At 69.1% G+C, this 226371-nt stretch carries 197 protein-coding genes and 2 pseudogenes (2 of these 199 cut by a window edge); 94 read left to right on the plus strand and 105 right to left on the minus strand.

Going from position 1 to position 226371, the window contains the following annotated elements; all coding sequences use genetic code 11:
• The 3 genes from ACG02S_RS09500 to ACG02S_RS09510 form a co-directional block, all read left to right on the plus strand.
• Window positions 1-1925, plus strand: partial view of an alpha/beta hydrolase family protein gene (locus ACG02S_RS09500; RefSeq protein WP_394470210.1) — the 3' portion only. The gene continues 67 nt to the left of window position 1, outside the view; the window shows 1925 of its 1992 coding nt (coding positions 68-1992); its start codon lies off the left edge, out of view; it ends in the stop codon at window positions 1923-1925.
• A 140-nt stretch (window positions 1926-2065) separates the two neighbouring features.
• Window positions 2066-2887, plus strand: coding sequence for an alpha/beta fold hydrolase (locus ACG02S_RS09505; protein ID WP_394470211.1), 822 nt, complete (start codon window positions 2066-2068; stop codon window positions 2885-2887).
• Entirely contained in the window at window positions 2862-4763 is a 1902-nt protein-coding gene (locus tag ACG02S_RS09510) for a hybrid sensor histidine kinase/response regulator (RefSeq protein ID WP_394470212.1), read from the plus strand. Before ACG02S_RS09505 ends, ACG02S_RS09510 begins: the two co-directional genes overlap by 26 nt.
• Before the next feature lie 8 nt (window positions 4764-4771).
• Here ACG02S_RS09510 and exaC read toward each other — a convergent pair whose 3' ends face one another.
• Entirely contained in the window at window positions 4772-6295 is a 1524-nt protein-coding gene (gene exaC, locus ACG02S_RS09515) for an acetaldehyde dehydrogenase ExaC (RefSeq protein WP_394470213.1), read from the minus strand.
• A gap of 283 nt (window positions 6296-6578) precedes the next feature.
• Between exaC and ACG02S_RS09520 the strand changes: the two genes are divergently transcribed.
• The 8 genes from ACG02S_RS09520 to infA all read left to right on the plus strand — a co-directional run bounded on the left by ACG02S_RS09520 (window position 6579) and on the right by infA (window position 14563).
• A complete protein-coding gene (locus tag ACG02S_RS09520; RefSeq protein WP_394470214.1) occupies window positions 6579-8510 on the plus strand; it encodes a sigma-54-dependent Fis family transcriptional regulator in 1932 nt (643 codons plus the stop codon).
• Window positions 8511-8826: 316 nt separating this feature from the next.
• Window positions 8827-9492 carry a type 1 glutamine amidotransferase domain-containing protein gene (locus tag ACG02S_RS09525; RefSeq protein ID WP_394470215.1) on the plus strand — a complete coding sequence of 222 codons (666 nt, stop codon included), beginning with the start codon at window positions 8827-8829 and terminating at the stop codon, window positions 9490-9492.
• A gap of 167 nt (window positions 9493-9659) precedes the next feature.
• Window positions 9660-10934, plus strand: a complete 1275-nt coding sequence (locus tag ACG02S_RS09530; protein ID WP_394470216.1) for a phospholipase D-like domain-containing protein — start codon at window positions 9660-9662, stop codon at window positions 10932-10934.
• A gap of 41 nt (window positions 10935-10975) precedes the next feature.
• On the plus strand, window positions 10976-11863 hold the full coding sequence (locus ACG02S_RS09535) for an alpha/beta hydrolase (protein WP_394470217.1): 888 nt from the start codon (window positions 10976-10978) through the stop codon (window positions 11861-11863).
• 288 nt (window positions 11864-12151) lie between these two features.
• Complete coding sequence (locus tag ACG02S_RS09540; protein WP_394470218.1) at window positions 12152-13468, plus strand: MFS transporter; 1317 nt, start codon at window positions 12152-12154, stop codon at window positions 13466-13468.
• Window positions 13469-13717: 249 nt separating this feature from the next.
• Window positions 13718-13930 (plus strand): cold-shock protein, encoded by a 213-nt coding sequence (locus ACG02S_RS09545; protein ID WP_394470219.1) that lies wholly within the window; start codon window positions 13718-13720, stop codon window positions 13928-13930.
• Between the two features lie 77 nt (window positions 13931-14007).
• The gene (locus tag ACG02S_RS09550) at window positions 14008-14226 is read left to right on the plus strand and encodes a hypothetical protein (RefSeq protein WP_394470220.1); all 219 of its coding nucleotides are present in this window, start codon (window positions 14008-14010) and stop codon (window positions 14224-14226) included.
• 88 nt (window positions 14227-14314) lie between these two features.
• The gene (infA, locus tag ACG02S_RS09555; RefSeq protein WP_394470221.1) at window positions 14315-14563 is read left to right on the plus strand and encodes a translation initiation factor IF-1; all 249 of its coding nucleotides are present in this window, start codon (window positions 14315-14317) and stop codon (window positions 14561-14563) included.
• A 74-nt stretch (window positions 14564-14637) separates the two neighbouring features.
• On the opposite strand, the gene dmeF is transcribed toward infA, so the two are convergent.
• Window positions 14638-15579, minus strand: a complete 942-nt coding sequence (gene dmeF, locus ACG02S_RS09560; RefSeq protein ID WP_394470222.1) for a CDF family Co(II)/Ni(II) efflux transporter DmeF — start codon at window positions 15577-15579, stop codon at window positions 14638-14640.
• Between the two features lie 158 nt (window positions 15580-15737).
• Between dmeF and ACG02S_RS09565 the strand changes: the two genes are divergently transcribed.
• The 12 genes from ACG02S_RS09565 (at window position 15738) to ACG02S_RS09620 (ending at window position 30083) form a co-directional block, all read left to right on the plus strand.
• Complete coding sequence (locus ACG02S_RS09565) at window positions 15738-16421, plus strand: DUF3348 family protein (protein ID WP_394470223.1); 684 nt, start codon at window positions 15738-15740, stop codon at window positions 16419-16421.
• A complete protein-coding gene (locus tag ACG02S_RS09570; RefSeq protein WP_394470224.1) occupies window positions 16418-19000 on the plus strand; it encodes a hypothetical protein in 2583 nt (860 codons plus the stop codon). The genes ACG02S_RS09565 and ACG02S_RS09570 overlap by 4 nt, the downstream gene beginning before the upstream one ends.
• Complete coding sequence (locus tag ACG02S_RS09575) at window positions 18993-19640, plus strand: OmpA family protein (protein WP_394470225.1); 648 nt, start codon at window positions 18993-18995, stop codon at window positions 19638-19640. The genes ACG02S_RS09570 and ACG02S_RS09575 overlap by 8 nt, the downstream gene beginning before the upstream one ends.
• On the plus strand, window positions 19637-20176 hold the full coding sequence (locus ACG02S_RS09580; protein ID WP_394470226.1) for a DUF2894 domain-containing protein: 540 nt from the start codon (window positions 19637-19639) through the stop codon (window positions 20174-20176). Before ACG02S_RS09575 ends, ACG02S_RS09580 begins: the two co-directional genes overlap by 4 nt.
• Window positions 20177-20456: 280 nt before the next feature.
• Window positions 20457-21293, plus strand: a complete 837-nt coding sequence (locus tag ACG02S_RS09585) for a pectate lyase (protein WP_394470227.1) — start codon at window positions 20457-20459, stop codon at window positions 21291-21293.
• Window positions 21293-22081: a hypothetical protein gene (locus tag ACG02S_RS09590; protein ID WP_394470228.1), complete on the plus strand. Its 789-nt coding sequence runs from the start codon at window positions 21293-21295 to the stop codon at window positions 22079-22081. The genes ACG02S_RS09585 and ACG02S_RS09590 overlap by 1 nt, the downstream gene beginning before the upstream one ends.
• 100 nt (window positions 22082-22181) lie before the next feature.
• Complete coding sequence (locus ACG02S_RS09595) at window positions 22182-23105, plus strand: N-acetylmuramoyl-L-alanine amidase (protein WP_394470229.1); 924 nt, start codon at window positions 22182-22184, stop codon at window positions 23103-23105.
• Window positions 23106-23114: 9 nt separating this feature from the next.
• Window positions 23115-24128 (plus strand): ABC transporter permease, encoded by a 1014-nt coding sequence (locus ACG02S_RS09600; protein ID WP_394470230.1) that lies wholly within the window; start codon window positions 23115-23117, stop codon window positions 24126-24128.
• Window positions 24128-25021 (plus strand): ABC transporter permease subunit, encoded by an 894-nt coding sequence (locus ACG02S_RS09605; RefSeq protein ID WP_394470231.1) that lies wholly within the window; start codon window positions 24128-24130, stop codon window positions 25019-25021. The genes ACG02S_RS09600 and ACG02S_RS09605 overlap by 1 nt, the downstream gene beginning before the upstream one ends.
• The gene (locus tag ACG02S_RS09610; protein WP_394470232.1) at window positions 25021-25971 is read left to right on the plus strand and encodes an ABC transporter ATP-binding protein; all 951 of its coding nucleotides are present in this window, start codon (window positions 25021-25023) and stop codon (window positions 25969-25971) included. The genes ACG02S_RS09605 and ACG02S_RS09610 overlap by 1 nt, the downstream gene beginning before the upstream one ends.
• A complete protein-coding gene (locus ACG02S_RS09615; protein ID WP_394470233.1) occupies window positions 25964-26923 on the plus strand; it encodes a peptide ABC transporter ATP-binding protein in 960 nt (319 codons plus the stop codon). Before ACG02S_RS09610 ends, ACG02S_RS09615 begins: the two co-directional genes overlap by 8 nt.
• Window positions 26924-27086: 163 nt before the next feature.
• The gene (locus tag ACG02S_RS09620; RefSeq protein WP_394470234.1) at window positions 27087-30083 is read left to right on the plus strand and encodes a TonB-dependent receptor; all 2997 of its coding nucleotides are present in this window, start codon (window positions 27087-27089) and stop codon (window positions 30081-30083) included.
• 61 nt (window positions 30084-30144) lie between these two features.
• On the opposite strand, the gene ACG02S_RS09625 is transcribed toward ACG02S_RS09620, so the two are convergent.
• Entirely contained in the window at window positions 30145-30405 is a 261-nt protein-coding gene (locus ACG02S_RS09625; RefSeq protein WP_394470235.1) for a glycine zipper domain-containing protein, read from the minus strand.
• A gap of 39 nt (window positions 30406-30444) precedes the next feature.
• On the opposite strand from ACG02S_RS09625, the gene ACG02S_RS09630 reads away from it, so the two are divergent.
• On the plus strand, window positions 30445-30582 hold the full coding sequence (locus ACG02S_RS09630; protein WP_394470236.1) for a hypothetical protein: 138 nt from the start codon (window positions 30445-30447) through the stop codon (window positions 30580-30582).
• On the opposite strand, the gene ACG02S_RS09635 is transcribed toward ACG02S_RS09630, so the two are convergent.
• Both ACG02S_RS09635 and ACG02S_RS09640 read right to left on the minus strand, forming a co-directional pair.
• Window positions 30572-30871 carry a PsiF family protein gene (locus ACG02S_RS09635; RefSeq protein WP_394470237.1) on the minus strand — a complete coding sequence of 100 codons (300 nt, stop codon included), beginning with the start codon at window positions 30869-30871 and terminating at the stop codon, window positions 30572-30574. The two genes, ACG02S_RS09630 and ACG02S_RS09635, sit on opposite strands and share 11 nt — an antisense overlap.
• A gap of 103 nt (window positions 30872-30974) precedes the next feature.
• Window positions 30975-32321: a protein kinase domain-containing protein gene (locus ACG02S_RS09640; protein WP_394470238.1), complete on the minus strand. Its 1347-nt coding sequence runs from the start codon at window positions 32319-32321 to the stop codon at window positions 30975-30977.
• 41 nt (window positions 32322-32362) lie between these two features.
• Here ACG02S_RS09640 and ACG02S_RS09645 point away from each other — a divergent pair, with 41 nt between their 5' ends.
• The 7 genes from ACG02S_RS09645 to ACG02S_RS09675 all read left to right on the plus strand — a co-directional run bounded on the left by ACG02S_RS09645 (window position 32363) and on the right by ACG02S_RS09675 (window position 38915).
• The gene (locus ACG02S_RS09645) at window positions 32363-32767 is read left to right on the plus strand and encodes a VOC family protein (RefSeq protein ID WP_394470239.1); all 405 of its coding nucleotides are present in this window, start codon (window positions 32363-32365) and stop codon (window positions 32765-32767) included.
• Window positions 32768-32821: 54 nt separating this feature from the next.
• Window positions 32822-34543 carry an arginine--tRNA ligase gene (gene argS, locus ACG02S_RS09650; protein WP_394470240.1) on the plus strand — a complete coding sequence of 574 codons (1722 nt, stop codon included), beginning with the start codon at window positions 32822-32824 and terminating at the stop codon, window positions 34541-34543.
• Entirely contained in the window at window positions 34540-35187 is a 648-nt protein-coding gene (locus ACG02S_RS09655; protein ID WP_394470241.1) for an SPOR domain-containing protein, read from the plus strand. Before argS ends, ACG02S_RS09655 begins: the two co-directional genes overlap by 4 nt.
• Window positions 35188-35216: 29 nt before the next feature.
• On the plus strand, window positions 35217-35879 hold the full coding sequence (locus ACG02S_RS09660; protein ID WP_394470242.1) for a thiol:disulfide interchange protein DsbA/DsbL: 663 nt from the start codon (window positions 35217-35219) through the stop codon (window positions 35877-35879).
• Window positions 35880-35992: 113 nt separating this feature from the next.
• A complete protein-coding gene (gene lptA / locus ACG02S_RS09665; protein ID WP_394470243.1) occupies window positions 35993-36601 on the plus strand; it encodes a lipopolysaccharide transport periplasmic protein LptA in 609 nt (202 codons plus the stop codon).
• Entirely contained in the window at window positions 36598-37404 is an 807-nt protein-coding gene (gene lptB, locus ACG02S_RS09670) for an LPS export ABC transporter ATP-binding protein (protein WP_394470244.1), read from the plus strand. The genes lptA and lptB overlap by 4 nt, the downstream gene beginning before the upstream one ends.
• A gap of 11 nt (window positions 37405-37415) precedes the next feature.
• Window positions 37416-38915, plus strand: coding sequence for an RNA polymerase factor sigma-54 (locus ACG02S_RS09675; protein ID WP_394470245.1), 1500 nt, complete (start codon window positions 37416-37418; stop codon window positions 38913-38915).
• Between the two features lie 13 nt (window positions 38916-38928).
• Here ACG02S_RS09675 and ACG02S_RS09680 read toward each other — a convergent pair whose 3' ends face one another.
• Entirely contained in the window at window positions 38929-39765 is an 837-nt protein-coding gene (locus ACG02S_RS09680) for an AraC family transcriptional regulator (protein ID WP_394470246.1), read from the minus strand.
• Window positions 39766-39886: 121 nt separating this feature from the next.
• Between ACG02S_RS09680 and ACG02S_RS09685 the strand changes: the two genes are divergently transcribed.
• Window positions 39887-40246 carry a hypothetical protein gene (locus tag ACG02S_RS09685; RefSeq protein WP_394470247.1) on the plus strand — a complete coding sequence of 120 codons (360 nt, stop codon included), beginning with the start codon at window positions 39887-39889 and terminating at the stop codon, window positions 40244-40246.
• Window positions 40247-40289: 43 nt separating this feature from the next.
• On the plus strand, window positions 40290-41225 hold the full coding sequence (locus ACG02S_RS09690) for an alpha/beta fold hydrolase (RefSeq protein ID WP_394470248.1): 936 nt from the start codon (window positions 40290-40292) through the stop codon (window positions 41223-41225).
• Between the two features lie 36 nt (window positions 41226-41261).
• Here ACG02S_RS09690 and ACG02S_RS09695 read toward each other — a convergent pair whose 3' ends face one another.
• The 7 genes from ACG02S_RS09695 to ACG02S_RS09725 all read right to left on the minus strand — a co-directional run bounded on the left by ACG02S_RS09695 (window position 41262) and on the right by ACG02S_RS09725 (window position 48221).
• Window positions 41262-41603: a Na+/H+ antiporter subunit G gene (locus tag ACG02S_RS09695; protein ID WP_394470249.1), complete on the minus strand. Its 342-nt coding sequence runs from the start codon at window positions 41601-41603 to the stop codon at window positions 41262-41264.
• On the minus strand, window positions 41603-41878 hold the full coding sequence (locus ACG02S_RS09700) for a K+/H+ antiporter subunit F (RefSeq protein ID WP_394470250.1): 276 nt from the start codon (window positions 41876-41878) through the stop codon (window positions 41603-41605). Before ACG02S_RS09700 ends, ACG02S_RS09695 begins: the two co-directional genes overlap by 1 nt.
• A 73-nt stretch (window positions 41879-41951) precedes the next feature.
• Window positions 41952-42440, minus strand: a complete 489-nt coding sequence (locus ACG02S_RS09705) for a Na+/H+ antiporter subunit E (RefSeq protein WP_394470251.1) — start codon at window positions 42438-42440, stop codon at window positions 41952-41954.
• The gene (locus tag ACG02S_RS09710; RefSeq protein ID WP_394470252.1) at window positions 42437-44068 is read right to left on the minus strand and encodes a monovalent cation/H+ antiporter subunit D; all 1632 of its coding nucleotides are present in this window, start codon (window positions 44066-44068) and stop codon (window positions 42437-42439) included. The genes ACG02S_RS09705 and ACG02S_RS09710 overlap by 4 nt, the downstream gene beginning before the upstream one ends.
• Complete coding sequence (locus ACG02S_RS09715) at window positions 44065-44409, minus strand: Na+/H+ antiporter subunit C (RefSeq protein ID WP_394470253.1); 345 nt, start codon at window positions 44407-44409, stop codon at window positions 44065-44067. Before ACG02S_RS09715 ends, ACG02S_RS09710 begins: the two co-directional genes overlap by 4 nt.
• Window positions 44409-47309: a monovalent cation/H+ antiporter subunit A gene (locus ACG02S_RS09720; protein ID WP_394470254.1), complete on the minus strand. Its 2901-nt coding sequence runs from the start codon at window positions 47307-47309 to the stop codon at window positions 44409-44411. The genes ACG02S_RS09715 and ACG02S_RS09720 overlap by 1 nt, the downstream gene beginning before the upstream one ends.
• 51 nt (window positions 47310-47360) lie before the next feature.
• Window positions 47361-48221: an alpha/beta hydrolase gene (locus tag ACG02S_RS09725; RefSeq protein WP_394470255.1), complete on the minus strand. Its 861-nt coding sequence runs from the start codon at window positions 48219-48221 to the stop codon at window positions 47361-47363.
• 36 nt (window positions 48222-48257) lie between these two features.
• Here ACG02S_RS09725 and ACG02S_RS09730 point away from each other — a divergent pair, with 36 nt between their 5' ends.
• Window positions 48258-49571 (plus strand): THUMP domain-containing class I SAM-dependent RNA methyltransferase, encoded by a 1314-nt coding sequence (locus ACG02S_RS09730; RefSeq protein ID WP_394470256.1) that lies wholly within the window; start codon window positions 48258-48260, stop codon window positions 49569-49571.
• On the opposite strand, the gene ACG02S_RS09735 is transcribed toward ACG02S_RS09730, so the two are convergent.
• From ACG02S_RS09735 to ACG02S_RS09765, 7 genes are all read right to left on the minus strand, one after another.
• Entirely contained in the window at window positions 49547-50716 is a 1170-nt protein-coding gene (locus ACG02S_RS09735; protein WP_394470257.1) for an MFS transporter, read from the minus strand. The genes ACG02S_RS09730 and ACG02S_RS09735 overlap by 25 nt on opposite strands.
• Window positions 50713-51423 (minus strand): 16S rRNA (uracil(1498)-N(3))-methyltransferase, encoded by a 711-nt coding sequence (locus ACG02S_RS09740; protein ID WP_394470258.1) that lies wholly within the window; start codon window positions 51421-51423, stop codon window positions 50713-50715. Before ACG02S_RS09740 ends, ACG02S_RS09735 begins: the two co-directional genes overlap by 4 nt.
• A 49-nt stretch (window positions 51424-51472) precedes the next feature.
• Window positions 51473-51994, minus strand: a complete 522-nt coding sequence (locus ACG02S_RS09745) for a hypothetical protein (protein ID WP_394470259.1) — start codon at window positions 51992-51994, stop codon at window positions 51473-51475.
• Window positions 51995-52057: 63 nt separating this feature from the next.
• On the minus strand, window positions 52058-53731 hold the full coding sequence (locus ACG02S_RS09750; RefSeq protein WP_394470260.1) for a long-chain-fatty-acid--CoA ligase: 1674 nt from the start codon (window positions 53729-53731) through the stop codon (window positions 52058-52060).
• 102 nt (window positions 53732-53833) lie between these two features.
• Window positions 53834-55255, minus strand: a complete 1422-nt coding sequence (locus ACG02S_RS09755; RefSeq protein ID WP_394470261.1) for an NAD(P)(+) transhydrogenase (Re/Si-specific) subunit beta — start codon at window positions 55253-55255, stop codon at window positions 53834-53836.
• A complete protein-coding gene (locus ACG02S_RS09760) occupies window positions 55252-55581 on the minus strand; it encodes an NAD(P) transhydrogenase subunit alpha part 2 (RefSeq protein WP_394470262.1) in 330 nt (109 codons plus the stop codon). Before ACG02S_RS09760 ends, ACG02S_RS09755 begins: the two co-directional genes overlap by 4 nt.
• 2 nt (window positions 55582-55583) lie before the next feature.
• Window positions 55584-56699: a Re/Si-specific NAD(P)(+) transhydrogenase subunit alpha gene (locus ACG02S_RS09765; protein WP_394470263.1), complete on the minus strand. Its 1116-nt coding sequence runs from the start codon at window positions 56697-56699 to the stop codon at window positions 55584-55586.
• A gap of 83 nt (window positions 56700-56782) precedes the next feature.
• Here ACG02S_RS09765 and ACG02S_RS09770 point away from each other — a divergent pair, with 83 nt between their 5' ends.
• The 5 genes from ACG02S_RS09770 to ACG02S_RS09790 are packed head-to-tail and all read left to right on the plus strand — an operon-like array spanning window position 56783 to window position 61055.
• On the plus strand, window positions 56783-57280 hold the full coding sequence (locus ACG02S_RS09770; RefSeq protein WP_394470264.1) for an NUDIX hydrolase: 498 nt from the start codon (window positions 56783-56785) through the stop codon (window positions 57278-57280).
• A 12-nt stretch (window positions 57281-57292) separates the two neighbouring features.
• On the plus strand, window positions 57293-57997 hold the full coding sequence (locus ACG02S_RS09775) for a 2OG-Fe(II) oxygenase (RefSeq protein ID WP_394470265.1): 705 nt from the start codon (window positions 57293-57295) through the stop codon (window positions 57995-57997).
• Between the two features lie 25 nt (window positions 57998-58022).
• Window positions 58023-59141: a tRNA 2-thiouridine(34) synthase MnmA gene (gene mnmA, locus ACG02S_RS09780; protein ID WP_394470266.1), complete on the plus strand. Its 1119-nt coding sequence runs from the start codon at window positions 58023-58025 to the stop codon at window positions 59139-59141.
• Window positions 59142-59178: 37 nt separating this feature from the next.
• A complete protein-coding gene (locus ACG02S_RS09785; RefSeq protein WP_394470267.1) occupies window positions 59179-60399 on the plus strand; it encodes a sensor histidine kinase in 1221 nt (406 codons plus the stop codon).
• On the plus strand, window positions 60381-61055 hold the full coding sequence (locus ACG02S_RS09790) for a response regulator transcription factor (protein ID WP_394470268.1): 675 nt from the start codon (window positions 60381-60383) through the stop codon (window positions 61053-61055). Before ACG02S_RS09785 ends, ACG02S_RS09790 begins: the two co-directional genes overlap by 19 nt.
• Here the strand turns inward: ACG02S_RS09790 and ACG02S_RS09795 are convergent.
• On the minus strand, window positions 61033-61536 hold the full coding sequence (locus ACG02S_RS09795) for a CAP domain-containing protein (protein ID WP_394470269.1): 504 nt from the start codon (window positions 61534-61536) through the stop codon (window positions 61033-61035). The two genes, ACG02S_RS09790 and ACG02S_RS09795, sit on opposite strands and share 23 nt — an antisense overlap.
• A gap of 51 nt (window positions 61537-61587) precedes the next feature.
• On the opposite strand from ACG02S_RS09795, the gene ACG02S_RS09800 reads away from it, so the two are divergent.
• Window positions 61588-62010: a hypothetical protein gene (locus ACG02S_RS09800; protein WP_394470270.1), complete on the plus strand. Its 423-nt coding sequence runs from the start codon at window positions 61588-61590 to the stop codon at window positions 62008-62010.
• Window positions 62011-62089: 79 nt separating this feature from the next.
• On the opposite strand, the gene ACG02S_RS09805 is transcribed toward ACG02S_RS09800, so the two are convergent.
• The 13 genes from ACG02S_RS09805 to ACG02S_RS09865 all read right to left on the minus strand — a co-directional run bounded on the left by ACG02S_RS09805 (window position 62090) and on the right by ACG02S_RS09865 (window position 76870).
• On the minus strand, window positions 62090-65356 hold the full coding sequence (locus tag ACG02S_RS09805; RefSeq protein ID WP_394470271.1) for a S8 family peptidase: 3267 nt from the start codon (window positions 65354-65356) through the stop codon (window positions 62090-62092).
• A gap of 25 nt (window positions 65357-65381) precedes the next feature.
• Complete coding sequence (locus ACG02S_RS09810; protein ID WP_394470272.1) at window positions 65382-66101, minus strand: NF038120 family PEP-CTERM protein; 720 nt, start codon at window positions 66099-66101, stop codon at window positions 65382-65384.
• Window positions 66102-66390: 289 nt separating this feature from the next.
• On the minus strand, window positions 66391-66915 hold the full coding sequence (locus ACG02S_RS09815; protein ID WP_394470273.1) for a type II secretion system protein: 525 nt from the start codon (window positions 66913-66915) through the stop codon (window positions 66391-66393).
• On the minus strand, window positions 66915-67304 hold the full coding sequence (locus tag ACG02S_RS09820) for a type II secretion system protein (RefSeq protein ID WP_394470274.1): 390 nt from the start codon (window positions 67302-67304) through the stop codon (window positions 66915-66917). The genes ACG02S_RS09815 and ACG02S_RS09820 overlap by 1 nt, the downstream gene beginning before the upstream one ends.
• Window positions 67304-67858 (minus strand): type II secretion system protein, encoded by a 555-nt coding sequence (locus ACG02S_RS09825; RefSeq protein ID WP_394470275.1) that lies wholly within the window; start codon window positions 67856-67858, stop codon window positions 67304-67306. The genes ACG02S_RS09820 and ACG02S_RS09825 overlap by 1 nt, the downstream gene beginning before the upstream one ends.
• Complete coding sequence (locus ACG02S_RS09830; protein ID WP_394470276.1) at window positions 67855-70056, minus strand: secretin N-terminal domain-containing protein; 2202 nt, start codon at window positions 70054-70056, stop codon at window positions 67855-67857. Before ACG02S_RS09830 ends, ACG02S_RS09825 begins: the two co-directional genes overlap by 4 nt.
• Window positions 70053-70571 carry a hypothetical protein gene (locus tag ACG02S_RS09835; RefSeq protein WP_394470277.1) on the minus strand — a complete coding sequence of 173 codons (519 nt, stop codon included), beginning with the start codon at window positions 70569-70571 and terminating at the stop codon, window positions 70053-70055. The genes ACG02S_RS09830 and ACG02S_RS09835 overlap by 4 nt, the downstream gene beginning before the upstream one ends.
• Window positions 70568-71080, minus strand: a complete 513-nt coding sequence (locus ACG02S_RS09840; protein ID WP_394470278.1) for a GspMb/PilO family protein — start codon at window positions 71078-71080, stop codon at window positions 70568-70570. The genes ACG02S_RS09835 and ACG02S_RS09840 overlap by 4 nt, the downstream gene beginning before the upstream one ends.
• Entirely contained in the window at window positions 71077-72183 is a 1107-nt protein-coding gene (locus ACG02S_RS09845) for a hypothetical protein (protein WP_394470279.1), read from the minus strand. The genes ACG02S_RS09840 and ACG02S_RS09845 overlap by 4 nt, the downstream gene beginning before the upstream one ends.
• Window positions 72164-73675 (minus strand): GspE/PulE family protein, encoded by a 1512-nt coding sequence (locus tag ACG02S_RS09850; protein WP_394470280.1) that lies wholly within the window; start codon window positions 73673-73675, stop codon window positions 72164-72166. Before ACG02S_RS09850 ends, ACG02S_RS09845 begins: the two co-directional genes overlap by 20 nt.
• Window positions 73672-74865, minus strand: coding sequence for a type II secretion system F family protein (locus ACG02S_RS09855; RefSeq protein ID WP_394470281.1), 1194 nt, complete (start codon window positions 74863-74865; stop codon window positions 73672-73674). Before ACG02S_RS09855 ends, ACG02S_RS09850 begins: the two co-directional genes overlap by 4 nt.
• Before the next feature lie 81 nt (window positions 74866-74946).
• Window positions 74947-75363 carry a type II secretion system major pseudopilin GspG gene (gene gspG, locus ACG02S_RS09860; protein ID WP_394470282.1) on the minus strand — a complete coding sequence of 139 codons (417 nt, stop codon included), beginning with the start codon at window positions 75361-75363 and terminating at the stop codon, window positions 74947-74949.
• A 103-nt stretch (window positions 75364-75466) separates the two neighbouring features.
• Window positions 75467-76870, minus strand: a complete 1404-nt coding sequence (locus ACG02S_RS09865) for a TIGR03790 family protein (protein ID WP_394470283.1) — start codon at window positions 76868-76870, stop codon at window positions 75467-75469.
• Window positions 76871-77277: 407 nt separating this feature from the next.
• Here ACG02S_RS09865 and ACG02S_RS09870 point away from each other — a divergent pair, with 407 nt between their 5' ends.
• Window positions 77278-78039, plus strand: coding sequence for a TSUP family transporter (locus ACG02S_RS09870; RefSeq protein WP_394470284.1), 762 nt, complete (start codon window positions 77278-77280; stop codon window positions 78037-78039).
• Between the two features lie 59 nt (window positions 78040-78098).
• Entirely contained in the window at window positions 78099-78917 is an 819-nt protein-coding gene (locus ACG02S_RS09875; RefSeq protein ID WP_394470285.1) for an HDOD domain-containing protein, read from the plus strand.
• Between the two features lie 9 nt (window positions 78918-78926).
• Here the strand turns inward: ACG02S_RS09875 and ACG02S_RS09880 are convergent, their stop codons facing one another.
• The 6 genes from ACG02S_RS09880 to trhO all read right to left on the minus strand — a co-directional run bounded on the left by ACG02S_RS09880 (window position 78927) and on the right by trhO (window position 85189).
• Window positions 78927-79913, minus strand: a complete 987-nt coding sequence (locus tag ACG02S_RS09880; RefSeq protein WP_394470286.1) for a GGDEF domain-containing protein — start codon at window positions 79911-79913, stop codon at window positions 78927-78929.
• A gap of 113 nt (window positions 79914-80026) precedes the next feature.
• A complete protein-coding gene (locus ACG02S_RS09885; RefSeq protein ID WP_394470287.1) occupies window positions 80027-81121 on the minus strand; it encodes a GGDEF domain-containing protein in 1095 nt (364 codons plus the stop codon).
• Complete coding sequence (locus ACG02S_RS09890; protein WP_394470288.1) at window positions 81118-82023, minus strand: pseudouridine synthase; 906 nt, start codon at window positions 82021-82023, stop codon at window positions 81118-81120. Before ACG02S_RS09890 ends, ACG02S_RS09885 begins: the two co-directional genes overlap by 4 nt.
• Entirely contained in the window at window positions 82020-82910 is an 891-nt protein-coding gene (locus ACG02S_RS09895) for a hypothetical protein (protein ID WP_394470289.1), read from the minus strand. Before ACG02S_RS09895 ends, ACG02S_RS09890 begins: the two co-directional genes overlap by 4 nt.
• A 2-nt stretch (window positions 82911-82912) precedes the next feature.
• A complete protein-coding gene (locus ACG02S_RS09900) occupies window positions 82913-84241 on the minus strand; it encodes a UDP-N-acetylglucosamine 1-carboxyvinyltransferase (RefSeq protein WP_394470290.1) in 1329 nt (442 codons plus the stop codon).
• 147 nt (window positions 84242-84388) lie between these two features.
• Window positions 84389-85189 carry an oxygen-dependent tRNA uridine(34) hydroxylase TrhO gene (trhO, locus tag ACG02S_RS09905; protein ID WP_394470291.1) on the minus strand — a complete coding sequence of 267 codons (801 nt, stop codon included), beginning with the start codon at window positions 85187-85189 and terminating at the stop codon, window positions 84389-84391.
• 115 nt (window positions 85190-85304) lie between these two features.
• On the opposite strand from trhO, the gene asd reads away from it, so the two are divergent.
• Window positions 85305-86138 (plus strand): archaetidylserine decarboxylase, encoded by an 834-nt coding sequence (gene asd, locus ACG02S_RS09910; protein ID WP_394470292.1) that lies wholly within the window; start codon window positions 85305-85307, stop codon window positions 86136-86138.
• A 10-nt stretch (window positions 86139-86148) separates the two neighbouring features.
• Here asd and ACG02S_RS09915 read toward each other — a convergent pair whose 3' ends face one another.
• From ACG02S_RS09915 to ACG02S_RS09950, 8 genes are all read right to left on the minus strand, one after another.
• Window positions 86149-88416 carry a putative bifunctional diguanylate cyclase/phosphodiesterase gene (locus tag ACG02S_RS09915; RefSeq protein WP_394470293.1) on the minus strand — a complete coding sequence of 756 codons (2268 nt, stop codon included), beginning with the start codon at window positions 88414-88416 and terminating at the stop codon, window positions 86149-86151.
• A 146-nt stretch (window positions 88417-88562) separates the two neighbouring features.
• Entirely contained in the window at window positions 88563-89957 is a 1395-nt protein-coding gene (locus ACG02S_RS09920) for a glycoside hydrolase family 30 protein (RefSeq protein ID WP_394470294.1), read from the minus strand.
• A gap of 21 nt (window positions 89958-89978) precedes the next feature.
• Window positions 89979-91031, minus strand: coding sequence for an ABC transporter ATP-binding protein (locus tag ACG02S_RS09925; protein ID WP_394470295.1), 1053 nt, complete (start codon window positions 91029-91031; stop codon window positions 89979-89981).
• Window positions 91028-91894 carry a carbohydrate ABC transporter permease gene (locus ACG02S_RS09930; protein WP_394470296.1) on the minus strand — a complete coding sequence of 289 codons (867 nt, stop codon included), beginning with the start codon at window positions 91892-91894 and terminating at the stop codon, window positions 91028-91030. Before ACG02S_RS09930 ends, ACG02S_RS09925 begins: the two co-directional genes overlap by 4 nt.
• Window positions 91894-92769 carry a carbohydrate ABC transporter permease gene (locus ACG02S_RS09935; protein WP_394470297.1) on the minus strand — a complete coding sequence of 292 codons (876 nt, stop codon included), beginning with the start codon at window positions 92767-92769 and terminating at the stop codon, window positions 91894-91896. Before ACG02S_RS09935 ends, ACG02S_RS09930 begins: the two co-directional genes overlap by 1 nt.
• A gap of 4 nt (window positions 92770-92773) precedes the next feature.
• A complete protein-coding gene (locus tag ACG02S_RS09940; protein ID WP_394470298.1) occupies window positions 92774-94003 on the minus strand; it encodes an ABC transporter substrate-binding protein in 1230 nt (409 codons plus the stop codon).
• Between the two features lie 134 nt (window positions 94004-94137).
• Complete coding sequence (locus tag ACG02S_RS09945; RefSeq protein WP_394470299.1) at window positions 94138-95499, minus strand: GH1 family beta-glucosidase; 1362 nt, start codon at window positions 95497-95499, stop codon at window positions 94138-94140.
• Between the two features lie 58 nt (window positions 95500-95557).
• Window positions 95558-98311: a TonB-dependent receptor gene (locus ACG02S_RS09950; protein ID WP_394470300.1), complete on the minus strand. Its 2754-nt coding sequence runs from the start codon at window positions 98309-98311 to the stop codon at window positions 95558-95560.
• A gap of 188 nt (window positions 98312-98499) precedes the next feature.
• On the opposite strand from ACG02S_RS09950, the gene ACG02S_RS09955 reads away from it, so the two are divergent.
• The 7 genes from ACG02S_RS09955 (at window position 98500) to ACG02S_RS09985 (ending at window position 108576) form a co-directional block, all read left to right on the plus strand.
• The gene (locus tag ACG02S_RS09955) at window positions 98500-100431 is read left to right on the plus strand and encodes a glycoside hydrolase family 3 protein (RefSeq protein ID WP_394470301.1); all 1932 of its coding nucleotides are present in this window, start codon (window positions 98500-98502) and stop codon (window positions 100429-100431) included.
• A gap of 30 nt (window positions 100432-100461) precedes the next feature.
• Window positions 100462-101484, plus strand: coding sequence for a LacI family DNA-binding transcriptional regulator (locus ACG02S_RS09960; protein WP_394470302.1), 1023 nt, complete (start codon window positions 100462-100464; stop codon window positions 101482-101484).
• Window positions 101485-101538: 54 nt separating this feature from the next.
• Window positions 101539-102822 carry a tryptophan--tRNA ligase gene (locus tag ACG02S_RS09965; RefSeq protein ID WP_394470303.1) on the plus strand — a complete coding sequence of 428 codons (1284 nt, stop codon included), beginning with the start codon at window positions 101539-101541 and terminating at the stop codon, window positions 102820-102822.
• A gap of 4 nt (window positions 102823-102826) precedes the next feature.
• A complete protein-coding gene (locus tag ACG02S_RS09970; protein ID WP_394470304.1) occupies window positions 102827-103417 on the plus strand; it encodes an ECF-type sigma factor in 591 nt (196 codons plus the stop codon).
• Entirely contained in the window at window positions 103417-106194 is a 2778-nt protein-coding gene (locus ACG02S_RS09975; RefSeq protein WP_394470305.1) for a serine/threonine-protein kinase, read from the plus strand. The genes ACG02S_RS09970 and ACG02S_RS09975 overlap by 1 nt, the downstream gene beginning before the upstream one ends.
• A gap of 139 nt (window positions 106195-106333) precedes the next feature.
• On the plus strand, window positions 106334-108028 hold the full coding sequence (locus ACG02S_RS09980) for an AMP-binding protein (protein WP_394470306.1): 1695 nt from the start codon (window positions 106334-106336) through the stop codon (window positions 108026-108028).
• Between the two features lie 8 nt (window positions 108029-108036).
• Window positions 108037-108576, plus strand: a complete 540-nt coding sequence (locus ACG02S_RS09985) for a hypothetical protein (RefSeq protein WP_394470307.1) — start codon at window positions 108037-108039, stop codon at window positions 108574-108576.
• On the opposite strand, the gene ACG02S_RS09990 is transcribed toward ACG02S_RS09985, so the two are convergent.
• Complete coding sequence (locus ACG02S_RS09990) at window positions 108573-109490, minus strand: LysR family transcriptional regulator (protein WP_394470308.1); 918 nt, start codon at window positions 109488-109490, stop codon at window positions 108573-108575. The two genes, ACG02S_RS09985 and ACG02S_RS09990, sit on opposite strands and share 4 nt — an antisense overlap.
• A gap of 163 nt (window positions 109491-109653) precedes the next feature.
• Here ACG02S_RS09990 and ACG02S_RS09995 point away from each other — a divergent pair, with 163 nt between their 5' ends.
• Complete coding sequence (locus ACG02S_RS09995; protein ID WP_394470309.1) at window positions 109654-111828, plus strand: malate synthase G; 2175 nt, start codon at window positions 109654-109656, stop codon at window positions 111826-111828.
• Window positions 111829-111849: 21 nt separating this feature from the next.
• Window positions 111850-112356 (plus strand): hypothetical protein, encoded by a 507-nt coding sequence (locus ACG02S_RS10000; RefSeq protein WP_394470310.1) that lies wholly within the window; start codon window positions 111850-111852, stop codon window positions 112354-112356.
• A 166-nt stretch (window positions 112357-112522) separates the two neighbouring features.
• Here the strand turns inward: ACG02S_RS10000 and ACG02S_RS10005 are convergent, their stop codons facing one another.
• The 3 genes from ACG02S_RS10005 to ACG02S_RS10015 all read right to left on the minus strand — a co-directional run bounded on the left by ACG02S_RS10005 (window position 112523) and on the right by ACG02S_RS10015 (window position 118178).
• Entirely contained in the window at window positions 112523-113698 is a 1176-nt protein-coding gene (locus ACG02S_RS10005) for a 2OG-Fe(II) oxygenase (RefSeq protein ID WP_394470311.1), read from the minus strand.
• A gap of 28 nt (window positions 113699-113726) precedes the next feature.
• The gene (locus ACG02S_RS10010) at window positions 113727-115124 is read right to left on the minus strand and encodes a putative 2OG-Fe(II) oxygenase (RefSeq protein ID WP_394470312.1); all 1398 of its coding nucleotides are present in this window, start codon (window positions 115122-115124) and stop codon (window positions 113727-113729) included.
• Between the two features lie 189 nt (window positions 115125-115313).
• Window positions 115314-118178: a TonB-dependent receptor domain-containing protein gene (locus tag ACG02S_RS10015; RefSeq protein ID WP_394470313.1), complete on the minus strand. Its 2865-nt coding sequence runs from the start codon at window positions 118176-118178 to the stop codon at window positions 115314-115316.
• 639 nt (window positions 118179-118817) lie between these two features.
• Between ACG02S_RS10015 and ACG02S_RS10020 the strand changes: the two genes are divergently transcribed.
• Window positions 118818-121544, plus strand: a complete 2727-nt coding sequence (locus tag ACG02S_RS10020) for a TonB-dependent receptor (protein WP_394470314.1) — start codon at window positions 118818-118820, stop codon at window positions 121542-121544.
• Window positions 121545-121673: 129 nt separating this feature from the next.
• Window positions 121674-122918, plus strand: a complete 1245-nt coding sequence (locus ACG02S_RS10025) for a geranylgeranyl reductase family protein (protein WP_394470315.1) — start codon at window positions 121674-121676, stop codon at window positions 122916-122918.
• A gap of 7 nt (window positions 122919-122925) precedes the next feature.
• Here ACG02S_RS10025 and pcaF read toward each other — a convergent pair whose 3' ends face one another.
• Genes pcaF through ACG02S_RS10040 form a run of 3 tightly spaced genes read right to left on the minus strand, consistent with a single transcriptional unit; the run spans window position 122926 to window position 126346 of the window.
• Entirely contained in the window at window positions 122926-124131 is a 1206-nt protein-coding gene (gene pcaF, locus ACG02S_RS10030; protein WP_394470316.1) for a 3-oxoadipyl-CoA thiolase, read from the minus strand.
• A complete protein-coding gene (locus tag ACG02S_RS10035) occupies window positions 124128-125552 on the minus strand; it encodes a 3-hydroxyacyl-CoA dehydrogenase NAD-binding domain-containing protein (RefSeq protein WP_394470317.1) in 1425 nt (474 codons plus the stop codon). The genes pcaF and ACG02S_RS10035 overlap by 4 nt, the downstream gene beginning before the upstream one ends.
• Complete coding sequence (locus ACG02S_RS10040) at window positions 125549-126346, minus strand: enoyl-CoA hydratase-related protein (RefSeq protein WP_394470318.1); 798 nt, start codon at window positions 126344-126346, stop codon at window positions 125549-125551. Before ACG02S_RS10040 ends, ACG02S_RS10035 begins: the two co-directional genes overlap by 4 nt.
• 114 nt (window positions 126347-126460) lie before the next feature.
• Between ACG02S_RS10040 and ACG02S_RS10045 the strand changes: the two genes are divergently transcribed.
• The 3 genes from ACG02S_RS10045 to ACG02S_RS10055 all read left to right on the plus strand — a co-directional run bounded on the left by ACG02S_RS10045 (window position 126461) and on the right by ACG02S_RS10055 (window position 130102).
• On the plus strand, window positions 126461-127519 hold the full coding sequence (locus ACG02S_RS10045) for a sensor histidine kinase (protein WP_394470319.1): 1059 nt from the start codon (window positions 126461-126463) through the stop codon (window positions 127517-127519).
• Window positions 127516-128274, plus strand: a complete 759-nt coding sequence (locus tag ACG02S_RS10050) for a LytR/AlgR family response regulator transcription factor (RefSeq protein ID WP_394470320.1) — start codon at window positions 127516-127518, stop codon at window positions 128272-128274. Before ACG02S_RS10045 ends, ACG02S_RS10050 begins: the two co-directional genes overlap by 4 nt.
• Window positions 128275-128383: 109 nt before the next feature.
• Entirely contained in the window at window positions 128384-130102 is a 1719-nt protein-coding gene (locus ACG02S_RS10055) for a M14 family metallopeptidase (protein ID WP_394470321.1), read from the plus strand.
• Between the two features lie 17 nt (window positions 130103-130119).
• On the opposite strand, the gene ACG02S_RS10060 is transcribed toward ACG02S_RS10055, so the two are convergent.
• Window positions 130120-130788: an alpha/beta hydrolase family protein gene (locus ACG02S_RS10060; RefSeq protein WP_394470322.1), complete on the minus strand. Its 669-nt coding sequence runs from the start codon at window positions 130786-130788 to the stop codon at window positions 130120-130122.
• 118 nt (window positions 130789-130906) lie between these two features.
• On the minus strand, window positions 130907-132235 hold the full coding sequence (gene ltrA, locus ACG02S_RS10065) for a group II intron reverse transcriptase/maturase (RefSeq protein ID WP_394470323.1): 1329 nt from the start codon (window positions 132233-132235) through the stop codon (window positions 130907-130909).
• 945 nt (window positions 132236-133180) lie between these two features.
• Between ltrA and ACG02S_RS10070 the strand changes: the two genes are divergently transcribed.
• The gene (locus ACG02S_RS10070; RefSeq protein WP_394470324.1) at window positions 133181-136147 is read left to right on the plus strand and encodes a TonB-dependent receptor plug domain-containing protein; all 2967 of its coding nucleotides are present in this window, start codon (window positions 133181-133183) and stop codon (window positions 136145-136147) included.
• Between the two features lie 115 nt (window positions 136148-136262).
• On the opposite strand, the gene ACG02S_RS10075 is transcribed toward ACG02S_RS10070, so the two are convergent.
• The 4 genes from ACG02S_RS10075 to ACG02S_RS10090 form a co-directional block, all read right to left on the minus strand.
• Window positions 136263-136979, minus strand: coding sequence for a queuosine precursor transporter (locus tag ACG02S_RS10075; RefSeq protein WP_394470325.1), 717 nt, complete (start codon window positions 136977-136979; stop codon window positions 136263-136265).
• A 28-nt stretch (window positions 136980-137007) separates the two neighbouring features.
• Complete coding sequence (locus ACG02S_RS10080) at window positions 137008-140298, minus strand: PAS domain S-box protein (RefSeq protein WP_394470326.1); 3291 nt, start codon at window positions 140296-140298, stop codon at window positions 137008-137010.
• Window positions 140299-140381: 83 nt separating this feature from the next.
• On the minus strand, window positions 140382-141185 hold the full coding sequence (pyrF, locus tag ACG02S_RS10085) for an orotidine-5'-phosphate decarboxylase (RefSeq protein ID WP_394470327.1): 804 nt from the start codon (window positions 141183-141185) through the stop codon (window positions 140382-140384).
• The gene (locus tag ACG02S_RS10090) at window positions 141182-143419 is read right to left on the minus strand and encodes a putative bifunctional diguanylate cyclase/phosphodiesterase (RefSeq protein WP_394470328.1); all 2238 of its coding nucleotides are present in this window, start codon (window positions 143417-143419) and stop codon (window positions 141182-141184) included. Before ACG02S_RS10090 ends, pyrF begins: the two co-directional genes overlap by 4 nt.
• A 70-nt stretch (window positions 143420-143489) precedes the next feature.
• Here ACG02S_RS10090 and ACG02S_RS10095 point away from each other — a divergent pair, with 70 nt between their 5' ends.
• Window positions 143490-143999 (plus strand): GNAT family N-acetyltransferase, encoded by a 510-nt coding sequence (locus ACG02S_RS10095; RefSeq protein ID WP_394470329.1) that lies wholly within the window; start codon window positions 143490-143492, stop codon window positions 143997-143999.
• 19 nt (window positions 144000-144018) lie between these two features.
• Here ACG02S_RS10095 and purB read toward each other — a convergent pair whose 3' ends face one another.
• Genes purB through ACG02S_RS10110 form a run of 3 tightly spaced genes read right to left on the minus strand, consistent with a single transcriptional unit; the run spans window position 144019 to window position 147638 of the window.
• The gene (gene purB / locus ACG02S_RS10100; protein WP_394470330.1) at window positions 144019-145395 is read right to left on the minus strand and encodes an adenylosuccinate lyase; all 1377 of its coding nucleotides are present in this window, start codon (window positions 145393-145395) and stop codon (window positions 144019-144021) included.
• 33 nt (window positions 145396-145428) lie between these two features.
• Entirely contained in the window at window positions 145429-146451 is a 1023-nt protein-coding gene (locus ACG02S_RS10105; RefSeq protein ID WP_394470331.1) for a M48 family metallopeptidase, read from the minus strand.
• Complete coding sequence (locus ACG02S_RS10110; protein WP_394470332.1) at window positions 146451-147638, minus strand: YjgN family protein; 1188 nt, start codon at window positions 147636-147638, stop codon at window positions 146451-146453. The genes ACG02S_RS10105 and ACG02S_RS10110 overlap by 1 nt, the downstream gene beginning before the upstream one ends.
• Window positions 147639-147833: 195 nt before the next feature.
• Here ACG02S_RS10110 and ACG02S_RS10115 point away from each other — a divergent pair, with 195 nt between their 5' ends.
• Complete coding sequence (locus ACG02S_RS10115) at window positions 147834-148463, plus strand: glutathione S-transferase family protein (RefSeq protein ID WP_394470333.1); 630 nt, start codon at window positions 147834-147836, stop codon at window positions 148461-148463.
• 146 nt (window positions 148464-148609) lie between these two features.
• On the opposite strand, the gene ACG02S_RS10120 is transcribed toward ACG02S_RS10115, so the two are convergent.
• Together ACG02S_RS10120 and ACG02S_RS10125 are read right to left on the minus strand one after the other, a co-directional pair.
• Window positions 148610-149257, minus strand: a complete 648-nt coding sequence (locus tag ACG02S_RS10120; RefSeq protein ID WP_394470334.1) for a response regulator — start codon at window positions 149255-149257, stop codon at window positions 148610-148612.
• 83 nt (window positions 149258-149340) lie between these two features.
• Window positions 149341-150993: an FMN-binding glutamate synthase family protein gene (locus ACG02S_RS10125; RefSeq protein WP_394470335.1), complete on the minus strand. Its 1653-nt coding sequence runs from the start codon at window positions 150991-150993 to the stop codon at window positions 149341-149343.
• Between the two features lie 84 nt (window positions 150994-151077).
• On the opposite strand from ACG02S_RS10125, the gene sppA reads away from it, so the two are divergent.
• Window positions 151078-152946 (plus strand): signal peptide peptidase SppA, encoded by a 1869-nt coding sequence (gene sppA, locus ACG02S_RS10130; protein ID WP_394470336.1) that lies wholly within the window; start codon window positions 151078-151080, stop codon window positions 152944-152946.
• A gap of 7 nt (window positions 152947-152953) precedes the next feature.
• On the opposite strand, the gene ACG02S_RS10135 is transcribed toward sppA, so the two are convergent.
• The 6 genes from ACG02S_RS10135 to ACG02S_RS10160 form a co-directional block, all read right to left on the minus strand.
• Window positions 152954-154795: a YncE family protein gene (locus ACG02S_RS10135; RefSeq protein WP_394470337.1), complete on the minus strand. Its 1842-nt coding sequence runs from the start codon at window positions 154793-154795 to the stop codon at window positions 152954-152956.
• Window positions 154796-154908: 113 nt separating this feature from the next.
• Window positions 154909-155535 (minus strand): glutathione S-transferase family protein, encoded by a 627-nt coding sequence (locus tag ACG02S_RS10140; RefSeq protein ID WP_394470338.1) that lies wholly within the window; start codon window positions 155533-155535, stop codon window positions 154909-154911.
• A gap of 33 nt (window positions 155536-155568) precedes the next feature.
• On the minus strand, window positions 155569-156549 hold the full coding sequence (locus ACG02S_RS10145; protein ID WP_394470339.1) for an XdhC family protein: 981 nt from the start codon (window positions 156547-156549) through the stop codon (window positions 155569-155571).
• Between the two features lie 72 nt (window positions 156550-156621).
• Window positions 156622-156840 carry a hypothetical protein gene (locus ACG02S_RS10150; protein ID WP_394470340.1) on the minus strand — a complete coding sequence of 73 codons (219 nt, stop codon included), beginning with the start codon at window positions 156838-156840 and terminating at the stop codon, window positions 156622-156624.
• Window positions 156841-156946: 106 nt separating this feature from the next.
• A complete protein-coding gene (locus ACG02S_RS10155) occupies window positions 156947-158725 on the minus strand; it encodes a hypothetical protein (RefSeq protein WP_394470341.1) in 1779 nt (592 codons plus the stop codon).
• 87 nt (window positions 158726-158812) lie between these two features.
• Window positions 158813-159349, minus strand: coding sequence for a DUF924 family protein (locus ACG02S_RS10160; RefSeq protein WP_394470710.1), 537 nt, complete (start codon window positions 159347-159349; stop codon window positions 158813-158815).
• Between the two features lie 179 nt (window positions 159350-159528).
• On the opposite strand from ACG02S_RS10160, the gene ACG02S_RS10165 reads away from it, so the two are divergent.
• Window positions 159529-159954, plus strand: a complete 426-nt coding sequence (locus tag ACG02S_RS10165; protein ID WP_394470342.1) for a hypothetical protein — start codon at window positions 159529-159531, stop codon at window positions 159952-159954.
• A gap of 25 nt (window positions 159955-159979) precedes the next feature.
• On the opposite strand, the gene ACG02S_RS10170 is transcribed toward ACG02S_RS10165, so the two are convergent.
• Window positions 159980-160861 (minus strand): hypothetical protein, encoded by an 882-nt coding sequence (locus ACG02S_RS10170; protein ID WP_394470343.1) that lies wholly within the window; start codon window positions 160859-160861, stop codon window positions 159980-159982.
• 214 nt (window positions 160862-161075) lie between these two features.
• On the opposite strand from ACG02S_RS10170, the gene ACG02S_RS10175 reads away from it, so the two are divergent.
• The gene (locus ACG02S_RS10175) at window positions 161076-161396 is read left to right on the plus strand and encodes a BON domain-containing protein (protein ID WP_394470344.1); all 321 of its coding nucleotides are present in this window, start codon (window positions 161076-161078) and stop codon (window positions 161394-161396) included.
• 198 nt (window positions 161397-161594) lie between these two features.
• A complete protein-coding gene (locus ACG02S_RS10180; RefSeq protein ID WP_394470345.1) occupies window positions 161595-164405 on the plus strand; it encodes an ATP-binding protein in 2811 nt (936 codons plus the stop codon).
• Between the two features lie 31 nt (window positions 164406-164436).
• Here the strand turns inward: ACG02S_RS10180 and ACG02S_RS10185 are convergent, their stop codons facing one another.
• Window positions 164437-165123 carry a helix-turn-helix transcriptional regulator gene (locus ACG02S_RS10185; RefSeq protein ID WP_394470346.1) on the minus strand — a complete coding sequence of 229 codons (687 nt, stop codon included), beginning with the start codon at window positions 165121-165123 and terminating at the stop codon, window positions 164437-164439.
• A 374-nt stretch (window positions 165124-165497) separates the two neighbouring features.
• The gene (locus ACG02S_RS10190; RefSeq protein ID WP_394470347.1) at window positions 165498-165893 is read right to left on the minus strand and encodes a VOC family protein; all 396 of its coding nucleotides are present in this window, start codon (window positions 165891-165893) and stop codon (window positions 165498-165500) included.
• 140 nt (window positions 165894-166033) lie between these two features.
• On the opposite strand from ACG02S_RS10190, the gene ACG02S_RS10195 reads away from it, so the two are divergent.
• Window positions 166034-166363 carry a DUF805 domain-containing protein gene (locus ACG02S_RS10195; protein ID WP_394470348.1) on the plus strand — a complete coding sequence of 110 codons (330 nt, stop codon included), beginning with the start codon at window positions 166034-166036 and terminating at the stop codon, window positions 166361-166363.
• 43 nt (window positions 166364-166406) lie between these two features.
• On the opposite strand, the gene ACG02S_RS10200 is transcribed toward ACG02S_RS10195, so the two are convergent.
• Both ACG02S_RS10200 and glpK read right to left on the minus strand, forming a co-directional pair.
• Window positions 166407-167018, minus strand: coding sequence for a hypothetical protein (locus ACG02S_RS10200; protein WP_394470349.1), 612 nt, complete (start codon window positions 167016-167018; stop codon window positions 166407-166409).
• A 79-nt stretch (window positions 167019-167097) separates the two neighbouring features.
• Complete coding sequence (gene glpK, locus ACG02S_RS10205; protein WP_394470350.1) at window positions 167098-168543, minus strand: glycerol kinase GlpK; 1446 nt, start codon at window positions 168541-168543, stop codon at window positions 167098-167100.
• 22 nt (window positions 168544-168565) lie between these two features.
• Here glpK and glpD point away from each other — a divergent pair, with 22 nt between their 5' ends.
• Window positions 168566-170026 carry a glycerol-3-phosphate dehydrogenase gene (glpD, locus tag ACG02S_RS10210; protein WP_394470351.1) on the plus strand — a complete coding sequence of 487 codons (1461 nt, stop codon included), beginning with the start codon at window positions 168566-168568 and terminating at the stop codon, window positions 170024-170026.
• A gap of 23 nt (window positions 170027-170049) precedes the next feature.
• Window positions 170050-171015, plus strand: coding sequence for a DMT family transporter (locus ACG02S_RS10215; protein WP_394470352.1), 966 nt, complete (start codon window positions 170050-170052; stop codon window positions 171013-171015).
• 9 nt (window positions 171016-171024) lie between these two features.
• Here ACG02S_RS10215 and ACG02S_RS10220 read toward each other — a convergent pair whose 3' ends face one another.
• The 6 genes from ACG02S_RS10220 to ACG02S_RS10245 all read right to left on the minus strand — a co-directional run bounded on the left by ACG02S_RS10220 (window position 171025) and on the right by ACG02S_RS10245 (window position 176557).
• Entirely contained in the window at window positions 171025-171996 is a 972-nt protein-coding gene (locus tag ACG02S_RS10220; protein ID WP_394470353.1) for a formylglycine-generating enzyme family protein, read from the minus strand.
• A gap of 190 nt (window positions 171997-172186) precedes the next feature.
• On the minus strand, window positions 172187-172951 hold the full coding sequence (locus tag ACG02S_RS10225; protein WP_394470354.1) for a metallophosphoesterase: 765 nt from the start codon (window positions 172949-172951) through the stop codon (window positions 172187-172189).
• Window positions 172952-173005: 54 nt separating this feature from the next.
• A complete protein-coding gene (locus ACG02S_RS10230; protein WP_394470355.1) occupies window positions 173006-173767 on the minus strand; it encodes a UPF0149 family protein in 762 nt (253 codons plus the stop codon).
• Window positions 173768-173784: 17 nt separating this feature from the next.
• On the minus strand, window positions 173785-174639 hold the full coding sequence (locus ACG02S_RS10235; protein WP_394470356.1) for a 23S rRNA (adenine(2030)-N(6))-methyltransferase RlmJ: 855 nt from the start codon (window positions 174637-174639) through the stop codon (window positions 173785-173787).
• A 224-nt stretch (window positions 174640-174863) separates the two neighbouring features.
• A complete protein-coding gene (locus ACG02S_RS10240) occupies window positions 174864-176192 on the minus strand; it encodes a PQQ-dependent sugar dehydrogenase (RefSeq protein WP_394470357.1) in 1329 nt (442 codons plus the stop codon).
• Window positions 176189-176557: a hypothetical protein gene (locus tag ACG02S_RS10245; RefSeq protein ID WP_394470358.1), complete on the minus strand. Its 369-nt coding sequence runs from the start codon at window positions 176555-176557 to the stop codon at window positions 176189-176191. Before ACG02S_RS10245 ends, ACG02S_RS10240 begins: the two co-directional genes overlap by 4 nt.
• A gap of 163 nt (window positions 176558-176720) precedes the next feature.
• Here ACG02S_RS10245 and ACG02S_RS10250 point away from each other — a divergent pair, with 163 nt between their 5' ends.
• Together ACG02S_RS10250 and ACG02S_RS10255 are read left to right on the plus strand one after the other, a co-directional pair.
• Window positions 176721-177485, plus strand: coding sequence for a cytochrome c oxidase assembly protein (locus ACG02S_RS10250; protein WP_394470359.1), 765 nt, complete (start codon window positions 176721-176723; stop codon window positions 177483-177485).
• Window positions 177482-178144, plus strand: a complete 663-nt coding sequence (locus tag ACG02S_RS10255; protein WP_394470360.1) for a cytochrome b — start codon at window positions 177482-177484, stop codon at window positions 178142-178144. The genes ACG02S_RS10250 and ACG02S_RS10255 overlap by 4 nt, the downstream gene beginning before the upstream one ends.
• Here ACG02S_RS10255 and ACG02S_RS10260 read toward each other — a convergent pair.
• Window positions 178068-178718, minus strand: a complete 651-nt coding sequence (locus ACG02S_RS10260; protein ID WP_394470361.1) for a c-type cytochrome — start codon at window positions 178716-178718, stop codon at window positions 178068-178070. The genes ACG02S_RS10255 and ACG02S_RS10260 overlap by 77 nt on opposite strands.
• A 13-nt stretch (window positions 178719-178731) precedes the next feature.
• On the opposite strand from ACG02S_RS10260, the gene ACG02S_RS10265 reads away from it, so the two are divergent.
• The 6 genes from ACG02S_RS10265 to ACG02S_RS10290 all read left to right on the plus strand — a co-directional run bounded on the left by ACG02S_RS10265 (window position 178732) and on the right by ACG02S_RS10290 (window position 185309).
• Window positions 178732-179139, plus strand: coding sequence for a c-type cytochrome (locus ACG02S_RS10265; RefSeq protein WP_394470362.1), 408 nt, complete (start codon window positions 178732-178734; stop codon window positions 179137-179139).
• Window positions 179102-180079 carry a cytochrome c oxidase subunit II gene (gene coxB / locus ACG02S_RS10270; protein WP_394470363.1) on the plus strand — a complete coding sequence of 326 codons (978 nt, stop codon included), beginning with the start codon at window positions 179102-179104 and terminating at the stop codon, window positions 180077-180079. The genes ACG02S_RS10265 and coxB overlap by 38 nt, the downstream gene beginning before the upstream one ends.
• The gene (locus ACG02S_RS10275) at window positions 180079-182667 is read left to right on the plus strand and encodes a cbb3-type cytochrome c oxidase subunit I (RefSeq protein ID WP_394470364.1); all 2589 of its coding nucleotides are present in this window, start codon (window positions 180079-180081) and stop codon (window positions 182665-182667) included. The genes coxB and ACG02S_RS10275 overlap by 1 nt, the downstream gene beginning before the upstream one ends.
• Entirely contained in the window at window positions 182664-182963 is a 300-nt protein-coding gene (locus ACG02S_RS10280) for a hypothetical protein (protein ID WP_394470365.1), read from the plus strand. The genes ACG02S_RS10275 and ACG02S_RS10280 overlap by 4 nt, the downstream gene beginning before the upstream one ends.
• Window positions 182964-183059: 96 nt before the next feature.
• On the plus strand, window positions 183060-184085 hold the full coding sequence (gene truD, locus ACG02S_RS10285) for a tRNA pseudouridine(13) synthase TruD (RefSeq protein WP_394470366.1): 1026 nt from the start codon (window positions 183060-183062) through the stop codon (window positions 184083-184085).
• Window positions 184086-184226: 141 nt separating this feature from the next.
• A complete protein-coding gene (locus ACG02S_RS10290; RefSeq protein ID WP_394470367.1) occupies window positions 184227-185309 on the plus strand; it encodes an alkene reductase in 1083 nt (360 codons plus the stop codon).
• Here ACG02S_RS10290 and ACG02S_RS10295 read toward each other — a convergent pair whose 3' ends face one another.
• Window positions 185310-186440: a right-handed parallel beta-helix repeat-containing protein gene (locus ACG02S_RS10295; RefSeq protein WP_394470368.1), complete on the minus strand. Its 1131-nt coding sequence runs from the start codon at window positions 186438-186440 to the stop codon at window positions 185310-185312. It lies immediately after the preceding gene.
• On the minus strand, window positions 186440-187006 hold the full coding sequence (locus tag ACG02S_RS10300) for an MOSC domain-containing protein (RefSeq protein ID WP_394470369.1): 567 nt from the start codon (window positions 187004-187006) through the stop codon (window positions 186440-186442). Before ACG02S_RS10300 ends, ACG02S_RS10295 begins: the two co-directional genes overlap by 1 nt.
• A gap of 107 nt (window positions 187007-187113) precedes the next feature.
• Between ACG02S_RS10300 and ACG02S_RS10305 the strand changes: the two genes are divergently transcribed.
• Both ACG02S_RS10305 and ACG02S_RS10310 read left to right on the plus strand, forming a co-directional pair.
• Window positions 187114-188373, plus strand: coding sequence for a cation:proton antiporter (locus ACG02S_RS10305; protein WP_394470370.1), 1260 nt, complete (start codon window positions 187114-187116; stop codon window positions 188371-188373).
• Window positions 188373-189488: a YbdK family carboxylate-amine ligase gene (locus ACG02S_RS10310; protein ID WP_394470371.1), complete on the plus strand. Its 1116-nt coding sequence runs from the start codon at window positions 188373-188375 to the stop codon at window positions 189486-189488. The genes ACG02S_RS10305 and ACG02S_RS10310 overlap by 1 nt, the downstream gene beginning before the upstream one ends.
• Window positions 189489-189506: 18 nt before the next feature.
• Here the strand turns inward: ACG02S_RS10310 and ACG02S_RS10315 are convergent, their stop codons facing one another.
• Both ACG02S_RS10315 and ACG02S_RS10320 read right to left on the minus strand, forming a co-directional pair.
• On the minus strand, window positions 189507-190130 hold the full coding sequence (locus ACG02S_RS10315; protein WP_394470372.1) for a mechanosensitive ion channel family protein: 624 nt from the start codon (window positions 190128-190130) through the stop codon (window positions 189507-189509).
• A 137-nt stretch (window positions 190131-190267) separates the two neighbouring features.
• Window positions 190268-191128, minus strand: a complete 861-nt coding sequence (locus ACG02S_RS10320; protein ID WP_394470373.1) for a LysR family transcriptional regulator — start codon at window positions 191126-191128, stop codon at window positions 190268-190270.
• A 74-nt stretch (window positions 191129-191202) separates the two neighbouring features.
• Here ACG02S_RS10320 and ACG02S_RS10325 point away from each other — a divergent pair, with 74 nt between their 5' ends.
• Window positions 191203-192168, plus strand: coding sequence for a DMT family transporter (locus tag ACG02S_RS10325; RefSeq protein WP_394470374.1), 966 nt, complete (start codon window positions 191203-191205; stop codon window positions 192166-192168).
• On the opposite strand, the gene ACG02S_RS10330 is transcribed toward ACG02S_RS10325, so the two are convergent.
• Window positions 192122-192451: a hypothetical protein gene (locus ACG02S_RS10330; RefSeq protein WP_394470375.1), complete on the minus strand. Its 330-nt coding sequence runs from the start codon at window positions 192449-192451 to the stop codon at window positions 192122-192124. The genes ACG02S_RS10325 and ACG02S_RS10330 overlap by 47 nt on opposite strands.
• A gap of 142 nt (window positions 192452-192593) precedes the next feature.
• Between ACG02S_RS10330 and mnmH the strand changes: the two genes are divergently transcribed.
• The 4 genes from mnmH to ACG02S_RS10350 all read left to right on the plus strand — a co-directional run bounded on the left by mnmH (window position 192594) and on the right by ACG02S_RS10350 (window position 197678).
• Window positions 192594-193640 (plus strand): tRNA 2-selenouridine(34) synthase MnmH, encoded by a 1047-nt coding sequence (gene mnmH, locus ACG02S_RS10335; protein WP_394470376.1) that lies wholly within the window; start codon window positions 192594-192596, stop codon window positions 193638-193640.
• Window positions 193637-194701 carry a selenide, water dikinase SelD gene (gene selD, locus ACG02S_RS10340; protein WP_394470377.1) on the plus strand — a complete coding sequence of 355 codons (1065 nt, stop codon included), beginning with the start codon at window positions 193637-193639 and terminating at the stop codon, window positions 194699-194701. The genes mnmH and selD overlap by 4 nt, the downstream gene beginning before the upstream one ends.
• Window positions 194702-194916: 215 nt before the next feature.
• Entirely contained in the window at window positions 194917-195228 is a 312-nt protein-coding gene (locus tag ACG02S_RS10345; protein ID WP_394470378.1) for a hypothetical protein, read from the plus strand.
• A gap of 929 nt (window positions 195229-196157) precedes the next feature.
• Complete coding sequence (locus tag ACG02S_RS10350) at window positions 196158-197678, plus strand: GGDEF domain-containing protein (protein WP_394470379.1); 1521 nt, start codon at window positions 196158-196160, stop codon at window positions 197676-197678.
• A gap of 64 nt (window positions 197679-197742) precedes the next feature.
• Here the strand turns inward: ACG02S_RS10350 and ACG02S_RS10355 are convergent.
• Window positions 197743-198111, minus strand: a pseudogene (locus tag ACG02S_RS10355) (methyl-accepting chemotaxis protein); the annotation flags it as partial.
• 119 nt (window positions 198112-198230) lie between these two features.
• On the minus strand, window positions 198231-198650 hold the full coding sequence (locus ACG02S_RS10360) for a Fur family transcriptional regulator (RefSeq protein WP_394470380.1): 420 nt from the start codon (window positions 198648-198650) through the stop codon (window positions 198231-198233).
• Between the two features lie 90 nt (window positions 198651-198740).
• Here ACG02S_RS10360 and ACG02S_RS10365 point away from each other — a divergent pair, with 90 nt between their 5' ends.
• The 9 genes and pseudogenes from ACG02S_RS10365 to ACG02S_RS10405 form a co-directional block, all read left to right on the plus strand.
• Window positions 198741-200867: a TonB-dependent siderophore receptor gene (locus ACG02S_RS10365; RefSeq protein ID WP_394470381.1), complete on the plus strand. Its 2127-nt coding sequence runs from the start codon at window positions 198741-198743 to the stop codon at window positions 200865-200867.
• 2 nt (window positions 200868-200869) lie between these two features.
• Window positions 200870-201613 carry an ABC transporter ATP-binding protein gene (locus tag ACG02S_RS10370; RefSeq protein WP_394470382.1) on the plus strand — a complete coding sequence of 248 codons (744 nt, stop codon included), beginning with the start codon at window positions 200870-200872 and terminating at the stop codon, window positions 201611-201613.
• Entirely contained in the window at window positions 201610-203037 is a 1428-nt protein-coding gene (locus tag ACG02S_RS10375) for a DUF3526 domain-containing protein (RefSeq protein ID WP_394470383.1), read from the plus strand. Before ACG02S_RS10370 ends, ACG02S_RS10375 begins: the two co-directional genes overlap by 4 nt.
• Complete coding sequence (locus ACG02S_RS10380) at window positions 203034-204401, plus strand: DUF3526 domain-containing protein (RefSeq protein WP_394470384.1); 1368 nt, start codon at window positions 203034-203036, stop codon at window positions 204399-204401. Before ACG02S_RS10375 ends, ACG02S_RS10380 begins: the two co-directional genes overlap by 4 nt.
• Complete coding sequence (locus ACG02S_RS10385; protein WP_394470385.1) at window positions 204398-204538, plus strand: hypothetical protein; 141 nt, start codon at window positions 204398-204400, stop codon at window positions 204536-204538. Before ACG02S_RS10380 ends, ACG02S_RS10385 begins: the two co-directional genes overlap by 4 nt.
• Window positions 204535-205272: a metal ABC transporter ATP-binding protein gene (locus ACG02S_RS10390; RefSeq protein WP_394470386.1), complete on the plus strand. Its 738-nt coding sequence runs from the start codon at window positions 204535-204537 to the stop codon at window positions 205270-205272. Before ACG02S_RS10385 ends, ACG02S_RS10390 begins: the two co-directional genes overlap by 4 nt.
• On the plus strand, window positions 205269-206132 hold the full coding sequence (locus ACG02S_RS10395; RefSeq protein WP_394470387.1) for a metal ABC transporter permease: 864 nt from the start codon (window positions 205269-205271) through the stop codon (window positions 206130-206132). The genes ACG02S_RS10390 and ACG02S_RS10395 overlap by 4 nt, the downstream gene beginning before the upstream one ends.
• Window positions 206129-206995: a metal ABC transporter solute-binding protein, Zn/Mn family gene (locus ACG02S_RS10400; protein ID WP_394470388.1), complete on the plus strand. Its 867-nt coding sequence runs from the start codon at window positions 206129-206131 to the stop codon at window positions 206993-206995. The genes ACG02S_RS10395 and ACG02S_RS10400 overlap by 4 nt, the downstream gene beginning before the upstream one ends.
• Window positions 206996-207018: 23 nt before the next feature.
• Window positions 207019-207324, plus strand: a pseudogene (locus tag ACG02S_RS10405) (GTP-binding protein); the annotation flags it as partial.
• Window positions 207325-207569: 245 nt separating this feature from the next.
• Here ACG02S_RS10405 and ACG02S_RS10410 read toward each other — a convergent pair.
• The 12 genes from ACG02S_RS10410 to ACG02S_RS10465 form a co-directional block, all read right to left on the minus strand.
• Complete coding sequence (locus ACG02S_RS10410; RefSeq protein WP_394470389.1) at window positions 207570-209666, minus strand: TonB-dependent receptor; 2097 nt, start codon at window positions 209664-209666, stop codon at window positions 207570-207572.
• 62 nt (window positions 209667-209728) lie between these two features.
• The gene (locus ACG02S_RS10415; RefSeq protein ID WP_394470390.1) at window positions 209729-210871 is read right to left on the minus strand and encodes a PepSY-associated TM helix domain-containing protein; all 1143 of its coding nucleotides are present in this window, start codon (window positions 210869-210871) and stop codon (window positions 209729-209731) included.
• A gap of 2 nt (window positions 210872-210873) precedes the next feature.
• Window positions 210874-213075, minus strand: a complete 2202-nt coding sequence (locus ACG02S_RS10420) for a TonB-dependent receptor (protein ID WP_394470391.1) — start codon at window positions 213073-213075, stop codon at window positions 210874-210876.
• Between the two features lie 45 nt (window positions 213076-213120).
• The gene (locus tag ACG02S_RS10425) at window positions 213121-215187 is read right to left on the minus strand and encodes a TonB-dependent receptor (RefSeq protein ID WP_394470392.1); all 2067 of its coding nucleotides are present in this window, start codon (window positions 215185-215187) and stop codon (window positions 213121-213123) included.
• Between the two features lie 123 nt (window positions 215188-215310).
• Entirely contained in the window at window positions 215311-215628 is a 318-nt protein-coding gene (locus ACG02S_RS10430; protein ID WP_394470393.1) for a hypothetical protein, read from the minus strand.
• Window positions 215625-215882: a hypothetical protein gene (locus ACG02S_RS10435; RefSeq protein ID WP_394470394.1), complete on the minus strand. Its 258-nt coding sequence runs from the start codon at window positions 215880-215882 to the stop codon at window positions 215625-215627. The genes ACG02S_RS10430 and ACG02S_RS10435 overlap by 4 nt, the downstream gene beginning before the upstream one ends.
• A gap of 160 nt (window positions 215883-216042) precedes the next feature.
• A complete protein-coding gene (locus tag ACG02S_RS10440; protein WP_394470395.1) occupies window positions 216043-216486 on the minus strand; it encodes a copper uptake system-associated protein in 444 nt (147 codons plus the stop codon).
• Window positions 216487-216500: 14 nt separating this feature from the next.
• The gene (locus tag ACG02S_RS10445) at window positions 216501-218417 is read right to left on the minus strand and encodes a TonB-dependent receptor (protein ID WP_394470396.1); all 1917 of its coding nucleotides are present in this window, start codon (window positions 218415-218417) and stop codon (window positions 216501-216503) included.
• Between the two features lie 33 nt (window positions 218418-218450).
• Complete coding sequence (locus ACG02S_RS10450; protein ID WP_394470397.1) at window positions 218451-219335, minus strand: DJ-1/PfpI family protein; 885 nt, start codon at window positions 219333-219335, stop codon at window positions 218451-218453.
• A 10-nt stretch (window positions 219336-219345) separates the two neighbouring features.
• Window positions 219346-221502, minus strand: coding sequence for a TonB-dependent siderophore receptor (locus ACG02S_RS10455; protein ID WP_394470398.1), 2157 nt, complete (start codon window positions 221500-221502; stop codon window positions 219346-219348).
• Between the two features lie 58 nt (window positions 221503-221560).
• Window positions 221561-221785: a hypothetical protein gene (locus tag ACG02S_RS10460; protein WP_394470399.1), complete on the minus strand. Its 225-nt coding sequence runs from the start codon at window positions 221783-221785 to the stop codon at window positions 221561-221563.
• A gap of 206 nt (window positions 221786-221991) precedes the next feature.
• Entirely contained in the window at window positions 221992-222378 is a 387-nt protein-coding gene (locus ACG02S_RS10465) for a DUF2946 domain-containing protein (protein ID WP_394470400.1), read from the minus strand.
• A 609-nt stretch (window positions 222379-222987) separates the two neighbouring features.
• Between ACG02S_RS10465 and ACG02S_RS10470 the strand changes: the two genes are divergently transcribed.
• Together ACG02S_RS10470 and ACG02S_RS10475 are read left to right on the plus strand one after the other, a co-directional pair.
• The gene (locus ACG02S_RS10470) at window positions 222988-223296 is read left to right on the plus strand and encodes a helix-turn-helix domain-containing protein (RefSeq protein ID WP_394470711.1); all 309 of its coding nucleotides are present in this window, start codon (window positions 222988-222990) and stop codon (window positions 223294-223296) included.
• Complete coding sequence (locus ACG02S_RS10475) at window positions 223296-224591, plus strand: type II toxin-antitoxin system HipA family toxin (RefSeq protein WP_394470401.1); 1296 nt, start codon at window positions 223296-223298, stop codon at window positions 224589-224591. The genes ACG02S_RS10470 and ACG02S_RS10475 overlap by 1 nt, the downstream gene beginning before the upstream one ends.
• 154 nt (window positions 224592-224745) lie before the next feature.
• On the opposite strand, the gene ACG02S_RS10480 is transcribed toward ACG02S_RS10475, so the two are convergent.
• Window positions 224746-225294, minus strand: coding sequence for an RNA 2'-phosphotransferase (locus ACG02S_RS10480; RefSeq protein ID WP_394470402.1), 549 nt, complete (start codon window positions 225292-225294; stop codon window positions 224746-224748).
• Entirely contained in the window at window positions 225291-226148 is an 858-nt protein-coding gene (locus tag ACG02S_RS10485) for a LysR family transcriptional regulator (protein WP_394470403.1), read from the minus strand. Before ACG02S_RS10485 ends, ACG02S_RS10480 begins: the two co-directional genes overlap by 4 nt.
• 138 nt (window positions 226149-226286) lie before the next feature.
• Between ACG02S_RS10485 and ACG02S_RS10490 the strand changes: the two genes are divergently transcribed.
• A protein-coding gene (locus ACG02S_RS10490) for a hypothetical protein (protein ID WP_394470404.1) crosses the window boundary here: on the plus strand, window positions 226287-226371 show its start. The gene runs 425 nt beyond the window's last position; only the first 85 of its 510 coding nucleotides appear in the window; its start codon is at window positions 226287-226289; the stop codon falls past the right edge of the window.

Raw genomic sequence — 226371 nt, forward strand, 5'->3', positions numbered from 1 at the left:
CCCTGCCCGCCGAGATCTTCTTCAGGCATCCGGCTGTGCTGCAGGTCAAGCTGTCGCCCGGCGGCCGCTACGTGGGCCTCACACGCGTGCACGACAACCGCCGCGCCGCCCTGCTGGTGGTGGACCTGCAGAGCAGTGAGCCGGCCAAGGTGGTGGCGTTCTTCGCCAAACAGGACGTCGCCTGGTTCGACTGGGTCAACGACGAGCGCCTGCTGTTCCAGCTCGGCAAGATCGAGCCAGCCCGCCACACCACGCACCTACCGGGGCTGTACGCGGTCGACGCGGATGGCGGCAAGCTCGCCGAGCTGATCTGCAGCGAGATCGACTCCTGCATGCAGCAGTCGGACTCCCTGCGCCCCGACCACGTCTTGCTCAGCGTGCCCCGGCAGCAGCCTGGCGTGCGGCCCGATGAAGTCATCGTCGGCCGGTTCGACTTCCAGTTGCGGCATGTCGAGCCCAAGTGGCTGAATGTGAAGAGCGGTCTGGTGCGCAAGATGGACATGCCCCCGCCGCCCGAGCGGGCGGTGCAGTGGATCTTCGACAGCAAGGGCCAGCCACGCGTGGCCATGAGTCTGTACGACGATGATGGCCGCGGCGTGCTGCACTGGCTGGCGCCCGGCGCGGACCAGTGGCGGCAACTGGCCAGCTTCAAGCTCGTCGAGCCGCCGTTCACGGCGCTGGGCGTCTCCGACGATGGCCAGCTTTACGTGACCGAGCCGCGCGGCCCGGCCCGCGAGGCGGTGCTGACGACCTTCGACTTCGCCGCTGGCAAGCCCGCCGCGCGACCCCTCGTGCAGGCGCCCGGGTTCGACTTCAGCGGCGAGCTGCTGCACGGCGCCCCCGGCCAGGGCGTGCTCGGCGTGAGCCTGCATGCCGATTCGCAGGTGACGGTCTGGACCGACCCGGCCATGAAGAAGTTCCAGGCCGAAGCCGACGCCCGCCTCCCCGGCCGCGTCAACCGCATCGACTGCCGCCGCTGCGGCGCGCCGGACATGGTGGCGCTGGTGCACTCCTACGCCGACCGCGACCCTGGTCGCTACCTCCTTTACCGCGCTGACACGAAGCGCTGGGAGAACGTCGCCGTCGTCATGCCCGGCACGCGTGCCCAGCAGATGGCGGCGGTGGATTTCCAGCGCATCCAGGCCCGCGACGGCCGCGACCTGCCGGTCTGGCTGACGCTGCCGCAAGGCGTGGCGCCGGGCCAGCCGGCGCCCGCCGTCGTGCTGGTCCACGGCGGCCCCTGGCTGCGCAACGGTCACTGGCGCTGGGAGCCGATGGCGCAGTTCCTGGCCTCGCGCGGCTACCTCGTCATCGAGCCCGAGTTCCGCGGCAGCCAGGGCTATGGCGATGCCCACTTCAAGGCCGGCTTCAAGCAGTGGGGCCTGGCCATGCAGGACGACCTGGCGGATGCGCTGCTGTGGGCGCGCAAGACGAGCCTGGCCACCGACAGCGCCTGCGTGATGGGCGCCAGCTACGGCGGCTACGCCACCGCCATGGGTCTGATCCGCCATCCCGAGCTGTTCCGCTGCGGCGTCAGCTGGGTCGGCGTGGCCGACCTGCCGCTGCACCTGGAGGGCGGCTTCTTCGTCGTCGACGACCTGCACGGCTATGCGCGCCGGCATGCCTACCCCGAGCTGATCGGCGACGCCAAGAAGGATGCCGCGCAGCTCATCGAGGTGTCGCCCGTGCACCAGGCGTCACGCATCAAGGCGCCGCTGCTGCTGGCTTACGGCGCCGACGACGTGCGCGTGCCCAAGGACCACGGCCGCCGCCTGCGCGACGCGATGACCAAGGCCGGCAACCCACCCGAGTACGTCGAGTACGAGAACGAGGGGCACGGCTGGCAGCAGATGAGCACGCGGCTGGACTTCGCGCGGCGCGTGGAGAGCTTTCTGGGCAGGCACCTGAAGCCGGCCGCCCCCTGACGCGCGCGGCACGGCGCCATCGCGCCTTGCAAAAAAACATCGCCTCGCCTTGATCCAGCGCAGTCTGGCACCCTTGACGCCCGCGGGGGATATCCCTCCATACTCTTCCCGCGGGCGACACGCACATCAGGGAGAAGGGCATGAGAAGCCAAGCGGCACTGCAGCGCCACCATGCCGTCATCAGCGGGCAGGGGGACACCACGCTGGTGTTCGTGCACGGCTTCGGCTGTGATCGCAACATCTGGCGCTTCGTGGCGCCTGCCTTCGAGGCCCAGCATCGCACCCTGGTCTACGACCATGCCGGCTGCGGCGACGCGCTGGCGGCCTGGGATGTGCAGCACCACGCCAGCCTGAAGGGCTACGCGGCCGACCTGCTGGCCGTGCTGGACGCGGCCGGGCTGGAACGGGTCATCTGCGTCGCCCATTCCGTGGGCGGCGTCATCGCGCTGCTGGCGGCCGAGCAGCAACCCCAGCGGTTCGAGCACCTGCTGATGCTGGCGCCGTCGCCCCGCTTCATCAACGATCCGCCGGACTATGTCGGCGGCTTCGAACGTGAAGACCTGGACGAGATGTTCCACCTGATGGAGTCCAACCATTTCGGCTGGGCCCGCTTCCTGGCGCCCATGGCCATCGGCGAGGCCAATCCGCAGGAACTGGTGCAGCAGTTCGAGACGGCGCTGTGCGCACTGGAGCCGCGCATCGCACGCCATTTTGCGCGGCTGGCCTTCCTCGTCGAGGCCCGCGCGCTGGTGGGCCGGGCCCGCGTGCCCGCAACCATTGTCCAGAGCCTGCACGACAGCGTCGCGCCGCCCGAGGTGGGGCGCTGGATGCACCGCCACATGCCGCTGAGCCGCCTGCGTGAGGTCGACATCTCAGGCCACTGCCCGCATGTCAGCCACCCGGCATTGACCATGCAGTTGATCCAGGAGGTGCTCGATGCCCGGACTGCCGCCGGAGCTTGAACGCCTGCCCGTCGGTGTGCTGCGTGTCGGGAGGCAGGGGTGCATCCTGGCCGCCAACACCTGCGTGGGCGACTGGCTGGGCCGGGCGCCTGCGTCACTGGTTGGCCACCCGGTGGACGAGCTGCTCAGCCGTGCGGGGCGGGTGCTTTACCACACGCACCTGCTGCCCACGCTGCATCTGCACGGCGACGTGCAGGAGCTGAGCCTCTCGTTGCGCGCCGTGTCCGGCAACGTGCACGTGCTCTGCTGTGCCAGCCTGGTGGAGGGGCCCGACGGGCAGGTCGCTCAGCTGGTGCTGTCGCCGATGCGGGAGCGGCTGCGTATCGAAGCCGAACTGGCCCGGGTGCAGCGCGCCGCCGACGCCGCACCCCTGGTGTTGTTCGAGTGCGTGCGCGACGTCGATGGCCAAGCCTGGCTCAGCTACGCCAGTGCCGGCCTGATCTCGCTGTATGGCCTGACGCCGGAGAGCGTGCATTTCAGCGATGGCCCCTGGCTCGACCGCGTGCATGAGGACGACCGCGCCGCCCTGCTGGCCGCGAGGGACGCGTCCGGGCGCGCGCTGTCCATCTGGTCGTCGCAGTTCCGCGCGCGCGTGGCCAACGCGGCATGGCGCTGGCACCGGTTGCACGCCCAGCCCTATGCTGACCCTGACGGCCGCATGATCTGGTACGGCGCCATCGTCGACGTGAGCGAGCAGATCGCCGTCGAAAACGCCGAGCGCGAGCGCGACACGGCGGAGCGCGCCAGCCGCAGCAAGAGCGACTTCCTGGCGCGCATGAGCCACGAGCTGCGCACGCCGCTGAACGCCATCATCGGCTTCTCGCGGCTGCTGGAGCAGGCCCCGGGCGGCCACGACGCACAGGCCCGCCAGCGGCTGGGCATCATCCACGGCGCCGGCCAGCAGCTGCTGCGGCTGATCGACGAAGTGCTGGACATCACCCGTATCGAGTCCGGCCATCTGCACCTGGACCTGCAGCCGGTGCGGCTGGCGCCGCTGGTGGAGCAGGTGTGCCTGTCGCTGGAGCCGGCCCGGCTGGCGCGCGGCATCGGCCTGGAACTGCAGCTGGAGTCAGACCTCACCGCCCGTGCCGACGAAGGCCGGCTGCGGCAGGTGCTGAACAACCTGGTGTCCAACGCCGTCAAGTACACCCGACCCGCCGGGCACGTGGCCGTGCAGATGAGTCTGGAGGCCGAGTGGGTGCGCATGCAGGTGCGCGACGACGGCCCCGGGCTCAGCGCCGCCCAGCAGCGCCAGCTGTTCCAGCCCTTCAACCGGCTGGGCGCCGAGGGCAGCCGTGTGGAGGGCACGGGCCTGGGGCTGGTCATCACCCGACACCTGCTGCACGCCATGGGCAGCGCGCTGCAGCTGCAGTCCAACGAGGGCGAGGGCTGCTGCTTCAGCTTCACGCTGCCACGCGCCGCAGTGCCCGACGCCGCTGCACCCCGCCCTCAGCGGCCACCCGCGCCGCTGGTCGCTGCAGCTGGATGCTGGCGTCTGCTCTATGCCGAGGACGATCCCGTCAACGCGCTGCTGATGGAGGCGGTGCTGGCGGGCCTGCCGGGCGTGACGCTGCGCGTGGCCACCAGCGGGGACGCTGCCTGTGAGCTGGCGCGGGCCGATCCTCCCGACCTGCTGCTGCTGGACATGCACCTGCCCGACATCGACGGCCGCCAGCTGCTCCAGCGACTGCGGGCCGACCCGCGGCTCGCCGCCGTGCCAGCGGTGGCGGTGTCGGCCGACGCGATGCCCGACGAGATCAGCCGCACCCTGGCCGCCGGCTTTGCGGCGTACTGGACCAAGCCGCTGGACATCGAACGCGTGCCCGACGACCTGCGCGCCCTGCTGGCTCGCAGGACCGCAGGCGCCGCCCCCTGAGTCAGTACTCAGAAGAACCCGAGCGCGTTCGGCGAGTAGCTGACCAGCAGGTTCTTCGTCTGCTGGTAATGGTCCAGCATGCCCTTGTGCGTCTCGCGGCCGATGCCGGACTCCTTGTAGCCGCCGAAGGCCGCATGTGCCGGGTAGGCGTGATAGCAATTGGTCCACACCCGGCCGGCCTGGATGGCGCGGCCCAGCCGGTAGGCACGGCTGCCGTCGCGCGTCCACACGCCGGCGCCCAGGCCGTACGGCGTGTCGTTGGCGATCTGCAGCGCCTCGGCCTCGGTCTTGAAGGTGGTCACAGCCAGCACGGGGCCGAAGATCTCCTCGCGGAAGATGCGCATCTGGTTGTGGCCCTGGAACAGCGTCGGCTGGATGTAGTAGCCGCCCGCCAGGTCGCCGCCCAGCTGCGCGCGTCCGCCGCCGATCAACACCTTGGCGCCCTCCTCCTTGCCCAGTGCCAGGTAGGTCTCGATCTTGTCCATCTGCATGGCCGAGGCCTGGGCGCCCATCATGGTCTCGGTGTCCAGCGGGTTGCCCTGCTTGATGGCCGCCACCCGCTTGATGGCGCGCGCCATGAACTTGTCGAAGATGTTTTCCTGGATCAGCGCGCGGCTCGGGCAGGTGCAGACCTCGCCCTGGTTGAACGCGAACAGCACCAGGCCCTCGATCGCCTTGTCGAGGAAGGCGTCGTCCTCGGCCATCACGTCGTCGAAGAACAGGTTGGGGCTTTTGCCGCCCAGCTCCAGCGTGGCCGGGATCAGGTTGGCCGCCGCCGCCTGCGCGATCTGCCGGCCCGTCGCCGTGCTGCCTGTGAAAGCGATCTTGCCAATGCGCTTGCTGGTGGCCAGCGGCATGCCGGCCTCCTTGCCGTAGCCGTTGACGATGTTCAGCACGCCCGGCGGCAGCAGGTCCGCGATCAGCTCCGCGAACAGCAGGATGCCGATGGGCGTGCTCTCGGCCGGCTTCAGCACCACGCAGTTGCCGGCGCCCAGGGCGGGCGCCACCTTCCACGCCGCCATCAGCAGCGGGAAGTTCCACGGGATGATCTGGCCGACAACGCCCAGCGGCTCGTGAAAGTGATAGGCGATGGTGTTGCCATCGATCTCGCTGAGCGCGCCCTCCTGCGCCCGCACGCAGCCGGCGAAGTAGCGGAAGTGGTCCACAGCCAGCGGCACGTCCGCATTCAGCGTCTCGCGGATCGGCTTGCCGTTGTCCACCGTCTCGGCGTAGGCCAGCAGTTCCAGGTTCTGCTCGATGCGGTCGGCGATCTTCAGCAGCACATTGGCCCGCTCGGCCGGCGGCGTGGCGCCCCAGCCGGCGGCGGCGGCATGGGCGGCGTCCAGCGCCAGCTCCACGTCGCGGGCGCCTGAGCGCGCGGCCTGCGTGTAGACCTTGCCGTTGATCGGCGAGATCACGTCGAAATACTGGCCCTCGACCGGCGGCTGGAACTTGCCGCCGATGAAGTTGTCGTAGCGGGGCTTGTAGGCAATCTTGGCGCCAGCGGCGCCGGGGGCGGCGTAAACGGTCATGGGCTTGTCTCCGAAACGGTTGGATGCCCGGCGTTGAACGGCCGGGTCGCCTCGGCAAGCGCAATGCGCATGCCAGCGCCGCTTGCAACGACAGCGGCCCATGCAGCGCCGAAACACCGCACCGCCGCGCCGGCCACTGTCACAAAACGGAACAGGCTGCCCGGCGCGGCGCGCCGTTCCGGCACAGCTGGGGCGCAAAGCCGCCAAGCGCTTGACGCGGCGCGCTGTCAGGCTACTGTCCGCCGCAGAGCCTTCAATACGAGGCCGCCAGGAGACCTGCCGCATGTCCGCACCCACCCCGCCCGAGCGCATCCGCCTGGCCCGCCGCCAGTGGCTGGACACCGGCACCGTCGCCAGTGGCCTGATTGCCGGCCCGCTGCAGGCCAGCTGGGCGCGCTGCCGCGATTTCGGCCTCGCGCCAGAGGGCCGCCCGCAAGGCGCACCCCACGCCAGCGCCGCCCAGCTGGCCCGCGCGCTGGAGCACCGCCACGCGCTGATGGCCCACGCCCGGCCGGTGATGGCCTTCCTGAACCAGCAGGTCCAGGGCAGCGACAGCCTCGTGCTGCTGGCCGACGCCCACGGCCTGCTGCTGCACGCTGCCGGCGACGATGCCCACTTTGCCGACCGCGCCGCCCGCGTCGCGCTGCGCCCCGGCGCCGTGTGGAGCGAGCAATGGCGCGGCACCAACGCCATCGGCACCGCGCTGGCCGAGGGTGCCCCGGTCGTCGTGCACGCCGGCGAGCACTACCTGGCGCGCAACGGCTTCCTCACCTGCGCCGCCGCGCCCATTGCCGACCCCGCCGGCACGCTGCTCGGCGTGCTCGACATCTCCGGCGACCGCCGCGGCTACCACCGCCACACGCTCGCCCTGGCCCGCAGCGGCGCGCGGATGATCGAGCACCAGCTCTTCCTGGACCGCTTCCGCGCCGGCCTGCACCTGCGCCTGCACGCCCAGGTGGAGGGGCTGGGCACCGTCACCGAAGGCCTGCTCGCACTCAGCGAAGACGGCTGGGTCACCGGCGCCAACACCGCCGCGCTGGAACTGCTGGGCCTCACGCGACCGGACATCGGCGCCGCCACCGTGGAGCGCGTGCTGGGGCTGGATGTACGCGCACTGCTGTCGCTCGGCACCGCACCGCGCGCGCTGCCAGGGGGTGCCGGCGCCGCCCCGCTGTGGCTGCAGCTGGAGCCCGGCCAGACGCTGCGACGCAGCCCCCTCGCGCCCGTGGCACGCCCGGCACCCGTGCGCTGCACCACCGACGCCGCCTGGCGCCCGCAGGACGCGCTCTCCGCGCTGGACACCGGCGACGCCGCCTTGCGTGCGCTGCTGGCCCGCACCCGCAAGCTGCTGGAAAAGCCGGCCATCCCGCTGCTGCTGCAAGGCGAAAGCGGCACCGGCAAGGAGCTGCTGGCCAAGGCCATCCACACCAGCAGCGCGCGGCGCGACAAACTGTTCGTGGCCGTCAACTGCGCGGCGCTGCCCGAGACGCTGATCGAAGCCGAACTCTTCGGCTATTGCCCCGGCGCCTTCACCGGCGCCAACCGCCATGGCGCGCCAGGGAGGATTCGCGAAGCCCACGGCGGCACGCTGTTCCTGGACGAGATCGGCGACATGCCGCTGGCGATGCAGGCCCGGCTGCTGCGGGTTTTGCAGGACCGCCAGGTCACGCCGCTGGGCGGCGGCGCGGCGGTGGCCGTTGACTTCCGCCTGATCTGCGCCACCCACCACCGCCTGAAGGACGAAGTCGCCGCCGGCCGCTTCCGCGAAGACCTGTACTACCGCCTCAACGGCCTGACGCTGAGCCTACCGCCGCTGCGCGAGCGGTCGGACTTGGACGAGCTGGTCGCCCGCCTGCTGAAGGCCGAAGCGCCGGAGCGGGCGCTGCGGGTCGATGACGAGGTGATGGGCTTGTTCAGCCGCTACCGCTGGCCGGGGAATGTGCGGCAGCTGGCGAACGTGGTGAGGACGGGGGTGGCGTTGCTGGACGACGGCGAGGACGTGGTGACGGCGGCGCTGGTGGGTGACGAGGTGCGTGACGCGCCGGAGGCTGCCAGCCTTGAGCCAGCGTCAGCGGCGCCGCTGAGCGGCGAGCTGCGGCAACTGGCCGAGGCCCACATTCGCGAAATGCTGGCGGCTGTGGGCGGCAACGTGTCCGAGGCGGCGCGGCGGCTGGGGGTCAGTAGGAATACGTTGTACAGGCGGTTGCGCGGGTAGCACTCGACGTGGGAAATTAGATTTGACCTGAACCGCTTCGGAAATGGCCGACGTGCCGCGTCGCCGCGAGGAGGCGCTGCAGTGGAGCCGGTCCTGGTGCACACCGCCTTGGGGGCGCCCGACGGCACGACGCCGCGTTGGCCGAACTGCTGGCGATGGATCTGGTGCTCTGCCGCCTGCTGGTGATGGGCGACTTTCCTGTGGCACGCCTCCGCCTGCGGTATCAGGCATATGGATGTCCACGGTGGCATTTCCACCTACACGCCTTTGGCGGCCAGCTGCCTAGATTTGCGGTTTGCCACGTTGAAAGCCAGCTATGCACGCCCTTTTCGTCACCACCAGCGCCACCCAACTCGCGCCCGATCATCCGACTGGCCTGTGGCTGGAGGAGTTCGCGGTGCCCTACCAGGCGGCCATCGAGGCCGGCATCACCGTGACGGTCGCCTCGCCCCAGGGTGGCGTGGTGCCGCTGGACCCGAAGACCGAACCAGACGACAAACAGCGCGAGCAGTGGGCGCAGGCCCTGGCCGCGCTGCAGCACAGCGTGACGCTGGCGTCAGTGCAGAACGAGTACTTCGACGCGGTGTTCATCCCTGGCGGCCACGGCCCCATGGTGGACCTGGCCACGGACACGACGCTGCACGCGCTGGTGGCGCGTCACGATGCGGCCGGTAAGGTGATCGCGGCGGTCTGCCACGGCCCGGCCGCGCTGGTGCAGGCCCGGCGTGCCGATGGCCAGCCCTTCTTCCAGGGCCGCCGCGCGACGGGCTTCACCAATGCCGAGGAGTTTCTGGCACGGTTGAAGGATGTCGTGCCCTTCCTGCTGGAAGACGAGATGAAGGCCAGCGGCGCCGACTTCCATTCCGCGCTGCTGCCGATGCTCAGCCACGTCGAGCAGGACGGGCACCTCATCACCGGCCAGAACCCGAGTTCGAGCGAAGCCGTGGCCAAGGCCCTGGTGGCGGCGCTGGCGGCACGCTGAGCCGGTGCCGGGGGCGTGCCCGGCCGGCAGCACGCCGGCAGCACACCGGTTGCAGCCGGCGAGGACGCGGCACCGGCCTACGCGGGCCGGGCGGCGCACTGCCTAGCATCGCTGCGCCCCCAACCGCACGTCAGCAGCAAGCACTGCGCAATCTCATGAAGGTGTCCATGTCATCCCACGCGGTCGTGATCCTGGCCACCGTCGCCGCGACGCTGGTCGTGGTGCTGCTGTTCCAGAACCTGTGGACGGCCGAGAAGAAGATTGACGTGCAGCTGCCCAAGCTCTACGAGACGGACGACGCGGAGTTCCGTCGCTCGTTGAGCGCGCTGCTGGGGCCGCCGCTGCTGGAAGGCAACCAGGTGGAGACGCTGCTCAACGGCGACCGGATCTTCCCGTCCATGCTGGCGGCCATTCGCTCGGCGCAGCACACCGTCAACTTCGAGACTTACATCTACTGGTCGGGCAGCATCGGGCGCGAGTTCGTCGACGCCCTGACCGAGCGCGCCCGGGCGGGTGTGAAGGTGCATGTACTGCTGGACTGGGTCGGTAGCCTCAAGATCGACGACGGGATGCTTGAAGAGATGAAGGCCGCTGGTGTGGCCTGCGAGCGGTTCCACGAGCCGCACTGGAGCCACTGGGGCCGCCTGAACAACCGCACGCACCGCAAGCTGCTGGTGGTGGACGGCCGGGTGGGCTTCACGGGCGGGGTGGGCATCGCCGACCAATGGCGCGGCGACGCGCGCCATGCGGGCGAATGGCGCGACACACACTTCCGCGTGACGGGCCCCGTGGTGGCGCAGATGCAGTCGGTGTTCCTGGACAACTGGATGCGGGCCACCGGCGAGGTGCTGCACGGCGAAGCCTACTTTCCGGCATTGCAGCCCACGGGCCCGTATGCGGCGCAGATGTTCAGCAGCTCGCCCAGCGGCGGCAGCGAGAGCATGCACCTGATGTACCTGCTGGCCATCACGGCAGCGCGCAAGACGATCGACCTGGCCAACTCGTACTTCGTCCCGGACGACCTGACCATCCGCACGCTGATCGATGCCGCCCGCCGCGGCGTGAAGGTCCGCGTGCTGACGCCAAGCGGTCACATCGACTCCGAGACCGTGCGCAAGGCCTCGCGCAGCACCTGGGGCCCGATGCTGGAAGCCGGTATCGAGTTCGCGGAGTACGCGCCGACGATGTTTCATGTGAAGGGGCTGGTGGTGGACGGCGTGTTCTCGTCGGTGGGGTCCACCAATTTCGACAACCGCTCGTTCCGGCTCAATGACGAGGCCAACCTGAACGTGCTGAACGCGGAGTTCGGCAAACAGCAGCAGGCGGTGTTCGAGGCCGACTGGGCCCGGGCACAGCGCATCACGCTGCAGGCCTGGCGCGACCGCCCGCTGTCGGAACGGGCGTGGGAAACGCTGGCGCGGACGCTGCGCGCGCAGCTTTGAGCGCGGCAGATCCAATATCGCCGCCGCTGCGTACCAAGCCCATGACCGTCAGATCCTGCCTCGCGCTACTCGCCGCCCTGCTCGTGACCGGTTACCTGACCGGATGTTCGGCAACGGGGCCGCTGAACGCGCTCGCCCCCAGCGCCACGCACACCCGCACGGTCGGCACCGCCTACGGGCCCGGCCCGCGGCAGCAGCTGGACGTCTACCGCCCCACGCGCGCTGCGCCTGCGGGGGGCTGGCCGGTGGTGGTGTTCTTCTATGGCGGCTCGTGGAACCAGGGCGAGCGGGGCGACTACGCGTTTGTCGGCGAAGCGTTGGCCTCACGCGGCGTGCTGACGCTGGTGGCCGACTACCGCCTGTACCCCGAGGTGCGCTACCCGGACTTTCTGCGCGACAGCGCCGCGGCGCTGGCCTGGGGCCTGACGCATGCCGGCTCGCTGGGCGGCAACCCCCGGCGCGTGTTCGTCATGGGGCATAGCGCGGGCGGCTACAACGCAGCCATGCTGGCGCTGGACTCGCGCTGGCTGGCGCCCCAGGGCCACAAGGCCCAGGAGTTGGCCGGCTTCATCGGGCTGGCGGGCGCGTACAACTTCCTGCCCACCGACAACCCGGACGTGCAGCCGGTGTTCTTCCACCCGCGCTACCCCGAAGGGACGCAACCGTTGCAGCACGCCGGCGTGGGGGCGCCGCCGAGCTTCCTGGGTGCGGCGGTCAAGGACACGCTCGTCGACCCGCAGCAGAACTCCGCCGCGCTGGCCACCCGGCTGCAGGCTGCCGGCGTGCCGGTCACGCTGAAGTTCTACGACCGCGTCGGCCACGCCTCGCTGATCGGCGCGTTCGGCGCGCCGCTGCGCTGGCTGGCACCGGTGCTGGACGACGTGGCCGCGTTCATCGACCAGACCCCTCCCACCGCGCCGCCCCGCTGACGCGGCCCTAGCCGCCAGGCCACTGGAGTTGGCGCTGCCGAACTTCGGCAGCGCGGTGGGGCGCCGCCCAGAAGCAAGCCCCACGCACCCCTGGCGTAACCCTGATGAGCGACGCCCGGTTTCACCTCTAGCATGCCGGCACGCTGACCACGACCGCCTCCCGGCGCCGTGGCGACGCGCCTCCCAAGGCCCACGGTCGACTCGAAATGACAACGCTGTCCAACCAGACTTCCGTCGTGACGATTCGTTGAGCTTTGGGCCAGAAAAGTTTCAGCCGATTTCAACCGCATGAGCACGAAACCCCTCCGCATCCGCAACCCCTGGGCCTGGGTGCCGTCGTCCTATCTCGCCGAAGGCATCCCGTTCGCCATGGTCATCTGGGTGGCCGGCACGATGTTCAAGGACCTGGGCCACAGTGATGGCGAGATCACGCTGGCCACGGCCAGCATCGGCATCGCGTGGTCGCTGAAGCCGCTGTGGGCCGCCTTCCTGGACATGTTCAAGACGAAGAAGTTCTTCGTGCTGTGGATGGAAGTGGTCATGGCGCTGCTGCTGTGCGGCATTGCGGTCGCGCTGCCGCTGCCCAACTACTTCCAGATCACCATCGCCCTGCTGTGGGTGATGGCGTTCGCGTCCGCGACGCAGGACATCTGCGTGGACGGGGTCTACATCACCGCGCTGGATGCCAAGGGCCAGGCCAAGTACATCGGCGTGCAGGGCGTATTCTGGAACGTAGGCCGGCTGTTCGGCACCGCACTGGTGGTGTGGTTCGCGGGTTCGCTCAAGGAAGACCACCGCCTGAGCAACACCGAGGCCTGGCAGTGGGCGATGGGCCTCTCGGCCGCGACGATGCTGCTGCTGGCGCTTTACCACCGCTTCATGCTGCCCACGGGCAGCGTGGGCGATCGGCCGGTGAGCGTCAAGGCGGCCTTCGGCAACTTCTGGGAAGCGATCGTCGACTTTTTCAAGAAGGACAGCATCTGGGGCATGCTGATGTTTGTCTTCCTGTATCGCAGCTCCGAAGGCCTGCTGCTGCAGCTGGCGCCGCTGTTCCTGCAGGCACCGGTCGAAGCCGGTGGCGTGGGCCTGTCGCTCAAGGACAAAGGCCTGATCGACGGCACCATCGCCACGGTGGTGAGCCTGTCGGCGGGCCTGCTGGGCGGCATGTTCCTGTCCAAGTTCGGCCTGAACCGCCGCACCCTCGTGTTCATGGCGCTGTGCCTGAATATCCCGCACTTGTGCTTCGTGGTGCTGTCGCAGCTGGCGGGCCCGGGCCACTCGCTGTCGTTCTGGACAGTGGCGACGCTGGTGACCGTGGAGAAGTTCGGCTACAGCTTCGGCTTCGTGGCCAACATGCTGTACATGATGCAGCAGATCTCCCCGGGTCGATTCCACATGACCCACTATGCGTTCGCCAACTCCATCATGAACCTGACGCTGGTGCCTACGCAGATGATCTCGGGCCCGCTGGCCGACGCCGTCGGCTACAAGACCTACTTCATCGTCGTGATGTTCGCGGCCATTCCATCGGTGCTGGGGGCCATGTTCGCGCCGTTCCCGCGCAAGCCGGACAACGGTCCGCCGCAGGCGCCGGGCCGGCACTGAAAACGACTGTCCGTGAAGTGCGCCCACCCGCCTGGATGACTGGTGCGCGCTTCGCGTGTAAAATCCATCCCAGATTCGCGCAAGGCCGTTTTCTCAAGGTCTTATCTGCAGCCCCGCTGGCCACCCCCTGGCCCTTCTTGCGAGCGGCTCGCTTCAGCAACTCCCGGTGAGTGTTCTTGAGTGTTTCTGCCTCTGCACAGCATGTCGCTGGCGGAGTTCTCTTCAATTTCAAATCCAAAAGGAAACACCATGACAACTGAAATCGGCACCGTGAAGTGGTTCGACGACGGCAAGGGCTTCGGCTTCATCACGCCTGACAGCGGCGGCAAGGACCTGTTCGCCCACCACAGCGAAATCAAGAACAGCGGCGGCTTCCGCTCGCTGGCTGAAGGCGCGAAGGTGGAGTTCGAGACCAAGCAAGGCCCCAAGGGTCTGCAGGCTTCGAACATCCGCTCGCTTTGAGCGACCCTGGGCGTCGCACGGCGCCCACAAGGCAGCGGCGGCCTGACGGCCGCCGCCGCAACATTCAGAAGAAGAACATGAACAAGAACAACAATATCGAAGTGGGACGGTATGTCGTCTCCCCCATGACTCAAGCTCGCGATGGTGGCGGTTTCGACGCCCTCGTCTCGATCCGGTCCGGCCAGGGCATGGCCAGCGTGGACCGCGTGATGCAATTCACGCCGCGTTTTCAGAGCCAGACGGCAGCCTTGCGCTACGCCCGGACTGAAGGCCTGGCCTGGGCGCATTGCCACTGACCCCGCGCGGCTGTCGCAGGCCGCATCTGTCGCCGGCACGGCCACGTGCCCGGCGTCCCGCCCAACTTATCGAAACGGAGCCCCACACTTGGCCAAGGAAGAACTGATCGAAATGCATGGCGTAGTCGACGAGATCCTGCCGGACTCGCGCTTTCGCGTGACGCTGACGAACGGCCACAAGGTCATCGCCTACACCGGCGGCAAGATGCGCAAGCATCACATCCGCATCCTGGCCGGCGACAACGTGTCGCTGGAAATGTCGCCCTACGACCTGAGCAAGGGCCGCATCACGTTCCGCCACCTGGCCAACCGCGGCCCGGGCCCGAACTCGCGTTGATGATTTGAGGCCCGCCGCCGGCGGGTCACGAACGCCATACGCCAGGGTCACTCCAGACCCTGGGGTGCGTGGCTTCAAGCCTCGCAGCGCTGGATCTCGACAGTGGTGTGCACGATCTCGTCGTGCACGGACAGCCATTCACGCACGCGGGCCGGCGTCAGGCCGGGGTCATGCGTGACCAGGCCCAGCGCACAGGCATAGCTGGCCCGACCCACACGCCAGACATGCAGGTCGGAGATGACCGTTTCACTGGCTGCGCCGTGCGCCGCGATGACCTCGCGGATCTCGTCGACGACGGGATGGTCCATCTCGCGATCCAGCAGCACCACAGCGGTATCGCGGATCAGGCCCCTGGCCCAAACCGCCACGACGGCGGCGCCCACGATGCCCATGACCGGGTCCAGCCAGATCCAACCCAACCACCAGCCGCCGGCCAGCGCCGCGATGGCCGCGACTGACGTGGCCGCGTCGGCCACCACGTGCAAGTAGGCGGACTTGAGGTTGAGGTCGTGGTGGTGCCCGTGGCCCTGCGAATGGCCATGATCGTGGTCGTGGTCGTGATGTGCGTCTCCCAGGATCAGCGCACAGACGAGGTTGACGACCAGCCCCAGCACCGCGACCGTCAACGCTTCCGGATAGTGGATGGCCTCAGGCTTCAGCAACCGCTCGACCGAGCCCCAGACCATCAGCGCGACCACCCCCAGCAGGAAGATAGCGCTGGCAAAGCCCCCCAGCACCTCGATCTTCCAGGTGCCGAACGCAAAGCGCGTGTCGCCAGCATGCCGGCGCGCGGCGGCGTAAGCCGCGACGCTGAGGCCAATGGCGACGGCATGACTGCTCATGTGCAGACCGTCGGCCAGCAGGGCCATGGAGTTGTAGTACCAGCCCGCGGCGATCTCGATGAGCATCATCGCGGCGGTGATCCACAGCACGCGTCGCGTGCCGCGCTCGCCGGCCGCGTTGCCGCTGTCAAAAACATGCGCGTGCCGCCATGCGGCGAGGTCGTGGGTGTGCATGGGATGGCCGAACTGCGGGGGACACGGCATTCTGCGCCGCTCGCATGCCCCCACCACCCGGGCGGCCATCGCCGCGGGCGCCCCACGGGCGCTGCATCGCGGCCTCACTAAAATCTCGCCCTTTTTGCTCGCGCGACGCCGCGACGCCGCGCCTGCCTGTGACACCGCCTGCCATTTCCACCACCGACCCGCTGCCGCGCCTGCTGCTGCAGTGGGGCATCGCGCCCGCACCCGCGGCGGCGCCGGTGGCTGCGCGCCTGGGCGCGGGGTTGGGCTGGGCCGATGCGATCGGGCTGTCGCAGGTGCTGGCGACGGCACCCGGCAGCGCTGCCGACGCCGCTACGCGGCGCGAGGCGCTGGACTGGGCGCTTGCCGCGCTGGAGCGGCTGCGCGCGGACCTCGCCGCCGGCTTCGACGACGCGCTGCTGTCGCGCGACGCGGACGACGTGGCGCCCGACAACCTGCCACTGGCCGACCTGCTGGCGCCGTTTCGGCTGCACCACGCACAGCAGCAGCGCGCGATGGCCGCGCGCGTCGCCACGCTGCGCGACCGCCTGCGGCCCCGGCTGGCCGAGGTGTCGGGCGAACTGGCGCGGCTGGCGCAACTGGACGCCGTGCTGGAGCGCGCGATGGCTGGGGCTGAGCGGCAGGCGCTGGCCGGCCTGCCGGCGCTGCTGACCAAGCGTGCCGAGACCCACCAAGCCGTAGACCCGCGCCGCTGGCGCGCTCGCTTTTGGGCCGACCTGCAGCGCCTGCTGCGCGCCGAGCTGGACCTGAGACTTCAACCGGTGCTGGGCCTCATAGAGCCCCTTGAGGCCTTGCACCCGACCGGATCCCGATGAACCGTTTCCTGAACGCCCTGTACCCCCTCGCGCTGGCCGCCGGTCTTGCCGGCATCGCCGGCGCCGGGTTGGCCGCCGCGCGCCATCACCCGGTGGCATTGGCGATGACGCTGCTGATCGCCGCTTTCTTCGCCGTCGGCGTGTGGGAGCTGACGGCCTTCCGCCGCGCCAGCCGCGAACTGGGCACGGCGCTGGCGGGCGACGCCGGTGACGGCTGGATCGCGCGCGTGCCCGCCGCTTTGCGCGCGACCGTACAGCAACGCCTGGACGGCTTGCGCGTGGCGCTGCCGGGGCTGGCGCTGGCGCCGGCACTGGCCGGGCTGCTGGTGCTGCTGGGCATGCTGGGCACCTTCATCGGCCTGGTGCTGACACTGAGCAGCACCGCCACGGCGTTGGGCGCGTCGGCCGATCTGGCCGCACTGCGCACGGCGCTCGGCGCGCCGGTGCAGGGCCTGGGCCTGGCGTTCAGCGCCAGCGTGGCCGGCGTGACCGGCTCGGCCATGCTGGGCCTGATGGTGGCACTGGCCCGCCGCGAGCGCGCGGCCACGGTCGCGCAGTTGGACACCGCGCTGCTGGGCCCGTTGCGCCCGCTGACGGCCGCGCACCGTCGCGAGACCGCGCAGCAGGCCGCCGACGCCGCCGCGGCCGAAACGGCTCGCAGCCACCAGCTGCAGCTGGTCGATCAGCTGCAGCAGTTTGCGCAGCGCATGGCCGACCAGCTCGCCGCGCAGAACGAGCGCTTCCACGGCGAGACCAGCAAGGCCTACACGACGCTGGCGAACAACGTCGACGCGACACTGCGCACCAGCCTGGCTGAGGCCGCGCGCCTGGCCGGCGCGGCCATCCAGCCCGCCGCCGAGGCCGCCATGGCCGGCATCGCACGCGAGGCCGCCGCACTGCACGAGCGCGTGGGCACGCAGGTGGCCGATCAGCTGGGCGCACTGGGCAGCCGCTTCGAGGACGGGGCCGCGCGCCTCGCGCAGCAGCATGAAGCCGCCGCGCAGGCGCAGGCCGCCGGCCTGGCACAGCAACGCGAAGCCGCGCTGCGTTTGCTGGCCGACACCGGCACCGCGACGCAGCAGGCCGTGGATCGGCTCGCCGAACGCGGGGCCGCCGAGGCGCAGGCGCTGCTGGCCGCGCTGAACGACGCTGCTGCGCGCCAGCAGGCGGCACTGGCCGAGGCCGAGGCCGAGCGCGCGGCCACGCTGCAAGGCCAGGTCGAGGCGCTGGCCGAACAACGCAGCGCCGCGCAGCAGGCCGTGGCGCAGACGGCGGCGCAGTTCGCCGCGCAGACGCAGGCGCTGCTGGACCGCGTTGCCGCCGCACACGCCGCCCAGCAGGCCGCGCAAGCCGAGCAGGACGAACAACGCCGCGCCGAGGCACGCGCCGACACCGAGGTACTCGCCGAGCATCGCAGGGCCAACGAGCAGCTGCTGGCCGCCCAGCGCGAGGCCGCGCAGCAACTGCTTGCCGACAGCGGCGCGCGAGCGCAGGACGCGCTGACCGCGCTGACCACCGGCTTCGCGACACAGACCCAGGACCTGCTGGACCGCATCGCCGAGACGCAGACCCGCCATGCGGCGCTGCAGGCCGACATCGACGCACAGCGCCGTGCCGAGGCACGCGCCGAAGCGCAGGCCATCGCCGAGCAGCGTGAGGCCAACGAGCAGCTGCTCGCCGCGCAGCGCGAAGCCGCGCAGCAGTTGCTGGCCACCAGCGGCCAGCGCGCGCAGGACGCACTGGCCGAGCTGAGTGCCAGCTTCACCGCGCAGACGCAGGCCGCCATCGGCGCGATGGCCGAGGCCCATGGCCAGCTGCAGTCGGCGCACGCCGCTCACGACGCAGAGCGCCTGGCCGCCTGGCGCGCCGAGCTGCACACGGCCGGCAGCACGCAGCTGGCGCAGCAGCAGCACCTGGCCGACGGGCTGCTGGCGCACACGCGCGAACTGGTCGCGCAGGCCCAGGCGCACTCGCAGTCGACGCTGGCCGAGGCTGGCGCGCTGCTGCAGGCCGCCGGCGAGGCGCCGCGCGCCGCCGTCGAAGTGGTCGCCGCCCTGCGCGAGCAGTTGGCGCAGAGCCAGGCCCAGGACCGCGCCGCGCTGGCCGAGCGCGCGGAGCTGATGCAGACCGTGTCCACGCTGCTGGCTTCGCTGCAGCAGGCGGCCGGCGAGCAGCGGGCGGCCATCGAGGCGCTGGTCGGCAGCGCGGCGTCGCAGGTCGGCACGCTGGTGGACAGCTCGGCCGCTCAGCTGGAGGCGCTGGGCCAGCGCTTCACGGCCCAGGCCGACACCACCGGGCAGACGCTGTCGGACGCCGCCACCATGCTGGCCGCCAGCGCCGCCGACATCGCCAGCCTGGGCGAAGGCTTTGGCGCCGCGGTGGAGCAGTTCCAGGGCGCGAACGCGCAGCTGGTGCAGCACCTGGCCGCGCTGGAGGAGCGTCTGGCGAGTGCCATGACGCGCAGCGACGAGCAGCTGGGCTATTACGTGGCGCAGGCGCGGGAGGTCATCGACCTGTGCCTGGGCTCCCAGAAGCAGGTGCTGGACGCGCTGCAAAACACGGCGGCTGCAAATGGATGAGCCGCTGGAGATGGAACAGGAAGGCGTCGGGGCGCCTGCCTGGGCGGCGTTCGGCGACCTGATGGCCGGCGTGCTGGGCGCCTTCGTGCTGGTGCTGGCCGCCGCACTGGTGGGCCAGCTTGACCTGGCCAACCAGCTGAAGGCCGAGGTCGAGCAGCGCCAGGCCGAGCAGGCGCGCCGCGAGGCGCTGGAGCGCGCGCTGGCCGGCCCGCTGGCGGATGGCCGCATCACGCTGGTGGAGGGCCGCATCGGCATCAGCGGCGCAGTGCTGTTCGCGACCGGCTCGGACCAGTTGCATGCCGACGGCCGCGCGCTGATCCAGAGCCTGGCCACGCCGCTGCGCACCTACCTCGCGCAGCGCGACGAGATCCTGATGGTCAGCGGCTTCACCGATGACCGCGCGCTGGTGAAGGGCATGTCCTTCGCCGACAACTGGGAGTTATCCGCCCAGCGCGCGCTGAACGTGGCAAGGGCGCTGATGGCCGAGGGCCTGCCGCCGGACGTGGTGTTCGCAGCCGCCTTCGGGCCGCAGCAGCCGGTCGCGTCCAACGACGACGCGGCCGGCCGCGCGCTGAACCGGCGTGTGGAGATCGCGCCCACGCCGCGGCCGCGGCGCGCGGTGGCGGCGCCCGCCCCATGAACGCCACGGCGATGGGCGATCCCGTCGCCTGGGCCGAGGCCCAGCCGGCCGACGCGGTACGCCGCCGCGTGCTGCAGGCGCTGGCCCGCCGCGCCGCCGCGCAGCCGCCCGGCGCGCTGCGCGAGCAGTTGATCGACCGGCTGCAGCAGCGCTCGGCCGTGCTGCCGGTGCCGCTGCCCTGCCCCCGCATTGCGCGCACGGCCAGCCCGTTGACCGCCTTGCTGGAAGACCTTCAGGCCCATGCGGGCCCCGAGTTGCGCCACGTGCAAGCACACCAACGCACCTGGAGCCAACTGCGCGTGGCGCGGCGCATGGCCGAGGTCAGCGCGCCGGTGCCCGATCACCTGGGACCGCTGAACAGCCAGGTGCTGGTGGCACGCGCCCTGCAGCAGCTGCAGGCGCTGGCGCCCAATTACCTGCAGCGCCTGCTGACCCAGCTCGACGCGCTGGCTGCGCTCGCACCGCTGCAGGCTGCCGCCGAGGCGGAGAAGCCGGCCCGCCAGGCCGCGAAGAAGGCCGCGCCGCGCCGCCGCTGAAACCCGCCCTCGGGTTTCAGCTTACCGACCGACCCGAACCCGGAAGCAGGCTCAGGGAAATCCCAATTGGAACGGTGTTCCAGATATACGAAATTCTGTTTCGTTCGGTGCAATACACCGTTTTGGATACCTCGACCGTCAATGACTGACGGGCCGGAGCCGCCGTTCAACTCCCCCGCCTTGCCCTTGCCCGTCGGAGCCCTTCCAGGACTCTTGCGCTGACGCCCCCTGCGGCCGAATACCGGCTGCTGATCGCAACAGCAAAGACTGGAGACAAGCAATGAACGGATCTCTGATGGCCCGCCGCCTGTGGCGCGGCTTCCTGGCTCTGGCGCTCGTGGCCGCCGCCGGCAGCGCCGCTGCCGCGCCCGGTGTGCGCACGGTGCCGGCCTGCACAAAGGTCAACATCAGCGCCACCATCGACGTGCCCGCCGGCACGACGTGGGACGGCGTGGCCAAGTACGGCAAGTGGGTCTGCCTGGTGGGCACCGCGTCCAACATGAAGGGCACGCAGAGCGAGAGCCAGGTGCCGATGTTCAAGCTGAACAACGGCTCGACGGTGAAGAACGTCGTCATCGGCGACGGCTCGCTTGGCAGCGGCACCAACCTCGCCGCCGGCGGCGCCGACGGCGTGCACTGCTACGGCGTCTGCAACATCACCAACGTCTACTGGGCCGACGTCGGCGAAGACGGCGCCACCGTGCGCAAGCTCAGCGGCGTGACCAGCAAGCTGACCATCAGCGGCGGCGCGGCCTTCAAGGCGGCCGACAAGCTGTTCCAGCACAACAGCGACGGCACCCTGGTGATCCAGGATTTCTACGCCAACAACATCGGCAAGCTGGTTCGCTCCTGCGGCAACTGCTCCACGCAGTACGCGCGCAAGGTCACGGTGAACGGCGTGCGCCTGGGCACGGTGAACTCGTCCGGCGTGGGCGTCAACAGCAGCTACGACAGCAAGTCGGGCATCGCCGGCCAGTACGACGTGGCGACCATCACCGACTTGGTCTACAGCGGCTCCAAGCCCAAGTGCGAGGCCTACGTCGGCACCGGCTCGGGCAGCGAGCCGAAGAAGGACACCAGCAGCAGCAACATCGCGCGCGCCTGCGTGTTCAAGTGATGAAGGGCCGGCCGCTTGCCTGGCTGCTGGCGGCGGCCGCCGGCCTGGGGGCCCTGGCCACCGGGTCGGTGCCCGACGCACCGGCCCCGCAAGCCCCGCCCCTGGACTTACGCACGCCCAGCCCGGTGCTGCAGATGATGGGGCTGGCCGCCCCCACAGCCGCCGACGCCCCACCCCCTGCACTGGATGAACAGCGGCTGACCGGCTGGAGCGATCCGCGCCAGCACGCCGACGCCGTGCTGGCCCTGCAGCGCGCGCCTATGGATGCCGAAACCCGCGAGCAGCAACTGCAGCAGGTGCTGGCCCGGTGGGCCGAGACCGCGCCGGAACAGGCTGCGCGCTGGGCGTTGACCACGCCCGGTCAGGGCGCGCTGCTGGCGCCGCTGCACGACCGTTGGCTGCAGCACGACGCGCGCTCGGCCACCGTCTTCGCCCGCAGCCTGCCGGCCGGTGAACAGCGCCAGGCCTTGCTGGACGAAAGCCTGGCCCGCTGGACCGCGCAGGACGGCCAGTCCGCGCGCGACTGGCTGCGCTCGTACGCGCCGCAGCCCGAACTGGACGAAGCCATCGCCCGCCACGCCAGCGCCGACGAGCTGGCCCGCCACTCACCGGCCGAAGCCATGGACCTGGTGGCCCGCATCGCCGCGCCCGAGCGCCGCTGGCAAGCCTGGCAGGCGCTGGCGCGAAACCTGCACGACATCGCGCCCGAGCAAGCGGCAGCGCTGCTGGCCCAGGCGCCGGGCCTGTGGCCGCAGGAGCGCGCACGGCTGTTGGAAGGGCTGCGCTAGCCGCCCCATCACCTGCGCTCATACCCGCATGGCCGACCCGCATGGCCGCTGCGGGCCGGCCCCGAGACGGGGAGGCGGTGTGCGCTGCAACAATCCGGGCATGACCACTGTCGCCCGCGTCCTCGCCCCCTGCCTGGCACTGCTGCTCAGCGCCTGCGCCAGCGTGCCCACGCCCACACCGGCGCAGCCTGTGGCCGGCAGCGCACCCCCGCCACTGATCACGCCCGCCGGCACCATCCGCCCGCCACAGATCGACCGCAGCCACACCTCGCAGAACCAGGACAGCCGCAGCCTGTTCATCGTGCTGCACTACACGGTGCTGGATTGGGAGAAGTCGCTGAAGGTGCTGACCACCGGCGGCCAGGTGTCCAGCCACTACCTGGTGCGCGACAACCCGGCCATCAGCTACCTGCTGGTCGACGAGAACCGCCGCAGCTGGCATGCGGGCGCCAGCTTCTGGGGCGGGCACAGCAACCTGAACTCATCGTCCATCGGCATCGAGATCGTCAACGCCGGCTACGTGGACGGCCCCGCCGGTCGCGTCTACGCGCCGTTCCCGCAGGCCCAGGTGGATGAGGTCATCGCGCTGGTGCGCGACATCCAGAAGCGCCACAACGTGCGGCCCGAACGCATCATCGGTCACGCCGACATCGCGCCCGGCCGCAAGCAGGACCCCGGCCCCAACTTCCCGTGGAAGCAGCTGGCCGACGCCGGCCTGATCCCGTGGCCGGACGGCCCCACGGTGCTGGTGAAGACGCTGGAGCACGAGGTGGCGCCGCGCGACGTGGCCTGGCTGCAGGAGCGCCTGGCGCGCATCGGCTACAACGTGTCGCGCACGGGGCAGATGGACCCGCTGACCAAGAACGTCGTCTCGACCTTCCAGATGAAGTACCGCCCGCGCGACATTTCCGGCACGGTGGACGCCGAGACGGCTGCGCTGATCGAGGTGGCGGCGACGCCCGCCACGATGCGCGTGAGCGGCGCGAGCGAGGGCGAAACCCGCCCCTACACGTCGCGCTGGTAAGTTCGCCTCGTGCTCGCCTTCCTTCTCAAACGCCTGGCCACACTGGTGCCGACGCTGATCGGCATCACGCTGGTCGCGTTCGGCCTGATCCGCTTGGTGCCCGGCGACCCCATCGAGGTCATGATGGGCGAGCGCCGGCTGGACCCGGAAGCCCACGCCGCGCTGGTCAAGCGCATGGGGCTGGACCAGCCGCTGCCGGTGCAGTACGCGGACTACGTCGGCAAGCTGCTGCAGGGCGACCTGGGCGAGAGCCTGGTCAGCCGCGAGCCGGTCAGCAAGGAGTTCGTCGCGCTGTTCCCGGCGACCGTGGAGCTGGCCGCGGCGGCGTTGCTGTTCGCGGTGGGCCTGGGGCTGCTGCTGGGCGTCAGCGCGGGGCTCAAGCGCGGCTCGCTGCTGGACCAGGGCGTGATGGGCACGGCCACGGTGGGCTACTCCATGCCGGTGTTCTGGTGGGGACTGATCCTCATCATGTACTTCTCGGTCAACCTGGGCTGGACGCCGGTGTCGGGCCGCATCGGCATCGAGTATGACCCCGAGCGGGTGACCGGCTTCATGCTGATCGACGCGTGGCTGTCGGGCGAGGAAGGCGCGTTCAAGTCCGCGGTGATGCACCTGATCCTGCCGGCGCTGGTGCTGGGTACCAGCACACTGGCGGTCGTCGCGCGCATGACGCGCTCGTCCATGCTGGAAGTGCTGCGCGAGGACTACGTGCGCACCGCGCGCGCCAAGGGCTTGTCGCCCACGCGCGTGGTCGTCGTGCACGCGCTGCGCAATGCGCTGATCCCGGTGCTGACGGTGGTGGGTCTGCAGACCGGCAGCCTGCTGGCCGGCGCCGTGCTGACCGAGACCATCTTCAGCTGGCCCGGCATCGGCAAGTGGCTGATCGACTCCATCGCGCGGCGCGACTACCCGGTCGTGCAGGCCGGGATCCTGATCTCGGCGCTGACCTTCATCGTCGTGAACCTGGTGGTAGATGTGTTGTACGGCGTGGTGAATCCGCGGATTCGTGGCGGGGGGCACTGATGAGCGCCGTGTTGATCGAGAAGCAGCCGCCAGGCCCGTTCCGCGAGTTCTGGCTGGGCTTCACCGCCAACCGCGGCGCCTTCATCGCGCTGATCGTGTTCGCCGTCATCGCGCTGGCAGCACTCCTCTCGCCACTGATCGCGCCCTACAACCCCACCGAGCAGTACCGAGACCACATGCTGACCCCGCCGGTCTGGGCTGACGGCGGCAGCACGCGCTTCCTGCTCGGCACGGACGAGCTGGGCCGCGACATGCTGAGCCGGCTGCTGCACGGCGGCCGCACGTCACTGGGCATCGGGCTGGCGGCGGTGACGCTGTCGCTGCTGCCGGGCGTCATGCTGGGCTTGCTGGCTGCTTTCTTCCAGCGCTGGCTGTCGCCGGCCATCATGCGCGTGATGGACATCGTGCTGGCGCTGCCGTCGCTGCTGCTGGCCATCTGCGTCATCACCATCCTCGGCCCCGGACTCATCAACACCGTCATCGCTATCGCGATCGGCGCGCTGCCCGGCTATGTGCGGCTGACGCGCGCTGCCGCGCTGGCCGAGATCGGCCGCGACTACGTGACCGCCAGCCGCGTGGCGGGCGCGAACGTGTGGCGGTTGATGTTCATCACCGTGCTGCCCAACTGCATGGCGCCGCTGATCGTCAACGCGACGTTGAGCTTTTCGTCGGCCATCCTGGAGACAGCCGGCCTTGGCTTCCTGGGCCTGGGCGTGCAGGCACCCACGCCCGAGTGGGGCACGATGCTGTCGGCGGCGCGCGACTACATCACCCGCGCGCCGTGGGTGGTGACGTTGCCGGGGCTGACGATTCTGGTGACCGTGCTGGCCATCAACCTGATGGGCGACGGGCTGCGCGACGCGCTGGACCCGAAGCTGAAGAAAGTGGCTTGATGGCGCTGTTGGAGATCAAGAACCTGCGCGTGCGGTTCGGCAACTTTCCCGCCGTGGACGGCGTGGACCTGACCGTCGACGCGGGCGAGTTGCTGGGCATCGTGGGTGAGTCCGGGTCCGGCAAGTCGGTCGGCATGCTGGCCGTGATGGGCCTGATCGACGCGCCCGGTGTGGTGACGGCTGACGTGCTGGCGTTCAACGGCCGCGACCTGCTGAAGCTGTCGCCGCGCGAACGCCGCGCGCTGATCGGCCGCGATGTGGCCATGGTGTTCCAGGACGCACTGACCAGCTTGAACCCCAGCTACACGGTGGGCGCGCAGATCGCCGAGGTGCTGAAGGCGCACCTGGGCCTGCGCGGCTCGGCGGCGAAGCAGCGCGTCGTCGAACTGCTGGAGCAGGTCGAGATCCCCGATGCCGCGAACCGCGCAAGCGCCTATCCGCACCAGCTGTCCGGCGGCATGAACCAGCGCGTGATGATCGCGATGGCCATTGCCTGCGGCCCGAAGCTGCTGATCGCCGACGAGCCGACGACGGCGCTGGACGTGACCATCCAGGCCCAGATCATGGCGCTGCTGCTGAAGCTGCAGCGCGAGCAGGGCATGGGGCTGATCATGATCACGCACGACCTCGCGGTGGTGGCCGAGATGGCCCAGCGCGTGGCCGTCATGTATGCCGGTCAGGTGGTGGAAACCGGCCCGGTGCCCGCGCTGTTCGACGCGCCGCGCCACCCGTACACGAACGCGCTGCTGGCCGCGATCCCGGAACACAACAAGGGGGCGAAGCGGCTGTCCGCGCTGCCCGGCATCGTGCCCGGTGCGCTGGGCCGGCCGGCGGGTTGCCTGCTGTCGCCGCGCTGCCCCCGCGTGCAGCCGCGATGCGTGGCCGAGCGCCCGACGCTCGAACAAGGCGTGCGCTGCTTCTACCCCGTCGAGGCCGCAGCCCATGTCTGACCTCCTGTTAGAAGCGACCGACCTCGCCAAGCACTACAACGTCAGCCGCGGCCTGTTCAAGCCCAAGGCGACCGTGAAGGCGCTCGCCGGCGTCAGCTTCACGCTGAAGCCCCGCAAGACACTCGCCGTCGTCGGCGAGTCCGGCTGCGGCAAGAGCACGCTGGCACGCCAGCTGACGCTGATCGAGCCGCCCACGCGTGGGTCGTTGAAGATCCGCGGCACCGACGCGGCGACCGCCGACGACAAGACGCTGAAGGCCTTGCGCCGCGACGTGCAGATGGTGTTCCAGAACCCGTTCGCCTCGCTGAACCCGCGCAAGACCGTGGCGACGACGCTGGCCGAGCCGCTGCTGATCAACACGCCGCTGAGTGCGGCCGAGCGCCAGGAGCGCGTGGAGCAGCTGGCCACCAAGGTGGGCTTGCGCCCCGAGCACCTGCGCCGCTACCCGCACATGTTCTCGGGCGGCCAGCGCCAGCGCATCGCCATCGCGCGCGCCATGATCCTGAACCCCGGCATCGTCGTCGCCGACGAGCCGGTCAGCGCGCTGGACGTGTCCATCCAGGCACAGATCCTGAACCTCTTCATGGACCTGCAGGACGAGTTTGGCACCGGCTACGTGTTCATCTCGCACAACCTGTCGGTCGTCGAGCACGTGGCCGACGACGTGATGGTGATGTACCTTGGCGCCGCGGTGGAGGTGGGGGCCAAGAAGACCCTGTTTGCGCAGCCGCTGCACCCCTACACGCGGGCGCTGATGAGTGCCACGCCGGCGCTGCGAGCCGCCGACCGGCGCGAGCGCATCGTCATCCACGGCGAGCTGCCCAGCCCGCTGAATCCGCCGTCGGGCTGCAGCTTCCACAGGCGCTGCCCGCTGGCGGTGCCGCGCTGCGCGCAAGAAGTGCCGCTGCTGCGCGAGGTGCAGGGCCGTCAGGTCGCCTGCCACGTCGTCTGAGAGCCCTGCCGGCGCGGGCGGCCATAACCGCCACACATGCCTCGCGGCGATACCGTGATGCGCGGAGTGTTGCTGCGGTGCCGACTCTGCGCGCTTGACCTCTGACATCGTGCGGCTCGCATCGCAAGAATCTTTGCATTCGGCAACGCGAGGACAAAAGATCATGAAGTTCAAGCCCACACCCATCGCCTGCGGCCTGGCCGCGCTCCTGTTGAACCTGCACGGCGCCGCGGTCGCACAGCAAACTGAGACCCAGGCGGAGAAGGACGCCAAGGCCAAGCAGTCGCTGGAGGCCGTCGTCATCACCGGCATCCGCGCCTCGCTGGAAACCTCGCTGGAGGCCAAGCGCAACGCGTCGGCGAACGTGGACGTCATCACGGCGCTGGAAGTCGGCAAGATGCCCGACAAGAACCTGGCCGACTCGCTGCAGCGCGTCGTCGGCGTGGCCGTGCGCACCGACTACGACGAGGCCGAGAAAGTCGCGATGCGCGGTGCCAACCCGGACATGTCGCTGATCCTGTTCAACGGCCACACTGTCTCCGGCGGCGACTGGTACCTCAACGACCAGGCCTCCAGCAGCCGCTCCACCAGCCTGTCGCTGATGCCTTCGTCGGTGCTCAACGCCGCCACCGTCTACAAGACCTCGCAGGCCAACATCGTCGACGGCGGCCTGGCCGGCACCATCAACGTGACGACCCGCAAGCCGCTGGATTCGCCCAAGGGCTTCAGCGGCGCGGTGCGCGCCGGCGCGGTCTACGCCGACCTGCCGGGCAAGGCCAGCCCGCAGCTCAACGGCAACGTGAACTGGAAGAACGAGGAAGGCACGCTGGGCATCATCGGCCAGCTGTTCGCCGAGAAGCGCTACGTGCGGCGCGACACGGCCTCGCGCTTTGCCTACGGCGCCAACTCCGGTTGGGACCAGATCAACACGACCACCATGCTGGGCATCACCGATGCCTCGCTGGCCGGCACGGGCCTGAAGGCGGCCGACCTGAACGGCGTGCGCCTGCCGGGCTCGATGTCCACCGAGTTCGTCGAAGGCGTGCGCGATCGCAAGGGCGGCATGTTCTCTGCGCAGCTCAAGCCCACCAGCAGCACTGAAGTCGGCCTGACCGGCTTCTATTCCAAGATGGAAGCGGCCAACTTCGGCCGCGCCAACATGGGCGCCATCTATCAGATGCTGACGGGCCAGTCCGGCCCGTTGGGCGGCATCACGCCCACCAACGTGGGCGGCCAGCGTGTGTACGCGTCGATCAAGAACCCGGTCATCGTCGATGAAACGACCGTCTACGGCGACAAGCTGCGCGTGCTGAAGTCGGCCGAGATCTCGTACGCGAACGGCCTGCCGGCTCAGTACGTCGGCGACTCCGAAGGCTTCTACCGCAGCGGCGCCTACGCCAGCTCCGGCTTCCTGGACCTGGACGGCAAGTGGGTGGTCAACGACAAGCTGACCCTGAAGGGTCTGCTGAGCACGACCAAGGGCATCGGCCACACCGACATGGACCGGGGCCTCACCTATTCGCGCTACGGCCAGGGCGTCAAGTACGACATCACCGACCTGGAGAAGGCGCCGGACTTCAGCTGGATCAACGCCGGCAGTGGCACCACGCCGCTGGCCAGCACCGCGGCCCCCGGCACGCCCGGCTACCGCCTGACGGGCCGCAGCGGCCTGAACCGCTATCACACGATCGACAGCGAGAAGAGCGTCGCCATCGACGGCGAGTACGTGCAGGACAGCGGCATCTTCAGCTCGCTGAACTTCGGCTTCCGCAATGCCGACCACCGCCGCCAGTACGGACTGTCCACCGTGGCCCTGAAGTCCGCGTTCGTGGCCGCCAACGCCCCCGACCCGGCCCTGGCCGTGCCCTACCCTGGCGACTTCGGCAATTACCTGGGCGGTAACTTCGACAACACCGGCTTCTACTTCTCGAAGGAAACGCTGACCCAGCTGTTTGGCGATCTGGCGAAGGAGACCAACCCGCAATGGGAGCGTCGCATCGCCAACTCCATCGACATGCGCGAGATCCAGAGCGCGGCCTACCTGATGCAGAACCTGGACGGCGACAAGTGGTCGGGCAATGTCGGCGTGCGCCTGGTGCGCACCATCGTCACATCGCGCACCCCGGTGCCCCTGCCGGCGGGCAGCTGCGTGCGCATCGAGCCGGGCAAGCCCTTCGTGCCCTGCGCCAAGTACCCGGACGCCATCATCGACGTCAGCGAAGGCCAGCCCTACTACGACAACGTGCCGTTCAACGGCGCCACCGGCACCATTTACCGCAAGGAAACCACCCGGCGCACCTTCGACGACATCCTGCCCAGCCTGAACCTGCGCTACGACTTCGGCCAGGGCCTCATCGGCCGCCTGGGCCTGTCCAAGACCATCGGCCGCCAGAACTACAACCTGTATGGCGCCACCTTCTCCAACCAGACCTGCACCTCGCAGGGCTGTACGGTCACGGGCCCCAACCCCAACCTGAAGCCGCTGGCCTCGCGCAACCTGGACATCTCGCTGGCCTGGTACTACGCCAAGCGCTCCATGCTGTCGATCTCCGCCTTCAGCTCGCTGATCGACGGCTATGCCAAGACCGGCGGCACCTCATCGGGCCAGACGGTTGACCTGTATGACGGCACGACCAACACCGTGCGCACTTACATGATCAACAGCTCCACGCAGCAGAAGGCGCGCATCCGCGGCGTCGAGCTGGCCTGGGAGCAGCCGCTGTTCTGGGGCTTCGGCTTCCAGTCCAACGCCAGCTACGCCGAGACCCGCGTGGAAGACGGCCGCCCGATGAACGGCGCCTCCAAGCTCGCAGGCAACCTGGGCGTGTACTGGGAGAACGACGTGTTCAGCGCCCGCTTGGTCTACAACTACCGCGGCGACTACGTGTCGAGCACCACGGCCCCGTCGCCCACGGCCAACAGCCAGGGGATGTCCAATATCGGCGGCGTGCTGATGCCGTCCGCGCCGACGATTGCCGCACCGGTGTCCAACGTGGCGTTCTCCGCCAACTACAACATCACGCCGGCACTGCAGCTCGCCTTCAGCGCAACCAACCTGACCAACCCGGTGCGCGCCACCTACCGCTACAGCGAGGCGGAACAGCAGAAGGTCGACGCCAGCGGTCGCCAGTACTACCTGGAAGCGCGCTACAAGTTCTGACCCCGTCCTCCAAGACAAAGGGCCGGCATCCGCCGGCCCTTTTACTTTGCCTGGCGCACGCTCAGCGGTTGCGCTTGCCCACCTCGTTGCCCACCAAGCCGCCCGCCCCCGCGCCGACGGCGGCACCCGCGGTGGTGCCCGTCACCGCACCACCGACGATGGCGCCCGCAGTGGCACCGACGACCGTGCTGGTCTCACGCGGCGACATGCCGGCGCAGGCGGTCAACGCGAGCATGGCGGCGGCCGCCAAGGAGATGATGGTCACGCGCCAGTAAACGGCGCCGGTCTGTGGAGCGGGTGTCGTGGTCAGTGGGGTGTTCATGGTCGGGTCCTTTCCGGCGATGCCCGGGGGATTCAGTGCATGACGCCACTGTCGCCGCTGCCCGCTGCGGGCGGGGCCAGCAGCCGGGCCGACGACCTGTCGGACAACGTCCACCCGAACAGCAAGAAGCCACCCGCAGGTGGCTTCTTCAGAACGCACGCGATCCTCAGCCCTTGACGCTGAGGCACTCCTTCATGAAGGCCTTGCGCTCGTCGCCCTTCTTGCCTTTGGCATCGGCGTTGCAAGTCTTCATCCTTTGCTGCTGCGGCGTGGCACTCACGGCAGCGGCGGCCGGTTTGGCGGCCAGGCAATCCTTCATGAAGGCCTTGCGCTCGTCGCCCTTTTTATCTCCAGCGTCTTTGTTGCAGGTGACCATCTTGGACTGCTGGGCCGTGGGCGCCTTGTCGGCGGCCTGCGCGGCCATCGCGGCACAGCCGAGAGCGATGGCGAGAGAGATGCGTTTCATCGGGTAGCTCCTTCCTCTGGAGGTGATGGGCCGGACGATTCAAGCATGGCCGCATGACGCTGCCAAGCGGGGCGCCACGATTCACGCCCGGCTGTCAGCCCGCTCACAGGATGCGCCGCGGGTGGGCCATCGCCTCGTGCGCCGCATGCAGCCGGCGCACCAGCACGCGGATGAAGCCGCGGTCGAAGCGGTGCTGGCATTCGGAGCTGAGCTGGCCCAGCGACTCGGGCGTGAACGAGATCGTCGTGCACTCCTGGCTGACCTTGATGTCCGTGCTGTGCCGGCGCAGGTCGGGGTTGGGCGCCAGGTAGGCCATCTCGCCCACCGACGTGCCCTGCCCCAGCGTGGCCACCAGCCGGCCGTCGCGGAACACGTCCACCTCGCCCTGGGCAATGATGTGGAAGGTGTTGCCCTCCTGCCCGCGCTTGAACAGCGCGTAGCCGACGGGATAGCGCTTCCAGCGCGCGCGCCGCACCACCTCCCACAGCTGCACGTCACCAAACTCGGCGAAGAACTCCAGCGCCCGCAGCATGTTGAAGCGCTCCGAGTCACGCACCTCGCCGAGTCGGTTCATGGGCACCTGCTGGCCGGCCACGAGCCCGGACAAGGCCTGCGCGAAATCGTTCCAGTCGGTGTAGCGGTCACGCGGGTGCTTGGCCAGCGCGCGCATCACGACGGCGTCCAGCGCGTCGGTCACGCCCTGGCGCTGGCCCAGCAACGACGTCGGCGGCTGGTGGTAGATCTGGTGCATCAGCGCCATCTGGTGCTGCGCATCGAACGGCGGCCGGCCGGCGATCAGGTGGTACAGCACGGCGCCCAGTGCGTAGATGTCGGCGCGGCTGTCCACGTCGCCACCGTCAATCTGCTCGGGCGGCATATAGGCCAGCGAGCCGACCCGGTGGATCTGCGTCGCGTCGGCGTTCAGGTTCAGCGCCGAGCCGAAGTCGCTGACCTTCACGTCCACCACCTCGCCCGAGCCGTCCAGCACCGCCAGCAGGTTGGCCGGCTTCACGTCACGGTGGATGACGCCCTGGCGGAACACATAGCCCAGCGCCATCGCGCACTTGAAGGCCAGCTCGACGATCTGATCCAGCGGCAGCAGGCGGTCGCTGCGGCAGAAGTGCTTCAGCGTGACCCCGGGCACGTACTCCATGACGAGGTAGGGCGAGGCATCTTCCGACACCGCGTCCAGGATCGCCACCACGTTGGGATGGTGCAGCTGCCCGGCCAGCGCGGCCTCGGCGCTGAAGAAGCGGTTGCTGAAGTCGCTGGACGGCGCATCGGCCGGTGCCGCCCAGGCGCGCATGCGCTTGATGGCGACGTCCACGCCCTGGAACGGGTCGCGCGCCAGGAAGACATCGCTCGTGGCGCCTTCGCCCAGGCGCTTGAGCACCTGGTAGCGCCCGATGTGGGCGGGCAGATCGTCGGCGGGAGCGGTCACGCGAGGCATGATACGGGCCGCCCCGCCGGCATTCCCAGGAGGCTTGTCCCTTGTTCTCGCACCTCTGCATCGGCACCCGCGACTTCGGCCGCGCGCTGGCTTTCTACCGCCCGCTGCTGGCGCTGCTGGGCGTGGCCGAGCGCTTTTGTGACCCCGATGCGGACTGCGCAGGCTGGCAGAGCACACCCGGACCGCGGCCGCTGCTGGTGCTGTCGCGCCCGTTCGACGGCGAACACGCGCCCGGCAACGGCCAGATGGTCGCGCTGCTGGCCGCCAGCCGCGCGCAGGTGGACGCGGCCCATGCACTGGCGCTGTCCCTCGGCGGCACCTGCGAGGGTGCACCCGGGCCGCGGCCGCACTACCACCCGAACTACTACGGTGCCTACTTCCGCGACACCGAGGGCAACAAGCTCTGCGTCGCCTGTCACGAAGCGCCGCAAACGACGGCCGGCTGAGTCAGCGCCCCAGGCGGCCCGTACGTTCAAGGGCTGCCTTCTAAAATCCCACCCATGATCCAAGCCAAGCAGGCGCTGCTGACCGCACTCGCCGACTCTCTGCAACAAATCGCACCCGGCTCGAATGCCGTGGCGGCGTTCGAATCCCCCAAGCAGGCCGCCCATGGCGACTTCGCCTGCACGGCCGCCATGCAGCTGGCCAAGCCGCTGAAGGCCAATCCGCGAGAACTGGCCACGCGCCTGATCGCCGCCCTCGAGGCCACGCCGGCGTTCCAGCACTGGGTGCAGTCGCTGGAGATCGCAGGCCCGGGCTTCATCAACATCCGCCTGAAGCCGGCCGCCAAGCAGGCTGTCGTCGCGGAGGTGCTGGGAGCCGGCGCGCAGTTCGGCCACCGCGCCGCCACGGGCAAACACGTGATGGTGGAGTTCGTCTCCGCCAATCCCACCGGCCCGCTGCACGTCGGCCACGCCCGCCAGGCCGCTTTGGGCGACGCACTCTGCTCCGTCTTCAAGACCCAGGGCCACGACGTGACCCGCGAGTTCTATTACAACGACGCCGGCGTGCAGATCGCCACGCTGGCCAACTCCACGCAGATGCGGCTGAAGGGCTTCAAGCCCGGCGACGCCGAATGGCCCGAGGCCGCATACAACGGCGACTACATCCAGGACATCGCCGACGCCTTCCTCGCGAAGGAAACCGTGAAGGCCGACGACCGCGAGTTTTCGGCCTCCGGTGACATCAACGACCTGGACGGCATCCGGCAGTTCGCCGTGGCCTACCTGCGCCACGAGCAGGACCTGGACCTGCAGGCCTTCGGCCTGAAGTTCGACAACTATTTCCTGGAGTCCAGCGTCTACAGCGGCGGCCAGCTGGAAGCGGCGGTGCAACGCATCGTCGACGCCGGCAAGACGTACGAGGAAGGCGGCGCGCTGTGGTTCAAGTCCACCGACTACGGTGACGACAAGGACCGCGTGATGCGCAAGAAGGACGGTGGCTTCACCTACTTCGTGCCCGACGTGGCCTACCACGTCAACAAGTACGAGCGCGGCTACACGCAGTGCATCAACATCCAGGGCACCGACCACCACGGCACCATCGCCCGCGTGCGCGGCGGCCTGCAGGCGCAGGGCCTGGGCATCCCGGAAGGCTTTCCGGACTACGTGCTGAACAAGATGGTCACGGTGATGAAGGGTGGCGAGGAGGTCAAGATCTCCAAGCGCGCCGGCAGCTACGTGACGCTGCGCGACCTGGTCGACTGGACCAGCCGCGACGCGGTGCGCTTCTTCCTGATCAGCCGCAAGGCCGACACCGAGTTCGTGTTCGACATCGACCTGGCGCTGAAAGCCAACGACGAGAACCCGGTGTTCTACGTGCAGTACGCGCATGCGCGCATCAGCTCCGTCATCCGCAAATGGGCGGCCGAAATGGGGGGGGACGTGACCGGCGTCGCTGGAGCCGACTTCAGCCTGCTGACCGCACCGACCGAAGAAGCGCTGATGCTGAAGCTGGCCGCCTACCCCGACATGCTGACCGGCGCCGCGCAGGGCCTGGCCCCGCACGACATCGCCTTCTACGCCCGCGACCTGGCCGGCGCGTATCACTCCTACTATGCGGCCGAGCGCGTGATGGACCAGGCGCCCGAATTGAGCCGCGCCCGCGTGGCCCTGCTGGTCGCCACCCGCCAGGTGCTGGCCAATGCGCTGACCGTGCTGGGCGTCAGCGCCCCTGAACAGATGAGCCGCGAGGCGGCTCAGGACCAACCGGAGACCGAATGAGTTCTGCATCCAAGCCTGCCAGCCGCAAGGACCAGAAGGGCGGCTTCGTCCTCGGCATGATCGTGGGCCTGCTGCTGGGGCTGGCCGTGGCGCTGGCCGTGGCGCTGTACATCACCAAGGTGCCCATCCCGTTCGTCAACAAGGTGCCGCAGCGCACCGCCGAGCAGGACGCCGCCGAGGCCGAGCGCAACCGCAACTGGGACCCGAACGCCCCGCTGGCCGGCAAGGCCGCACGCAGCGCCAGCGGCGTGGTTGCGGGGCCGGCCGTGCCCCCGCCCGGCACGACGGCCAGCGCAGCCGTCGCCGCTGCAAGTGCCGCCGCCACCGGTGCGCTGGCCACGGCTGCCAAGCCGGTCGCCACCAAGGCGTCGGCAGCGGCCAGCACGCCCACGCCGGCGGGCGCCGAGGCGTACATCTTCTTCGTGCAGGCCGGCGCCTACACACGTCCGGAGGACGCCGAGGCCCAGAAGGCCAAGCTGGCCATCCAGGGCTTCACGGCCAAGGTCATGGAGCGTGAACAGGCCGGTCGCACGGTGTTCCGCGTCCGCCTGGGCCCGGTCGACACGCGTGACGAAGCGGAAGGCCTGCAGCGCAAGGTTGAGGGGGCTGGCTTTGAGGCCAATCTCGTTCGTGTACAACGCTAGTTCGCACCCATTGAAGGAAGACTGACGCCATGAAGCGCCGCGATTTCGCCTCCCTGCTCGCCGCCGCCCCCCTGGCCGGCGCCGCCACCGCCGCCCTTGCCCAGGGCGGTCCCGTCGAAGGCCGCCACTACCGTGTGCTGTCCAAGCCGCTGCCGGGCCAGCCCGGCAAGATCGAGGTCGTCGAGTTCTTCTGGTACGGCTGCCCGCACTGCTATGCGTTCGAGGACAGCATCGAGGCCTGGTCCAAGCAACTGCCCGCCGACGTGGCCTTCCGCAAGGTGCACGTGGCCTTCCGTGCGCAGCTGAAGCCGCACCAGCGCATGTTCTACGCGCTGGAAGCCCTGGGCAAGGAAGCCACCGCCCGCCCCGCTATCTTCAAGGCCATGCACCAGCAGGGCCAGGCGCTGGACGACCCCAAGACGCAGGCCAAGTTCCTCGCCAACCTGGGCGTGGATGCGGCCAAGTACCAGGACGCCTACAACTCGTTCGGCGTGCAGACCAAGTGCACGCAGGCCGAGAAGCTGTCCGAGGCCTACAACATCGACGGTGTGCCCACCCTCGGCATCGGTGGCCGCTTCCTGACCTCGCCCAGCATCGCGGCCGGCGGCCAACAGCTGCCCGAGCACGAGCTGCACGGCCGCGCGCTACAGACCACCAACTTCCTGCTGCAGCGCATCCGCAACAAGGCATGAGGCGCCGCGACGCCTTCCGTGCTGGCGTCGCGGATTCGCGGTTCGAGTTGTCACGTCGGAAAGGCTGACGACGGTTGCAGGCCCCTAGAATGGCCTGCAACTTCCGTGCCGCCATGACTTCGCGTCTACTGCCCCTGCTGATCGCCCTCGTCGCCCTGCCCAGCCTGGCGGAAAAGGCCGACCGCACCAAACCCCTCGTGCTGACGGCCGACAAGCAAGGCCAGATTGACAGCGTGAACCAGCGCACCGAGCTGCTGGGCAACGTTGTCATCACGCAGGGCACGCTGGTGTTGCGCGCCGAGAAGGTTGACGTGCGCGAGACGCGCGACGGCTACCACCAGGCATACGCCAACGGCACGGCCGGGCAGCCGGTCAGCTTCCGCCAGGCGCGCGACATCCCCGGCGAGGCCATCGAGGGCACGGCCGACCAGTTGGAGTACGACACCAAGTCCGAGACCGTGCGCTTCCTGGGCAATGCCAAGGTGCGCCGCACGCGCGGCGCCACGGTGGCCGAGGAGGTGACGGGCGCCGTCATCGTCTACAACAGCCGCACCGAGGTGTTCACGCTGGAAGGCGGCAGCGCCTCGCCCAACCCCAACGGCCGCACTCGCATCGTGCTGATGCCCAAGGCCCAGCCCGGCGACGAGCCCGCCTCGGCCCCCGCGGCGGCCATGCCGCTGCAGCCCTCCACCACGCTGACGCTGCCGCGCAAGCCTTCATGACGAGCCCGGCGGTGACTTCAAGCCCCCGCGACCTCGCCTCGACCGGCGCGCTGGCGGCCTGCGGCAGCCGGCTCGAAGCCGAGGGCCTGGCCAAGAGCTACGGCGTGCGCAAGGTCGTCAAGGACGTGCACGTCCGCGTGGACTGCGGTGAGGTGGTGGGCCTGCTAGGCCCCAACGGTGCCGGCAAGACGACCAGCTTCTACATGATCGTGGGGCTGGTGCGCTCGGACGCCGGCATCATCCGCATCGACGGCTCGGAAGTACAGCGGCTGCCCATCCATGCGCGCGCACGGCTGGGCCTGAGCTATCTGCCCCAGGAAGCCTCCATCTTCCGCAAGCTGACGGTGGAGCAGAACATCCGTGCGGTGCTGGAGCTGCAGCAGGACGAGCGCGGCAAGTCGCTTGGCAAGGCACGCATCGACGAGCTGCTCAACGGCCTGCTGCACGACCTGTCCATCGAAGGCCTGCGCAACAGCCCGGCACCAGCGCTGTCCGGCGGTGAGCGCCGCCGCGTGGAGATTGCCCGCGCGCTGGCGACGCAGCCGCGCTTCATCCTGCTGGACGAGCCGTTCGCCGGCGTGGACCCGATCGCGGTGCTGGAGATCCAGCGCATCATTGGCTTCCTGAAGGCGCGCGGCATCGGCGTGCTGATCACGGACCACAACGTGCGCGAGACGCTGGGCATCTGCGACCGCGCCTACATCATCAGCGAGGGCGCCGTGCTGGCCGAGGGCACGCCCGACGAGATCGTGGCCAACGCCGACGTGCGCAAGGTCTATCTCGGCGAAAACTTCCGCATGTAGCGGGACGGGTGATGAAACAGACCCTCCAGGTCCGCCTCAGTCAGCATCTCGCGCTGACGCCACAACTGCAGCAGTCCATCCGGCTGCTGCAGCTGTCGACGTTGGAGCTGCACCAGGAAGTCGAGCAGATGCTGGCCAGCAACCCGCTGCTGGACACCGAGGAAGAGTTCACCGTCACGGCGCCCGAGCTGGCCGCCAATGCACCGGCCGAGAGCGGCACCGAGGCGTCCGCCGGCGAGTCGGAAAGCAGCGATGCGCCCGAGCTGAATGCCGAGGACTTCGGCGGCACGGAGCGCGAGGACTGGGAGAACGGTACCGAGAAGGACGACTTCGACGGCATCCGCGAACTGCCCAGCAGCAGCTCCGGCAGCAGCGGCGACGACGACGGCGAACGCGAGAGCCAGGAGTCCGCGGAGCTGACACTGGCCCAGCACCTGACGCAGCAGCTGGCGGGCATGTTCCTGTCTGCCGAGGACCGTGCCGCGGTACACGTGCTGATCGAGTCGCTGAACGAGGACGGCTACCTCGAAGACCCGGTGGAAGACATCGCCGCCGCGCTGTCCGGCGACGCAGACGAAGAGATGCGCGAGGACCTGCTGGACCGGCTGCGCATCGCGCTGCGGCTGCTACAGAGCATGGACCCCGCGGGCATCGGTGCGCGCAACCTATCCGAATGCCTGGTGCTGCAGCTGCGCACGCAGGCCAAGAGCGCCGCGCAGGTGATCGCCATCCTGATCTGCAAGGGTCATCTGGAACTGCTGGCGCGCCGCGACATGCGCCGGCTGATGGCCGAGACCGGTGCCGACGAGGCCCTGCTGCGCGAGGCCCAGCTGCTGATCACGAAGCTCGAACCCAAGCCCGGCCGCCGCTTCGCCACCGGCGCCGCCGCGGCCATCGTGCCCGACGTCATCGTGCGCAAGAGCGGGCGCGAGTTCCGCGTGATGCTGAATCCCGAGGTGGCGCCCAAGCTGCGCATCAACGAGCTGTACGCCAACGCGCTGCGCGCCACGCGCGGCGGCATCAGCAACTCGCCGCTGGGCGGGCAGTTGCAGGAGGCGCGCTGGTTCATCAAGAACATCCAGCAGCGCTTCGACACCATCCTGCGCGTCAGCCAGGCCATCGTCGAGCGCCAGCGCGGCTTCTTCACGCACGGCGAGCTGGCGATGAAGCCGCTGGTGCTGCGCGAGATCGCCGACGAGCTGGGCCTGCACGAGTCCACCATCTCGCGCGTGACGACGGCCAAGTACATGGCGACCAGTTGGGGCACCTTCGAGCTGAAGTACTTCTTCGGTTCGGGCCTGAGCACCGAGGCCGGCGGTGAGGCGTCCAGCACGGCCGTGCGCGCGCTGATCAAGCAGTTCGTGGCGGCCGAGGACATCAAGAAGCCGCTGTCCGACAGCGCGCTGGCGGGCATGCTGGAAGAGCAAGGCATCCAGTGCGCGCGGCGCACGGTGGCCAAGTACCGCGAAGCAATGAAGATCGCACCGGCGAATCTGCGCAAGGCGCTGTAGCAGACCGCGCCGCTCAACCCGCTGGCGACTGCTCCTTGCGCCACTCTCTGGGCGACTGCCCCGTGTGCGCCCGGAACGCTCGGGACAGCGCCGCCTCGCCGCCGTAGCCCACATCTGCCGCGATGTGCTTGAGGGCGTGTCCTTCGCGCAACCCCTTCTGCGCCAGGCCGATGCGCCAGCGCTGCAGGTAGACACCCGGCGTGCAGCCGACGACGTCGCGGAAGCTGTTGGCAAACACCGTGCGTGACATGCCCGCCTGAGCCGCCAGCTCCTCCAGCGGCCAGTCGCGCTGCGGCGCGTCGTGCAACGCCACCAGGGCGCCGCGCAACCGGGGGTGGGACAGCCCGGCCAGCATGCCGGACTCGACCCGCCCCTGCGCCATCAGCTCGCGCAGAACCCACACCAGCAGCACCTCGAACAACCGGTCCAGCATCAGCTGGCGTCCGCAGTGCGACGCCTCGGCCTCGGCAAACAGCTGCTCCAACACCGGCGCGCAGCCCGGCATCGACGCCAGCGGCAGGCAGACCCACGGCGGCAGGGCGGCGGCGATGGGATGACCGGCACCGCCCTCGAAGGCCATGTGCGCACACAGAAACTGCGCGCCGCAGTTCGGGTCGGTCACGAAGCGGTGCGCCAGCGGGCGCGGGTATAGCAGCAGGCTGGGCTCGGCGATGCGCAGTGGCTCGGGGATGCCGGCGTTGTGCACCGTCACGTCGCCCTCGCGGATGAGGTGCAGCTGGCCTCGGCCGGCTTGCGGCTCCAAGCTGTTGACGCCGCACAACGGCCCGGTCTGGAAGGTCTCGGCGCGCACAGCGAAGTGAGCGAACAAGGCGGCAAGTCGGTCGGCCATGTCGGTACCAAATGCAAAGAAACGCGTACTTAATGATATTTCAAGTACGGACATCCCCGGCAAAGTTCGTTCCGTCGCAAGACAGATACCACCACCCCCCGACACCATCCAGGAGCCCACCATGATCCGCCAACCCGCTTTCAACCGTGCCGTGCTGCAACTGCTGACCGGCGCCATCGTGCTCGTCGGCGTCTCTGCGCAGGCGCAGTCTTACGTGACCGACCTGGAGACGGGCCAGCGCGTCAGCGTGCAATCGACCGTGTCGCGCGCCGAGGTGCTGGCCGATCTGAGGATTTACCAGGAGTCCGGCCTGGCCGCCGCCGCACGCGTGGCCGACGAGACCGGCCAGCCAAACAGCCCCGCCCTGCAGGCCGCCCGCGAGCGCTACGCCGCACTGCGCCATGGCGAACGCTACGCCGCGCTGGTGGCCCAGTACGCCATGCGCAGCGGCGCGACCACCCGCCCCGCCGCCAAGGCCTGATCGCCCCTTTCCCTTTGCACCACTCATCCACCGAAAGACCGCCATGTCCGCCTTCACCCGACTCGCCCTCGCCACCACCCTTGCTCTCGGCGGCTTCGCTGCCCAGACGCAGGCCACCGCAGCCCCGACCGCCGCTGCCGCAGTCGCCAGCCAATACATCGCCGCCGCCGACGGCACGCCGCTGTACGTCAAGGACTGGGGCCCGCGCAACGGCCCGGTCGTCGTCTTCAGCCATGGCTGGCCGCTGAGTTCGGACAGCTGGGAGTCGCAGATGCAGTTCCTGGCCGAGCGCGGCTACCGCGTCGTCGCGCACGACCGCCGCGGCCACGGCCGCTCGGGCCAGCCCTGGGCGGGCAACAACATGGACCAGTACGCCGACGATCTCGGCGCCGTGCTGACCGCGCTGGACCTGAAGCAGGTCACGCTGGTGGGCTTCTCCACCGGCGGCGGCGAGGTGGCGCGCTACATCGGCCGCCACGGCACGGCGCGCGTGGCCAAGGTGGCGTTCGTGGCGGCCATCACGCCCATGATGGGCCAGTCCGCCACCCACCCCGAGGGCGTGCCGACCGCCGTCTACGACGGCCTGCGCCAGGCGGCGCTGGGCAACCGGGCCCAGCTCTACAAGGACGTGGCCAGCGGCCCGTTCTTCGGTTTCAACCGTCCGGGCGCCAAGCCCTCGCAAGGCCTGATCGACAGCTTCTACGCGCAAGGCATGCAGGCCAGTTCCAAGGGAACCTATGACAGCATCGATGCCTTCTTCAACTCCGACTTCCATGAGGATCTGAAGAAGGTCAACGTGCCCGCGCTGGTGATCCACGGCACCGATGACCAGCTGCTGCCCGTCGACACCACCGGCCGCGCCACCGCGAAGCTCGTCAAGGGCGCCAGGCTGATCGAGTACGCCGGCGGCCCGCATGGCATCACGGACACGCACAAGAACCGCCTCAACCAGGACCTGCTGGAGTTCATCGGCAAGTGATGGGGCGTGGCACCGCCCGGCGCCCGCCGGGTGGCACTAACGCCGGACCTGCAGCGGCGGTGGCAGCTCGTCACCCGCCTGCCGCCGACGGAACAGCGCGGCGCGGGCCAGCACGATGGTCGTCACCGGCGCGGTGATGGAAAGCACGATGATGATCAGCCACACGTGCAGCGCCAGCCCACCGCTGCGGGTGCTGAAGTGGACGATCGACGCCAGCGTGACGATCCACGCGCCGAGCGTGGACGCCAGCGCCGGCGCGTGCATGCGCAGGAAGAAATCCGGTAGGCGCAGCAGGCCGAGCGCGGCCGTCAGCACCACCCCGCCACTGATCAGCAGCAGCGCTGCAACGATGATCTCGCCAAGCGGTGGCATGGCCATCACACCACCTCCCCGCGCAGCAGGAACTTGGCCAGCGCCACCGAGCTGACGAAGCCGAACAGCACCATCAGCAGCGCGCCCTCGAAGTACATCTCGCTGTCGTAGCGGATGGCCAGCACCAGCATCACCAGCATGCCCACGATGTAGATGAAATCCAGCGCCAGCACGCGGTCCTGGGCGGTCGGGCCGCGGAACACTCGCAGCGTGCCGACGACCATGGCCAGCACGTAGAGCCCGAGCGTGACGGTGATCGCGAGGGAGAGGAAACCGCTCATGTCTGCTCCCTCCGGCCTGCGGCCTGCCGCCCACAGCGGCAGCGAGCTGGCTTGGGGCGGCTCGGCGCTGCGCTCATTCAAAGATCTCCTTCAGCGGTTGTTCGTAGTCGGCCTTGAAGTGCGCGATGAAGGCGGCTTCGTCGTCCAGGTCGAAGATGTGGATCATCAGCGCGCTGCGGTCGGCGGCCAGTTCGCTCCAGACGCTGCCGGGAATGACGGCCGTGATCATCGCCAGCGCGGCCAGTGCATGGGCGTCGCGCAGGTCCAGCGGCACGACGACGAAGGTGCCGCGTGGCGGACGTGAGCGAGCGCGCATGACACCCAGGGCCACCTGCAGGCCGGAGCGCACGACATCGCGCCCGACCCGCAGCACCAGCCGCACCAGCACGGACAGGTGCTTCATGCGCGGGGGCCGCGGGCGCAGCGGCGCCAGCAGGAGCGGAATGGCGAGCGCGGCGACGACGCCGACCAGCGCCTGCCCGGCGCTGAAGCTGCGCGTCAGCAGCATCCAGCCGGCAAACAGCGCCAGCGACAGCCAGGGGGCGGGCAGCCAGCGGTTCACGGCGTGCCTCCCGACGCGCGCACCACCGGCTGCGCGCCCATCACGGCATCGATGTACAGCTCCGGCGCGTGCAGCGCGTCGGCTGACGCGCGCGTGTACTCCAGCACCGGTCCGGCATGCAGCACCATCGCCACCGCACCGGCCAGCAGGCCGGCAACGGGCAGCGTCTCGATGACGCGCAGCCGCGGCGGCGGCCGGTCGGCGGCCCAGAAGTGGCGCATGCCCACCCGCATCAGCGACACCGCCCCGCACAGGCCCGACACGATCAACAACACGAACAGCGTCCACGCCGCCGTGCTGCGCAGGTCGATCAGCGCGGTCAGCATGGCGAGCTTGGCGACGAAGCCGGACAGCGGCGGCAGCCCGGCGGTCACCATCGCGCAGAAGGTGAACGTCACGCCCAGGAAGGCCAGCGCGGCCGGAATGGCGCGGCCGATCAGCGCCTGCTGGTCATCGTCGAGGTTGACGCCGCTGGGCACATCGGCGTCGATGAAGCTGGGCAGCGCGCCGTTGCCGTCATCGATCTCGGGCGCACCGACCTCCACCTGCCGCGCCCGCTCCAGCAGTTCCACCAGCAGGAACAGCGCGCAGCCGGCCAGCGTGGAGCTGCCGAGGTAGAACAGCGCACCGCTGCTGAGCGCCGGCGCGTCGAAGCCGATGGTGGCGATCAGCGTGCCGGATGACGCGATGACGCTGAACCCCGCCAGCCGCGCCAGTTGCTGCGACGCCAGCATGCCCAACGCGCCGAAGCCCAGCGTGGCAATGCCGCCCCAGATGAGCACCTCGCCGCCGAACCCGGCCGATGCGCCGGCGCCGGCCGGGAAGCACAGCGTCCACAGCCGCAGCAGCGCGTACACGCCCACCTTGGTGAGGATGGCGAACACGGCCGCCGCGGGCGCGCTGGCCGCGCCGTAGGCCGGCGGCAGCCACGAGTTCAGCGGCCACAGCGCTGCCTTGGCAAGGAAGGCGATGGCCAGAATGGCCGCACCGGCGTGCAGCAGGCCGCGGTCACTCTCGGGCACCAGGGGCAGCTTCTGCGCGATGTCGGCCATGTTCAGCGTGCCAGTCACGCCGTACAGCACCGCCACGCCGACGAGGAACAGCAGCGACGCGACCAGGTTGATGGCGATGTAGTGCAACCCGGCGCGCACGCGCGGCGCGCCGCCGCCGTGCAGCAGCAGGCCGTAGCTGGCGGCCAGCAGCACCTCGAAGAACACGAACAGGTTGAACAGGTCCGCCGTCAGGAACGCGCCGTACAGGCCCATCAGCTGCAGCTGGAACAGCACGTGGAAGTACACGCCGGCCTGCTGCCAGCGCGCCAGCGCGTACAGCGCGGCGGCCAACCCCACCGCGCCGGTCAGCACCACCATCAGCGCGGACAGGCGGTCCGCCACGAGCACGATGCCGAATGGCACCGACCAGTTGCCCGGCAAGTAGATGCCGAAGGCCGCCGGCCCACGCGCGTCCACGCCCTGCAGCAACGCGACCGCGATGGCCAGGCCCAGCGACGCCGACACCACGCTGACGATGGCCTTGAACCCGCGGTAGCGGTCGCCCAGCAGCATCAGTGCCGCCGTACCCAGCGGCAGCAGCACCGGCAGCACCAGCAGGTGTTCGAGCGCGATCAAGGCGCCTCCTCCTGGCCGTCCACATGGTCGCCGCCGGACAGGCCGCGCAGCGCCAGCAGCACGACCAGGAACAGCGCCGTGGTGGCGAAGCCGATGACGATGGCCGTCAGCACCAGCGACTGCGGAAGCGGGTCGCTGTAGTTGACGAGGTCCGGCGCGAGGCCCGGACGCACGATGGGCTCGCGGCCGATGGCCAAGCTGCCGACGCTGAAGATGAAGAAGTTGATGGCATAGGACAGCAGCGACAGGCCGATCAGCACCTGGAAGGTCCGTGGCCGCAGCACCAGCCACACCCCGGCGCCGGCGAGCACGCCGATGGCAAGCGAGACGACGATTTCCATCAGGGCGCTCCTGCTTCTTCAAGGGGCGCCGCCAGCGGCTGCCGGCGGCGGGCGCGCAAGGACTGGTGCGCAATGGCGGTCAGCAGCAGCAGCGTGGAGCCCACCACCACCGCGAAGACGCCGAGGTCGAACAACGCGGCCGTGGGCAGGTGCACCTCGCCCACCAGCGGCCACATGACGTGCGCGGTGTGGGTGGTCAGGAACGGATGGCCCAGTGCCAGGGCGCCCGCACCGGTGGCCAGCGCCACCAGCAGGCCCACGGCGATCCAGCGCGTGGGCATCAGCTCCATGCGCGCCTCCACCCAGCGCGTGCCGCTCACCATGTACTGCGCGATGAACGCAATGGCCAGCACCAGCCCGGCGACGAAGCCTCCGCCCGGCTCGTTGTGGCCACGCATGAACAGGTGGAAGGCGAACAGCCCGGCCACCGGCAGCAGCAGCCGCACCAGCACGGCCGGCACCTCCAGGTAGGGCGGCAGGAAATCATCGCCGTCGGCATCGGGGTCCGTCAGGTCGGCGCCGGCGGCGACCTGCTGCTGGGCCGTCTGGCTGACCGTCTCGCGCGCCGGGCGGAAGCGGCGCAGCAGCGCGTAGACCGTCAGGCCGACGATGCTCAGCACGGTGATCTCGCCCAGCGTGTCGAACGCGCGGAAGTCCACCAGCATCACGTTGACGACGTTCGTGCCCCCGCCCTCGGGCAGCGCGCGGTCAAGGAAGAACGGCGAGATGGACAGCGGCGCGTGCCGCGTCAGCAGCGCGTACGACAGCGCGGACAGCCCGGCGCCGATCAGCACGGCCAGCGTCAGATCGCGGCGGCGGCGCCAGCGGTTGCGCTCCAGCACGCGCGCCTCGCCGGTCTCCAGGCGCTGCGGCAGCCAGCGCAGGCCCAGCAGGAACAGCACCAGCGTTACCACCTCCACGGACAGTTGCGTCAGCGCCAGGTCGGGCGCCGAGAACCACGCGAAGGTGATGCACAGCGCCAGGCCGACGATACCCAGCATGGTCAGCGCGGCGAGGCGGTGGAACTTGGCCTGGTAGGCCGCGCCGAGCGCGCAGGCGCCGGCCACGATCCACAGAAGCACGAACTCGGGCGTGGCCGGCACGCGCGCGCGGTCGCCCCAGCTCAGCGGCACGATCAGCGACGAGGCGACGCCCGCCAGCGTGGCGATCAGCAGCATCGCGAACAGCTGCGGCTGCAGCCGGCGCGTGCTGAGCCGCCATGTCAGGCGGCGCGCGCTGTCGGACGCCAGCGCCATTGCTTGCTCGAACAGCCGCTTGCCGTCCAGGCCGCTCAGCAGCGGCGTGCCGCGCAGCGTCTTGAAGCGGGCCGCAAAGCGCAGGTAGATCAGCAGCCCGCCGGCCATCGCCACCAAGCTCATCATCAGCGGCGTGTTGAAGCCGTGCCACAGCGCGAGGCTGTAGTCGGGCAGCGTGCCCCCGACCACGGGCCGCGCAGCGGTTTGCAGCAGCGACCCGACCGACCAGCCCGGCAGCGTGCCGACGACGACGCAGGCCAGCACCAGCAGTTCAACCGGCACGCGCATCCAGTGTGTCGGCTCGTGCGGCTGGCGCGGGCAGTTCACCGGCGGGTTGCCGAAGAACACGTCGTGCCCGAAACGCAGCGAGTAGACGACCGCGAAGATGCCGGCCAGCGTGGCCGCGGCCGGCAGGCCGTACTCGATGGCGGGATGCGCACTGACGAACACGGTCTCGGCGAAGAACATCTCCTTGGACAGGAAGCCGTTCAGCAGCGGCACGCCGGCCATCGCGGCGCAGGCCACGATGGCCAGCGTGCCGGTGAAGGGCATGAAGCGGTACAGGCCGTCCAGCCGGCGCATGTCGCGCGTGCCGGTCTCGTGGTCGATGATGCCCACCGACATGAACAGCGACGCCTTGAAGGTCGCGTGGTTCATCATGTGAAAGACCGCCGCCACAGCCGCGACGGGACTGTTGAGGCCCAGCAGCAGCGTGATGAGGCCCAAATGGCTGATCGTCGAATACGCCAGCAGCCCCTTCAGGTCGTTCTGGAACATGGCCACATAGCTGCCCAGCAGCAGCGTCGCCAGGCCCGCGCCGCCGACGATCCAGAACCATTCGTCCGTACCCGCCAGCACCGGCCACAGCCGCGCCAGCAGGAACACGCCGGCCTTCACCATCGTGGCCGAGTGCAGGTAGGCGGATACCGGCGTGGGCGCCGCCATCGCGTGTGGCAGCCAGAAGTGGAACGGGAACTGCGCGCTCTTGGTCAGCGCGCCCAGCAGCACCAGCGTCAGCGCCAACGGGTACAGCGCATGCGCGCGCACCACGTCGCCGGCGGCCAGCACGGCATCCAGCTCGAAGCTGCCGACGATGTACCCCAGCACCAGCACACCGGCCAGCAGTGCCAGCCCGCCCGTGGCCGTGACGGTGAAGGCCATGCGGGCGCCGCGGCGCGCGTCCTTGCGGTGCGTCCAGTAGCCGATCAGCAGGAAGGAGAAGACGCTGGTCAGCTCCCAGAACACCACCAGCTGCACCAGATTGCCCGACACCACCACGCCCAGCATGGCGCCCATGAAGCCCAGCAGCAGCGAGTAAAAGCGCGCGGCGGGGTCGTCCGGCGACAGGTAGTAGCGCGCATAGATGATGACCAGCAGGCCCATGGCGCTGACCAGCATCGCGAACATCCACGCGAAACCGTCCAGCCGCACAACGATGTCCACGCCCAGCGACGGCAGCCAGGCCAGCCTCTCGGAGACGACCGCGCCGCCGCTCACGTCCGGGTACAGCAGCGCCAGCGGAATGATCAGCGCCAGAGCGATGAAGCCGGCCCACAACGACTCGACGTTGCGAGCGTTCGTCGGCAGCAGCGCGGCGACCGCACTGCCCAGAAACGGCAATGTGAGGAGAAGCAGGAGGGACATCGCGGGGCAGTCTACTTTCTCGATGCGACGACCCCGGTCGCGGCCCGCCGATCAGTCCTTGGACGGCCCTTTCTCGGGCGCCAGCGGCTCGAACAGGAAGCGCATGCCGCGCGTGTAGCTCTCCGCCTTCGTGCCGGCGTGCCGCTCGCCGTCGATGGTGCGGTTTTGGTAGACCAGTTCGGGATGCTTCAGCGCCGGCAGCAGCGCCTGATAGCGCTTGATGCCGGCCAGGAAGGCGGGCCACTCGTGCTCAGCACCGGTCACGTACAACCGCGCCTTGATGGGCTTGCCGGTCTCGGCGTGGGCCTTGGCCTGGCCGATGATCCAGTCGTTGCCGGCGACGACCGCGGGGCTGGCGGCGATGTAGCCCTTGAACAGATCCGGCTTGGCATACATCGCATGCAGCGTGAACAGGCCGCCCAGCGAGCTGCCTGCCAGGTAGCGCTGCGCGGGGTCGGCGCGGTACTCACGCTCCAGCAGCGGGAAGATCTCGCGCTCCAGCGCGGCGAGGAACTTGTCCGCCTGGCCGGAGCCCTCGCCCATCGCCACAGGGGACAGCTCCCAGCGCCGCAGCGAGCCGTAGTCCAGGTTGTCACCCGCGTAGCCCAGGCCGACCACGATGAACTCGGGCACCACCTGGTCGTAGGCCAGGTTGTTGTACGAGGCGACGACGGTCGCGAAGTCCCAGTAGCCGTCGGTCACGTACAGCACCGGATAACGGCGCTTGGGCTCCTTGGCGAACGATCCTGGCAGGTGGATGTGGAGCTGGTAGCTGCGGCCATCGGCATTCTTGGGCAGCGCACGCAGCAGCGAGTTCGGGATGGTGTGTGCCGGGTAGGCCGGCGCCGGGTCGGCGGCCTGCGCCTGGACGGCGCCGAACAGGAAGGCCAGGGTCAGGACGAATCGCTTCATGGCTTGTCTCGGTCTTTGGATAACGCTGTCCAGTTTATGGCCGGCGACAATCGCGCGGTGAGCCTGCCCAACAAGTTATCCCTTTTCGTGTCCTGCCCCGGTGGCGTCGAACCGCTGCTGGAGGAGGAGCTCAAACGCTTCCTGCCGCCCGGCGTACGCAGCAAGGTGGAACCGCTGCGCGGCGGCTGCGGCCTGGTCGGCGGGCTGGAAGACGTGATGCGCATCAACCTTGAGAGCCGGCTCGCGCAGCGCGTGCTCATCGAGCTGATCGAAGGGCCCTACCGCCACGAGGAGGACCTGTACGCGCTGGCCCGCCGCGTCGACTGGCGCGACTGGATCACGCCGCGCGAGACCATCCGCGTCGACACCATCGCGCAGCGCTCGCCGCTGAAGAGCCTGAACTTCACGACGCTGCGCATCAAGGACGCGATCTGCGACCAGCTGCGCGAATTCACCGGCGAGCGCCCCAGCGTGGACACGCACTCGCCCGACCTGCCCGTGCTGCTGCACGTCGGCCCCGAGCGCGCGGCCCTGTACGTCGACACCTCCGGCGAGCCGCTGTTCAAGCGCGGCTGGCGTGTCGACAAGGGCGATGCGCCGCTGAAGGAGACGCTGGCTGCCGCGATGCTGGCCGCTGCTGGCTGGCGCGGTGACAGCGCGCTGCACGACCCCTGCTGCGGCTCCGGCACCATCCCCATCGAAGCCGCGCTGATTGCCTGCGACTCCGCGCCCGGCCTGCTGCGCCGCTTCGCGTTCGAGCGGCAGATCCCTTTCTCCACGCCCGCGCTGAAGGCCGCCTGGGGCGAGATGGCGCAGGCGGCCCGCGCACGCATCCACCCGCCCGCCGTGCCCATCTACGCCAGCGACGTGGCCTTCCGCATGGTCGACTTCGCGCGCCGCAACGCCGAGCGGGCGGGCGTGGCCCAGTACATCCAGTTCAACGGCGGCGATGCGCTGGAGCGCCCGGCGCCGCAGCTGCCCGACGGCATGCCCGGCAGCATCGTCATGAACCCGCCCTACGGCGAGCGCATCGAGGTGCGCGGCAAGGCGGCCATGTCACGTGACGCACGCGGTTCCGAGGAATTGGACGCGGGTGACGACTTCTTCCCGCGCCTGGCCGCGCACTGGAAGCGCCAGTACACCGAGAACCCGGCCGGCTGGACCGCCTGGATGCTGAGTCCGGACATGAAACTGCCCAGCAAGATGCGGCTGAAGGAGGCGCGCCGCGTGCCGATGTGGAACGGCCCGATCGAATGCCGGCTGTTCCGTTTCGACCTCATCAAGGGCTCGGCGCGCAAACCGGCGGGCGACGCGCAGGCTGAAATTCAGGCCGACGACGGGGCGCGCTGACGCACCGCGAGGAACACCAGCGCCACCGCGCACAGCGCGATGGGCACCAGGCTGGCCAGGTTCATCCACTGCCAGCCGCCCGTCGTCACCAGCGCGCCGGACGAGAACGAGGTCAGCGTCATCACCGTGTAGACGCCTGTGTCCATCAGGCCTTGCGCGCGCGTCTTCTCCTCGGGGCGATAAGCCTGCGTGAACAGCGTCGTGCCGCCGATGTAGAGGAAGTTCCAGCCCACCCCCAGCAACAGCAGCGCGCCGAGGAAGTGGTCGCGGTCCTGCCCTGACAGCGCAAACGCCACGCAGCCGACGTTCAGCGCCACGCCCATCCACAGCACGGGCTGCACGCCGATGCGCTTGATCAGCGGCCCGGTGAAGAAGCTGGGCACGAACATGCCCAGCACATGCCACTGCAGCACCAGGCCGGCGTCCGAGAATGGCAGGCCGCACTGGCCCATCGCGATGGGCGTGGCGGCCATCAACAGGCTCATGACGCCGTAACCGAGCGCACTGGCGGCCATGGCGACGAGGAAGACGGGCTGACGCACCAGCGCGGCACCCGAGCGGCCGCCCGCACCAGCCGCCGGCCGGGGCAGCGGCGGGAAGTCGATCAGCGAGATCAGCCCCAGGCCCACCACGGCGATCACGATCAGCAGCAGGTACGCGCCGGCGAACGGCGCCGTCAGCAGGTTCTGGCTTTCGCGCGCCAGCAGCGGCCCGAGGAAAGCACCCAGACAACCGCCGCCCAGCACCCAGGAGATGGCGGCCTCACGCCTGGCCGGCGCGACAACCTCAGTCGCGGCGAAGCGGTACAAAGCTGCGTTGGCGCTGTAGTACCCGCCCAGCAGCGTCGCCGCGACGACGCCCCAGAACTGCTGGTGAAGCACGCTCCACAGCGCCATCGCGGAGCTGGCGATGGCCACCAGCAGGCCGATCTGGAAACCGAGCCGCCGGCCGAAGCGCAGCTGGTGCCGCCCCACCAGTCGCGCGGTCAGCGCGCCGCCGGCCACGTAGGCGCAGATGGGCAGCGTGGCCATCCACGCCTGCGGCGCGAGCGCCAGGCCGACCAGTCCGTTGATGGCGATCAGGCAGACGTTGTTGGTCAGGAACAGGCCCTGGGCCAGCACCAGCAGCGCGAGCTTGCGGTTCACGCCAGCGCGATCCAGGAAAGCACGGCCAGCGGCGCCGTGTCGGCGCGCAGGATGCGCGGGCCCAGGCTGATCGCCGCGAAGCCGCGGGCGCGCGCCGCGTCCTCCTCGGCCTCGCTGAGGCCGCCCTCGGGGCCGCTGAGGAACAGCGCCCGCTGCTGCGGGAACGCCGCGAGCGGCTGCGCGGCACGCGGGCTCAGCAGGCCACGCCACTCGTCGTAGGCCGCCGGCAGCGCTCCCAGCCAGGTCGACAGCGGCAGCACGGGCTCGATGCGCGTCGGCACCGTGCGGCCACTCTGCTCGGCCGCCGCGATGGCCACGCCCTGCCAGTGCGTGCGCTTCTTGTCGGCCCGCTCGCCGCTCAAGCGCAGCACGGAGCGCTCAGCCACCAGCGGCTGCAGTGCCACGGCGCCCAGCTCGGTTGCCTTCTCGACGAGGAAGTCCATGCGATCGTTGGCCGGCATCACGACGGCCAGCGTCACCGCGCAGCGCAGTTCGCGCTGCGGCTGCGCGGCGTGCAGCAGGTTCACGCGCACCTCGCTGCGGCCCATCGCCGTGACCTCGGCCTGCCATTCGGGGCCGCTGCCGTCGAACAGCGTCAGCGCGTCGCCCGGTTGCAGGCGAAGCACCTGCACGTGGCGGGCCGCACCGGGCGGCAAGGCAAGTTCACCGGGCGCGGCGAGTGGGGTGTCGACGTAGAAGCGGGGCAAGGCGGACGGACGTGGCAAACGTGGCGGACGGGTCCGCCAGTGTCACCGATCAGCGCAGGCCCAGCCCCAGCGCGAAGCGCACCGCCGCAGCCGCTTCGTCGCCCTTGGCCTTCTGCACGCGCTCGACCAGGTTCTGTGCCAGCGTCTGCAGGGCCGGCAGGCTGTCGGCCTTCTCGACTTCAAGCGCGAACAGGTAGCCCTTCATCGTGCCCAACAGTCGTGGCGCTTCACCGCTGAGGTAGCTGTACAGCGCCGCGCGGTCGTTCAGCAGCGCCGGCGCCGGGGCGGGCGCCGTCGCAGGCGCAGCGGCAGGCGGGACCGGTGACGCAGCCGCCGATGCCGCCGGCGCGGGCGCCAGACCTGCCGAGCCTTGCGGAGCAATCAGCCCGTGCTCACGCAGCGCCTGCAGGTCCTCCGGCGTGGCGCCTGTCACCAGGCGCAGCCATTCACCCAGCGGCTTGCTCGCGTCCAGCACGAGCAGCAGGTTGCGCGCCGCGCGCGACAGCGGCAGCGCCCGCGCCCGGATTTCGGCGCGGCCGGCCTCGGTCTTGGAATGCAGCAGTTCAAGCACGGTATTGACGGTCACATCCTGGAACGATCACCGCCTGCGTGCGGTCACGGAGAAGGCCGGTCATCAGGCCTTGTCCCGCAGTTCGCGTCGCAGGATCTTGCCCACCGGCGTCTTGGGCAGGTCGGTACGGAATTCGACGACTCGGGGGCGTTTGTAGCCCGTCAGGTTGGCTTCGCAGTAAGCCCGCACATCGGCCTCGCTCAGATTCGGGTCTTTCTTCACGATGACGACCTTCACCGCCTCGCCAGCCTTCGCATCGGGCACGCCCACGGCCGCGCATTCGAGTACGCCGGGCATCTGCGTCAGCACGTCCTCGACCTCGTTCGGATACACATTGAAACCGCTGACGAGGATCATGTCCTTCTTGCGATCAACGATCTTGAAGTAACCGCGTTCGTCGACGGTGCCGATGTCGCCGCTGCGGAAGAAACCGTCGGCCGTCATGACCTTGGCCGTCTCGTCGGGGCGCTGCCAGTAGCCGGCCATGACCTGCGGGCCCCTGATGGCGATCTCGCCGGGCTGGCCCGCGGGCACCTCGTTGCCATCGTCGTCCAGAAGCTTCAGCTCGGTCAGCGGCAGCGGCAGGCCGATGGTGCCGCTGTAGGCCGTGCTGTCGGTGGGGTTGCAGGTGGCGGTGGGTGAGGTCTCGGACAGGCCGTAGCCCTCGACAATGGGGCAGCCCGTCTTCTCCAACCACAGCTTGGCCGTCGCCTGCAGCACGGCCATGCCGCCGCCCACCGAGATGACCAGCTTGCTCCAGTCCACCGAGTTGAAGTCGGGGTGGTTGGCCATCGCCATGAACAGCGTGTTGACCGCCGGGAAGCTGTGGAAGCTGTGGCCCTTCAGCTCTTTGAACATGGCCGGCAGGTCGCGCGGATTCGGGATCAGCACGTTGGCGCCGCCCATGTGCATGGACAGCATCATGTTCGCGTTGAAGCCGAAGATGTGATACAGCGGCAGCGCGCAGATGGTGACGATCTGCTCGCCCTTCGGGATCTTCTTCAGCGCCGGCTGGTACCAGGCCTCGTTCTGCAGGATGTTGGCGACCAGGTTGCGGTGCAGCAGCACCGCACCCTTGGACACGCCGGTGGTGCCGCCGGTGTACTGCAGCACGGCGATGTCGTCAGGGCCCAGCTTGGGCGCCTTGTAGCTCTTGCCGCGGCCCTGGGACAGCGCGTCGTTGAAGCGCACGGCGCCGGGCAGCTCGAACGCCGGCACCATCTTGCGCACGTTGCGCACCACGTAGTTGACGATGCTGCCCTTCAGCAGGCCCAGCATGTCGCCCATGGCGGCCAGGACGACGTGCTTGGTCGGCACGTTCTGGATAACCTGCTGCAGCACCGAGGCAAAGTTCTCGATGATGATGATGACCTTGGCGCCCGAGTCCTTCAGCTGGTGTTCCAGCTCACGCGGGGTGTACAGCGGATTCACGTTGACGACCACATAGCCCGCGCGCAACACGGCCGCAACGGCCACCGGGTACTGGAACAGGTTGGGCATCATCAGCGCGACGCGATCGCCCTTCTCCAGCCCCAGTCCCTGCAGATAGGCGGCCAGCGCGCGCGAGGCTTCATCGACCTGGGCGAAGCTGATGCTCTTGCCCATCATCAGGTAGGCGGCCTTGTCGCCATGCTTCTTGAAGCCGGTGTCGAGCAGGTCGACGAGGCTGGGGTAGACGGACGTGTCGACGTCGCGCGGCACCTCGGCCGGGTATTGCTTCAGCCAGATCGGCTCCATGCCCTTGTCTCCTTTAGATGGGGGTGATTCTGACCCATCGCTGACAGTGCACCGATCAGGGGATTCGATAGCGCGCCCCAGCCGAGCGCACCGCCGCGGGGATCAGTCCACCGCCTTCAGCATGTCCTCCACCACCTTCTTTGCATCGCCGAACACCATCATGGTCTTGTCCATGTAGAACAGCTCGTTGTCCAGGCCCGCGTAGCCGGCGGCCATGGAGCGCTTGTTGACGATGATGGTCTTGGCCTTGTAGGCCTCAAGAATGGGCATGCCGTAGATGGCGCTGCCCTTCACATGCGCGGCCGGGTTCACGACGTCGTTGGCGCCCAGGATGATGGCCACGTCGACCTGACCGAACTCGCCGTTGATGTCCTCCATCTCGAAGACCTGGTCGTAAGGCACCTCGGCCTCGGCCAGCAGCACGTTCATGTGGCCGGGCATGCGGCCGGCCACCGGGTGGATGGCGTACTTGACGGTGATGCCCTTCTCAGTGAGCTTGGCGGCCAGTTCCTTCACGGCATGCTGGGCGCGCGCCACGGCCAGGCCGTAGCCCGGCACGATGACAACGCTCTCGGCGTTGCCGATCACGAAGGCCGCGTCGTCGGCGCTGCCGCTCTTGACGTTGCGCTGCGCGCCACCACCCGACGCCGCGGTCGCGGCATCGCCGCCGAACCCGCCCAGGATGACGCTGAAGAACGAGCGGTTCATCGCCTTGCACATGATGTAGCTCAGGATCGCGCCCGAGCTGCCCACCAGCGAGCCGGCAATGATGAGCATGCTGTTGTTCAGTGAAAAGCCGATGCCCGCCGCCGCCCAGCCGGAGTAGCTGTTCAGCATGGACACCACCACCGGCATGTCAGCGCCGCCGATGGGGATGATCAGCGTCACGCCCAGCACGAAGCCCAGCGCGACGACGATCCAGAAGTCCATCTGGCTCTGGCTGTGCCAGAAGCCGAACACGAAGAAGGCTGCCGCCAGGCCCAGCATGGCGTTCAGCGCATGCTGGCCCTTGAACTGCACCGGCGCGCCCTGGAACAACCGGAACTTGCTGCCGCCGGACAGCTTGCCCCAGGCGATGACGGAGCCGGTAAAGGTAACCGCGCCGATGAAGGCGCCCAGCGCCAACTCGATGCGGTTGCCGCCCGGGATGTCGCCGCCTTTGACGGTGATCTGGAACGCCCAGGGCTCATAGGCCGCCGCCGCCGCGATGGCAACCGCCGCCAGGCCGATCATGCTGTGGAAGAAGGCGACCAGCTCGGGCATCTTGGTCATCTCGACCGTCTTCGCCTTCCACGCGCCGAAGCCGCCGCCGACGACCAGGCCCAGCAGCACCCAGCCCAGGCCCGCGGCGGAGTCGGCCAGCTTGACGATGAGCGCGGCCGTCGTGAACGCGGCGATGGCCATGCCCACCATGCCAAACAGATTGCCGCGGATCGACGTCGTCGGGTGCGACAAGCCCTTCAGTGCCTGGATGAAGCAGACGCTGGCGAGCAGGTACAACAGCGTGACCAGGTTCATGCTCATGACTTGCCCTCCGCCGATCCAGAAACGGTGGCCTTCTTTTCCTTCGTCTTGAACATCTCCAGCATCCGCCGCGTGACGAGGAAGCCGCCGAAGATGTTCACCGCCGCCAGGGCGACCGCCAGCACGCCCATGCCCTTGGCCAACGGCGTCTCGGTCAACGCCGCCGCCAGCATGGCGCCGACGATGACGATGGCCGAGATTGCGTTCGTCACCGCCATCAGCGGCGTGTGCAGCGCGGGTGTCACCGTCCAGACGACGTGGTAGCCCACGTAGATGGCCAGCACGAAGATGATGAGATTGATGATGGTGTGGTCGACGATTTCCATGCTCAGCTCCGTGTGACCTGGCCGTCTTGCGTGACGCGGCAGGCCGCGACGATGTCGTCATCCAGCGGCACGGTGAACGTGCCTTCCTTGGTGATGACGAGCTTCAGGAAGTCCAGCACGTTGCGCGCGTAGAGCGCGGACGCGTCGGCCGCCACCAGCGCCGGCAGGTTGGTCTCGCCGACCAGGGTCACGCCGTGCTTCACGACCGTCTTGCCGGCCTCCGTCAGCGGGCAGTTGCCGCCCGCTGGCGCCGCGATGTCGACGATGACCGAACCCGGCTTCATGGCCTTGACCATGTCCTCGGTGACCAGCACCGGCGCCGCGCGGCCAGGAATCAGCGCGGTCGTGATGACGATGTCTGCCGCGGCCACGCGCTTGGCCACCTCCACCTTCTGCCGCTCCAGCCAGCTGGGCGGCATGGGCCGCGCATAGCCGCCCACGCCCTCGGCCGCTTCCTTTTCCTCGGCCGTCTCGTAAGGCACCTCGATGAACTTGGCGCCCAGCGACTCGACCTGCTCTTTCACCGAGGGCCGCACGTCGCTGGCCTCGATGACGGCGCCCAGCCGCTTCGCCGTCGCAATGGCCTGCAGGCCCGCCACGCCGACGCCCAGGATGACCACGCGCGCTGCCTTCACGGTGCCGGCGGCCGTCATCAGCATGGGGAAGAAGCGCTGGTACTTGTCGGCCGCGATCATCACGGCCTTGTAGCCGGCGATGTTGGCCTGGCTGCTCAGCACGTCCATGCTCTGCGCCCGCGTCGTGCGCGGCGCGGCTTCGAGCGAGAAGCTGGTCAGACCGGCAGCCGCGATGGCGTTCAGGCCGTCGCGGTCAAACGGGTTCAACATGCCGACCAGCGCGCCACCCGGCTTCATCAGCGCCAGCTCGTCGGCGCCGGGTGCACGCACCTTCAGCACCAGCTCGCTGGCCAGCGCTGCGGCCTGGTCGACGATCTCGCAGCCCACGGCCTCGTAGGCCGCGTCGGTGACGCTGGCCGCCACGCCCGCGCCCGATTCGATGCGAAGCGCGTGCCCGGCGGCCTTCAGCTTCTTGGCCGTCTCGGGCGTGACGGCCACGCGGGTCTCACCAGCCGCGCGTTCGCGCGGGACACCTATCTGCATGCGCTCCTCCAGAGGGCAGGGGTTGCGCGGCAGCTTACACAATGCATGCCTCAGCCCCGTGCGGGAATTCGAGAGGAAGAAGCATGTCCGCCACAGAACGATTCCGCCCCAGCGTCACCGTGGCCGCGGTGGTGGCGCGCGAGGGCCGCTATCTGCTGGTCGAGGAGGAGACGGCCGAGGGCCTGATGCTGAACAACCCCGCGGGCCATGTGGAGCTGGGCGAGGGGCCGATCGAGGCCGTCGTGCGCGAGGCGCTGGAAGAGACTGCGCGCCACTTCGTGCCCGAGGCCTTCCTGGGGGTCTATCTCGCGCGCTTCCTGCGGCCGGCGCGCTCCGAGGATGTCACCTACGTCCGGCTGGCCTTCACCGGCTCGGTGGGCGAGCAGATCGCCGGCCGCGCGCTGGACGACGGCATCCGCCGCACGCTGTGGCTGACCGAGTCCGAACTGGCCGCCTGCGCAGACCGCCACCGCAGCCCGCTGGTGCTGCAATGCGTGCGCGACCACGCGGCCGGGCGGCGGCTGCCGCTGCAGGCGGTGTTCGCGCATGGGTCGCTGCAGGCTCCGCTGACAAAGGGCTGAGAATCCCGCGCCATGGTGACAAGTTCCGACTTCATCGAGGTCTATGACCAGGCCCTGACTCCCGAGGCGTGTAAGGCGCTGATCGAACGCTTCCAGGCCAGCAAGCACGTGCAGCGCGGCGAGACCGGCAGCGGTGTGGACGTCAGCATGAAGGACAGCTGGGACATCGCCATCAGCCGCCATCCCGAGTGGGCGGATGCCTGCACGCAGCTCAACCAAACGGTCATCGCCGGCTTCAAGCACTACCTGCGCCGCTATGCGCACCTCGCGCTGGCGCCGTTGAAACTGCAGATGAACCAGCCCGACGGCAGCACCGCGCTGCTGGACGCCGACGGTGTTGCCGCCCTGGACGACGATCACCTGATGGGACTGATCGCCAAGGTCTTCCGTCCCGGCGCGATCAACCTGCAGCGCTACCTGGCGGACCAGGGCGGCTACCCTTACTGGCACTGCGAGCAGTACCCCCGGCTCGACCAGGGCGAGGCGCTGCACCGCGCCGTGCTGTGGACGGTCTACCTGAACGATGACTTCGAGGCGGGCGAGACCGAGTTTCTTTACCAGGGCCGCAGGATTGCGCCTCGCACCGGCAGCCTGTTGATCGCGCCAGGCGGCTTCACGCACACGCACCGCGGCAACCGTCCACGGGGCGGCGACAAGTACATCGCCACCAGCTGGGTTCTATACCAGCGCGCAGAAAGCCTGTTCGGGCGGGGTTGAAGGGCGCTTTGGGACAATCGGGCCCATGAGTTCCCTGAAAACGCTCCGTGTCGTCGTCGGCCTGTCCGGCGGCGTCGACTCGGCCGTCACCGCCCATCTGCTGAAGCAGCAAGGCCACGAAGTCGTCGCCATCTTCATGAAGAACTGGGAGGACGACGACAACGACGAGTACTGCTCCACGCGGCAGGACTTCCTGGACGCGGCGTCGGTCGCCGACGTGCTGGGCATCGAGATCGAGCACGTCAACTTCGCGGCCGAATACAAGGACCGCGTTTTCGCCGAGTTCCTGCGCGAGTACCAGGCCGGCCGCACGCCCAACCCCGACGTGCTGTGCAACGCCGAGATCAAGTTCAAGGCCTTCCTGGACCACGCGATGCGGCTGGGCGCCGAGAAGATCGCGACCGGTCACTACGCCCGCGTGCGTGAGGTCGACGGCGAGTTCCAACTGCTGAAGGGGCTGGACCCGCTGAAGGACCAGAGCTACTTCCTGCACCGGCTGAGCCAGGCGCAGATCAGCAAGGCGATGTTCCCGGTGGGGCATCTGCCCAAGACCGAGGTGCGCCGCATCGCGGACGAGATCGGCCTGCCGAACGCGAAGAAGAAGGACTCGACCGGCATCTGCTTCATCGGCGAACGGCCGTTCCGCGAGTTCCTGAACCAGTACCTGTCGCATCAGCCCGGCCCCATCAAGGACGAGCGCGGCCGCAAGCTGGGCGAGCACGTGGGCCTGTCGTTCTACACGCTGGGACAGCGCCAGGGCCTGGGCATCGGCGGCTTGAAGGACAAGGGCGCTGCGCGCGGTGGCGGCGAGCACGAACCCTGGTTCGTCGCGGCCAAGGACATCGAGCGCAACACGCTGATCGCCGTGCAAGGCCACGACCACCCGCTGCTGCTGAGCCCCGCGCTGGTGGCGGACGACCTGAGCTGGGTCGCCGGCCGACCGCCCGTGACCGGCATGGCGGCGGCCAAGACGCGCTACCGCCAGGCCGATGCGCCGTGTAGCGTGGCCTTCGACGCCCAAGGCCGGCTGGCGCTGCGCTTCCCCGACCCGCAATGGGCCGTCACCCCGGGCCAAAGCGCCGTGGTCTACGACGGCGACGTGTGCCTGGGAGGCGGCGTCATCGCCGCGGCGCTGCCGGCCTGACCTGAACGGGCGCTGGCGCGCATCACAATGCGCGCCCATGAATCGTTTCGACCGCCTGCTGGCCCGCCTCGCCGAACCTGGCGTGGTGCTGCGGCTGGCCGCGCTGGTGGTCTGCGCGATGGAGCTGGTCAGCGCCGGCGCGGCGCTGCTGGGCGCCCGCACCGAGCCGTATGACGGCCTGGTCGCCTGGGTCTGGCGCGCGGCCGGCGGCAGCGCCAGCGACCGCGGCCTGCTGCTGGTCTGCGTCGCGCTGCTGCTGAGCTTCGTCGCGCTGATCTGGCGGCTGGCCAGCCAGGGCTCGCAGGGTGTGGCCGTGAACCGGCGCCTGGCCTGGCTGTTGCTGGTGGATCTGCTGGCCTTCGGCGTGACACCCGCCCTGCCCTTCCTCGTCACCGCGCTGGCCGCCGTGCTGCTGCCGGCGCGCATGGCGCTGGGCTTCGGTTTCGCGCAGGTGCTGCTGAACACCGGCATCTACGCCGCGCCGCAGGCCACCGCGTGGCTCGATCAGCTGGGGCTCTTGTCATCCATGGTGGCACTGCACGGCCTTGCCTTCGGACTGGGCCGCATGGCCGCTGCCGAGGCCGAGAAGCGCCGCTGGCTGCAGGCCGTGCTGGCCGAGCAGATGGCCGGCGAGCACCTGCTGGCCGAGCAGATGCGCTACAGCGAACGCATGGAGATCGCGCGCGAACTGCACGACCTGATGGGCCACCACCTGACCGCGCTGAACCTGCAGCTGCAACTGGGCAACGCGCTGCTGGCCCGCGCCGATGCCGGCGGCGCCGGGCAGGCGCTGGACCGCGCGCAGCACGTCGCCGCGCAGCTGCTGGCCGACGTGCGCGAGTCCGTCTCGCAGCAGCGCAGCTCGCAGCGCATCGACTTGTCGGCCGCACTTCACGCACTCGCCGAGGGCATCGCCAGCACGCGCATCGCACTGACGCTGGACAACGCCGCGCGCGACCTCGGACCGCGCGCCGCGCATGCGCTGCTGCGCTGCGTGCAGGAAGCCGTCACCAACAGCGTGCGACACGCCGGCGCACGCCGCGTGCACGTGGAACTGCGCGGCGAGGGCGACGATGTCTGCGTCAGCATCGACGATGATGGGCGGGGCGCGCCGGGGTGGCAGCCGGGCCGGGCCGAGCGCTTTGGCAACGGTTTGTCGGGCATGGCCGAGCGCATGACCGAACTGGGGGGGCAGATGCGCGTGACGCGCACCAGCCCGGGCTTTCGAATCGAGCTGAGATGTCCGCGATGGGTGTGATCAAGATCCTGCTGGTCGAAGACCAGCAACTGGTGCGCGAAGGCCTGAAGGGCCTGCTGGCGCTGCACGATGACCTGCAAGTGGTGGGCGAGGCCAACGACGGCGCCGAGGCGCTGGAATGGCTGACCGCCATCTCGTCCGGCGACCGGGCCGACGACATGCCCGACGTGATCCTGTCCGATATGCGCATGCCGCGGCTGGACGGCATCGGGCTGATCCGCGCACTCGCCGCCCGCGCGCTGCGCCTGCCGGTCGTGCTGCTGACCACCTTCGACGACACCGCCGCCTTCGACGAGGCCGCGCGCGCCGGGGCCAAAGGGTTCCTGCTGAAGGCCATCCGCCCCGAGACGCTGGCGCAGGCGCTGCGCGACGTGCACGCTGGAGGCACCGCGCTGCGGCCGTCCCTGACAACGCGCATGGAGGCCAAGGGCGGCGAACGCGCATTCACCGCAGCCGACCATCCCGACCCGCTGTCGCCGAAGGAACTGCAGGTGCTGCGCCTGGTGGCCAGTGGCCGCAGCAACACCGAGATCGCGGCCCTGCTGGGCAACAGCGAGGGCGTCATCAAGAACCACTGCTCGGCCATCTTCTCCAAGATGGGCGTGCGCGACCGCACGCAGGCGGTGCTGCGCGCTATCGACCTGGGGTGGATCTGAGTGCTGCCGGCGCGGCGAGCTCAAGCACCCAGTAGCGCTGCAGCTTGCCCGGCCCGCTGACGCAGGCCAGGCCGACCTCCTCGAAATCGGCCGCCATCAGGTTCTCGCAATGTGCCGGGCTGGTCAGCCACTGCGCCAGCGCTTCGTCCAGCGTCTCCGGGCCGCCGGCCAAGTTCTCGCCCGCCACACGCATCACGTAGCCGGCCTCGCGCAGCCGGGCGCGCAGCGATGCGCCCCCTGCCCCAGAATGGTCGAGCCGATCGCGGGCGGCGAGTTCGCCGGCGTAGCGCCACGTCGACGCAGCCAGCAACGGCTGCCAGCGCAGCGCCTGGACGGCGGGCCAGAGGATCTCGCCGCACCACTGCGGTTTCGCCCGCAATGCGTTCAGCGCACGCAGGGCGGACTCGGGGTCGGGCTGGCAACTGCCGTTGGCCAGCGCCGGGGCAGCCAGCGCGCACATCAGCAAGGGCAGCAAACGCATGGAAGCATCCTAGTTGTTGCCAAGCCCGCCGCACCCGCCGACCATCCGCCCATGAAACCTCACCACCTGCTTGCCCTGCTCGTGGCCTCGGCTGCCCTGAGCAGCTGTGCCCAGACGCCTACGGCGCCCTCTGCCCCTGCGGCGTCCACCGCCGCGCCGCCAGCGGCCCGTCTCGCCCGCGAGATGCAAGCCCTCATCGGACCCGCGGCCTGCACGTCAGACTCGCAGTGCCACACCGTCGCGGTGGGTGCCAAGGCCTGCGGCGGCCCCGGCGGCTACTGGGCGTGGTCCAGCGTCGCCACCGACGAGGCGCGCGTGCGCGAGCTGGCCCAGCGGCAGTCGCAGGCGGAGGCAGCAGAGATCGCGCGCTCCGGCATGATGTCCAACTGCGCCGTCGTGAACGATCCCGGCGCCCGCTGCGAAGCACGCCGCTGCGTGCTGCGCGAGGCTGCGGCGGCCAACGCGGCGCGCTGAGGGGCAGACCCCAGCAACGATCGAACCACAAAAAAGGGCGATGCGCTCGCGCGCATCGCCCTTGCGGACGAGTTCCGTTTTACTCCGACAGCGCGGCGCCCTTGCCGACCGTGATCGAGGCAGCCGCCACCGGCAGCGCGCCTGGCTCGACAGCGATCGTCGTGCTCGCACCGGCCGCGTTGCCGCCGACGGTGTACGACGCCATGCCGAAGTAGCGTTGGCCCGGGGTCAGGTTGGACCAGCTCATGCCCGCCGACGCGGTGCGACCGGCGTAGGCCCGGCTGGGCAGCGCCACGGTGAAATTGCCGACCGTGTCATTCGGGGCCACCACCCACTGGTGCAGCTTGTGCGCGGTCGACGTGGCGCCAGCCGCATTCTGATAAGCGATCACGCAGACGCGATAGGTGCCCGCGGCCGGGGTGCTCAGTTGCACCCATTCGTCGCTGCCCGAGTTGCCGCTGAGCGCCAGCGCCGTGCCGGCGCTGTTGACCAGCAGCAGATCCAGGTCGTCGTACTGGCCCGCGGCATAGCCCGAGGTGTCCTGCGAGTAGATGGCAAAGCGCGCCACCATCGTGCCTGCAGGCACCACCACGTCGGTGCGGGTGACAGCACCGGTGTTGGCGCCGGGCGTGGCCGCATTGCAGGCCGCAGTGACCGCTGCGGTCGAGCCTTGGTTGATGCCGGTGGTGGTGCGGCTGGACACCGTGGACGCCTTGAAGCCCTTGATCGCCCCCATGGCGCCGTCGAAGCCGGTGCCGAGCGGGAAGACCTTATTGCCCGTGACGGCCGCGCTGCTCAGCGCCGCGGGGGCGGTCAGCAGGTTGGCGCGGGCAACCAGAGGACTGCGCACGAGGTGCGTGCCGTCGTTGAGCACGACTTGACCGAAGTTCCAGGCGTTGTTCGTCGCGGTCGTACGGGTCAGCTTGACCTGGAAGGCCTTGGTCTCGCCCGGCGCCAGCGTCAGCGAGCTCGGGATCACCTCGGCGTTGAAGCCCGGGATGGTCGCCGTCCCGGTGTAGGTGGACGGCACGCCGGACACGTTGGTCACCTTGCGGTTGAAGACGTGCGTGCCAAGCACGGAGGAAACGTGATAGCTCGGCAGGTTCAGGTCCGTAGCGGTGAGCGAGCCGGTGGTCGCGCAGTTGATGGCCGGTTGCAGCGTGCCAGGCCCGGCCACGCCGGCCGCGCCGACGCCGCACAGGAACTTGTTGTAGTCCTGCGTCGTGATGTCGTAGACCAGGCCCGGGTTGGCTGCGCCGTTGGGCTGCACGAAGCCTGCACCCTGCCCCCAGGGCAGTGCGCCCTGCTGGACGCCGGTCAGCGTGTTGAAGACGCTCTTGGTCGAGGTCATCATCGCGGAGCGGATCGCGGCGGGCGACCAGCTCGGGTACTTGTGCATCAGCAGCGCGGCGATGCCGGCGATGTGCGGGCTGGACATGGACGTGCCGGACAGCAGCGCGTAGTTCGGCCGGCCGACCTGGCCCGTGGCGATCATCGCGTCGTGCTCGGCAATCGTGTAGTCGGGGGTGTACGCCGCGAGGATGGCGGAGCCCGGCGCCGCGATGTCCGGCTTCAGCAGGTTCAGGTTGCCCTGATTGGGACCGCGCGAAGACGAGTCGCTCATAGCCGGAGCCGCGACCGTTGTGTCCTGGATGGCCTGCAGGTTGCCCAGCGAGGCCGTACCAGCAGGGTTGCTGGCGATGTACGACTTGATCACGTCGCCGTTGGCGGTGGTCACGTGCACGGTGGAGAGGGTGTGCGCCTGATTGATGATCGTGTTGGCGAATGCAGGCACGTTGGCGATGACCACGCCTGCAGCGCCGGCCGCCTTGGCGTTAGCGCTCTTGTTGACCAGCACGTTGTTGCCGCGGTCGCAGACGACGATCTTGCCAGCCACTTTGGCCGGGTCGAGCAGGGCCTTCGTGGTCCAACTGATGACGCCGACGCCGGGCTGGTTGATGGCCGCGTTCGCATCAGCTGTGCCGAAGCACTGGGCCAGCAGGCTGGTATCGCCCGCGGACAGGCCGGACACGCCGGCGTCCACTGCGCGGATCAGCGGCGCGGAGGCGGTGCCGGGGTTGGACGAGGCACCCGCCACCGTGGTGCCGTTGCCCAGCACCACATCGCCGGTGAACAGGCGGTCGTGCGTGGCGTTGCCCACCGTCGTCATCCACGGCGCCAAGTGGGCCACCGTGTTGCCGGGGCCGCTGTTGCCGGCCGAGGAGGCGACGAAGATGCCGGCGTCGACTGCGGCCTTGAAGGCGACGTCGGTGGTGTCAGCGATGTTGGTCGTGGAGCCGCTGATCGAGTAGTTCAGCACGTTCACGCCGTCATGGATGGCCCATTCGATGGCCTTGATGGCGTCGGAGCCGTAACAACCGTTCTGGTAGTTGGGCCAGCGCGGATCCGGCACGGTGGTGGCCGGGTTGCTGCGCGTGAAGCAGATCTTGTAGACAGCCAGTCGGGCGCGCGGCGCCATGCCCGAGATGCCGGGCACGGGCACTGTGCCGTTGTCCATGATGCTGGTGACGTTGCCGTTGCCGCCGGCCGTGGAGGCCGTGTGCGTGCCATGGCCGCCGTTGTCGCGCGGCGACAGGAACTCGGCCGGGTGCAGCGACTGGCCCGACAGCGCGATCTGCTGCAGGAAGGTCGTGCCGATGAAGCGTGCGCCGATCAGCTTGTTGTTGCAGTGATCGGCCGTGAAGGCGGGGCCAGTCTCGCAGGTGCCGTTCCAGCCCGCAGGGGGCGGACCATAGGCCAGGGTGCCCGACGCGTCGTGCGTGGCGCGGCCCTGCGCGTCCACTTTGTCGGCGAAGGAGGGGTTCTCTGGCCAGACGCCGCTGTCGATCACGCCGATGACAATGTCTTCGCCGGCGGCGGTCTGGCCGCCGAGCTGCGACCACAGGCCGCCAGGCGCGTTCAGGCCCAACATGGCCGGTGTGTAGTTCGTGTCCAGTTCGCGCGGCACGTCGGCCTCGATGTTGGCCACGGTCGGGTCGTTCTTCAGCTTGCGGACCTCGGCGTCGGTCAGCATCGCCGCGAAGCCGTTGAAGGCCAGCGTGTAGCGGTGCAGCACCGGGGCGCTGGACACGTCGGCCAGCACCTTGTCCTGACGCGACTCGATGTAGCTGATGTAGTTCTGGACGTTCTGCGCGCTGACATTCAGCCGCGAACCGGGCGCTGGCTTGGTGGCCGCGAGGCCGGCGACGCCGCCGCTGTAGGACGCGGTCGGCGCGTCCATCAGCTGGACGATGTAAGGGTTGCGGGCTTCCTGCGCCGCTGCGGCGGCAGTCATGCCGGCCAGCATGGCCATCACAGCCCATTGGGCCTGGGTACGCTTCATCATGGCGATTCCTTCGACGTTCGTGGCTTCAGACGTTGCGGCGGCGGCGAGCACCGGCGGCGGCCAGCAGGCCGAGGCCGACCAGCGCATAGCTGCCCGGCTCGGGGATCACCGCGATGTTGTCCAGGCCGAACTTGGCCAGGTTAAAGCTGGCGCCAGCCGTGCAGCTACCGGCGTCCCAGAGGCAGGCCGTGAAGGAGACCTCGGTGAAGGCCATGTCGGAGAAGGCCGAGCTGAAGTCGAAGTGGGCGAAGGCCGTGGTGCCGTCATTCAGCAAGCCGTCGAGAACAAAGGTCTCGGTCATCATGCCCGCGCCGGTGCCGCCGTTCACGATCAGCTGGCCGAGGCCGGGACCGAACAGGCTGCCATCCAGGAATTCGGCGATGAAGCCGGCGTCGAAGCCGGCCAGGCGGAAGCTGCCGCCGTCACCGCGCTCCATGCGCACGCTGCCGTCATTGAGTACGCCGTAGTAGCTGGAGCTGGCGCTCGGGCAGATCGACAGGGAACAGGCCGAGGAATCCGCCGGGGCCAGGCCGTTGATGGTGGCGCCTACGAAGCCGGCGCCGTTGGGGTCCACCGCCGAGAACTTGAAGCCCGTGTCGGTGAAGGTGTCTCCTCCAAAATAGACGCTGCCTGCGTTGGCCGGGTTTTCGAAACCGATGGCGATGGTCGCCGGAGCAGCCCAGACGCTGCCGCAGATGGCAGCGCTCGCGAGAGCCAACGCACCCTTGATCAAATACTTTTGCATATCAACTTTCGTGAGTTGCGATCATTGGATCGGCGCTTGTGTGGCCTTCCGTTGAAGACCGTACCGCTCCCCGCTTGATCGGCCACCGGGAGCCCGCCAACATCGTTTTCGAATCGTGCGAGTCCATCACCTGTGACTTTTCACACGACCAGGCGGCCGATTCTGTCGAGCCCTAGGCGACCTGAAATAGCGATTTCCCCGCCCATCCATTCGCGGGGGCGGCATGTCGGATTTCTCCCCACAGACGCGGCGAGGGGATTGCCGATAGCGCCGACTGCTGCTGTGCAGCTCAGGGCGCCGAAGCTGCCACAGGCGCTGAGGACGCTGCCGCCGGCCCGCCGGCTGCCCGAGCAACGAAGATCCAGTCGCTGGCCCGCTCCAACGGGGCGCCGTCGGCGGTGCGGGTGCGCAGCATCGACTGGTTCGAACGGCTGCGCACGCCTGCGAAGGCCGCAGCGTCGGGCGCGCCGGCGGGCGGCGGCAACTGCTCCCAGTCCGGCAGGCCAGTGAAGGGGTCGGCGTACAGCCGGCGCAGGTGGTGGCGCGTGACCGCCCCGCGCCGATCCTCCAGCAGGTCCTCCCAGCGCTTCGGGTAGGTCGCCGCGGCCCCGCCGCCAGCGCGCAGGTAGGACTCGATCGCAGCCGCGATTTCACCGCCACGGAAGGCCAGTTCCGCTTCCCGCTCGCGCTGTGCGCGCTGCAACCATGCGGTGCCCAGCGCCGCCAGGCCGGCGGCCGTCAGCGCCACCAAGAACAGCACGGCGAGATAGGTAAAGCCGCGCGCGGTGCGGCGGCTGGCAGGCGCGGCACGCATCACCAGTCGGCGTACAGCGTCCCATCGGCCGCCCGCCCGGCCGCACCGCTGCGCACGTCCCAGAGGTTGCCGCTGGTCTGCATGTCGCCCGGGGGCGGCAACTCCAGCCAGGTCTCGCGGCTGGCGGTCAGCGGGTCTTCCGGCACCTCGCGGATGTAGCGCGCGTCGGCCAGTTCCTGCAACGACTCGGGATAGCGCCCTTTGTCGGCAGCGAACTGGTCGATGGCGTCGCGCATCGTCGTCAGCGACGTGCGCAGCGCCGTCTCCTTGCCTTTCTGCAACGAGTTGAAATAGCGCGGGGCGACGATGGAGGCAAGCAGCGCCACGATGGCCATGACGACGATCAGCTCGATGAGGGTGAAGCCGCTGCTGCGGCGCAAGCGCCACATCACCAGTCCCTCAGCCGGCTGCCGTCCAGCGCCTTGCGCTCCGAGCGCGAGAACACGTCGAACACATCCTTGCCGGCGCGCGGATCGTCGGGCGGGCTGTCGTAGGCACGCAGGCCCCAGGTCTCGGCGGCGGGCAGATCGGCAGATGCGAACGGGTCGCGCGGCAACCGCCGCAGGAAGTAGAGCTTGCCGCCATTGGGCGATTTGGCATCCGCCACGCCGTCGACCAGCAGCTGCAGCCGCGCCGGGTAGCCGCTGTCCTCCGGGCTTAGCACGACATGGCCGGCCTCGGCGGCACGCTTATAGGCGTCCAGCGCGTCGCGCAGCGTGCGCAGGCCTTGGCGCAGCTCGTGCTCGCGTCCGCGCTGCACCGACAGTTCCAGCAACGGTCGCGCTGCGGAGGCGAGCACGCCCAGCAGGGCCAGCACGACCAGCATCTCGATCAGCGTGAAACCTCGCCCGTCGCGCCGCGAGTACACGGCGCGATCCCCCGGGGGGATGTCGCCAGGCTTGGGACGGCCCGGCGCCGGGCCTCGCCCACGCGCATGGTTCATGGCGACTTCACCGCGTCCACGGTGACCAGGCCGCTGCCATCCACGCGCACGGCCGCAGACTCGCCGTTGAGCCCCGCCGCCGTCAGGCCGATGACGCCGATGCTGAGCACCTGGCCGGCCGCCGAAGGCAGCGCGCGCAGCACCACCACACGCTCGCCGCGCGGCAGCAGCTCCACCGGGTAGCGGCCGGCCGTGGCGGTCGGCAGCGGCTGGGCCGGGGTCAGGCGGCTCGCGTCGTACTCCAGTTCGCCCTTCACGTTCAAGCCGCTGTCGTTCTTCAGCGCGATGGAGACGGTGCCCCCGGCGGGGATCTGCGGCGTGACGTCGAGCTTCAACGTGGCCTCGTCGGCGGGCGCCGCCGGCGCCGCCGCCGCTGCCGGTGCGACCGTCGCGCCCGCAGCCACCGCGCCACTCGGCCCCACACCCACCCGCGCCTCGCGCCGCAGCAGGCTGCTGTACGCGCCGGGGCTGGCATCCACGCCACTGGCCAGGCGCGTCAGCGACGCGTCCGGCACGGCCAGGTTGCGCACCACGCGCGGCGTGATCAGCAGCACGACCTCGGTCTTCAGCCGGGTGTCGGTCTGGGTGCCGAACAGCCGCCCCAGCATCGGGATGCGCGACAGCCCCGGGATGCCCGCGGCACTCTTGCGGTCCTCGTCATTGATGAGGCCGGCCAGCACCTGGGTCTCGCCATCGGCCAGGCGCAGCACCGTGGACGTGTTGCGCGTGCCGATCTCGTAGGCCGTCGTGCCGCCCGGGCCGGTGACCTGGCGGATCAGGTTGCTGACCTCCAGGCCCACCTTGATGACCACGTCGTTGTCGAGCTGGATGGTGGGCTCCACGTCCAGCTTCAGGCCGATGTCGAGGTAGCTGACCGACGCCGCCACCGACGTGGAGCCGGTAAAGTTGGTCGTCGTCGTGAACACCGGCAACTTCTGGCCAATGTGAACTTTGGCCTTGTCGCGGTTACGCACGCGGATCTTGGGGTTGGCCAGCAGGTTGGAGTTGCCGGCCGTGCCGCGGATGGTGGCAACCAGCGCAGGGTTGGCAATGCTGGCGCGGAAGGCGCCGCGCTCGTTCAGGAACACCTGGCCCGACACCTGCCCCACCACCTGGCCCAGGCCGTTCAGCGCCGGCAGGCCGTAGTTGACCGTCTCGGGCCACTGCACGCCCAGCGCGTCGACCTGGTCCGTGGCCAGCTCCATGACCTCCACCTCCAGCATGACCTCGGGCTCGGGCAGGTCTACAGACGCGATCAGCTTCTCGACGAAGCGCAGCACTTCGGGCGTGTCGCGAATGACCAGCAGGTTCAGGCGCTCGTCGATGTGGATGTCGCGCACCTTGGCGATGGTGCGCACCATCGCCTGCACCTGCTTCACGTCGGCGTTGGTCAGGTACAGCGTGCGGGTGATCAGCTCCTGGTGCTCGCGCTGCTTGGCGGCGGTGTTCGGGAAGATCAGCACCGAGCTGTCGTTCAGCAGCTTGCGGTCCAGCTGCTGCGTGCCCAGCACGACGCGCAAGGCCTCGTCCATCGTGACGCCGCGCAGGAACACCGTCACGCGCGCGTCGGCGCGCACGTCCTTGTCGAACACGAAGTTGATGTTGCTGCTGCGCGCCAGCGCCTCGAACACCTGGCGCAGCGGCGCGTCGCGGAACTCCAGCGTCACCGGCTTCTGAAAGTTGGGGCCCAGCTCGCCGACGGCCGACTCCAGCGGGCGCGACTGTGCGACCTGCGCGGCCAGCAGCCGCGCGCCGGGGTGCTGCGGGGCCTCGGCCAGGATCTCGCGTGCCACCGCGTCAGCCTGCGCGATGCGGCCAGCCTTCAGCGCGGCGCGGCCCGTGGCCAGCTGGGTCTCGTGGCGGCGGCCCCGGTCGATGTCCACCGTCAGCGCGGCCAGCCGCGGGTGGCGCGCATCGGCCAGCGCCAGCTGGCTCAACAGCGCCTGCGCCTCGTCCCAGCGGCCGGCACCGCGCAGCGCCTCGATCTGCAGGATCAGCCGCGCCGTCGCCTGCTCGCGGGCACGCACCTGGGCGGCGCGCAGCTGCGGGTCGGTGGGGTCCCGGGTGATGGCGTCGTCCAGCACGCGCAACGCCGCCGGCCACTGGTTGGTGCGCCCGAGGTCTTCGGCCTGGCGCAGCGCCGGGTTGGCGCAGGCGGCGAGCAGCAGGGCGCTGAGGAGGACGAAAAGCTGCTTCATGGCACTTGCTTGAAAACGATGTTCTGGGGGAGCTTGCCCGGCAGCCAGGTCAGGCCGACGCCCCCGGGGGTGACCTGCTCGACGCGCCACTGGCCGTCGATGACGTCGCCGCGCTTCACGCTGAGTGTGCGGTTGGGGCCGGCCAGCAGCGCAATCTCCACGGTCTGCCTGCCTTCACCTTCGACGAGGCGACCGATCATCTGGTAGGGCGGCGGCGGTGCGGACGGCGGCGCCGGAGCGACGGCGACGACCGGAGCTGGCGGCGGCGCTGGCGGGGGCGGTGGCGGCTGCCAGGCGGACAGCTGCTCGGCCGAGGCCTCGGCCCATGGCTGGCGGACCGCGGTCTGCGAGGAAGGGCCTGATGACGCCGCCGACCCCGCAACAGGTTTGCGAACGGGTTGGACCACGTCGACCGGCACGTCGCCCTCGCCGGGCTGCGTCGCGAACCAGACGGTTGCGGCCAGCGTCGCAGCGAGCGCGACGGCGAGGGCGATCTGGCGGGCCGGCAGCGTCATGGCGCGGCCCTGCCGTGCAGCGACCATTGCAGTTCGGCGTCGACGTCGGCGCTGACGGGGCTGGCGCGGCGCAGCTTGACGGCGTCCAGGCTCAGCGCCGGGTCGTGCGCCAGCGCGGCGGCGATGAAACGGCGGATCTGAGCGTAGTTGCCGGTCAGCGGCATGCTGACGCGCAACCGCTCCAGGCCGTCGCCGCTGGCCAGCCGGTGCTCGGTGCGGGCACCGTTCAGGTCCAGCCGTATCGCCAACTCCAGCAGGTCGGCCAGCCGCTGCTGGCGCGTCGCCGCGGTGGGCAGCGCGGCCTGCCATTGCTGCACGCTGACCGGCGCGGCCGTAGCGGCAGCGGGCCGGGCCTTGGCACGCAAGGCCTGCGCCTCGGCCTGCAGCGCGGCGGCCTGTGCGTCCCAGCGCTGGCCCGCAAGCACGGCCAGCACCGCCAGGCCCAGCGCTGCCAGGCCTGCGACACCGGGCCAGCCGAGCGCTTTCCAGATTGCCTGCAACCTCGTCATGAGCCGCCTCCGGTCGGCACCCGCGCGCTGATCTCGAAGCGCTGGCCGGCCAGGCCCGGTTCGGCCGCCGAGAAGCGTGACAGCACGACCTGACCCCAGCCGGGCGTGCCGCCCAGCTGCTCGGCCAGCTGCAGCGCCAGGCCCTTGTCGGGCGTCAGCCCTTCCAGGCGCAGCTCGCCGCGGCCTGCGCTGGCGTCCAGACCCAGCCAGGCGATGGACTTCGCGTTGGCGCCGGTGGTCTCGACGCGCGTCAGCAGCGGCTCCCAGGGCATGGCCAGCATCGCGCGCGCTTCGGTGGCGCCGCGGTTCTCGGCCGGCTGCGCGGCGCGGCGTGGTTGGGGCTTGGGGGCCGGCCGCAGCTGCGCAACGCGGTCGCGCGCGGCCTGGGCGGTGTCCAGCGCACGGTGGCTGTCGGCCGCACTCCACGCGGCCGTGGCCAGCACCAGCGCGCCGGTGGCGGCCAGCGGCCAGGCCAGCGGCGAGCGCGCGCTGCGCGGCAGGAAGTCCGGCTGCGGCGTCGCCGGGCCGGGTTGCGGCGTCAGGTCGCTGTCGGGCGTGCCGATGGCCAGCGGCACGTCGCCCCCGAGGTCAGCCAAAGTGTTCACGCGCCGTGACTGCAGCGCCGTCACGCGGCCCCGGTCGAGCTGGACGACGACGGCCACCTCACCTTCGTGCCACACCGCGCGGCCCGATCCAGCGCGCGTCGCTGCCGGCAGCGACGCCAGCCACACCGCCCAGGCCGGCCGCACGGCCGCGACGTGCACGCGCTCCGATCGCAGCGCCGCCAGGTCCATGCCATGCAGCGCCGACGCACCGGCTGCATCACCCGACTTCCACGGCGCGATGGCGAAGCGCTGCGCGGTGGCGCCGAAGTAGTGGGCGAACTGCTGCTGCGCGTAGGCCTGCACGGCGTCCAGGTCGGCCAGCGGCAGGCCGGGCTCCACCGCCAACTCGTGAAGTGCCCGTGCAGACACGACCAGCTCCACGGCCGAGCCGGGATGGTCGTTGCACCAGGCCGCGAACTCGTCGCCGCCCGGCGTGATGAACACGCGCCTCGGCTTGGCCAGCCGCGACTTCAACCGCTCACTCATCGAGCGTGACACGTTCCAGCTCCTCGAAAGTGGTCTCGCCGCGGCACACCGCCGCCAGCGCCATGTCGCGCAGCGACTTCATGCCGCGCGCCTTGGCTGCGGCCTTGATCTCGGACATCGGCGCCCGCGCCGCGATCAGGTCGCGCAGGCCGTCGTCCAGCTTCAGAAGCTCGGCCACCGCACGCCGGCCCTTGTAGCCGGTGCCGCGGCAGTGGCCGCAGCCCTCGCCTTTCAAGAACTGACCATCCACGACGCCATGACGCGCAAGAGTCGCGGGATCCGGCGTGAACGGCTGCGCGCACTGCTTGCACGTCAGCCGCACCAGCCGCTGCGCCAGCACGGCATTCAACGCCGACACGACGTTGTACAGATCCAGCCCCATGTGCATGAAGCGGCCGATCACGTCGAACGCGTTGTTGGCATGCACGGTGCTGAACACCAGGTGGCCGGTCAACGCGGCCTGCACGGCGATCTGCGCGGTCTCCGCGTCGCGGATCTCGCCGACCATCACGCGGTCGGGGTCGTGGCGCAGGATGGAGCGCAGGCCGCGCGAGAAGGTCAGGCCCTTCTTCTCGTTGACGGGGATCTGCACCACCCCGCTGAGCTGGTACTCCACCGGGTCTTCGATGGTGATGATCTTGTCGGCGCCCGTGTGGATTTCGGCCAGCGTCGCGTACAGCGTGGTCGTCTTGCCGGAGCCGGTCGGGCCGGTCACCAGCAGCATGCCGTGCGGCTGGCGCGCCTGGTGGCGGATGGCGGCGCGCTCGTCGTCGCCGAAGCCCAGCGAGTCGAGCGTCAGCGACCCGGCACGCGCGATGGCGGCACGGTCCAGGATGCGGATGACCGCGTCCTCGCCGAACACGCTGGGCATCACGCTGAGACGGAAGTCGATCTCGCGGCCCTGCACGCGCAGCTTGAAGCGGCCATCCTGCGGCAGCCGGCGCTCGCCGATGTCCAGCTCGGCCATCACCTTCAGCCGCGACACAAGTTGCTCGGCCACCGGCGGGCCATCGACCTGGCGCACCAGCGCCATAACGCCATCGACGCGGAAGCGGATCACCGCGCCGCGCGACGTGCATTCGATGTGGATGTCCGACGCCGCGTCTTGCAGCGCGTCGTAGATCGTCGCGTTCAGCAGGCGCACGACGGGACTGGCCTGCTCGCTGAGCGCCAGCGCGGACAGCTCCTCGGTGTGATCCTCGACGGCGGTCAGCGCTTCTTCCACATCAGACAGCGCGCGGAAGTCCGCCTCGCCGGCGCCAAGGAAATGCGTCACCGCGTCGGCCGACGCACGCTGCCAGCCGACCGGCGCGTTCAGCCGCGCCTCGACGCTCTGCAGCAGCATCGCGTCCTCGTCGCGCTCTGCCAGCAGCACGCGCTTGTCATTGGCGCCCACAGCCAGCACCGCCCGCCAGCGCTGCGCCTGGGCCTGCGGCCATTGCTCGAAGTCGAGATGCCAGGGACCTTGCTCAGCCGGCAGCCAATCGTGCAGCGTCGTCGTCACTGGACCTGCTCCACCAGCTGAAAGATCGGCAGGTACATCAGCACGATGATCCCGCCGATGAGCACGCCCATGATCAGCATCAGCGCCGGGTTCACGAGACGCGACAGCAGGTCGGTCAGCCGCGCGGCTTCCTCATCGTGGAAGGCCGCGGCGCGCTCCAACATGGCCGCCACCTCGCCGCTGCGCTCGCCCACGCGCAGCATGCGGCGCGCAACCGGCGTGGCCAGGTCTTGCGCATCGAACGCGGTGGACAGGCGCTCGCCGCGCTCGATCTGCGCCGCCGCCGCCTGCACGGCGGCTCGCCACGGTGCGGCCACCACGTCGACGACGATCCTCAGCGCCGCCAGCGCCGGCACGCCCGAGGCGAGCAGCATGGCCAGTGACCGGTACAGCCGCGCCAGCGCCAGCACGCGCAGCCGCGGGCCCAGGCCCGGCAGCGTCCACAGCGCGGCCTGCAGCCGCTGGCGCACGGCGGGCTGGCGGAACAGCGCAAACACACCGAAGGCGACCGCCGCCAGACCGCCCACCACCCCGCCCGGATGCGCGCCCGCGGTCTGGCCGAACTCGATCAGCACGCGCGAGGCCCACGGCAGCTCGGCGCTGGTCTGCTCCAGGATGCCGGAAAAGCGCGGCAGCACGTACAGCAGCAAGAACAGGATGACCGCGCCGCCCACACCCAGCAGCATCAGCGGGTACACCAGCGCGGCCACCAGCCGCGAGCGCAGCGCGTCGACCCAGGCCAGGTAGCGCGCGTGCTGGGCCAGCGCGGTCGACAACTGTCCGGTGCGCTCGTTGGCCGCGACGATGGCGACGATCAACTCGTCGAACGCCTGCGGTTGCTGGCGCAGCGCCGCTGACAGCGGCTGGCCCTGCTCGATCTGCGCGACCACGCCGTCCAGCGCCGCGCGCACGCCGGTCTGGGCTTCCTTCTCGCGCAGCGTCTGCAAAGCCTCCAGCAGCGCGATGCCGGCATCCAGCAGTACGGCCAGCTCCTGGCTGAACAGCTGCAGCGGGAAGCGCGCGTTGCGGCGCCACGGGCGCATCGGCTTGCGCTCGGCGACCTCGCGCACCTCCAGCACGTGCTGCGGCGCTACGCCCAGCACGGCGGCGACGGCGGCGCGGTCGGGCGCATCCACGCGCTCGCTGCTGACGGCGCCAGCGCGCAACACCCGCGTTTGAAAAACAGGCACGGTCAGCGCCGCCCGGCCGCCCGAAGGCGCTGGCCCGCCCCCTCGGGGGGCAGCGAATGCAATACGCATGGGGGCTTCATATCACCAGCTGGTGAGGTCGGCATCCTCACCCTCGCCGCCGGGGCGGCCATCCTTGCCCAGGCTCAGCAGGTCGTACTCGCCATGCTCACCGGGGCTGCGGTATTGGTAGTCGTTGCCCCAGGGGTCCTTGGGCACCGCCTTGCTCAGATACGGGCCGGACCACTTCGGCTCGTCGGCCGGCTTGCTCACCAGCACGGCCAGGCCCTGCTCGGTGCTGGGGTAGCGACCCACGTCCAGCCGGTACTGGTCCAGCGATTTCTGCAGCGCGTCGATCTGGGCCTTGGTGGCCTTGACCTCGCTCTTGCCGATCTGGCCGAAGAACTTCGGCCCGACATAGCCGGCCAGCAGGCCGATGATGACCATGACGACGAGCAGTTCGAGCAGCGTGAAGCCGCGGGCGCGGAGTTTGTGTGTCATGGGCGGGCGGGTACTGCGGGACGGCGACTGTTCAATGCCGCGCCGCCCCCGGCAATCAGGATTTGACCGACCTCCATTCTGAGGGGCCGGCGTGACAGCCCGCTCAAGAGGATTGCGCCAGCGTGCAAAGGCTCGCCGCGTTGTCCGCGCACGGCCCCTGCCAGCGGATCTGCACAGCCGCCGCCGGCGGCAGCGGCGCGCGGCCGTCCAGCGGCTGGCCGCGCTGGCCCGTGAACTCGGCCAGCGTCGCCCAGGTCGTGCCTCCCCCCAGCCGGTACTGCAGCGCGTAGCGGCTGCCCGGGCGCAGCGCGCGCGTGCGGATCTGGTACTCGCCGCCGACGATGGCGAACGTGGGCGTGTCGCGGAACGGCTGCGCCAGCGGCTCGCCGATGAACACGCCCTGGCCCGGCCACTGCACGGCCTTCCAGTAGGCCTCGATGGCGGTCGCACCGCGCCAGTAGTGGTCGATGAGCACCGACGCCCGCGAGAACTTCTGCTGGAAATTGCAGGGCTCCTCCACGGTGCCGTAGCTGGCCGTTGCACCGGCGTCCAGCCAGGCCGTGATGGGCATCTGCCCGGCGCCGCCAGGCAGCAGGCCGCCGGTGGACGTCAGCGTGTCGGCCAGCGCACCGGGGCGGAACTGCAGCGTGTCCAGGCTGGCCACGCTGCGCAGCCCAGTCAGGTAGAACAGCACGCCGGCCTTGCCGGTCAGCGCGTTGGCGCTGCCGGCGCCGCCGCTGTTGTCCACGTAGTTCAGCTGCAGCGCGCCGCCCCAGGCGGCCGGCAGCGCCGCGAAGTCGGCCCAGCGCACGCTGCGGTCGGCGTCGTTGGTGCGCACCAGCCAGCCCTCGCCCGCCGGCCGGGTCGCGTCCGCTGACACGCCGCGGTTGATGAGTGCCTGCGCGCCGGCCAGCGTCGCGGCACCCAGCAGCATGGACGGCCGCAACTGCAGGTCGGCCCGGGGCCGGCGCGATTCGCTGTCGTACAGCGGCGACGCCGCCGTCTCGGTGCAGACTGCCGTGGCGGGGCTGGGGTTGCAGTAACGCGTGTCGTAGCCCAGCGTCATCGCGCTGGTGATGCCCATGGCACAGGCGCCCACGACGCGGCTGGGCGCTGCCCAGGCTAGCAAGGTGGCCTGCACGCCGGGTGCGGCGGCGGCCAGCTTGGCGTCGATGTCGGTTTTTAGCAACGCGAACTCGGCGGCGGACAAGGTCGCCGACGCTGTGTTGACGCGGACACGGATCAGGTTGGCAGCCGGCACGCCGCGCGCCGCCACATAGGCCGCGCCGGCGGCTTCGGACAGCGCATCGCCCTCGGCCACGATGACCGCCAGATCGGCGGCGACGAGGCCGCTGGCGGGCAGCGTCAACGTGAGCGTCTGCCCCGTTCCTGCGCTGGTGGGCGGGGGGTCGCTGATCGTGCCAGACGACGCGCCACCACCGCCCCCACCGCACCCGCTCAGCACGGCAGCCAGCAGCCAGTAGACAGGGCGATGGACAAATGACATGCGATCGATTTTCACCCCCACGCGGCCAGGCCAAAAATGCACAATATTGGGGCGCAAAGTGTCGTTTGTGTGCCGCGAACCCGGAGTTACCCCAGTTTCGTGCACCTTGCAGGGGCAATACATTCCTGTCACTCGATGCGGTTCCGGGGCTCTCCCCAGGGCCGCCAGGCGGGTTGTGAGGAGACAAGACAAGCGCATAGCGCATATGGTTGCTTCGTAATCCCGAAGACAATCCGACCGGCCACCAAGGCACCCCTTGGTGGCCGTTTTATTTTCAGCCCCTCTCCCGCACTCGCCGCTGAACGTGTGCGAGCCCGGTCGCTCCGCCGCCGGAGCAGCTTGGGAGGGGCCCGGCGCTCGGCCCATGCAAGGCACGACGGCCGCGCATCGATGTTGGAATCGTTGGAATGCTTGAACTCGTCACCGTCGCCTTCGCCTCGCTGCTTGCCGGCTTCATCGACGCGGTGGCAGGCGGCGGCGGGCTGATCCTCGTGCCGGCGCTGTTCAGCGCGTTTCCGAACGCGGTACCGGCCACGCTGCTGGGCACGAACAAGGGGGCGTCCGTCTGGGGCACCGGCTGGGCCACGCTGCAGTACGTGAAGCGCGTGCAGTTGCCCTGGCGGCGCCTCATGCCGGCGGCGGTGCTGGCGGGCGTCGGCAGCTTCGCCGGCGCTTGGGCGCTGACGATGGTCAGCGCCGACGGCCTGCGCAAGGCGCTGCCGCTGGTGCTGCTGGCCGTGTTCATCTACACGCTGGCCAAGAAGGACCTGGGCCGTGAACACGCGCCGCGCTTCAGCGGCCGGGCCGAGGCGATGGTGGCCGGTGGCATCGCGCTGGCCGTGGGTTTCTACGACGGCTTCTTCGGCCCCGGCACGGGCAGCTTCTTCATGTTCCTGTTCGTGCGGCTGCTGGGCTACGACTTCCTGCACGCGTCGGCCACGGCCAAGCTGATGAACCTGCTGACCAACGTGTTCGCGATCTCGCTGTTCGTCAGCAAGGGACACATGTGGTGGCACGTGGCTGCCATGATGGCCGTGACCAATGTGATCGGCAGTCTGCTGGGCACGCGGCTGGCGCTGAAGCACGGCGCGGGCTTCGTGCGCGGTGTTTTCATCGTCGTCGTGGGGGCGCTGATTCTGAAGACGGCCTACGACGCCTTCCTGCGCTGACGCGGCAATGCGTGGCAACTGGCATACGATGACTCCTTTGCTGTTCCCGACCTAACGCCATGCCCGTCGATCCTCAACTGCGCAATCTGGACATCGAGATCCCGACCCAGCCCGAGGTCTTGGTCAAGCTCTCCCTGCTGATGGCGGAGGAAGACATCGACCTGCAGGCCATGTCGGCGCTGGTCGAGAAGGACATGGCGCTGGCCGCCGCGGTCATGAAGGCGGTGAACTCGTCGCTGTACGGCCTGAGGGGCCGCGTGCAGACGGTGCACCAGGCGCTGACTTACCTGGGCATGCGCGAGGTCGCCGCCATCACCTTCGAGATGGGGCTGCGCGCCGCCTTCCCGGCTGCAACGGAGCTGGAAAACGTGTGGACGCGTGCATCGCAGCGCGGCCTGCTGATGGGCCGCATGGGCCAGATGCTGGGCGTGGACCCGTGGGCTGCGCATTCGGCCGGCCTGTTCGAGGAATGCGGCAAGGCGGTGTTGTACCGCCACGCGCCAACCCACTATCCCGCCATGCTGCGCGCGGCCACGCGCGACGCCGAGCTGGTGGAGCTGGAGCGGACGGCCTTCGGCGTCAGTCACGACGCGCTGGGCGCCGCGCTGTGCGAGAGCTGGGGCCTGGCGCCCGCAGCCGTGGCCAGCGTGCGCCACCACGTCGAGGTGCAGTCCTCGCTGACGATGCCTGAGAGCCTCACCCGCCGCAGCGTGTCGGCCATCTCCACGATCGCATGGGCGCTGCTGCTGCACCCCGATCAACTGGACGAGGTGGCCAGCCAGATCGCGCCGCAGGCGCAGCTGGACGAGACGCTGGTGCTGCGCGCCGCTCGCCGCGTCAGCGAGCAGCTGGAGGCCGCCAAGGAACACGGCCGCTGACCGTGGCCGTCAGGCGGCGAGGCTGAGGCGGTCGCGGCCTGCGTGCTTGGCGATGTACAGCGCCTCGTCGGCTGCCTGCAGCAAGGCCTGCGCGCTCAGGTAGGGGTGCGCCGGGCTCGCAGCCGCTAGGCCGATGCTCAGCGTCAGCTGGCCGTCGCCATCGGGCAGCCGCAGCGCCCGCCACTCTTCGCGCAGCGACTCCAGCACACCCTGCGCTTCCGCCATGCCAAAGCCGGGCAACAGCGCCACGAACTCCTCGCCGCCCAGCCGCGCGACCAGGTCGGTGTCGCGCTTGAAGCGTGTGCCCAGCAGTTCGGCCAGGCGCTGAAGTGCCGCATCCCCGGCGGCCTTGCCATGCACGCGGTTGAACTGGCGGAACTGGTCCAGGTCCAGCACGGCCACCGCTAGCAGGCTGCGCTCGCGTTGCGCGCGCTTGAACTCGCGACGCAGCGCCTCGTCGAACACGCGCTGGTTGGCGATGCCCGTCAGCGTATCGACCCGCGCGAGGCTGGCCAGCTCGCGCCGGTTGGCTTCCAGCGTCGCCTGGGCGTGGTCCAGCTGCCGGCGCTGCTCGCTCAGCTCGCGCTGCAGCTCGCTGGCGGACTGCTCCTGCTGCCACAGCGAATCGCGGGCGCGCAGCATCGCGTGGCCGATGCGGTCCAGCTCGCCGTCCAGCCGCGGTGCGGCGCCCAGGCCGTCGTTCGGCAGCGGTGTGGCACATTGCGATTCCATCGCCTCGCAGCCCGCCGCCAGATGACGCAGCGGCCTCAGCATCCACAGCTCCACCAGCAGCAGCTGCGCCGCGCTGAGCAGCACCACCAGCCAGGTCAGGCGGGCCAACGCCTGGGCATTGGGCAGCTCGCCGGCCAGACTCCACTCGAACACGGCGACGGCCAGCGCGTTGAGCAGCGGCAGCGCCAGCGTGAGGCGCAGACGCAGCGACCCCAGCCCCCGCGTGGCGGGGCTCGGCAGCTCATCGACGGATTCGTTGCTCATCTGCGGTTCGGCCAGCGTCGCTTGATTGTGGGCCGCGCGTCTGCCGCCGTGCAGGCCCGGCGCCTCGGGGTTTGTCAGGGGGGCGTCAAGGGAGGCAGAGGAGACGGCACGGCTCAGGCCGCCGCCGCGCCGGTGTCGTCGCCGTGCGCCACCGTGCGGTTGCGCCCGGCCCGCTTGGCGGCGTAAAGCGCGCGGTCGGCCGCTGTCAGCAGCTCGGCGAAGCTGACCGCCCCGGCCGGCAGCATGGCCAGGCCGGCGGACAGCGTGGCGCTGAGCGTGCCGCCCTCGGGCGTCACGAACGGCGCGTCCTGCACCAGCGCGCGGATGCGCTCGGCCACCTCGCGGGCACCGGCCAGGTCGGTGCGCGGCAGCAGCACGACGAACTCCTCGCCGCCGTAGCGCGCGGCCAGGTCGCCGGTGCGCAGCGAGCGCAGGATGAGGCCGCCCACCTGGCGCAGCACCTCGTCGCCGACCTGGTGGCCGTGGCGGTCGTTGACGGCCTTGAAATGATCCACGTCCAGGAACAGGCAGGCCAGCGGGTACCGGTGGCGCACGGCCTGGCTGAACTCGATGAGGCTGCGGTGGTCGAAGTAGCGACGGTTGTGCACGCCGGTCAGGCCGTCGGTCATGCCGGCGCGGCGCAGGCGCTCGCGGTTCAGCATGCTCTCGATGGCGATGGCCGCGATGGCGCACAGCCGGTCAAGGAACTTGGTGCCCGACACGGCGTCGTACCGCTCGGGATCGCGCGCGCCGAAGTGCAGGCTGCCGATCAACAGGCCCTGGCGGATCAGCGGCAGCAGCGCAGCGGAGCGCATGCCGGCGCCGGGCTCGAAGGCCTGCGCGACGAGGTCTTCGCCGTGACCGGGACCGACCAGCCGCGTCGTGCGGACAGCGCCGAAGATGTCCTTCAACGGCCCGTGGTGCTCCAGCAGCCGCGGCGCCTTGGCCATGGGCAGCGTGGGCAGCGCGCGGCGCAGCTCGCCCTCGGGGTCCAGCAGCCAAAGCTCGGCGGCGTCCAGGCCGAAGTCGTCGCGGCACTCGACCAGCAGAAGCGTGACCAGCTCCTCCATCGAGCTCACCGCCATGAGGCGCCGCTCCAGCGCGTCGAAGCGGTCGAGCTTGCGCTCGTTGTCATGCGCGGCCTCCAGCAGCGACTGCAGCTGCTGGCGCAGTTCCTGGATCTGGGCGTGGGGATCGGGCGCGCTCATGTCGCGGTGATTGTCACGGCGCCGCGTGAAAAGTTCCGTCGCCCGCCGCTGATGGGGTCCGTGAAGGCGATCTCGCGCGCCACGAGCTGCAGCGGCGCGTCGAAGCGCGGCGGGTTTTCGTGCGGCTGCAGCACCGGATAGATGCGGTCGCCGACGAGCGGCAGGCCCAGCGCGTTCATCTGCACGCGCAGCTGGTGGCGCTGGCCCGTCAGCGGGCGCAGTTCATAGCGCGCCAGGCCGCCGTCCAGCCGCTCGACCAGGTCGATGCGCGTCTCGGCATTGGGCTCGCCGGCCACCACCTGCATTTGCATGAAGCCGTCACCGTCAGGCTCGGCCAGCCGGTGCCGCACGACGCGCGGCCAGGGCCCGTCGCCCGCCGGCGCGACGGCCTCGTAGACCTTGTCGACGGCGCGCTCGCGGAACAGCCGGTGGTAGGCGTCGCGGTCCTCGCGCCGCACGCTGAACACCACCAGCCCGGCGGTCTCGCGATCCAGCCGGTGGATGGGGATGAGGTCGGCCAGCCCGGTGGCGTGCCGCAGCCGTGCCATCAGCGTCTGGCGCGCATAGATGCCGCTGGGCGTGACGGGGAGGAAGTGCGGCTTGTCGACGACCAGCAGGTGCGCGTCCTGGAAGACGATGCGCTCGTGGCCGGGGATGTCGGGTTCCGTCTCCAGGTGGCGCCAGTAATAAACGCGGCGATTGGGCCGGTAGGCGCCATCCAGGGGGTGCCCGTGGTCGTCGACGACGTCGCCCCGCGCCAACCGCTCGATCCAGTCGTCAACGCGTGGGAGCCGCTCCGCCAGGAAGTCCGCCATCGTGGCCCACGTCCCGGGCGGACAGAACACTGCGCTGGCGGCGACACCGTCGCGCAGCGGCAGCACAGGTTTGGCGGGACGGCTCACTCGATGCGCGGCCCGCCGCGCGCGCGCTCGTCCATGTAGACGTTCAGGCGGCGCTGGTCCGAAGGTGTCTGCCGCGCCCCGCGCCACTCGCGCACCCAGGCCTCGCGGTCGGGCTCGCGGGCCAGCTGGCGCACGGCGGCATCGATGGCCTCGATCTGGCGCCGGCCCTCGGGCGTGCGGCTGCAGGACACCGTGGCCAGCTGCGTCGTGAAGCCCTCGGCCAGCGGCAGCGCCACCAGCGCGCCGGGGTCTTCCACACGCTTCAGGTAGTCGCTGACGACCGCTGGGTACTCCAGCGTGTAATCCATGCGGCCCGCACGCAGCATTCCCAGCAGCCGGTTGCTCAGCTGCGCGCCCGTCGCCAGACGCGGCACGACGTGCTGCGCCAGCAGGCGGTCGATCTGCGGGCCAAACGAGCGGTCGGTGGCCAGCAGCAGGCGCATCTCGCGGCGCTTGAGCAGGTCTTCCAGCGTCAGGCGGCCGTCCTGCGGCCGGCCGGCGGCCAGCGCCTCGGCCACGTCGCGCCGCACGATGACGTGGATCTCGCGCGAGGCCAGCGACGGGTAGAGGTGAGAAAAATACAGCCAGTCGACGCGCCGCGGCGTGCGCACGTGCAGCGCGGAGCACAGCGTCTGGCCACTGCGGCTCAGCGCCTCGTAGCGCGACGTGCTGGCCTCGACGAACTCGTGGCGGTGCTGCGTCATGCGCGGCAGCAGCACGCGCAAGAAGCCATCCACCTCGCCGCCGGCCAGTTCATCCACGCTGCGTGGTGCGCGGCCGTCGATGAAACTGAAGTGCGGCGGCAAGTCCTGGGCCACCCAGCGGATGGTGTCGGCCTGGGCGCCAGCCGCGGTCAGCAGTGCCGCCAGGGCCCAGACCCCGCGCATGCTCAGTCGCCTTCCACCCACTCCATGCGCGCGCCCAGCTCGCCGATGTGCTCGACGAAATTCGGATGTGCGCGACGGATCGGCGTCGCGTTCTTGATCACGCTCTTGCCAGGGATGCTGGCCGCCACCATCAGCAGCGCGATGGCCACGCGGATGATGTACGGGCTCTCGACCTCGGCCGGGCTCAGCGGTTTGCCGCCGAAGGTGATCATGCGGTGCGGGTCCGAGAGGAACGCATGCGCGCCGAACTTGGCCAGCTCGCTGGTCCAGCCCATCGCACCGTCGTAGATCTTGTTCCAGAACATGACGCTGCCCTCGGCCTTGACGCCCAGCGCGACGAAGATGGGCAACAGGTCCACCGGCACATAGGGCCAGGGCGCGGCCTCGACCTTCTGCAGGATGTTGCGCGTGAACGGCTCTTTGACCTTCAGCGGGCCATTCGTCACGCAACGGCTCCAGCCGTCCTCGTGCACGATCTGTACGCCGAACTTGGCGAAGGTGCGGTCCAGCAGCGGGAACATCTCCGGCGCGCCGTTCTTGACCTGCACGTTGCCGCCGGTGATGGCGCCCAGGGCCAGGAAGGTGACGATCTCGTGGAAGTCTTCGGTGAAGGTGTAGTCGGCGCCGCCGAGCTCCTTCACGCCGGTGATCTTCAGCTTGGACGTGCCATGGCCATCGATCTTGGCCCCCAGCAGCGACATGAAGTTGCAGAACTCCTGCACGTGCGGCTCACTCGCGGCGTTGGTCAGCGTCGAGACGCCGTCGGCCAGCGCCGCGCACAACACGAAGTTCTCGGTCGTCGTGACGGAAGCGTAGTCGGTCCAGTGGTCGTTGGCCTCCAGCCGGCCGCTGTGGCCGTTCTCATCTGCCTGATGCACCACACGCACCACAAGCCCGTCAGGATGGCGCTCGACGCTGGCGCCGAAGCGCTGGAACACCTCCACGTGCGGGTCGATCTCACGGGCGCCCAGCGTGCAGCCCTTGACGTCGTCCTCGATGCGCGCGGCGCCGAAGCGCGCCATCAGGCCGGGCACCAGCATGATGGACGAGCGCATCTCCTCGGGCAGGCGGTCGGTCGCCGGGTCGAAGTGGGTGTCGCGGTGGTGGACGTCGAGGATGCCGGTCTTGAAGTCCAGCTCGACCTGCGAGCCCAGGTTGCGGAAGACCTCGACGATCTTCTTCACGTCGGTGATCTCGGGCACGCCGCGCAGGCGCACGGGCTGCTTCGTCAGCAGCGTCGCGCACAGGATGGGCAGGACTGCGTTCTTGTTGGCCGAGGGGGTGATGCGGCCCGAGAGGGGCGTGCCGCCGTGGACGATCAAGTGGGACATCGAATGAGATTTCAGTGCGCGCAAGCGGCGCGCAATGGCATTGTCGACGTTTGGGGCGGGGCTTACCCGCCGCCGCCCGGAAGGTTTGCTCCGGGCTGTGGGAATCATGCTGGCCGCCCTGCATGGCGGCCCGTTCTCGGTCCGGCCTCAGTCCTGCGCCGCCGGGTCGAGCCGACGGGCGCGGTTCAGCCGCCAGGCGTCGGCCGGGTCGGTGAAGACCTGCGCCGCCGTCGTGCCCGTCTCGCGGCCGGCGGCGTCGATGGCGATGCGCTTGTCGAACACGTAGCACTCGCCTTCCCAGTCGGTGGCCGCGTCGGGGAAGGCCTCCAGGAAGTTCAGGATGCCGCCGTCCAGTTGGGCGACCTTCAGGCCGCGCTGCTGCATCCACGCGGCCGTTTTCTCGCAGCGGATGCCGCCGGTGCAGTACATCGCCACCGTCTTGCCCTGCCACGCGTCGCGGTGCGCCTCCACATAGTCCGGGAAGTCGCGGAAATGCGCCACGCCGGGATCGATGGCGCCGCGGAAGCGCCCCAGCTTGAACTCGAACGTGTTGCGGTTGTCGAGCACGACGGTGTCGGGATCGGCCAGCAGCTCGCGCCAGCGCTGCGGGCTGACGTGCGTGTCAGTCGCCCCGCCGCCGCTGACGCCCGGCACGCCGAAGGCCACGATCTCGCGCTTCACGCTGACCTTCAGCAGGCTGAACGGCATGCGCTCGCAGGCGTTGTGCTTGAAGTGCAGGTGGGCCAGGCCGGGCCGCAACTGCAGCGCCGTCTCGAAGGCATGAACCGCATCGGCCTCACCCGCGATGGCCGCACTGAGGCCTTCCTCGGCCACCAACACAACTCCGCCGAGCGACAGCGCCGCGCCGCGTTCGCGCAGCCATTCGGCGAAGCCGGCGGGGTCCGCCATCGGGGTAAAACGGTAGAAGGAGCTGTGCAGCAAGGGCATAGGGCCGAATTGTCGACTCGTACACTGCGGAAAACTTGCCCCCACGCTCGCACGGGCTTGCTGCCCCCCCCGAGGGGGACGCGCAGCAGCTTCAGACGGCCGAGCGCTCACTGCCATGTCCCGTCTCAAAGTCCTCCCCCAGTACCTGATGCCCAAAGGGGCCATGACCCGCCTGGCCGGGCGCATCGCCAGCAAGCCGCGCGGCGGCATGACGACGGCGACCATCCGCCGCTTCGTCGCGCGTTACGGCGTCAACATGGACGAGGCGGCCGAGCCGAGCATCACGGCCTACGCGACCTTCAACGACTTCTTCACCCGTGCGCTGAAGCCCGGCGCCCGTCCGCTGGCCGATGCACCGCTGATCTGCCCGGTGGACGGCGCGATCAGCCAGGTGGGCCGCATCGAGGGCGACCAGGTGTTCCAGGCCAAGGGCCAGAAGTTCAGCACGGCGGCGCTGGTGGGCGGCGACGCCCGGCTGGCTGCCAAGTTCCAGGACGGCCTGTTCGCCAACCTCTACCTCAGCCCCAAGGACTACCACCGCATCCACATGCCCGCCGACGGCCGGCTGGTGCGCATGGTGCATGTGCCAGGCGCGCTGTTCTCCGTGAACCCGACGACGGCGCGCGGCGTGCCGGGGCTGTTCGCGCGAAACGAGCGGGTCGTCTGCGTGTTCGAGAACGACACGCTCGGCACCTGGGTGCTGGTGCTGGTGGGCGCCACCATCGTCGGCAGCATGACGACAGTCTGGCACGGCAGCATCGCGCGCAAGGGCCCGGTGCGGGAATGGAACTACGCGCCCGGCCAGGTCAGCCTGAAGCAGGGCGACGAGATGGGCCGCTTTTTGCTGGGCTCTACGGTCGTCATGTTGTTCCAGAAGAGTGGCCTGCAGTTCAACCCGGCGTGGCAGCCCGGCGGCGCGATCCGCATGGGCGAGCTGATGGCGCGCTGACGCGCCGTTCTCAGGGCGGCGCCGGCTTGTCGGCGCCCAGAAGCGCGGCCGCCGCGTCGGGCAGCAGCGGCTGCGACAGCAGCCAGCCCTGCAGGTGCGTGCAGCCCAGCCGCTCGACCTCAGCGGCCTGCACTTCGGTCTCTACGCCTTCGGCCACGACGGTCAGCCCCAGCGCCTCGGCGACGACGCACGCCGCACGCACGACGGCGCCGGCGGACGCCTCCGGCAGCGGCTCCACCATGCTGCGGTCCAGCTTCAGGGTTGTGATGGGCAGGCGGCGCAGCAGCGTCAGCGAGCTCTGCCCGGTGCCGAAGTCATCGAACGCGACGCCCATGCCGGCCTCGCGCAGCCGTGCCAGCTGGGGCAGCACACGTTCCATGTGGGTCATGGCCGCGGTTTCGGTGATTTCGACCTCCAGGTTCGCTGCATCCACGCCGTGGGCGCGCACCAGCGCCACCAGCCATTCCGCGAAGCCGGCATCCTCGAACTGCAGCGGCGACACGTTGACGGCCACTGGCAGCACTGCCAGGCCCTGCTGCTGCCAGGCGCGCAGTTGCTGGGCGGCCTGGCGCAGGATCAACGCACCCAAGGCCACGATCTGACCGGTGCGCTCGGCCGCGGGAATGAAATGAGCCGGGCTGACGCGTCCCTGGCCTGGCCGCTGCCAGCGCACCAGCGCCTCGAAGCCGGCGAGGCGGCGCGTGCCGGCTTGGTATTTGGGCTGGTAGTCGAGCTGGAACTCCTGCAGCGCAATGGCGGCAGCGAGCGCCTGCTCGATCTCCAACAGACTGCCCGAGGCGGCGGCCATGCCGGGCTGGAAGACCACCACCGTGGCGCCCGCCTGCTGCTTGGCCTGGTGCATCGCTACATCGGCCGCGCGCAGCAGCGCGGCGCCGCTGGCGCCATGGTCAGGGTAGCGCGCCACGCCGACCGACATGTGCACATGCAGTGCGCGGTGGCCCACTGTGAACGGCGCGTTCAGCAGCGCCAGCAACTGCTGGCCGGCGAGTGCGGCGCCGGCGTCGTCGCGCACGCCCGGCTGCAGCAGCAGGAACTGGTCCTCTCCCAGCCGCGCCAGCATCGCGTCCGCCGGCATCGCCGCACGCAGCCGCGCGGCGATGGCCTGCAGCAGCGCGTCGCCGGCCTCGTGGCCCAGGCTGTCGTTGACGAGCTGGAAGCGGTCCAGGTCGGCGGACAGCAGCGCGAAGCCGGGGCTGCCGGGCGTGGTCATGCCGGCCAGCCGCGCCAGCGCGGCGTGGCGGTTGGGCAGATCGGTCAGCTCGTCGTGCAGCGCCTGGCGCCGCAGCGCCTCGGTGGCGCGCTGGCGTTCGGTGTCGTCCAGCATCAGCACCAGCACCGCGGGGCCCCCCTCCCATTCGAAGTAGCTGGAAATTCCACGCACGTAGACGGCGCTGCCGTCACGGCGGTAGCGCTCGCCCTCCCAGGCGATCTGGCCGCCCCGCTGGCGCAGGAGCTGGTCGTGGCGAGCGTAGGAGGCGTCGATGTCGGCCGGCCCGATGACGGCCTCGATGGAGCGTACATCGCCGCCCGCATCCAGCCCGAACATCGCCATCGCCGCCGGGTTGGCATAGACCGCGCGGCGCTCGCGCACGACCACCAGCCCCTGCATGGACCGCTCGTAGAGCTGGCTCAGCCGGTCGCCCATGCGCGCGGTCTCGCGCTGGGCGCGTTGCACGGACGCGAGGATCTGCGACATGGCCAGCAGGCCTTGCACGCAGGTGCCGGCGACGTGCGCAAAGATCGATTGCGCCAGCGGGTCTTCCAGCGGGCTGATGAAGTGCAGCACGCCAGAGACCGTGAAGGCCGCCGCCACAAAGCGCTCGGCACGTCCACCGCCCTGCCACATCCACCACGCCGACAGCCAGGCACTGCAGGCCAGCGCGATGGACGCGAGCCAGATCGCGGCGGGCTGGTTGACCAGCGCCGTGCCCATGACCGCCAGCATCAGCAGCGCGAACAGCGGCACGTGACGCCGCCAGGCCCAGGGCCGACCGGTGTAGTGCGCCGCGCCGGCCAGTTCCAGGGCCATCGTCGCGATCATGCACAGCGTGGCGATGCTCGCCTGCAGCTGGTAGTGCAGCGACTGGAAGTCCTGCGGCAGCAGCGCGATGCCCAGCGTCAGCGTCAGCGCCAGCGTGATCTGCGACCAGCCCCAGTCACGGATGTGCCGATAGCCCGGTTGCAACTGCGCCAGTCCCAGCATCGCAATGCCAAGCAGCGCGATGAAACACGAGCTGAGCAGCAGCAGCGGGATCATGCTGCGATGCTAGCGAGCAGGTTGCTGCGCGGGCAGGGGAAACCCCGACCAGCCCACAGTTCATGCGGACTCCGCCACGCTCAGGAAAGGGATTCTTCACCTTGGCTGCGGCGGGCAGCGTGCGGCCGCACCTGGCCGCCGCGGTGTCACCAAACCAGCGTGACCACGCCGCTGGCCGGCAGCTCGTAGCTGAAGCGCGCGCCGGCACCCTGCACGTTGAAGCGGCGCGCCTGCGCGGCCGAGTTGCTGACGATGAGCACAGTGCTGCCGTCCGGGTTGGTGAAGGCGACATGGTCCAGACCGGTCTGTTTCGCGTCGCCGCCTTCAGACTCGATGCGCCGCGCGTCGCGCCGCACGAAGCGGCTGGCGTGGCCGAAGGCGTAGTACTCGATGTTGCGCGTGACCTGGCCGGTCTTGGGGTCGATGGTGACGACGCCGCGGCAGTCCTTGCAGCCGCCCCGATGCGGGCCGTGTTGCGGGTCCAGTGCCAGGTTCCACATCAGCACGCCGCGCGCGCCGTGGCGGGTGCTGCCGATGATGAGGTTGCGCATCATCCACGGCAGCGTCTCGGCCCATTGCGGCTTCCATTCGCCGCCGGAGCATTCGGTGAACCAGACGTCCAGCTCGGGGAAGTGCTTCGCGACCTGCGACTGCGCGGACACGTCGCCCGCGTAGCAGTGCCAGGCCACGCCGGACACGTATTGCCGCGCCGTCGCGTCGGACAGCATGGACAGCGGGCTCCAGGGCTCGTCCCAGTTGTGGTCCCACTCGAGGATCTGCGTCTGCATGCCGCGGGACTTCAGCAGCGGCCCGAGGTGCTGGCCGACGATGTCGGCGCGGGCGCGCGGCGTCAGTCGCATGCCAGGGTAGTCGGGCGGCTCGAAGTGCGGCTCGTTCTGCAGCGTCAGCGCGAAGATGGGCACACCGGCGGCCTTCATCTCGTCGACGTAGCGCACCAGGTAGTTCGCGAACGCGCCGTAGAACTCGGGCTTGAGCTGGCCCTGCACGAGGCTGTCGGTGGTCTTCATCCAGCCCGGCGCGCTCCAAGGCGAGGCCATGACCTGCAGCTGCGGATTCAGCGCCAGCGCCTGCTTCGTCGCCGGGATGACGTCGGCGCGCTCCGGGTCCAGCGAGAAGTGCTTCAGCGTCGGGTCCGTCTGGCCGGGCGGCATGTCGTTCAGGCTGTAGTGGCGGCGTGAGAAGTCGGACGCGGCGATGGTCAACCGCGTCAGGTCGAAGCCCACGCCGTTGCCTTCGCGCGTGAACAGCTCCTGCATCAGCGCGTCGCGCTGCGGCTGGCTCATGCCATTGCGGATCAGCCAGGCCGAACCCTCCGTGATGGCCGCCCCGAAGCCGGCCATGCGCTGGTGCTGGCGCTGGGGGTCGAGGCGAATGACGACGTCGGCCCCGGCCGAGGGCGCCGTGACGGCGCTGGGCGCCAGCAGGTGCTGCTTGTCCGCCGTGGTCAGATGGGCACGCACAGTCTGTGCGTTAGCACTGCAGGCAATGGCTGCCACCATCGCGAGGACGGCTGTCTTCATGTTGTCTCCTGGCTCGTTGTTCTACAGGCGCTGTTCGGTCGTCGCGTCGAAGACGCCCAGCGCGGTCTCGTCGATGTCGAAGGTCAGCGTGTCGCCCATTGCGATGCGGCGGCCGTCGTGGACCAGTACCGACATCGTCTGCGTGCCCCGCTTCATCCAGACGACCTGGTGGTTGCCCATGGGCTCGACCAGCTCGACCATGGCGCGCCAACGGCCGTCGGCCTGCAGGCGCACATGCTCGGGGCGCACGCCCAGCACGATGGTCTGGCCTGGCTTCACGCGGCCGGCGGCGAGTTGCAGCGACAGCGCGCCATCCAGCGTGACGCCGTCCGCAGCTACCGTGGCCGGCACGAGGTTGATGGCCGGCGCGCCGAGGAAGCCGGCGACGAACAGGTTGGCGGGCCGCTCGTAGACCTCGGCCGGCGTGCCAATCTGCTGGATGACGCCACTCTTCATGACGACGATGCGCGAGGCCAGCGTCATCGCCTCGACCTGGTCGTGCGTCACGTAGACCATGGTGTTGCCCAGCGTCTGGTGCAGCAGCTTCAGTTCGCGGCGCAGCTCGGCACGCAGCTTGGCGTCGAGGTTGGACAGCGGCTCGTCGAACAGGAACACGCCGGCCTCGCGCACCAGCGCCCGGCCGATGGCGACGCGCTGGCGCTGGCCGCCGGACAGCTGCGCCGGCTTGCGGGCGAGCAGCGGCGTGAGCTGGAGCATGTCCGCCGCCTTGGTCACGCGGCGCGCGATCTCGGCCTTGGGCGTGCCGGCCACGCGCAGGCCGAAACTCATGTTCTTCTCGACGGTCATCGTCGGGTACAGCGCGTAGCTCTGGAACACCATGCCGATGCCGCGCTCGGACGGCTCGGCGTCGGTCATGTCGGTACCGCCGATGTGGATGCGGCCACCGCTGACGTCGATGAGGCCGGCGATGCTGTGCAGCAGCGTGGACTTGCCGCAGCCCGACGGGCCCAGCAGCACGAGGAACTCGCCCTCGCGGACCTGCAGGTCGAGGCGCTTGATGACCTCGTTGGCACCGAACTTGATGCTCAGACCCTGGATGTTCACGCCACTCATTTCACGGCTCCGGCAGCGATACCGCGCACGAACCAGCGGCCGGATATCAGATAGACGAGAAGGGGGACGGCCGACGTCAGGATGGTCGCGGCCATGTTCAGGTTGTAGAGCCGCTCACCGGTCGTCGTGTTGATGACGTTGTTGAGCTGCACCGTCATCGGCTGGTGCTCGCGCCCGGCGAAGGTCAGGCCCAGGATGTAGTCGTTCCACACGCCGGTGATCTGCATGATGGCCGCGACGATCAGCATCGGCGTGGACATCGGCAGCACCAGCTGCACGAAGATGCGCCAGAAACCGCCGCCGTCTACGCGCGCCGCCTTGAACAGCTCGGCCGGCAGGCCCGCGTAGTAGTTGCGGAACAGCAGCGTCATGATGGGCATCGCGAACACGAGGTGCACGAGCACGATGCCGGGCAGGCTGCTGTAGACGCCGATGGCGGCTTCCAGCTTGACGAGCGGATAGATCATCACCTGGATGGGGATGAAGGCGCCCAGCATCAGGATGCCGAACAGCCATTCACCGCCGCGCGGCTTCCACCAGCTCAGCGCATAGCCATTGACGGCGCCCAGCAGGATGGGGAGCACGACGGACGGCACAGCGATGGTGACGGAGTTCCAGAAGCCGCCGCGCACACCTTCGCAGCTGACGCCGGTGCAGGCCTCGCTCCACGCGGCGCGCCAGGCATCGAGGCTGATCGCCGACGGCAGCGCGAAGATCTGCCCGAGGCGGATCTCGTCCATGGTCTTGAACGAGGTCGTCAGCATCACGTACAGCGGCAGCAGGAAGAACACCGCCGCGACGCCCAGGAAGGCGTAGACGCCGATGCGGGCCCACAACGCCGTGGGTTTGCGCTTCTTGGCCATCAGTGGCCTCCCTGCGTCTTCTGGCGGCTGCGCATGTAGACCAGCGGCGCAATGAGCGCCAGTACCGTGAGCAGCAGCATCACCGCGCCTGCCGAGGCCAGGCCCAGGTTGGCGCGCGCGAACAGGTGGTCCATGATGAACTTGGCCGGCACGTCGCTGGCGTTGCCGGGGCCGCCCTGCGTCATTGCGACGACGGTGTCGAACACCTTGACGACACCGACCGCCAGCAGCGTGAAGACGGTGGCCAGCGTCGGCGCCATCATGGGCAGCACGATGGAGAGGTAGACGCGCCAGGTCGGGATGCCGTCCAGCCGCGCGGCCTTCCAGATTTCTTCGTCAATGCCGCGCAGGCCGGCCAGCATCAGCGCCATCACCAGCCCCGCCCCTTGCCAGGTGCCGGCGATGACGACGGTGTAGATCACCATGTCCTGGTCCACGATCCAGTCGAACTGGAAGCTGCTCCAGCCCAGTTGCTGCATCGCGTGCTGCAGGCCGCTGTCGGGGTTGAGCACCCACTGCCAGACCAGGCCGGTCGCGACGAAGGACATCGCGTACGGGTACAGGAAGGCGGTGCGCAGCAGGCCCTCGCCGCGCACCTTCTGGTCGATGAACACGGCCAGCAGGAAGCCCAGCAGCATGGCCGCCACGATGTAGAGCACCCCGTAGATGGCGAGGTTGTGGATGGCGTGCATCCAGCGGTCGCTCTCCAGCAGCCGCTCGAACTGCTGCAGGCCGACGAAGTCGTCGCGCGGGAAGGTGCGCGAGCTGGACAGCGAAGTGCGCACCGTCCACAGCACGGTGCCGACATAGCCGACGCAGACGATGAGGGCCAAGGGCAGCAGCGCACCCCAGGCCGCGAGGCCACGGCGTTTCATCGCATCAGTTCCTCAAGGCGGAAACGATGTCTTTCTGAACCTTCTCTACCGGGACGTTGCGGTTCCAGTAGCTGGTCAGCACGTCCTGCAGCGCACCGTTCTGGTCCGGCGTGATGAAGATCTCGCCATTGGCCAGGTGGCGCGACTTGTCCTTCATCGCCGCCACGCCCATCTGCGCGCAGATGTCCATCTTGCTGACGTCCACGTCGGTGCGGATGGGGATGGAGCCCTTCTTCATGCTGAAGGCCACCTGCGTGGCCGGCTGCGTGATGACGCTGGCCAGCAGCTGCTGCGCCTTGATCTGGTCGGGCTTGCTGGTCTTGGGGAAAACCATCACGTCACCCTGGATGATGTACGGCGCCTTCGGGCCGAAGCCAGGCGCGCAGCCGTAGTCCTTGCCGGCTTCCTGCTTGGCCTGGGCGAACTCGCCCTTGGCCCAGTCGCCCATGATCTGCACGCCGGCGCGGCCGTTGATCAGCAGGGCGGTGGCGTCGTTCCAGTTGCGGCCCGGCGACCCGCGGTCGGTGTAGCTCTGCAGACGCTTGTAGGCCAGCAGAACCTTCTTGAAATCCTCGCCCAGGATGGCCTTGGCGTCGCGGTCGCGGAAGACCTTGAGGTACAGGTCGCGGCCGCCGAAGTGGGCCAGCGTGGCAGTGAAGACGATGCCGTCCTGCCAGGGCTGGCCGCCGTGGGCCAGTGGCACGAGGCCGGCGGCCTTGAGCTTGTCCAGCGCGACGAACAGTTCGTCGAAGGTCTTAGGATCCTCGGCGATGCCGGCCTTCTTGAACGCGGCCTTGGAGAACCAGAACCACGTCATGTTGTGGATGTTGACCGGCGCGGCGTAGTAGTGGCCGTTCACGCGGATGGCGCTCAGCACGGTCTCCGGCAGGAACTTGTCCCAGCCGTCGCGCTTGGCGACCTCGTCGACGTTGTTCAGGTAGCCCTGGTCGACGATGTCGCGGAACTGCTGCGTGGTGTTGAACTGCGCGGCGGTCGGCGGGTTGCCGCCGGCGATGCGGTTGATGGCCACCGAGCGGGCCTGCTCACCCAGCGCGATGGCGGTGTCCACCCAGACGCCGCCCTGGGCCTTGTACGCCTCGGCCAGCGTCTTGGCGGCGGCGGATTCGCCACCGGACGTCCACCAGTGGATGACCTCGGCCTTCAGTTGGGCATGGGCGGGCAGCGCGGCGGCGGCGAGCGCCAGGACGGCCAGGGCGTGGCGGCGGAACTTCATCTTGTCTCCGGAATCTTGTGGATGGCGGGGCGCAGTGTCCCTTGGTACGCCACCCTCGCGTGTGAGGGTCGACCCTGTAATTTTTCATTTAGAAACTGCGTATTCCCTCCTGAATGCGCAACTTTTCTTGTTAATTATTCATTCAGGAACTGCCCGTACCAGAGGCCGCTGTCCTTGAGGACGCGCTGCTGCGTCGCGTAGTCCACATAGGCGATGCCGAAGCGGCGCAGATAGCCCTCGGCCCATTCGAAGTTGTCCAGCAGGCTCCAGGCGAAGTAGCCCTTCACCGGCACGCCGGCGTCAACGGCGACCTTGAGTGCGGCCAGGTGGCGCTGCAGGTAGCGCAGCCGCTCCGTATCGTGCACGCGGCTGTCGGGGGTCAATACGTCCTCGAACGTGGAGCCGTTCTCGGTGAGCTGGATGACGGCGGGGTTGTAGTCGCGCTGCACGCGGGTCAGCAGATCGATGAGGCCCTGCGGCGAGACCTCCCAGCCGAAGCCGGTGCGCTCCACGCCGTCCTTCTCGACGATCTTGGCGCGCATGGGGCTGTGCGTGGCCTGCGGGTCGTCGGCCACCATCTCGGGGAAGTAGTAGTTCACGCCGAGAAAGTCGGTCGGCGTGGCGATCGCTTCCAGGTCGCCGGCCAGGACTTTCGGCGCGGCACCGCCGACCAGTGCCAGCGTGTCCGCCGGGTAGCCGCGGCCGAACAGCGGGTCCAGGAACCAGCGGTTGCGCAGGCCGTCGTGGCGCACCAGCGCGGCCTGGTCGGCGGCGCTGTCCGATGCCGCGGTGATGGGGTGCAGGCTCAGCGTGATGCCGATGTCGGCCCCGGGCACGTTGTTGCGGATGAGGGAAACAGCCTGGCCATGCGACAGCAGCACATGGTGGCTGGCCTGCAGCGCGTCAGCGAGGCTGGTACCGCCGGGGGCATGGATGTTCTCCCAGTAACCCATCATGCAGGAGCACCACGGCTCGTTGTGCGTGATCCAATGCTTGACGCGGTCGCCCAGACGGCGCGTGACGACGTCGGTGTACTCCAGGAACGCCGCGACCGTGTCGCGCGACGTCCAGCCGCCTTGCTCCTGCAGCGCCTGCGGCAAGTCCCAGTGGTACAGCGTGGCCCACGGGTCCAGGCCGCGTTCCAGCATCGCGTCGACCAGGCGGTCGTAGAAGGCCAGGCCCGCCTCGTTCACGGCGCCGCGGCCCGAAGTTCCATTCGGCAGGATGCGCGGCCAGGCAATGGAGAAGCGGTAGGCGTTGACGCCCAGGCCCCGGGCCATGTCCAGGTCCTGCGGATACCGGTGGTAGTGGTCGCAGGCGACGTTGCCGTTGGACCCATCGCGGATACGGCCTGGCTCCTTGCAGAAGCGATCCCAGATGGACTCGCCCTTGCCGTCTTCCTGGCCGGCGCCTTCGATCTGGAATGACGAGGTGGACACGCCCCAACGGAAGTCGGCGGGGAAGTCTTTGCGGGTCGGGGCGTTGTTGAAGCTCATGCTGGCGGGGGTGAGGCGCCGGCGGGAGCCGGCGCGGTTTCAGGGAACGAAGGATCGATCAGAACTTGTAGCTGCCGCCCAGCAGGTACTGGCGCCCGTAGGACGTGTAGCGCTCGGGCAGCGTGGCGTTGGGATCGGAAGCACCGGTGGAGATGCCGACGCGGGTGCGGTACGGCCGGTCACGCAGGTTGTTGACCTGCAGCGTCAGCGACAAGCCCTTCAGCGCACCGCTGTCGAACGCGTAGCCCAGCTGCGCGTCCATCAGCGTCTCGGCCGAGATCTGGCTGGGCACGTTCTCGCCGAAGGTGCCGCGCACGGTCGTCACGAACGCCGATCGGTGGCGGCTGCCGATGCGGGCGGAGATGCCGTGTCGCTCGTAGTACACGACGAAGTTGGTGGCGATGCCCGACAGGCCGTCCAGCGGATTGCTCAGGTTGTTGTCCTCGTGCAGCGAGCTGCGCGTGTTGGCATAGCTGAAGCTGAGCCCGATGCCGTCCAGCGACGGGCCGATCAACCCCGCGTCCAGCGAGCCGCTCAGCTCGGTGCCCGCGATCATGCCGCCGTTGCCGTTGGCCTTGGTGCTCAGCAGGCCGATGTTGCTGATGGGCGTGTAGGTCGTCGGGTTGGGGAAGCCGGTGAAGTCGAACGGGATCGACTGCGAGTAGACGAAATTCTTGATGTTCTTGTGGAAGACTGCGGCCGCCACGTAGCTGCGCTTGCTGAAGTAGTGCTCGATGGACAGGTCCACGGCATCGGCGCGCCACGGTTCCAGGTTGGCGTTGCCGCCGCTGGCCGACCAGGTGCGGTCCGTGCTGCTGACGTTGATGCCCGAGAAGCCGGCGCGCATGTCCTCCATGTTGGGCCGTGCCAGCACCTTGGCCAGGCCGAAGCGCAGGATGGTGCTGGCCGTCAGGTCCGCCGACAAGTTCAGGCTGGGCAGCGTGTCGGTGTAACTGGTGCCGCCGGAGGTGGGGTCGCTGGCGCTGGTGGTCGGGTTCCACAGCAGGCCGTTGCTCCACTGCTTGGCATGCACGACACGCAGGCCCAGGCTGCCATGGATGGGCACACCCCAGTCCCATTCCATGCCCAGCTTGGCGTAGGCCGCGGTGACCTTCTCGTGCACCGACCAGATGCGGCCCGGTGCCTGGTCCGCCGACGCTGCCACCGTGTCGTACAGCCCCAGCACGCTCGGCACGTCGAAATTGACCATGCGCAGCGGGCTGCCGGCAAAAGTCAGGTCCGTCGGCTCGCGCAGCAGGTTGGCCGGGATCAACGTCGGCGCGCGGTTGTTCTTCAGGTTGTAGTAGACCTCGGTGCGGTTCATGGACTTGTCGCGCTCGGCGTAGTCCAGGCCCACATCCACGCTGCTCAGCCAACTGTCGAACGTGCGGCCGGCGCCCAGCTTCAGCGCCTTGATCTCGTCGCCCACCTTGGGGAACTGGCTGCGGCCGTCGCGGCCCCAGTTGGCCGGGTCGGTCAGGTAGACAGCCTGCGGGTTCGCAAAGTCGAAGCCCGGCTTGAACGTCGAGCGGCCGTCGCCGGTGACGATGTGGACGTCGGTCCACTGCACGCGGCTCAGCGAACCGGCCTGCACCTCGGCGTTCTGCTCGTCGCGCTTGGCCTTGGACCAGCTCAGGTCGCCCAGCAGCTTCCAGTCGCCCAGCTTCAGCTCGTTGGACCAGCCCACGGCGCGGATGTCGTCCTGGCGCTGGTTGTAAGTGGTCAGCGCCACCGGCGTGGTGTTGACGACGGTGCCGCCGGTGATGATCTTGTCGCCATTGACCATCGTGGTCGTCGGGTTGCTCCAGCCCGCACCCGACCAGGTCGCCATGTCCGACATCACCGTGCGGCGCGCCTCGGTCTGGTCGAACTTGGAGTAGTACAGGTCCAGCGCGCTGCGGAAGTTCTCGTTGGGCTTGTACTCCAGCACGCCCATCAGGCCGTCGCGCTTCTGGCGCGACGACGCGGCGCCCAGCTCGAAGCCCTGCAGTGCCACCGCGTCCAGCGGCGCACCCGGCAAGGGCGCGCCCCAGTCGTTGGTGTTGGCCCACCACCAGCTCTTGTAGTGCTGCTCCTGGTTGGGCGAATCGAGGTGCGCGAAGCCGATGGCCGCGCCGAAGGTGCGGTCGGCCGACTGCGTGACCCACGACGCGCTGAGGCGGTTTCCGGTGGCCGAGATCTCGGGATTCAGCGAGCCGTTGGAATTGCGCTCGATGCGCGCACCCACCACCCTCTGCGGCTGCGCGAAATCCAGCGGCCGCAGCGTCTTCATGTTGATGGTGCCGGACAGGCCTTGCGCGGCCAGGCTGGGGTCGGGTGTCTTGTAGACGGTGGCGGCGTTGATCAGCTCCGACGGGAACTGGTCGTATTCCACCGAGCGGTTGTCGCCGGTGGAGACGATCTCGCGGCCGTTCAGCAGCGTCACGCCATAGCGCGGCGCCATCCCGCGGATGCTGATGACGGACGATCGGCCCGCCACGCGCTGGGCGGTCAAGCCCGGCAGCCGCGAGATCGCATCGGCGATGGACACATCGGGCAGCTTGCCGATGTCCTCGGCCGAGATCGCCTCCACGATGGCGTCGGCATTGCGCTTGGTGCTGATCGACGATTCGAGGCTGGCACGGAAGCCGCTGACCGTGACGGTGTCCAGCTTCTGGCCGGCGGCAGGTGCGGACGCGGCGGCTGCCGGCGCCGGTGCGGCCTGGGCCCAGGCCAGCACGGGGGCACACAACAGGCTGGCAGCCAGTGCGACCGGGCGTGCCGCACGCGGCGGCGCGGCGCGCCGCCTGGCGCGCAGGGGGGTATGACTCATTTTTTCGTCTCCTGGTTCGTCTTGTTCGCTGGCCTGGATGTCGGCTTCATCTGGGAAGATGTGGAACCGGTTCCAAACTCGCCGCAAATCTAATGCGTCCACAAATGCGCTGTCAACCGAAGCGGCCCAGGGGTTGACGTTTTTTTGCTTCAGCCACTACCGTCGCGCTCCCGAAGAAAGCAAAAGCCATGAGACAAGCTCCCCTCTCCATCGCCACCGCCCTGCTGCTGGCTACCGCCGGCAGCCAGGCATCCGGAACCGATTCCATCGTGCAGGCCTGGCCCACCCGCCAGCCGCAGCGCGATGCAGCGCTGGAAGCGCGCGTAGAGGCCGCGCTGAAGACCTTGAGCCTGCGCCAGAAGGTCGGCCAGATCGTGCAGCCCGAGATCCGCGCGATCACGCCGGCCGAGGTGCGCGAGTACGCCATCGGCACCGTGCTGAACGGCGGTGGCGGCTGGCCCGGCGACGACCGCGCGGCCTCGCCGGCGCAGTGGAAGGCGTTGTCCGAGCAGTTCCAGGCCGCCGCGCTGCAGGCCACGCCGGGCATCCCGCTGATCTGGGGCACCGACGCCGTCCACGGCCACAACAATGTGCGCGGCGCCACGCTGTTCCCGCACAACATCGGTCTGGGCGCAACGCGCAACGCCGACCTCGTGCGCGACATCGGCCGCGCCACGGCCCGTGCAGTGCGCGCGTCGGGCCTGCACTGGACCTTCGCACCCACGCTGGCCGTCGTGCAGGACGTGCGCTGGGGCCGCACCTACGAGAGCTTCGGCAGCGACCCGGCACTGGTGCGCCAGCTGGGCCGCGCCGCCGTGGAAGGCCTGCAGGATGGCCTGAAGGACGGCCGCGGCGTGCTGGCCACCGCGAAGCACTACGTCGCCGACGGCGGCACACGCCGCGGCATCGACCAGGGCGTCGCGCAGGCAACACCCACCGAGCTGGCCCAGGTGCACGGCGCCGGCTACCTCGGCGCGCTGGACGCCGGCGTGCTGACTGTGATGGCCTCCTTCAGCAGCTGGACCGACACGGCGGCCTATGTTGAGCACGGAAAGATGCACGGCAACCCGACGCTGCTGACCGGCGTGCTGAAGGAGCGCCTGGCCTTCGACGGCCTGGTGGTGAGCGACTGGGACGGCGTGGGCCAGGTGCCCGGCTGCAAGAACGAGGACTGCCCGGCGGCCATCAATGCCGGCATCGACGTCGTCATGGTGCCGTTCCACTGGAAAGCCTTCTTCGACAACACCGTGCGCGCCGTGGAACAAGGCCGCATCCCCACGGCCCGGCTGGACGACGCGGTGCGCCGCATCCTGCGCGTGAAGTTCAGCATGGCGATTCCGTCTGCCGTACCAGCCACCGTGGAGGCGTTGCAAGCGCCCGCGCTGGCGCGCCGCGCGGTGCGCGAGTCGCTGGTGCTGCTGAAGCACAAGCCGGGGCTGCTGCCGCTGAAGCGCACGGCGCGCGTGCTGGTGGTTGGTGCGGCGGCGGACAGCATGGCCCAGCAGGCCGGCGGCTGGAGCGTCAGCTGGCAGGCGCGCGACGCCAGCAACGCCGACTTCCCGCAGGGCACCACGCTGCTGGTCGCGCTGCGCCAGCGGCTGGGCGACGCGCAGGTCACGTTCGACGTGGACGGCAGCAGGCACGACCCGGCCCGCTTCGACGCCGTGGTGGCCGTCATCGGCGAGGCACCCTATGCCGAGGGCGAGGGCGACATCCGCGTCACCGAGAACCTGCGCCACAGCAAGCGCTACCCGCAAGACCTGGCGGTGCTGCACAAGGTCGCCGGCCGCGGCGCGCCGGTCATCACGCTGCTGTACTCGGGCCGGCCGCTGTACGTGAACGACCTGCTCAACCGCAGCGACGCCTTCGTCGCCGCGTGGCTGCCCGGCACCGAGGGCGCGGGCCTGGTGGACGCGCTGGTCGCACCGGACGCCGGCAACACCTGGCCCGGCTTCACGGGCCGGCTGTCGTTCCCGTGGCCATCGAGTGCGTGCCAGTTCAGCGTGCACGCCACCCAGCCGCAGTGGCCGGTCGGCGGCGGGCTCAGCGGCAAGGAAACCCGCGCCGTCATCCTGCCGCTGCCCGACCCGGCCGACCCGCAGCCCCTGTGCCCCCTGTGATCCAATCCGCGCCGCAGATCTAGGGGGCGCATGGCAACGATCAAGGATGTGGCGCGGCTGGCCGGCGTGGGGGTGGGCACCGCGTCGCGCGTCATCAGCGGAAACGGTTCCGTCGCACCCGCCACGGCCGAACGTGTGCGCAAGGTCATCGCGCAGCTGAAGTTCCGCCCCTCGCATGCGGCGCGCACGCTGGGCGCCGGCTCCTCCAAGCTGATCGGCGTCTACATCCCGTTCCTGCGCGGCACGTTCTACACGCCGATCCTGCGCGTCATCGACACGGTGCTGCGCGGCCAGGGCTTGCACATGGTGGTGGCGTTCGGCGAGGGCATCGAGGACGAGCGCGTCGAGACCACCGACGGCATCCGCTTCCTGCTGGACCGCGACTGCGACGGCCTCATCGTGCTGTCCAACGCCATCCAGGACGAGGACATCAAGGCGCTGGGACCCGCGCAGAAGCAGGTCGTCGTGCTGAACCGCAACTTCGACCGCATCAAGGACCAGTGCTTCATGGCCGACCACGTGCAGGGCGGCGTGCAGGCCGCGCGCGCGCTGCTGCAGCACAAGCACAAGGATATCGCGGTCGTGTCCGGCCCCACCACCTCGCCCGACAACGTCGCCCGCCTCGCCGGCTTCATGGGCGAGCTGGCCGCGCGCGGGCTGGACATGGGCAAGGTCGTCACCGTACCCGGCGACTTCTCCAACCAAGCCGGCTGGGACGCCGCCGAGACGCTGCTGGCGCTCAAGAAGCGCCCCACCGCGGTCTTCTGCGCCAACGACGAGATGGCGATCGGGCTGCTGTCCCATTGCCAGGAACGCGGCGTGTCGGTGCCGCACGAGGTTTCGGTGCTGGGCTATGACGACTCTCCCAGCGCCGAATTCGCAGCGCCCCGGCTGACCTCGGTGCACATCCCCAGCCGCGACGTGGCACTCGCCGGCCTGCACTGGCTGCTGAACCGCTGCTACGACACGGACCTGCCCGTCTCGCGGCAGTTCGACATCTCGGTCGCCTGGCGCGCCTCGGTCGCCGCCCCGCCATCCCGCAAACGCAGCTGAAGCCACCCGGCCGGCAGAGGCCACAATCCGGTTTGGTTACTTTTCACCAAATCCATGCCCCACCGCGTCCTGACCGGCATCACCACCACCGGCACCCTGCATCTCGGCAATTACGTCGGCGCCATCCGGCCGGCGGTGGCGGCCAGTCGCGCGCCCGGCGTGGAGAGCTTCTTCTTCATGGCCGACTTCCACGCGCTGATCAAGTGCGACGAGCCGGACCGCATCGCGCGCTCCAGCCGCGCCATAGCCGCGACGTGGGTGGCCGCGGGCCTGGACACCGACCGCGTGACGCTCTACCGCCAGAGCGACATTCCCGAGATCCCCGAGCTGACCTGGCTGCTGACCTGCGTGACGGCCAAGGGCCAGATGAACCGCGCCCACGCCTATAAGGCCGCGGTGGACGCCGCCGTCGCCGCCGGTGAAGACCCCGACGCCAACGTCAGCATGGGCCTGTTCAGCTACCCGGTGCTGATGGCCGCCGACATCCTGATGTTCAACGCGCACCAGGTGCCGGTGGGCAAGGACCAGGTGCAGCACATCGAGATGGCGCGCGACGTCGCCCAGCGCTTCAACCACCTGTTCGGCCAGGGGCGGGAGTTCTTCGTGCTGCCAGAGGCCGTGACCGACGCCGAGATGGAGCTGCTGCCCGGCCTGGATGGCCGCAAGATGAGCAAGAGCTACGACAACGTCATCCCGCTGTTCGAGGGCGGCGCCAAGGCGCTGAAGGACGCGGTTGCGCGCATCGTCACCGACAGCAAGCTGCCCGGCGAGCCCAAGGACCCCGAGGGGCAGGCGCTCGTGGCCCTCCACGATGCCTTCGCCACGCCGGAGCAGCGCGCCGCCTTCCGCACTGCGCTGCGCGAGGGCCTCGGCTGGGGAGAGGCCAAGCAGCATCTGGTCAACCTCATCGAAGCTCAGATCGGCCCCATGCGCGCCCGCTACGACGCGCTGATGGCCAACCCGGCCGAGCTGGAAGCCATCCTGCAGGCCGGCGCCGCCAAGGCGCGCGCCATTGCCGTCCCCTTCCTGAAGCAGCTGCGCGAGGCCGTGGGCCTTCGCCCCTACACGGCCACCGCGACGACCGCGCAGGCCAAGGTGGAGAAGGCCGCGCTGCCGCTGTTCAAGCAATACCGCGAAGCCGACGGCAAGTTCTACTTCAAGCTGCTGTCGGCCGACGGCACGCTGCTGCTGCAAAGCACCGCCTTCGACCAGGGCCGCGATGCCGGCCAGTGGGTGGCACGGCTCAAGCGCGAGGGGCTGGTGGCCGACGCGCCGGTGACGCGCGAAGCCGCTGACGCCGACATCGCCGCCGCGCTGGCCGCCTTCCAGGGCGAGTGATGCAATGACAGCACCGGCCATCACAGAGCTGCTCGCCGGCACGGCACGCGGGGACGCCGCGTCGCTGCAGCAGCTTTATGCAGCGCTGTACCCCGAGATCAAGCGGGTGGCGCGCGTGCGCCTGGCGCAGAGCGGACCCAATGGCCGCATGGCCGGGCTGGACACGACCGCTCTGGTGCACGAGGGCTTCCTGCGCATGGCCGACCAGCAGGGCCTGCAGGGCGAATCGCGGGGCCAGTTCTTCGCCTACGTGGGCCAGGTCTTGCGCTCGGTCGTCATCGACCACCTGCGCACCGAGGGCCGCGACAAGCGCGGGGGCGACGCCATCATGGTGACGCTGTCCGCCGCCACCGACGTGGCCGCCGTGCAGACCCAGGCCGTGGACCTGATCGGCCTGGACCAGGCGCTGCTGCGGCTGCGCGCCATCGACACCGGCCTGTACGAGCTGATCGAGATGATCGGCTTCGCGGGGCTGTCCATCGCCGAGGTAGCAGAGCTGCGCGGACTGTCCACGCGCACCATCAACCGCGAGCTGCTGAAGGCGCGCGCACTGCTGCAGGAACTGCTGGGCGACCCGCCCACCACCGTCTACTGATGGATCGCCTGCCGGCCCAGGACTGGCAGCGCCTGTCCGCCCTTTTCGACGAGCTGGCCGACCTGCCCACCGGCGAGCGCGAGGCGCGGCTGGCCGCGCTGCAGCCACCCGAGCTGGTGGCGCGGCTGCGCCGCATGCTGGCCTCGCTGCCGGATGAGGACTCCACGGTGCTGGTCGGCCCGATCGGTTTCGAGGCGCAGCTGGCGCAGGCGCTGGGACATGGCCCCGGGCAGGAGGCGCACGCCGCGCAGCCCGGCGACCGCTTCGGCGCTTGGTGCCTGGCCGAGCTGCTGGGCGAAGGCGGCATGGGCCAGGTCTGGCGCGCGGAGCGGGCCGATGGCCTGTACCAGGGAGAGGCCGCCATCAAGCTGCTGCGCGAGGACCTCGCCGGTCCCGGCCTGGCCGCGCGCTTCGCCCGCGAGCGCGCGCTGCTGGGGCGGCTGACCCACCCCGGCATCGCGCGGCTGCTGGACGCCGGCGAGCAGGACGGCCGCGCCTTCCTGGTGCTGGAACACGTGTCCGGCAAGTCGCTGTCTGACCATGTGCGCGCACAGGACCTGAACCTGGCCGCCCGCGTGCGGCTGCTGGTGGAGGTGGCGCGCGCGGTGGAGCACGCGCATGCGCAGCTCATCGTGCACCGCGACCTCAAGCCCAGCAACGTGATGGTCGACGACACCGGCCAGACAAAGCTGCTGGACTTCGGCATCGCCGGTCTGCTGGACGACTCGGGCCAGCAGGCCGACAGCCAACTCACGCTGGTGTCGGGCCGCCGGCTGACCCCGGCCTACGCAGCGCCCGAGCAGATCCTGGGCGAACCCATCGGCGTTGCCACCGACATCTACTCGCTGGGCGTCATGCTGTACGAGCTGGCCAGCGGCCGGCTGCCGTTCGGTAACCGCGGCGCCAGCCGCACGGCGGTGGAGCACGCGGTGCTGCACGGCGAGGCACGCCGCATCACGCGCTCGCTGGGCGCGGCTGAGCCTGGCGGGCCGAGCGAGTCCGGCCCTGGCCGTGCCGCCGACGCCGCGCGCGCCGCGGGCGACCTGGAGGCCGTGGCCGCCAAGGCGCTGCGCAGGAACCCGGCTGAACGCTACGCCAGCGTGGGCGCCTTCATCAACGACCTGCAGCGCTGGCTGAACCAGCGCCCGGTCAGCGTGCGCTCGGAGGACTGGCGCCACCGCACCCGCCTCTGGCTGCGCCGCAACGCCGCGCTGGCGAGTGGCGGCGCGCTGGTGCTCGCCGCGCTGAGCCTGGGCCTGGGCGTGAGCCTGTGGCAGCGCAACGAGGCGCAAGCCTCGGCACGCCAGAGCGAGGAAGTCACGCGCTACCTGACGGAGCTGCTCGCCTCGGCCAACCCGGACAAGCACGGCGGCCACATCCCCACGATCTTCGAGGTGCTGGAGAAGAGCCGCGCGGACCTGCAGCGGCGCTTCGCTGGCGACGACCTGACCTACATCCGCGTGCTGGAGGTGCTGGTCGCGACGTACTCGGACATGAACCGGCACGACATCGCGATCCCGTTGGCCAAGGATCTGATCACCGTCAGCGCGCGCCACTGGGGCGATGACGCCGAGCCGACGCTGATCGCGCGGCTGCAGCTGGCGCGCATCTACACGGCGTTGAGCTCGCCGCTGCAGGTCATCGCGCTGTGCGAGCCCATGCTGCCGGCGTTCGCGGCGGCGCGCGAGGGCACGGAGCTGAACGACCAGTACGAGAGCATGCTGTACCAGCTCATCGTCGCCTACGCGGGTGTGGCGCGCATCGACGATGCGATGGCGACGCACGCCAAGGCCTGGCCGCTGGTGCAGCGGCTCTACAAGCCCAGCGAGTACGAGTACGTCTACTACAACAGCTACCTTTTCCAGGTGCGCCTGGCCGAGGGCAGGCTGCTGGACGCCGAGAAGACCATCGCGGCCACCCAGTCGTCGTGGGCCACCGCGCCGCCGCACCGCGCCCGCTTCGTGCACCGCCAACGCATGCACCTGTGGGGCATGGAAGCTAGGCTGGGCCGGCCCGGAGGCAGCATTGAGAACGCCCGCGCGCTCATCGCCGACATCGACGCACTGATGGGGCCTGGCAATTCCAGCAGCCAGCGCATGCGTGCCGACCTTGCCCGCCACTTCGTCGAGCTGGGCCGCTACGCCGAGGCCGTGCAGGTCTATGCGGAGCAGGAACGCCGGCTGCCGCCCGAGGCCGCCGAGCACCCCACGCTGCGCCTGCCGCGCGAGAGCGCCGCACTGCTGGCACGCGCGCTGGCCGAGCCCGAGCGCAGCGCCGAGTGGCTGCGCAAGGCGCGGCGCGTGGCCGACGAGCTCGCGAGCAGTCCCGACATCTCGGGCCCGCCGCGGGCCGAGGCCAGCCTGGCCGTCGTGCGCGCGAGCCTGCGGCTGGGCGACCTCGCGCTGGCCGAGCGCACGCTGGCGCCACTGCAGGATCTGCAGGCCCAGCCGTGGCTGGCGGCGCACGCCCAGTTGCGCAGCCGCATCGCGCAGATGCAGGGTGAACTGGCACGCGCACGCGGACAGCGCGAGGCCAGCGTGCCGGCACTGCGCCAGCGGGTGCAGTTGCTGGACGGACTGCAGCAGCCTCAGGGCCTGCCGCACTGGCGCGCGCAGCTGGACCTGGCGGCCAGTCTGCTCGGCACGCCCGAAGCAGCCGAAGCCCTGCGACGCGCCGACACCCTGCGCCCGGACTGGCTGACCGAGCATCCGCTGGACACGCTGCGCGCCGAGCTGGGCCGCGGCCAGTGGCGCCCGCTCTGGGCCGGCCAGCTGTAACGCGGAAGTCGAGCGGAAGTGACGCGAAAGTAGAGCGGGCGCTCTACAGCAAATCACGTTTCAGCGTGTTTACCCGTAGCAGTGCACCGCCGGGGGGCAGTTAACTTGACGGGTCCGAAAAAAATTGAGGAGACCGCCCATGGCCACCATCGCCGCCGACCAGCTCGCCCTGCAGCGCCTGTACCACTGGGAGCGCACGGCCGGCAGCCGCGTCACGCTGACGCAACCCATGGGCGGCGCCGGGTTGCAGGACTTCACCTGGGCGCAGGTGGGCGACCAGGTGCGCCGCATGGCTGCATTCCTGAAGGCCAGAGGCGCCGCCGAAGGCTGGCCGGCCGACGCCAAGGTTGCCATCCTGTCCAAGAACTGCGCGTGGTGGCTGATGAGCGACCTCGCCATCTGGATGGCCGGTTATGTTTCGGTGCCGCTGTACCCGACGCTGGCGCCCGAGACCATCACGCAGATCCTCACGCACAGCGAAGCGCGCTTCGTCTTCATCGGCAAGCTGGACGGCTGGGATGGCATGAAGCCCGGCGTGCCGGCCGGCCTGCCCGGCGCCAGCTATGCGCTGTCGCCCGACGACGCGAAGCAGTGCTACGAAGGCTGGGACGCGATCTGCGCTCGCACCGCGCCAATGCAGGGCGAGGTGACGCGCGGCGCCGATGAGCTGTGCACCCTCATCTACACCTCCGGCACCACCGGCCTGCCCAAGGGCGTGATGCACACCTTTGGCGCGTTTGCATGGGCGGTGGATGCCGGCCTCAGGCGCATCCCGATGGCGGGTTCGGATCGCATGCTGTCCTACCTGCCGCTGGCGCACGTGGTGGAGCGCACGCTGGTGGAACACGGCTGGCTCGCGCGCGGCATCCGGGTGTACTTCGCCGAATCGCTGGACACCTTCACGGCCGACCTGCAGCGGGCGCTGCCGACGGTCTTCTTCTCAGTGCCGCGGCTGTGGGTCAAGTTCCAGCAGGGCGTGCAGGCCAAGATGCCGCAGCACAAGCTCAACAAGCTGCTGCGCCTGCCGATCATCGGTGGGCTGGTGCGCAGGAAGGTGCTCAAGGCACTGGGCCTGAACGAATGCAAGTTCGCCGCGGGCGGCGCCGCGCCCATGCCGGTGGCGCTGCTGGAGTGGTATGCAGCGCTGGGCCTGCACATCAACGAGGGCTACGGCATGACCGAGAACCTGGCCCTGTCCCATCTGACCCTGCCCGGCAAGACTCAACACGGCACCGTGGGCCCGGCCTACGAGGGCGTACAGGTGCGCATCGCTCCCGACAGCGGCGAGCTGCAGATGCGCAGCCCTGCGCTGATGCTGGGCTACTACAAGGCGCCCGAGCAGACCCAAGACGCCTTCACCGAAGACGGCTGGCTGCGCACCGGCGACAAAGCCAGCCAGGACGCCGACGGCTGCGTGCGCATCACCGGCCGCGTGAAGGACTTGTTCAAGACCAGCAAGGGCAAGTACGTGGCGCCCGCACCCATCGAGGACAAGCTGGGCATGAACCCCAACATCGAGGCCTGCTGCGTGGCCGGCGCCAACCTGAACCAGCCGCTGGGCATCGCGATGCTGTCACCGCAAGGCCTGGCGCGCGCCGGTAGCGACGCTGCCGGACTGCAGGCCGAGCTGGCCGCGCATCTGGAAGACGTCAACGCCAAGCTGGACCCACACGAACAGCTCGACACGCTGGTACTCATCAAGACACCCTGGACCGTGGACAACGGCTTCATCACGCCGACCTTCAAGGTCAAGCGCAACCGCATCGAGGAGGTCTACGCGGGCCAGTTTGATGCGTGGGCGGGCAAGCGTGCGAAGGTGCAATTCGGGGATTGATGCGGGCCATGGACAAGAAAGAAATACAGGCAGAAGTGACCCGCCGCCTGGCGCAGGAGAACAGCAAGACATCGACGTTCAAGGCCCTGAAAGGCAAGGGCGTGCGGGATGCGGTGCTGGCGAACATGATTGCGTCCTATGCCGAGCCGGCGCGGGTCGAAGCCCACACACTGGCCGTCAAGATCCTTGTCGGCATCAGCTGGCTGCAATTGGTGCTGGCCGTGATGGTGGTGCTGATGCTCGGCGTTTCCTTCGGCTGGCTGATGGCGCTGGTGCTCACCGCAGCCACGGGCGCGTTTTGCTACCTGTTCGTGTGGGGTTTCAAGAACCACAAGGCCGGGGTGTACAACGCATGGCTCTTCCTGACAGTCATCAATTTCCATCGGCACTTCAAGGATTTCGCGGAAGCGCCCACGATGAACACGATCTTGCTGCTCCTCAACATCGGCCTGCTCGGTTTCATCTTCTACTTGCGATCCAAGCTGTTTCCGGACATGGTGCTCGTCGGCCCCATGAAGGTCCGCGGCGAGTACAGGTTTTCCAGCTAGCCGCGCCAGTAGTCGGCACGCCCGTAGTGCGCACGCAAATGCTCCACCCACAATCGCACCCGCAACGGCAGGTGGCGTGACTGCGGGAACACCGCGTAGATGCCGTTGGGCGGCGCCGCAAACTCGTCCAGCACGCTGACCAGCCGGCCGGCCGCGAGGTCGGCCTCCACCTCCCAGGTGGAGCGCCAGGCCAGGCCCAGGCCGGCCACGCACCAGTCGTGAAGCACCTGGCCGTCACTGCAGTCCAGCCGGCCGTTCATGCGGGTTTCAGGCCGCAGGTGCTGGACGGTGCCATCGATCTGGAACGCCCAGCCGCGCGTCTGGCTGGCTTCGGAGCTGAGCGTCAGGCAGGCGTGCCGCGCCAGCTCGTCCGGGTGTTTCGGCGTGCCGGCGCGCTTCAGGTAAGCGGGCGACCCGACGCACAGCCGCCGGTTGTCGGCCAGCCGCGTGCTGACGAGGCTTGAGTCCGGCAGGTCGCCCACGCGCACGGCGCAGTCGAAACCCTCGTGCACGATGTCCACGACGCGGTCGCTGAGATTCAAGGACAGACTCAGTTCCGCGTGCTCGGCCAGGAAGCCCGGCACCAGCGGCGCCACGTGGCGGCGACCGAAGCCGGCTGGCGCCGTCACGCGCAGGTGGCCACTGGCCTTCAACCCGCCGGCACTGACAGCGGCTTCCGCGTCGGCCAGTTGCGCGATAAGGCGCTGGCAGTCCTCCAGGAAGGCTTGGCCCTCCGGCGTCAGCGTCAGTCGCCGCGTCGTGCGCAACATCAGCTTCACGCCCAGCCGCGCCTCCAGCGCATCCATGCGCCGGCCCATGACCGCGGGGGCGACGCCCTCGGCCTGCGCCGCCGCAGTGAGGCTTCCCTTGGCCGCGACCAGCGCGAAGGACTCGATCTGCTTGAGCTTGTCCATGCCGCGATTGTGCTGACGTGACGATGCAAAAGCGATGGCGAACCCCAGCAGCTTTGCGTTTTAGTCACAGATACCCTGCGTGCACTGCAGCAAATAAGGGCTCGCGCGGCGGCAAGATGCAGGGCAATCTTTCAACGTCGTCCGCACCTCCCTGGAGATCGCCATGCCCCGCACCACGCGCCACCGCCTGCAGGTCGATGCCGACCTGGCCCGCTTCATCGACACTGAGGTGCTGCCCGGCACCGGCATAGCGCCCGACGCCTTCTGGGCCGGCTTCTCGGCCATCGCGCACGAGCTGGCACCCAAGAACCGTGCGCTGCTGGCCGAGCGCGACCGGCTGCAAGCCGAGCTGGATGCGTGGCACGAGGCTCACCCCGGCCCTATCGCTGACATGCCGGCCTACCGCGCGTTCCTGACCCGCATCGGCTACCTCGTCGACGTGCCGGCCACCGTGAAGGCCACGACCGCCAGCGTCGATGCCGAGCTGGCGCTGCAGGCCGGCCCGCAGCTGGTGGTGCCGATCCTGAACGCCCGCTACGCGCTGAACGCGGCCAATGCGCGCTGGGGCTCGCTGTATGACGCGCTGTACGGCACCGATGCCATTCCCGAGACCGACGGCGCCACGCGGGCCGGCGGCTACAACGCGGTGCGCGGCGCCAAGGTCATCGCCTTCGCCCGCCAGGTGCTGGACCAGGCCGCACCGCTGGCCTCGGGCTCGCATGCCGATGCGACCGGCTACCGCATCGCGAACGGCCAGCTCGTCGTCACGCTCGCTTCGGGCACGACCGGCCTGAAGGACCCCGCCGCCTTCGCCGGCTACCAGGGCGACGCCGCCGCGCCGACCAGCGTGCTGCTGGTCCACCACGGCCTGCACCTGGACATCCGCATCGACCGCAGCACGGCCATCGGCGCCAGTGACGCGGCCGGCGTGGCCGATGTGGTGCTGGAGTCGGCGCTGTCCACCATCCTGGATCTGGAAGACTCCGTCGCCGCAGTCGACGCCGAGGACAAGCTGCTGGCCTACCGCAACTGGCTGGGCATCCAGCTCGGCACGCTGACCGAGGAAGTCGCCAAGGGCGGCACCACCTTCACGCGCCGCCTGAACGCCGACCGCGTCTACAGCGCGCCGAACGGCGGCACCGTCACGCTGCACGGCCGCTCGCTGATGTTCGTGCGCAATGTGGGCCACCTGATGACCAACCCGGCCATGCTGCTGGACGACGGCGGCGAGATCCCTGAGGGCATCATGGACGCGGTCGTCACGACGACCATCGCGATGCATGACCTGAAGCGCCGCGGCAACTCGCGCACGGGCAGCGTCTACATCGTGAAGCCCAAGATGCACGGTCCGTCCGAGGTAGCCTTCGCCGCCGAGCTGTTCACGCGCGTGGAGCAGCTGCTGGGCCTGCGCGACAGTACCGTCAAGCTGGGCATCATGGACGAGGAGCGCCGCACGTCGGTCAACCTGCAGGCCTGCATCGCCGCCGCGGCCAGCCGCGTGGCTTTCATCAACACCGGCTTCCTGGACCGCACCGGCGACGAAATGCACACCGCCATGCGCGCCGGCCCCATGCTGCGCAAGGGCGACATGAAGACCAGCGCCTGGATCCAGGCCTACGAGCGCAGCAACGTGCTGACCGGACTTGCCTGCGGCCTGCGCGGCCGCGCCCAGATCGGCAAGGGCATGTGGGCCATGCCCGACCTGATGGCCGCGATGCTGGAGCAAAAGATCGGCCACCCCAAGGCCGGCGCCAACACAGCCTGGGTGCCCTCGCCCACCGCGGCCACGCTGCATGCGCTGCACTACCACCAGGTCAGCGTGAGCGCCGTGCAGCAGGAACTGGAGCAGGTCGACCTCGCCGCCGAGCGAGACGCCATCCTCAACGCACTGCTGACCATTCCCGTCGCCCCCAGCGCCGACTGGACGCCGGAGCAGCGCCAGCAGGAGCTGGACAACAACGTGCAGGGCATCCTCGGCTACGTGGTGCGCTGGGTGGACCAGGGCGTGGGCTGCTCCAAGGTGCCGGACATCAACGGCGTGGGCCTGATGGAAGACCGCGCCACGCTGCGCATCAGCAGCCAGCACATCGCCAACTGGCTGCGCCATGGCGTGGTCACGGCCGAGCAGGTGCGCGAAACCTTCGCGCGCATGGCCCGCGTGGTGGACAGCCAGAACGCCGCCGACCCGGTCTACAAGCCGCTGGCCGACCACCCGCAGGACGCGGCCATGCAGGCGGCGCTGGACCTGGTGTTCAAGGGCGAGGCCCAGCCGAGCGGGTACACCGAGCCGCTGCTGCATGCATGGCGGCTGAGGGTCAAGCAGGAGGCGCGCGGCTGACGAGACTGCTAGGCTGGACGCATGAATCCCGCCTTCCCTCTCAAGTCCGCACTGACGCTCGCACTGGTGGCCTCAGTGGGCGCAGCCAGCGCCCAGGTCGACGGCCTGCAGCGCTGCCGCGCTGTCTCCGACACCCACGCCCGACTGGCCTGCTACGACGCGCTGGCAGACGCGCGCCCGGTGCCCTCTGCGCCGCCCGCGCCACTCGCAGCACCGGCCGCACCGGTGGTTCCCACTCCGGCGGCCACATCCGCGGTCAAGTCGGCCGACACCTTCGGCCTGCCCTTCGCGCGACCCGTTGGAGAACCGCAGACGCTGCAGAGCAGCGTGGACGCCGACTTTGCCGGATGGCGCCCGAACCAGCGCATCAAACTCGCCAACGGACAGATCTGGCAGATCACCGACGGCTCCTCGGTGTCGCTGCCACGTGGTGAGCGCAAGGTGTCGGTGCGGCACGGCATGTTCGGCTCATTCCACCTGGACATCGAGGGTTTGAACACCTCCCCCAAGGTGAAGCGCATCGAGTGAAGCCCGGACTCGCGCCGGCAGCACATCGAACGCAACAGTCAGTCGGTGGTCGGGCTCGCCAAACTGGATTCAGCTCTGACGTGCTGAAGAAGCCAGCGCGGCAAGCGCCGCGTGCACCAGCGCCCACCGGTCGCACCGCTGATGTCTCGCTGGCTGAAACATCGCCTCAGCCGGCATTGCCGGACTGGCTGCGATCGCGCATCCACTTGGACAACAGGTATTTCATACCCTGTGTCGGCGGGCGACCGGCATGCAAAGTCAACGGGTCGATCTGCCCGTCCGGCCTGACGTTGTCCCATGCCAATGCATCGCCCACACCGCCGCGAAACTCCAGCCCGAGTTCCGGGAAGCCGGTTGCACCGCCCTCGAACCCGTCGTTCAGGTAGACCACGCAGGTGGCGACGCGTTGTCCCCAGCGATCCAGGTCGGCGCGCGTTGTCGTGCGCTCCGGGTCGATCCAGTCGCAGTGGGGCAGGTACTGCTGGCCGACCTGGTAGCGCAGCAGCGCAAAACCCTCCCCGTTCTCGACGGGGTGCCCGAGGGCTGCGGCGACACGCAAGTCCAGGCTTTGGACAACGGCATCAGCCTCCAGCAAGCCGAACATTGCAGCCTCGTTCGAGCGGATCGGATCGACCGCTGGCCTGCCGTCAACGCCGGTGATGCGGGCGGGCCGCAACAGCGGCAAGCCCTTCAAAGCCATGTAGATGCACTCGTCCGGCGACAGCAGGCCCGGCCAGGCGACGATGCGCGGATGCTCGTTGCGCACCGCGACCGCCGGCAGGACCCGCTCATGCGGCCAGGCAACGCCACGCAGCACGACGTCCCAATCGAGCGGGAAATGCGGCCTGATCGGTGGCATGCGTTCGATGAACATCCTGGCAATCGACTCGCCACCCGCAGCTGCCCGTTGCAGCAGCGCCCTGCGAGTCTGGCTGTGCTCAGGGACATCAGGCATCAGCATCGCCAGCTGAACGGCCGCACGCGGCTCACCGCCCCGCGCCGCCTGTGAAAGCAGCGACAAGACTTGCCCGAAATCGCGCGCCAGGCCGCCAGCGCCCGCCGCGACAAGTTGCGCATAAAGCGTCATGGCGGGAAGGTACCCGCGCTGTGCCGCGTCGCGCACGCGCTCGACCGCAGCAAGCAAGTCCACCGGCCCCGCCATGCCGAGGAGATCCCAGACACCGAGTTGCAGCAGCGCAGGCAAGTGGGCGGCCTGCGCGGCCTGCTGGAGCAGCGTGCGGGCACTGGCGACATCGCCATCGCGAGTGCGCGCTTGCGCATCCTTGAACAGCCGCGCGGCATGCGCCTCATCAGGGCTGGTTGAAATCGCGGCGATGGTCATATACCCAGTTCGTTGCGTGGCGGTGATGTCAGGCGGGCAGCAGATCGAAGGCGACCGTCAGACGCGGCATCTCGCCGCTGAAGGGTTCGGTGCCATGCCACATGTACGACGGGAAGAGCACCAGACGCCCCGGCTCGGGGCGCGCCCAATGCTCGGCCTCCATGTCCCGACTCACCGGGATCCCGGGTTTGCCGAAACGCAGCCAGCCCTCACGCCCCCCCGCGCCCACGACCGCTGGCAATTCGATATGACAGGCCGTCGACAGCCACCCCTCCTGGTGAACATGGTCGACATGATGCCCGCTCGGCCACAGCCAGACCGACCAGTCGCCCTGAATCCGCACACGACCGGTATTGCGACGACGAACCGCGTCATCCCCTCGCCCCAGTCGCTCAAGATGGCGTCTGATTGGCGCCATCACTGACTCCGCCAGCGCGGACAAGGCCGGTGTATTGCGAGAAAGTAGATGGGGCAGTTGGCTGCCACCACGCACGGAGTGCCCGAAGGGGTGGGCACGAAACGGATGCGCGGCCCTCAACTCGTTCGCGACGTCGGCCACATAGGCCTCCAGACTGTCCCAGCCTGAGGGCACCCCAAGCGGATAGGACGCCACCAAGCGCTCATAGTCGTACAACTCACGATAGCGCGCATCGCCCATCAGCCGCCAAGCCGTCGCCTGCAACGCGATCGCGTGCTGGTTCATCGGCTGGGCCGCGACCAGATGGCCTGCGGCCTCGCTGGCGCCCGGCCCGTCACCCACCGCCAGACGTGCCCGCGTCAGCGCCTCGACGGCGCCGAAGTCGCCCGGCGCCGTCTGCAGGCAGGCTTCGGCCAACGACAGCGCCGCGTGGGGCCTTCCCAACAAAGCCTCGAGATGCGCCGCGTAGGCCAGCGCCGCCGGCGGACAACCAGCTCGCGCAACCAAAGGTTCCAAGGACGCACGCGCGCCTTGCTCATCGCCCATCATTTCCAGGGCCTGCGCCTTGACAAACGCAAGCATCGGATCGGCGTCAGCACGTTCTTCAGCCTGACGCAGCCCGCGCAGCGCCTGCGCTGTGTCGCCGCTGGACATCCAGGCCAGCTGGGCGGCCTCGAACTGGGCCGCCAGCAGATTCGGGCGCAGCGCGAGCGCCCTGCGGTAGCTTTCAGCGGCGGACACAAGGTCGAGCAGCCCCAGCTCGGAGCGCGCCCGTACCAGCCAGGTTTCGGGCGCATCCAGCCCGGCGTCCAGCGCAGCCTTTGCAAAAACCAGCGCCTCGTCGTGACGGCCGAGATCTCCGAGCGCAGCCGCCAGGTTGTGTTGCGCCACGGGCTCGGCAGGGAATCGCTCTTGTGCTTGGCGATACAAGTTCAATGCCTGCGCGGTCTGCCCGCTGGCCTTCAGCCGGCCGGCTTGCCGCAACAGGTCCATCAGTGTCGGTTGCATGGCGTCACCACTGCGCTCCAGATCGCCGCTCGCTGCGTCGCTTGCGCCCTTCTAGAAGCGCAGGCTGCTGACTTCCTCAGCGCCAACAGGAACTGGTGGCTCGCGATCGGGCATTGCCAAAAAAAAGACGGCGGGATTCGGCCCCGCCGTCTTGCGTCATGCGTCAGTGACGCTGTTCGATGCGCGTGCTCAGAACTTGGCGTTCAAACCGACAAAGTAGCGCCGGCCGAGCACGTCAAACGTCGACGGATCGGTGTTGGCTTGGACGTTCGGCGAATACAGCCTGGGTTGCTGATCGGCCAGATTCGACACGCCGGCACGCACGGTGATGCTCTTCGTGATGGCATAGCGCGCCGAGATGTCGTGGTACCAGGTCGCTGCGGTGCCCGTGTTCGTCACAGGTGAACCGCCGGTGACCGTCTCGGCATTGACCATCTTGTCGATATAGCGGTTGAGCAACTGAACGCTCAGGTCGCCCCACGAATACGTGGTGGACAGGCTCGCGCGCCACTTGGGAATGGCGGTGCCGGTGGTGGACCCGATCGAGCCGACAAAGTCATTGACGGGGCTGAGCACCGTGGTTTGCTGCTTGTTCTTCTCGGTCCAGGTCGCAACAGCATTCCACCTCAGCGAGCCCAGTTGCTGGAGGCTGAGCGCATAGTCGAGGCCGAGGTCGATGCCCGAGATCTTCTGGGATGCCTGATTGCGGGACAGTTGAACCAACTTGATCACGCCGCCGTTATTGGGATCGCGAGAGAAGAGTTGGCACCACTCATTGGTCGGGCTGAAGTTGGGGTTGGCGCCGTCACGGTTGAAGCAACGCTGGACGATGGTCGGCGCATCGACAGCATCGATCTTTTCCTTCAGATCGATGGACCAATAGTCGATCGTCGCCGACAGGTCTCTGGTCGGTTGCAGCACCAGCCCTGCCGTGAACGACTTCGACTTCTCAGGCATCAAGTCCGGATTGCCGGCCGTGATGCCGTTTGCCTGGCTGCTCGGCTGGACATAGCCCGCGGCACCGGCCACAGCCGACTGGGTTGTACACAGTGCTCGCACCTGAGCGGCGCTCGCGCCAGTGCGGTAGCTGCTGGTGTTGGTGCAAGGATCGGCATTGGTGAACGTCGGGAAGTTGTTCACCGGCGGCGCGAAGAGCTCGGTCACGTTCGGCGCACGGACGGCCGACTGAGCACCGCCGCGCACGCGAACCGTGTTGTTGATCGCCCAGTCCATCGTCAGCTTGAAGCTGGAGTCCTTGCCGGTGAGCTTGCTGTCCGAGACGCGAGCGCCCACAGTCGCGGAGAGAGACTTCACCAACGGCACGTTGCGCAGGAGCGGGATGACCGCCTCGGCGAAGACGTCCTTGAACGCCAGCTCGCCCTTCACAGGGTTTTGCTCGTTGAAACCAGCGACCTGACCGGGCTGCAATCCCGAGTCGGGCTTGAAGTCATAGTCGAGCCCGCGATAGCTCAGGCCGAAGACGGCATCCAGGCTGCCGGCCGGCAGTTGAACAACCGGACCCGTGACGGTACCTTCGATCACCTTCTGAACCACGGTGGTCAGATTTTTCGCCTCCAGGCTGATGTATTTCTGGCACTCGACCGAGATCGGCGCGTCGCCAAATGGATTGAAGCCACCGGCGCAAAGCGAGGCACCACCATCGGCTGCGTTGATAAGGGCTTGCACGCGGGGCAAGCGCACATTGCCGCCCTGGGATTCGTTCTGGACAGAACGGCCATAGCTGGCATAGAGGTCATAGGTCCAGTCGCCCAGCAACTCGCCGCTCGCACCGACGATGCCTTGCCCGACATCGTGCGTGTTGTAGGAAGTGCGGCCACCGAGTGCGTTGAACCGCTTGCTGAAGGACACCGTCGCCGTTGGATTGTCGCGGGCGGCCAGCAATGTCCTGGCTTCCGCGCTCAAGAACGGGTTGGTCACAGGCACGAAGAAGCCGGTAGTACCGCCGGCCGGCGTCGGCGCCAATTCGGACTGCGCGTTGTAGTTGGTAAATTGGAATGACGCGTAGGGACGGAAGTTCTTGTTGACTTCGTAATCCATGGACGAATAAACCGACCAGCGCTCCATCGGCAGGACCAGTGCGTTGTCCGGCTCGAAGTTGTATGAGAAGTTGTCCGGGTAGAACCTGGTGGCAATGTGGCTTTCGGGCCCGCGATAGTTGACGACCTCCCGGGTCGCGTTGCCAGCTACGCCGGTACAAAAGAGCGTCCCATCCGGATTGAAACCGAATCCAGCCGCCCCACCGTTCTGATTGCACTTGTTGGCGCCGAAGATGCCGTCGACTGCGGCCTGGGAGGGCGCGTTGGTTCCGACCCCAATCGAACCGTTCGGGAAGATCGTGGTGGAGGTCGATGCCTGGGCCGAGAACTCCCGCGCGCCTTTGTAGATGGAGTCACGCTTGAAGAAGCTGGCCCCGAACACAGCCGACCCGCGCCCGCCTTCGAAGGTGCCGCCCAACGTCATCGAGGCAGAGCTCTCCTTGCCGTCGCTGCGATCGGTCATGCGGTGGTGGGCATCCAGCTCGAGACCCTTGAAGTTCTTCTTCATGATGAAGTTGACGACGCCCGAAACCGCGTCCGCGCCGTAGGCCGTCGCAGCGCCGCCGGTGATCACTTCAACCCGCTCGATCAGGGAGGTGGGGATGGTGTTCGTGTCGACCGTACCGCCGCCCGTCGAGCCCATGGCGCGGCGGCCGTTGATCAGCACGAGGTTCCGGTTGGAACCGAGGCCACGCAGATCGATGAACGCGCGGCCATTGCTCGACGGATTGTTGGACTGCGAGCTGAGGCCGGCTGTGACTTGCGGCAGGGTGTTGAGGAACTGCTCGACGGTCACGATACCGCTTTGGCGGAGTTCCTCGGCGGTCACCGTCACGATCGGGCTTTCCGCCGTCGCGTCGGACTTCTTGATCCGCGAGCCTGTGATCTCGATGCGCTCCAGTTTCTGGGTGTCCGCCTCTTGGGCGAAGGCGCTGGTAGCACCGAGCGTACCGATCAGCGCGGCCACAGCGGCGCTGCGGGCATTTCGTTTGAACATGAGTAGTCCTTTGTGAGGGCGTTCAAGCTGTGTGTTGGACAGGAAATCGGGAAAAACGACCGCGTGCACGGTCACTTTTTCACCCGCGAAGTCTGGCGACGCGCGAATTCAACCCTGCCCCGGGTTGCCCCCAATAGACCCCCTACAAGTGCCAAAAGACAGGGTTCAGCAAACAAAATTCAGGGGTTACCCCAGGAAACAAGTTCGAATCACGTTGTCACATCGCCACACACGGGGGAAGCGGCGAAAGAGGAAAACGGCCCCTGTCGGTGAAATCCGACGCCTGAAGGCGCGTAGCCGAACGTTTCCAGATCAATTCCGCGGTGAAGCTGTCTCTTTCCTGACACAAACCGCGCGGTCATTCTTCAGGTGGCCAAAAGTCATCGGCGCTGCACCATCGCTGACCAGCTGGTAAAAAAACACAATAAATCAGTGACTTACGGCATGGGGCAATTGGCAGATCGACGTCTGGGGTGGCCCAGCCCCCGTTTCCAAAGCCCTTCCCCTGACTTTCCCGGGGCCCCTTCCGACCGGGCACGTCCTGAGAATGGCGACCGGTTTCCTGATCGGGAACACGTGTAGGCGCCTGACTCGGGCGGCTCGCGCAGTTCATGACCCATCGGTCAAATTGGAGTTTTCATGCACAAACGAACCCTGCTCTCCAAGGCCGCTGTTGCGGCTCTGGGGTTGATCGCCTCCTCGGCTTTTGCACAAACGCAAGGCAATGCGCAGCAACTCGAGCGCATCGAGATCACCGGCTCCGCGATCAAGCGCCTCGACGCCGAGACCGCTGTTCCGGTGACCGTCATCAAGATGGATGACCTGAAGTCGCAAGGCGTGACTTCGGTCGAGCAGATCTTGGGCCTGCTGTCGTCCGTCCAGGGCACGCAGAACATGGCCTCGGCCGTCGGCTCCGGCACCGGTGGCGCGACCTTTGCCGACATGCGCGGCCTGGGCGCCAACAAGACGCTGGTGCTGCTGAACGGTCAGCGCATCGCCAACAGCGCGACGGGCTCCGCCTCCGCGCCCGACATGAACATGATCCCGTTCGCGGCGATCACCCGCGTCGAAGTGCTGCGTGACGGCGCCTCGGCCCTGTACGGCACGGACGCCATTGGTGGAGTGATCAACTTCATCACCCGCAACAATTTGACCGGTGGCTCGTTCAGCGCCGGGTACGACGCCCCTCAGAAGTCTGGTGGCTCGACCAGCAGCGCCAGCGCCACCTATGGCTTCGGTGATCTGGGCAGGGATGGCTGGAACGTCTATGGCGCGCTGAGCTACAAGAAGCGCAACGAGATCTCCGGCACCGAGCGTGATTTCAACAAGCGCTTCGTGGGCGGCCTGTCCAACAGCACCTTCCCTGCCAACTATCAGGTTCAGCAGGGTGGCGACTTCTACAACCCCATCGCCACGGGTTGCGCCGCCCCCAACCTGATCTCAAACGCCGCCGGTTGCCAGATCGTCACCCCGCCCTTCGTCAGCATCAGCCCGAAGAGCGAGACGCTGTCCGGTCTTGTCAAGGGCACGTTCGACGTGAGCCCCGCTCTGCGCCTGGGTGCGGAACTGTTCTATTCGAAGAACTCGGTGGAAGTGCAGACCGCTCCCGTGCCCTATGGCAGCTACTGGATCAACCCGGGCACGACCTACTTCCCGACGGCAGCACTGACCAAACCGAACTACAGCCCGACCTTCGATCCGTACGAGTTGAATGGCGAGCCTTTCAACAGCCCGACCGCCCAGTTCCCCAACCCGGTGAACCTTCAACAGGGTGGTGTGCTCGTCTGGTTCCGTGACGTCTTCAACGGCCCGCGCCGCGACAAGTCCACAGGCGAGCAGTACCGCGCCCTGTTCACGGCAGAAGGCAACGCAGCCGGCTGGGACTACAAGGCTGCCCTGGCCTACAACAACACCGAGAACAACCGCAAGCTGACGGCCGGCTATGCCAACGGCGAAGTCATCGGCGAAGGCCTGATCCGCGGCATCATCAATCCGTTCGGCGCACAGACGCCTGAAGCGCTCGCGCTGATCCAGGGGGCTGCACTGAAGGGCCTGCTGAGCACCAGCGAAGGCAAGGTAACCAGCTTCACCGCCTCCGCCGGCCGCGAACTGGGCGACTGGTTCAACGCGACACGCCCCGTTCAGATCGCCGTTGGCACCGAGTACCGACAGGAAGAGTACGTCGACTTCAACCACCGCGACTTCGCCGCCCTCGTGTCAGCCAGCACTGGCGTGGACCCGGATGCCCGCTCCGAAGGGGATCGCAAGGTCTACGCGTTCTACGGCGAACTGAACGTGCCGCTGACCAAGGAGCTCGAAGTGAGCGCCTCGGTGCGGTACGACAAGTACAACGACTTCGGCAACACCACCAACCCCAAGGTCAGCTTCCGCTATCAGCCCCTGAAAGAACTGCTGGTGCGCGGCTCGGCGTCGACTGGCTTCCGCGCGCCCTCGCTGTATGAACTGAATGCCACCACCGGCTTCACGAACACGGCAGGCAACACGAACAACCCGCTGAACTGCCCCGGCGGCGTGCTGGTCAGCGGGGCCACTTCGGGTGCCAACTGCAAGACACAGTTCCAGTCCTATTTCGGCGGCAACAAGGATTTGAAGCCGGAGGAGTCCAAGAGCTTCACGCTGGGCCTGGTGTTCGAACCCGTCAAGGGGTTCACTACCAGCGTCGATCTGTGGTCCGTGGAGGTTGAGCAGCAGATTGGATCCATCGCGGAAGGCACGCTGTTCCTCCCCGCCAACCAGCAGATCTTCAGTCAGTACTTCAAGTACCTGCCGGGCAACCTGCTGTCGCAGAACACTCGTGACTGCCAGGGTGGCCCGACGTCGCCGACCTGCGGTTATGTCGACGTGCGTACGCAGAACCTGGGCGGCGTGAAGACCAACGGTATCGACCTGGGCTTGCAGTACCAGGTGGCTACGTCGATGGGCCGCCTGGGCTTCGAGTACCAGGGTACGTTCGTCAACAAGTACGACTACCAGGACTACAAGGACGGCCCCTGGAACCAGAACGTCGGAGTCTTCTCGGGTTCCGGCCCGGTCTTCAAGTGGCAGCACAACTTGAGCAGCAGCTGGTCCAAGGACGGCTGGGGCGCGGGTCTGGCCCTGCACCACAAGTCCGGCTACGTGGATCAGGACCCGACCAACAAGGTCAAGGCCTACACGACGGCTGACGCCTATGTCAGCTTCTCGCCGATGAAGGCTGTCTCGCTGCTGCTGGGCGTGCGCAACCTGACCGACCGGGATCCGCCGCTGACCTACCAGAACGAGCTGTTCCAGAGCGGTGGCTGGGACTCGCGCTTCTACGATCCGGTCGGCCGTACCGTCTACGTGCGCGGCACCGTCAACTTCTGATCGGTACCCCGTAGCAGACGCGAAAGCGGGAGGCGCAAGCCTCCCGCTTTTTCTTTGTCCGACCGCCACGACGCGTCAGGCGCGAACCGCCGGCCAAAGCTGGCTACTTAGAATCTCGCGCCCGTCTGCATGTCGACCACCGCCTCCTTGAACTCCACGCTCACCTCCACTGGCGCTGCCGTCCCGCCTTGCGACGTCCTCATCGTCGGCGCCGGCCCTGCCGGCAGCGCCTGCGCGCGTGTGCTGGCGCAGGCCGGTGTCGACGTGATGCTGGTCGACCAGCACCCGCCGGGGCGCGACAAGACCTGCGGCGATGGCCTGATCCCTGACGCGCACCAGGCGCTGGCGCGGCTGGGGTTGCTCAACGAGGTCATGCGCCGTGCGCAGCCGGTCAGCCATGTGGGCTGCATCGGCCCGCGCGGCGGGCGTGTGGATGTGCCGGGCTCGCTGGCCGTGCTGCCACGCAAGGAACTCGACGCGGTGCTGCTACAGGGCGCCCGCGATGCCGGCGCACGCTTCGAGCAGGCCCGCTTCGAGGCGGCGCTGGAAGCGGACGGCCGCGTCGTCGGCGCGCGCCTCAAGCGCGGTGACGAGGTCGTCGAAGTGCGCTCACGCTGGGTCGTGCTGGCGACCGGCGCAGTGCCGAAAGCGCTGACGGCCGCGGGCATGTGCGAGCGCCACACACCCAGCGGCATCGGCCTGCGCGGCTATGTGAAGGCGCCGCAGATGGTGGGCAAGATCACCTCGCTGGAAGTGATCTGGGACCAGGCCGTGCGGCCGGGCTACGGCTGGATCTTCCCGGCGCCCGATGGTCACTTCAACATCGGCGTGGGCGTGACCGACTCGCACCGCGTGCTGGGCGGGCGGGCGCTGAAGAAGGACGTGAACCTGCGCGAGATCTTCGAGCGCTTCGTCACGGCCTACGCGCCGGCAGCGGAGCTGATGCGTGTCGGCGAGCTGGTGGGCGAACTCAAGGGGGCGCCCCTGCGCTTCACGCTGTCGGGCGCCAAGTGGACGCGGCCCGGCCTCCTCGTCACCGGTGAGGCGGCGGGCTCTACCTACTCCTTCACGGGCGAGGGCATCGGCAAGGCGATGGAGACGGGCATGCTGGCGGCCGATGCCCTGCTGGCCCACGCCGACGACACGCGCGCGCGCGCGGCCTATGAGGCCGGCCTGTCAGCGCTCAAGCCCAAGTTCCAGCTCTACGAGGGCGCCAACCGCGTCAATGCCCACCCCTGGCTGGCCGATCTGGTGATCTGGCGTGCCAAGAAAAGCCCCCGGGTGCTGCGCCGCCTGGCCGGCGTGCTGAACGAGACCAGCAACCCCGGCAACATCGTCAGCCTCAAAGGGATCACCCGGCTCTTCTTCGAGTGAGTGAGGGTCAGACCCGCTCGACGATGAGCGCAATGCCCTGCCCCACCCCGATGCACATCGTGCACAGCGCGTAGCGGCCGCCCGTCACCTCGAGCTGGTTGATAGCCGTCGTCACCAGCCGCGTGCCGCTGGCACCCAGCGGGTGGCCCAGCGCAATGGCGCCGCCGTTGGGGTTCACGCGGGCGTCGTCGTCGGCCAGGCCCAGGTCGCGCAGCACGGCCAGGCCTTGCGCGGCGAAAGCCTCGTTCAGCTCGATGACGTCCATCTGCGCCAGCGTCAGGCCGGTCAGCGCCAGCACCTTGCGCGTGGCCGGCGCGGGGCCCATGCCCATGATGCGCGGCGCCACGCCAGCGGTGGCCATGCCCACCACACGGGCCCGCGGCGTCAGGCCGTGGCGCTGGACTGAAGCCTCGCTGGCCAGCAGCAGCGCGCAGGCGCCGTCGTTGACGCCGCTGGCATTACCGGCCGTCACGCTGCCATCCGGCGTCACGACGCCCTTCAGCTTTGCCAGCGCCTCCAGGCTTGTTTCACGCGGGTGCTCGTCCAGCAGCACCCGCAGCGGCTCGCCTTTCTTCTGCGGCAAGTCCACCGGCACGATCTCGCGCTCGAAGAAACCGCGCTGCTGCGCGGCGATGGCCTTGCGCTGTGAGGCCAGCGCCATGCGGTCCTGTGCGTCGCGCTCGATGCCGAAGTCGCGCGCCACGTTCTCCGCCGTCTCGGGCATCGAGTCGACGCCGTGCGTCGCCTTCATCAGCTGGTTGACGAAACGCCAGCCGATGGTGGTGTCGTAAACCGCATTGCTGCGGCTGAAAGCCGACTCGGCCTTGGGCATCACGAACGGCGCGCGGCTCATGCTTTCCACACCGCCGGCAATCAGCAGCCCGGCCTCGCCGGCGCGGATGGCACGGGCCGCCGTGCCCACCGCATCCAAGCCCGAGCCGCACAGGCGGTTGACGGTGCTGCCCGGCACTTCAACCGGCAGCCCGGCCAGTAGAGCGGCCATCCGGGCCACGTTGCGGTTGTCTTCGCCGGCCTGGTTGGCGCAGCCGTACAGCACGTCGGCCACCTCGGCCCAGTTGACGTTCGGGTTGCGCGCCATCAAGGCCTTGATCGGCAAGGCGGCCAGGTCGTCGGTACGGATGGAAGACAGCGCCCCGCCGTAGCGGCCGAAGGGCGTGCGGATGGCATCGCAGATGAAGGCGTCGGTGGTCATGCGAGATAGGGCGACACGCGATAGCGCTCGCCGCGGTAGTGTTGATCGAGCCGGTTCAGCAGCGCGACGACGGTCGGCACGCCCCAGAAGGCCAGCCACTCGAACGGGCCGGCGGGATAGTTGACACCCAGCTTCATCGCCGCGTCGGCGCCGGCCTCGTCGCAGACGCCCTGCTGCACCGCGTCGGCGGCCTCGTTGATGAGCATGGCGATGGTGCGCGCGACCACCAGGCCCGGCAGGTCGGCCACGGCACGCGGCACCAGGCCCAGCCGGGTCAGCCAGGCCGCCGTAGCGGCGTCGCCCGCATAGGCTATGTCGCCGGCCGGTGCCAGCGGCAGGTCGAACACAGCCGTACCCGGCCCGAAATCGGCGGCGCGGCGGCCGTCCGTCAGGCGCAGTTCCCGGCCGTCGACGGCCAGGCCGACCCAGTCGCTGGCCATGTCGCGCACGGCCTCGGGCAGGTTGGCGGCAAAGCGCTCGGCCAGCGCGCCGCGGCCGTGCACGACGAGCCGGGCCGCACGCGGCGACGCGGTTCCCACGTCGGGCAGCGCCGGCGCACCTGCCGGGTAGCGGTAGAAACCACGCCCGCTCTTGCGGCCCAGGAAGCCGGCATCCACCAGCTCCTGCTGCACCAGCGACGGCGTGAAGCGGCGGTCGAAGAAGTTGGCGGCGAACACCGACTGCGTCACCGCGAAGTTGGTGTCGTGGCCGATCAGGTCCATCAGCTCGCAAGGGCCCATGCGAAAGCCCGCGGCGCGAAGGACCGCGTCGATGACCTCGGGCGCAGCCGCACGGTCCTGCAGCAGCATCAGCGCCTCGGCGTAGTAGGGCCGGGCGATGCGGTTGACGATGAAGCCCGGCGTGGAACGCGCATGCACCGGTACCTTGCCCCAGCGCGCGGCCAGCTCGAACACGGCCTGCGCGACGGCGGGGTCGGTACCCAGCCCCGACACCACCTCCACCAGCTTCATCAGCGGCACCGGGTTGAAGAAGTGCATGCCCACCAGCCGCTCGGGCCGGCGCATGCCGCGCGCCAGCGCCGTCACCGAGATGGACGAGGTGTTGGTGGCAATGACCGCATCGTCCGGCAACAGTGCCTCCAGCTCGGCGAACAGTGCGCGCTTCACGTCCAGGTTCTCGACGACAGCCTCGACGACCAGCTCGACGTCGGCCGCCATGGCTTGTACGGGCGTGATGCGCGCCAGCGTCGCGGCTGCCGCCTCCGCCGTCAGCTTGCACTTGGCGACCAGGCCTTCCAGCGTCTGCGCCAGCTTGGCCTTGGCGGCCTCGGCGGCTCCGGGGCGGTTGTCGAACAGCTGCACGGCGTGGCCGGCCTGCGCGGCCACCTGAGCGATGCCGGCGCCCATCAGGCCGGCGCCGACGACCAGCACGCGGGACTGGGAGAGATTCGGAATGGTCATGCGTCGGGTTTCCAGTTCGGCGCGCGCTTGGCGAAGAAGGCCGCAAAGCCCTCGCGGGCCTCGGGCGTGGTGCGCACGCGCGCAATGGTCTGCGCGGTCAGCTCGCGCACCTCGGCCGTCACGGGACCGGGCGCGAGCCGCGCGTACAACTGCTTGATCTCGGCCTGGGCCCGCGGGCCGCAGACCAGCAGGTCGGCGACGAGCGTGTCGACGGCGCCGTCCAGCGCGTCGGCCGGTACCACGCGCTGCACCAGGCCCGCGCGCAGCGCCTCGGCCGCGTCGATGCGGCTGGCCGTCAGCGCGAGGCGCCGCGCCTCCCGCACGCCCACGGCATTCACCAGATGGGGGCCGATGACGGCGGGCAGGATGCCCATGCGCGCCTCGCTGACCGAGAAGCTCGCGGCGTCGGACGCGACGGCCATGTCGCAGGCGCACACCAGCCCCACGCCGCCGCCCAACGCGGCGCCCTGCACGCGGGCGATGGTGGGCCGGGAGCACTCGGCGATGCGCGCCAGCATTGCAGCGAAGCGGCGCGCATCGTCGAGGTTGTCGTCCTGCGACGCGGCGGCGGCGCGCTGCATCCACTGCAGGTCGGCGCCGGCGCTGAAGTGCCTGCCGGCCCCGGCCAGCACGATGACGCGCACCGCGTCGTCCTCACCCAGCTGCACGAACGCGGCATCCAGCTCGGCGATCAGCACCTCGTCGAAGGCGTTGAAAACGGCCGGGCGGTTCATCGTCAGCACGGCGGCGCCGTCGGCGCGGCGATCGAGATCGAGGGCGGTCCAGGCAGGCATGGCGGCATTCTGCCTTTTCCCGACCGATCGGTCGAACAACCATCCATGCGCGCCTTTCTGCCATTCGCCGCCTGGCGTGACGACGGGACGCAGCGCACTTCTAGACTGCGTGCCATGTCAGTGCCCTCCCGTCTGAGCCGCTGGCTCACCTCCGACTGGTCACAGTGGTTCTACCCCGGCCCGCGCCGCGCCTTCAGCGCCGAAGAGATGGCGCGAGCTGGCCAGCAACCCTGGCCCGGCGGCATCGATCACTACGTCTACGGCAACCTGATCCTGCTGCTGGTCGTCTACGCCAGCGCCAATCGGCAGTACGTGTGGGTGTGGCCGGTGGTACTGGGCTTGGGGTGGTTCACGCTGGCCGTGGCCCGCTGGCTGTGGCGCACGCCCACGAGCCGACGGCTCAACCTCGTTTGCTATGTCGTCGGCTTCGTGCTGGCCGGCCTTGCCATCGCCGTCGTCAAGACCGGCGCGCGTGAACAGGTGGAGACGCACTTCCCCTGGATGCTCGCCATCATGACCGCCGTGTTGTCCGCCTGGTGGCTGCTGACGCTGTTCCGCGCCCAGCAGATCGAGGCCCGGCTGCGCGAGCTGGCCGAGCAAGACGCCGCGCTGAAGCTGTCCACCCGGCTGGCCGCCGCGCAGATCCAGCCACATTTCCTGTTCAACACGCTGGCGTCGCTGCAGCACTGGGTGGACACCGGCGACGCCCGCGCCGCGCCGCTATTGCGCGACTTCACCGGCTACCTGCGCGCCACGCTGCCGATGTTCGAGCGCGACCTGCAGCCGCTGGGCGACGAGATGAAGATGGTGCAGCGCTACCTGGCCATCATGCAGGCGCGGCTGGGCGCACGGCTGCGCTTCGACATCCAGATGCCGGACGACCTGGCCGCCACCGAGCTGCCGCCCGGCCTTGTGCTGACGCTGGTGGAGAACGCCATCGCCCACGGCGTGGAGCCGCAGTTGCGCGGCGGCCAGGTGGACATCGCCGTGCACCGTGACGCCGTCGGCCACGTGGTCGTCAGCGTGCGCGACAACGGCCCCGGCCCTGCCCCCGGCTGCACCGACGGCGTGGGCCTGTCCAACACGCGCCGCCGGCTGCTGCAGGCCCTGCCCCACGCCACCTTGACCCTGGACGACGCCGACCCCGGCTGCATCGCCACACTGACGCTATGAACCTGACCGCCCTGATCGCCGACGACGAGGAAGCCCCCCGCGAGCAACTGCGTGCCGCGCTGACCCGCCTGTGGCCCGAGCTGCGCATCGTCGCCGCCAGCGAGAACGGCGCCGACGCCTGGGACGACTGCCTGGCGCACGAGCCGGCTGTCGCCTTTCTGGACATCCGCATGCCTGGCCTGACCGGCATCGAGGTCGCGCGCCGGCTGTCGTCGCTGGCCACGCCGCCGCTCATCGTGTTCGTCACCGCCTTCGACGACCAGGCGCTGGCTGCGTTCGAGACCGGCGCGGTGGACTATGTGCTCAAGCCCGTGGACGACGAGCGCCTGGCGCAGACGCTGGCCCGGCTCAAAACCCGCCTGGCCCGCCCGGCTGCACCCGACACCGCGGCCCTCACGCGCCTGCTGGCCGGCCTGGCTGCACCGAAACCGGCGCCCCGCCCCATCCAGGCCAGCGTGGGCCGCGAGGTGCAGCTGATCCAGCCCGAAGACGTGCTCTATTTCGAGGCCGACCAGCGCTACACGCGCGTCGTCTACACGGGCGGAGACGCGCTGATCCGAACACCGCTGCGTGAGTTGCTGACCCAGTTCGATCCCGACCAGTTCTGGCAGATCCACCGCAGCGTGCTGGTCAACAGCCGCTGCATCTCGCGCGCCGTGCGCGTGGACGAAGGCACGATGGTCGTCACGCTGCGCGGGCGCGACGAGAAGCTGCCGGTGTCGCGGCAGTTCCAGGGCTTGTTCAAGGGCCAGTGACGCAGCCCGTGGAAACCCCTGGCTGCACAGGTCGGCGGCGTCCCCAGAATCCGCGTCTTCACAAGAACACCCACGGCACCCGCCCACCCGCGAGCCGCCGCAGACCCTCATGTCCAGCCCGCTGCCCAGCCCACGCTTCGACCACTTCTACCGCTACGACGAACTGACCGCCCTTCTGTTCGCCTACGCGGAGGCGCGCCCCAATCTCGTCTCGGTGCGCGCCATCGGCAAGAGCTACGAGGGCCGCGACATCTGGGTCGTCGTCGTCACGAATCTCGCCAGCGGCATGGACATCGACAAGCCGGCCATGTGGATCGACGGGAACATCCATGCCGCCGAGCTGACCGCGTCCACCACCTGCCTGTACTACCTGCACCAGCTGCTGACGCAGCACGGCGGCACGTCGGCCGAGGCGCAGCAGATCAACCGGCTGCTGGACACGCGCACGCTGTACCTGGTGCCGCGCCTGAACCCCGATGGCGCCGAGCTGGCCCTGGCCGACCGGCCGCGCCACATCCGCAGCTCCACGCGGCCCTACCCCTACACCGAGCAGCCGGTCGACGGCCTGACCGTCGAGGACGTGGACGGCGACGGCCGCATCCTGACCATGCGTGTGCCCGACCCGCACGGCGGCTACAAGAAGCACGCCGGCGACCCGCGCCTGATGGTGCCGCGCGAACCTGGCGAGCACGGCGGCGAGTACTTCCGGCTGATGCCGGAAGGCTTCATCAAGCACCACGACGGCCTGACGGTGAAGCTCAACCCCGACCGCGAGGGGCTGGACCTGAACCGCAACTTCCCCGGCGAATGGCGCCAGGAGTTCCAGCAGCTGGGTGCCGGCCCCTACCCCACCAGCGAGCCCGAGGTGCGCGCGATGGTGGAGTTCATCACGAGTCATCCCAACATCGGCGCGGCGGTCAGCTTCCACACGCACAGCGGCGTCATCCTGCGCCCCTGCGGCACGCGCAGCGACAAGGACATGACGCCCGAGGACCTGTGGCTGTTCCAGCAGTTCTCGGCGCTGGGCGAGAAGCACACCGGCTACCCGGCCGTCAGCATCTACGAAGAGTTCCGCTACCACCCTAAAGACGTCATCACCGGCACGCAGGACTGGGTCTACGAACACCTGGGCGCGCTGTTCTGGGTGGTGGAGCTGTGGTCGCCCAACAAGGAGGCCGGCGTCGAGGGCTACAAGTGGATCGACTGGTTCCGCGAGCATCCGGTTGAGGACGACCTGAAGCTGCTGCGCTGGAGCGACGAGAAGTGCGGCGGCCAGGCCTACGTCGCGTGGACGCCGTTCCAGCACCCGCAATTGGGCGCCGTCGAGATCGGCGGCTGGGACAAGATGAACTACTGGCGCAACCCGCCACCGGCGCTGCGCGAACGCGAGGCCGCGCGCTTCCCGGCCTGGATGACGCAGATTGCGATGAGCCTGCCCAAGCTGGAGCTGATCCGCACCGAGGTGCGGGCGCTGGGCCCGGACATGTGGCGCGTGCGCATGGCCGTCGCCAATGCCGGCTATCTGCCGGCCTACGTGACGCAGCGCGCGCTGGAGCGCAAGACCGTGCGCGGCGTGATATTCGAACTGCACATGCCCAGCGGCGACCCGGCCATCAGCCTGGTCAGCGGCAAAGAGCGCATGGAAGGGCCGCAGCTGGAAGGCCACGCCCCCCGGCAGAGCCAGCAGGCGTTCCTGCCCAGCAAACAGCCCACAGGCGATCGTGCCGTGGCCGAGTGGGTCGTGCGCGCGCCGGTGGGCACGCGGCTGACGCTGTCGGCCAGCGCGGAGCGCGCGGGCGTCGTGCGGACCGAGGTGGTGCTGGACTGAAACCGCGCGCCGGCGCGTCAGTCCGCCTGCCGGTCGCTCTCCCGGGCGGCGAGGACGGCCTCGCGCCACAGCCGTCCGGGAATGAAGGTGCGCAGCTGCTCCATGGCCTTGGCGATCAGCGCCGGGTGCAGGCCGTGGTCCAGGTGCGGCAGCAAGTCGGCCGTCACGTCGGCACCCAGGTCCACCAGCGCCTGCGCCGCGTCGACGACATGGCGGTACGGGAAGCGCTGATCCGCCAGCCCGTGGAACAGGTGCACGCAAACGTCCTGCGGCGCGGCCTCGGGCCGGGCCAGGTGGCTGCCCGCAAACGCCATCACGCGCCCCACCAGCGCGGCTTCCGCCTGCACCGCCTCCAGCGCCAGCAGCGCGCCATCCCCCACGCCGGCCAGCGCGACGCGCTGCCAGGGCAGATCCCGCTTGCGCGCCTCCATGCGCAGCCGCTCGATCAGGGGGGGCAACGCCGCCGCCACGCCCGCGTGGCTGGGCGCCGCCTGCGGCCACCAGCGGCAGCGCCCTTCGCCGTCGCGCAGCGGCGGGTGCAGGTTCAGCGTGACCGCTTTGGGGTACTGCGCCTGCAATGCGGCGGCCAGCGGCGCCAGCGTGTCAGGCCCGTCGGGCGCGATGGCGCTGTCGGGCAGCAGCACGAACAGCAGGTCGGGCGGGGCAGCATCAGGAACTGAGGTCATTGGTAGACGTTGATTCTTATTAAAGCCCGAAGGCCAGTTTCTGAGCCAACGCCCCCTTTCAAACCGTGCGTGCGAATTTCCCGCACACGGCTTACCAGTGGTCTGTCGGCTCGCAGCATTACGCGGAGCTCCCTATGACGGGAGTTCTGCCGGAATAACGGATGGTCCCGCGCAGGCGGTGGAGTCCAAGGTTTTCGAAGTAGTCGCGATCCCATCGCCGAGCACGTCCCGCTGGCAAGTTACGACCCGCACGTTTGATCCGCAGGCTCCGCAGCCGTCCCACGACATAGTTGTCCACGTCGAGGAAGTGATTGGCCGCGTTTCCCGTTTGGAAGTATTGACCCCAGCCACGCAGCACCGGGTTGAGCTGGGCGATGACGCTCCGCACATCCTCATGGCACCGCCCGCGTGGGGTCAGTCCTCGTACACGTTCTCGCACACGGTTCATTGCTTTGCGGCTCGGCCAGTTCTGCAAGTAGTACCGCTTCAGACCCTTCTGCTGCCACAGCCGGCCGCTCATGCGTTTGTGCAGATGGCACCCCAGGAAGTCGAAGCCCTCCTGGCCTTGCGTCAACACCGCACGTCGCGTCTTCTGTGGATGCAGCTTGAGCCCCAAGCGGTCCAGCACATGCTCGATGCGGCTTTGTGCTTCCTCGCAGCCACGCGCCGTTCGGCACATCACCACGAAATCATCCGCATACCGCACCAGCTCGCCCAGGTGCCGGCCATGCCTGGCCCACACCCGGTCCAGCACGTGCAGGTAGATGTTGGACAGCAGCGGCGAGATCACGCCGGCCTCCATCACCCCCGCCTGCAACCACTGCCTCACCAGCTTGAGCACCCGCCGATCGCTGACCCGCTGACTCACCAAGGTGAGCAGCTTGTCGTGGTCGATGCTGCCGAAGTAGTTCTCGATGTCGGCGTCCAGCACGTGATCCGCACCCGCGTTGGCCAGTTGCCTGATCCGCTGCAACGCCATCTGCGCACTGCGCCTCGGCCGGAACCCGTACGAGTCCGGACCGAAGTCCGCCTCGAAGATCGGCTCCAGCACCAGCTTGACCGCCATCTGCACCACCCGGTCTCGTACCGTCGGGATGCCCAGGGGCCGCTTCGCCCCGTCCGCCTTTGGAATGTAGGTGCGCCGCACGACCTGCGCCCCGTACTCGCCTGCACGCAGTACCTCGCCCAGCTCCTCCAGGAAGCGCCGGACTCCGTACTGCTCGACTTCGCCAATCGTCATCCGATCAGCGCCCGCTGCGCCCTTGTTACGGCGCACGCGCTTCCACGCCTCGTGCAGGATGTCAGCCCTGCACATATGGTCGTACAACGCATGGAAGCGCCTTTCCGGCGCCCGCTTGGCTGCGGCCCAGAGCTGCCTTTGCAGTTGTCGCACTTTGTCGCTCGATACAAGGTCGACGGGGTTGTTAGGTCCGGTCTTGCCGGCCATTCCCTCGCGCTTACCCGCTCCATCAGCATGACCACCGCAGGGACCCTTCCCTCCAGCCGCGTTATGCCGCACGGCCTTCGTCGATGGCGCTTGCGCCCCACCGTCCAGTACTACGATCCCCTCGGACTCCCGCTGCACACGTCTCGACTTCGCCTTGGGCTTATACGAGCGCGCTTGCCCCGACTCGGGCCGCGCAGACGGGTCTCTCACGTTCCACACCAATCCTTGCACGCGTGCTGCGCCCAATACCCCGCCGCAGTCCCCGGCGCGCTTCGGTTCTTGCGCCAAAGATGTTGCCTTCGCCGTGATATGAGCGGCTCGGCCTGCGGGTTGTAAATCTGACGAGGCTGCAGGCTTCACTTCATGTTGCGGCCCGCGTGCTTGCTTCCTGCTGAGCGGCTCTCGCCGGTTCACAGGCTTTTGACACCCCGCTCGGGCACAGAGGTCTCCCTCCACTACCTGGGGTCTGCTACCCGGCGCACCGACGCCTACCGGGACGGGACTCTCACCCGTTGGATTGGTGCAGCATGCAGCGGCTCTTCCTTGCCCTTGCAGGCTCAGCTTTGCTTTTGCTTCGTGACGCACCATCACCGGATTGTCGGCGTGTCGGCTGGAACAGCGCCCCCCGATGAAACGCGGCAGGACGGCACGACGGTCAGCACGGGATGCACGAATGTTGCGACGCAGCAACGACTTGCCACGCCGCATATAGATGGACGATGCATATCCAAATCTGATTCAGAACAGCGAAGTTCTGAGCGATCCGACTGTGCCCCGTCAGTTTCGAGGGCGACCGCTCTCAAGGTGCCTCTTATCTGCATTCTGACAACCTTGTAGAACTTGCTTCAACTTGGGCCAGAGTTGTCAAGAGGGACATGCCTGACTTCTTGTGCATCGAAGGCAAACGCCACACTCATGTCACGCAGTTCACTCGCCTTTACCTCCATGAAATCCTCAAGACACTTTCCAAGGCTTGCCGTTACGTTGACGGCGCTGGCAGCCCAGGCTTGCTGCTTCCAAGCTGCTGCGCAGAACAATCAGCAACTGGAACGCGTCGAAGTCACGGGCACCAACATCAAGCGCATCTCGCGTGAGACCGAGTCGCCCGTCGATGTGATCACGGCCAAGGACATCCAGGCCAGCGGCGCCCGCACGGCACTCGAAGTGCTGAAGATGGTCCCGTCGATCGGCAACGATGGCTACAACGACACCGCAACGCAGAACGGCTTCTCGCGCGGCGTCTCCACCGTGTCCCTGCGCAACCAGACTGCCACGTCGACCCTGGTGCTGATCAACGGTCGTCGCATGGCGCCATCGGCCTATGCCAACCCGAATAACGGCACGACGACGCTGTACGACCTGAATTCGATTCCGGTGTCGGCCATCGAGCGCATCGAAGTGTTGAAAGACGGCGCCTCGGCCGTCTACGGCTCCGACGCCATCGCCGGTGTCGTCAACTTCATTACGCGCAAGGACTACCAGGGCCTGCAGGTCAAGCTGCTGGCCGGCGCCAATGACGCGCGCGAGTACGAGCGCCAGACCGTCAGCGCCACGCTGGGCTTCGGGGACTTCGCGCGCCAGGGCTACAACGTCTTCATCGGCCTCGACTACACCCACAAGGGTCGGAGCATGGTCGGCGACTCGACCGACGAAGACATCCACGCCGCCGACTACCGAGCCATCAACCTGCGCCGCAACCCGTACGGCAGCTTTCTGTACAACAACCAGCCTTGGTTCATCCGCGAGAACGGCACGACAGGCTCGCGCAGCTTCCCGCAGACCGCCGCCGTGCCCGCCACCAACACGGTCAATACGGCAAACTGCGCCGACTCCGAGAAAATCGTTGGCGAGACCGCTCGCTACAACATCACGACCAACCACCTGCTGGGTCGCACGTTCTGCAACTACAACCTCGACCAGTTCGCCGAGATGCAGAGCCCGGGCGATGACCTGAACCTGTTGACGCGCGGCACGCTCAAGCTCGGCGAGTCCATGGAAGGCTTCGCAGAGTTCATGTACAGCCGAAGCGAGCGGCAGTACCTCGGCGCCCCGCGCACCATCAGCGGCCTGACGGTGGCCAACAACTTCAACGGCACCGGCCTGGCCGCGAGCTTCCAGCCCATCCTGGAAATCGGTCATCCCGACAATCCGTTCACCAACGCGCGTGCCGCGGTCCAACTGCGCTTCCCCACCGCACCGGGCGGCTTCGACCTGACGAACACCGGTGCTCGCGCGCTGGTCGGTGTGCGCGGAACGGCCGGTGCAGACATCGACTGGGAATCCGCAGTGTTGTGGAACAAGTCGGACCGCGACGAGTACTACTACGGCTTCCTGCGCCTGCCGGTGCTGCGCCAGATGCTGGGCCCGGCCTTCGGCGGCACGAACCGCTCGCTGGCCTCCATCTCGGCGGACCCGGACCTGTCGCGTCCGCTGCTGAACAGCGGCTCCGCCGAAGTGCTGCAGTGGGATGCCAAGGCCAGCACCACCATCGGCAAACTGGCCGGCGGTGACGTCGCGCTGGCCGCCGGTATCGAAATCCGCCGCGAATCCATCGACATCAAGGCCGACCCGGAGAATCTCGCCGGCAACGTGCTGGGTCTGGCCAATACCGCCGTCAAGGGCGATCGCGTCGTCAAGTCGGCTTTCGTCGAAGTCGTCGCGCCGGTGCTGAAGGGCCTCGAGCTGAACTTGGCCGGCCGCGTCGACAAGTACCCGACGCTGAAGACCAACTTCGTACCGAAGATTGGCGTGAAGTGGCAGGCAGCGGACACGCTGGCCTTCCGCGGCAGCTATTCGGAAGGCTTCCGTGCCCCATCAGTGTCGCAGGTGAGCCCGGGCGGCGCCCAGTTCTTCCTGAACGGCCTGGTCGATCCGGTGCGTTGTAACACCGAAGCCACGCCGCCGGTGCCGAAGCCGGGCGGCGAAACCGCCGACTGCAACAAGAGCGTCGCCGGCGTGGGCGGTGGCAATCCGACGCTGAAGCCCGAGAACTCGTACAACACGTCGATGGGCCTGCTGTTCAGCCCGACGGCCGGTGTGGACCTGGTGCTCGGCTACTGGAAGATCCGCAAGAACAACGAAGTGGCGCTGACCGACGGCCAGTCCGTGATCGACCACCCGGAGGCCTACCCCGCCGGTTCGCTGGTGCGTGACACCAACCCGAACCTGCTGTTGAACGGTCAAGCCGGCACCGGCCCGCTGCTCACCGTCTCGACGCCCTGGGTGAACCAGGGCACGACGATGACCTCGGGCATCGACTTCGAAGCCCGCGTCGCGGCGACGGTGATGGACGGCGTGCGTTGGAGCAACTCGCTGACGGGCCAGTACACGCTGAAGTACGAGCGCATCGAGCATCCTGGCTACGCCAGGAACAACCTGGTGGGCACGCGCGGCGGCTTGGCCGACTGGTCGACCTCGGCACCCGATGTGCCGCGCCTGAAGATGCGCTTCACGTCGTCGCTGGAGTCCGGTTCGCACACGCTGACGGGCGCGGCGAACTACGTCAGCGGCTTGTCCTTCATCCGCCGCATGGATGGCACCAACCTGCCGGAAGCCGGCATCACGCCGCTGTACTACTCGGGCACGAGCTGCCAATACGGTGGTGCGCTGAACGACCAGAACCTGTTCAGCCGGGCAGTCCTGGGCGTTGCACCCACTGCGACAAATGGCCGCGACCTGTACATCAACCGCTATCCGGGTTGCAACATGGCCAAGTGGGTCACCTTCGACGTGGGCTACACGTACAGCGGATTCAAGAATCTGACGCTGAGCCTGAACATCCAGAACTTCACCGACGAGAAGGCGCCTTACGACCCGATCGGCGCTACGGGATCGCAGCTGGGTCACAACCCGGGCCTGCACAACCCGTACGGCCGCTACTTCACCGCCTCGGCGAGCTACAAGTTCTGGTAATCGCCGCGCTGCTGGGCAGCAACTTCAAAGGGCACCGCGAGGTGCCCTTTTTCGTTCTGGTCCGCTGACGGGGCAAAGAGGCTGGCCATCAGCCGCCCCCAGTCTTGCCCGCGACTCACACCTTCATCGAGAACGGCGTGAAGTTGGTGCCGCGGTCGTAGTGGTCCACGCCCTCGGCGCGCTTCAGAAATCGGACGACCTTGGCCGTCACGGGGTACATGACCGCCTCCCAGATTGTCTTGAACAGGTACTGGGCAACGATGACGGCCACCAGTTGTTCGGTGGCCCAGACGCCCCAGAACGCGATCAGGAAGAACACGGTCGTGTCGACGAACTGACCCACCACCGTGGAGCCGACGATGCGCGCCCACAGGTAGCGGCCTTGGGTCGCGATCTTCATCTTGGCCAGCACGAAGCTGTTGGCGAAGCTGCCGCACGCGAACGCGACCATCGAGCCCGCCACGATGCGCCAGGTGTTGCCGAACACCGCTTCCAGCTGCGGCTGGTAGACGGCCATGAACTCGGTGGGCGCGGGCGGCTGGTGCACGACGACGTAGGCCATGAAGGCCGAGAAGGCCAGCGCGCCGAAGCCGGCCCAGACGACGCGGCGGTCGTGCTTGTAGCCGTAGACCTCGGTCAGGATGTCGCCAAAGATGTAGCTGATCGGGAAGAAGAACAGGTCGGCGCCATAGGTGACCGGGCCGAAGAACGGCAGCGTCAGCTGCGCCTGCTTGGCCGCCCCGATGAGGTTGGAGCACAGCAGCACGCAGACGAAGGCCGCCATGATCAAGTCGTAGTACTTGAACCGGGGCGGTGCGGTGGTGGCGTTCATGGGCTCCCTCCTGTTGGAGCCTGCATTCTCAGTGCGACGCCAGCAGCTTCACCAGCGTGGCGTGCAGTTTGGGAGGGTCGATGGGCTTGGTCAGGAAGTCGTTCATGCCCGCGGCCAGCGCGTCGTCGCGCTCGGAAACCAGCGCCGCGGCGGTCAGCGCGACGACAGGCAGCTCCTCGGCCGAGAACTGCCGGCGCAGCTCGCGCGTGGCGTCGTTGCCCCCCATGACGGGCATTTGCACGTCCATCAGCACCACGTCAAACGGCTTGCCGACGCTGGCTGCCGCGTGCACGGCCTCGATGGCCTGGCGGCCGTCGCTGGCCTGCGCCACCTCCATGCCCCACTGCTCCAGCTGCGCGACGGCGATCAGCATGTTGACCGGGTGATCCTCGGCGATCAGCACGCGCCGGCCGTGCAACGCCTCCGGCACGGCCCGCGATTCGCGCGGCTGGTGGGCCATCGGCGCCGGCGCGCCGGGCAGCGGCAGCTCGGCCCAGAAGGTGGAGCCCTGGCCGCTGCTGCTGTGCACGCCCACATCGCCGCCCATCAGCACCGCCAGTTCGCGGCAGATGGACAGCCCCAGGCCCGTGCCGCCAAAGCGCCGCGTGGTGGACTGGTCGGCCTGCGTGAACGGCTGGAACAGCCGCGCCTGCTGCTCGGGCGCGATGCCGGGGCCGCTGTCGCGCACCTCGATGCGCACCCACTCGCCGGCGCTGCCCTGCGTGTTGACCGACATGGCCTTCACGGCGACGGTGACGCTGCCCTGTTCGGTGAACTTCAGCGCGTTGGTCAGGTAGTTGGACAGGATCTGGCGCGTGCGCAGCGGGTCGCCGAACACCCAGCCGGGCAGCGCCGGATCGATGTCCACGGCGAACGACAGCCCGCGCGCCTGCGCCAGCGTCAGGTAGGCCAGCCGCATGGACCCCAGCAGGTCACGCAGCGAGAACGGCTGGCTTTCCAGCGTCAGCCGGCCGGCCTCGATCTTGGACAGGTCCAGGATGTCGGAGATCAGCCCCGACAGCCCTTCCGCGCTGTCCATCATCTGGTTCAGGTAGTCGCGGCGCTGCGCGTCGGACAGGTCGGGCTGCTGCGCCAAGCGGCCCAAGCCCAGCAGGCCGTTCAGCGGCGTGCGGATCTCGTGGCTGGTGTTGGCCAGGAAGGCGCTCTTGGCACGGCTGGCGGCCTGCGCTTCGTCCTTGGCGTGGGCCAGCTGGTCTTCCACGCGGCGGCGCTCGGTGATGTCTTCGATGATCCAGATGGTGCCGCCGCGGCTGGGGTGGGCGGGGTCCACGGCCTGGGCCAGCAGCCGCGCGAGAAAGGTGGAACCGTCGCGCCGGCGCATGGTGCGCTCGCTCTCGACCTGCTCGCCGGCCGCCAGGCGCGCGCCGATGGCGCGGCCAACGGCCTGCCAGTCCTCCACGCTCGGCCAGACCACGCTGCCGTGCTGGCCCAGCAGCGCACCGCGCTCCCAGCCGAACATGTCCTCGACGCGCGGGTTGGCCAGCACGAACTGCTGGTCACGCGTCAGTGCGATGCCGATGGACGCGTTCTCCAAGATGGCGCCGTGGACCAGCCGCGTGCGTTCGCTTTCGGACACGTCACGCGCGTAGAGCACCAGGTAGTTCTGCCCGTCCATCTCGAACGGCGCGACGGACACCAACATGGCCACCGCCGTGCCGTCCTTGCGGCGGAAGCTCACCGGCAAGTTGCTGGCAATACCGTCGCGGCGCAGGGCCTCGCGGATCGCGTTGCGGTCGTGCGCCTGGTGCCAGATGCCGATCTCCTCGGACGTGCGACCCAGCACCTCGGCGCTGCTCCAGCCGCTGAGCTGCTCGAAGGTCTTGTTGACCATCGCGTAGCGGCCGCTGTCGGCCTCGGTCAGCGTGATGACCTCGGGGCTGGTCGCCACCAGGTGCGACAGCAGGCCTTCCGAGCGGCGCAGCGCATCCTGCGCGCGGCTCTGCTCGGTCTGGTCGGTGAAGAAGGTCAGCGTGGCCGGGCCGGATGCCGTCTCCACGCGCACGCTGGTGGCCTGCACGAGGCGGCGCCGGCGCGACAGCGTGCGCAGGCGGAACTCGGCCATCGGCTGCATCGCGCCGGGCGCCAGGCCCTCCAGCCGCACGGCCTGCTGGCGCGCCGTCTCATCGTCGCCCGGCTCGTAGTGGCTGAACAGGTCCTGGCCGATCATGCTGGAGCGCTGCGCGTAGCCGAACATGGCCATCGCGGCCGGGTTGGCGTCCACCACGCGGCCCCAGCGGTGCAGCACCAGCGGGCTGGGCGAGCGGCGGAACAGCTCGCGGTAGCGCGTCTCAGTGGCATGCAGCGACTGCTCGGCGGCGACCTCGTGGGTGACGTCCCGGCCGACGCCCCAGTAGCCGCGGAAGTTGCCCTTGGCGTCGAAGCGCGGCTCGCCGCTGATGGAGACCCAGCGCGGATGCCCGTCCGCGCCGGTGCGGCGCGCCACCATGCCCTGGAAGGCGCGCCGCGACTCCAGGTCCGCGCGGTGGGCGTCCAGCTCGTCGTCGGACACGCCCATGCCCTCCACCTCCCAGGGCGTCTTGCCCAGTCTCGAGGCCAGATCCAGCCCCGAACTGCCGGGCCGCTCCTCCGCCACATGCGTGAAGCGGAACTCGCGGTCCATCTCCCAGTACCAGTCCACCGCCATGCCCAGCAGGCCGCGAAAGCGCGCAGTGCGCTCCTCGGCCTCCGCCAGCGAGCGCTTCACCATCTTCAGCACACCGACGCCGGTGATGAGGCCCGAAAACAGCATCGCCGCCTGCGCCGAGGCCCGCAGCAGCAGCTCGGGAGACGTCACCGACCGGGTGGGCCAGCCCAGCGCCTCGGCCAGGCCCAGGCCGAACAGCGCCGCGGCGCCCAGCGCCGTCAGCGTCAGCCCGGCCCACAGGCCCAGCAGCGCGGTCGCAAAGGCGACCACCAGGCCCATCAACGGCAGGCTCATGGACCACAGGCCCAGGTCGCGCGATACCGACACAACGACGGGCAGCGCCATGACCAGCGCCAGCATGCCCAGCGCCAGCCACGGCCCCTGCTGCCGCGACCGCTTCAGCAGCAGCAGTCGCAGCAACGCCAGCCCGGCAATCAGCAGGGCGAAGGCCGGTGGCACCCAGCCGCCCTGCCACTCCTGCGGCGCACGCGTGAACCACAGCAGCAGCGCCACCGGCACGAAGATCTGCGCGCAGGCCAGCAGAAAGACGCGTGACGCCTGCCAGCGCATGCGCACGTGCAGCTGCTCCCGCTGCTGCTCGGGCGGCAGGGCGTGGCCGACGAGGCTGCTGAGTTCCTCGGCCGTCCTGCCCATGTCAGCGCTGCCCGGCCGCCCGAAAGCGCTGACGCGCCAACGCGGGGGGCAGCGAACGAAGTGAGCGTGAGGGCGTCATGTCCTCAGGCAAGGCTGGCGCGTGTGGCGAGTGCGACGTCGCGGGCGCGGGCGGCAAAGTCGGCACCGCTGCCGGCGTACAGCACCGCACGCGACGAGTTGACGACCAGCGGCGCCCCGCGGCCGGCCGCCTGCACGACGGCGGCGGCGTCACCGCCCTGCGCGCCCACACCCGGCACCAGCAGCGGCAGCGTCGGCGCCAGCTCGCGCACGCGGGCGATCTCGGAGGGGTAGGTGGCGCCGACCACCAGCCCCAGCTGGCCGTTGCGGTTCCACTGCGACTCGGCCAGATGCGCCAGATGCTCGAACAGGCGCGGCTGGCCCGGCACGTCGGCCAGGCGCTGCATCTGCCAGTCGTCGCCGCCCTTGTTGGACGTGCGGCACAGCAGGATGGCCCCCTTGCCCTCGTAGGCCATGTAGGGCTCCACGCTGTCGAAGCCCATGAAGGGCGACAGCGTCACCGCGTCGGCCTGGTAGCGCTCGAAGGCCTCGCGTGCGTACTGCTCGGCGGTGGAGCCGATGTCGCCGCGCTTGGCGTCCAGGATGACCGGTACGCCCGGTGCGACCGCATGGATGTGGGCGATCAGCCGCTCCAGTTGCTCCTCCGCGCGATGCGCGGCGAAATAGGCGATCTGCGGCTTGAACGCGCAAACCAAGTCGTGCGTGGCGTCCACGATGGCGGCGCAGAAGTCGTAGATCTTGCTGGCGTCGCCGGCCCAGTCGCCCGGGAAACGGCTCGGCTCGGGGTCCAGGCCCACGCACAGGCGGGAGTGGGAAGTCAGGGTCTGCAGCTGGGCGGCGAAGTTCATGAGAGCGCGAGCGAGGCGGAGATCGGCGGATTCTCGGCGAGCACGAACGCGGCGAACGCCTCGGCCGGCAGCGGCCGGCTGAACAGGTAGCCCTGCACGGCCTGGCAGCCCTGGCGGCGCAAGAAGTCCAGCTGGCCCTGCGTTTCGACGCCTTCGGCCAGCGTCTCCAGCCCCAGCGCCTCCGCCATGCGGATGATGGCGTCGACGATGGCGCGGTCCTCGACGTCGTCGGTCAGGTCGCGCACGAAGGACTGATCGATCTTCAGCTTGCCGACGCGGAACTTCTTCAGGTAGCTCAGCGACGAATGGCCGGTGCCGAAGTCGTCGATGGACAGCTGCACGCCGCGTGCATGCAACTCCTTCATCACGATGATGGCGGCGGCGGGGTTCTCCATCGCGGCACCTTCGGTCAGCTCCAGCTCCAGGCGCTCGGCGGGCACGCCCACGTGGGCCAGCACGCGTCCGACGAGGTCGGGCAGGTCATCGTGGCGGAACTGCACCGCCGAGAGGTTGACCGCCATGGTCAGCTTAGGCAGTCCGGCGAGGTCCCAGCGGTGCAGCTGCGACAGCGCCTCCTGCAGCACCCATTCGCCGATGGGCAGGATCAGGCCCGTGGTCTCGGCGATGGGGATGAACTCGGCCGGCGACACCCAGCCCAGCTCCGGGTGCTGCCAGCGCAGCAGCGCCTCGGCGCCGATGATGCGGGCCTGGCCGTCGGAGGAGAGCGCGAGCTGTGGCTGGTAGTGCAGGCTCAGCTGGTGCCGCTCCAGGGCGCGGCGCAGCGCGTTCTCCAGCTGCAGTGTGCGCGCCGACTGGGCCTGCATCTCGCTGGTGAAGAAGCGGTAGGCGTTGCGGCCATCCTTCTTGGCGCGGTACATGGCCGCGTCGGCGCACTTGAGCAGGTTGTCGAAGTCGTCGCCGTCGGTCGGGAACATCGCGATGCCCATCGACGGCGTGACGGTCAGCTCCTGCTGGTCGACCTGGAACGGCGCGCTGGCCAGCGCCATCAGCTTGGTGGCCAGGTGGGCGGCGCCGGCGATGTCGGTCAGCGGCAGCACCAGCACGAACTCGTCGCCGCCGGTGCGGGCCACGGTGTCCTGCTCGCGCACGGCACCGCGCAGCCGCGTGGCGAGCTGCACCAGCAACGTGTCGCCGATGCGGTGGCCCAGCGTGTCGTTGACGTTCTTGAAATGGTCGAGGTCCAGGAACAACACGGCCAGCGGTTCGTCGCCACGGCGGGCGATGTCGATGGCCTGGCTGGCGCGGTCGGCCAGCAGGTGGCGGTTGGGCAGGCCGGTCAGGCCGTCGAACATGGCCAGCCGCTGCGCGCGCGCCTCGGCGGCCTGCTGCTCGGCGATCTTCAGCTGCAGCTCGGCCACCGTCTGGCTGAGTTGCTCGGTGCGCTGCGCGACCAGTGCCTCCAGCTGCTGCTTGGCGTTCACCAGTTCCTGCTCGACCAGCTTGCGGGACGTGATGTCCTGCGTGATCCAGATGGAGCCGCGCGACAGGTCGCTGCGGTCGATGGCCTTGCTGCGCACCTCGCACCAGACCGGGCTGCCATCCTTGCGGCCCAGCAGCAGCTCGCCGTGGAAGGACTCGCCGCTGGCCAGCGGCTGGTAACAGAGATCGCCTGCGGCCTGCCAGTCCTCGTCGCTGAGGTACCAGGTGCGCGACAGCTGCCCGTCCAGCTCGCCGGGGCCGTAGCCGAACAGCTGCTCGAATGCGCGGTTGCAACGCGTGACGCGGCGCCCGCGCAGGAACACGATGCCCACCATCGCGTGGTCGAAGATCAGCTGCTGCTCGGCGTGCAGGTCGGCCAGCTTGGCATCGGCCAGCTTGCGATCGTGGATATCGTCGACGATCCAGATCGAGCCAGCGGCCGGGTCCTCGGGGTTGATCAGGCGCCCGGTCAGGTGGGCCCAGAACTTCTCGCCGTTCTGGCGCAGCATCAGCTGCTCGCTGCGGAAGGTCTCACCGGCGGCCAGCACCGGGTAGGCACGCCGGCCCAGGCTGCGCGCGACCTCCTCGCTCTCATACAGCTCCACGCTGCTGCGGCCCACGGCCGCCTCAGGGCTGGCGAAGCCGTAGATCTCGGCGTAACGCTGGTTGCAGCGCACCAGCGTGCGGGCCTTGACGAACACGACGCCCACACCCGCATTGGCCAGGATGACGTCCAGCTCCCGCAGCGCCTGGCTGAGGGCGGGGTTGTCGCGGGTGTCGGGCGCGAGGCTCATGAAGGGCAGGACAAGGGCAATCGATCAGGTAGCGATAACAGCAGGCGTGAACCGGCTATTGTCTGGATCCATGCTGATCCTGGACACCGAACGGCTGGCGCTGCGTGAATTCACACCGCTTGACGCCCCCTTCCTGCTGCGCCTCGTCAACGAGCCCGGCTGGCTGCGCAACATCAACGACCCCGGCGTGCGCACGCTGGACGACGCGCTGCGCTGGGCCGAGGGCCGGTTGTTCAAGGCGTACCGCGAACTGGGTCACGGTTTCTGGGCCCTACAGCGGCGCAGCGACGGCGAGCTGGTCGGCATGTGCGGCCTGTTCAAGCGAGCGGCGCTGCCCGAGCCCGACCTGGGCTACGCGCTGCTGGCCTCGCACGAAGGCCAGGGTTACGCGCTGGAGGCCGCGCGCGGCTGCGTCGCCCACGCACGCGAGCGCCTGGGCTGGCCCACGCTGATGGCCATCACGGCGGTGGACAACCCGCGCAGCGTCGCGCTGCTGGGCAAGCTGGGCTTTGCCGAGCAGGGCCAGGAACAGCTCGAGGGCTACAGCGGGCCCTCGAGAGTGTTCAAGCTGGCGCTGTAGCACCAGCAGCCGGCAAGCGTCAGACCCTCTTGGCCAGGTCTTGCGCGATGCCCGTGTAGCTGCCCGGCGTCATCTTCAGCAGCCGCGCCTTCTCGGCCTTGGGCAAGTCCAGCCCTTCGATGAAGGCGCGGATGGATTCCTGCGTGATGGCCTTGCCGCGCGTCAGCTCCTTGAGCTGCTCATACGGGTTGGGCAGGCCGAAGCGGCGCATCACCGTCTGAATCGGCTCGGCCAGCACTTCCCAGGCGGCATCGAGGTCGTCAGCCAGTGCGACCTCGTTCACCTCCAGCTTGCCCAGGCCCTTGGCCAGCGAGTCGTACCCCAGCAGCGCATAGCCCAGGCCCACGCCCATGTTGCGCAGCACGGTGGAGTCCGTCAGGTCACGCTGCCAGCGGCTCACCGGCAGCTTCTGTGACAGGTGCGTCAGCACCGCGCTGGCCAGGCCGAAGTTGCCTTCCGCGTTCTCGAAGTCGATGGGGTTGACCTTGTGCGGCATCGTCGAGCTGCCGATTTCGCCCGCCTTGGTGCGCTGCTTGAAGTAGCCCAGGCTGATGTAGCCCCACACGTCGCGCGACCAGTCGATCAGGATGGTGTTGGCGCGCGTGAACGCGTCGAACAGCTCGGCCATGTAGTCGTGCGGCTCGATCTGGATGGTGTACGGGTTGAAGGTGAGCTTCAGCTGCTTCTCGATGACGCCCTTGCTGAAGGCTTCCCAGTCGTGCCTGGGCCAGGCCGACAGGTGGGCGTTGAAGTTGCCGACCGCACCGTTCATCTTGGCCAGCGGCTTCACGGCCGCGATGCGCGCGCGCGCCGTGACGAGGCGGGCCACGACGTTGGCGATCTCCTTGCCCACCGTCGTCGGGCTGGCCGTCTGGCCGTGCGTGCGGCTCAGCATCGGCACGGCAGCGAACTGGTGCGCCATCTTGCGCAGCGTGGCGACGATGCCGTCCAGCGCCGGCAGCATCACTTCATCGCGCGCCGCCTTCAGCATCAGCGCGTGGCTGGTGTTGTTGATGTCTTCGCTGGTGCAGGCGAAGTGCACGAACTCACCGGCGGCTTCCAGCTCGGGGTGGCCAGCGAAGCTGCGCTTGATCCAGTACTCCACGGCCTTCACGTCGTGGTTGGTGGTGCGCTCGATGGCCTTGATCTCTTCCGCATCGGCCTCGCTGAACTTCTTCACCAGCCGGCGCAGGCGCGAGCGCGCGGCGCTGCTCAGCGGCTTGAACTCCTTGAAGCCGGCGTCGCTCAGCGCGATGAACCATTCCACCTCGACCTGCACACGGCGGTGCATCAGACCGAACTCGGACAGCAGCGGGCGCAGTGCGGCCACTTTGGCGGCGTAGCGGCCGTCCAGCGGCGAGAGGGCGCTGATCGCGGAGTAGTCGGAGGTGGTCATGGCAGCCGGGCGGATCGTGGAAAACCCGCGATTCTAGTTTTCGCTGAAGAAGCGCACCCGCTCCGCATCCGCAGGGTGCGTGGAGATCGCGATGGCCAGCGGGTGCTCGCCGACGCCGGCGTGCTTCTCGGCGATTCGCTCGAAGAACACCGCCATGCGCGACGTGTCCACGCCGCCCGCCCGCGCCAGTGCACGGCCGTAGAAGTCGGCCTGGCGTTCGTTGTCGCGCGAGTAGGCGTTGGTGGCCAGCAGGGCGGGCGCGGCGGCCAGCAGGCTGGAGAAGTCACCCAGGATGACCGACGTGACCACCCCGATGGCGCCGGCCCGCAGCAGCATGCGCAGGCCATGGCGATGCTGCACATGGCCCAGCTCGTGGGCCAGCACGGTCAGCACCGCGTCGGGCTCGTCGTTCAGCAGCTTCAACAGCGCGTCGGTGATGACCACGTCGCCGCCGGGCAGCGCGAACGCGTTGGGCCCCAGCGCCTTGCTGCCGGCGCGGAAGTGGATCTCGTAGCGCGCCGGCAGCGCCGGCGCGCCGGCCGTGCGCGACTGCGCCAGCATGCGCTGCCAGCGCTCGCGCCAGGCCTGCTGCTGCGCGGCGCTCAGCTGGGTGGGATGCAGCCAGTCACCGTCGAGGCTGGCCAGCAGGTGCTCGCTGAGGCGCTGTTCCGCCGCCGGCGGCAGCGCGTCGACCGCATGGTCCACCGCCCAGGGCAGGCCCCAGCGGTAGGCGGCGGCAAGACCTGCCACCAGCAGCACCAGCGACAGCACGGCCAGACGCCAGCTCTGCTGCCAGCGCACGACGAGGCTGTCGGCCCGCCCGGAAGCCTGCGCCCAGGCGTCGAACGCAGCGGCATCGCCAAAGCTCAACAGGCCGCCACCCGGCAGCAGGATCTGGCGCTGGCCATGACGCTGGCGCTCGGGCCAGGTCAGCGCGGTCAGCGGCGCACTCTGATCGCCGAAGTGCAGCGTGCGGCCGTCTAGCCAGACCTCGACCGGCCGCGCGCGGGCGCTGATGCCGTCGAACCAGTCGCCGACCAGCCGCGGCGCGTTCATCACAGCCCCATGTCGATGCCGAAGAAATCGCCGGCGGCCTCGCCGGTCGCATCCTCGTGGCCGGCGCTGGCTGTCGCCACCCAGTGCTCGGGGTCGGAGCTGCTGTCGATGTGGACCGACTGCAGCCGCAGGCGCGCCGCGGACACGGCGGCGAACGGCCGGTACAGGCCCAGCGTCACCAGCGTCAGCAGCCAGTTCTTCAGCGTCAGACGGCACAGCGAACGGAACTTCAGCTGGCTGCGGAAGGCAAGCACTTCGCTGCGTGTGCCATTCCAGACCAGGTTCTGCAGCCGCGCGGCCCCGTAAGGCATCACGATGGCGAAATAGACCACGTAGCCCAGCACAACGCCCAGGCCCACGAAGGCCAACCGCAGCTCGCGCGGACCGTCCAGCGCCGTCGACAGCGCCGTGAAGGCCGCCACGATGAGGCCCATCAGGAGCATCGGCGGCAGCGACACGCCGATGACCTTCAACGACAGCAGGTACATCTCCGCCACCGACAGCTTCACGCGCGACTGCTGGCCCGCGATGCGGTAGCCGTTGTGCTGGTAGCGCTTGAACAGCGCCAGCGACCAGGGCGCCAGCAGCATCATGCAGGCGGCACCCACCATATAGACACCCACGGCCGGCGTGAATCCACCTCCTGCCTTCATCGCCTCGGGGTCCATCAGCGAGGCGCCGCCCACCAGCGCGATGGCCGGCAGGTAGCTGGGCGCGCAGGCCAGGTAGGCCGCCTTCAACGAACCGTCGAAGCGCATGCGCAGACCGCGCCAGCTGGTGTTGCCCAGGCGGAACTGCAGCGACGCACGCCACAGCGCCGGCCACACAGCGCACAGGATCAGGAACGCCACGATGGCCGCCACCGGCGACAGGTGCCCGGCCGCGCTGTACGCGCCCATCAGCACGATCAGCAGCAAGAAGCCGCGGAACATCTTCCAGGCATCGCCATGGAAGCTCAGCGCCTGGCCGTCCACCAGCGTGTTGGCATAGAAGTAGCGGATGCGCCGCGCCTTCGCGAACGGGAAGTACAGCCCCAGCGTGACAAGAATGAGCAGCAGGTTGACGGCCCAGATGCGGAAGTACTCGCTGCCGGAACCCGTGAAGCGGATTTCCAGGACACGCGAGCGCGTTTCAGGCACGGCGGGGGCCGCGCCGGAGCCAACCGGCACGGAGTCGATGTCTTGCATGGGAACTCCCTGAATGATCGCCACCGTCTGGCGCGGTGGACCGGACGACACTCTGACGAGTGCCGCCGGGGCTGGCAATCCCCGCTTCCCTGGGTGTTGTCGGCCCCAGCCGACAGGCGTTTTTCACGCCCGATGGCCCAGGGGGCGCTGGCTAGAATCGTTTCGACCTGTTATCCCCTTGTTTGCCCTATGACGATGAAGTTGATCGGATCTCTCGGCAGCCCTTACGTGCGCAAGGTGCGCATCGTGATGGCCGAGAAGAAGCTCGACTACCAACTGGTGCTCGAAGACGTCTGGGGTAGCGATGCCATCCTGAAGATGAACCCGCTGGGCAAGGTGCCCTGCCTGGTCATGGAGGGCCAGGACTCCATCACCGGCGCCGTGTTCGACTCGCGCGTCATCGTCGAGTACGTGGACACGCTGTCTCCCGTGGGCAAGCTCATTCCCGACCGCGGCCGTGAGCGCTGTGAAGTGCGCACCTGGGAGGCGTTGGCCGACGGCATCGTCGACGCGGGCCTGTTGATCCGCATGGAGCGCACCTGGGTGCACCGCAGCGAGGCGCAGCGCAGCCCGGCCTGGATCGATCGCCAGTTGACCAAGGTGACGGCGGCGCTGGCCGCGATGAGCCAGGGGCTGGGCGACAAGACCTGGTGCTCGGGAAACCATTTCTCGCTCGCCGACATCTCGGTCGGCTGCGCTTTGGGCTGGCTGGCGTTCCGCTTCCCCGAGATCAACTGGCGCGAAGATCACCCAAATCTCGCGCGCCACATGGACAAGCTGTCCCAGCGCCAGAGCTTCATCGACACGGTCCCGGTCGCGGCCTGAGCCAGCGGGCCGCGCGCCGGGCCGCTCCCAAGCCGGCCCGCCAGGGCGATGTGCGCGCGGCTCAATGCCGCGAGCATCGCGGTCCCCACGGGGGACCGGCAGGCCCACCGCGTCCAGCGGGTGGGACTGGACGAGGGGCCTGCAATTCAGGCGATCAGCAGTTCTCGCGAGCGGACGTGAAGCAGGCGCACCAGGCGCCAGATGCGGCGCTCGATTTCGGCCGCCTCCAGCTTCCACAGTGGCACGATCTCGGCCAGCAGCAGCCCCTGCGCGAGCAGCGTGAGCAGGTGGCGACTGGACTGCTCGATCTGGCGGCCTGCGGGGCTGGCATCCAGCGCCGCCGAGGCCTGGCGGGCCGTCACCAGCGGGCTGCGCTCAATGCCGAAGGCGGCCAGCGCCTGGCGGGCCAGCTGCGGGCTGAGCATCGCGCGGCGGTCGTGCAGCCGCTTCAGCGCATCGACCAGACTGGCACCGTTGCCGTCATCGACGTGGTACGCATTGGCGCCCGCACTCAGCGCGGCGAACAGCTGCAGGTCGTCGGCAGTGGGCGTCAGCAGCAGCAGCTGCGGGCGCACCGGCAGCCGCCCCAACTCCATCGCCACGCGCATGGCGTGGGCGTCGAACAGGCGCAGGTCGCTGGCGACGATGTCGGGCGCCAGATCGGCGATCTCGGGCAGCGCATCGGTCAGGTTGCCGCCGCTGCCGGCCAGTTGCATGTCGCGAGCGCCCAGCAGCTGCGAGCGCGTGCGCTGCAGCGCGGTATCGCCGAGTCGGAGCAAGTAGACGGTGGGCATGGCGCGGCACATTGTCCGCGTTTCGCCATGCATCCCCCTAACTTGCAAGCCTCAACCCCCATGAATTGGCGGTTGCCACTCGGTCAGGGGGACGGCTGTATGGCCCCCTGCGGTGCGAAGCTGTGCGCGCTGGCCAGCGGCCAGTAGACGCGGAAGGTGTTGTGCGGCAGCTCGCCCTCCAGCAGCGCGCCGCGCTTCACAAACGGCAACAGGTTGGCCAGCAGCTTGACCTCGTGCTTGTCCAGCCGGTGCACGATGTGCTGGGCGGTGATTTCTTGCGGGTGGCACAGGCCGGCGGCCTCAACCAGCTCCTTCAGCGCCTTCAACGTGCCCTGGTGGAAGTTGGCGACGCGCTGCGCCTTGTCGGGCACGACGATGGCGCGCTGGCGGTGCGGGTCCTGCGTGGTCACGCCGGTGGGGCAATGGCCCGTGTGGCAGGCCTGGGCCTGGATGCAGCCCAGCGCGAACATGAAGCCGCGGCCCGAGTTGCACCAGTCGGCACCCAGCGCCATCAGGCGCACGATGTCGAACGCGGTCGTCACCTTGCCGGCGCAGCCGATCTTGATCTTGTCGCGCAGATCCAGGCCCACCAGCGTGTTGTGCACCAGCAGCAGCCCCTCCTGAAGCGGCGCGCCGACATAGTTGGTGAACTCCAGCGGCGCCGCACCCGTGCCGCCCTCGGCGCCGTCGACGACGATGAAGTCCGGCGTGATGCCCGTCTCCAGCATCGCCTTGCACAGCGCGAACCACTCCCACGGGTGGCCGATGCACAGCTTGAAGCCGGTGGGCTTGCCGCCCGACAGCTCGCGCAGCTGCTCGATGAACTGCATCATTTCCACCGGCGTGGAGAACGCGCTGTGGCGCGCCGGCGAGATGCAGGCCACGCCCTCGGGCACGCCGCGCGCAGCAGCGATCTCCGCCGTGACCTTGGGGCCCGGCAGCACGCCGCCGTGGCCCGGCTTGGCTCCCTGGCTGAGCTTCAGCTCGATCATCTTGACCTGCGGGTCGCGCGCGCCGGCGGCGAACTTCTCGGCGCTGAACGAGCCGTCGTCGTTGCGACAGCCGAAGTAGCCGGAGCCGATCTCCCAGATCAGGTCGCCACCATGCACGCGGTGATGCGTGCTGATGGAGCCTTCGCCGGTGTCGTGCGCGAAGCGGCCGTCCTTGGCGCCCTTGTTCAGCGCCAGGATCGCGTTGGCGCTGAGCGCACCGAAGCTCATCGCCGAGATGTTGAACACGCTGGCCGAGTACGGCTGCGCGCGACCCGTGCCGATGGTGATGCGGAAGTCGTGGCTGCTGAGGTGCGTGGGCGCCAGCGAATGGTTGATCCACTCGTAGCCGCGCACGCCGACGTCCAGCTGCGTGCCGAACGGCCGCTGGTCCGGGTCACCCTTGGCGCGCTGGTAGACGATGGAGCGCTGTGCGCGCGAGAACGGCGCGGCGTCGTTGTCGCCCTCCAGGAAGTACTGGCGGATCTCGGGGCGGATGAACTCCAGCAGGAAGCGCAGGTGACCGATGACGGGATAGTTGCGCAGAATGGAATGACGCGTCTGGCGCACGTCGCGCAGGCCCAGCAGCGTCAGCGCCAGGAACAGCAGCACCAGCACGCCGTCCACCAGGCCTGCGGTCCAGCTGATCGCGAAGAACAGCGCCAGCAGGCCGCACAGCATCCAGCTCGCATAGCGCAGCGGGAAATGCGTGTTCAGGCTTCTCAACCAGCCGGGCCAGGCAAGCATGGGTTCTCCTCTTCCACCGTGACCGACGGATGCTAGTCGCTCGGGCGCACACAATCGGCGCAAAACCACCCCAGGAACCTCGCGATGAAGTCTGTGTTCTCCAAGATCGGCTGGCTGTTTTCCAGGGCCTGGTGGCTGCTGGACGGCACGCGGCGCGCGTTGATGAACCTGTTCGTGCTGCTGCTGATTGTCATCGTCGTGACAGCCTGGCTGACGCGCGGCCCCGCGCCACTGGCGCCCAAAACCACGCTGGTGCTGAGCCTGAACGGCAACCTGGTGGAGCAGTTCTCCGGCAGCCCGCGCGAACAGTTGCTGGCCCAGGCGCAGGGCCGCAGCACCGCGCGCCAGACGCGGTTGCGCGATGTGCTCGCCGTGCTGGACCAGGCCGCCAGGGACGACCGCATCGGCGCGCTGCTGCTGGACCTGGACGAGTTGCGCGGCGCCGGCCTGAGCAGCCTGCACGAGGTGGCCGCCGGGCTGCAGCGTTTCAAGAAGAGCGGCAAGCCCGTGCTGGCCTATGCCGACAGCTACAGCCAGCGCGCCTACTTCCTGGCGGCGCTGGCCGACGAGGTCTACCTGCACCCGATGGGCAGCGTCGCGCTGGAGGGTTTCGGCCGCTACAACGTCTACTACAAGGACGCGCTGGCCCGCCTGGGCGTGACGGCCCACGTGATGAAGGCCGGCACGTACAAGAACGCCGTCGAGATCTACACCGAGAACGCGCCCAGCCCGGCCACGCAGGAGTCGCTCGGCCTCGTTTACGGCGAGCTGTGGAGCGGCTTCACGGCCGCCATCGAGACTGCTCGCAAGCTGGAGGCCGGCAGCATCGCCAGGGACATCGCCGAGCTGCCGCAGCGCCTGGCCGCCATGAAGGGCGACGCGGCCCAGCTGGCGTTGCAGCAGAAGCTGGTCGACGGCCTGCGCACGCGCGACCAGATGCGCGAGCTGCTGATCGCCAAGGGCGCGCGCGACGAGCAAAACAAGACCTTCCTGCAGGTGTCGCTGGGCGGCTACCTGGCGCAGGTGAAGGCCGCACCGCAGCCCAGCACGCTGCAGCCGGGCGTGGGCATCGTCGTGGCCGAGGGCGAGATCGGCGACGGCGAGGCCGGCCCGGGCCGCATCGGCGGCGACTCGACCGCGCGGCTGATCCGCAAGGCCCGCGAGGACGACGCCATCAAGGCCGTCGTGCTGCGCGTGAACTCGCCGGGCGGCAGCGCCTTCGCGTCCGAGATCATCCGCCGCGAGCTGGAGCTGACGCGTGCGGCCGGCAAGCCGGTCGTCGTCTCGATGGGCGACGTGGCCGCCTCGGGCGGCTACTGGATCTCGACCAGCAGCGACGCCGTCATCGCCGATGCCGGCACCATCACCGGCAGCATTGGCGTGTTCGGCCTGCTGCCCACGGGCGAGGGGCTGATGGACAAGCTGTCGCTGCACACCGGCGGCGTGACGACCACGTGGCTGGCCGGCGGCTACGACGCGCGCCGCCCGCTGGACCCGCGGCTGAAGGCCGTCATCCAGACCAGCATCGACCACGTGTACGACCGCTTCACGGCGCTGGCCGCGCAGGCGCGCAAGCGCACGCCCGAGCAGATCGACACCGTGGCCCAGGGCCGCGTGTGGACTGGCGCGCAGGCCAAGGAACGCGGGCTGATCGACCGCCTGGGCAGCCTGGACGACGCGGTGCAGACGGCGGTGCAGTTGGCCAAGCTGGACGTGAAAGCCGGCGATCGGCCGCCGCTGGTCTACGTGGAGCGGGACATCAGCCGCAAGGAGCGGCTGCTGGCCTCTCTGGCCGACGTGATGGCGCCGTCGCTGGTGCAGTCACTGGGACTGGACCTGCTGCCGGCCGCCTTCACCGAGGAACTGACCGCGCTGCGCGACCTGGCGGCGGCATCGGCGCAGGGCCGCTGGGAGCGGGTGGCGGTAGCGCACTGCCTGTGCGGCCCCCCCTGAACGGACCTCAGCGCAGCCGCGCGCTGCTGACGATCAGGATGCCGGTCGCCTCGGTGTAGGCCGGGTGCGAGGTTCCGGTGCGGAGCGCCACCGTGCCGGCAGGCCCCGGCACCAGCGTCGCGTAGTCGATGGCCGCGCCGGCCGGCAGCGACAACGTGTCCAGCAGCGCATAGCTGGCCAGGTCCGCCACGATCAGGCGGGGCGTGGCGCCAGAGGCAGTGTCAAGGCACAAGACCCGGCCCGCTGTCGCAAAGCGGCAGCCGGTGCCGTAGCCAAGCTGGCCATCCAGCTCAAGGCCTGGCGCGCGAGCCAGCCGGTTGTTAACGAGCAGCCGCTCCCCCAAGCGGTCTATCGTGCGCTGGTAGAACCCGCCGCCGAAGCTGATCACCTGGCGCTCGGCCAGGCCGTCGGCCAGCACTTCCAGCCGGCGCAGGCCGAACTCGGTGGTCTCGTTGTTGTAGCCGTAGACCGACTGCCCGTCGGCGCCGAAGACGATGAGGTTGGAGCCCGTGTGCTCCTGGCTCTGCCGGGGCTGCAACTGCATGGCGCGCACCAGGGCGACGCCACCGTGCTTGGGGCTGACGCCGGGGCGCGCCAGGGCCACCGCAAACAGGTCGGCATCCACCGGCGAGGCGGCCAGCGTCTCGACCACCAGCTGGCCGTAGAAGCTCGACGACGGCAGCCGCACGCGGCCCAGCTCGACAAAGCCGGGAAGGGCCAGCCGCACCACCTCGCCGCTGCCGTTCAGGCCGACGTAGATCGACGCGCCGTCGGCCGCGATCGCCATCGCGTTGGGCTCCGAGCCGACGGGCAGCGAATGCGTGACGGCGCCGCTGGCCGGGTCGATGACGGCGATGCGATTGCCCGTGCCCACGGCGGCGCCCGGCACGCTGGCGTAGTACACGCCACGCCGCGCGTCGAACACCAGGGCGTTGTGCAGCAGTGCGACGCTGCGGGTCGCCACGTCATCGACGACGACGGCCTGCCCGGCGACCATGCCCTGCACCAGCCGCAGCGTGTGCAAAGGCTCCACCGCGCCGCGTGTGGAGTCCTGGTACTGGCGGTCCGCGCGCAGCAGACCGATGCCGGGGCCCCACCAGGTCTCTTCGGTGCCCGTGAACACGTAGTCGGCCGGGTAGCCACCGCCGGCCAGCGACTTCGAGTACATGGCCGCGATGCGGTAGACCGTGCGAAAGCGCGCCGCTTGCACCGTGCGCGCTCCGATGCGGTAGTCCTCGAAGCCGACAAAGGTCTGGGCAAGCTCGAACGAGAAACCCTCGTGCACGCCGTCGCCATCGACATCCTCGCCGTAACTGCCCTGGCGCAGCAGGCGGCGCACGCTGCCCACGGCGTAGAAGGGTTCGGCGTACTCCAGCGGGTCGCCGACCAGCTGTGCGGCGGCGTTGGGCAGGCCGCCGGTGAATGGGGCAATCACCTGCAGACCCTCGGCGGTGCGCCGGTAGTCGCTGGTCGATTTGCCGGCAACCGGGTCTGTTTCTTCCCAACCGATGGTGCCTGGGGCCGCGCGGGCGACGATGCGCACCGCCACCGTGCGAGTGCTGGCGCCCGCACCCTCGGTGCGCTCGTACGTCCAGTTGTCACCGACCGCCAGCGGGAAATAGTTGTCGGCGCGCCGGTCCACGCGCGCGCCTGCGGGGTTGTCATCGCTGCGCAGCGTGGCCGGGGGCGGTCGGCTGCCCGCCGGGACAACCGGTGCGGCCGCCACCGGCGGTGGCTCGGCCCCGCCGCCACCGCCACCGCCGCCGCAGGCGGCAAATATCGCCGAGGCGATGACGACGCACCACCGGGCCACACAGCGCTGTGCAGCCATCTCTGTCCATGCCTTCATGGTTTTCTTTTGCCGACTGAACTCGGCCTCCCCGGCGGTGATTGTCGCCAAGCGGCGGGCTTCGTTCAGTCAGCCAAACCCGGACACGGCCGGCCTCAACGAGGCCGTGGAGATCAGTACACCGGGTCCGGCAGCTTTTCCTTCGCCACCACGCGCTGCGTCGCAGGACGCTCGAACACGCGTGCCAGATACGCACCCAACGCCGGGCGCGTTTTGGCCGGGTTGGCCTGCATGCGCGTCCAGCGGCACAGCATGAAGGCCAGCGGGTCGACAGCGGTGTAGTGCTCACCCAGGAACCACGGGCCGCCGTGGCGCGCCAGCTCGGCGTCCATCTGGTCCAACATCGGCGCCACCTGCGCCTCGGCGCGGGCCTTCACCTCGGCGGCGTCGCTGGCCATGCGGTCGGGGTAGAAGTAGTGGATCAGCATGGACTGCAGCGTGTTGGTCAGCCACGTCATCCACTTGTAGTACTGCGCCCGCTCAGCGGTGCCAGGCGCCGGCGCGAAGCCGGGGTGGCAGTCGGCCAGGTGCATCAGGATGGCGGCCGTCTCGTACAGCACGAGGTCACCGTCGACCAGCGTGGGGATCAGGCCGTTGGGGTTGAGCTTCAGATAGGCGGGCGACTTGTGCTCGTTGTTGGCGCGGTCCACCTGGCGCAGCGTGAACGGGATGCCCATTTCTTCGAGCAGGATATGCGGCGCGAAGCTGGCGTTGCTGGGGAAGTAGTGCAGTTCGATCATGGCGGGCAACCGGGCGAGAGGAAGCGCAGCACTTTAGACGGCGCAGCCCGCCTCCGCCTTCGCGCCACCCGCGCGATACCGCACGGCCGTCATCTCGGCCAGGATGCTGAGCGCGATCTCCGGCGGCGTGCGCGCGCCGATGTCCAAACCCACGGGGCCGTGCAGCCGGTCGAGTTGCTCGGCACTCAGGTCGAAATGCTCCGCCAGCCGTGCCTTGCGCTTGGCCTGATTCGCGCGCGAGCCGATGGCGCCGACGTAGAAGGCCGCCCCCTTCAGCGCCTCCATCAGCGCGAGATCGTCGAGCTTGGGGTCATGCGTCAGCGCGACGATGGCCGTCGCGCCATCGGGCTTGAAAGCGGTGACGACGTCGTCGGGCATGTCGCGGGTCAGCGCCACGCCCGCCAGCGCGAAGCCGTCGGCGTACTCCTCGCGCGGGTCGCACACGGTCACGCCGTAGCCCAGCGCCAGCGCCATCTGCGCGAGGTAGTCGGTCATCTGCCCAGCGCCGATAACCAGCAGCCGCCATTGCGGGCCGTGGTGGCTGACGAGCTGCGTGTCGGTCAGCACCAGCGTGTCGGCGCCCGGCGCGGCGTCGGCCAGCGTGACGGTGCCGGTCGCGAGCGCCAGCGTGCGCCGCACGCGCTCGCCACGGGTCAGACGCGCCAGCAGGTCATCGACCCCCGATTGCGGCCCCAGCGGCTCCAGCATCAGCTCCAGCGTGCCGCCGCAGGGCAGGCCAAAGCGGCGCGCCTCTTCCGCCCCGACGCCGTAACGCAGCGGCGTGGGCCTGGCGAGGGTCAGGCTGCCGGCGCGCAGCTGGGCGATCAGGTCGTCCTCGATGCAGCCGCCCGACACCGAACCGGCGATGAGGCCATCGTCACGCACCGCCACCAGCGATCCCACCGGCCGCGGCGCAGAACCCCAGGTGCGCGTGATGGTGCCCAGCACGACGCCGCGCGCTTCGGCTCGCCAACTGGCGGCCGTGCGCAACACGCTGAGGTCGAGGTTGTCCATCGCTGCCGGGTCGCTAGTTGAAAAGGCCGCTAGCGTAAGCGGCCCGCGCCCGGCGCGTTGGCGCGAGGTTTCTCAGTTCTTGCGGCCGAACACCAGCAGCAGGCCGCCGATGGCGATGGCGCCGACACCCAGCCAGACCGGCAGATTGACGTGCTCGGTCTCCTTGGCCGACAGCTCGACGGGGCCGACCTTGGCCACCGTGGTGTCCTTGGTGTAGCTGAAGCCGCCAAGTGCCAGCGCGGCAGCGCCGGCGACGAGCAGCAGGATGCCGATGATTTTGGTTGCGCCCATGGTGGGTCTCCCAGGTTGAGGTGGCCGCAGTGTGGTGGCTGCACCTGCCGGTGCGGATGTAACGAAGGCGCGAGCCGCTGTCAGACAACGCCGACAGCGGCTCATCTCACGGGTAGGACTTCAGCGTGGCGGTGTTGCCGCCCCCCTGGCAACGCGCCGGCTCGCCCACGTCGTTGATCACGCGCTCGATTGCACCCTTGTCTACCAGGCACACGGTGATCAGGGAGCGGAAGCGCACGCCCGGAACGTCGGGCGCCTCGATGGCACGGTCCAGCACCACGTCGGGCTTCAGGAACACGCTGTAGACGCCCAGGCCCCAGGCCTCGTGGCGCGTCACGGTATCGGCGACTTGGTACGAAGCGAAGCCGCGACCGCCGGCAGCGTTGGTCCACGCGCCTTGCGTCGGCGGGTCGTACGGGATCTCGGACTGGTAGAAGTAAACACGCCCACCGTTGCCTCGCCAGACGACCTGCTCCTGCTGGAAGTGCTCCACGAACAGGCCGTAGATGGTCACGTCCTCGCCGTTGACCCACAGGCCATGAGCGGATGGGTTGTCGGTCCAGCTGACACCGGCGCCATGGTCGGCGCGCCAGATCCAGGTGTGGTCCACCAGCGTGTCGTGCGCATTGATGCGCAGCGCGGTGTGAACCTGGCCCGCCGCCGCGCCGCCGACGCGGAAGAACAGATCATGCAGCGCAATGGGGTTGCGCTTGTGGCGGCGCTTGCTGCCGACGGGCGCGACTTCCATCAGCACGCCGGAGTTCTGCCGGCCGGCGTCCAGGAACAGGCCGGCGACGGTCAGCCCGTCCACGTCGGCGGTCTTCACCAGCGGCACGCCGTTGTCGGAGCGCAGCGTCGGAAAGCCGATGCCTAGCACCACCGTGCCGGGCCGGTCGATGCGCAGCGTCTCGGTCAGCAGGTATTCGCCGGGTGTGAACAGCAGGTGCTTGCCCGCCGCGAGCTGCGCGTTCAGCGCCGCGGCCGAGTCGCCGGGCCTGGCGATGTGAAAGCGGGCGATGGGCAGCGTCTTGCCCGGCGTGATGGCGCCGTTGGCCCACGAAATGCCCGCGCTGTCGCGCCGCAGCGAAGGCACGCGCACCGCGTAGCGGCCGTCCTGCTCGACGAACAGGTAGGGCTTCTCGCGCACCAGCGGCGTCTTGGCGATGGTCGTGAAGCGCTGGCCCGGGGTCGGAAACTCGCCGGCCGGCGCCTGCGGCACGCCGACGAACACCATGTTCCAGTTGGAGCCTGTCCAGCTGCCCCATTCGCTGTTGCGAGAGATCCATTGCTGCTGCGTGGCCGAGTCGACGCGGCCGTCCACCCGCACGTCCGAGAACCAGCCGCCGCTGGCCCAGCCGTTGTTCTGGTTCAGCCGGATGTTGCCGCGCACGTGCATGCGCCGGAACGGAATGGCCTGCGACACGGCCCATTGCATGGTGTTGTCGCCCAGGCCCAGCGTGGGCGTCACCGCAAAATTCTCGGCGCCGCGCCAGAAGTTCTGCGTCGCGTTGTCGCCGTCCAGGAAGGCGTTGGACCGCAGATCGCCGATGACGTGCACGTCGCCCGGGCGCCGGCCCAGCCCCAGCACGTGCGTGTAGAAACCCACCGGGATGCGCAAGTTCTCGTAGGTGCCCGGCAGCAGCAGCACGGCGTCGCGGCGCGGGCCAAAGTGGTTGGGCTGCTGCGCCGTGTAGATGTCCAGGATGCGCTGCTGCAGGCCCGGCGTGGACGGGCTCAGGATGTGCACGTGGGGGCCGAAGTCCGGCGCCGCGGGCGGCGCCGCGGCGGCCGGCAGGGTCAGCGTCGCGGCCACCAGCAAGGCGGGCAACAGGGCGGCAGGGGCGCTCGGAAGCGCAGCATCGTTCTTTGCAGTCTTGCGTGGCATGTCTCGTCCTCGCCAGTGGGCTGGCTGTCGTGGCTGCCCGCGCCGGCGCGGGATTGGAATCGATTCCAATCCCGACATTGAATCACATCAGAAGCTGGAGCCCGGCTGCTTCAGGAATTCGATTTCCTCCGCCGTGGAAGCACGTCCCAGGATGGCGTTGCGGTGGGGGTAGCGGCCGAAGCGATCCACGATGGCCTTGTGCTTCAGCTCGAACTCGTGCGTGCCCTGCGGCGCGCGCGCCTTCATCAGCGGCTCCGCCACCGCGTGGATGGCGGCGGACTCGCTGTGCATGTAGGGCATGTAGAGGAAGGCGCGCCGCTCAACCGGCAGCGCGAGGTCGGCGCTGGCGGCCACGGCCTCCTGCGCGAGCGCGAGCGCCAGCGGGTCGGCGGCAAAGGCACCGGGCGTGCCGCGGTGGATGTTGCGGGCGAACTGGTCCATCACGATGACCTCGGCCAGCCGACCCTCGGGCGTCGTGCGCCAGCCGAACAGCTCGCAGCGCAGGGCCTGCGCATGCAGCGCGCCGAAGCGCTGGCGGATGGCTGCGTCGAACTCGGGATCGACCCGCCACCACTGGGCGGGCTGGGTCTCCTGGAACCAGAAGGCGAGGATGTCGTGCGGCATGGCGGGCTCGGGGCGGTGGGCGTCGCCCGGAGTCTGCACGACGCAGACCAGCCAGCCGCGTGAAACAGCAGGCAACTTGTCGCAACGCATGTGAGCCAGACCCGCCAGTCGCGACTTCATCGAATCACCGCGATACATGCCGGCGCGCGGCATCGCGCGCTTGGTGCAGACTCCCCCCAATGAATCTGCACATTGACGAGACCCACACCCCCCTGAGCACCGAACAGAGCCTGATGGGCTGGCGCCGCGAGTTCTGCGTGGAACTGCTGGGCGACGGTCAGGCGCGCGTGTTCCTGCGCGCCGTGGAGGCACCGTCGCTGAAGGCCACCGATCTGCACCGCGGCGTGCTGTTCCACCGCGTGGGTGCAGGCTTTGCCGACATGAACGGCTGCGTCGCCGCCGCCCGCGAGCCGCTTGAGCGGCTGGCGCGCACCGCCGTGCGGCAGCAGCCCAGCAAGGACAACTTGTTCGCCGCGGTGACTTACGACCGCGGCCTGTGGGATCAGGTGACCAGCGCCGTCGACCAGTGGCAACGCCGGCCCCCGGCGTCGAGCCGAGGCGTCCAGGCGACGGTTGCGACCCGCGACCGCAGTCATCGGCAGTAGCCCACCGTCACGACCACGCCGGCCACTACCAGGCCAGGCTTGCCCCCACCGACCCGAAGCTCACGCCTTGCCCCTGCGCGTCACGGCTGCGGCCGATGCCGGGCGTCAAGGTCCAGCCGCTGTCGCCCGCCGCGATCGCGGCCTTCAGCTGCAGGCTGCGCAGCTGGCCGCCCTCGAACACGCGGTCCTGCGTGAGCTCGCCGCTCAGCGCCACGCGCTCGCTGACGCGGTAGGTTGCACCCAACTGGTGGCTGCGTTCCAGCGCAGCCTCGTCGCGGTTGACGACCGACACACGCGGGCCGGACAGCACCCCCAGCAGCCCCTGCAGCCCCGGCGAGGCCGCTGTCGCCTGCTGCGTGCTGCGGCTCCGGTAGCGGCTGTGCAGGGTGGCGCCGTGGAGGCTGAGGCGCGGCGTCACCACCACGGCGCCATGCAGGCCGACGCCCTGGCCAGACAGGCGCTGCTCGACCGCCGCCCCGGCCACCGTGCCGCCCGCACGGGCACGGCGGTGCGTGCCCTCCACGCCGACGCTGACGCCATCCACCGGTTGCCAGTCCACCGCCGCGGCCAGGTCGGTCCGGCACAGTTGCTCGCCGTCGCGGCGCAGGCTGGCCGTCAGTCCGGCCTGCCAGGTCTTGCCCGCCACGCCGCCGCCCAGCGAGACCTGGTGCGGCCGGTAGGTCGCGCCCGCCGCGTCGCGACTGCGGGAACGCCCGACGCCGGCTTGCACCCAGCCCGTGCGGCCCACCGGCACACGAGCCGCTGCGGCGGCGCTCTGGTTGCCAAGCGCATCACGCTGCACGGCGATGCTGACGGTGCGCCTGTCGGCAGGGGCCTCGGCGTCCTGCGCCGGGGCGAACGTGGGCGCCATCAACGCGGCGGCGATGGCGAAGTGTGCTGCTTTCATGGGGTTGTGCTGGGAATGGCAGGCGTTCATCAGCACAACGCCGGTGCGCAGCGCATCCATCCCGGCCGAAAGTAACAAGTGGTTCCTCAGCGGACGTGCGCTCGTCCTACACGTTGATCAGCGGCGTCCGGCCCCGGCCGGACGCGCCGCTGCCTAAATTGCAGATTCAGCGGTGCGCATCGGGTGCTGCCGCTTCCGATGAAAGGAACTCCCCATGAAGATCTCTCGAATCGCTTCGCTCGTCATCGTCGGCGCCATGGTCGCCCCCCTGGCCGCTCACGCCCAGGACAAGCCTGCCGCCAACGCCAAGGTGTGGGTCAAGGACTCGGTCGTGACGACCAAGGTCAAGGCCCAGCTGGCCGCCAGCAAGGTCTCGTCGCTGGCCACCGTGCATGTCGACACCGACGCCAACGGCCACGTGCAGCTGACAGGCAAGGTCGCCAGCCAGGCCGAGAAGGACCGCGCCGAAAGCATTGCCAAGGCGACCGAGGGCGTGAAGATGGTCGACAACCAGCTGACCATCACCGCCAAGTAAGCCCAGCCAGTGGCCTGCCGGCATGAGCCGGTGGGACCTGCGGCACCCGCCGCCCTCCCGCCAACGCCGGGAGGGCGGCTTCCTTTGTGCGCGTGCTAATGTGCCGGCGCTCAAAAAACGCGCCATGTACAAAACCTCCAATAGCCGCACCGCGCCGACGCCGCACCGCCCCTGCCACCGCTCCCGCCGCTGCCCGCGATGACGGGCCGCCTCGCCCCCTCCAGTGCTACGCATAGCGCCACCCGCGAGGCGCTGCTGCGCATGGCAGCGCGCACTTTGATCGGCATCGTGGCGGTGGTGGGCGGCGTGGCGGCGCTGACCGGCCTCGTCGAGGCCGCGGCGGGAATGCGTGCGCTGTGGGGCAACCAGCGCCTGCTGATGGGCCTGGGCATGCTGGGCGTGGGCGGCTGTGCCGCGCTGCTGAGCCGGGCAGGTCGACAGCGGGCCGCCACCACGCTCGTGCTCAGCGGCACGCTCCTCATCCTCGTGGCCCATGCGGCCCACATCGGGCTGGGCGTGCACACGCTGATCCTGGGGGCCGGCGCACTGCTGATCGCGCTGGCGGGTGGCGTGGCCGGCAATGGCGCGGCACTGGCGCTGGCCCTCCTGTACATGCTCGCCATCGGCGCGCTGGCGCTGGCCGAGGCCAGCGGGTGGCTGCCGGGCCTGGGCGCCGCCGTGCAGCCCACCTTGGCCAGCCGCGTCGTCGCCCACTTCCTCATCGCCGTCAGCGGCCTCGCGTCCGCCCTGTTGCTGAATCGCATTCTGGGCGCCGCGCTGGCCCGCGCCATCAGCGAGGAGGCGCGGCTGGCGCACCTGGTGCAGGCCGCGCACAACTGGGCCTGGGAGGCTGACGCGCGCTTTCGCATCACCACGCTGTCCGACGAGTTCGAGGCCCTCAGTGGCCACAAGCGCGATGACTTCCTGCGCATGGGCGAGCCCGGCGGCGCGGCGCTGGTGCGCGATGCCGAGTACTTGGCGCTGGTGGATGACGTCCGCGCCCGCCGCCCCTACCGCGACCGCATCAACGGCTTCCAGACGCCCGACGGCCGGCTGCTGTGGACCCTCAGCTCCGGTGAACCCATCTTCGACGCGGCGGGCCAGCACATCGGCTGGCGCGGCGTCAGCCACAACATCACGGGCGAGCGGCTGGCGCTGCAGCAGCACCAGCGCACCGCCAGCATGCTGGACCGGCTGCTGCGGGCCAGCCCGGACGCTATCTGCGTGGCACGCATGGCCGATGGCCGCATCTGCTTCTCCAATGCCGGCTTCGGCGCGCTGATCGGCCGCAGCCGCGAAGACCTGCTGGGCCGCACGGGCCGCGAACTTGGCCTGTGGCCCGACAGCCGCGAGCCGCAGCGCCTGGCCGCCGCGCTGGCCGCCAGCGGCATCGTGCGCGACTTCCGCTCGGCCATCCTCGTCAACGGCGAATGGCGCGAGCTGCTGGTGTCTGCCACGTCGCTGGACTGGGAAGGCGAACTCGCCACGATGATGATCGCGCGCGACATCACCGAGCCCGAACGCGCCCGCATCGAGGCCGAAGCCATCCTGGACCACGCCAGCGTCGGCATCGCGCTGACCCGGGGCGAGCGCTTCGAGCGCGTGAACCGGCATTGGCGGGACATCTTCGGCGGCGCCGAGCCGCGGCAGCCCGATGGCAGCCCCGGATTGCCGACGACCCACGAGATCGCCAGCGCGGCGCAGGCGTTCGAGCGCGATTTCACGCGCCCGGATGGGCGCCGCATCACCGTGCAGTTCAATGCGCGCCGCCTGCCGTCGACCGTGGCCGGCCGCCAGGACAGCGGCAGCGCCACGCTGTGGGTCGCCGAAGACGTGACGACGCGCCGCCGCCAGGAGCGCGAGCTGCAGGCGGCCAAGCAACAGGCCGAGACCGCCAGCCACGCCAAGAGCGCCTTCCTCGCGACGATGAGTCACGAGATCCGCACGCCGCTGAACGGGGTGCTGGGCCTGGCGCGGCTGCTGCAGGCCGAGGACGACCTCGACACGCGCCGGCCTCAGTACCTGGCCCACCTCGCCGCCGCGGCCGAATCGCTCAACGAGATCGTCTCCAACGTGCTGGATCTGTCCAAGATCGAGGCCGGTCACCTGGAGCTTGAAAAGATCGAGTTCGACCTGCACGCGCTGGCGCAGGCCAGCTTCGAGGGCTGCGCAGCGCTGGGCCGCGAGCGCGGCCTGCAGATGCAGATCGTGCTGACGCCCGGGCTGCCGCGGCTGGTCATCGGCGACCCCCTGCGAGTGCGCCAGATCATGGCCAACTTCCTCGTCAATGCGCTGAAGTTCACCGAGCAGGGGCACATCCGGCTGCGCCTGTCCGCCGCCGGGGACGAGCACGTGCGCATCGCCGTGGAGGACAGCGGCATCGGCGTGCCCCAGGAGCTGCAGGAGCGGCTGTTCCGGCCATTCGCGCAGGCCGACGACTCGACGACGCGGCGCTTTGGCGGCACAGGGTTGGGCCTGTCCATCTGCCGCGAACTGGCCACGCGCATGGACGGCCGTGTGGGGCTGGACAGCGACGGCCGCCACGGCTCCACGTTCTGGGCCGAGCTGGCACTGCCACGCTCGCTGACCATCGACGACACCGCCGCGCGCCGGCGCATCCCCATCCCGCAGCGACACCCCCTGGCCGGCCAGCGCCTGCTCGTGGCCGAGGACAACCCGGTCAACCGCCTCATCATCACAGCGCTACTGCAGCGCCTGGGTGCCGAGGTCATTGAGGCCGAGGACGGCGAGCAAGCCGTCGCCCTTGCGCGTGCCCAGGCCGGCCGCCTGGACGCCGTGCTAATGGACCTGCACATGCCCAAGGTCGACGGCCTGCGCGCGACCCAGCTGCTGCGCGCCGACCCATCCACCGCTGAGCTGCCCATCCATGCCTTCACCGCCGCCGTGCTGGACCAGGAACGCCAGGCCGCCATGGCGGCGGGCATGAACGGCTTCATCGCCAAGCCGGTGGCGGAGGCCGAGGTGCTGCGCGTGCTGGGCGGCATCTGAGGCCGCCGCGCGGCCGCGGCTGCAACAGCGCTCAGTGCGCCTGCGCGTCCTGCAGGCGCCGCATGTCCGCCAGCGTCTTGCCGGGCTCGTCCCGGAAGCGCTCTTCCAGCACGGCCAGCGTCTCGATGCGGTCGACGCGGAAGCTGCGGAAATCCTCGCGCAGCTCGCACCAGGCCGACAGGGTCCACACCGGCCCCCAGAACAGGCAGGCCAGCGGGCGCACGACACGCTCGCTCTTCACGCCGCCCAGGTCCAGGTAACCCAGCCGCAGCTTGGCGCGCGCCTCGGTGGCCTCGCGAAGCGCGGTCAGGTGGGCGCTGGTGGCCGGGTCCAGCGCGCGCAGTGGCGCGTACAGCGCCAGGCTCTCCGCCGCGGCGCGGGCGTCCAGCGGCAGCACGGCCAGGATCTTGCCCAGCGCGTTCTCGGCCTGACGGGCCAGCGCCGCATCCAGCTGCGACTCGGCCATGCGCACGGTCGCCACGAGGGCCTGCGCCTCCTGCTTGCTGAACATCAGCGGCGGCAGGTCGAAACCGGCCCGCATGCGGTAGCCAACGCCGGCCTCGCCCTCGATGGGCACGCCTTGCTGCGCCAGCGCCGCAATGTCGCGGTAAACAGTGCGCATGGACACCTCCAGCCGCTGGGCCAGGTAGTCGGCCGTCGTGAGGCGACGGCCGCGGATGAGCTGGACGATCTGGAAGAGGCGGTCGGCGCGGCGCATGGGAGAGCACTGTAAAGCCCGGGTGCGGCAGCGAGGCACGCCCGAGGGCATGGCGAGGCGGGCAGCCAGCAAGAAACGACGACGCTGTGGGCTCGCGCCCACGAGGAGGACCAACGCCGCTGGCGAACCGAAGCGCCAGGCCAGCGGGCGTGCCTCGCTGCCGCACCCGTACTCCGCGGGCACGGCCCTTGCGAAAGGAAGGGTTCACCGACAACGAGGTCGAACACGATCATGGCCATCTACGCTTCCTCGCAGGCCCGCGGCACCGAGCGGGTCGATGTGGTCACGCTGGGCGCCATCAGCGTTCCGCAGCCTGCATTCACGCCCGGCCAGCTGTTCGTGGCGCAGGCAGCGCGCCCCGCAAAAGGGCAGCGTCAGCCCATTGCCGTGCACAGCTCCACCAGCGTACCGTCGGGGCAGCGCACGTAGGCCACCACCTGGCCCCAGGGCTTGGTGAGCGGCTCGGCCAGCGGGGTGGCGCCAGCGGCCACGGCGCGGTCGAAGGCGGTCTGCACGTCTGCCACCGTGAAGCCGATCTCCATGCCCAGCGGTTTCGCGCTGGCGTCGGCGGCGACATAGTCGTGCTGCACGCTGTCGCGTGCGGTGGCGTGGTCGACGAAGGCCAGCTTCACGCCGTCCGCGCCGGTGTCGACCTCGCCGTAAGCGCCGCTCTCGTGCAGGAAGCGGCGCGGCAGGCCGAAAGCCTGGTCGAAGAAGGCCAGCGAAGCGGCCACGTCGGTCACATAGACCAGGGTGTAGGCGAAGTTCATGCGTCGATCTCCCGAAAGTTGAAGGCCCGCATGGTCGCCGCGGCGGCTGTCACCCCGTGTCAGCAGCAGACGGGCCCCCGGTGGTGGCGCCCGCCGCTGCAGCTAGCATGCGCCTCAGCCAAAAAACCCAGGGACCACCCATGACCTTCCAGGACTCCATCCGCACCTGCTTCAGCAAGTATGTCGACTTCTCCGGCCGCGCCAGCCGCTCGGAGTATTGGTGGTTCTTCCTGTTCGTGCTGCTCGCCTGCATGGCGGCGATGTTCATCAGCGACATCCTCTACTACCTCGTCTCGCTGGGCACGCTGCTGCCGTCACTGGCCGCCGGTGCGCGCCGCTTGCACGACACCGGCCGCAGCGGCTGGTGGCAGCTGTTGTGGCTGCTGCCGCTGATCGGCGCCATCATCCTGATCGTGCTGCTGGCGCAGGAAGGCAAGGCCGACGGGGACGCTCCGCTCTCCAGCTCCTGACGCGGCGCGCGGGAACAGCGCGCACTGGTCTTGCCAGCCGACCTCACTTGAGCGCGTCGACCTGCTCCTCGCGCATCTTCTGAAGCCGACGGTGCATGCCGCGCCACGAGCCGCGGTGACGGGCACCCCAGATGAGCATGCTCGCCAGGCTCCAGCAGACCAGGAAAGCGAAGATCAGCACGCCCCAGGCCAACAAGGTGCCCAGCGGCCTGTAGTCGCCACTGCGCCAGGCCAGATGGCCGCCCATCCAGGCCCAGGCCAGCAGCGCCAGCGGCAGCAGGACGAGCAGGCTGCCGATCACCAGTCCCAGACGAGGGAACGCCTTGGCTGCGGGCGCCAGCAACCACGGCAGCACCAGCACCGGCACGAACATCGCCATCTCCGGCGAGACCACAAACCAGGCGAGCGCCCCGGCAGCCACCACCCCCACCACCGCCCGGACGATGCCGGCGCGCCCGCCGTCGTCGCCCGAGGACGGCATGGGTTCGACGTCGGACGCACCGGGGCTGCTGCGGCGTTGCAGCTCGGCCTCGGCGGCCTGCCGTGCGGGAGCGGCCAGCCCGCCCGCTCGCAGGCGGCGCTTCAGCTCGCTGGTCGGCATGGCGCGGTACAAGGCCTCCAGCGAACGGCGCTTCTTTTCGTTGGCAAACATCATGAGGGAGGCATGCTAGGCGCGCTCGCCCTCCGAGGCTCCGCCACGCGAAGCGATCCGTGACATCAGGCACGGCGGCGCTTCACTCCGCCAGCACCTGACGCACCGCGCGGCCCCACTGCGCCATGCGCGTGTGGGCCTCGTCGCGCGACATGCGCGGCTCGAAAGCGCGGTCGAGCTGCCAGATCGTGCCGACCTCATCTGCCGACGCGAACAGGCCCGCGCCGATGCCGGCGAGCAGCGCCGCGCCGAGCGCCGTGGTCTCCGTGATCTGCGGGCGCAGGACCGGCAGGCCCAGCAGATCGGCCTGGAACTGCATCAGCAGGTCGTTGGCGCTGGCGCCGCCGTCCACACGCAGCTCCGTCAGTGCAGCGCCGTCGGCCTGCATGGCCTGCAGCAGCTCGGCGCTCTGGAAGGCGATGCTCTCCACCGCCGCGCGAGCGATGTGGCCGCGCCCGCTGCCGCGCGTGAGCCCCACGATGGCGCCACGCGCGTCGGATCGCCAGTGCGGCGCACCCAGGCCGGCGAAGGCGGGCACCAGCATCACGCCGCCGCTGTCGGGCACGCTGCCGGCCAGCGCCTGCACCTCGGCGCTGGAGCGGATCAGCCCCAGACCGTCGCGCAGCCATTGCACGACGGCGCCGCCGACGAACACGCTGCCTTCCAGCGCGAAGCCGCCGTCCGCGGTGCGCGTCGTCACCAGGCCGTGTGCCGAGGCACGCGCCTGCGCGCCGGTGTGCATCAGCAGGAAGCAGCCGGTGCCGTAGGTGTTCTTGGCCTGGCCCGGCTGCAGCGCGGCCTGGCCGAACAGGGCCGCCTGCTGGTCACCCGCGATGCCGCAGATGGGCACGCCGAATTCCACCGCCTGGCCGAACCCGCCGGCCGACGGCCGCACCTCGGGCAGCAGCGCACGCGGAATGCCGAACAGGCCCAGCAGTTCGTCGCTCCACTCGCCGGCGTGGATGTCGAACAGCAGCGTGCGCGACGCGTTGCTGATGTCGGTGGCGTGGACTTTCCCATCCGTCAGCTTCCACAGCAGCCAGCTGTCCACGGTGCCGAAAGCCAGCTCGCCTCGTTCGGCCCGCTCGCGTGCACCGTCGACGTGGTCGAGCAGCCAGCGCAGCTTGGTGGCCGAGAAGTACGGGTCCAGCACCAGGCCGGTCAGCGCGCGCACGCGTGGCTCCAGGCCCTGCTGCTTCAGCTGTTCGCAGAAGTCGGCCGTGCGGCGGTCCTGCCAGACCAGCGCCTTGTGCAGCGGCTCGCCGGTGCTGCGGTCCCAAAGCACCGTGGTCTCGCGCTGGTTGGTGATGCCGATGGCGGCCACCCTGCCCCGCGCCTGCGCCAGCGCCTCGCGCGCGCACGCCACCTGGCCGGCCCAGATCTCGGCGGCATCGTGCTCCACCCACCCGGGCTGCGGAAAGTGCTGCGTCAGCTCGCGCTGCGCCGAAGCCAGCAGGCGACCCGCGCGGTCGAACACCAGCGCGCGTGAACTGGACGTCCCCTGGTCCAGTGCAAGCAAAGCATCCATGGCCATCACTTAGAGTCGTTGTATGAACGATTTTGACGTGCTGGTCGTCGGCGGCGGCATCAACGGCACGGGCCTGGCCCGCGACCTCGCCGGCCGCGGCTGGCGCGTGCTACTGGCCGAGGCGCAAGACCTGGCGCAGCACACGTCGTCGTCGTCCACCAAGCTCGTGCACGGCGGCCTGCGCTACCTGGAAACCTGGGAGTTCGGCCTCGTGCGCAAGGCGCTGCAGGAGCGCGAGGTGCTGCTGCGCAGCGCGCCGCATCTGATCCAGCCGTTGCGCTTCGTGCTGCCGCATGCGCCCCACCTGCGACCGTCCTGGATGATCCGCGCGGGCCTGTTCCTGTACGACCACCTGGCCCGCCGCGAACTGCTGCCCGGCTCGCACGCACTGCGGCTGAAGGGCTCGGTGTACGGCGAGCCGCTGAAGCCCGAGTTCACGCGTGGCTTCGTCTACTCGGACGGCTGGGTGGACGACGCGCGGCTGGTGGTTGCGAATGCGCAGGACGCCCACGCCCGCGGTACCGAGGTGCTGACGCGCTGCGCCGTCACGCGCGCCGAGCGCGGCGCGGACGCCTGGCGGGTCACGCTGCAAGACGGCCGCACGTTGCGCAGCCGCGCGCTGGTCAACGCCGCAGGGCCGTGGGCCGAAGCCTTCCTGCGCGGCCAGGGCCTGCCGGCGCGCCGCCTGCGGCTGGTGAAGGGCAGCCACATCGTCGTGGACCAGCGCTTCGCGCACGACCACGCCTACATCTTCCAGAACCCCGACGGCCGCATCATGTTCGCGCTCCCGTTCCAGGATCGCTTCACGCTGATCGGCACGACCGACGTCGAGCTGGCCGAGCACGAGCCGCCACCTGCGCACGCGCAGATCGACGCCGACGAGATCGCCTACTTGTGCGGGCAGGCGAGCAGCTACCTGGCCCGGCCCGTCACGCCGGCGGACGTCCGCTGGAGCTATGCCGGCGTTCGCCCGCTGCTGGACGAAGGCGGCTCGGCGTCGTCGGTGACGCGCGACTACCTGCTGGAGACGGAGGCAAGCGGCGCGCCGCTGCTGAACGTCTGGGGCGGCAAGCTGACCACCTACCGCAAGCTGGCCGAGGACGGCGCCACGCAGCTGGGCCGCCTGCTGGGCGACGAGCGTCGGCCGTGGACCGCCGACGCGCGGCTGGCCGGCGGCGACCTGGGCGCGCATGGCGTGGACATCGCCGGCTTCACCGCCGCGCTGCTGGCCCGCCACCCGAACCGACGCGCCGCACTCGTGTCCCGGCTGGCACGCGCCTATGGCAGCGCCGCCACCGAGCTGCTGGGCGCAGTGCCGGGAACCGAGATCGCACCGGGCCTGTTCGACAACGAGCTGCGCCATCTCGTCGACCACGAATGGGCACGCAGCGCGGACGACGTGCTGTGGCGGCGCAGCAAGCTCGGCCTGCACTACACCGCCGAGCAACGCGAGGCCGTCGCCGCCTGGTTCGGTAGCCGCTGAAGCCTGCGGCATGATGCCGCCCCATGTGGACTGGTGTGCTGTTCGCCCTCGCGGCGGGATTGATGTGGGGGCTGGTGTTCGTTGCGCCGGTCATGCTGCCGGCATGCCCACCGGCGCTGCTGACGACGGGCCGCTACCTGGCCTTCGGGCTGCTCGCGCTGCCCCTGGCGCTGATGGACCGCCGCGCGTTGCGCGAGCTGAAACCGGCCGACTGGTGGGAGGCAGCCAAGCTCAGCGCGATCGGCAACTTCCTGTACTACCTGACGCTGTCGGCCGCCATCCAGCGCGCCGGCGCGCCGCTGCCGACCATGATCATCGGCACGCTGCCGGTGGTCATCGCAATCTGCGCCAACCACCGCAACCGCGTGCGTGACGGCCAGCTGCCGTGGCTGAAGCTGCTGCCGTCGCTGGCGCTGATCGCCGCGGGCCTGGCGCTGGTCAATCGCGACGAGCTGCACCACCTGCAGGCTGGTGACGGTGACTTTAGACGTTATGCCGAGGGCGCGCTGCTGGCCATCGCTGCGCTGGCATGCTGGACCTGGTACCCCATCCGCAATGCCGACTGGCTGCGCGCGCATGCGGATCGCTCCCCCAGGGTCTGGGCGACGGCGCAGGGGCTGGTCACGCTGCCGATGGCAGTCGTGGGCATGGCGATCGTGGGAGTCGCCCATGTGGCAGCGCCGGGCGTGCTGACGCCGGAGGGTTACGCCTTCCCGCTCGGCGCGCAGCCGCTCGCCTTCGTGGGCCTGATGCTGGCCATCGGCCTGCTGTCGTCATGGCTGGGGACGCTGTGCTGGAACGAGGCCAGCCAGCGGCTGCCAACCTCGCTGTCTGGCCAGCTCATCGTGTTCGAGACGCTGGCCGCGCTGGCCTATGCGTTCACGTGGAACCAGCGCCTGCCGCCGCCAGCCACGCTGGCGGGCATCGCCCTGCTGCTGGCCGGCGTGGTGTGGGCGCTGCGGATCAAGCCGGTGAAGCACGCGGCCTGACATCCGACATCAGACCGGTCGGGCGATGCGAAAGCCGACGCCACCGCCTCGGAACTCAGGCGCGCTCTTGCCGCGGTAGGCCGAACGCAAGGCCGGTGGATAGCTGAACCAGGCGCCGCCACGCGTGCCCCGGAAAGCCGGCTCACCGCCTTCGATCCAGGCCGAGCCGTCGGTTGGCGCGCCGCCCAAATCCGTGTGGCCGAGGTCCTGCACCCATTCCCACACATTGCCGGCCATGTTGTACAGGCCGAAGGCATTGGGCTTGAACACCTTGCCGGCCACCGGGTAGACCGCGCCGTCGCTGCAATTGACGCCCGCCCAGGTCACGTCGGGGATCTGCGCCCTGCCGGTCACGTCCATGCCGTTGGCGTGGGCGCAGGCGGCGCTGAGGTCGTCGTCATTGCCCCAGGCATGGCGGCCGGCTTCGCCAGCACGCGCCGCGTATTCCCATTCAGCTTCACTCAGCAGCCGGTAGCCCTTGGCCGGCACCTGCTCGTTCAGCCACGCCAGGTAGGCCTGCGCGTCGTGCCAGCTGACACAGGTGACGGGATGCTCGTCGGTCTGCGCATAGCCGGGATTGAGCCAGTGGTGCTCGCTGCTCTTGCCCCATTTCTTGCCGTCCAGCACATGGCAGGCCTCGCCCATCGCCAGCTCGGTGCGATAGCCGCTGGCGTTGACGAAGCGCGCGAACTCGCCCCGCGTCAGCTCGAACTGTCCCACCGCCAGGCGATAGCCGATGGTCACGCGGTGCTGCGGACCTTCGTTGCTACGGCGTCCTTTCTCGGTCTCGGCAGAGCCCATCAGGAAGCTGCCGCTGGGCAGCACAACCAGCGTCGGGCAATCGGTGCAGTCCTTGATCGTCTGGCCGACGGCAGGTGCGTCCTTGGCCGACTGCGGCTCGGTGGCGTGCGCCGGCATCAGCGCGATGCCAAGCGCGGCGCTGGCGAGGCCACGCCAGAAAGTCGAGGGAGAACAGGTCATGGGAAGATCCGGGTTGCGTTGCAGTGGCAAGGCCGGAGACGGAAAACTCCAGGCGACGCGAATGTTAGGAAAGCCACCCCTTCATCACGAAGCCTTACGCGACGGAATCAGGCTCGGGGCGCTTGAACTCCGAAAGCGGGGATGCGAACTCGCAATCGCACGCAAGACCCGGCTCCGCGGGTCTGCCCCATCAGGCCGGGAACACCTCGACCGCACGCCGCCCATCGAAGCCGTCCGCCTCGCCGCGCTTGCTGTGGCCGCGCGCATTGCTGACGACGCGGGTATCGCCGATGCGGTAGTCGTGCCGGCAGTGCAGGTGGCCGTGCAGCCACAGCTGCGCGCCCGGCAGTAGGTCCTCGTCGTTGTTGCAGAAGCTGGCCGTGCCCGGCTGGCGGCCGTAGCGCGGGTCGGCGCTCTTCAGGCTGGGGGCGAAGTGCGTGATGACGACGGTGGCGTCCCAGTCGCCGCTGCGTTGCAGCTCGTCGGCCAGCCAGGCACGCTGCTCCAGGCCCAGCTTGCGCACGGCGTCCACGCCGAACGGCTCGCCGAAGCGTGTGGACTGCATGACGTTCTGAAAATAGCCGCCGGCCCGCATCGCGCGTTCGCGGCCCGACGGGCCGAAGGCGTCGAAGTCGCACCAGCGTGTGCTGCCGATGAAGCGCACCCGCCGGCCTTGCGCATCGGCAAGGACGACGGCCTCGTCGTCCAGTATGCGCAGGCCCAGCGCCGTGACGTGGGCCCGCAGCGCCTCGCGCGCGTCGTCCACGTCGCGGCGGTCGAACTCGTGGTTGCCGGGCACGAACAGCACCGGCACCGGCCAGTCGCGGAACAGCTCGAAGCTGCGCCAGCTCGTGTCGATGTCGCCGGCCAGGATCAAGAGGTCGGCGCCCGAGGCGGGCACCGGCTCGTAGCTCTCGGTCTCCAGATGAAGATCGGAGAGCAGCTGCAGCCTCATGCCCGTTGGCGACAGCGCTGGGCGCTGCGCGCCGGCGGTCTGTGCCGCAAATCGTCAGTTAGCGCCATGGCAGGTCTTGTACTTGCGACCGCTGCCGCACGGGCAGGGGTCGTTGCGGCCCACCTTCGGCGTGTCGCGCTTGATGGTGTCGACGCGGTAGCGCTCCTGCTCGGTGAGGTCCGCCAGGTCGGCCACCGTGACGACCATCTCCTCGATGGCGTCGTCCAGGTCCTTCAGCGGATGCTCGCGGTTCAGCGTGGCGACGACTTCCTTCTCCTCCGGCGTCTCGGCCGGCAGGTGGCGGTACAGGCGCGCCATCGCGGCGGCGATGTCGTCGTTGGGCAGGTCCGCCAGCTCGGGGAAGCACAGCGCCGCATGCTGGAAGCCGGCGACCCAGGGCATCAGCGCGCGCGAGATCGGGCCCAGCGCGTCGTAGCTGTCGCGCGCCGCGCGATCCTCGTCGCTCGCATCCTCGGGCAGCGGCTCGGGCTCGGCCTCTTCGTCGACGTCCAGCACGACGGGGTCGAACCAGTTGTCCTCTACCAGGCTGCGATTCAACGCGGCGTGGCGGCGCTGCACCAGCTCCGTGATGCGGGCCAGCCAGGCGGCGTCGACCGTGTCGGGCAGCAGGCCGCCGTCGTAGTCGAAGATGTTGGGCAGCCACTCGTCCAGCTCGATGAGGCGGGGCTGCACGATGACGCCGCACAGGTAGCCGTCCAGCATGGAGGCGTCCAGCGGCTGCAGCGGCTCGGGTGTTTGGGCGAGGAGTTCGTCGAGTTCGGCGAACTCGGCATCGGTCAGGTCTTGGGTGCTCATGGCGGGGATTGTCCTCGTCAGACCGTCTTCTGCTCCAGCACGAAGTTCGCGCCGTCGTACTGGCCCAGCTTCTCGACCAGCAGCGGCAGGCATTCGGCCAGCTCGTCGTGCAGCGTGAATGGCGGGTTCACCACCAGCATGCCACTGCCCAGCATGCCGAAGCCGTTGGCGTCGGGCTGGGCCACCGTCAGCCGCGCGTGCAGCCAGCCCTTCTTGGCCATCGCATCGGCGCTGGCCTTCAGGCGCGGCACCATCTGGGCAGACTCCAGCAGCACGAGCTGCGGGTACCAGATCATGACCACCGTGTCGGCGGCTCGCTCCAACGCCTCGCGCAGCGCCGCCAGCACCTTGGCGTAGTCGGTCTTGATCTCGTAGGACGGGTCCATCAGCAGCGCCGCGCGCCGCGTGGGCGACGGCAGCTCGGCCCGGATGGCGCTGAAGCCGTCGCGGTCGCTGACCTGCGTGTTGGGGCGGCTCTCCAGGTAGCTGGTGAGGATGCGGTGGTCGGTAGAGTGCAGCTCGTAGGCGCGCAGCCGGTCGGTCTCGCGCAGCAGGAAGTTGGCGAGCGCGGGCGAGCCGGGGTACTGACGCAGCTGGCCATCGGGGTTGAAGGCGCGCACCAGGCTCATGTAGTCGGCCAGCGGGGCGGGCAGGTCCTTGCGGTCGTAGAGCCGGGCGACGCCGTCGGAGTACTCCGCCTTCTTCTGCGCGTAGCGACCCTCGACCGAGTAGCCGCCGGCCCCGGCGTGCGTGTCGATGAGCGTGTAAGGCTTGTCCTTCTCGCCCATGTACCGCAGCACGCGGGTCAGCACCAGGTGCTTGAGGACGTCGGCATGGTTGCCGGCATGGAAGGCGTGACGGTAAGCGAGCATGGGCGCGATTGTCGCGCCTGTGTCGCTCACCAGCTGCTGGGCCCAGCGCCGGGCCGCGCCCAAACCGGCCCATCTGGCGATGCAGGCGGCTCAATGCCGCCTGCATCGCCATCCTCTCGGGGGCTGAGGCCGGACATGACAAGTACAGCGGACTTGTCGTGCCTGCCGAAGCGTGGCGGCGCTGCCGCCACGCGGTCTGCAAGACCGGTCAGACCTGTCCGCGTTCAGCGGGACGGGTCTGGACGAGGGGCTTGCGGAACTGCTCTCCAGACGGTGTTGGACAAGTCGTCGGCGACGATGACCGCACCCTTTGCGTCCACCGTCACGCCCACCGGGCGGCCCATGGTCTTGCCGTCGGCCTGGAAGCCGGCGACGAAGTCCACCGGGGCTCCGCTCGGCTTGCCACCCGAGAACGGAACGAAGATGACCTTGTAGCCCACCGGCTCCTTGCGATTCCAGCTGCCGTGCTGACCGATGAAGGCGCCTTGCGCAAAAGGCGCCGGCAGCCCGCCTTGCGAGAACGCCAGCCCCAGCGGTGCAGTGTGCGACTGCAGGGCGTAGTCGGGCCTGACGGTGGCCTGCACCTTCTTGTCATCGCCGGGCTTCACGCGCGGGTCAGCGTTGGGTCCCCAGTAGGCATAGGGCCAACCGTAGAAGGCGCCTTCGCGCACGGAGGTCAGGTAGTCGGGCACGAGGTCGGGACCCAGCTCGTCGCGCTCGTTGACCACGGTCCACAGCTGTTGCGTGCCGGGCTCGAAGGCCAGCGCCGTGGGGTTGCGCAGGCCGGTGGCGAACGGGCGCACGGCGCCGGTGGCGGCGTCGATCTGCCAGACCAGCGCGCGGTGTTCCTCGACCGCCAGGCCACGCTCGCCGACGTTGCTGTTGGAGCCGATGCCAACGTAGAGGAACTTGCCCTCGGCGTCCACGGTCAGCGCCTTGGTCCAGTGGTGGTTGATGGCCGACGGCAGCAGGGCGACGGTCACGGGCGCCGCGGCGGCGCGCGTCGCGCCGGCCACGTAGTCGAGCCGCACCAGCGCGTCCTGGTTAGCGACATAGATCTTGTCGCCGGCGAACGCCAAGCCGTAGGGCGCGTTCAGGTTGTCGGCGTAGACCCAGCGGCCTTCATAGGTGCCGTCGCCGTCGGCGTCGCGCAGCAGCGTGAGCTGGTTGCCGCCCTTGACCTTGGTGTTGCCTTGAGCCTTCAGGATGCCCGCGATGAAGTCCTTGGGCGTCAGCTTGGGCGCGCCGCCGCCGCGGCCTTCAGCGACGAGGATGTCGCCGTTGGGCAGCACCAGCGTCTGGCGCGGGATCTTCAGGTCGGTGGCGATGGCCTTGATGGTCCAGCCAGCCGGCACCGTGGGCATGCGGCCGTCCCAGCCGGCGGGCTCGGCGATGCGCATGTCGGGCAGCAGGCCGCGCTGTGGCTCAGGCAGTTCGGGGTTGGCGCCGTGTTGGCCGGGGCCGGCGGGCGTCTGCGCCACCACATACGTCAGCGAGGCGGCCAGCGCCGCGGCGGCAGCGAGGGCCAGGCCGGTCTTGTGCGCGGCCTTCATGCCAGCCTCCTGCGCAGCAGGCTCAGGCCCACGCCGCCCGCTGCGGCGGCGAGCACCGCCACCACGGCCGACAGCGCCAGGCCGGCGGGCATGGTGGCAAAAGCGTCGCGGGCGTGCACCAGGGCGTTGATGAAGCCGAGCACGAAGGTCGCCAGCAGCAGCAGCAGGTAGACGACGTTGCCGCGGCGGCGCAGCACATCCACCAGCGCGAACAGCAGCGCGAAGCCGGCGAGCACCAGCGCCCCGGCAATCAGCCATGACGAGAAGTTGATCCACTGGACCTGGAAGCTGCTGCTGTAAGCCCAGTCGCTGAGAAGCGCCCCGAGGAACAGCGGCAACGCGGAGAGGGCGATGACGGCATGCATGGCCTAGGCTTGGCAATCCGAGTGCCCGGCGTTGGTACCGCCCTCTCCGGCAGTGGCGTATGCAGCAACCTGTAAAAGTTGCTGCAAATCCCTGCGTTGGGCGCGCACAACCGCGCCGACAGACCACCTGGAGGCCAGGCAAGCCGCATGCCTTGTGCTGCGCATGAGCGAAATGCGTGACTGGATTCCGTACTGCGGTGCCGCACCTGGCCCCGATGCGTGGCTGGGCCGCTGGAACCTCGACCCCGTACTGCTGACGGCGCTGGCGTTGCTGGCATTGGCGCTGTGGTGGCCCGCCGCCTCTGCGCCGTCTCCGTCGTCTGCCCGCCCACGCACCGCGCTGCGATCGGCCTGGGGCATGACGGCGCTGCTGTACGTGTCGCCGCTGTGTGCGTTGAGTTCCGCGTTCTTCACGGTGCGCGTGGTCCATCACCTGGCGCTGGTGCTGCTCATCGCGCCGCTGCTGGCGCAGGGTTTGACTCATCGCCTGGCATGGTGCCGCATGCACCCGCCGCTGTGGACCTGCACGGCTCTGGCCACCGCCGTGTTCTGGATCTGGCACGCACCAGCGCCCTACGCGGCGGCGCTGTCGTCGGACGCGATGTACGCGCTGATGCAAGGGTCGCTGTTGGCGAGCGCCACGCTGTTCTGGATCGCCGTGCGCCGCGCCGCGCCGGCTGCGGCGATGGCCGCCATCCTGGTGTCGACGGTGCTGATGGGCCTGCTGGGCGCACTGATACTGTTCGCCGCCGCGCCGCTGTACGCGCCGCACTTCGCGTCGACGCTCGCCTGGGGTGTGGCGCCGCTGGAGGACCAGCAGCTGGCTGGGGTGCTGATGTGGGCGCCGGGCAGCCTGGCCTACCTGGGCGCCGCGGTGTGGATCGGCTGGCGCTGGCTGCGGGCCGAACGCGGGCTGAGCGCCGCATGAATCTCGTCCAGGCCATCGAATGGGCGGAGGGCCACCACCGGCGCGGGCTGTACTCGCCCATCGGCGTGGGCTTTCACTGGGTGATGGCGGCGCTGATGATCTTCCAGCTGGGCTTCGGCTGGTACCTCAGCTGGCTGCCGGCCGGGGGCGACAAGCTGCTGGGCTACCAGACGCACGCGGAGGTCGGCCTGACCCTGATGGTGCTGGGCTCGCTGCGCTTCCTGTGGCGCAGCCAGATCGGCGGGCCGGACAACGTGGATGAAAACTCTTTCAGCGGCCGTGCCAGCCACGCGCTGCAGGTCTGGTTCTACTTCAGCTTCTTCGCGCTGCCGCTGAGCGGCTGGGTCATGTGGTCCACGCTGCCAGGCGACCTGCCGCTGTCCATCGCCGGCGTCATCCCATTTCCCAACCTGCCGTTCGACCAGCTGTCCGAGCAGCTGCAGTTCACGCTGATGCAGGGCGCGGCGACCGTGCATGTGTGGATCGTCTGGATCACCGCGCTGGCCATCCCCGGCCACGCTGGCGCAGCGGTGCTGCACTACGTGGTCAAGCGCGACCGCGTGCTGCCGTCCATGCTGGACCTCAACGGGCCGGACCAGCCGGGCGTGGTGGGGTCTGCGCCAGATGCCGACTCAGGCCGTCAACCTCCTCGGGCTTGAGTGCCTGCGCCACCTTCAACATCTGATGATTGCCATCATTGCGCCGCTTGCTCACCTGCCAGTCCCGCAGCTGCTGGGCCAGGTACGTCGCTGGCTGGCCGGCCAGCGGCGGGCCCAGCGGCGTGCCTTCGCCCTGCACCCCATGGCACTGCTGGCAGGCACGGACGTAGAGCGCCGCGGTGGCCGCAGGCGGGGCTCCGGCCGCGCTGGAAGCGCTGGCCGCCAGCGCCGGCACGGGCAGCGCCGCGTAGTAGTTGGCCACCCGCACGCGCTCGTGGCTGTCGAGAAAGCGCGCCACGTCGCGCATCACCGCGTGGGGACGCAGGCCGGCGGCGTAGTCCTCCATCTGCTTTTGCAGATAGCCGGCGGGCAGGCCGGCCAGGCGCGGCGCGTCGAAGCCGTTGCCCTCGCCACGCGCACCGTGGCAGCTGACGCACGCGTAGCGCGCACCGGCCTCGCCGCCGCTCATCGCGATCAGCTCGCCGCCGCGGCTCCAGCGGTCGTCGCTGGGCGCCATGCGGTCGGTGCAGGCGACGAGGGGAAGCAGCAGCAGGTACAGAGGCAGGTGACGCATGGCAGCTGAAGAGATGACGGTTGCAATCATGGCAAGGCGCGCGCCAGCCTTGGGTCTGCTGGTGCCACAGCTGTTGGTGTCCGTGCTGCTGGCCGCCTGCGACGGCCCGCCAGACCGCACGCCCACGCTCGGCGACGCCGACGTGAAGCGCGGCCGCCAGCTCGTCACCGACAAGGGCTGCGTGGCCTGCCACGCCTTTCCCGACGTGAAGTGGCCGCGCGGCGGCCTCGGACCGGCGCTGGACGGCTTCGGCCGCCAGGGCCTGATCGCCGGGCGCCTGCCCAACCAGCCTGGCGTGCTGATGCAGTTCGTGCGCGATGCGCCCGCCCAGATACCCGGCACGGCCATGCCGGCCATCCCCATGACCGACCAGGAAGCCCGTGATGTCACCGCCTACCTCCTCCAGCTCCAGCCTCGCTGAGGCCCTGAGCGGCTGGCCGCCGCCAGTGCTGGACCCGGCCGGCCCGTTCTCCAACTCCGTCACCACGCTGGCCTGGGTGCTCATCGCGCTGGTCACGCTGATCTTCATCGGCGTCTGCGCGGCGCTGTGGGTGGCGCTGTACGGCAGCGACGCGCTGCGCGCCAAGCTCGGCGGCGAGCGGGTCGTCAAGTGGTTCGGCCTCGTCATCCCGGCCGGCGTGCTGCTGTTGCTGCTGGTGTGGGGCCTGACGCTGGTTCGCGGGCTCGGCACGGTGCAGGGCGACGAGCTGCGCATGCGCGTTTCCGGCAACATCTACTGGTGGCGCGTGTCCTACCTCGACGCTGCGGGCCGCGAGCTGCACGCCGATGCCAACGAGCTGCACATCCCGGTGGGCCGACCGGTCGTCGTGGACATGGTGTCGGAGGACGTCATCCACAGCTTCTGGGTGCCCCGGCTGGGCGGCAAGATGGACATGATCCCGGGTCGCACCAACCGGCTGAAGCTGCAGGCCGACAAGCCGGGCAGCTACGGCGGCCAGTGCGCCGAGTTCTGCGGCGGCGCGCATTCACTGATGGGCTTTGTCGTCATCGCGCATGAGGCCGCGGACTGGCAGCGCTGGATGGACGCGCGGCTGAAGCCTGCGCCCGCCGGCCTCAGCGTCGAAGCGCTGCGCGGCCGTCAGCTGTTCAGCGAGTTCGGCTGCGCGGCCTGCCACCGGGTGGCCGGCACGGACGCGCAAGGCATCTCCGGGCCCGACCTCACCCACGTCGGCTCACGCAGGTCGCTCGGCGCCGGCATCCTGCCCAACACCCGCGCGACGCTGATCGGCTGGATCGCCGACAGCCAGTCCATCAAGCCCAACAACCGCATGCCGGCCTACCGCTCGCTGAAGGCGGACGAGCTGAACGCGCTGGCCAGCTACATGGAGTCGTTGAAGTGATGCAGCCTGCTGCTCCCGGCGTGCAGGGCGCCATCCGCGACAACGGGCCGTCGGAGACCGGCTTCGACACGAAGCTCTACGCGCGCTTCCCCACGCAAGGCGGCAGGCCCGCCGGCGAGCTGGAAGCGCTGGAAAAAGTCTGGGAGACGCCGACCGGCTGGCGGGCCTTCAGCGCCGTCAACAACAACTTCATCGGCTTCCTGTTCATCGTCACGGCCTTCGGCTTCTTCGTCGCGGCGGGCATCCTGTCGCTGGTGATGCGCGTGCAGCTGGCGGCACCCATGGCCGGCGTCGTGCCGCAGGAGACCTACAACCAGCTGTTCACGATGCACGGCTCGGTGATGATGTTCCTGTTCGCCGTGCCGGCCATCGAGGCGGTGGCCGTGATGCTGCTGCCGCAGATGATCGCGGCGCGCGACCTGCCGTTCCCGCGGCTATCGGCCTACTCGTACTGGGCCTACGCCATCGGCGGCACGGTGTTCTTCGGCTCCATCTTCTTCAGCCTGGCGCCGTCGGACGGGTGGTTCATGTACCCGCCGCTCAGCTCGGGCGTGTACTCCAAGGGCATCAACGCGGACTTCTGGCTGCTGGGCATCGGCTTCATCGAGATCAGCGCGATCGCCGGCGCCATCGAGCTGATCGTGGGCGTGCTGCGCACGCGCGCGCCGGGCATGACGCTGGCGAAGATGCCCGTCTACGCCTGGGCCGTGCTGATCTTCGGCGTCATGATCATCCTCGCCTTTCCGGCCATGATCATGGTGACCTTCCTGCTCGAGCTGGAACGCGCCTTTAACTGGCCGCTGTTCGACGCCACACGCGGCGGCGACCCGCTGCTGTACCAGCACCTGTTCTGGTTCTTCGGCCACCCGGACGTCTACATCATCTTCATCCCGGCGTCGGCCATGGTGTCGACCATGGTCGTCACCGTCGCGCAGAAGAAGCTGGTGGGGCATGAACTGGTGGTGCTGGCGATGATCGCCACCGGCTTCATCAGCTTCGGCGTGTGGGCCCACCACATGTTCACGGTCGGCCTGCCGGGGCTGTCGGCGGGCTACTTCTCGGCGGCGTCGATGGCGGTGGCGATCCCCGCCGGGGCGCAGGTGTTCGCGTGGATCTGCACGCTGGCGGCCGGCCGCGTGCAGCGCAACGTGCCGTCGCTGTTCCTCGTCGGCGGTATCCTGATCTTCGTCATGGGCGGCCTCACAGGTGTCATGGTGGGCATGGTGGCCTTCGACGGCCAGGCGCATGACACCTACTTCGTCGTCGCGCATTTCCACTACGTGCTGATCGGCGGCATGGTGTTCCCGCTGCTCGCCGGCTTCTACTACTGGACGCCGATGATCAACGGCCGGCAGCTGTCGGAGAAGGTCGGCCGCTGGGTGTTCTGGCTGTGCTTCACCGGCGTGCACGTGTGCTTCCTGCCCATGCACTTGAGCGGCCTGATGGGCATGCCGCGGCGCGTCGACACCTACCTGCCTGACCGCGCCTGGGACCTGCCCAACCTGATCTCCACCGTGGGCGCCTTCATCATGGCGGCTGGCGTGGCGCTGTTCATCGTCGATGCGCTGCGCTGCTACCTGCGCTTTGGTTCCGGCGGCAACGCGCGCAACGCGTTCGGTGGCGGCACGCTGGAATGGCTATCGGCCGGCAACTACAGCGTGCGCTCCATCCCCGTGGTCAGCCACCTGGAGCCGCTGTGGGCCGACCCCCAGCTGGCCGCGGACGTCAACGCCGGCCGCTACTTCCTGCCGAACAGCGCCACCGGCCAGCGCGAGACGCTGGTCACCAGCCCCACGCGTGCCGAACCGCAGTACGTGCAGATCATGCCGGGGCCGTCGTGGTGGCCACTGCTGTCCGCCGTGTTCACGGCCGGCGCATTTCTGCTGCTGACCGTGCAGGCGCTGACGCTGAGCGCCGCATGCGCCGTGCTGACCGTCGTGTGCCTGATGCGCTGGGTGTGGGGCAACGACCGGCACATCGCGCAGACCCACGTCGATGCCGGCGGCGGCATCCGGTTGCCCACCTACGTGGCCGGCCCGCAGGCCCACGGCTGGTGGGCCTCGGTGCTGCTGTGCATCACGCTGGGCATGATCTTCCTGATGGCCATGTTCGGCTACCTGTACCTGCACGGCGCGCATCCGGACTGGTGGCGCGTCGCCGCGCCGCGCAGCACACTGGGGCCGGGTCTTGCGCTGCTGGGCGTGGCCGCCGCCAGCGCCTGGGCCGCCCGGCCGCTGATGGCGCGGCTGAAGCGTGGCAGCGGCACGAGCGCGTCGCTGATGGGCCTCAGCGCGCTGTGCCTGGCCACGGCGCTGGGCGTGGACGTGCGCGACTGGTGGGAGGCCGGCCTGCGCGGCGACGCCAGCGGCCAGGGCGCGACGGTCTACGCGATGCTGGCCTGGCACGGCAGCGTCGTCGTCGCGGTGCTGCTGTCGGCGTTCTATTACGCACTGCGCTGGATGCGCGGGCTGGCCCCCGGCCCCGTGAACAAGACGCTGGAGGCGCTGCGCATCCTGTTCATGTTCGCCGCCCTGGAGGGCACGGCCGGCCTGCTGCTGCCACGCGTGCTGCCCTGGAGCGGCCTGTGAAGCCGTCGAGCTGGCCCCCGCTGCTGACGGCCTTCACGATCTGGTTCGTGCATTTCATGGCCTGCTGGGCCGCGGGCGAGCTGGTCTGGCCCCAGCAACGGGCAGCCAACGCCACCGCCTGGGCCGCGACGGCGCTGGCGCTGCTGGCGCTGGGCGCGCACGCGGTGCACCTGCAACGCCGGCACGTGGCCGGCGCCCTGCCCGGCTGGCAGCGCCGTTTCGCGCAGGGCGCCACGGCCCTGGCGACCGTCGCCGTGCTGTTCAGTGCGTTGCCGGCGGTCGTGCTGCTGCCTTGAGACTTCTTCTTGCTGCGCGTCCTCAGCAGCTGACGCGCGCCATGGCGGAGGGACGCCATGTGGTGAACGGACAATCAGCGCTCACCTGGACCCCCCATGACCGACGCCCGATACACGACCCTGCCGTCCTGGCCGCCTGCCTACCCGGCAAGCGGCGCCAGCGCCACGCTGAAATGCCTCAACGAGGACTTCCTCGTGACCGAGCTTCCGCTGCAGCTGCCCGCCGGTGAGGGCGAGCACCTCTGGCTGGACGTGCAGAAGAACGGCGCCAACACCGCGTTCGTCGCGCAGCAACTGGCGGTCGCCGCCGGCGTGAACGAGTGGGACGTGGGCTATGCCGGCCTGAAGGACCGCTACGCGATCACCCGCCAGTGGTTCAGCATCTATCTCCCCATTGCCAAAGGGAAAGGCGAAACCCCCGTCCTGACCGGCCTTCAGCACCCGGAGTTCAAAGTGCTGAGCCAGAGTCGCCACGTGAAGAAGCTGCGCCCCGGTGACCTGCAGGGCAACGCCTTTCGCATCGTGCTGCGTGACGTGAGCGGCGATCGCGATGCCATCGAAGCCAACCTGAAGGCCGCTGCATCACAGGGTGTGCCCAACTACTTCGGCGCTCAGCGCTTCGGCTTCGACGGCGGCAACGTCGAGCAGGGCCGCGCCATGCTGGCGCGCGAAATCCGCGTGCGCAACCCGAAGAAGAAAGGCATCTACTTGTCGGCGGTGCGCTCATTCGTCTTCAACGAGGTGCTGGCGCTGCGCATCCGGCAACGACTGTGGGGCCAGACGTTGCCGGGCGACGTGATGGATGAGGCGGGCCTGCCCACCGGGCCGCTGTGGGGACGGGGCCGCGTGGCCAGCACCGATGACGCGCAGGCGCTGGAGAACAGCGTCGCTGAACAGCACGCCACCCTGTGCGACGGCATGGAACACGCCGGACTGGAGCAGGAACGCCGCGCCCTGGTGGCGCGCCCGGTGGACATGTCATGGCAATGGCCGCAGGCCGACCAGCTGGTGCTGACGTTCGCGTTGCCCGCCGGCAACTACGCCACGTCGGTGCTGAACGAGATCCTCCACACCGCCGAGCCTGAGCGGCACACCGACGCCGAGGCCACGGCTGCCGAGTGACGCTACCAATCGCCGAGTGCGGGCGGGTGCAGGCGCTGCCCCTGAGGTCCGCGATAGCACATCCCGCAGCAACCGCACGCATCGCAGGGCTGCCGCAGTCCGCTTAGCCTGCGAACCATCGCACCTATCCTTTCCCCATCCATGCCCACGCTTTTCGACCCCGTCCGGTTCGGCGACATCCAGCTTGCCAACCGCCTCGTCATGGCCCCGCTGACCCGCAACCGGTCGCCGCGCCAGACGCCGCATGCGCTGACCGTCGAGTACTACCGCCAGCGCGCCAGCGCCGGCCTGTTGATTACCGAGGCCACGCAGATCCGCCCCGACGGCCAGGGTTACTTCGACACACCCGGCATCCACACGCCGGAGCAGATCGCCGCCTGGAAGCAGGTGACCGACGCCGTGCATGCGGAGCGCGGCAAGATCGTCGTGCAGCTGTGGCACGTGGGCCGCATCTCGGTAAACAGCCTGCAGCCGGGCGGCCAGGCACCGGTGTCGTCCACCGCTCGCGCAGCCAAGACGCGCACCTACGCCGCCCACGGCGAGCTGGTGCCCACCGACACGCCACGCGCGCTGCGCGCCGACGAGCTACCGCAGCTGATTGCCGACTACGCACAGGCGGCGAAGAACGCGATCGAAGCCGGCTTCGACGGCGTGGAGGTGCACGCGGCCAACGGCTACCTGCTGGAGCAGTTCCTGCGCGACAGCGCCAATGACCGCACCGACGGTTACGGCGGCGCCATCGAGAACCGCGCGCGGCTTCTGGTCGAGGTCATGACGGCCGTGGCCGGCGCCATCGGGGCGGGCCGCACGTCGCTGCGCCTGAGCCCGGTCACGCCGGCCAACGACATCGGCCAGGACAGCGATCCGCAAGCCCTCTTCAACCATGTCGCCGACCAACTCGCACCGCTGAAGCTGGCGTTCCTGGAGGTCGTCGAGGGCGCCACCGGCGGCCCGCGCGACAACGCGCCATTCGACTACGCCGAGCTGCGCCGCCGCTTTGCCGGCCCCTACATCGCCAACAACGGCTACGACCGGGCCATGGCTCTGGACGCCGTGGCCAGCGGGCGCGTGGACGCGGTTGCCATCGGCCGGCCGTTCATCAGCAACCCGGACCTCGTCGAGCGCATCCGCGACGACCTGCCCTGGGCCACGCCGCAGAAGGAGACCTTCTACGGCGGCGGCGCCGAGGGCTACACGGACTACCCGACGGTGCGCGCCGCCTGATCAGGACTGGAAGGCACCGGGGCTGAGCGCGGGGCCGGCGAGCGCCAGCGTGCCGCGCGGGTGGCGGTACTCGCGCGACGGGCTGAGCTTCAACCCCTCGGCCTCGCCCATGTCCTGCGCCTTGCCGCGCAGGCCGGAGCCGGGCTTCAAGCGGAAGTCCTCGCGCACCGCGCGCACGAACTCCTCCCAGCCGGCCGTGAAGTTGGCGCGCCGCGTCCAGTGGCCCTGCGCCGCCAGCTGCGGCGTGCCGACGAGCAGGTTGTTGGCCACCATCACGTCGATGTTGGGCGGCGTCACGCGCAACCAGACGCCGCCGTTGGCCTTTTGGTCCACCAGCGTGTTGTGCACCAGGTAGAGCGCCTGCCGAGGCCACTTGGCGCCCTCCACGCCGAACGAGATCACGTGCGGGTTGTCCGTCGTCGAGCTCTGCATGATGAAGTTGCCCATCACCACGGCCACGCCGCCGTTGGGGAACTCCAGCTCGTAGCTGGCGCGCCCGCCGACCTCGTCGGTGAGGCGGTTGTAGAGGATGTGGTTGACCGCCGCGCGGCTCTTCAGCAGATGGCCCAGCAAGCCACCGTGGAAGTAGCTGCCCGTGACGGCCAGCCGCTTGATGGTGCCGACGTAGAGGTTGTGCGTCAGGCCGCGGCGCAGCGGGATCGCGGCGAACTCGCAGTCGACGATGTCCAGCTCGATGCTGTCGTCGTTGGACGCCAGCAGGCCGTTCTCGTTGTCGCGGAAGCCGCAGTTCACCAGCGTCAGCGAGCCCGCCTCCAGACGGATGCCCGCACCGTTGCCGTCGGGCACGCTGCAGCCGAGGAAGTCGAAGCCCTCGATGCGCAGGCGCCGGCCGGTGGCGACGAACAGGCCCTTGCCCTGCGCATGCGCACCGGCTGCGACCACACGCACGCGGCCGCCCACCGCGCGCAGGGTCAGGTCGTGCTGCGGCCACACGGCGACATCGGCGATGTAGTCGCCCGCGTCCACCTCGATCAGCGTGCCGTCCCGGGCCTGGCGCGCCGCCGCCGCCAGCGACCGCACGGCCTGGCGCGGCCCGACCTTCAGCACCGGCCCGGCATGCGCGGCCAGCGGCAGCAGGCCGGCTGCGCCCAGCAACAAGCGCCGTCGCATCAGCCCTTGCCCTTCATCCTGGCCTTGAACAGCTCCACCACGCCCACCTCGCGCGGGCCGGGTATCAGCTCGAAGGCCTCGCCCGCGGCGACGCGGCCTTCGCGCCCCACGCCCAGGTAGAAGCCGCAGTAACCGCTCTGCACCATCAGCTTGGCGGCCTGGTTGAAGCCCATGTGCGCGTTGAATTTAAAGCAGGGCTGGCGCGGCTCGGTGACGACCAGCTCGCAGTCCGCGAAGCGCAGCACGTCGCCCAGCCAGACCTTGCCTTCCTGCAAGCCTTGCAGCGTCAGGTTCTCGCCCATGTCGCCCGGCTGCAGAGCGCCGGCCACCTGCGCCTGGCCGCGCACGGTGGTCCAGAACGCGTAGTGCTCGTGCGGGTAGGCGTACACCGCCTTGGCCGGCCCGCCATGTACGGTAAGGTCGGCCTGTTCGTCGCCGTCCAGCCCCAGCGGGCCGACGGCGACGGCGCCCTCGCGGGCACGTTTGCGGATGGCCGAATCCACGGCCTGGCCTGTGGTCGCCACGAAGTGCTCGACGCGGGCAGTGTTGACGCTGAGGAGTCGCATCGGGCCATTGTCCCGGAGCCGCGCTTCAGGGTCATTTCGGCGTCTTGGCCTACAAGTCAGGGTGTGACCCACCACTAGGCTTGGCCAAAAACTTCAAGGGAGACTGCATGACTGCACTCGACAGTGGGGCCCGTGTCTGGGCCGGACTGGCCGTCACCCCATCGAGCGAGTTGATGTTCATCGTCGGCGTGCTGCTGGTGGGCGCGCTGGCCGGGGAATTCATTGCCGCGACGACGCGGCTGCCGCGCGTGGTGGGTTACACGCTGGCCGGCTGTGTGGCCGCCGCGTTCGGCCACGGCGTGACCATGCCGCTGGCCGGCGCCGCACAGATCGTCACCGACCTCGCGCTGGGCCTGTTGCTGTTCGAGATCGGCAGCCGCGTGCGGCTGGGCTGGCTGCGGCGCAATCCGGGCCTGGCCGTCACCAGCCTGCTGGAAGCCACGCTCAGCGCAGTGGCCGTGGCCTTCGTGATGCGCTTGTTCGACGTGGGCTGGCAGACGGCCATCGCCTGCGCCATCCTGGCCATGCCGGCACCCGCCGCGGTGTCGGGCCGCGTCGCCTTGGAACTGGGCGCCGAGGGCCAGGTCACGCAGCGCGCGTCGCTGCTGACGGCGCTGAACACGCTGTACGCCGTCGTTGCGATGCTGCTGATGCGCACCTGGTGGGCCGCCGACGACGGCGGCAATGTGGGCGACGCACTGGCCGGCCTGTCCGTCTCGCTGCTGACGACGGTGGGCGTGGCCGTGCTGCTGGCCGGCGCCACCTACCTGGCCGCGCGCCGGCTGGACCTGCGCAACGAGAGTGCGACGGTGCTGCTGTTCGGCCTGGTGGCGTTCTCCATCGTCGCGGCGCGCGCCATCGGCGTGTCCACGCTGCTGATGCCGCTGCTGGCCGGCCTGCTGCTGCGCAACACCAGCGAGCGGCCGTGGGTGTGGCCGCGCCACTTCGGCACGGTGGGCGCCGCGCTGGTGCTGATGCTGTTCGTCATCGTCGGCTCGGCGTGGACGCCGCAGATCCTGGTGGCCGGCGGCTTCGCGGCGCTGGCGCTGCTGGCCACGCGATTCGTCGCCAAGATGCTGGCTATCGTCACGCTGTCGCGCTGGTCGGGCGCCAGCCTGAAGCAGGGCCTGGCGCTGTCCATCACGATGACGCCGCTGTCCGCCACGGCGCTGGTCATGCTCAGCGAGTTGATGCGCGCCGAGCCCGAACTGGCCAAGGGCGCGGTGCCCATCATCCTGGCCAGCATCGCGGTGCTGGAGCTGTTCGGGCCCATCGCCGTGCAGTTTGCATTGCGCCTGGCGGGTGAACTGCCACCGGCGCCCAAGCGCTTTTGGCACCTGAAGCAGAACAAGAAGGAGGGCTCCTGATGAGCCTCGGCCAGTTCTCCAAATCGCAGCCGTTGACGCTGGGCGTCGAGCTGGAGCTGCAGATCGTCAACAACGACGACTACGACCTCGCGCCCGTCTCGGGCGACCTGCTGCGGCTGGTGAAGAAGCACAGCCTGCCCGGCGCCATCACGCCCGAGATCACCAGCAGCATGATCGAGCTGTCGACCGGCGTGTGCACGGGCTATGGCCAGGCGCTGTCGGAGCTGGGCCAGATCCGCGACGCGCTGGTCAGCTGCGCCGACCGGCTGGACGTGAGCCTGTGCGGCGGCGGCACCCACCCCTATCAGCACTGGAAGCGCCAGCGCATCTTCGAGACGCCGCGCTTTCACGAGCTGTCGTCGCTGTACGGCTACCTGTCCAAGCAGTTCACCATCTTCGGCCAGCACGTCCACATCGGCTGCCCGAGCGCTGACGAAGCGCTGGTGCTGCTGCACGGCATGAGCCGCTTCATCCCGCACCTGATCGCGCTGGCCGCGTCGTCGCCGTTCGTGCAGGGCGAGGACACAGGCTTCGACTCGGCGCGATTGAACTCGGTGTTCGCATTCCCGCTGAGCGGCCGTGCGCCGTTTGTACAGACCTGGGACGACTTCTGCGTGTACTTCGACAAGATGACCCGCACCGGCGTGGTCGCGGGCATGAAGGATTTCTACTGGGACATTCGCCCTAAGCCCGAGTTCGGCACCATCGAGGTCCGCGTGCTGGACACGCCGCTGACCATTGAGAAGGCCGCCGCCATCGCGGGCTTCATCCAGTGCCTGGCGCACTGGATCACGGTCGAGAAGCCGTTCAAGCTCAGCGAGGACGACTATCTGCCCTATACGTTCAACCGTTTCCAGGCCTGCCGCTTCGGACTGGACGGCACCTTTGTCGACCCCGAGACCGGCGAGCACCGCGTGCTGCGCGACGACGTGCTGTCGGTGCTGAGCCGGCTGGACGCGCACGCCGCCGACCTGAAGGCCGAGCCCGCGCTGCAATACCTGCGCCGCGAGATCGCCGGCACGGGCAACGACGCGACCTGGCTGCGCCAGATCGAGGCCGACGAGCACCTGCTGGCCGAGGTGGTGCGCCGCGCGACGCGGCGCTGGCACGGCTGAGGGCTTCCAGCCGCCCGTCTAGCCGCCTTCGTGCTCTTCCACGCCCGCAGGCGGCGGCGCCTGGCGCTCGGCCGCCGCGCCGTGCCAGCGCCGCAATGCACGCTGGAAGAACAGACTGTTGGGCAGCTGCAGGCTGGTGCCGTTGCGCAGGTCGCCGGTCTCCTGCAGCGTCGTGTAGACCATGTTGATATCGACGACCCGGCCCTTCATGCCGGGCTTGTCCCCGGTCTCCAGCAGCTCCACGACGTCGCCGATGCGGAACGCACGCGTCATGTAGATCAACAGCGTGCAGAACAGGTTGGACAGCACGCTCCAGGCAGCGAAGAACGCCACCGCGCCGACCGTGGCGAAGCCGGTGAACGCCGTCCACAACACCGCGCCGGACACGCCCAGACGCTCCAGCGCCCACAGCAGCGCGCCGGCATAGACCAGCACGCCCACCACGCGCAGGAAGATCGAGGTGACATGGGCAGGCAGCGCATAGACGCTGGTCAGCCGGCGCAGCCCCTGGCGCACGATGCGCATCAGCAGCCACGCGACGAGCAGGATCAACGTGACCTCGAACACCGGCACCAGGATGTCGAGCCATTCGGCTGCCCAGGCGGGCAAGCGGTCGTGCAGGGATTGGAGGATCTTTCTCATGGACTTGGCTTATGGAACGCTGCGGCCGGCGGGAGGCCCGGCCGTCACCGCCTAGTGTCACCGCTGGACGGGTAGCCGCATGCGCGCGGCTCTGCGTCGGCGCGACCCGGCGCCGCCGACGGCGTGTGTGCCCAGGCCTACACGCCGGCCTGGCGCAGCGTCTGCACCAGCATCTGCTGCAGGCTGTCCACCGCCTTGTTGCCCTTGGACGCCTGGCTGCGGTAGGCGGCCACCTCCATCGGCTGCAGCGGCCCCAGCCCCTGCTCGGCACCCAGGCGTTGCAGATGGGCAGGGGCGCTGCACTGCGTCAGAACCGCCACGGCCAGGCCGCTTTCCACGGCGGCGATCTGGCCCGCCAGGCTTGAGCTGTTGTAGACGATGCGCCAGCGCCGCCCCTGCAGCGCCAGCGAATGGAGGGCGCTGCGCCGGCCCAGGCTGGCCTCCTCGTAGACGGCGATGGGCAGCGGGTCGCGCGTCCACACGTCGAACTGCGGAGAGCCCACCCACACCATGGGCTCATGGAACAACAGCGTGCCGCGGCGTGCGTGGTCGCGCGACACCAGCGCCAGGTCCAGCTCGCCGCGTTGCACGCGCGGGATCAGCGCGGTGGACTGCTCGCAGTCCAGCTGGATCTCCACGCCGCCATGCCGCGGTGCAAAGCGCTTCAGCACCGGCGTCAGGTACTGGCTGGCGTAGTCGTCCGGAACGCCCAGCCGCACGACGCCCGAGATCGCCTCGCCCTGCAGCGCCGCCTGCGCCTCGGCCTGCAGGTCCAGCATGCGCCGCGCATAGCCCAGCAGCGCCTGGCCCTCGTGGGTCAGCTGCAGCAGCCGCGGACCGCGCAGCAGCAGCGAATGGCCCACGGCGTCTTCCAGCTTCTTGAGCTGCATGCTGACGGCCGACTGGGAGCGGTGCACCGCCACCGCGGCGCCGGACAGCGAGCCGGCGTCCACCGTCGCGACGAAGCACTTCAGCCAGTCGATCTGCAGGTCGCGCATGGATTCGATAAGCGAATGGTTGTCCACTGAATTATGAGCTTTTCGAGTTCACGCCACGCCCGCACAGTCGCGCCATGCTGTCCCCTGCCGCCCCTTTGCCCGCGCCGCTGGACGCCCGCGCCAGCGGCCTGATGCTGCTGCTGTGCCTCACCTGGGGCCTGCAGCAGATTTCGCTGAAGGCCGTGGCCGACGCGGCCAGCCCGATGCTGATGGTGGCGGTGCGTTCGGGCATCGCGTTGCTGCTGCTGGCCGTGCTGATGCGTCATCGCGGCGAGCGGCTGGTGCGCGCGCACTGGGCGCCCGGCGCGGTCGCGGGCGGGCTGTTCGCGCTGGAGTACGTGTTCGTCAGCCTCGCGCTGCAGCTGACGCAGGCATCGCACGTCGTCGTGTTCCTGTATGCCGCACCGCTGTTCGCGGCGCTCGGCCTGCACTGGCGGCTGCCGGCCGAGCGACTGGGGCGGCGCCAGTGGGCCGGCATTGCGCTGGCCTTCGGGGGCGTCGCCATCGCCTTCCTCAACGGCGACACGGCACCAGGCGCTGGCCTGTGGGGCGATCTGCTAGCGCTGCTGGCTGCGCTGTGCTGGGGCGCCACCACAATCACCATCCGCTGCACGCGGCTGGCCCAGGCGCCAGCCACCGAGACGCTGCAATACCAGTTGATCGGCGCTTTTGCGCTGCTGCTGCCGGTGGCGCTGCTGTCCGGCCAGTGGGCGTTCGATGCGACAAGTCCGCGCGTGTGGGCGCACCTGGGCTTCCAGGCGCTGGTGGTGTCGTTCGCCAGCTTCCTGGCCTGGTGCTGGCTGCTGCGCCGCTACCTGGCGTCGCGGCTGGGCGTGTTCTCGTTCCTGACGCCGCTGCTCGGTGTGCTGCTGGGCGCCTGGCTGCTCGACGAGCAGTTGGAGCCGGCATTCATGGCCGGCAGCACCGCGGTGCTGGCGGGCATCGTGCTGGTCAGCCTGCGCGACGGGCCCCGCGCCCGGCTCAGAACCCGTGTCAGCGCGGCGCCGGCTCGAGCCGCGTGGCGCGCCAGCCGTCGATGAGCTGCCGCGCCAGCGCGGGCAGCGCGCCGCGACCCACCCGCTTGGCGAAACCGAAGCGCTCGCCGGCGTAGATGCGGTCATAGGCCAGGCGCGACACATGGGCGGGCCAGCCCTGGGCCGCCATCAACGCCGAGAAGCGCTCCAGTTCCGGGAGCGACAGCTGCACCGGCCGTTCGCCGCTGGGTACGACCTCGTCGAGGACCAGGCGGGCCGAGCCCAGCTCGCCGCGGATGCGGCGCGGGCCGAAACTGGGCAGCGGGACGGGGCGGTGGCGGCGTGTCATGGCGCCATGATGGAACCGACCACCCCGTCGCATGCGTCGAAAAACACCGCTTCGCCGCCCATGCGGCACCACCGACGCCGGGCGCGTGGCATTGTTCACGCCACTCCCGCCCATCGGGCCTCGGTGTAACCTCGCCCACCCCATGAGTCACAAGCCCACCACCGTGGCCGAACTGGGCGAGTTCACGGTCCTCATCGACGTGCGTTCGCCGGCCGAGTTCGCGCTGGACCACATCCCCGGCGCCATCAACTGCCCCGTGCTGGATGACGAGGAGCGCCGCGTCGTCGGCACGACCTACGTGCAGGTGTCCGCATTCGAGGCACGCAAGATCGGCGGCGCCATGGTGGCACGCAACATCGCCCGGCACCTGGACGAGCAGTTCCGCGACAAGCCCCGGGACTGGCGGCCCCTCGTCTACTGCTGGCGCGGCGGCATGCGCAGCGGCAGCTTCGTCAACTGGTTGCGGCTGGTCGGCTGGGACGCGCAGCAGCTCAAGGGCGGCTACAAGGCCTGGCGCGCGCACGTCATCGAGCAGATCGCGCAGCGCGCGCCGGCGCTGGACCTGCGCGTGCTGTGCGGGCCTACGGGAAGCGCCAAGACCCGCGTGCTGCAGGCACTGGCCGCGCAGGGCGAGCAGGTGCTGGACCTCGAAGACCTGGCCGCCCACCGCGGCTCGGTGCTGGGCGCGGTGCCCGGGCGGCCGCAGCCGTCGCAGAAGGCCTTCGAGACGCAGCTGGCGCATCGCCTCGCCGCCCTGGACCCCGCGCGCCGCGTCTGGGTGGAGGCCGAGAGCCGGCGCATCGGCCGCATCACCGTTCCCGAGCCGCTGCTGCAGCGCCTGCGCGAAAGCCCGGTGGTCGAGATCGCCGCGCCGCCGGATGCGCGGCTGGCCTACCTGTTACGCGACTATGCCTGGCTGGGCGACGACCGCCCGGCGCTGGCGGACAAGCTGGACGGCCTGCGTGAGCTGCTGCCCCGCGACGTGCTGGCACAGTGGCGCGAATGGGCGCTGGCCGGCGCGCTGGCGCCGCTGTTCGAGGCCTTGATGGCCCGCCACTACGACCCGCTGTACGCCCGCTCGCAGGGCCGGCATCTCGCCGGCCTGCCGAACGCTCACCGCGTGGCCTCCGACGACCTCTCCGACGCTGGCATCCAGTCCCTGGCCGGCCACATCGCCTCACTGCCATGACCCACACCTCCGCTCCCATCCCGCGCCTGACCTCGCTGTCCCATGGCGGCGGCTGCGGCTGCAAGATCGCGCCGGGCGTGCTCAGCGAGATCCTGAAGAACACGCGCCAGCTGCCGGTGCCGCCGCAGCTGCTGGTGGGCATCGAGACCGCGGACGACGCGGCCGTCTACCAGCTCACCGACGACATCGCGCTGATCGCGACGACTGACTTCTTCATGCCCATCGTCGACGACCCGTTCGACTTCGGGCGCATCGCGGCTACCAACGCCATCAGCGACGTCTACGCCATGGGCGGCAAGCCCATCATGGCGCTGGCGCTGGTGGGCATGCCCATCAACGTGCTGCCCGTGGACGTCATCGGTCGCATCCTGGCCGGCGGCGAGTCGGTCTGCGCGGCGGCGGGCATCCCCATCGCCGGCGGCCACACCATCGACTCCGTCGAAGCCATCTACGGCCTGGTCGCGCTGGGCGTGGCGCACCCCAAGCGCATCAAGCGCAACTCGGATGCGCGCCCGGGCGACCGGCTGGTGCTGGGCAAGCCGCTGGGCGTGGGCGTGCTGTCGGCGGCGCTGAAGAAGGAGCAGCTGTCGGCCGACGGCTATGCCCGCATGGTGGCCACCACGACCCAGCTGAACACGCCGGGACCGGACCTGGCCGCGCTGGACGGCGTGCACGCGATGACGGACGTGACCGGCTTCGGCCTGGCCGGCCATGCGCTGGAGCTGGCGCGCGGCGCGGGCGCCGGCGTGGAGATCGACTGGGCGCGCGTGCCGCTGCTGCCGCAGGTGCGCGAACTGGCCGAGGCCGGCTTCGTCACCGGCGCGTCGCGCCGCAACTGGGCCGGCTACGGCGCAGAGGTGGCGGTGTCCGCCGATTTCCCCGCGCCCGACCGCGCGCTGCTGACCGACCCACAGACCAGCGGCGGTCTGCTGGTGTCATGCGACGCGGGCGCGGTGGACGAGGTGCTGGCGGTATTCCGCCGCCACGGTTTCGACGCGGCCGCGGAGATCGGCACCGTGGTCGCCTCGAACGACGTGGGGTCGCGCTTGCGCCTGCGTTGAGTTGTCGAAGTTCTCTGAATCCTGAACGCGGGGTGCATGGGAATTCAATGAGGTCCAGTGCCGACCTCGACCACTTGCTCCCGCCTCCGCGGAGCTGATCCCCCAGGGGCGAACCGCGGCCACCCAGGCTCACGCGCGCCCAGAGGCCGCGTGAGATTTCAAACCGCATGCTTGGGGCGACGTCGCCGTCCTGTGCGCGTTTGGGGGATGTCACCATGACGCCCATCCGCGTCATTGATCCGGTCGAGGTCCGGCGCGGCCTGGGCCACGATATCCACAACCTGAGCCGCGTGCCCTGGCAGGTGGACTGGCCGAGCGCCGTTCAAGAGGGGTTCACGTTAGCCATGGCTGGGGGCCGAGGCCGGCCACGCCAGGACGAACGCTTCGTGCGCAAATGGCTTCAGCTCAGGCTAAATGCGCTGGTTCGGGATCGCAGCGTCGCGCCTGACTTCACGGTTGAACTGCTTCGGCGACTGGATGCCAAGCCATGCCCAGCGATGCCTGGTGACCTGAGAGATCCTGCCTAACGGCACTCGCCGTGGGACCGATGCGTCCGTCGACCGGCTGAACAAGGACGGCGCATATGCCGCCACGAACCTCGCCATGCTGTCGGCCCGCGTCAACCGCACCAAGGACGCCTGCGGTTTCGGTGAAGTCTAGGGCTTGGCGAAGAAGCAGGAAGCCACGGTGCGTATTCCACTGACCGCGGACAGTGTTCCAGGCGATCGCGGACACCCTGAGTGGGTTCCTGAGTGACGGGCCGCATGGGTAGGGCAACCGCCCGCCATCAATTTGGAACGGTGTCCGCGATCAGCGTGGAACGGCGTGCTGGGTCAGGCCTGGGATGCTCCCCGGCGCAGCGACTCGCCCTTGAGCGCGATCCTGGCTCAGCAGTAGCTGGCTGATCTGCCCGACTGTCAGCGTCGACGCTACGCGCACTCGAGGCGGGGTCGGAAGGCATGGCTGTGGGAATCTTCTGAAGGGGTTCCCAGCCTTGGGCTTGCTGGATCAGGTGGACAAGCTGCTAGACGCACACGTCGCCCCAACTCGGTCTCGTTCGCCGAAAGACCGCAGAAGGCGCGCTGGCGTCGACGACTACTGTCTGGCATTTTGATCTGTGGCACAGGAGCGCAGCTTCCCGCGCGCCGCGCCCCCAGCCCTATGGTCAAGGCCTTGGAGGCTCAGCTGGGCGTGCGCCTGTTGACTCGCATCATCCGAACTGCGGGCGTGCAAGCAGGACCCGCGTAAAATTCCGTCAAGAACACGCCGCGTACTGCCAGTATTACCCTAGGTGGAAGACACGTTCTCAGGATCCAGATCCGCATCCCCGCTACCCGCTGTAGCGCCTGGGTTGCCGCAGGTTGATCTGGCCCAGCAGCTGCAAGAGGCCATGCTCCTGGGCGGACGCAGCAGCATCGCCCCACCCGAGGCGGCGCTGGCTGCATGCGTAGCCGCCATGGACCTGGCCGCACAACTTCATCTCCCGCTAGAGCGTGGCCGTGCAGCCGAGCTGCGCTGCCTCCATCTTGGGCGGCTTGGCCGTTACGCGGACGCCGTGAAGGCTGCACATGAGGCGCTGCCACTGCTGCAGGGCGCTGATCAACGGAGCGAACGCTGCGCGGTGTTGCGCACTCAGGCCCTCGCCGCGAGCGAGTCCCAAGCTTTCGAGACCGCGCTAGGCGCCGCGAACGAATTGGTGCGCCTGGCGCGTGACCACGATGCCAGCGCCGCGCTCGACGCTGCCATGGCGCTGGCGGCATGCTTCGAACGCATGGGCGACCCCTGGCAGGCCGAGCGCGTGTTGGCCGACGCGTTGCGCGTCCATGGCCCAAATGCCAGCAACTGGCTTAACCTGGCAGCTAACAACAGTCTCTGTGTCATCGGCATAGGCATGCTGCATCGGCTGCTTGACAGCCAGGCGGACGATGCCGAGCTGCAATCGCTGCTGGTGCACACGCGCGGCGCTGCTGAACGCGCGCGCGACCTGCTGGAACAGCTTCCCAACCCGGCGCACAGGGTGCCCATTCTCGGCAACCTGGCCGAGGTGATGCTGCACCAGGGCGACCTTGCCGGCGCCGGTGCACTGCTGCGCCAGGTGCTCGAGCTGGCACAGCAGCACGGCCTGCAGGCTCATGCTTGGCGCATGTGCACCTCGCTCGCCGACTGGCATCTGGCACAGGCGCAGCCCGAGCCGGCTCTTGAATTGGCGCTGGGTGTGATCAAAGAGATGGGAGCCATTAGGCAGCAGCAGACATTGATCCGTGCCCGACGCTCGGCCTACCGTGCCTGCCGCGCCCTCGGTCGTTTCGAGCAGGCGCTGCAGCATCTGGAAGTGGCTGAGCGCGAGGAGCGCCGCGACCTGACAAAAAAGATGCGAGCCCAGTCAGAGCTTTTCGTATCGCGCGCCGAAGCTCAGCAAGTGCAGTGGCAGGCCGACGACGCACGGCTGGAGGCACAGCAGCAGCGCCAACGCGCTGCCGAGGCAGCCGCCAGCGCCGAACGCGACCCTCTCACTGGACTGGGCAATCGCCGCCATCTGGAGCGCCGCTGTGCCGAGCTGTTGCCCGCAGCTCAACGCGAGCTGCGCCCGCTGGCTCTGGCGCAGCTGGACATCGACCACTTCAAGTCCATCAACGACCGCTTCGGCCACGCCACAGGCGACCGCGTGCTGACGCTTTTGGCCCAACTATTGCAGGACGGTATGCGCGCCAGCGACGTGGTGGTGCGACAGGGGGGCGAAGAGTTTGTCATCGTGCTGCCCGACACCGATCTGTCAGCTGCAACCGACGTCTGCGAACGTCTACGCGAACGCGTCGCGACCCATCCTTGGAGTCAGCTGGGTGGACCGGACTGGCAGGTCACTGTCAGCATCGGTCTGGCAACCGCGCCGCCGTACGAGCTGGCTCCGCTGCTCGAGACTGCCGATGCCGCACTCTATCGCGCCAAACGCGGCGGACGGAATCGGCTCTGCGTGTAGGCTCATTGGGCTGCCTCCATGCATGGACTGTGCTTCAACGCTGAAGCTCCTATCAGGCATCTTCTCAAGCCAGCTTGAATATGGCGACGGCGGAGACCATCTGCTCGGCCTGTGTCTTCAGGCTCTCGGCTGCCGCAGCGACTTCCTCCCCAAGTGCTGCGTTCTGCTGTGTGGCTCGGTCGATCTGGGACACTGCCTCACCCACTTGGGCAACGCCAGATGCCTGCTCGGTGCTGGCGGCGCTGATCTCGCCCAAGTCAGTGACACGGCGAATGGAATTGACCACCTCGTCCATGGTCTGTGCTGCCTTGTCAACCAGAGTGGTGCCTTGTTCGACGCGCTCAGCGCTGGCAGAGATGAATGTCTTGATTTTCCGGGCTGCTTGAGCACTGCGCTCCGCAAGACTCCTGCCAGCAACGGTAGGCCTGCCTCGGCGGTGGGCAAGACGGCAAGCAGTCGCCGGCATTCCTGCGCAACCTCCTCGCTTCCTCCGTGCTCGCAGGGCTTCCACCGCCAAGGCTCGCTCGCTTGTGATGCGAGATCCTCGTCGTCTCAGTGACCCGATGCCCGGTCCACCCTGCGCGCGGCGTTCGGCCGCTTGCTGTCGCCGCAATCTGAACAGCGGCCATAGAGCGTCAACTCGTGACGCTCCACCACGAAGCCTCTCGGGGCCAGGCCGGCCAGATTGCCGGGGCAGGCGTGCACCTCGAAGACGCGCTGGCAGCTGTCGCACTGGAAGTGGTGATGATGGCCAGCGCCCGCGAGCTCGTAGCGAGGCACTTCTCCCGGCAGCGTGACGGCGAGCAGCTCGCCCTCCTCGACTAGGGTGCGCAGATTGCGGTAGACGGTCGCCAGGCTGAGCCCCGGGGCCGCAACCTCGGCGGCCTGCAGGATTTCCTGAGGCAACAACGGGCGGGCGGCCTCGGCGATGGCCTGCCGGATGGCGGTGCGCTGGCGAGTGTTTCTTTCCATAGGCCGAATTAGACCTTCTCTTTATTGCACATGCATTCGCATTATGATTAAAAGCCGAATGTCACGGCCCTGCGCAACGCGCCATTTCCCATGTCTTTGCATCCGTCACTGCATCTCATCACTCTCGCCATCGCAGCTCTCGGCGTTGATGCCGCCTGCGCACAAGCTGCGCCGGACGCCCCCGCCGCCTTGCCGGCCGTCGAGGTGGTCGGCCGCACTGCCTCTGGCGCCTACCACGCAGGCGAGGCGTCTGGCGCCAAGACCGAGCTGCGCCTGAGGGAGCTTCCCCAAGCGGTGCGCGTACTGACCCGCCAGGCCATCGACGACCTGGGCGCCACCAAGCTGGACGACGTGCTGGACTACGTGGGCGGCGTCTCACGTCAGAACAACTTTGGCGGTCTGTGGGACAACATCGCCGTGCGCGGCCTGGCCGGCAACGAGAACACCGGCATGGCCACGCTGCTGAACGGCTTCTCGTCCAACCGGGGCTTCAATGCGCCGCGTGACCTGGCTGGCGTCGAGCGCATCGAGTTCCTCAAAGGTCCGGCGGCCGCGCTGTATGGCAGCAGCGAGCCAGGCGGCACGCTCAACATCGTGTCCAAGAAGCCGCTGTGGCAGGCCGGCCATGCGCTGGAGGTCTACGCCGGCAGCTTCGACCTCAAGCGTGTCGCGCTGGACAGCACCGGCCCCGTGAGCGACGCGCTGGCCTACCGCCTGAACATCGCGGTCGAGGATCGTGACAGCTTCCGTGACCACATCCATGCGCGCCGTGAAGTGGTCGCCCCCGCCTTCAGCTGGAAGCTGGGTGCCGACACGACGCTGGACTACAGCGCCGAGCTGTTGCGCCACCGCACGCCGCTGGACCGCGGTGTCGTTGCATCCACGGCCGGCGAGCTGGGCATCATCCCGCGCGAACGCTTCCTCGGCGAGCCGGCCGATGGCGACGTGACGGTGGACAACCGCACCCACCAGCTCATCCTGTCCCACGACTGGAACGACCACTGGCGCGGCCGCCTGGGCCTCGCCTATCGAGAGACCGGCATCCACGGCTTCTCGACCGAAGCGACCGCGCTGCAAACCGATGGCACGCTGACACGCCAGCGCCGCCTGCGCGACTACGACTCCGACGACCTCGCGCTGCAGGCCGAGCTGCAGGGGCGCGTGCGCGCTGCCGGCGTGGTGCACGAAGTGCTGCTGGGCGCCGAGACTTTTCGCTTCGACATGGACACGGTGATGCTGCGCATCAACCCCAGCACCGCCAGCCCCTACGCGATCAACATCTACCAGCCCGTCTACGGCCAGGCCCAGCCCACGCCTGTGGCCAACACGGACACCTTGGAGCATCAACGCGGTACCGCGTTCTACGCGCAGGACGCCATCACGCTGGCGCCGCAGTGGCGGCTGCTTGCGGGGGTGCGGGTGGACAACTACCGCCAGTCGCTTCTGAACCGGCGCACCGGCGTCACCACCCGGCAGGATCCTTCTGCCACGTCGCCCCGCATCGGCATCAGCTGGCTGCCCACCGCGCAATGGACGGTCTACGCCAGCGCCGGCAAGTCCTTCCGCCCCAACGTCGGTACCGACTTCAACGGCCAGGCCTTCGCACCCGAGAGCGGTCGTGCGCTGGAGTTGGGCGCCAAGTGGGAAAGCGCTGGCCAGCGCATGGGCCTGACGGCAGCACTGTTCGACATCCGCAAACGCAATGTGCTGACGGCCGACCCGGGTGCGCAGACGGACCCCGCCCGCACCGGCTTCTCAATTGCCGCCGGCGAGGTCGGCAGCCGCGGGCTGGAGCTGGATTTCGCGGGCCAGGTCAGCACGTCCTGGCGCGTCAACGCCAGCCTCGTGTGGAACGACGTGGAAGTGCGCCGCGACACCGCACTGCCTGCAGGCACACGGCTGCTGAACGTGCCCAAAGTCAACGGCAGCCTGTTGGCCGTGTACGAAGGCTCGTTCACCAATGGCCAGCGCTACGGGCTGGGAGGCGGCGTCACGCATGTCGGCGCGCGCATCGGCCAGACCGCCACGACCTTCGAGCTGCCGGCCTACACCACCGCCAAGCTGGTGAGCCACTGGCGCATCAGCCCGACGCTGCGTGCCACGCTGGACGTCGACAACCTGTTCGACACCACCTACTACACCAGCTCCTACAGCAGGGTCTGGGTCACGCCAGGCGCTGCGCGCACTGTGACCCTGGGCCTGCAAGCGAAGTTCTGACCATGTCCGCTGCCCCCTCTTCCAAAGCCGCGCTGCTGGACGTTTCTGATGCGGTCGCCGGCTATGGCCAGCGCGACGTGCTACAGGGCTTGACCCTGAAAGTCGCACCGGGTGAGATCTATGCGCTGCTCGGCGCCAACGGCGCCGGCAAGACCACCACCATCAGCCTGCTGCTGGGCTTCGTGCAAGCGCGGGCCGGCCGCGTGCGCGTGGGCGGCATCGACCCCTCCGCCGATGCTGCCGGCGCCCGGCGACAGATCGCCTACATCCCGGAAAACGTCGCGCTGTATGAACACCTCAGCGCCCGCGAGAACCTGGCCTATTTGCTGGACCTCGCCGGCCAACCGGCCAGCGACGCAAGCGTGCGCGAAGCACTGTCCGCGGCGGGCCTGGGGAGCGCGGCGCACGACCGGCGTGTGGCAGGCTTCTCCAAGGGCATGCGCCAGAAAGTAGCCATCGCCCTGGCCCTGGCCCGCCACGTGCCGGCCCTGCTGCTGGATGAGCCGACCTCGGGGCTGGATCCACAAGCCAGCGCCGAGTTCACGCGACTGCTCGTTGACCTGCGCACTCGCGGCGTCGCGGTCCTGATGGTCACGCACGACCTGCTGGGCGCTGCCGATGTGGCCGACCGCATCGGCTTCCTGCTGGCCGGCAAGCTGGTGGAGGAAGTGACCGCGGACGGACCGGACCGTTTTGACGTGCGCGCTCTGCATCGGCACTACGCGGTGGCAGAGGGGGGAACATGAGAGCCGTTTTTCGCATTGCCCGCGAAGAGTGGCGCCTCATGTGCCGGGACCGTGTCGCCGTGCTGGGCCTGGCGCTGCTGCTGCTGCTCGGCACGGTCGCTGCCTTCACCGCCTGGGACCAGCGCGGTGCGGCACAGGCCGACCGCCAACGGCACCAGACGCAGGTCGACCAGGAATTCGATGGGCAGCCGGATCGACATCCCCACCGCATGGTGCACTACGGCCATTTCGTCTTCCGGCCACTGAACCCGCTGGCTGCGTTCGACAGCGGCATCGACCCCTTCACCGGCCACACGCTGTTCCTCGAAGGCCATCGCCAGAACAGCGCGAACTTCGGCGACGTGCGCCAGTCATCGCTGCTGCTTCGCTTCGGGCAGCTGACGCCGGCCTTCGTGTTGCAGGTGCTCGCACCACTGCTGCTGGCCTTCCTCGGACACGCGGCGGTCGCCCGTGAACGCGAACGCGGCACCTTGCGGGTGCTAATGGCGCAAGGGCTGCGCCCGGGCCAGCTGGTGGCCGGCAAACTGCTGGCGCTCGCCGCGGCAGCGGCGCTGATGCTGCTGCCGGCGGCGCTGGCGCTGGCAGCCATAGCCCTGGACGACCCGGCCAGCACCCCGCTGGCACTCTCCATTGCACTGGCCCATGCGGCTTGGCTGCTGCTATGGACGCTGGGCGTGGTGCTGGTATCGACGTGGGCACGGCGCAGCCGCGATGCCCTGATGGCGCTGTTGGCGGCATGGACCGTCGGTGTCGTGCTGATACCCCGGTTGGCGCCCGAACTGGCTGCTGCGCAGCGGCCGCTGCCCACGCGCCTGGAGACCGACATCGCGGTGGCACGTGATCTCGCAGCCCTCGGGAACAGCCACAACCCGGATGATCCGCACTTCGCAGAGTTCCGCCGCCAGGTGCTGGCCAAGTACGGCGTCTCGCGTGTCGAGGATCTTCCGGTCAACTACAAAGGCCTGGTCGGGATGGAGGGCGAGCGACTGACCAGCGAGCTGTTCGAGCGCTACGGGCGCGAAAGCTTCGCGCGCCAGCATGCGCAGTTGCGTCATGTGGCGCTATTTTCCTCGATCAGCCCCGTCATCGCGCTGCGCGGCATCTCCATGGCCGCAGCCGGCACCGACCTGTGCAGCTACCAGCGTTTTCTTGAACAGGCCGAGAAGCATCGCTACACCTTGATGCAGTCGCTCAATCGACTCCAGGCCGAGCAGTTGAGCTGGGCATCTGACCGCAACAGCCGCGAGAGCCGCATCAGCAAGGATCACTGGCACGGGCTGGCGTCCTTCCACTTCGAACCCGAGCCCATGGCCGCCACGCTCCAGCGCATCGCGCCGCTGTCTGCCGTGCTGGCCGCCTGGCTGCTGGCACTCGCCACCGCGATGGCATGGGCCACCCGGCGCCTGCAAGGAGCGATGCGATGAGCGCGCTGCGACATGAATGGCGGCTGCTGAGCCGCTCCCGTTGGGCCATGGCAGCGCTGTTGCTGTTGCTGACCTTGTCCGTGCTGGCCGTCTTCAGCGGACTGCGCGAGGTGCGGCGCCAACAGGACACCATCGCTCGCGTCGCCGCGCTCCAACAAGAAGAGCTGGCGCAGCAGGCACCGAAGCTGACACGCGACGGCAATGCGGGCACGGTGGGCTACTACGCATTCCTGGGCACCTGGGACGCGCCCACGCCGGCCGCCTTCCTCGCGCTGGGCCTGCGCGACGCCACGCCCTACGTGCTGCGCGTGCGCGCGCTCGCCTTGCAGTCCCAGCTGCACGAGGGCGAGACCTACAACCCTGAGCTGGCCCTCGCCGGCCGCTTCGACCTGGCGTTCGTCGCGGTCTACCTGTTGCCACTGTTCCTCATTGCCCTGCTCTACGACCTCGTCAGCAGCGAGCGACAGTCGGGCCGCCTGGCGGCACTGCTGGCCCTGCCACGGGCCGGCCGGGCGCTGTGGTGGCGTCGCGCGGGCTTGCGCGCCGGCCTGGCTTCGGCCTGTGTGCTGTTGCCGATGCTGGTCGGTGGAGTCGTCAGCGGCCTGCCTGCCCAAGCGCTGGCAGCCATCGCGGCGGCCGTGCTGGCCTATGTCGCCTGCTGGACGGGCCTGGCCTTGCTGGTCGGTCTGCGCGGCGGCAGTTCGGTGGCCAACGCCACCGCGTTGATGGGTTGCTGGGCTGCGCTGACGTTGGTCTTGCCCACCCTGGGCAACGCCGTGCTGAGCCGGGCGGTGCCGGTCCAGCAGGGCGCGGCGCTGATGCTGGCGCAGCGCCAGGCCGTGCATGGCGCGTGGGACGTATCGCGGGAAGACACCCTTGCCCGCTTCTTCCGCAGCCATCCGCACTGGCAGGGCACCGCGCCGCTGCCCGCCGGGTTCCACTGGAAGTGGTACTACGCCTTCCAGCAACTCGGCGACGAAAGCGTGGCACCGCAGGTCGCCGCCTATCGCCAGGCCCTGCTCGCGAGGCAGCGGGCGACGCAGACCCTGGGCCTGGCCCTGCCGGGCGTAGGCCTGCAGGCGGTGCTGCACCGCATTGCCGACACCGACCTGCTCGCGCAACTGGCCTACCAGGATGCCATCACGGCATTCCACGCCAGGCTGCGGGAACAGCTCTATCCCTACCTGTTCGAGGAGCGACGGTTCGAAGCGCAGGACTTCGCCCGCCTGCCCCGCTTCGAGCCCCGTGCCGCGGCGCTCGACATCCCGTGGGGGCCACTCGCCGCGCTGGCCCTCGCCGGTGTGCTGACATGCGTTCTGGCAGCACGTGCTGCCGGTCGCGTGGCAACGCGGGACGCCGCATGAAGATGTCGACCCGCTTCAGGCTGCGCCGACCCACGCTGTCTCTGATGAATCAGGGCGCCCGTCAGCGCATGACCACCGCTGCAGCGCCCGTGGCGCTGTTGTGGCTGGCCGTGGCCTGGGCCCTGGGAGCACCATGAGCCTGATCAACCTGCGCAACCTGACGGTGTCCTACCGGGGCTATCTGGCGGTGCACCAGGTCTCTGGCGCGTTCGAAGCCGGCTCGCTCACCGCCATCGTCGGGCCCAATGGCGCTGGCAAGAGCAGCCTGCTCGGCGCCATCGCGGGCCAGCTGGTGCCTGCAGAGGGAGAAGTGGCGCTGGCATCGGGCCTGCGGCAGCGCATGGCGTGGCTGCCGCAGCAGACCCTCGTCGACCGCAGCGTGCCGCTGGAGGTGGCAGACCTCGTGGCACTCGGCACCTGGGCCAAGACCGGCAGCACGCGCGCGGTGACATCTGCGTTGCAAAGCCGTGTCGACGCCGCGCTGGACGCGGTCGGCTTGGCCGGCTTGCAGCGCCGCCTCATCGTCGAGCTGTCAGCGGGACAGCTGCAGCGGGCGCTGTTCGCGCGCGTGCTGGTGCAGGACGCGCAGGTCATCCTGCTGGACGAACCCTTCAACGCCATCGATGCCCGCACCACGGCCGACCTGCTGGCCCTCGTGGCCCGTTGGCACGCACAGGCCCGCACGGTGATCGCCGTGCTGCATGACCTGGACCAGGTGCGCGCAAACTTCAGCCGCACCCTGCTTCTGGCACGCCGCTGCATCGCCTGGGGTCCCACCGCCGAAGTCCTGGACGCTGAACACCTGCTAAAGGCACGCCGCATGGCCGAATGCTGGGGCGCCGACGCACCGCTGCGCAAGGAGGCCGCGTGACGACCTACGAGTTGCTGGCCGCCCCCTTTGTTGACTTCGGTTTTATGCGCCGCGCCCTTGTGGCCTGCCTCGCGCTGGCGTTGGGCAGCGCGCCCGTGGGCGTGCTGCTGGTGCTGCGCCGCATGAGCCTGGTGGGCGACGCCATGGCCCATGCGCTGCTGCCAGGCGCCGCGCTGGGCGCGGCAGTGGCGGGTTTCTCGCTGTGGGCGATGAGCCTGGGTGGCTTCCTGGCCGCGCTGGCCGTTGCCGTGGCGGCGAGCTGGCTCACGCAGCGCACCGCGCAGCGCGAGGACGCGAGCTTCACTGCTCTCTACCTGATCGCACTGGCCGCCGGCGTCATGCTCGTGTCCAGCCGCGGCAGCAGCGTGGACCTCATGCACCTGCTGTTCGGCAGCGTGCTGGCGGTGGACGATGCGGCGCTGCTGCTCGTCGCGGGCGTGGCATCCGTCAGCCTGCTGGCCCTGGCCGCCGCCTACCGGCCACTCGTTGTCGCCTGCATCGACCCAAGCTGGCTAAGGCAGATGGGCGCAGGCGGCTGGGCCGGCACCGTGCTGCTGGTGCTGGCCGTGGCCAACCTGGTGGCGTGCTTCCAGGCGCTGGGCACGCTGATGTCCGTGGGCTTGATGATGCTGCCCGCCACCTCGGCCCGCTTCTGGGTGGCGCGCATTGCGCCGCAGATGGCCGTCGCCGCGCTGCTGGCACTGCTGTCCGGTGTGGCCGGGCTGCTGCTCTCCTTCCATGGCGAGCAGGCATCGGGCCCGGCCATCGTGCTGGTAGCCGGAGGCTTCTACCTGCTGTCGCTGCTGTTCGGCACGCGCGAGGGGCTGCTGTGGCAGGGCCGGCGCGGGGGACTGGCATGAAGCGGCGCCTGCTGCTCGCTGCCGCAGGCGCGCCACTGCTGCCTGCGGCCGCGCCTGCGCCGCTGCGCGTCATGACGAGCTTTTCCATACTGGCCGACCTGGTGCGCGAGGTCGGCGGTGACATGGTGTCGGTGAACAGCCTGGTGGGTCCGGACGCAGACGCCCATGTCTACAAACCCACGCCGCGCGACGTGCGAGGCATCGCCGCAGCGGAGGTGGTCGTCGTCAACGGGCTGGGTTTCGAGGGTTGGCTCGAGCGACTGTTGACGGCGAGCGGCACCCGTGCCGCTGTTGTTGTGGCCACAGAGGGCATCCAGCCACGGCTGGCGGGCTTGAGCGTGGACCCGCACGCCTGGCACGATGCCGCGCTGCTGCAGCGCTACGTGGCCACGCTGGCCGCGGCGCTGGCGAAGGCGCGTCCCGGCGCTCGAGAGGTCATCGCGGCCCGGGCGCGCAGCTACACCGACCGGCTGGCGGCGGCGGACGCCGACATCCGAAGCCGCCTGTCCCGCGTGCCGCGCGAGCAACGCCGCGTGTTCACAGCCCATGATGCCTTTGGCTACTTCGGCGCGGCCTATGGCGTGGACTTCCTGTCGCCGCAGGGCCCCGGCACCGGCCACGAGCCGTCAGCCGCAGACGTGGCCCGGCTCGTGCGGCAACTGCGCCGGGACCGCGTGCGCGCCGTGTTCGCCGAGAACATCGCCGACGCCCGGCTCATCGAGCGCATCGCGCGCGAAGCCGGCGCGCGCGTGGGCAGGCGGCTGTACTCCGACGCGCTGTCTGGCCCGGCCGGGCCGGCGCCGACCTGTCTGAAGCTGTTCGCCCACAACGCCGATGCGATCTGCACCGCGTTCGGCGTTTGAGAGATTCACCCGTCGTCCAGGAGATGCTCATGCCATCCACCTTGTTGCCCACCACCGTCCTGTCCGGCTTCCTTGGCGCCGGCAAGACCACGCTGCTCAACCACATCCTGCGCAACCGCGAGGGCCGGCGAGTGGCCGTCATCGTCAACGACATGAGCGAGGTCAACATCGACGCCTCGTTGGTGCGCGACCATGCAGACGCGGCAGGCGTGGGCCTCTCGCGGACGCAGGAAGCGCTGGTGGAGATGAGCAACGGCTGCATCTGCTGCACGTTGCGCGACGACCTGCTGCAGGAGGTGCGCCGGCTGGCCGCCGAGGGCCGTTTCGACTCCCAGGGCCACCCAGCGGGTGCCCGAGGCGCTGCAGACCTCGACCCAAATCACACCGCTGGAGGCCGTCAGCAGCTTGGACACTGAAGGCGCCAGCGCGCCGAAGACCATGGCGGCCAGCGCCAGCCAGGTCAGGCGCCGGTGAAGCCAGGACCCCAGGCGCACGGCTCAGCCCCTCACGCAGCGAAGCGCTGCGATGAAAGAGGACGGCTGCAGGATGCGCATGGGCTGCCTGGGCGGGGGGGTCAGAACTGGTAGCGCGCCGTGGCCGACACGTAGCGGCCTTGGGCGGGCGTCACCCAGCGCGCGGTATGCAGATGGCTGGAGACGTAGTAGCCCTTGTCGAACACATTGCGCACGGCCAGTTGCAGCTCCAGCGCCTGGCCACCGTCCAGCTTCGCCGTCCAGCTCTGCACCAGGTCCATGCGGGCATAGCCGGGCAGCACGGTGAGGTTGGCTTCTTCGGCAAAGCGGCGGCTCTGCACGGCGAGGTTGGCGCCCGTCTTCCAGCCCTGGCCCCAGTCGAACTGGCCCCACACAGTCAAGGCATGCTTGGCCACGTTGGGCACCTGTTTGCCGCCGTAGACGGCGTTATAGCCGTAGGTCGCGTCGGTGTAGGCATAGCTGAGGTTGGCAGACAGCCGGTCGGTGAGTTGACCGCTCAGCGAGGCTTCGATGCCCTGCGAGCGCGCTTCGCCTGCCAGGTTGAAGTCGAAGTTGTTCGCTGTGCTCAGGTCGGACGAGATCATGTTCGTCTGCTTGAGACGGAACACGGCCAGGTCGGAGTTGAGTCGGCCGCCGAGCCACTGCGCCTTCCAGCCCAGTTCCGCCTGGGCCGAACGGCGGCTGGGCAGGGACTGGTTGGTCGACGACGCGACCTGGTTGGGTGCGGTGCCGGTGGAGACGTTGGCGTAGACCGTGTCGGCCGTGCCGAGCCGGCGCAGCACCGCGAACTTGGGCGACCAGCGCGACTCGTGCACCGCCGTCACGGCCGCCGCGCCGTAGCGGAAGTTCTGGCGGTCCAGCCGGGCGCCGGCCACCAGCGTCCAGTCGCCCAGATCGACCTGGTCCTGCAGCGACGCACCGAAGGCGTACAAGTTCTGCGTGGTCAGCGAGACCGGCAGCGAGTCGTGGTTGGCGGGCACCGTAACGCGCCCATAGACCGGGTTGAAGACGTTGATGTTGGGACTTGTTGCCGCAGGCACGGAGCGGTTTGGCTGATGGAGCGACTCTTCGTAATAGTCCAGCCCGAAGTAGAACTGGTGGCGCACGCCTGCCAGCGTCTGCTGGCGTTTCAGCGAGGCGGTAGCGGAGTCGATGCGTCGTGTGGTGCCCGGCTCCCAGGCCGAGACGCGAGCCCAGGTGCCGGGCGGCTGGTTGGCCAGCGGCGAGCCGTTCAGCAGGTTCTTGATCGAGGTGGAGTCGGCTTCGAGGTGCGTGACTTGCCCTGCCAGGCGCGTGGCGTCATCCAGCGCGACGTCACCCGCCACATCGACGAGTCGGTTGCGCGTGGTCGAGTCGCCGAAGGGCTCGCCGAATTGCCGGTCCAGTGGCACGGCCACCGGGCGGCCGTCCAGCGACGGCAGGCCGTAGTCGGGCTGGTAGGTCTGGTTCGTGGCCTCGATGCTGGCGCGCAGGTGGTAGCGCGAGCCGCCGCTCTTGGCCAGGCCCAGCTTCACGCCGTCTAGGCGGTCAGGCACATGGCGCCACTCGCTGGTCTGCGAGCGGGTGGCCGTGATGCGCGCGGCCAGTTCGTTGTCGGCGGACAGCACGCGGTTCAGGTCCAGCGCCAGTTCACGGGCATTGGCCGTGCCGCCGCTGGCGACCACCGAGCCGAAGTTCTTCAGCTGCGGTTGCTTGGTCACGATGTTGACCGTGCCGCCCGGCTCGCTGCGCACGCCGACCGCCGCGCCCGGGCCGCGCAGCACGTCGACGCTCTCGACGAAGGCCGGCGTGTAGGGGTAGTTGGACAGCCGCACGCCGTCGCGCAGCACGCGGTTGGAGCCCGTGCCGTTGTCGGTCACGGCACCGCGCAGGATGAAGAACTGCGTGTGGGAGCCATTGAAGCCAGAGTCGGCCTGGGCGCCGGGCACGTTGCGCAAGGCGTCCTGCAGCGAGGTGACTGCCTGGTCGCGCAGCAGATCAGCCGGCACACGGCTGATGGAGAACGGCGTCTCCAGCGGTGTGGCCGTCGTGCCCAGGGCCAGGCTGCTGGCCGAGGTGTTGTCGCTGGTGCCGGTCACGCGCACGGGGGGCAGCGTGCTCGGACTGGGCTCGCTGGCTTGAGCGGCTACCAGCGTGGGGAGTGCCGCAAGGATGAGCGCGAGTTGGGTCTTTTGCATGGAAAGGATGAGCGGCGGTTGATGGTTGAAGAGAGGAGACATGAAAGGACCCGACATAGCGCTCAATGCGGAGAGTTCGAAGCGCGGAGCCCGTGTCGCCGAGCCACGGCGCGCACACGCCAGCGCCAGACGCCGGTCAGGAACAGCACGGCAGGCAGCAAGCCGGCCAACATCAACAACACCCGCAGCCCCAGGCCGCCGACCGAGCCGTCATGCAGCGGATGCAGCCAGTTGTTGACGATGTCGCCCGCGCCGAAGCGTTCGCGGTCCCGTGTGGCGAGCAAGGCTCCGGTGGTCGGGTCGATGTAGGCGTAGCTGTGCGGGAAGCGATCGCTCGGGTCGCTGGGTTGCTGCACGCGCACCCGGACCACGCCCGGCCCAGGCCCTGGCGACTCGACCCAAGCCAGCCGGGCATTCGGAAAGGCAGCACGCGCCGTCGCCAGCGCAGCCGCCAGCGAGACCCGAGGCCCTGCCGGGGCCGAGGCCTGCAGTTTGGGGGGCTTGGTCGGTGCACCGACGGTGGCGGCCAGCACAGCATTGCTTTCGTTCGGCAGCGCCAACATCACGCCGGTGACAGCCAGCATCAGCAGCAGTGGCAGTCCCACCAAGCCGGTGAGCTTGTGGATGTCGCGCAGCCGTCGCGACCGCACAGCATCGCGCTTGAAGCGCAGGGCATTGGCCCAGCTACCCCGTGGCCACCAGGCCCACAGGCCCGTGAGAAGCAGCACGGTCACTACCAAGCCGGACCAGCCAACGATGGCAATCCCGGTGTCACCCAGCAGCAGCGACATGTGCAGGTCGTAGAACCAGGTCATCAGGTAGCTGCCCCAGTCCGCCTCGCGCAGCACCTGGCTGCCGTCGGGCGACAACCACACCATGGTGAACGGGATGGCGTGGCCCGCGTGCGCCGGCACATGTCGGGCGGCGATCACACCGGGCTCGCCCTTGGCCTCGAAGCGCCAGGCACCAGTGCGTTCGGGCCAACGCGCCTTCACCGTCTGCAGGGCGCGGTCCCACAGCGGCGAGTCCCAGCCCGGCGCGGCGGCCGTCGAGTGAACCCGGATTTCCGGGTGCAGCGCGGCGTCGAGCGCCTCGTAGAACACCAGGGCCGAGCCGGTTAACCCTAGCAGTGCGAAGAGCGCGCCCACACCCAGGCCCAGCCAGAGGTGGAGCCTGAGGATGAAGACGCGCAGGCGCTGGGTCATGCTCAGAACCGGGCCAACAGCGACACCTCGGCGCTGCGCGGCGCCCCGAGGTAGATATTGGTCGTGGGGTAGCCCGAGTACTCGCCGTAGAACGCGTTGGTCAGGTTGCGCCCTCGCAGGGTCAGCGTGGTGCTGCGGGACAACTTCCAGGCGACGGTAGCATCCAGCGTCGTGTGGCCGTCTACACGGATGGTGTTGGCCGTGTCCGTGAAGAAGCCGGATGCGTGCCGCACAAAGCCGCTGATGGACACCGGCAGATCCGGCACCGTGTAGCTGACGAAACCGTTGGCGGTCGTGACCGGCGTGTTGATCGGGCGATTGCCGGTCCGCACGGCACCGCCAGCCTCCACCAGCTTGTCGTAGACAGCGTCCACCACGCCGACGCCTGCACCGAGCGTCCAGCCTGCGCCCAGATTGGCCGCGGCGTTCAGCTCCATGCCGCGCGAGGACTGGCTGCCGCCTTGCACGGTCTGCGAGGGGTTGGCCGGGTCGCGGGTCAGGATGTCGTCCTGGCGGATGTAGTAGACCGCGCCCGTCAGCGACAGCCGCCGGTCCGCCGTCATCGTCTTGAAGCCGGCCTCCGCCGAGCGCCCCTTGGTGAGCTTGAAGCCGGTGTTGACGATGGATTGCAGCAGCATGGTCGACACCGGCGCCGTGGCCGACGTCACCTGCGCATAGATCGACGTGGCAGGCGACAGGTCATAGGTGCTGCCCACGCGCCAGGACAGCGGGTGGTACTGCGGGTTGGACGTCTGCACCGTGTTGGGGGTCACGTTGAAGTTGGTGACACCGCGCTTCAGGTCGATGTCGTCCCAGCGCAGGCCGGCGACCAGCAGCCACCCAGGCGTGAGGTTCAGCGCGTTCTCAGCGAACAGGGCGCGAGTGTTGAGCTTGGAGTCGAAGTTGACGTTGCCTACTGTGTAGGCGCTGTCAGCGGTCGGGAAGCTGCCCACGACGGGCGCGTAAAGGTCTACTGCGGCCAGCGCGCTGGTGCCGGAGCTTTGGCGCAGGCTGGACAGGTCGGTGTGGTTGAGCTCCACGCCCGCCGTGAAGCGGTTGCGCAGGCCTGCGAGCTCGCCGGCCTTGGACAGCGCGGTGCGCGCGTTCCAGAACTGGTGGTCGTGATAGAAGCGCTGCACGGTGCGCGAGAAGCTGCCGTTGGGGAAGCCCGTGGTGGGCGCGACGAAGGTCTGCGTGTCGCTCAGCACAAAGGCGCGGTCGGCCTTGTAGGCCGTCAGGTCCGTCCCGAGCGACCAGCCACTGCCAAGCTGCCAGTCGATCCGGCTGCGCACCGTAGTTTCGTCGGCGCTGGAGTAGGCGCCGTCGGGGTTGTAGTTCTGGTGGCGCAACGCCTTGTCGATGACCAGGCCGTTGGCGCTGCGCAGGATGCTGCTGGGGTCCTTGGCGACGGCGGCCTGTACCAGCGGCACGCCCTGGTAAGTACCGTCGTAGCGGTCGGCGTAATGATCCACCGCCACGAGGACGCTCAGGTCGCGGCTGGGCTTGAACAGCACGCTGGCGGTCAGCCCGCGCGAGCGGGTCTCGTTGCGGTCCACGTCGTAGAGGCTGTCCGACTGCAGCTGGCTCGCGTCCACGCGCACCGCCGCGTTGTCGGACAGTTGCAGATTGGCGCCAGCCGCCAGTGTGCTGGTGTTGAAGCTGCCGTAACTGGCCAACGCATCGACATGCGTGCCGTCGAGTGTCGGCTTACGCGTTACCTTGTTGATGACGCCGGCCAGCGCTCCCTCGCCGTGGAGCACGGAGGCCGGGCCCTTGAGCACCTCGATGCGATCGAAATGCCAGGTGTTGGTGTCGCGCTGTACGACGGTGGACGTGGATACCCGCACACCGTCTTGCAGGATGGACACGGCATTGCCCGAGAAGCCCCGCATCATGACGGCGGCCGGGTTGCCCGGCACGTTGCCGGCAATCACGCCGGGGATGTCGGCAAAGGCCTCGCGGGCGGTGCGCAGGCCGCGCACCTGCAGGTCCTCCTGGGTCAGCGTCTGCACGGTGGCCGGTGTCTCGCGAGCCGTGAGGCCCAGCCGGCTGGCTGCGGCGGGTGTCTCCTCAAGCTTGAGCCGGTCACGTGCGCCGGAGACCTCCACGCGGCCCAGCTGTTCGTTGGATGTCCCTTCGTCAGCGAAGGCGGGCGTGTTCAGCATCAGGAGTGCTGCGGAGATGGCAGAGAGTGTGAACTTCATGAAATGGATCGGATGGAGAAGTAGGGATCGGCGCGAGCAAGCTGCTCAAAAACGCCAGTCGGCGCTCACGTAAGCACTGCGGCCGTCAGCAGGCGAGTAGCCCGAGGAGCCGCTGTCATACCAGGCGTAGACGTAGTGCCGGTCGGTCAGGTTCTTGAGCTGCAGCTGCAGCGACAGCTGCGGCGAGACCTTGTATTGCGCGCTGGCGTTGAGCACGAGGTACTGGCCTGCGCGCGGCTGGCCATTGGTTCGCTCCAGGTAGTAGGCACCCTGGCCATTGCCCCACAGGGACAGCTTCAGGCCTTCGCCGACCTGCTGCTCCCAGCCGCCGCTGACCAGGTAGTGCGGCACGTTCTCGATCTCCTTGCCGGCAGCGAGCGGTGCGCTGGGGTCGGGCGTGACGATGCTGGCCTTCTGGCGCGAGTAGGCCACCCAGGCGCGCGCGCCCGGGATCAGCTGTACGTTGAGCTGCAGGTCCACACCGCGGCGCAGGGTGCGACCCACGTTGCCATTGCCGCCGGCATCGGGCAGGCCGTCCACGCCCAGCACCCGGGCCACTTCGCCGGTGGCGCGCTGCTCCCAGTAAGCCAGCCGGCCTTCCAGCACGCGCGAGGGCTGCCACTTCGCGCCGGTTTCCCAGCCGGTGTTCAGCGAGGGGCGCAGATTGCGTGTCTGGGTCTGATAGGCATCGATGCCGCTGCCGATCTGGAAGGTGCGACCCCAGTTGGCATAGACGCTGGCTTGCGGGCTGACGGCATAGATCACGCTGAGCTTGGGCTGCTTGACCAGGCCGTAGTCGAACATCTTGTAGGTCTTGACGGCGAGCTGGTCGTGGAACTGCCCACCGAGCCGCTCCAGGCGCAGCGCGGGGATGATGGTGAGCGCGGGCACGGGGCGGATCAGTGCCTGCACATAGGCGCCCTGGCTGTCCTGGTTGAAGTCCCAGTCGCGGAACTGCGAGCTGCGCGCGCGGTTGACCGTGCGGTAGCGCTGGGCCTCGTTGTGCTGCCACTGCGCTTCCACGCCGCCTTCCAGCACGAACTCATGGGCCCAGCTCACCGTGGGCCGCCAGCTGGCGCTGGCCAGCAGGCCGTGATGGCGTTCGTCGTTGTCCCGCTCCTGCTGCACGCCTGCCGCCGAGAAGCGCACGAAACGCTGGTTCTCGTAGCGGTTGCGATAGGCCTTGACCGTCCAGCTGCCGGCGTCGCCCCAGCGGCCGTCCAGGTGCAGGGCGACTTGCGACGTGGTGCGCTCGCCCTGGTCGGCCACTGCGTAGTCGGGCGACGAGCGCGGCGACTGCTCGGCCTGCTCGCGGGTCAGGTAGCCTGACTCCAGCGCCTCGTTGTTGAAGTAGCGGGCGCTCAGGCCGGCGCGCCAGCCCAGGTCGCTGCGGGTGTAGAACCACTTGCCGGACAGGGCGAGCTTGCGTGCATCCGCATGGTCGCGGTAGCCGCCGGAGTCGCGCCAGCCGACGAAGTAGTTCTGGCTCCAATCCCCGGCTTCGCAGCCCTTGGCCAACTGGATCTCGCGGGTCTCGAAGCTGCCCAGCGTGAAGCTAGCCTGGCCGTCGTTGCCGCCCTGGCGGGTCTGCACATCAGCATTTCCGGCGATGTTGAAGAGGCCATAGCGCGCATCATTCGTGCCGCGCACGATGGCGATGCGGTCGATCTCCAGCGGGAACACTCCATCCAGGTAGGGCATGCCGCCCGCGTTGTCGTTGCTGGGTACGCCGTCGATCAGCAGCTTGACCGCGTTGACCCGACCCTCGCCGTTGAAGCCGCGAAAGCTGAAGCGCCCCGCATCGGTGCCTTGCTTGAACTGCGTCACCTGCACGCCGGGCGCGCGCGTCAGCAGCTCCCAGCTGTAGTCGACATGCTGATCTTCCAGCAGGCTGGCGCCCAGGACGTCCACAGAGCTGAAGACGCGACGCACGTCCAGCGGCCCGGTGCTGCGCGTCTCGACGCGCACAGTGCCCAGCGTCAGGACGGCATCCTGCGCAGCAGCGGGTTCATTGGCGGAGGCCGCGGCCGGGGTTTGTGCGTTGGCCTGTGCGATCAGGGTCAGCGTGGCCAGGGTGATCAGGGTTAGCGATGTCGGAGTACGGGCGAGCATGAGGGAGAGTGGAGGTCGACAGAAATCGGGCGAGAGAGGCAACGAGGTGGTGGATCGGTTCAGAGCTACCCGCGCCGACTGGAGCCGAGGACGTAAAAGGGAAATTTCGGGAGTCGAGTGCGCTCAAGGAAGTCTGGTCGCCGGACCGCCGAGTCGGTCTTCGTGTCCAGCGTCAGGCTCAGCCGATGGGCGCGAGGGGCCTGCATCGCCGTCATCCGCCTGGCGGCCGGCGAGTGAGTCTTCGCGGGCGAACTGCTGCGGCTGAGGCCGTTCAGCCGCCACTCGCTGCGAGCCAGGGGCAGCGGGAATCGGATCGGGCTTGGCAGCAAGATGCTCACCGACCCACAGCGACGCCTCGAAGAGGCCCAGAACGGCCAGCAGGTGGGCGGCAAGAAACCAGCGGATCCGGTTGGCCTTGGCGACATCCGGGGTCGGCTTCATGTGGCGTCCAGTTCGGCCCGGCGCTGAACCTGCAGTTCATCCTTGCGGTGGCCTTGGCACTCGCAGTCGCGCGCGTCCACGGGGGCGGGCATCACAACGGCCGGCGGGGCGGCCACTGGCAAACGCGGACGAATCTGGCCCGTGGCCAAGAGATAGCCGGTCCAGGTGGTCCACAGCACCATCGCGGTGGCCGTGGCGAGGCCGAGTTGCAGGGTGAGCGCCGTGAGGCGATTCGTGAGGTGATGTGAGTCCATGTTTGTTGCTGATCAGTGCTGGCGCCGCATTGAAGGGCGCCTGCGTAAGTAGCGACGTCACGGGTCGTGTCTGGCGCAGTGACAGCCACCGACGGTCAGCGGCAGGACACTGTTGCGATCCATCGTCGGGACGCTTGCGCAAGTCACGGCGTCGTGCAGTTCAGTGCGCCGGATGGCCGCCGTGAGCGTCCATGCGCATCAGGCCTTCGAAGGTCGCGAACTTGGCGCGGTGGCTGGCGGGCAGCCGTGCCTCGGCTGCGGCCAGAGCCTTTGCCAGGGCCTGGGCATCGGCTGCTGGCATGCCGGTATCGGCCAAGGCCTGTGCCTGACGCAGGCCTTCGCCGCCGCAGACAATGATCTGCCAGCCCTTGCCATCGCGCCGTAATACGGCGCGGCCACCGCGCTCGCCCTGCGTCCAGCCTGCCACGGCGTGCGCGCCCTGCACGACGATGGGGTCCACCGTCAGTCGGGCCTCGGGCTTGTCGAAGTTGTGCCTCAGCAACTGGCGGATGGCGGCCTGCTCGGCCGTGTCCGCCGACCAGGCGGGCGCGGCGGCCAGGGCTAGCGCGGCACACAGGGTCAGTCGTCGGGTCAGTAAAGTCATGAGGATCTCCAGGGTCAGAGGCTGAACTGCAGACCCAGTTGGCCGGAGCGCCCCGGCATGGGGTAGCCGGGGCGGTAGGCGTAGCGCTGGTCGGCCAGGTTTTCCAGCGCAACGAAGACCTCGCCGCGCGGGCCCAGGGCCGGCAACGTGTAGGCCGCGCGCAGGTTCCACACGCCGAAGCCGGCCACGCGCGATGGGTTGGGAGCCCCGTCGGCGCGCGCCTTGTTCAGCACGGCCATGCGGCTTTGCGCCTGCGCGTCGGCACTGACACGCCAGGGCCCGTCCCGCCAGGTCAGGCCCAGCGCCAGGCTGCGGCGGGGGGCATAGGGCAGATCGGCCAGCGTGCTGTCCAGCAGCGTCAGGCCGGCAAAGCTGCTCCAGGCGGGGCTCCACTGCTGTTGCCAGGTGGCCTCGGCGCCGCGCACGCGGTAGTTGCCCAGGTTGGTGAAGCTGGGCATGGCCACGGCCGGCGGGAAGGCGAACACGTAGCGCTGCTTGAGCCGGTCCTCGAACACTGCCATGTCTATGGCCGTGCCGGCGAAGGGCTTCCAGGCCAGGCCGGCCTCGACATGGTCCATGCGCTCAGACTGCAGGCTGCGCCAGCCCTGTGGCGATGCGCCGGCCAACGGCGGCACGATGGCGTTGAGCAGCGCGGCGTCAAGGCCGGGATGATTGAGGCCGCGCGATGCGTTCAGGCGCAGTGCGAGCGTCGCGGTCTCCACCACGACACCGGCATGCGGCGCGCTGCTGTTGCCAAACACGCTGTGGCGGTAAAGCCGCACGCCGGCCGAGGGCGTGGCGCTCCAGCCGTTGCCCAGTTCCACGCGCTGGGCCAGCGCAGCGTAGGGCGAGGTCAGGCGCAGCGTGCTGCTGTCAAAGGCGGTGAAGCCGTCGAAGGCGACGCTGCCCCGCATGCGGTCCACGTCCAGGCCGGCCACCAGCTCGCCGCCCGCCCAGGGCTGCAGCTGTTCGCGCCAGCGCAGGCCGGAGAGCTTGAACGTGCTGTGCGTCAGTGAAGCGTTGGGGTTGGCCCAGTCGCTGTCACCGTGGTTGCTGTAGAGCTGCAGGCGGCCCTGGCTGCTCACGTGGCGGTGCTCCAGCGACAATGCATTCAGCACGCCACGGGTGTCGAAGGTACCGGTGCGGCTGGCGGGCGTGCCCTCCTCGCCGGGGTCGCTGACACGGTTGTCGGCGCCCAGCAGCAGCAGGCCCAGGCGCCAGTGGGCGTCCAGCCGCTGGCTGGCGTTGATCATCAGGTTGGACAGCCTGCCGTCCGCGGCTTCGCGATGACCATCGGAGCGAGCGGCGCCCTGGGACAGCAGCAGCTCCGTGCCGTCGTGGCGCCAGCCCAGCGCGGCCTGTTCGGTGACCGTCGAGAAGCTGCCAGCGGTCAATCGCCCCTCGGCCCCCAGGCCCTCGCGGACGGCGCGCTTCGGGGTCAGCTCAATGGCTGCGAAAGTGTTCCCAAAGCGCTGCGGCTGCGGGCCCTTAAGCACGCCGATGCCCTGCAGGCCGTGCACCGGCAACAGGTCCAGCAGGCTGTGGTTCCACACGCCCATGTAGAAAGGGATGCCATCCACGTAGGTCTTGATCTCGCTGCCCGGACGGCTGGCGCCCATGCCGCGCACGTATACGGCGCCGCCCTCGTCGCCGCCGAAGCTGCCCACGGGGTTGAAGCGCGACACCGTCACGCCGGGCGTGCGGCGCAGTGCCGAGGAAAGGTCCAGCGCGTTCAAGTCGCGCACTTGGGTCTCGCTCACCTCGGTGGCAAGGCTGGCAAAAGCGTCGACGCGCAGGGCTTCGACGACCGGACGGCCGACGACCTGCACGGGCGGCAACACCGCGTCAGGGGAAGCCTGGGCTTGGGCGCCGGGCATGACAAGGCTCAGGGCTGCCGTGGCGGCCAGGCCGAGGCGAAAGGGAGGGGTCATCCGTTTGTCTCCGTCAGAGGTGATGAGGCGGCTTCAGCGCGCCGCCTTGGCCTTCTCCAGCTTCTCGATCAACGGATTGACCCCGGCGTCGTACATCGCCTTCATCATCCATTCGACGAGCCAGCCGGTCTTCTCGGGCGTGCCGCCCTGGATGGGCGGGCGAGGGTCGTACTCCATGTCGAGCATCACGCCCTGCGTGTACTTCTCGCCCCAGTTGTCGTTGAGCAGCGCGAGCGACATGTCCATGCCGGCGGTCACGCCGGCAGAGGTCCAGTACTTGCCATCGTTCGTCCAACGCTTCTTGGCCGGGATGGCCTTGTACTTCTTGAGGAACTCTTCCTCGCGGTACCAGTTGGTCACGGCCTGCTTACCTTCCAGCAGGCCGGTGGCGCCGAGGATCCACACGCCGGTGCAGATGGCGCCGGTGTAGGTGGTGCCCTCGTCGATGCGGCGGATCCAGTCCAGCACGCGCTCGTCGTAGGCGGCCTCGATGGTGCCGGTGAAGCCGCCGGGGATGATGAGGATGTCGAGCTGGGAAACATCGTCGATGACCGTGTCGGGAATCACCTGCACGCCCATCACCGTCTTGATCGGGCCCGGCTTGATGCCGATCAGCCGGGTCTTGGCACCCGCTTGGCCGAGCACATAACGCGGGCCTGTGAAGTCCAGGTCATTGACGCCGTCATAGACCAGGATGCCGATCTGCTTGATCGGGTGCTTGGGCTTGCCGAGGATCAGGTCCATCACCATCGAATGGTTTTCGGGCGTGACCTGTTCGGGCAGCTTGGCCTTCAGCTCCGCGTCGGCTGGCGACAGCTTCTCGATCTTGGGCGGCGGCGGCGGGCTCTCGGGCGCTGGCGACTGGCCGCAGGCGACCAGGGCCAGGCACAACCACAAGGCGAGCAGTCGGTTCGTCATGAACTGCCCCTCAGTAGTCCAGCCGCAGCGTGGCCTTGGCCGTGCGCGGGCTGCCCAGCTTGATCCAGTCCTGGACGAACTGGTGGCTGCCGGTGAAGTACTTGCGGTCGAACAGGTTGTCGACGTTGAGTTGCAGCGAGGCCTTGGCGCCCGCCCAGCCGAACTTGTAGGCCACCATCGCGTCCACGCGGGCATAGCCGGGCATCTGGAAGGTGTTGCCGGAATCGCCCTCACGCTGCCCCTGCGAGAACACACCTGCGGCGGTACTCCACTGGCTGTCGATGGCGTAGCGGGCCCACACGCTGCCGGCGTGACGCGCCACGTTGGCAAGCTTCTTGCCCCTGTAGGTAGGGTCCTCCAGCACCTCCGTGTCGGTATAGGCATAGGAGGCGATGACCGACACGCTGCGGGTCAACTGGCCGGACAGGTCCCACTCCAGGCCACGCGAGCGAGCCTTGCCGATCGTGATGGTGTCGTAGCCTGGTGCCGCAGCGATCGGCACGGAGCCGCCCCGGTTGCGCTTGGTCAGCTCGTACAGCGCCACGGTTGAGCTGAGCTTGCCATCGAAAAGCTCGATCTTGTGGCCCACCTCGAACTGCTTGGCGCGCTCCGCCTCCAATGCGACCGGATTGGGCCCCTGGGTGCTTCGCCCGTTGTTGGCAGAGACAGCATCCTGGTACTGCGCATAGATCGACTGGTTGGGCACGAACTGCCAGACGGCGCCCAGGCGCGGCGTGGTGAACGACTTCTCGTTCGGCTCGGTGCCCGGTGCGGCGTAGATGGCGCTGGTGCGGTCGTGGCGAAGAGCGACTGTCAGGGACACCCCGCTGCCCAGCGCAATCTGATCCTGCACATAGACGCTGGTCCAGCGGTTGCGGTCTTCCATGTCCAGGGGTCCGGACATGGCGAGATCGAGTGGCGGCGTCTTGCCGAGCAACGGGTTGTAGATGTCCACCGACGCGATCTGCTGGAAATAGGTCGTGCCGGTCTTGCGGCCGCTGTAGGCGTCGACGCCCAGCAGCAAGTTGTGCTTGAGGCCGCCAGCCTCCAGCTTGCCGATCAGGTCGACATTGAACTGGTCCAGCTTGTACTTGCCGTCCGGCCGCACGTAAAAGTAGTAGCGGCACAGTGGATTGCCGGTGCCGGGGCAGGTCGCGTCGGGCGTCATGCCGGCCATGTAGTCGGCGCGGTAGGTCGCGATGTCCATCTCGGACGTGTCGCTGCGCAGGCTCAGCAGCTTGCCCTTGAGCTGCCAGGCACTCGACAGCCGATGCTCGCCTTCCAGCTTCAGGCTGGTGGTTTTTCCGGAAGACAGATAGGGCGAGTCGTTGAACTGGCGCTCCCAAGGCAGGTCCGCCGGCCGGTTGCCCACGGCGGGGATGCCGTAGTCGGTGCGATAGCGCTGGTCGCTGTAGTCCAGCGTGGCGGTGATCGTGGTCTCGGCGCTGGGCCCCCAGGCCAGGGCCGCCGTGAAGGCACCGAGCTTGTCCTTCACGAAGTCGCGGATGGAATCTGACGTGTAGTAGGACGCGGCCACGCGAGCGCGCAGGCTGCGGTCGTCATTGAGCGCGCCGGAGGCTTCGAGCGCCGTGCGCCACAGGCCGTACTGACCGACCGTCTGCTCCACGCTCAGCGCCGACACCGCGCCGATCGGCTTGGTCACCACATTGACCAGGCCGCCGGGTTCGGCACGCCCGTACAGCACGCTGGCCGGGCCCTTCACCACTTCCACCGACAGTACGTTGGCCATGTTGATGGGCACGCCGGTGACCTTGCTGCCGTCGATGTAGTAGGTCGAACTGCCCGACATGGAGCCCATCGCCGTCATCGAGACGCTGGGGAAGCCGCGCAGGATGGTCAGCGGCATGGCGCTGCCGTTGAAGCCGAAATCGAACTGCACGCCGGAGACATTGCGCAGCGCGTCGCCCAACTGCAGCGCGTTCTGGTCCTCGATGACTGCGCGCGGCACGATCTGCACGCTCTGCGGGCTCTGCAGGTTGGGGGTGGCTGTCCGGTTGCCGGTGGCGGTATCCGTCGCCTTGTAGTCCTCGCGCTGGCCCTGGACCTTGACGGGGGGCAGAACCTGGGCGGTGTCTTGGGACTGCGCCTGGGCGCACAGGGCGAGGCAGGCGAGTGCCAGCGGGGTCAGCGCTTGGAGCCGATTCATGGGTAGGTCCTTGGTAGCGGAAGATGCGCCGGGCACTTGCGGTTGCCCGGCTGCGGATTCAGTGCGTCGCGTGCAAGCTCGTGGCTTGCTCGAAGTGGCAGGTTTGACAGGCCGTTGGGCGACTCGGCGTCGAGCCGCTGTCGCGATTCAGCGACGCGGCTCCGGTCAGCGTCAGTGCAGCGGCGCACGCGGCCAGCGGGACCACTGCCAGGGCGACGAGGGCGCGCAGCGCTCCGCCCAGTTCCTGCCAGTACAGGTCTTCGAGGGGGCGGGACGGTCTCATGGCAGCCACCCCGTGCGGGTCAGCAACCAAGCCAGCAGCGCCAGCGTGGCGCCGACATTGAAGTGCGTCATTGCGCGCATTGCGCGCTCGATCCATGACATGGACGGGCTCCTGAAGCTCACGCAAGGGGCGGGTGCCGCCGTGCGTGATCAACGATGGGGCGCTGACCCGGCGCAGTGCGCCCGCGGCTCAGCGGTCGTTGAGATTCAGGCGTTCAGGGGAGGTGCGCGCGGTTGAGCGCTGGCCCAGGCGAACAGCGTCCGTGGCGCAGCCAGGAACAGTTCGGGGACGTGGAAGGCGAGTGTGTCCAGCGTCAAGCCGGCCAGCGCTGCGGGAGGCAGTCCCAGCACGGTGGTGTGCGTGGAACAGTAGGGGCAGTGCTTCATGGACTGCCCGCCGGACCCTTGATCGGTCGATTTGCCGGGCTCGTCGAGCTTGACCAACTTGGCGCCGGTGGCACTGCAGATCTCAGCCCAGCCGGCAGGCGCATCGCCTCGGAAGGCATGCGACAACGTCGGCGCGAGAGCGCTCAGCAGGATGGCGAAGCACGCGATCCATAACGTGAGGGCTCTGAGGCGGCGGCTGGCCAACATGACGTGCATTCTAGGCGGCGCATGTCTTTGGGGAATGGTACGAAGCCAAGTCCCCGAGGCTGATGAGAACTTGATAGGCTGCACGATCAGCAGAGGCAGCGTCTGCGGAAAGCCACCGCACTCGGCCCACATCGCCGAAGCGGAGCGTCACCGCCAAAAGGAGCCCGACTCTCGGCGCCAGCGTTGGCTTGCTCAGCCAAGTCCGACAGGTTGGCGCGTGCTCGAGTCAGCGGCACGACATCATTGGCTGAGACGCCCATCGCTCTCTCCGGTTGGGCTCAAAAGGCCGAACCGGCCCCCACTGGGATTTGATGGACGCACGTGCTGTCGAAGCAAGTCGCCGAGTTCGTCCTGGGACAGGCCAAGAATGCTCATCCTTCTATCGCCTCCCCAGATCAGTGCAGAGCGGTAGCGGGTAGCTGATCGGCGGCTTGGCGCCTCCCTCGGAAAGAGCTTTCTCGTGAGCCGAAACTGCCCAGGATCGCAATATTCCAAGTAGGCGTCATGTCAAGCCTGGTCCAAATTTGATGTTTTGAGAGCTATATGGCAGTGAAAATTGTTCTTATAAAGACAAATCAAAGATAGACTTGACCGGTGAAAACGATCCGCATGGCACTTAGATCCCCTGCAAAGCGCACGCCGGTCTTGATCGAGTCGGCGCTTCAGAGGCTTGGCGCCCGCGTGCTCCAAGCCCGTAAGTTCCGGTCTCTCACCCGAGAAGACCTAGCCGGCTTGGCCGACATCTCCGTCTCTACGTTGCGGCACATCGAAGCTGGCTCGGAGGGAGTGGCCATCGGCAACATTCTGCGGGTGCTGCAGAGCATGGGTCTACTTGACCAAGTCGAAGAACTTTTTGACGCCAAGCGAGACCCTGAGGCCATTGCCTTTGCAGAGCGCAAGGCAACGGAGAGCCGCTGATGTCCCTCACGCCTGTCTGGGCCTGGCTGCCTCATCAATCTGAACCAGTCCTTGCTGGCGAGCTGGAGATCGGGCACGGCGCACGCTTCCTTTACTCGAAGGACTACCTAGCATCCGATGCTGCCGTGGCTCTGGATCCCGTCGAGCTCCGCTTGAGGCGCAGTGCCCGAGGCATTCCGATCCAGGCGCCCGATGGTCTCCCTGGCGTAATCCGCGACGCCATGCCGGCCGGCTATGGAGCCGACCGCCTTCGTGCAGTCCATGGGCAAGGCCTTGAGCCGCTGCAGTTGCTGGAGCTGGGCGTGCCAGACAGCGTTGGAGCCATCGAGGTGTGCCATGACATCGAGGCCAAGCTGAAATGGCGCCCGAAAGACCTGGACGATCTCAAGGTGCTGGCCGAAGAGCTGGACGCTGCCGGACCAAGCAGCCGCACGCTGCGACGCTTGGCCGATGATCTGGACACCAGCGCCGGCGGCGAGCGGCCAAAGGCAACGCTCGTTCATGAGGGACAGCTCTGGTTAGCCAAGCTGCAGGACCGTGGCGACAGGGCCGCCATGCCGGCCCGCGAGTACGTCACCATGAAGCTGGCTGAGGAGGTCGGAATTAACGCCGCCCCGGTTCGCCTGTTCACCTTCGGCTCCCACCAGGTGCTGATGGTGAGGCGATTTGATCGCAGCGGCGATCCCATGCGCCCCCAGCGCGCACTCTTCGCAAGCGCTTCGACACTGCTTCGCCTTCCTCCTGCGGCTGCAAGGGGAGACCCCCAACGCTCATACCTGCTGCTGCAAGAGCGGCTGAGCACGTGGGCGAGGGTCAGTCCGTCTGGCCCGTCCCGGCTACCTGAGCAGATCCCTGAGCTTTGGCGTCGGGTGGCTTTCAACGCCATGGTCGGCAACGTTGACGACCATGCAGGCAACACGGCTTGCATATACACAGAACGTGACGGGGAATGGGCATGGGAGCTCTCGCCTGCCTATGACATCACGCCAGCCGCCACGCATATACAGGCGCCGCTTGAGGAGGGGCCGTCTCTGGCGCTTTCCACCGGCACCGACAACTTGGCTCGAACCTCGATCGCGCGCCTGATGGGACTGGCAGAGCGCTTCGGCCTAGATGTCGGCGACGCTCGGTTGTGGCTGCGGGGTGCCGCCACAACCGTTGCAAACAGGTGGGAGGGCATGCTGCGCGACAGCGCTGCGCCGGTCATTGGCGAAGATGCCGGCGTTGAATCGTTGATTGTCAGCGCCAGACCGGCGTTCGCCTATGGCGAGTGGCTAGCACAGGTGTTGCGCTGAGGTCCGATTTAGGTCCCGTCGCTAGAACGTGCACGCAAAAGTTCATTCAACTGTGCGACACCAGGGCTGATGCACAGCAGCGAGTTGGCTAAAGATCTCTTTCATTGCTTTCTTGAATCTTGTTCTTCGTGGTTCAGGTACTTCCAAAGGTCACTCAGGGCCAGCTAATAAAACAGCTCGGCACGGCATCGGCAAGCCAGAACGTAAAGTTGGCTTGGTAGAAGACGACGCCCTCGGCATAAGCGCGCTTCGCGTCGAGCTCCAGGAGGCAAGCGGGGCCATGCCTGCCCCCCACCGACATGGCCAACTGGCGGTCGGTGGTGAGATGGACGTACTGGCGCTTCATGGGCAGCAGCCCCGTGTCACGGATCTGGCTGAGCGCGTCGCGGGCAGTGCCATGAAAGAGCACGGCCGGAGGCTCCGCCGGCACCAACTCGATCCGCTCCGCCAAGGAGTGACCGTAGTTGGCACGAACCGCATCCCCTTGGATGGCATACCGTTGCTTCTGCGGCTCGACGAGCGCCACGACGGCCTTGACGGTCTCTGGCGTCACTGCCGGGATTGACTGCCGAAGTGCATGGACCAGCTCATCCAGTGAAACGTAGCCCTCCGGGTCGAGCTGCAAGCCGCTTCGCTCAGGCGCATGGCGAAGCAGGTAGGCCATCTGCTTGCTGACTTGCTTGAGCAGCCTCTCGTTGCTCATGTGGACGTCTTCCAAGCGTTCCCGCGATCTTGCAATGCGGCGCGCAGATGCCCAGCGGGCGTGGACTTGGCGAGGCCGCGCAGGTGGAAGCAGTGATATCGCAGCACCGGCAGCTCAGGCAGCGCGATGGCAACGACACCAGCGGGCAGGCGGCAGCAGGCATTGACGACGGCGGCGCCAGCGCCCATGGCCACGAAGCTGAGCATCAACTCCCAACCATTGGCCTCCAGTGCGACCTCCCAAGACACGTCTGCTGCCCGAAGCAGTGCAGCAAGCATCTCGCGATGCGGGCGACCTCGCGGCGGCACAACCAGACGCTCCCCGGCAAGGTCCGTCAGCTTGACCCGGGTCCTTCCCGCCAGACGGTGGGACTGCGGCACTGCCAGCACCTGCCCGACCGTGGTGAGCACCATCGACTGGAGCTGATCAGGGACATCGTCCAGCGGCGCGACGCCCAGCTGTGCCTTGCCGCAGAGCACCGCAGCCAGAGCCTCCTCGCGATTCAGCGTGAGCAGACGAAGCGGCGCTGGCGCACCGTTCTGGAACGCCTTGATACCTGCATGCAGGAGGTAGAGGTATGCGCCCTCACCCGCGGCCAGCGTCACTGGCCGCTCGGCCAAGCCGTGCAACTGGGCGAGCAAGTCGGCTGTGCCATCGCGGAGCTGACGTCCATACCGGGCGATCAGCTCGCCATGCTCCGTCAACTCCAAGGAACGCCCGACACGGCAATAGAGCGGGCGGTCTAGCCGCTCGCTGAGCTTTCGTACCTTGACGTGCAAGGCGGGCTGCGAGATGTGCAGCCGTCGAGCGGCTTCACTGAAATTCAGCGAATCGGCAAAGGCGGCGAACGCCATCACGGCGTCCAGGTCGAGGTTGGAGGGGGGCGGCATGTATATCGCTGGACTATAGGCACTTTGCCATCAGTAGTTCCTGAATAGTCCTTGCCTTCCTAGCATTGCCTCCATCAACAACACATGACTCTGGGAATTCACATGCAAAAGCTAGGCATCGACATCGGCCGCGTCCTCATCGCGCCAGATGCACCCAACGGGCGCGCTGACACTTCATTCATCGGCG

The organism is Pelomonas dachongensis (assembly GCF_043555865.1).
Lineage (GTDB): Bacteria > Pseudomonadota > Gammaproteobacteria > Burkholderiales > Burkholderiaceae_C > Pelomonas > Pelomonas dachongensis.

Excerpts from the sequence above, each read along its gene's own strand:
- ACG02S_RS09570 (WP_394470224.1), top strand. The coding sequence starts at position 16,418 with ATGAACCGTTTCCTGAACGCCCTGTACCCCCTCGCGCTGGCCGCCGGT.
- ACG02S_RS09640 (WP_394470238.1), bottom strand. The coding sequence starts at position 32,321 with ATGCCTCGCGTGACCGCTCCCGCCGACGATCTGCCCGCCCACATCGGG.
- lptA (WP_394470243.1), top strand. The coding sequence starts at position 35,993 with ATGACTTCGCGTCTACTGCCCCTGCTGATCGCCCTCGTCGCCCTGCCC.
- ACG02S_RS10020 (WP_394470314.1), top strand. The coding sequence starts at position 118,818 with ATGCACAAACGAACCCTGCTCTCCAAGGCCGCTGTTGCGGCTCTGGGG.
- ACG02S_RS10465 (WP_394470400.1), bottom strand. The coding sequence starts at position 222,378 with ATGTTGGCCAGCCGCCGCCTCAGAGCCCTCACGTTATGGATCGCGTGC.
- ACG02S_RS09805 (WP_394470271.1), bottom strand. The coding sequence starts at position 65,356 with ATGATGAAGCGTACCCAGGCCCAATGGGCTGTGATGGCCATGCTGGCC.
- ACG02S_RS10025 (WP_394470315.1), top strand. The coding sequence starts at position 121,674 with ATGTCGACCACCGCCTCCTTGAACTCCACGCTCACCTCCACTGGCGCT.
- ACG02S_RS10295 (WP_394470368.1), bottom strand. The coding sequence starts at position 186,440 with ATGCGACGGCGCTTGTTGCTGGGCGCAGCCGGCCTGCTGCCGCTGGCC.
- ACG02S_RS10360 (WP_394470380.1), bottom strand. The coding sequence starts at position 198,650 with ATGGAAAGAAACACTCGCCAGCGCACCGCCATCCGGCAGGCCATCGCC.
- ACG02S_RS09870 (WP_394470284.1), top strand. The coding sequence starts at position 77,278 with ATGCTTGAACTCGTCACCGTCGCCTTCGCCTCGCTGCTTGCCGGCTTC.
- ACG02S_RS10345 (WP_394470378.1), top strand. The coding sequence starts at position 194,917 with ATGACGCCCATCCGCGTCATTGATCCGGTCGAGGTCCGGCGCGGCCTG.
- ACG02S_RS10375 (WP_394470383.1), top strand. The coding sequence starts at position 201,610 with ATGAGAGCCGTTTTTCGCATTGCCCGCGAAGAGTGGCGCCTCATGTGC.
- ACG02S_RS09715 (WP_394470253.1), bottom strand. The coding sequence starts at position 44,409 with ATGGAAATCGTCGTCTCGCTTGCCATCGGCGTGCTCGCCGGCGCCGGG.
- ACG02S_RS09820 (WP_394470274.1), bottom strand. The coding sequence starts at position 67,304 with ATGTGGCGCTTGCGCCGCAGCAGCGGCTTCACCCTCATCGAGCTGATC.
- ACG02S_RS10140 (WP_394470338.1), bottom strand. The coding sequence starts at position 155,535 with ATGATCGAACTGCACTACTTCCCCAGCAACGCCAGCTTCGCGCCGCAT.
- ACG02S_RS09655 (WP_394470241.1), top strand. The coding sequence starts at position 34,540 with ATGAGTTCTGCATCCAAGCCTGCCAGCCGCAAGGACCAGAAGGGCGGC.
- ACG02S_RS09985 (WP_394470307.1), top strand. The coding sequence starts at position 108,037 with ATGGACAAGAAAGAAATACAGGCAGAAGTGACCCGCCGCCTGGCGCAG.
- ACG02S_RS09770 (WP_394470264.1), top strand. The coding sequence starts at position 56,783 with ATGTCCGCCACAGAACGATTCCGCCCCAGCGTCACCGTGGCCGCGGTG.
- ACG02S_RS10045 (WP_394470319.1), top strand. The coding sequence starts at position 126,461 with ATGTCAGTGCCCTCCCGTCTGAGCCGCTGGCTCACCTCCGACTGGTCA.
- ACG02S_RS09750 (WP_394470260.1), bottom strand. The coding sequence starts at position 53,731 with ATGGAGCCGATCTGGCTGAAGCAATACCCGGCCGAGGTGCCGCGCGAC.
- ACG02S_RS10075 (WP_394470325.1), bottom strand. The coding sequence starts at position 136,979 with ATGAACGCCACCACCGCACCGCCCCGGTTCAAGTACTACGACTTGATC.
- ACG02S_RS10430 (WP_394470393.1), bottom strand. The coding sequence starts at position 215,628 with ATGAAGCCGACCCCGGATGTCGCCAAGGCCAACCGGATCCGCTGGTTT.
- ACG02S_RS09545 (WP_394470219.1), top strand. The coding sequence starts at position 13,718 with ATGACAACTGAAATCGGCACCGTGAAGTGGTTCGACGACGGCAAGGGC.
- ACG02S_RS09775 (WP_394470265.1), top strand. The coding sequence starts at position 57,293 with ATGGTGACAAGTTCCGACTTCATCGAGGTCTATGACCAGGCCCTGACT.
- dmeF (WP_394470222.1), bottom strand. The coding sequence starts at position 15,579 with ATGCACACCCACGACCTCGCCGCATGGCGGCACGCGCATGTTTTTGAC.
- ACG02S_RS10135 (WP_394470337.1), bottom strand. The coding sequence starts at position 154,795 with ATGAAGGCATGGACAGAGATGGCTGCACAGCGCTGTGTGGCCCGGTGG.
- ACG02S_RS10475 (WP_394470401.1), top strand. The coding sequence starts at position 223,296 with ATGTCCCTCACGCCTGTCTGGGCCTGGCTGCCTCATCAATCTGAACCA.
- ACG02S_RS10015 (WP_394470313.1), bottom strand. The coding sequence starts at position 118,178 with ATGTTCAAACGAAATGCCCGCAGCGCCGCTGTGGCCGCGCTGATCGGT.
- ACG02S_RS09945 (WP_394470299.1), bottom strand. The coding sequence starts at position 95,499 with ATGAGCTTCAACAACGCCCCGACCCGCAAAGACTTCCCCGCCGACTTC.
- ACG02S_RS09790 (WP_394470268.1), top strand. The coding sequence starts at position 60,381 with ATGTCCGCGATGGGTGTGATCAAGATCCTGCTGGTCGAAGACCAGCAA.
- ACG02S_RS09980 (WP_394470306.1), top strand. The coding sequence starts at position 106,334 with ATGGCCACCATCGCCGCCGACCAGCTCGCCCTGCAGCGCCTGTACCAC.
- ACG02S_RS09615 (WP_394470233.1), top strand. The coding sequence starts at position 25,964 with ATGTCTGACCTCCTGTTAGAAGCGACCGACCTCGCCAAGCACTACAAC.
- ACG02S_RS09795 (WP_394470269.1), bottom strand. The coding sequence starts at position 61,536 with ATGCGTTTGCTGCCCTTGCTGATGTGCGCGCTGGCTGCCCCGGCGCTG.
- ACG02S_RS09950 (WP_394470300.1), bottom strand. The coding sequence starts at position 98,311 with ATGAGTCATACCCCCCTGCGCGCCAGGCGGCGCGCCGCGCCGCCGCGT.
- ACG02S_RS09810 (WP_394470272.1), bottom strand. The coding sequence starts at position 66,101 with ATGCAAAAGTATTTGATCAAGGGTGCGTTGGCTCTCGCGAGCGCTGCC.
- ACG02S_RS09915 (WP_394470293.1), bottom strand. The coding sequence starts at position 88,416 with ATGATCCCGCTGCTGCTGCTCAGCTCGTGTTTCATCGCGCTGCTTGGC.
- ACG02S_RS09885 (WP_394470287.1), bottom strand. The coding sequence starts at position 81,121 with ATGAGCGCGCCCGATCCCCACGCCCAGATCCAGGAACTGCGCCAGCAG.
- ACG02S_RS10080 (WP_394470326.1), bottom strand. The coding sequence starts at position 140,298 with ATGGGCAGGACGGCCGAGGAACTCAGCAGCCTCGTCGGCCACGCCCTG.
- ACG02S_RS09995 (WP_394470309.1), top strand. The coding sequence starts at position 109,654 with ATGCCCCGCACCACGCGCCACCGCCTGCAGGTCGATGCCGACCTGGCC.
- ACG02S_RS10180 (WP_394470345.1), top strand. The coding sequence starts at position 161,595 with ATGACGGGCCGCCTCGCCCCCTCCAGTGCTACGCATAGCGCCACCCGC.
- ACG02S_RS10145 (WP_394470339.1), bottom strand. The coding sequence starts at position 156,549 with ATGGACAACCTCGACCTCAGCGTGTTGCGCACGGCCGCCAGTTGGCGA.
- ACG02S_RS10165 (WP_394470342.1), top strand. The coding sequence starts at position 159,529 with ATGAATCTGCACATTGACGAGACCCACACCCCCCTGAGCACCGAACAG.
- ACG02S_RS09875 (WP_394470285.1), top strand. The coding sequence starts at position 78,099 with ATGCCCGTCGATCCTCAACTGCGCAATCTGGACATCGAGATCCCGACC.
- ACG02S_RS10255 (WP_394470360.1), top strand. The coding sequence starts at position 177,482 with ATGAATCTCGTCCAGGCCATCGAATGGGCGGAGGGCCACCACCGGCGC.
- ACG02S_RS09895 (WP_394470289.1), bottom strand. The coding sequence starts at position 82,910 with ATGCGCGGGGTCTGGGCCCTGGCGGCACTGCTGACCGCGGCTGGCGCC.
- ACG02S_RS10325 (WP_394470374.1), top strand. The coding sequence starts at position 191,203 with ATGCTGTCCCCTGCCGCCCCTTTGCCCGCGCCGCTGGACGCCCGCGCC.
- asd (WP_394470292.1), top strand. The coding sequence starts at position 85,305 with ATGTCCCGTCTCAAAGTCCTCCCCCAGTACCTGATGCCCAAAGGGGCC.
- ACG02S_RS09525 (WP_394470215.1), top strand. The coding sequence starts at position 8,827 with ATGCACGCCCTTTTCGTCACCACCAGCGCCACCCAACTCGCGCCCGAT.
- ACG02S_RS09785 (WP_394470267.1), top strand. The coding sequence starts at position 59,179 with ATGAATCGTTTCGACCGCCTGCTGGCCCGCCTCGCCGAACCTGGCGTG.
- ACG02S_RS09620 (WP_394470234.1), top strand. The coding sequence starts at position 27,087 with ATGAAGTTCAAGCCCACACCCATCGCCTGCGGCCTGGCCGCGCTCCTG.
- ACG02S_RS09990 (WP_394470308.1), bottom strand. The coding sequence starts at position 109,490 with ATGGACAAGCTCAAGCAGATCGAGTCCTTCGCGCTGGTCGCGGCCAAG.
- ACG02S_RS10400 (WP_394470388.1), top strand. The coding sequence starts at position 206,129 with ATGAAGCGGCGCCTGCTGCTCGCTGCCGCAGGCGCGCCACTGCTGCCT.
- pyrF (WP_394470327.1), bottom strand. The coding sequence starts at position 141,185 with ATGAACTTCGCCGCCCAGCTGCAGACCCTGACTTCCCACTCCCGCCTG.
- ACG02S_RS09815 (WP_394470273.1), bottom strand. The coding sequence starts at position 66,915 with ATGCGTGCCGCGCCTGCCAGCCGCCGCACCGCGCGCGGCTTTACCTAT.
- ACG02S_RS09725 (WP_394470255.1), bottom strand. The coding sequence starts at position 48,221 with ATGAAGCGATTCGTCCTGACCCTGGCCTTCCTGTTCGGCGCCGTCCAG.
- ACG02S_RS09550 (WP_394470220.1), top strand. The coding sequence starts at position 14,008 with ATGAACAAGAACAACAATATCGAAGTGGGACGGTATGTCGTCTCCCCC.
- ACG02S_RS09690 (WP_394470248.1), top strand. The coding sequence starts at position 40,290 with ATGTCCGCCTTCACCCGACTCGCCCTCGCCACCACCCTTGCTCTCGGC.
- ACG02S_RS09960 (WP_394470302.1), top strand. The coding sequence starts at position 100,462 with ATGGCAACGATCAAGGATGTGGCGCGGCTGGCCGGCGTGGGGGTGGGC.
- ACG02S_RS09765 (WP_394470263.1), bottom strand. The coding sequence starts at position 56,699 with ATGCAGATAGGTGTCCCGCGCGAACGCGCGGCTGGTGAGACCCGCGTG.
- ACG02S_RS09530 (WP_394470216.1), top strand. The coding sequence starts at position 9,660 with ATGTCATCCCACGCGGTCGTGATCCTGGCCACCGTCGCCGCGACGCTG.
- ACG02S_RS10480 (WP_394470402.1), bottom strand. The coding sequence starts at position 225,294 with ATGAGCAACGAGAGGCTGCTCAAGCAAGTCAGCAAGCAGATGGCCTAC.
- ACG02S_RS10220 (WP_394470353.1), bottom strand. The coding sequence starts at position 171,996 with ATGACCTGTTCTCCCTCGACTTTCTGGCGTGGCCTCGCCAGCGCCGCG.
- ACG02S_RS10160 (WP_394470710.1), bottom strand. The coding sequence starts at position 159,349 with ATGCCGCACGACATCCTCGCCTTCTGGTTCCAGGAGACCCAGCCCGCC.
- ACG02S_RS09685 (WP_394470247.1), top strand. The coding sequence starts at position 39,887 with ATGATCCGCCAACCCGCTTTCAACCGTGCCGTGCTGCAACTGCTGACC.
- pcaF (WP_394470316.1), bottom strand. The coding sequence starts at position 124,131 with ATGACCACCGACGCCTTCATCTGCGATGCCATCCGCACGCCCTTCGGC.
- ACG02S_RS10225 (WP_394470354.1), bottom strand. The coding sequence starts at position 172,951 with ATGAGGCTGCAGCTGCTCTCCGATCTTCATCTGGAGACCGAGAGCTAC.
- truD (WP_394470366.1), top strand. The coding sequence starts at position 183,060 with ATGACCGACGCCCGATACACGACCCTGCCGTCCTGGCCGCCTGCCTAC.
- lptB (WP_394470244.1), top strand. The coding sequence starts at position 36,598 with ATGACGAGCCCGGCGGTGACTTCAAGCCCCCGCGACCTCGCCTCGACC.
- ACG02S_RS09970 (WP_394470304.1), top strand. The coding sequence starts at position 102,827 with ATGACAGCACCGGCCATCACAGAGCTGCTCGCCGGCACGGCACGCGGG.
- ACG02S_RS09720 (WP_394470254.1), bottom strand. The coding sequence starts at position 47,309 with ATGTCCCTCCTGCTTCTCCTCACATTGCCGTTTCTGGGCAGTGCGGTC.
- ACG02S_RS09580 (WP_394470226.1), top strand. The coding sequence starts at position 19,637 with ATGAACGCCACGGCGATGGGCGATCCCGTCGCCTGGGCCGAGGCCCAG.
- ACG02S_RS10455 (WP_394470398.1), bottom strand. The coding sequence starts at position 221,502 with ATGAATCGGCTCCAAGCGCTGACCCCGCTGGCACTCGCCTGCCTCGCC.
- ACG02S_RS09520 (WP_394470214.1), top strand. The coding sequence starts at position 6,579 with ATGTCCGCACCCACCCCGCCCGAGCGCATCCGCCTGGCCCGCCGCCAG.
- ACG02S_RS10445 (WP_394470396.1), bottom strand. The coding sequence starts at position 218,417 with ATGACCCCTCCCTTTCGCCTCGGCCTGGCCGCCACGGCAGCCCTGAGC.
- ACG02S_RS10185 (WP_394470346.1), bottom strand. The coding sequence starts at position 165,123 with ATGCGCCGCGCCGACCGCCTCTTCCAGATCGTCCAGCTCATCCGCGGC.
- ACG02S_RS10170 (WP_394470343.1), bottom strand. The coding sequence starts at position 160,861 with ATGAAAGCAGCACACTTCGCCATCGCCGCCGCGTTGATGGCGCCCACG.
- ACG02S_RS09760 (WP_394470262.1), bottom strand. The coding sequence starts at position 55,581 with ATGGAAATCGTCGACCACACCATCATCAATCTCATCATCTTCGTGCTG.
- ACG02S_RS09920 (WP_394470294.1), bottom strand. The coding sequence starts at position 89,957 with ATGAAGACAGCCGTCCTCGCGATGGTGGCAGCCATTGCCTGCAGTGCT.
- ACG02S_RS09900 (WP_394470290.1), bottom strand. The coding sequence starts at position 84,241 with ATGTCCCACTTGATCGTCCACGGCGGCACGCCCCTCTCGGGCCGCATC.
- ACG02S_RS10235 (WP_394470356.1), bottom strand. The coding sequence starts at position 174,639 with ATGCTCGCTTACCGTCACGCCTTCCATGCCGGCAACCATGCCGACGTC.
- ACG02S_RS10120 (WP_394470334.1), bottom strand. The coding sequence starts at position 149,257 with ATGCCCACCGTCTACTTGCTCCGACTCGGCGATACCGCGCTGCAGCGC.
- ACG02S_RS10300 (WP_394470369.1), bottom strand. The coding sequence starts at position 187,006 with ATGCGACTCCTCAGCGTCAACACTGCCCGCGTCGAGCACTTCGTGGCG.
- ACG02S_RS10315 (WP_394470372.1), bottom strand. The coding sequence starts at position 190,130 with ATGAGAAAGATCCTCCAATCCCTGCACGACCGCTTGCCCGCCTGGGCA.
- ACG02S_RS09635 (WP_394470237.1), bottom strand. The coding sequence starts at position 30,871 with ATGAAACGCATCTCTCTCGCCATCGCTCTCGGCTGTGCCGCGATGGCC.
- ACG02S_RS09605 (WP_394470231.1), top strand. The coding sequence starts at position 24,128 with ATGAGCGCCGTGTTGATCGAGAAGCAGCCGCCAGGCCCGTTCCGCGAG.
- ACG02S_RS10195 (WP_394470348.1), top strand. The coding sequence starts at position 166,034 with ATGACCTTCCAGGACTCCATCCGCACCTGCTTCAGCAAGTATGTCGAC.
- ACG02S_RS10450 (WP_394470397.1), bottom strand. The coding sequence starts at position 219,335 with ATGACGAACCGACTGCTCGCCTTGTGGTTGTGCCTGGCCCTGGTCGCC.
- ACG02S_RS10410 (WP_394470389.1), bottom strand. The coding sequence starts at position 209,666 with ATGCAAAAGACCCAACTCGCGCTCATCCTTGCGGCACTCCCCACGCTG.
- ACG02S_RS10420 (WP_394470391.1), bottom strand. The coding sequence starts at position 213,075 with ATGAAGTTCACACTCTCTGCCATCTCCGCAGCACTCCTGATGCTGAAC.
- ACG02S_RS09680 (WP_394470246.1), bottom strand. The coding sequence starts at position 39,765 with ATGGCCGACCGACTTGCCGCCTTGTTCGCTCACTTCGCTGTGCGCGCC.
- ACG02S_RS10005 (WP_394470311.1), bottom strand. The coding sequence starts at position 113,698 with ATGACCATCGCCGCGATTTCAACCAGCCCTGATGAGGCGCATGCCGCG.
- ACG02S_RS09840 (WP_394470278.1), bottom strand. The coding sequence starts at position 71,080 with ATGACGAGGTTGCAGGCAATCTGGAAAGCGCTCGGCTGGCCCGGTGTC.
- ACG02S_RS09825 (WP_394470275.1), bottom strand. The coding sequence starts at position 67,858 with ATGAACCATGCGCGTGGGCGAGGCCCGGCGCCGGGCCGTCCCAAGCCT.
- ACG02S_RS10470 (WP_394470711.1), top strand. The coding sequence starts at position 222,988 with ATGGCACTTAGATCCCCTGCAAAGCGCACGCCGGTCTTGATCGAGTCG.
- ACG02S_RS10035 (WP_394470317.1), bottom strand. The coding sequence starts at position 125,552 with ATGACCATTCCGAATCTCTCCCAGTCCCGCGTGCTGGTCGTCGGCGCC.
- ACG02S_RS09975 (WP_394470305.1), top strand. The coding sequence starts at position 103,417 with ATGGATCGCCTGCCGGCCCAGGACTGGCAGCGCCTGTCCGCCCTTTTC.
- ACG02S_RS10485 (WP_394470403.1), bottom strand. The coding sequence starts at position 226,148 with ATGGCGTTCGCCGCCTTTGCCGATTCGCTGAATTTCAGTGAAGCCGCT.
- ACG02S_RS10260 (WP_394470361.1), bottom strand. The coding sequence starts at position 178,718 with ATGCGTCACCTGCCTCTGTACCTGCTGCTGCTTCCCCTCGTCGCCTGC.
- ACG02S_RS09755 (WP_394470261.1), bottom strand. The coding sequence starts at position 55,255 with ATGAGCATGAACCTGGTCACGCTGTTGTACCTGCTCGCCAGCGTCTGC.
- ACG02S_RS09935 (WP_394470297.1), bottom strand. The coding sequence starts at position 92,769 with ATGAAACGCCGTGGCCTCGCGGCCTGGGGTGCGCTGCTGCCCTTGGCC.
- ACG02S_RS10055 (WP_394470321.1), top strand. The coding sequence starts at position 128,384 with ATGTCCAGCCCGCTGCCCAGCCCACGCTTCGACCACTTCTACCGCTAC.
- ACG02S_RS10115 (WP_394470333.1), top strand. The coding sequence starts at position 147,834 with ATGAAGTTGATCGGATCTCTCGGCAGCCCTTACGTGCGCAAGGTGCGC.
- ACG02S_RS10010 (WP_394470312.1), bottom strand. The coding sequence starts at position 115,124 with ATGCAACCGACACTGATGGACCTGTTGCGGCAAGCCGGCCGGCTGAAG.
- ACG02S_RS10000 (WP_394470310.1), top strand. The coding sequence starts at position 111,850 with ATGAATCCCGCCTTCCCTCTCAAGTCCGCACTGACGCTCGCACTGGTG.
- ACG02S_RS10350 (WP_394470379.1), top strand. The coding sequence starts at position 196,158 with ATGGACCTGGCCGCACAACTTCATCTCCCGCTAGAGCGTGGCCGTGCA.
- ACG02S_RS10175 (WP_394470344.1), top strand. The coding sequence starts at position 161,076 with ATGAAGATCTCTCGAATCGCTTCGCTCGTCATCGTCGGCGCCATGGTC.
- ACG02S_RS10215 (WP_394470352.1), top strand. The coding sequence starts at position 170,050 with ATGTGGACTGGTGTGCTGTTCGCCCTCGCGGCGGGATTGATGTGGGGG.
- ACG02S_RS10370 (WP_394470382.1), top strand. The coding sequence starts at position 200,870 with ATGTCCGCTGCCCCCTCTTCCAAAGCCGCGCTGCTGGACGTTTCTGAT.
- gspG (WP_394470282.1), bottom strand. The coding sequence starts at position 75,363 with ATGACACACAAACTCCGCGCCCGCGGCTTCACGCTGCTCGAACTGCTC.
- ACG02S_RS09595 (WP_394470229.1), top strand. The coding sequence starts at position 22,182 with ATGACCACTGTCGCCCGCGTCCTCGCCCCCTGCCTGGCACTGCTGCTC.
- ACG02S_RS09630 (WP_394470236.1), top strand. The coding sequence starts at position 30,445 with ATGACGCCACTGTCGCCGCTGCCCGCTGCGGGCGGGGCCAGCAGCCGG.
- ACG02S_RS10385 (WP_394470385.1), top strand. The coding sequence starts at position 204,398 with ATGAAGATGTCGACCCGCTTCAGGCTGCGCCGACCCACGCTGTCTCTG.
- purB (WP_394470330.1), bottom strand. The coding sequence starts at position 145,395 with ATGACCACCTCCGACTACTCCGCGATCAGCGCCCTCTCGCCGCTGGAC.
- ACG02S_RS10230 (WP_394470355.1), bottom strand. The coding sequence starts at position 173,767 with ATGAGCACCCAAGACCTGACCGATGCCGAGTTCGCCGAACTCGACGAA.
- ACG02S_RS10365 (WP_394470381.1), top strand. The coding sequence starts at position 198,741 with ATGTCTTTGCATCCGTCACTGCATCTCATCACTCTCGCCATCGCAGCT.
- ACG02S_RS10460 (WP_394470399.1), bottom strand. The coding sequence starts at position 221,785 with ATGAGACCGTCCCGCCCCCTCGAAGACCTGTACTGGCAGGAACTGGGC.
- ACG02S_RS10265 (WP_394470362.1), top strand. The coding sequence starts at position 178,732 with ATGACGGTTGCAATCATGGCAAGGCGCGCGCCAGCCTTGGGTCTGCTG.
- mnmA (WP_394470266.1), top strand. The coding sequence starts at position 58,023 with ATGAGTTCCCTGAAAACGCTCCGTGTCGTCGTCGGCCTGTCCGGCGGC.
- ACG02S_RS09940 (WP_394470298.1), bottom strand. The coding sequence starts at position 94,003 with ATGAAGTTCCGCCGCCACGCCCTGGCCGTCCTGGCGCTCGCCGCCGCC.
- ACG02S_RS09835 (WP_394470277.1), bottom strand. The coding sequence starts at position 70,571 with ATGACGCTGCCGGCCCGCCAGATCGCCCTCGCCGTCGCGCTCGCTGCG.
- sppA (WP_394470336.1), top strand. The coding sequence starts at position 151,078 with ATGAAGTCTGTGTTCTCCAAGATCGGCTGGCTGTTTTCCAGGGCCTGG.
- ACG02S_RS09965 (WP_394470303.1), top strand. The coding sequence starts at position 101,539 with ATGCCCCACCGCGTCCTGACCGGCATCACCACCACCGGCACCCTGCAT.
- ACG02S_RS10070 (WP_394470324.1), top strand. The coding sequence starts at position 133,181 with ATGAAATCCTCAAGACACTTTCCAAGGCTTGCCGTTACGTTGACGGCG.
- ACG02S_RS10090 (WP_394470328.1), bottom strand. The coding sequence starts at position 143,419 with ATGAGCCTCGCGCCCGACACCCGCGACAACCCCGCCCTCAGCCAGGCG.
- ACG02S_RS10245 (WP_394470358.1), bottom strand. The coding sequence starts at position 176,557 with ATGCATGCCGTCATCGCCCTCTCCGCGTTGCCGCTGTTCCTCGGGGCG.
- ACG02S_RS10425 (WP_394470392.1), bottom strand. The coding sequence starts at position 215,187 with ATGCTCGCCCGTACTCCGACATCGCTAACCCTGATCACCCTGGCCACG.
- ACG02S_RS10200 (WP_394470349.1), bottom strand. The coding sequence starts at position 167,018 with ATGATGTTTGCCAACGAAAAGAAGCGCCGTTCGCTGGAGGCCTTGTAC.
- exaC (WP_394470213.1), bottom strand. The coding sequence starts at position 6,295 with ATGACCGTTTACGCCGCCCCCGGCGCCGCTGGCGCCAAGATTGCCTAC.
- ACG02S_RS10125 (WP_394470335.1), bottom strand. The coding sequence starts at position 150,993 with ATGCTTGCCTGGCCCGGCTGGTTGAGAAGCCTGAACACGCATTTCCCG.
- ACG02S_RS10415 (WP_394470390.1), bottom strand. The coding sequence starts at position 210,871 with ATGACCCAGCGCCTGCGCGTCTTCATCCTCAGGCTCCACCTCTGGCTG.
- ACG02S_RS09510 (WP_394470212.1), top strand. The coding sequence starts at position 2,862 with ATGCCCGGACTGCCGCCGGAGCTTGAACGCCTGCCCGTCGGTGTGCTG.
- ACG02S_RS09700 (WP_394470250.1), bottom strand. The coding sequence starts at position 41,878 with ATGAGCGGTTTCCTCTCCCTCGCGATCACCGTCACGCTCGGGCTCTAC.
- ACG02S_RS09880 (WP_394470286.1), bottom strand. The coding sequence starts at position 79,913 with ATGAGCAACGAATCCGTCGATGAGCTGCCGAGCCCCGCCACGCGGGGG.
- ACG02S_RS10105 (WP_394470331.1), bottom strand. The coding sequence starts at position 146,451 with ATGAACGCGCCGCGGCTGGTCGGCGACTGGTTCGACGGCATCAGCGCC.
- ACG02S_RS09955 (WP_394470301.1), top strand. The coding sequence starts at position 98,500 with ATGAGACAAGCTCCCCTCTCCATCGCCACCGCCCTGCTGCTGGCTACC.
- ACG02S_RS10275 (WP_394470364.1), top strand. The coding sequence starts at position 180,079 with ATGCAGCCTGCTGCTCCCGGCGTGCAGGGCGCCATCCGCGACAACGGG.
- ACG02S_RS10040 (WP_394470318.1), bottom strand. The coding sequence starts at position 126,346 with ATGCCTGCCTGGACCGCCCTCGATCTCGATCGCCGCGCCGACGGCGCC.
- ACG02S_RS09930 (WP_394470296.1), bottom strand. The coding sequence starts at position 91,894 with ATGGCCAAGAAGCGCAAACCCACGGCGTTGTGGGCCCGCATCGGCGTC.
- ACG02S_RS10290 (WP_394470367.1), top strand. The coding sequence starts at position 184,227 with ATGCCCACGCTTTTCGACCCCGTCCGGTTCGGCGACATCCAGCTTGCC.
- mnmH (WP_394470376.1), top strand. The coding sequence starts at position 192,594 with ATGAGTCACAAGCCCACCACCGTGGCCGAACTGGGCGAGTTCACGGTC.
- ACG02S_RS09830 (WP_394470276.1), bottom strand. The coding sequence starts at position 70,056 with ATGAAGCAGCTTTTCGTCCTCCTCAGCGCCCTGCTGCTCGCCGCCTGC.
- ACG02S_RS10435 (WP_394470394.1), bottom strand. The coding sequence starts at position 215,882 with ATGGACTCACATCACCTCACGAATCGCCTCACGGCGCTCACCCTGCAA.
- ACG02S_RS09585 (WP_394470227.1), top strand. The coding sequence starts at position 20,457 with ATGAACGGATCTCTGATGGCCCGCCGCCTGTGGCGCGGCTTCCTGGCT.
- glpD (WP_394470351.1), top strand. The coding sequence starts at position 168,566 with ATGAACGATTTTGACGTGCTGGTCGTCGGCGGCGGCATCAACGGCACG.
- ACG02S_RS10110 (WP_394470332.1), bottom strand. The coding sequence starts at position 147,638 with ATGCAAGACATCGACTCCGTGCCGGTTGGCTCCGGCGCGGCCCCCGCC.
- ACG02S_RS09575 (WP_394470225.1), top strand. The coding sequence starts at position 18,993 with ATGGATGAGCCGCTGGAGATGGAACAGGAAGGCGTCGGGGCGCCTGCC.
- ACG02S_RS09865 (WP_394470283.1), bottom strand. The coding sequence starts at position 76,870 with ATGTCATTTGTCCATCGCCCTGTCTACTGGCTGCTGGCTGCCGTGCTG.
- ACG02S_RS09610 (WP_394470232.1), top strand. The coding sequence starts at position 25,021 with ATGGCGCTGTTGGAGATCAAGAACCTGCGCGTGCGGTTCGGCAACTTT.
- ACG02S_RS09540 (WP_394470218.1), top strand. The coding sequence starts at position 12,152 with ATGAGCACGAAACCCCTCCGCATCCGCAACCCCTGGGCCTGGGTGCCG.
- ACG02S_RS09800 (WP_394470270.1), top strand. The coding sequence starts at position 61,588 with ATGAAACCTCACCACCTGCTTGCCCTGCTCGTGGCCTCGGCTGCCCTG.
- ltrA (WP_394470323.1), bottom strand. The coding sequence starts at position 132,235 with ATGGCCGGCAAGACCGGACCTAACAACCCCGTCGACCTTGTATCGAGC.
- ACG02S_RS09660 (WP_394470242.1), top strand. The coding sequence starts at position 35,217 with ATGAAGCGCCGCGATTTCGCCTCCCTGCTCGCCGCCGCCCCCCTGGCC.
- argS (WP_394470240.1), top strand. The coding sequence starts at position 32,822 with ATGATCCAAGCCAAGCAGGCGCTGCTGACCGCACTCGCCGACTCTCTG.
- ACG02S_RS10190 (WP_394470347.1), bottom strand. The coding sequence starts at position 165,893 with ATGAACTTCGCCTACACCCTGGTCTATGTGACCGACGTGGCCGCTTCG.
- ACG02S_RS09590 (WP_394470228.1), top strand. The coding sequence starts at position 21,293 with ATGAAGGGCCGGCCGCTTGCCTGGCTGCTGGCGGCGGCCGCCGGCCTG.
- glpK (WP_394470350.1), bottom strand. The coding sequence starts at position 168,543 with ATGGATGCTTTGCTTGCACTGGACCAGGGGACGTCCAGTTCACGCGCG.
- ACG02S_RS09695 (WP_394470249.1), bottom strand. The coding sequence starts at position 41,603 with ATGGCCATGCCACCGCTTGGCGAGATCATCGTTGCAGCGCTGCTGCTG.
- ACG02S_RS10240 (WP_394470357.1), bottom strand. The coding sequence starts at position 176,192 with ATGAAGGCCGCGCACAAGACCGGCCTGGCCCTCGCTGCCGCCGCGGCG.
- ACG02S_RS10250 (WP_394470359.1), top strand. The coding sequence starts at position 176,721 with ATGAGCGAAATGCGTGACTGGATTCCGTACTGCGGTGCCGCACCTGGC.
- ACG02S_RS09675 (WP_394470245.1), top strand. The coding sequence starts at position 37,416 with ATGAAACAGACCCTCCAGGTCCGCCTCAGTCAGCATCTCGCGCTGACG.
- ACG02S_RS09925 (WP_394470295.1), bottom strand. The coding sequence starts at position 91,031 with ATGAGTGGCGTGAACATCCAGGGTCTGAGCATCAAGTTCGGTGCCAAC.
- ACG02S_RS10095 (WP_394470329.1), top strand. The coding sequence starts at position 143,490 with ATGCTGATCCTGGACACCGAACGGCTGGCGCTGCGTGAATTCACACCG.
- ACG02S_RS10060 (WP_394470322.1), bottom strand. The coding sequence starts at position 130,788 with ATGACCTCAGTTCCTGATGCTGCCCCGCCCGACCTGCTGTTCGTGCTG.
- coxB (WP_394470363.1), top strand. The coding sequence starts at position 179,102 with ATGTCACCGCCTACCTCCTCCAGCTCCAGCCTCGCTGAGGCCCTGAGC.
- trhO (WP_394470291.1), bottom strand. The coding sequence starts at position 85,189 with ATGCCCTTGCTGCACAGCTCCTTCTACCGTTTTACCCCGATGGCGGAC.
- ACG02S_RS10310 (WP_394470371.1), top strand. The coding sequence starts at position 188,373 with ATGAGCCTCGGCCAGTTCTCCAAATCGCAGCCGTTGACGCTGGGCGTC.
- ACG02S_RS09505 (WP_394470211.1), top strand. The coding sequence starts at position 2,066 with ATGAGAAGCCAAGCGGCACTGCAGCGCCACCATGCCGTCATCAGCGGG.
- ACG02S_RS10050 (WP_394470320.1), top strand. The coding sequence starts at position 127,516 with ATGAACCTGACCGCCCTGATCGCCGACGACGAGGAAGCCCCCCGCGAG.
- ACG02S_RS10440 (WP_394470395.1), bottom strand. The coding sequence starts at position 216,486 with ATGACTTTACTGACCCGACGACTGACCCTGTGTGCCGCGCTAGCCCTG.
- ACG02S_RS10155 (WP_394470341.1), bottom strand. The coding sequence starts at position 158,725 with ATGCCACGCAAGACTGCAAAGAACGATGCTGCGCTTCCGAGCGCCCCT.
- ACG02S_RS09625 (WP_394470235.1), bottom strand. The coding sequence starts at position 30,405 with ATGAACACCCCACTGACCACGACACCCGCTCCACAGACCGGCGCCGTT.
- ACG02S_RS10150 (WP_394470340.1), bottom strand. The coding sequence starts at position 156,840 with ATGGGCGCAACCAAAATCATCGGCATCCTGCTGCTCGTCGCCGGCGCT.
- ACG02S_RS09730 (WP_394470256.1), top strand. The coding sequence starts at position 48,258 with ATGGCCGGCGACAATCGCGCGGTGAGCCTGCCCAACAAGTTATCCCTT.
- ACG02S_RS10380 (WP_394470384.1), top strand. The coding sequence starts at position 203,034 with ATGAGCGCGCTGCGACATGAATGGCGGCTGCTGAGCCGCTCCCGTTGG.
- ACG02S_RS10320 (WP_394470373.1), bottom strand. The coding sequence starts at position 191,128 with ATGCGCGACCTGCAGATCGACTGGCTGAAGTGCTTCGTCGCGACGGTG.
- ACG02S_RS10305 (WP_394470370.1), top strand. The coding sequence starts at position 187,114 with ATGACTGCACTCGACAGTGGGGCCCGTGTCTGGGCCGGACTGGCCGTC.
- ACG02S_RS10390 (WP_394470386.1), top strand. The coding sequence starts at position 204,535 with ATGAGCCTGATCAACCTGCGCAACCTGACGGTGTCCTACCGGGGCTAT.
- selD (WP_394470377.1), top strand. The coding sequence starts at position 193,637 with ATGACCCACACCTCCGCTCCCATCCCGCGCCTGACCTCGCTGTCCCAT.
- ACG02S_RS09535 (WP_394470217.1), top strand. The coding sequence starts at position 10,976 with ATGACCGTCAGATCCTGCCTCGCGCTACTCGCCGCCCTGCTCGTGACC.
- ACG02S_RS10330 (WP_394470375.1), bottom strand. The coding sequence starts at position 192,451 with ATGACACGCCGCCACCGCCCCGTCCCGCTGCCCAGTTTCGGCCCGCGC.